Source organism: Pantoea sp. SJZ147, from assembly GCF_007828605.1.
Taxonomy (GTDB): Bacteria; Pseudomonadota; Gammaproteobacteria; order Enterobacterales; family Enterobacteriaceae; genus Pantoea; species Pantoea allii.
The window spans coordinates 1-186,609 of the sequence record NZ_VIVB01000012.1; the positions used below are offsets into that span (position 1 = coordinate 1).

The 186,609-nt window shown below is 53.0% G+C and carries 185 protein-coding genes and 5 pseudogenes; 74 read left to right on the forward strand and 116 right to left on the reverse strand.

Annotation, left to right across the window (positions count from 1 at the left end; translation table 11 throughout):
- Positions 1-291 precede the first annotated feature (291 nt).
- The 8 genes from FBY13_RS17150 to FBY13_RS17185 all read right to left on the reverse strand — a co-directional run bounded on the left by FBY13_RS17150 (position 292) and on the right by FBY13_RS17185 (position 9,956).
- Positions 292-621, reverse strand: coding sequence for a DHCW motif cupin fold protein (locus FBY13_RS17150; protein ID WP_063879204.1), 330 nt, complete (start codon positions 619-621; stop codon positions 292-294).
- A 570-nt stretch (positions 622-1,191) separates the two neighbouring features.
- Positions 1,192-2,952, reverse strand: coding sequence for a beta-glucuronidase (gene uidA, locus FBY13_RS17155; protein ID WP_145394685.1), 1,761 nt, complete (start codon positions 2,950-2,952; stop codon positions 1,192-1,194).
- Between the two features lie 41 nt (positions 2,953-2,993).
- Complete coding sequence (uidC, locus tag FBY13_RS17160; protein ID WP_186440835.1) at positions 2,994-4,244, reverse strand: glucuronide uptake porin UidC; 1,251 nt, start codon at positions 4,242-4,244, stop codon at positions 2,994-2,996.
- Positions 4,245-4,422: 178 nt separating this feature from the next.
- A complete protein-coding gene (locus FBY13_RS17165; RefSeq protein WP_145394687.1) occupies positions 4,423-5,700 on the reverse strand; it encodes a PTS sugar transporter subunit IIC in 1,278 nt (425 codons plus the stop codon).
- Between the two features lie 53 nt (positions 5,701-5,753).
- Entirely contained in the window at positions 5,754-6,059 is a 306-nt protein-coding gene (locus tag FBY13_RS17170; protein WP_145394688.1) for a PTS sugar transporter subunit IIB, read from the reverse strand.
- A gap of 16 nt (positions 6,060-6,075) precedes the next feature.
- A complete protein-coding gene (locus tag FBY13_RS17175) occupies positions 6,076-6,396 on the reverse strand; it encodes a PTS lactose/cellobiose transporter subunit IIA (protein ID WP_145394810.1) in 321 nt (106 codons plus the stop codon).
- 107 nt (positions 6,397-6,503) lie between these two features.
- Positions 6,504-8,417, reverse strand: coding sequence for a transcription antiterminator (locus FBY13_RS17180; RefSeq protein ID WP_145394689.1), 1,914 nt, complete (start codon positions 8,415-8,417; stop codon positions 6,504-6,506).
- A 570-nt stretch (positions 8,418-8,987) separates the two neighbouring features.
- Complete coding sequence (locus FBY13_RS17185; RefSeq protein WP_145394690.1) at positions 8,988-9,956, reverse strand: D-2-hydroxyacid dehydrogenase family protein; 969 nt, start codon at positions 9,954-9,956, stop codon at positions 8,988-8,990.
- 328 nt (positions 9,957-10,284) lie between these two features.
- Between FBY13_RS17185 and FBY13_RS17190 the strand changes: the two genes are divergently transcribed.
- The 4 genes from FBY13_RS17190 to FBY13_RS17205 are packed head-to-tail and all read left to right on the forward strand — an operon-like array spanning position 10,285 to position 12,781.
- Positions 10,285-10,863 (forward strand): cytochrome b, encoded by a 579-nt coding sequence (locus FBY13_RS17190; protein WP_145394691.1) that lies wholly within the window; start codon positions 10,285-10,287, stop codon positions 10,861-10,863.
- A 13-nt stretch (positions 10,864-10,876) separates the two neighbouring features.
- Positions 10,877-11,428, forward strand: coding sequence for a tetratricopeptide repeat protein (locus FBY13_RS17195; RefSeq protein WP_096012413.1), 552 nt, complete (start codon positions 10,877-10,879; stop codon positions 11,426-11,428).
- The gene (locus FBY13_RS17200; protein ID WP_145394692.1) at positions 11,409-11,966 is read left to right on the forward strand and encodes a sigma-70 family RNA polymerase sigma factor; all 558 of its coding nucleotides are present in this window, start codon (positions 11,409-11,411) and stop codon (positions 11,964-11,966) included. Before FBY13_RS17195 ends, FBY13_RS17200 begins: the two co-directional genes overlap by 20 nt.
- On the forward strand, positions 11,963-12,781 hold the full coding sequence (locus FBY13_RS17205; protein ID WP_145394693.1) for an anti-sigma factor: 819 nt from the start codon (positions 11,963-11,965) through the stop codon (positions 12,779-12,781). Before FBY13_RS17200 ends, FBY13_RS17205 begins: the two co-directional genes overlap by 4 nt.
- Before the next feature lie 32 nt (positions 12,782-12,813).
- Here the strand turns inward: FBY13_RS17205 and FBY13_RS17210 are convergent, their stop codons facing one another.
- A complete protein-coding gene (locus FBY13_RS17210; protein WP_145394694.1) occupies positions 12,814-13,389 on the reverse strand; it encodes a YceI family protein in 576 nt (191 codons plus the stop codon).
- Positions 13,390-13,510: 121 nt separating this feature from the next.
- On the opposite strand from FBY13_RS17210, the gene FBY13_RS23475 reads away from it, so the two are divergent.
- The gene (locus FBY13_RS23475) at positions 13,511-13,675 is read left to right on the forward strand and encodes a hypothetical protein (RefSeq protein WP_186440827.1); all 165 of its coding nucleotides are present in this window, start codon (positions 13,511-13,513) and stop codon (positions 13,673-13,675) included.
- Between the two features lie 27 nt (positions 13,676-13,702).
- Positions 13,703-14,260, forward strand: coding sequence for a GNAT family N-acetyltransferase (locus FBY13_RS17215; RefSeq protein WP_063879193.1), 558 nt, complete (start codon positions 13,703-13,705; stop codon positions 14,258-14,260).
- 194 nt (positions 14,261-14,454) lie between these two features.
- Here the strand turns inward: FBY13_RS17215 and FBY13_RS17220 are convergent, their stop codons facing one another.
- Positions 14,455-14,826 (reverse strand): hypothetical protein, encoded by a 372-nt coding sequence (locus FBY13_RS17220; RefSeq protein WP_145394695.1) that lies wholly within the window; start codon positions 14,824-14,826, stop codon positions 14,455-14,457.
- Between the two features lie 440 nt (positions 14,827-15,266).
- Between FBY13_RS17220 and cspA the strand changes: the two genes are divergently transcribed.
- Positions 15,267-15,479 (forward strand): RNA chaperone/antiterminator CspA, encoded by a 213-nt coding sequence (gene cspA, locus FBY13_RS17225; protein WP_063879191.1) that lies wholly within the window; start codon positions 15,267-15,269, stop codon positions 15,477-15,479.
- A gap of 179 nt (positions 15,480-15,658) precedes the next feature.
- Here the strand turns inward: cspA and FBY13_RS17230 are convergent, their stop codons facing one another.
- From FBY13_RS17230 to FBY13_RS17295, 14 genes and pseudogenes are all read right to left on the reverse strand, one after another.
- Positions 15,659-15,844, reverse strand: coding sequence for a hypothetical protein (locus FBY13_RS17230; RefSeq protein ID WP_145394696.1), 186 nt, complete (start codon positions 15,842-15,844; stop codon positions 15,659-15,661).
- Positions 15,845-15,876: 32 nt separating this feature from the next.
- Entirely contained in the window at positions 15,877-16,620 is a 744-nt protein-coding gene (gene excA, locus FBY13_RS17235; protein ID WP_370513242.1) for a plasmid IncI1-type surface exclusion protein ExcA, read from the reverse strand.
- Between the two features lie 1,240 nt (positions 16,621-17,860).
- The gene (locus FBY13_RS17240; RefSeq protein ID WP_145394811.1) at positions 17,861-18,769 is read right to left on the reverse strand and encodes a LysR family transcriptional regulator; all 909 of its coding nucleotides are present in this window, start codon (positions 18,767-18,769) and stop codon (positions 17,861-17,863) included.
- Positions 18,770-19,407: 638 nt separating this feature from the next.
- Positions 19,408-20,229, reverse strand: coding sequence for a M55 family metallopeptidase (locus tag FBY13_RS17245; protein WP_096012405.1), 822 nt, complete (start codon positions 20,227-20,229; stop codon positions 19,408-19,410).
- Complete coding sequence (locus FBY13_RS17250) at positions 20,226-21,269, reverse strand: P1 family peptidase (RefSeq protein WP_145394698.1); 1,044 nt, start codon at positions 21,267-21,269, stop codon at positions 20,226-20,228. Before FBY13_RS17250 ends, FBY13_RS17245 begins: the two co-directional genes overlap by 4 nt.
- Positions 21,270-21,271: 2 nt before the next feature.
- A complete protein-coding gene (locus FBY13_RS17255) occupies positions 21,272-22,156 on the reverse strand; it encodes an ABC transporter permease subunit (protein ID WP_063879186.1) in 885 nt (294 codons plus the stop codon).
- Positions 22,153-23,085, reverse strand: a complete 933-nt coding sequence (locus FBY13_RS17260) for an ABC transporter permease subunit (protein ID WP_109716132.1) — start codon at positions 23,083-23,085, stop codon at positions 22,153-22,155. The genes FBY13_RS17255 and FBY13_RS17260 overlap by 4 nt, the downstream gene beginning before the upstream one ends.
- A gap of 82 nt (positions 23,086-23,167) precedes the next feature.
- Positions 23,168-24,709 carry a glutathione ABC transporter substrate-binding protein gene (locus tag FBY13_RS17265; RefSeq protein ID WP_096012402.1) on the reverse strand — a complete coding sequence of 514 codons (1,542 nt, stop codon included), beginning with the start codon at positions 24,707-24,709 and terminating at the stop codon, positions 23,168-23,170.
- Positions 24,710-24,731: 22 nt separating this feature from the next.
- Positions 24,732-26,597, reverse strand: coding sequence for an ABC transporter ATP-binding protein (locus FBY13_RS17270; RefSeq protein WP_145394699.1), 1,866 nt, complete (start codon positions 26,595-26,597; stop codon positions 24,732-24,734).
- A gap of 15 nt (positions 26,598-26,612) precedes the next feature.
- On the reverse strand, positions 26,613-27,578 hold the full coding sequence (dgcA, locus tag FBY13_RS17275) for an N-acetyl-D-Glu racemase DgcA (protein ID WP_145394700.1): 966 nt from the start codon (positions 27,576-27,578) through the stop codon (positions 26,613-26,615).
- 1 nt (position 27,579) lies between these two features.
- Complete coding sequence (gene dgcN / locus FBY13_RS17280) at positions 27,580-28,587, reverse strand: N-acetyltransferase DgcN (RefSeq protein WP_145394701.1); 1,008 nt, start codon at positions 28,585-28,587, stop codon at positions 27,580-27,582.
- A gap of 539 nt (positions 28,588-29,126) precedes the next feature.
- On the reverse strand, positions 29,127-30,107 hold the full coding sequence (locus FBY13_RS17285) for a DUF4238 domain-containing protein (protein WP_186440828.1): 981 nt from the start codon (positions 30,105-30,107) through the stop codon (positions 29,127-29,129).
- A 310-nt stretch (positions 30,108-30,417) separates the two neighbouring features.
- Positions 30,418-31,113 carry a DJ-1/PfpI family protein gene (locus tag FBY13_RS17290; protein WP_145394812.1) on the reverse strand — a complete coding sequence of 232 codons (696 nt, stop codon included), beginning with the start codon at positions 31,111-31,113 and terminating at the stop codon, positions 30,418-30,420.
- 180 nt (positions 31,114-31,293) lie between these two features.
- Positions 31,294-31,524 (reverse strand): annotated as a pseudogene (locus FBY13_RS17295) (alcohol dehydrogenase catalytic domain-containing protein); the annotation flags it as partial.
- A gap of 105 nt (positions 31,525-31,629) precedes the next feature.
- Between FBY13_RS17295 and FBY13_RS17300 the strand changes: the two are divergent.
- On the forward strand, positions 31,630-32,496 hold the full coding sequence (locus tag FBY13_RS17300; protein WP_145394703.1) for a LysR family transcriptional regulator: 867 nt from the start codon (positions 31,630-31,632) through the stop codon (positions 32,494-32,496).
- 196 nt (positions 32,497-32,692) lie between these two features.
- On the opposite strand, the gene FBY13_RS17305 is transcribed toward FBY13_RS17300, so the two are convergent.
- Both FBY13_RS17305 and FBY13_RS17310 read right to left on the reverse strand, forming a co-directional pair.
- Positions 32,693-35,239, reverse strand: a complete 2,547-nt coding sequence (locus FBY13_RS17305; RefSeq protein ID WP_145394704.1) for a YbcC family protein — start codon at positions 35,237-35,239, stop codon at positions 32,693-32,695.
- Between the two features lie 29 nt (positions 35,240-35,268).
- On the reverse strand, positions 35,269-36,831 hold the full coding sequence (locus FBY13_RS17310) for an NADH-quinone oxidoreductase subunit L (RefSeq protein WP_145394705.1): 1,563 nt from the start codon (positions 36,829-36,831) through the stop codon (positions 35,269-35,271).
- A 95-nt stretch (positions 36,832-36,926) separates the two neighbouring features.
- Here FBY13_RS17310 and FBY13_RS17315 point away from each other — a divergent pair, with 95 nt between their 5' ends.
- From FBY13_RS17315 to FBY13_RS23485, 7 genes are all read left to right on the forward strand, one after another.
- Positions 36,927-37,832 carry a LysR family transcriptional regulator gene (locus FBY13_RS17315; protein WP_255474502.1) on the forward strand — a complete coding sequence of 302 codons (906 nt, stop codon included), beginning with the start codon at positions 36,927-36,929 and terminating at the stop codon, positions 37,830-37,832.
- Between the two features lie 343 nt (positions 37,833-38,175).
- Complete coding sequence (gene licT, locus FBY13_RS17320; RefSeq protein WP_145394707.1) at positions 38,176-39,036, forward strand: BglG family transcription antiterminator LicT; 861 nt, start codon at positions 38,176-38,178, stop codon at positions 39,034-39,036.
- Between the two features lie 109 nt (positions 39,037-39,145).
- Entirely contained in the window at positions 39,146-40,993 is a 1,848-nt protein-coding gene (locus FBY13_RS17325; RefSeq protein ID WP_145394709.1) for a beta-glucoside-specific PTS transporter subunit IIABC, read from the forward strand.
- Between the two features lie 10 nt (positions 40,994-41,003).
- A complete protein-coding gene (locus FBY13_RS17330; RefSeq protein WP_145394711.1) occupies positions 41,004-42,476 on the forward strand; it encodes a glycoside hydrolase family 1 protein in 1,473 nt (490 codons plus the stop codon).
- A 122-nt stretch (positions 42,477-42,598) separates the two neighbouring features.
- Complete coding sequence (locus FBY13_RS17335; protein ID WP_145394814.1) at positions 42,599-43,555, forward strand: alpha/beta hydrolase; 957 nt, start codon at positions 42,599-42,601, stop codon at positions 43,553-43,555.
- Between the two features lie 73 nt (positions 43,556-43,628).
- Complete coding sequence (locus FBY13_RS23480; RefSeq protein WP_186440829.1) at positions 43,629-43,952, forward strand: ASCH domain-containing protein; 324 nt, start codon at positions 43,629-43,631, stop codon at positions 43,950-43,952.
- Between the two features lie 26 nt (positions 43,953-43,978).
- On the forward strand, positions 43,979-44,332 hold the full coding sequence (locus tag FBY13_RS23485) for a DUF4440 domain-containing protein (RefSeq protein ID WP_186440830.1): 354 nt from the start codon (positions 43,979-43,981) through the stop codon (positions 44,330-44,332).
- A 114-nt stretch (positions 44,333-44,446) separates the two neighbouring features.
- Here the strand turns inward: FBY13_RS23485 and FBY13_RS17345 are convergent, their stop codons facing one another.
- The 3 genes from FBY13_RS17345 to FBY13_RS17355 all read right to left on the reverse strand — a co-directional run bounded on the left by FBY13_RS17345 (position 44,447) and on the right by FBY13_RS17355 (position 48,086).
- Positions 44,447-45,655, reverse strand: a complete 1,209-nt coding sequence (locus tag FBY13_RS17345; RefSeq protein ID WP_063879164.1) for an oxalate decarboxylase family bicupin — start codon at positions 45,653-45,655, stop codon at positions 44,447-44,449.
- Positions 45,656-46,195: 540 nt separating this feature from the next.
- A complete protein-coding gene (locus FBY13_RS17350) occupies positions 46,196-46,390 on the reverse strand; it encodes a hypothetical protein (RefSeq protein ID WP_145394712.1) in 195 nt (64 codons plus the stop codon).
- Positions 46,391-46,565: 175 nt separating this feature from the next.
- Complete coding sequence (locus FBY13_RS17355; RefSeq protein WP_145394713.1) at positions 46,566-48,086, reverse strand: aldehyde dehydrogenase family protein; 1,521 nt, start codon at positions 48,084-48,086, stop codon at positions 46,566-46,568.
- 235 nt (positions 48,087-48,321) lie between these two features.
- On the opposite strand from FBY13_RS17355, the gene FBY13_RS17360 reads away from it, so the two are divergent.
- Complete coding sequence (locus tag FBY13_RS17360) at positions 48,322-48,885, forward strand: class I SAM-dependent methyltransferase (RefSeq protein ID WP_063879161.1); 564 nt, start codon at positions 48,322-48,324, stop codon at positions 48,883-48,885.
- On the opposite strand, the gene FBY13_RS17365 is transcribed toward FBY13_RS17360, so the two are convergent.
- The gene (locus FBY13_RS17365) at positions 48,873-49,595 is read right to left on the reverse strand and encodes a glutamine amidotransferase (protein WP_145394714.1); all 723 of its coding nucleotides are present in this window, start codon (positions 49,593-49,595) and stop codon (positions 48,873-48,875) included. The genes FBY13_RS17360 and FBY13_RS17365 overlap by 13 nt on opposite strands.
- Positions 49,596-49,784: 189 nt before the next feature.
- Here FBY13_RS17365 and FBY13_RS17370 point away from each other — a divergent pair, with 189 nt between their 5' ends.
- The gene (locus FBY13_RS17370; RefSeq protein ID WP_145394716.1) at positions 49,785-50,669 is read left to right on the forward strand and encodes a DMT family transporter; all 885 of its coding nucleotides are present in this window, start codon (positions 49,785-49,787) and stop codon (positions 50,667-50,669) included.
- Between the two features lie 48 nt (positions 50,670-50,717).
- A complete protein-coding gene (locus FBY13_RS17375) occupies positions 50,718-52,079 on the forward strand; it encodes a CoA transferase (RefSeq protein WP_145394718.1) in 1,362 nt (453 codons plus the stop codon).
- 1 nt (position 52,080) lies between these two features.
- Here the strand turns inward: FBY13_RS17375 and FBY13_RS17380 are convergent, their stop codons facing one another.
- Complete coding sequence (locus tag FBY13_RS17380) at positions 52,081-52,650, reverse strand: molecular chaperone (protein WP_063879157.1); 570 nt, start codon at positions 52,648-52,650, stop codon at positions 52,081-52,083.
- Positions 52,651-52,677: 27 nt separating this feature from the next.
- Positions 52,678-52,854, reverse strand: a pseudogene (locus tag FBY13_RS17385) (phosphatase); the annotation flags it as partial.
- Positions 52,855-53,110: 256 nt separating this feature from the next.
- Here FBY13_RS17385 and FBY13_RS17390 point away from each other — a divergent pair.
- A complete protein-coding gene (locus FBY13_RS17390) occupies positions 53,111-53,683 on the forward strand; it encodes a hypothetical protein (protein WP_145394719.1) in 573 nt (190 codons plus the stop codon).
- Between the two features lie 245 nt (positions 53,684-53,928).
- Here the strand turns inward: FBY13_RS17390 and FBY13_RS17395 are convergent, their stop codons facing one another.
- Together FBY13_RS17395 and FBY13_RS17400 are read right to left on the reverse strand one after the other, a co-directional pair.
- Entirely contained in the window at positions 53,929-54,132 is a 204-nt protein-coding gene (locus FBY13_RS17395) for a hypothetical protein (RefSeq protein ID WP_145394721.1), read from the reverse strand.
- 277 nt (positions 54,133-54,409) lie between these two features.
- Positions 54,410-54,781, reverse strand: a pseudogene (locus FBY13_RS17400) (phosphatase); the annotation flags it as partial.
- 203 nt (positions 54,782-54,984) lie between these two features.
- Between FBY13_RS17400 and FBY13_RS17405 the strand changes: the two are divergent.
- From FBY13_RS17405 to FBY13_RS17415, 3 genes and pseudogenes are all read left to right on the forward strand, one after another.
- A complete protein-coding gene (locus FBY13_RS17405; RefSeq protein WP_145394724.1) occupies positions 54,985-55,977 on the forward strand; it encodes a hypothetical protein in 993 nt (330 codons plus the stop codon).
- Between the two features lie 141 nt (positions 55,978-56,118).
- Complete coding sequence (locus tag FBY13_RS17410) at positions 56,119-56,523, forward strand: hypothetical protein (protein ID WP_145394726.1); 405 nt, start codon at positions 56,119-56,121, stop codon at positions 56,521-56,523.
- Between the two features lie 130 nt (positions 56,524-56,653).
- Positions 56,654-56,782 (forward strand): annotated as a pseudogene (locus tag FBY13_RS17415) (transposase); the annotation flags it as partial.
- 191 nt (positions 56,783-56,973) lie between these two features.
- On the opposite strand, the gene FBY13_RS17420 reads toward FBY13_RS17415, so the two are convergent.
- Positions 56,974-57,711, reverse strand: coding sequence for a phosphatase (locus FBY13_RS17420; protein ID WP_145394728.1), 738 nt, complete (start codon positions 57,709-57,711; stop codon positions 56,974-56,976).
- Positions 57,712-57,749: 38 nt separating this feature from the next.
- Positions 57,750-58,691: a glyoxylate/hydroxypyruvate reductase GhrA gene (gene ghrA, locus FBY13_RS17425; protein WP_145394729.1), complete on the reverse strand. Its 942-nt coding sequence runs from the start codon at positions 58,689-58,691 to the stop codon at positions 57,750-57,752.
- Positions 58,692-58,903: 212 nt separating this feature from the next.
- On the opposite strand from ghrA, the gene treA reads away from it, so the two are divergent.
- Positions 58,904-60,589: an alpha,alpha-trehalase TreA gene (gene treA / locus FBY13_RS17430; RefSeq protein WP_145394731.1), complete on the forward strand. Its 1,686-nt coding sequence runs from the start codon at positions 58,904-58,906 to the stop codon at positions 60,587-60,589.
- Positions 60,590-60,665: 76 nt separating this feature from the next.
- Here treA and FBY13_RS17435 read toward each other — a convergent pair whose 3' ends face one another.
- A complete protein-coding gene (locus FBY13_RS17435; protein ID WP_063879150.1) occupies positions 60,666-60,914 on the reverse strand; it encodes a GlsB/YeaQ/YmgE family stress response membrane protein in 249 nt (82 codons plus the stop codon).
- A 209-nt stretch (positions 60,915-61,123) separates the two neighbouring features.
- Here FBY13_RS17435 and FBY13_RS17440 point away from each other — a divergent pair, with 209 nt between their 5' ends.
- Together FBY13_RS17440 and FBY13_RS17445 are read left to right on the forward strand one after the other, a co-directional pair.
- The gene (locus FBY13_RS17440; protein WP_096012378.1) at positions 61,124-61,858 is read left to right on the forward strand and encodes a flagellar brake protein; all 735 of its coding nucleotides are present in this window, start codon (positions 61,124-61,126) and stop codon (positions 61,856-61,858) included.
- A gap of 97 nt (positions 61,859-61,955) precedes the next feature.
- Positions 61,956-63,089: a mechanosensitive ion channel family protein gene (locus tag FBY13_RS17445; RefSeq protein ID WP_145394734.1), complete on the forward strand. Its 1,134-nt coding sequence runs from the start codon at positions 61,956-61,958 to the stop codon at positions 63,087-63,089.
- A 48-nt stretch (positions 63,090-63,137) separates the two neighbouring features.
- On the opposite strand, the gene FBY13_RS17450 is transcribed toward FBY13_RS17445, so the two are convergent.
- The 3 genes from FBY13_RS17450 to FBY13_RS17460 are packed head-to-tail and all read right to left on the reverse strand — an operon-like array spanning position 63,138 to position 66,395.
- Positions 63,138-64,625 (reverse strand): FGGY family carbohydrate kinase, encoded by a 1,488-nt coding sequence (locus FBY13_RS17450; protein WP_145394736.1) that lies wholly within the window; start codon positions 64,623-64,625, stop codon positions 63,138-63,140.
- A gap of 2 nt (positions 64,626-64,627) precedes the next feature.
- A complete protein-coding gene (locus FBY13_RS17455; protein ID WP_145394738.1) occupies positions 64,628-65,572 on the reverse strand; it encodes a transketolase family protein in 945 nt (314 codons plus the stop codon).
- The gene (locus tag FBY13_RS17460) at positions 65,565-66,395 is read right to left on the reverse strand and encodes a transketolase (protein ID WP_145394740.1); all 831 of its coding nucleotides are present in this window, start codon (positions 66,393-66,395) and stop codon (positions 65,565-65,567) included. The genes FBY13_RS17455 and FBY13_RS17460 overlap by 8 nt, the downstream gene beginning before the upstream one ends.
- Before the next feature lie 299 nt (positions 66,396-66,694).
- Between FBY13_RS17460 and FBY13_RS17465 the strand changes: the two genes are divergently transcribed.
- Positions 66,695-67,642: a sugar-binding transcriptional regulator gene (locus FBY13_RS17465; RefSeq protein ID WP_145394742.1), complete on the forward strand. Its 948-nt coding sequence runs from the start codon at positions 66,695-66,697 to the stop codon at positions 67,640-67,642.
- A 49-nt stretch (positions 67,643-67,691) separates the two neighbouring features.
- Here the strand turns inward: FBY13_RS17465 and emtA are convergent, their stop codons facing one another.
- Positions 67,692-68,324 carry a membrane-bound lytic murein transglycosylase EmtA gene (gene emtA / locus FBY13_RS17470; protein WP_096012376.1) on the reverse strand — a complete coding sequence of 211 codons (633 nt, stop codon included), beginning with the start codon at positions 68,322-68,324 and terminating at the stop codon, positions 67,692-67,694.
- Between the two features lie 155 nt (positions 68,325-68,479).
- Here emtA and ldcA point away from each other — a divergent pair, with 155 nt between their 5' ends.
- On the forward strand, positions 68,480-69,403 hold the full coding sequence (ldcA, locus tag FBY13_RS17475; RefSeq protein ID WP_145394744.1) for a muramoyltetrapeptide carboxypeptidase: 924 nt from the start codon (positions 68,480-68,482) through the stop codon (positions 69,401-69,403).
- A gap of 22 nt (positions 69,404-69,425) precedes the next feature.
- Entirely contained in the window at positions 69,426-70,085 is a 660-nt protein-coding gene (locus FBY13_RS17480) for an MBL fold metallo-hydrolase (RefSeq protein ID WP_063879142.1), read from the forward strand.
- Here FBY13_RS17480 and FBY13_RS17485 read toward each other — a convergent pair whose 3' ends face one another.
- The 3 genes from FBY13_RS17485 to FBY13_RS17495 all read right to left on the reverse strand — a co-directional run bounded on the left by FBY13_RS17485 (position 70,086) and on the right by FBY13_RS17495 (position 71,272).
- On the reverse strand, positions 70,086-70,499 hold the full coding sequence (locus tag FBY13_RS17485; RefSeq protein WP_063879141.1) for a GNAT family N-acetyltransferase: 414 nt from the start codon (positions 70,497-70,499) through the stop codon (positions 70,086-70,088).
- Between the two features lie 22 nt (positions 70,500-70,521).
- Positions 70,522-70,905, reverse strand: a complete 384-nt coding sequence (locus tag FBY13_RS17490) for a hypothetical protein (RefSeq protein ID WP_063879140.1) — start codon at positions 70,903-70,905, stop codon at positions 70,522-70,524.
- Between the two features lie 187 nt (positions 70,906-71,092).
- Positions 71,093-71,272 (reverse strand): hypothetical protein, encoded by a 180-nt coding sequence (locus FBY13_RS17495; protein ID WP_063879139.1) that lies wholly within the window; start codon positions 71,270-71,272, stop codon positions 71,093-71,095.
- 208 nt (positions 71,273-71,480) lie between these two features.
- Between FBY13_RS17495 and FBY13_RS17500 the strand changes: the two genes are divergently transcribed.
- From FBY13_RS17500 to FBY13_RS17510, 3 genes are all read left to right on the forward strand, one after another.
- Positions 71,481-71,810 carry a hypothetical protein gene (locus tag FBY13_RS17500; RefSeq protein WP_063879138.1) on the forward strand — a complete coding sequence of 110 codons (330 nt, stop codon included), beginning with the start codon at positions 71,481-71,483 and terminating at the stop codon, positions 71,808-71,810.
- Between the two features lie 65 nt (positions 71,811-71,875).
- Positions 71,876-72,442, forward strand: coding sequence for a hypothetical protein (locus tag FBY13_RS17505; RefSeq protein WP_096012371.1), 567 nt, complete (start codon positions 71,876-71,878; stop codon positions 72,440-72,442).
- Between the two features lie 227 nt (positions 72,443-72,669).
- Positions 72,670-72,918 carry a YqjD family protein gene (locus FBY13_RS17510; protein WP_109716106.1) on the forward strand — a complete coding sequence of 83 codons (249 nt, stop codon included), beginning with the start codon at positions 72,670-72,672 and terminating at the stop codon, positions 72,916-72,918.
- Between the two features lie 36 nt (positions 72,919-72,954).
- Here FBY13_RS17510 and FBY13_RS17515 read toward each other — a convergent pair whose 3' ends face one another.
- Positions 72,955-74,238, reverse strand: a complete 1,284-nt coding sequence (locus tag FBY13_RS17515) for an MFS transporter (RefSeq protein ID WP_145394746.1) — start codon at positions 74,236-74,238, stop codon at positions 72,955-72,957.
- A gap of 98 nt (positions 74,239-74,336) precedes the next feature.
- Here FBY13_RS17515 and FBY13_RS17520 point away from each other — a divergent pair, with 98 nt between their 5' ends.
- Positions 74,337-75,080 (forward strand): GntR family transcriptional regulator, encoded by a 744-nt coding sequence (locus FBY13_RS17520; protein WP_096012368.1) that lies wholly within the window; start codon positions 74,337-74,339, stop codon positions 75,078-75,080.
- Here the strand turns inward: FBY13_RS17520 and FBY13_RS17525 are convergent.
- The 5 genes from FBY13_RS17525 to FBY13_RS17545 all read right to left on the reverse strand — a co-directional run bounded on the left by FBY13_RS17525 (position 75,067) and on the right by FBY13_RS17545 (position 80,408).
- Positions 75,067-76,047 (reverse strand): PfkB family carbohydrate kinase, encoded by a 981-nt coding sequence (locus FBY13_RS17525; RefSeq protein ID WP_145394748.1) that lies wholly within the window; start codon positions 76,045-76,047, stop codon positions 75,067-75,069. The genes FBY13_RS17520 and FBY13_RS17525 overlap by 14 nt on opposite strands.
- Positions 76,040-77,056, reverse strand: a complete 1,017-nt coding sequence (locus FBY13_RS17530; RefSeq protein WP_145394750.1) for an ADP-ribosylglycohydrolase family protein — start codon at positions 77,054-77,056, stop codon at positions 76,040-76,042. The genes FBY13_RS17525 and FBY13_RS17530 overlap by 8 nt, the downstream gene beginning before the upstream one ends.
- 10 nt (positions 77,057-77,066) lie before the next feature.
- Positions 77,067-78,341 carry a nucleoside permease gene (locus FBY13_RS17535; protein ID WP_145394752.1) on the reverse strand — a complete coding sequence of 425 codons (1,275 nt, stop codon included), beginning with the start codon at positions 78,339-78,341 and terminating at the stop codon, positions 77,067-77,069.
- A 484-nt stretch (positions 78,342-78,825) separates the two neighbouring features.
- Complete coding sequence (locus tag FBY13_RS17540; protein WP_145394754.1) at positions 78,826-80,031, reverse strand: FAD-dependent oxidoreductase; 1,206 nt, start codon at positions 80,029-80,031, stop codon at positions 78,826-78,828.
- 113 nt (positions 80,032-80,144) lie between these two features.
- Positions 80,145-80,408, reverse strand: coding sequence for a hypothetical protein (locus FBY13_RS17545; RefSeq protein WP_063879129.1), 264 nt, complete (start codon positions 80,406-80,408; stop codon positions 80,145-80,147).
- Between the two features lie 1,020 nt (positions 80,409-81,428).
- Here FBY13_RS17545 and FBY13_RS17550 point away from each other — a divergent pair.
- From FBY13_RS17550 to FBY13_RS17575, 6 genes are read left to right on the forward strand one after another with little or no spacing between them, the layout of a single operon-like run.
- Complete coding sequence (locus FBY13_RS17550) at positions 81,429-81,839, forward strand: hypothetical protein (protein WP_255474503.1); 411 nt, start codon at positions 81,429-81,431, stop codon at positions 81,837-81,839.
- Between the two features lie 22 nt (positions 81,840-81,861).
- Complete coding sequence (locus tag FBY13_RS17555; RefSeq protein WP_096012362.1) at positions 81,862-82,401, forward strand: fimbrial protein; 540 nt, start codon at positions 81,862-81,864, stop codon at positions 82,399-82,401.
- A 59-nt stretch (positions 82,402-82,460) separates the two neighbouring features.
- Positions 82,461-83,219, forward strand: coding sequence for a fimbria/pilus periplasmic chaperone (locus FBY13_RS17560; protein ID WP_145394756.1), 759 nt, complete (start codon positions 82,461-82,463; stop codon positions 83,217-83,219).
- Positions 83,191-85,749 carry a fimbrial outer membrane usher protein gene (locus FBY13_RS17565; RefSeq protein WP_145394757.1) on the forward strand — a complete coding sequence of 853 codons (2,559 nt, stop codon included), beginning with the start codon at positions 83,191-83,193 and terminating at the stop codon, positions 85,747-85,749. The genes FBY13_RS17560 and FBY13_RS17565 overlap by 29 nt, the downstream gene beginning before the upstream one ends.
- A gap of 3 nt (positions 85,750-85,752) precedes the next feature.
- Positions 85,753-87,084 (forward strand): fimbrial usher protein StbD, encoded by a 1,332-nt coding sequence (gene stbD / locus FBY13_RS17570; RefSeq protein WP_063879125.1) that lies wholly within the window; start codon positions 85,753-85,755, stop codon positions 87,082-87,084.
- Complete coding sequence (locus FBY13_RS17575) at positions 87,050-87,775, forward strand: fimbrial assembly chaperone (protein WP_109716098.1); 726 nt, start codon at positions 87,050-87,052, stop codon at positions 87,773-87,775. Before stbD ends, FBY13_RS17575 begins: the two co-directional genes overlap by 35 nt.
- Before the next feature lie 61 nt (positions 87,776-87,836).
- On the opposite strand, the gene FBY13_RS17580 is transcribed toward FBY13_RS17575, so the two are convergent.
- Positions 87,837-88,922 carry a glycosyltransferase family 9 protein gene (locus tag FBY13_RS17580; RefSeq protein WP_145394759.1) on the reverse strand — a complete coding sequence of 362 codons (1,086 nt, stop codon included), beginning with the start codon at positions 88,920-88,922 and terminating at the stop codon, positions 87,837-87,839.
- A 127-nt stretch (positions 88,923-89,049) separates the two neighbouring features.
- Between FBY13_RS17580 and FBY13_RS17585 the strand changes: the two genes are divergently transcribed.
- Together FBY13_RS17585 and FBY13_RS17590 are read left to right on the forward strand one after the other, a co-directional pair.
- A complete protein-coding gene (locus tag FBY13_RS17585) occupies positions 89,050-89,418 on the forward strand; it encodes an RNase A-like domain-containing protein (RefSeq protein WP_145394761.1) in 369 nt (122 codons plus the stop codon).
- Between the two features lie 138 nt (positions 89,419-89,556).
- Complete coding sequence (locus tag FBY13_RS17590; RefSeq protein WP_145394763.1) at positions 89,557-89,874, forward strand: contact-dependent growth inhibition system immunity protein; 318 nt, start codon at positions 89,557-89,559, stop codon at positions 89,872-89,874.
- 216 nt (positions 89,875-90,090) lie between these two features.
- On the opposite strand, the gene icd is transcribed toward FBY13_RS17590, so the two are convergent.
- A complete protein-coding gene (gene icd, locus FBY13_RS17595) occupies positions 90,091-91,341 on the reverse strand; it encodes an NADP-dependent isocitrate dehydrogenase (protein ID WP_145394765.1) in 1,251 nt (416 codons plus the stop codon).
- A 110-nt stretch (positions 91,342-91,451) separates the two neighbouring features.
- On the opposite strand from icd, the gene rluE reads away from it, so the two are divergent.
- From rluE to FBY13_RS17635, 8 genes are all read left to right on the forward strand, one after another.
- Positions 91,452-92,111 carry a 23S rRNA pseudouridine(2457) synthase RluE gene (gene rluE / locus FBY13_RS17600; RefSeq protein ID WP_145394767.1) on the forward strand — a complete coding sequence of 220 codons (660 nt, stop codon included), beginning with the start codon at positions 91,452-91,454 and terminating at the stop codon, positions 92,109-92,111.
- Positions 92,112-92,159: 48 nt separating this feature from the next.
- Positions 92,160-92,633 carry an NUDIX domain-containing protein gene (locus FBY13_RS17605; protein ID WP_063879107.1) on the forward strand — a complete coding sequence of 158 codons (474 nt, stop codon included), beginning with the start codon at positions 92,160-92,162 and terminating at the stop codon, positions 92,631-92,633.
- Positions 92,634-92,672: 39 nt separating this feature from the next.
- Entirely contained in the window at positions 92,673-93,785 is a 1,113-nt protein-coding gene (gene mnmA, locus FBY13_RS17610; RefSeq protein ID WP_145394769.1) for a tRNA 2-thiouridine(34) synthase MnmA, read from the forward strand.
- A 34-nt stretch (positions 93,786-93,819) separates the two neighbouring features.
- On the forward strand, positions 93,820-94,461 hold the full coding sequence (gene hflD / locus FBY13_RS17615) for a high frequency lysogenization protein HflD (protein ID WP_096012348.1): 642 nt from the start codon (positions 93,820-93,822) through the stop codon (positions 94,459-94,461).
- A gap of 43 nt (positions 94,462-94,504) precedes the next feature.
- Entirely contained in the window at positions 94,505-95,875 is a 1,371-nt protein-coding gene (gene purB, locus FBY13_RS17620; protein ID WP_096012347.1) for an adenylosuccinate lyase, read from the forward strand.
- Between the two features lie 107 nt (positions 95,876-95,982).
- The gene (gene phoP / locus FBY13_RS17625) at positions 95,983-96,651 is read left to right on the forward strand and encodes a two-component system response regulator PhoP (RefSeq protein ID WP_063879103.1); all 669 of its coding nucleotides are present in this window, start codon (positions 95,983-95,985) and stop codon (positions 96,649-96,651) included.
- A gap of 2 nt (positions 96,652-96,653) precedes the next feature.
- Positions 96,654-98,120 carry a two-component system sensor histidine kinase PhoQ gene (gene phoQ / locus FBY13_RS17630; protein ID WP_063881149.1) on the forward strand — a complete coding sequence of 489 codons (1,467 nt, stop codon included), beginning with the start codon at positions 96,654-96,656 and terminating at the stop codon, positions 98,118-98,120.
- Between the two features lie 57 nt (positions 98,121-98,177).
- A complete protein-coding gene (locus FBY13_RS17635) occupies positions 98,178-99,302 on the forward strand; it encodes a cupin domain-containing protein (protein WP_145394771.1) in 1,125 nt (374 codons plus the stop codon).
- Between the two features lie 67 nt (positions 99,303-99,369).
- Here the strand turns inward: FBY13_RS17635 and pepT are convergent, their stop codons facing one another.
- The 5 genes from pepT to lolC all read right to left on the reverse strand — a co-directional run bounded on the left by pepT (position 99,370) and on the right by lolC (position 105,126).
- Positions 99,370-100,599, reverse strand: a complete 1,230-nt coding sequence (pepT, locus tag FBY13_RS17640; RefSeq protein ID WP_063879101.1) for a peptidase T — start codon at positions 100,597-100,599, stop codon at positions 99,370-99,372.
- 407 nt (positions 100,600-101,006) lie between these two features.
- A complete protein-coding gene (cobB, locus tag FBY13_RS17645) occupies positions 101,007-101,840 on the reverse strand; it encodes a Sir2 family NAD+-dependent deacetylase (RefSeq protein WP_063879100.1) in 834 nt (277 codons plus the stop codon).
- Positions 101,841-101,985: 145 nt separating this feature from the next.
- The gene (gene lolE, locus FBY13_RS17650) at positions 101,986-103,230 is read right to left on the reverse strand and encodes a lipoprotein-releasing ABC transporter permease subunit LolE (protein ID WP_063879099.1); all 1,245 of its coding nucleotides are present in this window, start codon (positions 103,228-103,230) and stop codon (positions 101,986-101,988) included.
- On the reverse strand, positions 103,230-103,934 hold the full coding sequence (gene lolD, locus FBY13_RS17655; protein WP_063879098.1) for a lipoprotein-releasing ABC transporter ATP-binding protein LolD: 705 nt from the start codon (positions 103,932-103,934) through the stop codon (positions 103,230-103,232). Before lolD ends, lolE begins: the two co-directional genes overlap by 1 nt.
- The gene (gene lolC, locus FBY13_RS17660) at positions 103,927-105,126 is read right to left on the reverse strand and encodes a lipoprotein-releasing ABC transporter permease subunit LolC (RefSeq protein ID WP_109716089.1); all 1,200 of its coding nucleotides are present in this window, start codon (positions 105,124-105,126) and stop codon (positions 103,927-103,929) included. Before lolC ends, lolD begins: the two co-directional genes overlap by 8 nt.
- Positions 105,127-105,534: 408 nt before the next feature.
- On the opposite strand from lolC, the gene mfd reads away from it, so the two are divergent.
- On the forward strand, positions 105,535-108,984 hold the full coding sequence (gene mfd / locus FBY13_RS17665) for a transcription-repair coupling factor (RefSeq protein WP_145394772.1): 3,450 nt from the start codon (positions 105,535-105,537) through the stop codon (positions 108,982-108,984).
- 146 nt (positions 108,985-109,130) lie between these two features.
- Here mfd and FBY13_RS17670 read toward each other — a convergent pair whose 3' ends face one another.
- Complete coding sequence (locus tag FBY13_RS17670) at positions 109,131-109,598, reverse strand: carboxymuconolactone decarboxylase family protein (protein ID WP_145394774.1); 468 nt, start codon at positions 109,596-109,598, stop codon at positions 109,131-109,133.
- A gap of 108 nt (positions 109,599-109,706) precedes the next feature.
- Here FBY13_RS17670 and FBY13_RS17675 point away from each other — a divergent pair, with 108 nt between their 5' ends.
- Complete coding sequence (locus tag FBY13_RS17675; RefSeq protein ID WP_255474504.1) at positions 109,707-110,138, forward strand: MarR family winged helix-turn-helix transcriptional regulator; 432 nt, start codon at positions 109,707-109,709, stop codon at positions 110,136-110,138.
- 208 nt (positions 110,139-110,346) lie between these two features.
- On the opposite strand, the gene FBY13_RS17680 is transcribed toward FBY13_RS17675, so the two are convergent.
- The 22 genes from FBY13_RS17680 to yceD form a co-directional block, all read right to left on the reverse strand.
- Positions 110,347-110,889: a glycine zipper 2TM domain-containing protein gene (locus tag FBY13_RS17680; protein ID WP_063879093.1), complete on the reverse strand. Its 543-nt coding sequence runs from the start codon at positions 110,887-110,889 to the stop codon at positions 110,347-110,349.
- Positions 110,890-111,176: 287 nt separating this feature from the next.
- Positions 111,177-112,481, reverse strand: coding sequence for an NAD(P)/FAD-dependent oxidoreductase (locus FBY13_RS17685; RefSeq protein ID WP_074181004.1), 1,305 nt, complete (start codon positions 112,479-112,481; stop codon positions 111,177-111,179).
- Positions 112,482-112,692: 211 nt separating this feature from the next.
- Positions 112,693-113,235, reverse strand: coding sequence for an alpha/beta hydrolase YcfP (ycfP, locus tag FBY13_RS17690; RefSeq protein ID WP_063879092.1), 543 nt, complete (start codon positions 113,233-113,235; stop codon positions 112,693-112,695).
- A gap of 51 nt (positions 113,236-113,286) precedes the next feature.
- Complete coding sequence (nagZ, locus tag FBY13_RS17695; RefSeq protein WP_145394778.1) at positions 113,287-114,327, reverse strand: beta-N-acetylhexosaminidase; 1,041 nt, start codon at positions 114,325-114,327, stop codon at positions 113,287-113,289.
- A gap of 31 nt (positions 114,328-114,358) precedes the next feature.
- Positions 114,359-115,171: a thiamine kinase gene (gene thiK, locus FBY13_RS17700; RefSeq protein WP_145394780.1), complete on the reverse strand. Its 813-nt coding sequence runs from the start codon at positions 115,169-115,171 to the stop codon at positions 114,359-114,361.
- Positions 115,155-115,751 carry a penicillin-binding protein activator LpoB gene (lpoB, locus tag FBY13_RS17705; protein WP_145394782.1) on the reverse strand — a complete coding sequence of 199 codons (597 nt, stop codon included), beginning with the start codon at positions 115,749-115,751 and terminating at the stop codon, positions 115,155-115,157. Before lpoB ends, thiK begins: the two co-directional genes overlap by 17 nt.
- A gap of 10 nt (positions 115,752-115,761) precedes the next feature.
- Positions 115,762-116,133: a YcfL family protein gene (locus FBY13_RS17710; protein WP_063879088.1), complete on the reverse strand. Its 372-nt coding sequence runs from the start codon at positions 116,131-116,133 to the stop codon at positions 115,762-115,764.
- 20 nt (positions 116,134-116,153) lie between these two features.
- Positions 116,154-116,504, reverse strand: coding sequence for a purine nucleoside phosphoramidase (hinT, locus tag FBY13_RS17715; RefSeq protein ID WP_063879087.1), 351 nt, complete (start codon positions 116,502-116,504; stop codon positions 116,154-116,156).
- A 466-nt stretch (positions 116,505-116,970) separates the two neighbouring features.
- Positions 116,971-118,407: a PTS glucose transporter subunit IIBC gene (gene ptsG, locus FBY13_RS17720; protein WP_063879086.1), complete on the reverse strand. Its 1,437-nt coding sequence runs from the start codon at positions 118,405-118,407 to the stop codon at positions 116,971-116,973.
- A 282-nt stretch (positions 118,408-118,689) separates the two neighbouring features.
- Positions 118,690-119,487, reverse strand: a complete 798-nt coding sequence (locus tag FBY13_RS17725) for a metal-dependent hydrolase (protein ID WP_145394784.1) — start codon at positions 119,485-119,487, stop codon at positions 118,690-118,692.
- Positions 119,488-119,502: 15 nt separating this feature from the next.
- Positions 119,503-120,492, reverse strand: coding sequence for a DNA polymerase III subunit delta' (gene holB, locus FBY13_RS17730; RefSeq protein ID WP_145394786.1), 990 nt, complete (start codon positions 120,490-120,492; stop codon positions 119,503-119,505).
- On the reverse strand, positions 120,489-121,124 hold the full coding sequence (tmk, locus tag FBY13_RS17735; RefSeq protein ID WP_063879083.1) for a dTMP kinase: 636 nt from the start codon (positions 121,122-121,124) through the stop codon (positions 120,489-120,491). Before tmk ends, holB begins: the two co-directional genes overlap by 4 nt.
- Positions 121,114-122,133 carry a cell division protein YceG gene (gene yceG, locus FBY13_RS17740; RefSeq protein ID WP_145394788.1) on the reverse strand — a complete coding sequence of 340 codons (1,020 nt, stop codon included), beginning with the start codon at positions 122,131-122,133 and terminating at the stop codon, positions 121,114-121,116. The genes tmk and yceG overlap by 11 nt, the downstream gene beginning before the upstream one ends.
- Positions 122,133-122,945 (reverse strand): aminodeoxychorismate lyase, encoded by an 813-nt coding sequence (gene pabC, locus FBY13_RS17745; RefSeq protein WP_186440831.1) that lies wholly within the window; start codon positions 122,943-122,945, stop codon positions 122,133-122,135. The genes yceG and pabC overlap by 1 nt, the downstream gene beginning before the upstream one ends.
- Before the next feature lie 122 nt (positions 122,946-123,067).
- Positions 123,068-124,309, reverse strand: a complete 1,242-nt coding sequence (gene fabF / locus FBY13_RS17750; protein ID WP_063879080.1) for a beta-ketoacyl-ACP synthase II — start codon at positions 124,307-124,309, stop codon at positions 123,068-123,070.
- Between the two features lie 85 nt (positions 124,310-124,394).
- The gene (acpP, locus tag FBY13_RS17755) at positions 124,395-124,631 is read right to left on the reverse strand and encodes an acyl carrier protein (RefSeq protein WP_003849865.1); all 237 of its coding nucleotides are present in this window, start codon (positions 124,629-124,631) and stop codon (positions 124,395-124,397) included.
- A 153-nt stretch (positions 124,632-124,784) separates the two neighbouring features.
- Positions 124,785-125,519, reverse strand: coding sequence for a 3-oxoacyl-ACP reductase FabG (gene fabG / locus FBY13_RS17760; RefSeq protein WP_014593428.1), 735 nt, complete (start codon positions 125,517-125,519; stop codon positions 124,785-124,787).
- Positions 125,520-125,529: 10 nt separating this feature from the next.
- On the reverse strand, positions 125,530-126,462 hold the full coding sequence (fabD, locus tag FBY13_RS17765) for an ACP S-malonyltransferase (RefSeq protein WP_145394790.1): 933 nt from the start codon (positions 126,460-126,462) through the stop codon (positions 125,530-125,532).
- A gap of 16 nt (positions 126,463-126,478) precedes the next feature.
- Positions 126,479-127,432: a beta-ketoacyl-ACP synthase III gene (locus FBY13_RS17770; RefSeq protein WP_145394791.1), complete on the reverse strand. Its 954-nt coding sequence runs from the start codon at positions 127,430-127,432 to the stop codon at positions 126,479-126,481.
- Positions 127,433-128,473 carry a phosphate acyltransferase PlsX gene (gene plsX / locus FBY13_RS17775; protein ID WP_063879077.1) on the reverse strand — a complete coding sequence of 347 codons (1,041 nt, stop codon included), beginning with the start codon at positions 128,471-128,473 and terminating at the stop codon, positions 127,433-127,435.
- Between the two features lie 25 nt (positions 128,474-128,498).
- Positions 128,499-128,669, reverse strand: coding sequence for a 50S ribosomal protein L32 (gene rpmF, locus FBY13_RS17780; RefSeq protein WP_013025362.1), 171 nt, complete (start codon positions 128,667-128,669; stop codon positions 128,499-128,501).
- A 14-nt stretch (positions 128,670-128,683) separates the two neighbouring features.
- Positions 128,684-129,205 (reverse strand): 23S rRNA accumulation protein YceD, encoded by a 522-nt coding sequence (gene yceD, locus FBY13_RS17785; RefSeq protein WP_063879076.1) that lies wholly within the window; start codon positions 129,203-129,205, stop codon positions 128,684-128,686.
- Positions 129,206-129,345: 140 nt separating this feature from the next.
- Here yceD and FBY13_RS17790 point away from each other — a divergent pair, with 140 nt between their 5' ends.
- The gene (locus FBY13_RS17790; RefSeq protein ID WP_145394792.1) at positions 129,346-129,933 is read left to right on the forward strand and encodes a nucleoside triphosphate pyrophosphatase; all 588 of its coding nucleotides are present in this window, start codon (positions 129,346-129,348) and stop codon (positions 129,931-129,933) included.
- An 11-nt stretch (positions 129,934-129,944) separates the two neighbouring features.
- Here FBY13_RS17790 and rluC read toward each other — a convergent pair whose 3' ends face one another.
- Complete coding sequence (rluC, locus tag FBY13_RS17795) at positions 129,945-130,901, reverse strand: 23S rRNA pseudouridine(955/2504/2580) synthase RluC (RefSeq protein WP_145394793.1); 957 nt, start codon at positions 130,899-130,901, stop codon at positions 129,945-129,947.
- A 570-nt stretch (positions 130,902-131,471) separates the two neighbouring features.
- Here rluC and rne point away from each other — a divergent pair.
- The gene (gene rne / locus FBY13_RS17800) at positions 131,472-134,777 is read left to right on the forward strand and encodes a ribonuclease E (protein ID WP_145394794.1); all 3,306 of its coding nucleotides are present in this window, start codon (positions 131,472-131,474) and stop codon (positions 134,775-134,777) included.
- Positions 134,778-135,193: 416 nt separating this feature from the next.
- Here the strand turns inward: rne and flgL are convergent, their stop codons facing one another.
- The 11 genes from flgL to flgB form a co-directional block, all read right to left on the reverse strand.
- The gene (flgL, locus tag FBY13_RS17805) at positions 135,194-136,156 is read right to left on the reverse strand and encodes a flagellar hook-associated protein FlgL (RefSeq protein WP_063879072.1); all 963 of its coding nucleotides are present in this window, start codon (positions 136,154-136,156) and stop codon (positions 135,194-135,196) included.
- 14 nt (positions 136,157-136,170) lie between these two features.
- Positions 136,171-137,811 (reverse strand): flagellar hook-associated protein FlgK, encoded by a 1,641-nt coding sequence (gene flgK / locus FBY13_RS17810; protein ID WP_145394795.1) that lies wholly within the window; start codon positions 137,809-137,811, stop codon positions 136,171-136,173.
- A gap of 124 nt (positions 137,812-137,935) precedes the next feature.
- Positions 137,936-138,880, reverse strand: coding sequence for a flagellar assembly peptidoglycan hydrolase FlgJ (flgJ, locus tag FBY13_RS17815; protein ID WP_063879070.1), 945 nt, complete (start codon positions 138,878-138,880; stop codon positions 137,936-137,938).
- Positions 138,880-139,989 (reverse strand): flagellar basal body P-ring protein FlgI, encoded by a 1,110-nt coding sequence (locus FBY13_RS17820; RefSeq protein WP_096012331.1) that lies wholly within the window; start codon positions 139,987-139,989, stop codon positions 138,880-138,882. The genes flgJ and FBY13_RS17820 overlap by 1 nt, the downstream gene beginning before the upstream one ends.
- 9 nt (positions 139,990-139,998) lie before the next feature.
- Positions 139,999-140,703, reverse strand: coding sequence for a flagellar basal body L-ring protein FlgH (locus FBY13_RS17825; protein WP_172823921.1), 705 nt, complete (start codon positions 140,701-140,703; stop codon positions 139,999-140,001).
- A gap of 65 nt (positions 140,704-140,768) precedes the next feature.
- Entirely contained in the window at positions 140,769-141,551 is a 783-nt protein-coding gene (gene flgG, locus FBY13_RS17830) for a flagellar basal-body rod protein FlgG (protein WP_063879066.1), read from the reverse strand.
- 17 nt (positions 141,552-141,568) lie between these two features.
- Positions 141,569-142,327 carry a flagellar basal body rod protein FlgF gene (locus tag FBY13_RS17835; RefSeq protein WP_109716073.1) on the reverse strand — a complete coding sequence of 253 codons (759 nt, stop codon included), beginning with the start codon at positions 142,325-142,327 and terminating at the stop codon, positions 141,569-141,571.
- Positions 142,328-142,347: 20 nt separating this feature from the next.
- The gene (gene flgE, locus FBY13_RS17840) at positions 142,348-143,595 is read right to left on the reverse strand and encodes a flagellar hook protein FlgE (RefSeq protein WP_063879063.1); all 1,248 of its coding nucleotides are present in this window, start codon (positions 143,593-143,595) and stop codon (positions 142,348-142,350) included.
- Between the two features lie 26 nt (positions 143,596-143,621).
- Positions 143,622-144,293 (reverse strand): flagellar hook assembly protein FlgD, encoded by a 672-nt coding sequence (gene flgD, locus FBY13_RS17845; protein WP_145394796.1) that lies wholly within the window; start codon positions 144,291-144,293, stop codon positions 143,622-143,624.
- A 12-nt stretch (positions 144,294-144,305) separates the two neighbouring features.
- Positions 144,306-144,710, reverse strand: coding sequence for a flagellar basal body rod protein FlgC (gene flgC / locus FBY13_RS17850; RefSeq protein ID WP_063879059.1), 405 nt, complete (start codon positions 144,708-144,710; stop codon positions 144,306-144,308).
- Positions 144,711-144,712: 2 nt separating this feature from the next.
- On the reverse strand, positions 144,713-145,126 hold the full coding sequence (gene flgB / locus FBY13_RS17855; RefSeq protein WP_063879057.1) for a flagellar basal body rod protein FlgB: 414 nt from the start codon (positions 145,124-145,126) through the stop codon (positions 144,713-144,715).
- 153 nt (positions 145,127-145,279) lie between these two features.
- Between flgB and flgA the strand changes: the two genes are divergently transcribed.
- The 3 genes from flgA (at position 145,280) to flgN (ending at position 146,782) form a co-directional block, all read left to right on the forward strand.
- Positions 145,280-145,939: a flagellar basal body P-ring formation chaperone FlgA gene (gene flgA, locus FBY13_RS17860; RefSeq protein WP_063879055.1), complete on the forward strand. Its 660-nt coding sequence runs from the start codon at positions 145,280-145,282 to the stop codon at positions 145,937-145,939.
- A gap of 103 nt (positions 145,940-146,042) precedes the next feature.
- Positions 146,043-146,345 (forward strand): flagellar biosynthesis anti-sigma factor FlgM, encoded by a 303-nt coding sequence (flgM, locus tag FBY13_RS17865; RefSeq protein ID WP_063879053.1) that lies wholly within the window; start codon positions 146,043-146,045, stop codon positions 146,343-146,345.
- A 5-nt stretch (positions 146,346-146,350) separates the two neighbouring features.
- On the forward strand, positions 146,351-146,782 hold the full coding sequence (gene flgN / locus FBY13_RS17870) for a flagellar export chaperone FlgN (protein ID WP_063879051.1): 432 nt from the start codon (positions 146,351-146,353) through the stop codon (positions 146,780-146,782).
- A 500-nt stretch (positions 146,783-147,282) separates the two neighbouring features.
- Here the strand turns inward: flgN and murJ are convergent, their stop codons facing one another.
- The 4 genes from murJ to rimJ form a co-directional block, all read right to left on the reverse strand.
- Positions 147,283-148,821, reverse strand: a complete 1,539-nt coding sequence (murJ, locus tag FBY13_RS17875; RefSeq protein WP_145394797.1) for a murein biosynthesis integral membrane protein MurJ — start codon at positions 148,819-148,821, stop codon at positions 147,283-147,285.
- 121 nt (positions 148,822-148,942) lie between these two features.
- A complete protein-coding gene (locus FBY13_RS17880; RefSeq protein ID WP_145394798.1) occupies positions 148,943-149,863 on the reverse strand; it encodes a Gfo/Idh/MocA family protein in 921 nt (306 codons plus the stop codon).
- Complete coding sequence (locus tag FBY13_RS17885) at positions 149,864-150,505, reverse strand: DUF480 domain-containing protein (RefSeq protein ID WP_145394799.1); 642 nt, start codon at positions 150,503-150,505, stop codon at positions 149,864-149,866. It lies immediately after the preceding gene.
- 15 nt (positions 150,506-150,520) lie between these two features.
- Positions 150,521-151,111: a ribosomal protein S5-alanine N-acetyltransferase gene (rimJ, locus tag FBY13_RS17890; protein ID WP_063879045.1), complete on the reverse strand. Its 591-nt coding sequence runs from the start codon at positions 151,109-151,111 to the stop codon at positions 150,521-150,523.
- A gap of 441 nt (positions 151,112-151,552) precedes the next feature.
- On the opposite strand from rimJ, the gene FBY13_RS17895 reads away from it, so the two are divergent.
- The 8 genes from FBY13_RS17895 (at position 151,553) to FBY13_RS17930 (ending at position 157,204) form a co-directional block, all read left to right on the forward strand.
- Positions 151,553-152,116 (forward strand): lipoprotein, encoded by a 564-nt coding sequence (locus FBY13_RS17895; protein ID WP_096012325.1) that lies wholly within the window; start codon positions 151,553-151,555, stop codon positions 152,114-152,116.
- Positions 152,117-152,273: 157 nt separating this feature from the next.
- The gene (pyrC, locus tag FBY13_RS17900; protein WP_145394800.1) at positions 152,274-153,317 is read left to right on the forward strand and encodes a dihydroorotase; all 1,044 of its coding nucleotides are present in this window, start codon (positions 152,274-152,276) and stop codon (positions 153,315-153,317) included.
- A 62-nt stretch (positions 153,318-153,379) separates the two neighbouring features.
- Entirely contained in the window at positions 153,380-153,625 is a 246-nt protein-coding gene (gene dinI, locus FBY13_RS17905; protein ID WP_096012324.1) for a DNA damage-inducible protein I, read from the forward strand.
- Between the two features lie 145 nt (positions 153,626-153,770).
- Positions 153,771-154,043, forward strand: a complete 273-nt coding sequence (locus FBY13_RS17910) for a hypothetical protein (RefSeq protein WP_063879040.1) — start codon at positions 153,771-153,773, stop codon at positions 154,041-154,043.
- 247 nt (positions 154,044-154,290) lie between these two features.
- Entirely contained in the window at positions 154,291-154,545 is a 255-nt protein-coding gene (bssS, locus tag FBY13_RS17915) for a biofilm formation regulator BssS (protein WP_063879039.1), read from the forward strand.
- Positions 154,546-154,641: 96 nt separating this feature from the next.
- Positions 154,642-155,757, forward strand: coding sequence for an N-methyl-L-tryptophan oxidase (gene solA / locus FBY13_RS17920; RefSeq protein WP_145394801.1), 1,116 nt, complete (start codon positions 154,642-154,644; stop codon positions 155,755-155,757).
- A gap of 294 nt (positions 155,758-156,051) precedes the next feature.
- Positions 156,052-156,627, forward strand: coding sequence for a cytochrome b (locus FBY13_RS17925; RefSeq protein ID WP_096012322.1), 576 nt, complete (start codon positions 156,052-156,054; stop codon positions 156,625-156,627).
- A 1-nt stretch (position 156,628) separates the two neighbouring features.
- Positions 156,629-157,204, forward strand: a complete 576-nt coding sequence (locus tag FBY13_RS17930; protein WP_063879036.1) for a YceI family protein — start codon at positions 156,629-156,631, stop codon at positions 157,202-157,204.
- Positions 157,205-157,242: 38 nt separating this feature from the next.
- Here the strand turns inward: FBY13_RS17930 and FBY13_RS17935 are convergent, their stop codons facing one another.
- Positions 157,243-158,292, reverse strand: a complete 1,050-nt coding sequence (locus FBY13_RS17935) for a rhodanese-related sulfurtransferase (protein ID WP_063879035.1) — start codon at positions 158,290-158,292, stop codon at positions 157,243-157,245.
- Between the two features lie 263 nt (positions 158,293-158,555).
- On the opposite strand from FBY13_RS17935, the gene FBY13_RS17940 reads away from it, so the two are divergent.
- From FBY13_RS17940 to FBY13_RS17950, 3 genes are all read left to right on the forward strand, one after another.
- Positions 158,556-159,479: a Kdo(2)-lipid IV(A) acyltransferase gene (locus FBY13_RS17940; protein ID WP_063879034.1), complete on the forward strand. Its 924-nt coding sequence runs from the start codon at positions 158,556-158,558 to the stop codon at positions 159,477-159,479.
- Positions 159,480-159,692: 213 nt separating this feature from the next.
- Positions 159,693-160,043 carry a DUF3147 family protein gene (locus FBY13_RS17945; RefSeq protein WP_063879033.1) on the forward strand — a complete coding sequence of 117 codons (351 nt, stop codon included), beginning with the start codon at positions 159,693-159,695 and terminating at the stop codon, positions 160,041-160,043.
- Between the two features lie 185 nt (positions 160,044-160,228).
- The gene (locus tag FBY13_RS17950) at positions 160,229-160,630 is read left to right on the forward strand and encodes a MysB family protein (protein ID WP_063879032.1); all 402 of its coding nucleotides are present in this window, start codon (positions 160,229-160,231) and stop codon (positions 160,628-160,630) included.
- Here the strand turns inward: FBY13_RS17950 and FBY13_RS17955 are convergent.
- From FBY13_RS17955 to FBY13_RS17965, 3 genes are all read right to left on the reverse strand, one after another.
- Positions 160,621-160,860, reverse strand: coding sequence for a YceK/YidQ family lipoprotein (locus FBY13_RS17955; protein WP_063879031.1), 240 nt, complete (start codon positions 160,858-160,860; stop codon positions 160,621-160,623). The genes FBY13_RS17950 and FBY13_RS17955 overlap by 10 nt on opposite strands.
- A gap of 147 nt (positions 160,861-161,007) precedes the next feature.
- Positions 161,008-163,560 carry a glucans biosynthesis glucosyltransferase MdoH gene (mdoH, locus tag FBY13_RS17960; protein ID WP_063879030.1) on the reverse strand — a complete coding sequence of 851 codons (2,553 nt, stop codon included), beginning with the start codon at positions 163,558-163,560 and terminating at the stop codon, positions 161,008-161,010.
- Positions 163,553-165,091: a glucan biosynthesis protein G gene (locus FBY13_RS17965; protein WP_172823920.1), complete on the reverse strand. Its 1,539-nt coding sequence runs from the start codon at positions 165,089-165,091 to the stop codon at positions 163,553-163,555. Before FBY13_RS17965 ends, mdoH begins: the two co-directional genes overlap by 8 nt.
- 280 nt (positions 165,092-165,371) lie before the next feature.
- Here FBY13_RS17965 and mdoC point away from each other — a divergent pair, with 280 nt between their 5' ends.
- A complete protein-coding gene (gene mdoC, locus FBY13_RS17970; protein ID WP_063879028.1) occupies positions 165,372-166,496 on the forward strand; it encodes a glucans biosynthesis protein MdoC in 1,125 nt (374 codons plus the stop codon).
- A gap of 33 nt (positions 166,497-166,529) precedes the next feature.
- Here mdoC and FBY13_RS17975 read toward each other — a convergent pair whose 3' ends face one another.
- The gene (locus FBY13_RS17975) at positions 166,530-167,990 is read right to left on the reverse strand and encodes a phospholipase D family protein (protein WP_063879027.1); all 1,461 of its coding nucleotides are present in this window, start codon (positions 167,988-167,990) and stop codon (positions 166,530-166,532) included.
- A gap of 156 nt (positions 167,991-168,146) precedes the next feature.
- Here FBY13_RS17975 and FBY13_RS17980 point away from each other — a divergent pair, with 156 nt between their 5' ends.
- Complete coding sequence (locus tag FBY13_RS17980) at positions 168,147-169,307, forward strand: hypothetical protein (protein WP_063879026.1); 1,161 nt, start codon at positions 168,147-168,149, stop codon at positions 169,305-169,307.
- On the opposite strand, the gene FBY13_RS23490 is transcribed toward FBY13_RS17980, so the two are convergent.
- The 6 genes from FBY13_RS23490 to FBY13_RS18000 form a co-directional block, all read right to left on the reverse strand.
- Positions 169,298-169,471 (reverse strand): hypothetical protein, encoded by a 174-nt coding sequence (locus tag FBY13_RS23490; RefSeq protein WP_186440832.1) that lies wholly within the window; start codon positions 169,469-169,471, stop codon positions 169,298-169,300. The two genes, FBY13_RS17980 and FBY13_RS23490, sit on opposite strands and share 10 nt — an antisense overlap.
- Positions 169,472-169,503: 32 nt before the next feature.
- The gene (locus tag FBY13_RS23495) at positions 169,504-169,647 is read right to left on the reverse strand and encodes a hypothetical protein (RefSeq protein WP_014606152.1); all 144 of its coding nucleotides are present in this window, start codon (positions 169,645-169,647) and stop codon (positions 169,504-169,506) included.
- 131 nt (positions 169,648-169,778) lie between these two features.
- Positions 169,779-171,185: an efflux transporter outer membrane subunit gene (locus FBY13_RS17985; RefSeq protein ID WP_145394802.1), complete on the reverse strand. Its 1,407-nt coding sequence runs from the start codon at positions 171,183-171,185 to the stop codon at positions 169,779-169,781.
- Positions 171,182-172,276 (reverse strand): HlyD family secretion protein, encoded by a 1,095-nt coding sequence (locus FBY13_RS17990; RefSeq protein WP_145394803.1) that lies wholly within the window; start codon positions 172,274-172,276, stop codon positions 171,182-171,184. Before FBY13_RS17990 ends, FBY13_RS17985 begins: the two co-directional genes overlap by 4 nt.
- The gene (locus FBY13_RS17995) at positions 172,276-173,958 is read right to left on the reverse strand and encodes an MFS transporter (RefSeq protein ID WP_145394804.1); all 1,683 of its coding nucleotides are present in this window, start codon (positions 173,956-173,958) and stop codon (positions 172,276-172,278) included. The genes FBY13_RS17990 and FBY13_RS17995 overlap by 1 nt, the downstream gene beginning before the upstream one ends.
- Before the next feature lie 2 nt (positions 173,959-173,960).
- Entirely contained in the window at positions 173,961-174,389 is a 429-nt protein-coding gene (locus FBY13_RS18000; RefSeq protein WP_145394805.1) for a MarR family winged helix-turn-helix transcriptional regulator, read from the reverse strand.
- A 154-nt stretch (positions 174,390-174,543) separates the two neighbouring features.
- On the opposite strand from FBY13_RS18000, the gene FBY13_RS18005 reads away from it, so the two are divergent.
- The 4 genes from FBY13_RS18005 (at position 174,544) to FBY13_RS18020 (ending at position 178,112) form a co-directional block, all read left to right on the forward strand.
- Positions 174,544-175,389 (forward strand): AraC family transcriptional regulator, encoded by an 846-nt coding sequence (locus FBY13_RS18005; protein WP_063879022.1) that lies wholly within the window; start codon positions 174,544-174,546, stop codon positions 175,387-175,389.
- A 42-nt stretch (positions 175,390-175,431) separates the two neighbouring features.
- Positions 175,432-175,839, forward strand: a complete 408-nt coding sequence (locus FBY13_RS18010) for a DUF2000 domain-containing protein (RefSeq protein ID WP_164484303.1) — start codon at positions 175,432-175,434, stop codon at positions 175,837-175,839.
- Positions 175,840-176,211: 372 nt separating this feature from the next.
- Entirely contained in the window at positions 176,212-176,472 is a 261-nt protein-coding gene (locus tag FBY13_RS18015) for a biofilm/acid-resistance regulator YmgB/AriR (RefSeq protein ID WP_063879020.1), read from the forward strand.
- 134 nt (positions 176,473-176,606) lie between these two features.
- Positions 176,607-178,112 (forward strand): SulP family inorganic anion transporter, encoded by a 1,506-nt coding sequence (locus FBY13_RS18020; protein WP_186440833.1) that lies wholly within the window; start codon positions 176,607-176,609, stop codon positions 178,110-178,112.
- 37 nt (positions 178,113-178,149) lie between these two features.
- On the opposite strand, the gene FBY13_RS18025 is transcribed toward FBY13_RS18020, so the two are convergent.
- From FBY13_RS18025 to FBY13_RS18060, 8 genes are all read right to left on the reverse strand, one after another.
- The gene (locus FBY13_RS18025) at positions 178,150-178,347 is read right to left on the reverse strand and encodes a DUF6404 family protein (RefSeq protein WP_063879018.1); all 198 of its coding nucleotides are present in this window, start codon (positions 178,345-178,347) and stop codon (positions 178,150-178,152) included.
- A gap of 242 nt (positions 178,348-178,589) precedes the next feature.
- Positions 178,590-178,733: a hypothetical protein gene (locus FBY13_RS23500; RefSeq protein ID WP_186440834.1), complete on the reverse strand. Its 144-nt coding sequence runs from the start codon at positions 178,731-178,733 to the stop codon at positions 178,590-178,592.
- Positions 178,734-178,916: 183 nt separating this feature from the next.
- Positions 178,917-179,186, reverse strand: coding sequence for a YrhK family protein (locus FBY13_RS18030; protein ID WP_145394806.1), 270 nt, complete (start codon positions 179,184-179,186; stop codon positions 178,917-178,919).
- 300 nt (positions 179,187-179,486) lie between these two features.
- Positions 179,487-179,888: a hypothetical protein gene (locus tag FBY13_RS18035; protein WP_063879016.1), complete on the reverse strand. Its 402-nt coding sequence runs from the start codon at positions 179,886-179,888 to the stop codon at positions 179,487-179,489.
- A 1,033-nt stretch (positions 179,889-180,921) separates the two neighbouring features.
- Positions 180,922-181,128, reverse strand: coding sequence for a hypothetical protein (locus FBY13_RS18040; RefSeq protein WP_063879015.1), 207 nt, complete (start codon positions 181,126-181,128; stop codon positions 180,922-180,924).
- 411 nt (positions 181,129-181,539) lie between these two features.
- Complete coding sequence (locus FBY13_RS18045; RefSeq protein ID WP_096012310.1) at positions 181,540-181,848, reverse strand: hypothetical protein; 309 nt, start codon at positions 181,846-181,848, stop codon at positions 181,540-181,542.
- 653 nt (positions 181,849-182,501) lie between these two features.
- Positions 182,502-182,723 (reverse strand): hypothetical protein, encoded by a 222-nt coding sequence (locus FBY13_RS18055; RefSeq protein WP_145394807.1) that lies wholly within the window; start codon positions 182,721-182,723, stop codon positions 182,502-182,504.
- Positions 182,720-183,124 carry a hypothetical protein gene (locus FBY13_RS18060; RefSeq protein ID WP_255474505.1) on the reverse strand — a complete coding sequence of 135 codons (405 nt, stop codon included), beginning with the start codon at positions 183,122-183,124 and terminating at the stop codon, positions 182,720-182,722. The genes FBY13_RS18055 and FBY13_RS18060 overlap by 4 nt, the downstream gene beginning before the upstream one ends.
- 1,173 nt (positions 183,125-184,297) lie before the next feature.
- Between FBY13_RS18060 and FBY13_RS18065 the strand changes: the two genes are divergently transcribed.
- Positions 184,298-185,164, forward strand: coding sequence for a hypothetical protein (locus FBY13_RS18065; RefSeq protein ID WP_145394808.1), 867 nt, complete (start codon positions 184,298-184,300; stop codon positions 185,162-185,164).
- Between the two features lie 257 nt (positions 185,165-185,421).
- Positions 185,422-185,799: a hypothetical protein gene (locus FBY13_RS18070; RefSeq protein ID WP_145394809.1), complete on the forward strand. Its 378-nt coding sequence runs from the start codon at positions 185,422-185,424 to the stop codon at positions 185,797-185,799.
- Between the two features lie 205 nt (positions 185,800-186,004).
- Here the strand turns inward: FBY13_RS18070 and FBY13_RS18075 are convergent.
- Positions 186,005-186,517 (reverse strand): annotated as a pseudogene (locus FBY13_RS18075) (DUF4113 domain-containing protein); the annotation flags it as partial.
- Positions 186,518-186,609 lie beyond the last annotated feature (92 nt).

Sequence of the window (186,609 nt, forward strand, 5' to 3'; positions counted from 1 at the left end):
TCTGCTCTGGCGTGTAGTTAATCCGAGTTCTTCGTTTCATGGCAACGTCCCCCTTGATTAAGGATAGCGTTGCATCGACCCATTGAACTCACAGCTCTAAGCGGACTTTACGTTCTGAACGGTAAGCCACGACATTAAGCCCCACCTCACTAAACTTACGCTTATCAGGCCGCACTGGTGCCTTTCTCATCAGAAAGCACCCTTCCCCAACAAGGTAATCTACGAAACCGCGCTTCAATCTCCCTATCGCATGAAAAATCCATCCCACCCGCAATAAGGCTACCAATCCCATCAGTCAACGATAAACAGGGTTGCTCCCGCCGTGGTCGTTGAACGATGTGCTTCAGCATCGTCGGCAACCTGATAACTCACGCCGGGCGTTAATACAAACGTCCGTCCGTCATCCAGCTCTGTCACCAGCTCCCCTTTCAGACACAGAAGAATATGCCCTTTTATACACCAGTGATCGGCGACGTAGCCGGGGGAATACTCGACCATTCTGACCCGGATATCGCCAAACGTTGCCACGCGCCAGAGCGCGAATCCGCTTTCCCCCGGATGCCGTTCTTCCTCGATCTGTGACCAGTCGGTTATCCCAAAGGGGATGTTTTCCATCTTCATTTTTATGCCTTATTATCGAGGTTGAGTGGCTTGTGAGAATGCGTAAAAAATTGTGCCGATAAATGGCTGCGGATTCAGTAAACGTGAATCCGATGCCTAAGGCAATGGAAATCATTCCATAAGGTCTGCGCTCTGGCATTGAAATCATAAGCACCTTTTTTTTGGTGGATCAGTAGCCTGTCGATATTTAAGCGGATAAGCGGATAAGCGGATAAGCGGATAAGCGGATAAGCCAGACTATAAAAAAAAGGAACGCATCTCACATAGCGAATTTATTTGTACAGATAACACTCAAGCCACATAAAAAATATCAACATGTATAACTAAAACGTTTTATTAGTTTAACCAGCAACAAAAAGCCTTTCTTAAAATAATTTAATCCTCTTATCATAGTCTGATTTAAGATAGATTTTATTTAAGTTAAAAATATGGCAACTAAGCCCTGTCCACCCCGCTAACACAGCCATAAAAACCGATTCTGTCTCTTCATCAGTTAGCTGCGCTGATAACGTCTGCACCTGTCACCTGCCTGGATGCACTTTCGCGCATCCAGGTTCTCACGCACGCCGGTTAAGGCATCGCCGTCCAGCGTTTTTTAAGCAGAAAAGCGGATGCCTTAGGTTTTCTGTCTCGGGTAAATACGCCCTTTTTATTTCCCCCTACCCGAATGATGCCCTGCGAGGTAGCGAAATCGGCAAAGTTCCACACATGCTCACCCACAACAAAGGGTAAGCGATCAAAAACGTTATGGTACATATCAAGAAACGCGCACTGGTACTCTTCAGACCACATTTCGTTATAAACAGAATGAAGGCCCGACAACGTATCAGTTCCGTATTCGGTAATGATGATGGGCTTTTGATGGCGGTCGTGCCAGGCGGTAAGTTCCCCTTCCAGCGCTTTTTCCGCTGCCGTCAGATCAGCGGGATTTTCATACCAGCCGTAATACCGATTCAGGCAGAGCACATCAAACAGATCACTGATCTGGTCTTCATCCAGCGAGGATTTCGTAATGTTAACGCAGCAAACCGGACGGCTGGCATCCCGTAGTTTTGTCGCCTCCACCAATGGCAGGAAATACTCTCTGCTGGCGGGTTCACGTGCGTCTGGCTCATTCGCGATACTCCACATCACCACCGAAGGATGATTTTTATCCCGGTCAATCAGTTCGTGTATCGCGTCAAGATGCGCCTGCTGCGTTACCTCGTTAAGCGCCTCGGCGCAAAACAGTTTTTCTGGTCTGGCAATGTTGCGAATCATCGGCAGAGAAACGTTAAACCCGACCGCTGGGGTTTCATTAATCACCACGATGCCGTGCTCATCTGCCCAGTCCAGCATTTCTTCTGCATAAGGATAATGTGCAGTGCGGTAAGAGTTGGCCCCTGTCCAGGACATCAACGCATGATCGTGCACCAGCAGCACATTATCGAAGCCCTTACCGCGCAGATCGGCATCTTCATGGCGGCCAAATCCCTTGAAGTAAAAGGGCTGATTGTTGATAAGGAACTGATCTTCCTTTACTTCGACAGTGCGAATGCCCACAGGTAGTTCATAACAGTCGGTGCCTGCATTCACGATCAACCAGTACAGGTAAGCCTTGCCGGGCTGCCAGAGTACAGGCTGAATCACCTCAAGGCATCCCTCACGTCCCGTGCACTGAGCAACCTGCGATCCCTCATGATCCCTTAACTGACAGGTCACGTTGCCCGGTGCGTCAATGCGGTAGTGCACTGCACCTGATTGAAGGTCATCACTGAAATCCGTTTGCACCTCGATGTCCCGGATAAACTCACGCGGCGTGGTATAAAGCCAGACGTGCCGGTGAATGCCTGCATAGTTAAAGAAGTCATGAAAGTAGTGCTGCTTCAGCCGCCCCTCCTGCTCGACCACAATGCCGGGCGGGATGGTGTGCCACGACAGTTCATTGTTCACACAAACCGTAAGGCGTAGAGTGCGTTTCGCCGCTATGTGGGCAGTGATATCGCATTCGAATGGCGTGTAACCGCCCTGATGGAACATGATTTGTTCGTCGTCGAGCCATACCGTTCCACGATGCGTGACAGCATCAAAACGCAGCACCACGCGTTGCTCATGCCAGCGCTCAGGAATACGAACCTCAGTCTGGTACCAGACATCGCCTACATGCGAGCGTACGGCTTCATCGGCGAATTGATCATTATAGCTGCCAGGAACCGCCACTTTACGCGCAGCGCTGAGTCGGCTTTTCCACCACTTATCGGTTAATCCGCGCCTGTCTGCATCAAGTTTAAATTCCCATAAACCATCCAGTAATTTAGCTTCACGTGACGTCGTTTCAATCGGTTTTAACATCAGGCCTTCCTTCTTTTCGTTATAGTGGTGAGAATAATTATTTATTTCAGCATGAAGTCGTACTGTATTCCGGCTTTAACATCCCAGTAATAGAGGTTATTCCTCAGCGAACTACCCTCCCTTTTCTCCTTAGCAATATCCGACGCGACGTACATTTTCATTCCTGATAACGGCCCTTCTTGTATGTTATAGAAAATACCCGCGAGAATTCCCCGACCATTCATCCGAATGGTTCGTCTTGTATCTTCGTAACCGCGTGTAATCAGAGGTGCAAGCATAACGCTCAGATTTGGCCGAAAGAAATATTGTGCACCCACCTGCAAGGAAAACATGTCTTCTTTATTTCTGTCGATACTGAGGGAATTGGGATAGCCGATATCAGTATCAACATTAGAGCCAATACCATTCATCGCATGGGTGACGATTCCCGCTGCGCCAAAAAAACTTATTTTTGGCATGCTGTAGGTAATCTGACCTGAATAAACCTGAGTATTATTGTGATAGCTCTGAGTACGTGACACGCCATTTAACAAAGCATGAAACGCCAGCAGTTCGACTTTAATCACGTTTTTGTTTTCAAGCGGAAATTTCTTTTCGATCAATGCCTGATACTGAGAAGAAACATCGTCCTGCCACGAACCGCCAAGGGAGTAACGGCTGTTTTTATCGTGCCAGCTACCCGCCAGAAAAGAACGTGCCCGTTTGGTATCGTAACGGCCTGTGGACGCGTTGTAGATCCCTTCATTACGCACCCCGACTGCCGCATCGGGCCAGAGAAAAACGCGTGTGCGATACATCGCCCATAGATCGATATTGTCGTCAGGCTGATAGCGACCTAATACACCTTCCGAAAGCGTTGGCATGGTTCGGGTGGAGCCAGAAGCAATAAGTGGAATGCGGTAGGGCAAACTGCCATAGCCGTTATCAGTACCGAAGCGACCGATTTTAAGATGAATATTATCCTGAGGTTTTAACTTTATTGCTCCCGTCACCAGGCCAAAACTGTCATGGTCGGCCAGATAGCCGCGTGTACTCCATTGTTCTTTGGCACCGAGCTTATAAACATAATATGCTCCCGCTTCTATACCAATGAAATCAGAATAATAGTGCGAATTTGCATCAATCATGGCCCCCTGAACCCAGCCATAAATGTTTTTTTCGTAGTTCCCCGCACTGGGCCGATCCGCACGGCGAAAATCATTTTTTAGTCGGATACGTAACGCATCTTCATTATCGTTAATTTCTGCGGCCTGGAGTAAAGGTGAAGTCAATACCAATAACAATACCGCCATGGTGAGTTTTTTAATTTTCATAATAGTTTTCTTTGTAAAGAGCAGAAGTAGGGTTAAGTTATAAATTAATTGATTACATCGACAGGCTATTCCTGTTTACGGTTCTGTTTAAAACGGGCAGTTCCATCGAATAACCGCCCTCAGAATCTTATTTATCAGGCAAGCGTATTTTTAATCATTAAACCTGTTTGCCTGTGCCTTCTTTTTCAAGGCGGTAAGACGCTCTATCAGCCTTTTTGAAAAAGGGATACCAGATAATTAACTGCACGGCGACCAGCACAACCTGCAATACCGCTATCTTCCAGCTCCCTTCCATAATACCGCTTAATATAATGGGCACGCCCGTTATCGGTGTAATTCCGGCAACCCGCGGCACAAGACCGATATAGGTTGCGCCATAGGCAATCACCAGACTGATGGCGTTCATAAAGATAAAGGGAATAGCAAACCGGAAGTTAAATACCATCGGCGTGCCAAACACCAGGGGTTCACTGATGCCAAACAGCGCGGGAACCGTGGTGAGTTTACCAAGCGTTTTATATTGCTGACTTCTGGCAAAGAACAACATCAGCAATGTCAGACCAATCGCACTGCCCGACATGGTATAGGTACTGACAAACGCTCGCCCGGTGATGTTCGGCAATGACTCACCGGCAGAATAGGCGGCCAGTTGCATCGCATCCATTGCAGTAAAAATCGGTAACACGACGGAGTAAATGACCATGGTGCCGTGGATTCCGACAAACCACAGTAACTGCGCCAGCGTCCAGAGCAGGATGATGGAGACAATATTTCCTCCCATGCCCTGAAGTGGAATTTGCAGGAAGGTATAGATAAACTGGTGCATGTTTTTGAACGGTGTCGCAGTAAAGATGACCGACACGGCAGCAAACAAGATTAATGAAGCGAACCCGGGAATCAGGCTACTGAAACTGCTGGAAACCACCGGCGGCACGCTGGCAGGCATCTTAATAGTGAACCCTTGCCGCTTGATAAAGATGTAGACCCGGGTTGAAAGCAAGCTGACCACGATGGCGGTAAATATGCCCGTTCCGCCTAACCATTGCACAGGAATAATGGGCAACCCGGTTTCGGAGAGGGCTACGGGCGTCACGATAAAGAAACTTAGCAACGCCAGTATTCCGCAGAATAACGCATCTTCGTCATGTTGCTTTGCATAACTTCCCGCAATGGCGACGCCGAATATCACAGCAAGGAAGTTTGTGGTAAACATAATGATCGTTTTCAGCGCGGTGGCAATCCCCACACTGGCAATAAAGGCTTTATAGGCCGGAATGGGTAAATTCAGGAACAGTGCTGCAAATGCGCCCAGTATCGTAATTGGCATGGCACTCATCATGCCGCCTGTAATGCCATTGACCAGTTTACTGGTCTGGATTTTATTGACTACGGGGTTAATTTTATTGGTTATCGCTTTTCGGTCAAATTTAGGCATAATAATCCCCTGCCACGTTTATTTGGCTATGCACCTGATGTTTAATAAGCGGTTTACTTTACTAATGCGAGCGCGTCTTCCAGAACTTTTTCACCATTCATCATTCCATAGTCCACCATATCGACTACGGCAACGCTAATGCCCTGAGGTTCATATTTTTCGCGCAGGTCATCTTCCAGATAAGATATTTGTGGCCCCAGAAGAAGTACGTCTGTTTTCCCGTTATGCGTTCTAAATTTTTCTTCGGGCATCGCAATAATGCTCACGTCGATTTGGCGCTGTTTAGCACTCTGCTGCATCTTTGCCATCAACATAGAGGTCGACATTCCAGCTGCGCAAACTAATGTGATGTAGATCATGGCTATTTCCTTATCGTTATTTATTTTTGATCAGCTTGTACATTTCAATCATTTCGATGGCTATGTCTCGTGTTGTCATCGCGCTCATTAAATGATCCTGACCATGGACCATAATGAGCGAAACGGCGCACGGGTTCTCTTCGCGTGCTTCCGCCTGAATCATTTCCGTCTGAAAATGGTGAGCCTTGTGTAAAAACTCATTGGCTTCTTTTATTCGCTGTTCTGCCAGTTCAAAATCACCCAACCTGGCAGCCTTCATGGCCTGCATGGCTTTACTTTTAGCACTGCCGCCGTTAACGACTAATTCAGTGATAATATCTTCAAGACTAATTTCCATCACGTTACCGCTCCGTTTTCTGATCATTTACCGTCATCATAGTCATCACTTTCTCCTCTCTCCAGCGGGAAATTTACCATGTTGAAAGTGGTAAAATTTGCCTTCGCTTATAGAGATTCACCTCCTTTAAGCAACTTCATGATGACGTCAAACGTCGGGTTAATAAGCAGTTGCTGTATCGCAGCAGAGTCAAACAGGAACTTCGTTGTCAGTTGATAAAAACGGCCGACATCGCTGTCCTCATCGGCAGAAATGGAGATAAGGAATATCACCTGCACATCGTTGTGCCCCCACCATATAGGGCGTTCTAATATCCCGATAGTGACAAAGCTATTTTTGGTCATCACCTGGAACGGATGCGGAATGGCTACCATATTACCAAAGTCGGTTTGCCCCAATGCTTCCCGTTTTATCACCGCATCGTAAAAGCCGTCTGGCAGCGAAAAGGTTTGTGCCGTGTGCTGGCATAATATCGTGAGGGCTTCTTCTTTTGTGGATGCATTGATATTGTTGACAAACAGTTCGGGCCGATAGTATTTATACAAAAAAACGTTGTTATTGTTTTCAAATACTTCATTACAGGTTGCGATATCTTTGCTTTCCAGAAACTGCGTCACTTCAAACACAGGTATCGGCACGTCTGTATTAACGGGAACCGTAGTGAAAATGTAATCAATGTTCTTTCCTGCAAAGTCAAAACTTTCCAGCTCCCAGGCCGTACATTCATAAATATGGTCAACGTATTTTCCGAATGCCTGTTTGTATTTGTACATAAATAACTGTGTAGTGCCTTTTCCTGACGCACAGACGACAATGATATTTTTCTTCTCTACTTTTTTATCTTTTTTCATCAGCGCCAGTTCAAAGATGATGGCAAAATAAGCAATCTCATCATCAGGAATACGGGTGGCATAATGTTCTGCCAGTGCAATACAGGCTGTGGCCGCCAGGGTATAGGCGAAGGCATACTCTTTTTTTATTTCCTGCACCAGCGGATTACTGAGTGGGATGCCGTACTGCATGCGGATATCCAGCGGAACCAAATGTTGATTTAACGACATACGCAGCTCCAGATTATCCATGAAATCAATTTTGAAACTCTTGAACAGGATTTCCAGCATTCGCCCGGTCAACTCGTCGATCTTTCGTGAGATAACGATATTGACGCCGGTTTTTTTAACCGCGGTGGAAGACAGCTTAGCGCCCATATGCAGGGCAATATATGAGAATTCGTTGTCATTCAGTGGGAGGTTAAGAGCATCCTCGACCTGTTGTACGATGAGTCTTGTTGCCTCAAGAACGTCAGGTTTAACCAGCATGCGTATTTTTTTGGTGTCGACAGATATGGAGTGCGCGTGCCTGGTTCGGTACACCGCAATAAAAACATGTGAAACAAGATTTTCCAGCGAGACTTCGGATATGCTCAACCCATAGCGATGTAAAACAGCCAAAATAATCGTGCCGATCTTTTTCAGGCCCTGCTCTTTTTCCCCATCCTCGTTCATAAAACCATTAAATCGGATGAGGTTATTGGCGATACAAACACGTTTATCGAATTCATCACCCTGAACCGCAATCCCATAGTTCGGCCGACGATCAAGTACCAGTTGATGCAGATGCAGGATGTACTCTACTTTTTTAAGGTCTGCCGTCATTGTATTACGGGAAACGTAATAGGTGTCGCAAAGCTCATCTAATTTAATATAGTCATCCCGACTCAGCAGGTTAGCCAGAATAAAAACGACTCTTTCATTTGAGGTGGTTGGCCGCTGCACGTGGCTGTTTTTATTTAGAGAGATCGTCAGACGATGAAAATCATCTTTGTTTTCAACTACCAGCTGATAGCCCATGCTGGATTTGGAATGAATTAAGGCTCCATGCGACATCAGAATGGCATTCAACTCTTTTAATCGGGTCCGCACTGTTTTTTCACTGACGTTTAGCCGGCCAGCCAGATCGCGTGCTGTATGAAAATCCTGGTCAATCATTTCATTAAAAAGGACCGATAATTTACTGTACATACCATCCCCTTTATAATAATTATGTTTATCTTAATAACTTTATCATCGCCGATTTGCCAACTCCACACAGACCATCACCATTAGAATCTGGTAACTGCCTGGGCTAAAAGCCTTTTTTTTAGAGGCGCATCACACAATTGACATTCATGCAGTCCACTCTCGCTCCTGTTAAGCAGGTTGATAACTCACATCATTATGTGGACACAGGTTGAATCACGCTTATAAAGATCAAGACACGATCCAGCCTGAAAAAGATTTTTTTCGGGGAATTGTATTACTTTGATGTGCTAAGAGGATATTTCCAGAGAAGTCATGAACAGGATATTTAATCACTTTATCTCATCAACTTTATTATCATTACGAGCAGATAAAGATGTGGTTTGTTAAAAATCCAGCAAAAAATGTTTATTGCATATCGAATCCATTAGCTATCAAGTCGAAGATGGCCTATTCCGATCACGCGTGGATACCTGTTATTACGGAATAGCTCATGTTATTTGCGCCACCTGTCAGCTGGTGGCGCGCCTTAATCTTGAGTGCCTGAAAGCACCCTCAGCGCTAAGGATAAGCTTATCCCCGCGCCTCCGGGTTGATCACATGGCTTGTATCACCCTCAAAAAAGCGCACCACGTTGTCGAACGCGGTTTTGAAATACAGCCTGTAACTGTCCTTCTCGACATAGCCGATATGCGGCGTGCAGAGCACGTTGGGCATCGATAATAACGGATGCGCCGGGTCGTAAATCGGCTCCGCCTCAAAGACATCAAGCGCCGCAAAGCCCGGATGGCCGTGCTGGAGCGCACTCAGCAACGCATCGGCGGCCACCAGCTCTGCCCGGCTGGTGTTCACAAACAGCGCATCGGGCTTCATCTGCAACAGATCGACGAGCGTAACGTTGCCCTGAGTTTCTGCCACTAAGCGCTGATGAACGGTTATCACATCGCTGGTCGCAAAAAACGCCTCACGGCTGGCAGGCACGATCAATCCCTCCTGCTGCGCTTCCTGCCTGGCGCGATCGCTGCCCCAGACCTGCACCTGCATACCAAAGGCGTTAGCGTAAGCCGCAATGCGCTTGCCGATTTTTCCGTAGCCCAAAATCCCTAACCTCTGATTGTGCACGCCCTGCCCCAGTTCCGCCTGCCAGTGTCCGGCGCGCATGGCGTTAACGGCCTGCACGAACTTTCTGCGGGCCGCCATGATCAACAGCCATGTCAGCTCCGCCGGGGCAACGGGCGAACCCACGCCTTCTACCACGGCAACGCCAGCCCGTGAACAGGCCGCGAGATCGATATTGCGGGCGATTTTGCCGGTCTGGCTGATGAGCTTCAGATTTGGCGTGCGCTGTAAAAAGGCGTCGTCGACGGTGGTGCGCTCACGGATCAGGATCAAGGCCTGGGCGCTTGCCAGCGCGTCATCCGCGCCAGAATCCCGGCTGATATCCCCAACGGCAGTACAGTGAAATTGGGGAAGGTTTTGCAGGCAGTCGAGGCCCGTCGTGACCAGCTGATAATCATCGGGAATGCAAACCTGTATCGTCATGGGAACGCGCCTTAAGAGTGGATTTGGCTTTTAACAACCGGGTGATAACTGCCCTACATCATTAAAACACCCTCCCGATGACGTCAATGTCCTTTCGCAGGATGCGCATCATCCAAATGGCTCACCGGCAACCAGAACATACCTGTGACGGCGCATAGCCCGGCGCGTACTGAAATGGACAACGATTGCAGGCCGGGCAGTTCAGCCGTTTTCTTGCCCTTCCTCTGGTGAGTGACCTCACCCAAACGCAGTACGTTAAAAAAATATCGAATAAAAATCCGCACAGATACGTTCACTCATCATAAACCTGACTGAGAGATCGCAAGCCATGATTCAAACACAACCCAAAAAACCCCGACAGCGCTACGACAGCATGACCCTGGCGCTGCACTGGATAACCGCTGCCAGCGTCATCTTTTTGTTTGCCAGTGCGCACATCTGGGAATGGCTGGACCGCGGGACACCGCTCCGCAAGGGATTACAGTCGGTGCATATTTCCTGCGGGATCATCCTGGCACTGGTGATGGTGGTCCGGCCGGTCTGGCGGCTGATGAGCCAGCGCTCACCGCGTTACGCGATGCCCGCCGCGGCCATTTCTCGTCCGGCAAAATTCCTTTCACACTGCGTGCACGGTGCGCTCTATCTGCTGCTGTTCACACAAATTGTATTGGGCTTTATGTTTCGCTGGGCGCAGCAGGAACCCTTTGGTTTTTTTGGCCTGTTCGATCTGACCGGGCTGGTGCATGTCGATCCCCTGCTCAAACATGCCCTGGGGGAATTACACAACAATGTCGCCTGGGCGCTGATTATTCTGGCCTCGTTCCATGCGCTGGCCGCCCTTATCCACCACTACGTTTTACGCGATAACGTGCTGCGCCGCATGCTGCCCGTTCGCACCTACCGTTAACTGGAGCACTACCATGAAAAACACCTCTTCACTGCTGCGTGCCACAGGCCGTAAGCTGCTGATTCCGGCCCTGCTGTTTGTTATCCACGCCAACCCGGCCCTGGCCGCAGGCGATGACAGCACCAACAGTAACATTCCCGACTGTCCGCGTGGGCAGGTTTACGACAGCAAGAGTAAACAGTGCGTTCCCGACAAGACGGCACGCCTGAGTGACGAAGACAAGACCAACTATGCCTATCATCTGGCAAAAAAAGGCGAATATCAGGCCGCGCTGACGCTGCTGGATAGCCTGAAACAGCCCAATACCGCAGAAGCCTGGAACTACCGGGGTTATGCCACCCGAAAACTCGGGCGTACCGACGAAGGTATCGGGTATTATCAACGCTCGCTGGCGCTTAACCCGCGCTATGCGAAAGTGCGCGAATACCTGGGCGAGGCGTGGCTGATTAAAGGCCGTCCCGATCTGGCAAAAGCGCAGTTGAAAACCATCGCCAGCCTGTGCGGTACAGGATGCGAAGAGTATCGTGATTTGCAGGCCGCCATTGATGGCCATCCGGAATCCTGATACGTACCATGAGGACAGTCACATCACTACCAGCGAAGTTCGTCAGCAGCTTGCTGCCCATCTGACGCGCCTGTGGCGCTACGGGCTGGTGCTGTCCCGAAACCACGACGTTGCCGAAGAACTCGTGCAGTCTACCTGTGTTCGCGCGCTCGAAAAGAGCGCGCAGTTTACGCCAGGTACCCGGATAGATCGCTGGCTGTTCTCGATTCTTCACTCCATCTGGATTTCCGATCTACGCGCCCGCCGCGTGCGGTTAGGACAGGGTTTTGTGGAAAGCGATGACCTGCTGGCCCCTGATACGCAGGAACGTGACGATGAACGCCTGCATTTTCAGAAAATCATGCAGCGCGTCAGCGCATTGCCAGAAGCCCAGCGCAATACCGTATTTTTAGTGTATGTCGAAGGATTTACCTATCAGGAAGCCGCAGAGACGCTGGCCGTGCCCATCGGCACCATTATGAGCAGGCTGGCAACCGCGCGTTCGGCGCTGGCAAAATCATTTGATGCTCAGGCCGCTGCGAAGGAGAAACGCTCATGAACAGGCTGCATTTTTCGCCCCCTTACAGTGACGAAGCCTTAGTCGCCTGGCTGGATGGCGAGATGGACCCCGAGGATGCACGCCAGTTTGCGTCGCTGCTGGAAAACGATGCGGAGCTGGCTGAACGCGTTGATGAACTGATGAAAAGCCAGCTCGACTTTGACGCGGCCTTTGCGCCCTTACTGGATAAGGCACCGGAAGCCAAACTGCAGCGCCAGCTCGACACGCTATTAGCCGCGCCAGGGCAGGAACCCGCTGCTGCTGCCGTTGTTGCCGCCACATCGGGCGTCAGCCGTCGTTCGCTGATTGCGGCCTCGCTGAGTATTCTGGTGATCGGATCGGGCCTGGGCTACCTTGCTCGCCCGGCTAAAACCAGGCTGAGTGAGAGCGAGAAAATTCGCGATCTCGAAGCGCAGTACATGTCACTGTACAGCGCAGAAACCCTGCTGGATGCGGATAACTCCCCTGCCGCGCTGCAACATGGCCTGGCGCGAACGGCGCAGGACATTGGCCTGCGTCTTCATGCCCGGCAGCTTGCCTTGCCGGATGCGGAATTAAAGATGGTGCGCATGCTGCGCTATGACAGCACGTCCATTGCACAGATTGCGTGGATTCATGCGGAATACGGCCCGATGGCGCTGTGCATTTCCCCGGACGAGCAGCCTGCCACGAGCGGCCTGCAGCGTGAACAGCGCCATGATATGCGCCTGGTCTGGTGGCATCACGGCGGCTACCAGTTTGTTCTGATAGGCCGCAACCCGGACGGGGAACTGGCCGCCAGTGCTGACGCCCTGAAAAAATCCCTCAACGCTTAACGGCCAGCGGCCTTGCTGGCGGTGACGCCGTTTCACGGCACGTGGCTGGCCTCTGCCTGGATATCAATATTGATGGTCACCGTATCATCCACCAGCGCGGTAAAACGATCCATATGGTAGGCCGAACGGGAAATCGTGGTCATCGCATGTAGCGATATCCTGTCCTCGCTCTGCGCAATGCGATCGTGCTCTTCCATCGTGGCCTCCAGAATCACCGGCCGCTGCACGTCCTTGACCGATAACGAACCAAAAATTCTGAAATGACCGTTGCCCTGCGCCACGATCCGGCTGCTGGTAAAAACGATATTGGGATAGCGCGGCGCATCAAAAAACATGCTGCTTTTCAGTTGGTAGGTCAGCAGATTGTTTGAGGCAATCAGCGTGGAGACTGGAATACTGACCTTCACATGATTATCCATTTCATTCGTCGGATTCAGCGCGACCTCGCCGGTCACGCCCGTTAATTTCGCATGTGAAATACCGCCAAAGGCGCGCCATGACAGCCCTATCGCGGTGTCAGGGGTGGAAATCGTGTAATAAAGTGAGGCGGCGTGGGATAACGGACTCAGCAGCAACCCAGCAACCAGAAAAGTAACAGCGCGCGTCATAACGGGATTCTCCAGTGAACAGACAACGCATAAACGCGCCAGGTAGCAACTTTATTCGATTAATACTTACAGTTATATAACATTCATGGGGATGTGGATCTCGCCCGGATGTGGAAACGGCATGATGGTGTACGAGGTGGACTCAGCATGCTGGGGAGATGAGCGGCTTTTGCTGATGATGGCGCGCGAGCGCCGTTCAGCTTATCGCGGGCTGGAGGGGGGAGTTTGCTGCTCCCCACATCATGAAAAGTGGATGCCGCTGTTCCTCGCTTGTGATAAGAAATAAAAATAACCTGTGCACGGGAGATTTAATATGTATCTGGATGATATTCCTTTACATTTTCTGCAGCATGAAAATTTTTATCTGATTGCCCCTGACATGAGCCGTACAGAAGAAATGCAGCAAAAACTGAATGCGTTCAGTTCTCTTCATCATGAATTCTTGCTCTGGTCTCCGGGATTTCATTCTCTTGATTCTGTTAAGAAAAACATGGCGGAGGCGGCTGATAATTTTCTGAATGACAGAGAAGAATATAAATTTTTAATTATTGATCGTCAGTCAGATGAACTCGTGGGCTGTATTAGCTTATTCATCAGAAATCGCGCGATTCCTTACTATGAAATCGGTTACTGGCTCGCTACCGATGTGTTGGGGAAAGGCATAATGTCTGAAGCATGCAAACAGGTCACAAACATAGCCTCAGCATTTTTGCAGGCAAAGAGAATCGAAATTCGTACGGCAGGACGTAACCTGCGCAGTCAGTCGGTTGCGTTGAAATGTGGTTTCAAACGTGAAGCCACTCTCGTGAACGAGCGCCTCGATGGCCTGGGGAGGATTGACGATACCTTTATCTACAGATATGACTGTTGACTCAAACCGCAACGCTTTCAGGTCGGGCTCTTGCGCCTTATCACCTTTCAGTACGACGACTTTTTGTTGCCGGAATTGCGTTTGATCTTGTCTCTGTCATGTACAGTTTCACTGTAAATTACCCCGAATACAGGGATGCGGGTTTGGCTTTGATTTATGCGCGGTTGGGACAATCTTGAGATTGTTATCTTGCTCTACCACCCGGGAGGTCGAGACACAGGCTTTTCTTGTAGCCTTTTTATTCTCATCCTCTGCTTTTTATTTACTTCAATATAAGTGAAATATTCTTGCCCGTTTTCAAATCTAAATTTTGCTGGCTGAATACAAAAAAGACCTGCTTTTGGTTGTTTTTCAACCGGGAAAATGACCTGCTTATTATACGTCAGTGCTGATACAACGTCTTCGCAATACCAGTCCCGGAAATAAAGCTCGCCGTCAGGACTCATTGTGGTATTTCTTCCCTGAAGTTTGAAGGGAAAGTCACTGGCATGATGAATCCAGACGCGAGGATAAACGATGGAAGGACTAAAAACCGATCTTGCCAACGCTATCTCACCCAGTGTCATAAGCCTCTGACGCCCTTCATTATCACTCCTGCAATCCTCCATAATTTTTGGTTTCACTCTTTCAATGAGAGTTTCCGACTGGCAGCGTCTTAAGAGAACGTCCCCGATTCCTAACCTTTCGTGGACTTTAGCAAAAACAGCCAGCGTCTCTGAGATTCATCACTCTCTTCCAGCAGCGCGTTTCGGATAGCCGTTCAGCCTTCTGAACGTTCAAATAGACAGAAAAATAAAGGGTTTGCAAAATCCATTTCGCTGTGTCTTAATAGCGCATCGGTTTGGAACACAGACCTTATGAAGCAGTTTTAGTAAAGCAGTCCTCAGTTAAAGCGTTATCCAAAGATACCTTTCTTCGAGAGCCTCCTCCTAAGTGCCCAATAAGTAAATCTCAATGACAGGCCATAACCGCCGCACCTAGTGGCTCATCAATTAAGGAAATATCTATGTCTAACAAAATGACTGGTTTAGTAAAATGGTTCAACTCAGATAAAGGTTTTGGCTTCATTACTCCAGACGACGGTAGCAAAGATGTATTCGTACACTTTTCTGCTATCCAGAGTGATAACTACAAAACACTTGATGAAGGACAGAAAGTTTCCTTCACCATTGAAAATGGCGCTAAAGGTCCTGCAGCTGGCAACGTTACGCCGCTCTAACCTGCCTTCGTTATCAGCGGCGCTGACAACCGCGAGAAAGACACTGGTCTGCTCAGACCAGCTCTGCCGATAACAAAAAAACCCGCCTTGTGCGGGTTTTTTATTGCCTTGATGTCGTCCGCCCTCTGTTCTGCCTGTCCCCGCGGTCATCATTTAGCAGGCAATCCTGTAGGTAACACTCACGCCATTCCCCATCCCGTCATCTGATAATGTCCTGCCCTACTCTTGTCCTTGTTTTTCTCACCATCGCCCTTACCGGTCCAGGCAGGATTAACAGAGATCGCTTTATAAAGCGGTATCTCTCGGGCATGCGCCATCACCCCGTAAGCGGCACGAAGGTGTCCAGAACAGTAACCAATTTTCATGACCAGACCAGAGGAGCTGTCAGCCGGGTGAATCAGATGTCCTGAGGTGCGATAACATTGTGCGCATAAGGAATCAGGCGACTCTGCCGCCTGACATAGTGAGACCAGGATTCTCCGGCAGGCTCGGGATAACGTCTGTGTCTCATTGCCCTGAGCGTTTCGGCTATCAATCCCACTGATGCAGGATGATCGTATACGCACACTGGTGATACATCCGTCCGGCAGGTGTGGATACGTAAACATGCCCCGTCCTGTTCACATTTCACCCAGTCATCCATGGTCAGCGCCACCACATCAGTGGTGTCCCTGTTCACCCTGCGTATGTAAAGCAGGGTGCCGCGATCGGTGTCCACGCCAAAATACTGACCTCGTTTTGTATCTACCACCTGATGCGCACGTGGGCTGAAACGATGGGGACAACTCAGAAGCGCAACCATGTGGCCGAGCACTTTACGGTGACGTAATTTGCTTAATCCGGCTGAAATCAGCGGCAGGGCAAAGGCAACCCAGATGGCAACGAAAAGCGACAGCGTCAGATAATCACCTTTCCTGAGCAGTGACGGGATAATGAATACTGAAGGTAAAGTGATTAACAACGCGCAGGGAAAACACGTCATCATGTAGATCCTGAATACCTTTCGCCACAGGGGCTCTTTAACAGGATTTACCCTTTCAATCTGACTCATTATGACCTCTTCTACACCTGTCAAATTGTTCGCCGGGTTACCTAACGCCCGGCAGAGAGAGTTCGGGATACTGTGAGCCAGAAACCACATCGTCTGGCCGCTTCATCACACGCCGGGAGCACGGAATGAAGCCTGACTGAGTCGCTCACTGCCAACAACAGTCTCCGTATTAACAAAACGCTGTACTGCTGTTACCCTTTGACAGCTGAGCATTCAGCTCGCTGGCGCTTTCCACGGGCGAAAAACCACCGGCACCCGAATCGGGTCATTCTGCCCTGCTCCTGTTTCCAGGCTACGACCAGTAGCGTTTTCATGGTGATGATTTTTCCATATATTTTTCCAGATACGCAATATAACTTTCTTATTTCGTCCTTAACCGATGTCAATGAAAGGCGATAAGTCCCGGGCTGAAGAAAATAATGAGCGACGCACTGGAATGCCGGCTTCTGAAAGAATTTGATTGATGTCAAAAAAGCATCCGCCATTTTTCACTGACGCTCGCCCTGACCCACAGAAATAAAATATTGGGAGCATTCTTAAAGGGAAGTTTTCTATGTCACTGATAATTTAAACATGTTTTTAAAAACAGTATTGACTCGGAGAATAAAACCCGTAGATTAGGTTCCTAACAGCACAGAAAAACGAGCATCATTGTTGTACTAATTGGGGTAAGCCATTTTGCATTAAAGGCCATGAAGTCTGTAGTTTGGGATGCAGTTCGCTTTAAGGCCACGTAGTGACAGTGCTGTGCAGCAAAATGGTAGTAAAAGCGCGACGATGTAAGGCCTTGATTTACCCATCTCGTTGCTTCCCTGGATTCAGGTGAAGGCAACTGTAGTCAGGCAACGCATCAAAGAGTATATGTCGCGATGGGGAATGTACTTGTTTAAGACGCCATGCTTTAGTCATTAATAAAGATGGCAAGTGATATACCAGGATAACTAATGGGAGGTCTTCACGTTTTAATGCCCAATATTATCTGTAGCAAACGGGTGCATTTATACGCAGTATAAATTGCAGTAGTCATTTAGTAAGTTCATTAATGTCAAATCTGAAGTCTGAAGTACCTTAAAAGCCCTGACTGCGATGGTCAGGGCTTTTAACATTTCTCAGGATAGTAACCTCATCCATTTACAACCCGGCGCAGGTTTACATCAGCACCCTCGTAAAAAACGCCCGGTTGCTCGCCTTGAATATGCTCATAGCGCGAACAGCGTGATCCCCAGACAGAATAAATCTCAGGATACCGACCTTCCTCCTGACCTTTTTAAAAAGCTCTACAACAGTATTTTAAATAAGCTGCATGGCTGTAGGTGAGCGCATAGCTTGCTCACTCACGGATAAACTGCGCTTCGCACTGGCGGGCAATCTCCCACAGTCTGTTACGAATGACCTGCTTAAGTTGCAGCGTGGACTGCGATTGGGGGCAATCACGACGGCTGATCAGCATGACTTCAAACGGCAACGGTTGTGCGACAGGGAGCAATTTTAACTGGTCGGCATAACGGCAAGCCGTGAACAGATCCACGACACCCACGCCGCCGCCCGCCAGTACCATATCCGCAATGACCGAGTAGGTTTTAATCGACAGCGACACGGCCGGATTCAGTTTTTTATCGCGCAGCGCACGGTGCAGGACGCGCCCAAGCGGGTCCTGTGTCTGCATCATCAGCAGGTTATTACTGCATAACCATTCCAGCGTAACGGGCTCGTGCTGGGGATGATTAAGTGGCAGCAGCGCCACCATCGAAGACTGAAACAGCGGTTCGGCCAGCAGATCGGCGTCCACCTGCTGACCAAAGACCAGCGCGAAATCCAGCTGATTATCCAGAATCATCTGGCACAGGGTATTAAAGTGCTCCGTGACCAGTTCGACACTGACCGAGGCCACCTGTTGCCGCCAGGTGACCAGGGCGGGAGCCAGCACCATTTGACCAAAAGCGTGAGCCGCACCGACGCGGACTGTCTGTCCTTCGCCGCGCCGCAGTTGTTCAGTGAGTTGAGTGATGGATTGTAAGCGTTGGTAGAGATCTTCCACCTCCGGCAGCAGCCGTCGCCCTTCTGCCGTGACGCTCATGCCCTGTATACGCCGTTCGAACAGCGCAAATCCCAGTTGCTGTTCCGCGTGATTCAGCACCCGGCTGACATTCGGTTGCGACACGTTAAGCAAGCGCGCGGCTGCGCTAATGCTGCCGGTCTGAACGATGGCCTGAAAGACTTCTATGTGGCGGAGCCGCATCATTATTTACCCTAAGTGGATTCATCTGCCCGCAGGCCGTTGTCAGAAGCCTTTATTAACTGTTAGCGCGCAGAACCGCCAATGTCTGAATCACAGTGTACACCTGTAACATCGTTTATCTCGTCAGGCCTACCGGCAAACCGGACCGGCGCGCTCTGTTACGCGGTTCTCCGTTCCCTGCCCTGGATGGCGCGCAAGCAAATGTGTCGTGATCGCGCCATGGCAATCCCTGCTCTGTTCCTGCTTTATTGCAAAAATTGTACCGTAACGCTGGCGAAGCTACTGACTGTCGCCTTTAGCTGCCGATCGGGGTGATGTTGCATGTATGCGCGGAAAATAATGGGGAAAGGGAGCCAGACCGGGCCGGTTTTTGCCCATCCCGGCCGACCGCACCCGTGTTGGCAATCTGGCAGGACAGGCGTTCGCACCATGAGGGTGCAACGAAAGGCGCATGGCGGGAGCAACGGTGTTCAGGCGCTGTTGTGCTGCAGCGCGGCTGACCCGGCGGTCATCCGCGTGTGCGCGTGATTAGCAGGCACGGCCTGGCGGTCGCCAGACCGTGGGGTTGCAGGAAACAGTCCAGGTGAGCGCCAGAGGGACGAACATCGTCTCTGCCCTGACGTCACGAACATCCTTCTCTACGATTGGGTACTCGCCAGATAAGAAAACGCGCTGAGCAGGCTGATCACCGTATCCATTCGCTCCGCCTGATATTCCACAGTCACCGCATCAATGCGCGTAACGCCCGGAATCAGGCTAAACAGATCGGCCAATACGGGTTTGCTGGCCTGAAGCTGCATGCAATAAGGTGCCGTCAGGCGCGTCGTGCTGACCGAAGGTTGCTGTTGTAGCGCAGCCCTTGCAGCGGCGCATATCGCACGTTGTGCCGCTTTGGGACTGATGGACTCCGCGCAGGTATGGGAAATAGCGCGTTTTACACAGACATAATCAACCGTGGGATAAAATTCTGCTATCCAGTGCTGGAGCTGATCGTCGCCCGTGACCAGCAACAGTGGCGTGCCATGCTCGGCGGCGGCGGCGGCATAAATGTCGGTTTCCCCCATCACCAGGCCATTGATATGGATACGCCAGAATGCACGGCCATTAATGGTGTGCGCCAGTACGCCAGATTCGCCTGCCGCGCTGTGATAGCCCACCAGAAATAATCCATCGAAGGTTTGCTGCTCTATCCCTTCAACCATCGACAGGCCACGAGGTTTGCCCTGCACCAGTCGGGCGCGCGGGTCAATATTTTCCGCACGCAAATTGGTCATTTGCGCATGGCTGTCGGCGACCACCACCTCCGTTGCGCCCCCCGCGAACGCGCCCTCAATCGCGGCATTCACTTCCTGTTCCATCAGTCCCCGGGCCAACTGATATTCCGGGTTGCCAGGCGTGCATTGCTCCGGGCGCATCACGCCCGCAATACCTTCAATATCAGCAGAGATAAAAATTTTCATGCGGTTAATTTATCCAGAATCTGAGTCAGTGAGGGGCGATGGTGACCACGAAAGCCGGTAACAGCCTCCGCGCTCAACAACGCATCCAGTACAGCCTGTTCGGTTGCATCGGCGGCGGCGGCAAGCAGCGGCTCCAGCGTGTCGTCCTGCGGCGGTTGCGGCAGAGATTGCGTTGAGAACGCCAGCGCAATATCACCCGAACCATGGCCCCAGTAACTGCCCAGCCGTCCAAGGCCGGCACCGGCACGCTTCGCGATGCGCTTCAACTGGCGCGCATCCAGCGGCGCATCCGTGGCCATAATCACAATGACAGAACCGGCATCACGCTGCGGTACGTCACCCGCCAGTAGCGGCGCAATCCTTTCACCCAGCCGCACACCGTCAAGCGTGAGTGCGCTAAGCGTGCCAAAATTCGCCAGCACCAGCACCCCGAGCGTTGCGTTGAGCGACGGAATAACACGCGAGGCCGTGCCAATCCCGCCCTTAAGGTTAAAACAGCTCATTCCGCGCCCTGCACCGACGCTGCCGCGCGCAAAGTCGGCCGCAGCCGTGTGCAGTGCTTCCTGCGCCATCGCCTCGCTGATGGCCAGCGCCTGGATATCATTGAGCCAGCCATCATTGCACTCCAGCGCCAGGGGATTCACCGTGGGCAACGTCCGCCCCAGCTCCGGATTACGACTGATGGCATCCCGTACCAGCGTGGTAAACAGGGTGCCCACCGCCAGCGTGTTACTGAGCAAAATCGGCGTCTGCAACACGCCAAGCTCTTCGACCTGGACCAGCCCGACCGGTTTCGCAAAGCCGTTCAGGACGTCGGCCCCGCATGGCAACGGCGTGAGAAACAGATTGTCGCCCGGCGGTACGATAGCCGTTATGCCAGTCTGCCTCTCTCCGTCATTCAGCGTGTAATGTCCAACGCGCACACCGGCAACATCGCTGATTCGATTGGTGGGCCCACATGCGCTGCGCGGCTGCCCTAACGTTCGCGCATTACGCCAGCGATCCAGCAGCAGATCGCACTGCAATTGTTGAAAATCCATGGTTAGCCCTTGAGTTTCGGGTCGAGCGTGTCGCGCAGCGCGTCTCCGAGCAGGTTAAACGCCAGCACGGTGATGAAAATCGCCAGTCCCGGAAACACGCTCATGTGCCATGCGCCCGCCATCATCATGCTACGGCTCATTGCCAGAATATTACCCCATTCAGGGACATCCGGTTCCGGCCCCAGGCCAATAAAGCTTAAGCCCGCCGCGGTGAGGATACTGGTGCCAATGCGCATGGTGAAATAGACAATTACGCTGGAAAGCGTGCCGGGCAGAATATGGCGCAGGATAATGATTCTGTCTGGTGCACCGGCACAGCGCACGGCTTCAACATAGGCAGCCTGTCTTAATGAGAGCGTCGAAGCACGTACAATACGGGCAAACACGGGAACGCTAAATACCGCGACCGCGATAATCACATTGTTCAGGCCCGTACCAAGAAGCGCCACCACCGCAATGGCCAGCAACATGCCAGGAAACGCGAACAACACGTCGGCACCGCGCATGATCAGCATATCAACCCAACCGCCGTAATAGCCTGCCAGTAAACCCAATACGACCCCGACAATCATGCCGAGCGTTACGGACAACACGCCAACATAGAGCGAGATTCGCGCCCCATAGATAATGCGACTGAGCAGGTCGCGCCCCAGTTCGTCGGTTCCCATCCAGTGTGCGGCGCTGGGCGGCGACGATAACGCCATCCAGTCCGGTGCCATCGGGTCCCAGGGTGCCAGCCAGGGGGCAAAGATCGCCACCAGGATCAGCAGCAGCACAAATCCGCCCGAAACCAGCGCCAGAGGGTTACGCACAAAGGCATGCAGGAAATCACGCCACGGCGAACGGATGACCTGTGGCGGGTTTTCAGTCAGCGATTGCATACTCATCTTGGCTCCTGTCGCAGACGAATGGCCGGATTGACGACCGCATACAGCAGATCGACCAGCAAATTAATCACAATAAATTCGAACACGAACAGCATCACCAACGCCTGAATGACCGGTTGATCCTGCGCCTTGATCGACTCAATCAACAGCCAGCCTAACCCCGGCCAGTTGAAGACGCTTTCCACGACGATGGAGCCGCCCAGCAGAAAACCGAACTGCAAACCCAGCATGGTAATCACCGGGATGAGTGCATTGCGCATCACATGTTTCCACGTCACCAGGCGGTTACGTAGTCCCTTGGCTCTTGCGGTGCGCACGTAATCTTCCTGCGCCACTTCAAGAAAGGCCGAGCGGGTAAACCGCGCCATTACCGCCGCCACAGAAGCCCCCAGCGTAATGGCAGGCAGGACAATATCGCTGGCCTTGTTAAAGCCGCTGACGGAGAACAGCCCAAAGGGCATCGCAACGAACTGGATAAGCAACAGCCCCAACCAGAAAGCGGGCATGGAAATACCGCCAACCGCCATGCTCATCAGCGTCCAGTCTTGCCATTTTCCCCGCTTCAGTGCCGCCAGCACGCCCAGCACCAGGCCGAGAATCACGGACCAGGCGAAACCCGCTAAGGCCAGCCACAGGGTTGGCATGAAGCCCTGCTTAATCACCTGCAGCACCGGTTGCTGGGTTCGGTACGTCGTGCCCAGATCGCCATGCAACAGGCTATCGATCCAGTGGACATACTGCTGCGGCAGAGAATCGTTCAGCCCGAGATGCTGTCGCGCCGCTTCGACGGCCTCAATGGGCGCATCCGGTCCCGCGTAGATGCGCGCCGGGTCGCCCGGCAGCAGCTTGATAAAACCGAAAACCAGCAGCGAGACCACCAGCAAAACCGGGATCATCTCCAGTAATCGGCGAATGATGTATGCAAACATGCCATTCCTTGAAATGAGGTGCGACGGGCACCCTCAGGTTTCTTGCCCGCACAGGGCAAAGAACCTGAAGGCGATCCGCGTCTTATTTAAACGACGCCTGAGTGAAGAGCAAATTGCCATCCGGCAGCATCGAAACGCCGTTCAGGGTGCTGCGTTTGCCAACCAGATTGTCGGGTGTGCCAAGGAAGGCCACTGGTGCATCCTTCCATAACAGCGTCTGCGCTTGCGCATAGGCAATGCCACGCTTTGCCGGATCGGCCGTCGCCAGCCCGGCGGCAATCGCTTTATCGACATCAGGATTGCTGAAATAAGAGACATTGTACGAGGTGGGTACCCAGGATTCTGTGGCAAACAGCGGACGCAGCGCCCAGTCGGCATCGCCTGTGGACGTCGACCAGCCGCCATAATAGAGGTCAAACTCTGCCTTTTTCGGGTCCTGTACGCCCCACAGCTTAGCGTTGCGCGTCCCCGAATCCATTGGTGTCACCGTGGCACGAATGCCCACCGTGGCCAGTTGCGCTTTCAGCACCTGAGCGGCGCGCACGCTGGCCGTCGCATTGGTGACCCAGAGCTTAAGGTCCAGACCATCAGGATAGCCCGCCGCTTTCAGCAACGCTTTGGCCTTGTCCGGTGCATAGTGGTAATCCGGATCGGTTTGTTTCTGATAGAACTGAACCCCTTCCGGCATTGCGGATGTGGCCGGTTTGCCCAAACCGGCAAAGGCCACCTTCAGCCACAGATTACGGTCAATTGCATAGTTGATTGCCTGACGCACACGAACATCCGCCAGCGGCTTGTGCTGCGTGTTAATCGCCATGTAATAAAGATAAATGCTGGGATCGCGCTGAATCGAAAGTTTGCTGTCCTGCTTCACGGCAGCGATCAGATCGGAAGGCAACGGCCAGATGGCATCCACCTGACCCGATTTTAACGCTGCCACCCGTGTGGCATCTTCCGGGCTGGGTGAGAAAATGACATGATCGACTTTTGGCCATCCCTGCTGCCAGTAACCGTCATACTTCGCCAGCGTCACCGCTTTGCCCGGTGTCCAGTTAACAAATTTAAACGGGCCGGTTCCCACCGGATGCAGTCTAAGTTGAGCTTCGTCCGGATACTGCTTCAGAATCGACGGGCTCCACATCACCGCAGAAGGATGCGCCAGCGTGTTAATAAAGGCACCAAACGACTGATTGAGATCGATTTTGACCTGGTCGGGTGCCAGCACCGTGACCTTGGCGATCATTTTGTACAGGCTGTTGCGCTTGAGCCCTTTTTTCTGGTCGGCGAGGCGATCAAGGTTGGCTTTGACGGCGTCGGCATCAAACGGCGTACCATCCTGAAAGGTAACGCCTTTACGCAGCGTCAGCGTAAATTCCGTCGCACTGTCGTTGGAGGTATAACCGGTCGCCAGCCAGGGCTGCAGCTTCATGTGGGCATCAAACTGGAACAGGCGCTCAAAGATGCCGCTCTGCACCGAGTAGCTGACATTATCGGAGGTATCGTGCGGGTCCAGTCCGGTAATATCGGCATACATTGAAATACGCAGATCCTGGGCCTGCGCGGTCATGACCAGCGTCGTCGTCAATGCGAGGGCGAGCGAAGTACGGCGAAACAGTGTTTTCATAAAATCTCCTGGTCGTTGAGGATTATCGCAATGCAATGCCGTCAGCAACCCAGTGCTGGGGCGCAACCTGCCGATAACGGGGTTTAGTGACCGTTTCACCCACCTTTCGCAACGGCGAAGGGATTTCGCTGTCATCGAAAATACGGGGCTGACGGTTCTCGGGGTCCGCTACCGGCACGGAGGCCAGCAGACGTTGGGTATAAGGATGTTGCGGCTGATTAAATACCGACTGGCGCGGCCCAAGCTCCACAATCTGGCCGAGGTACATCACCGCCACGCGATTGGCAATACGCTCAACGACCGCCATATCGTGAGAAATGAAAATCCATGCCACGCCGGTTTGCTGCTGGAGGTCCATCATCAGATTGACCACCTGTGCCTGAATCGAGACGTCAAGGGCCGATACCGCTTCATCAGCAATAATCACTTTCGGTTTCAGCGCCATCGCGCGGGCAATGGCGATACGCTGGCGCTGGCCGCCAGAAAATTCGTGCGGATAACGACGCGCGTGCTCGGGCAACAGGCCGACACTTTTCAGCAACGCATCGATTTGCGAAGAAGCCTGCTCCAGCGAGGACACCATGCCATGTAACAGCAACGGCTCGGCAATGGTGAACCCCACGGTCAGGCGCGGATTCAGGGAGGCATAAGGGTCCTGAAACACCATCTGAATTTCACGGCGGAGCGGCTGGAAGGCCGCCTCTTTCAGGTGCGAGATTTCCTTTCCTTCGAAGTGAATGCTTTCGGCATCACTGTTGATCAGGCGCATCAGCGCACGCCCGGTGGTCGATTTGCCGCAGCCGCTTTCACCCACGATCGCCAGGGTTTCACCCGGCCACAGGCTGAAATCAATCTGCTCAACCGCATGCACATGATGTGTATGGGTCGAGAAAATGCCGCTGCGGATGGGATAGTAGACTTTCAACCCACGCACATCCAACAGCGGCGCACTGTCGTAGCGAGCGGTATGCTGCTCGTCTCGTGCCGCGTGCCGGGCACCGAGCAGGGGAAAGCGTTGCGGCCACGCATAGTCGCGCATATCGCCCAGTTTCGGCACGGCCGCCAGCAGCGCTTTGGTGTACGCGTGCTGCGGGGCGGCAAAAATCTCTGATACGGTGCCCTGCTCGACCACTTCGCCCCGCAGCATAACCACGACGCGATCCGCGATTTCAGCCACAACGCCCATATCATGGGTGATAAACAGAACGGCCATCTGCTTCTCGCGTTGCAAATCACGCAGAATATGCAGAATGCGCGCCTGCACGGTAACATCCAGCGCCGTAGTGGGTTCATCGGCAATAAGAAGTTGCGGATCACATGCCAGTGCCTGCGCAATCATCACTCGCTGGCGCATGCCGCCGGAGAGCGCGTGCGGATAGCTCTTCATCACACGATCCACATCGGCGATACGTACCTGTTGAAGCAATTCACGCACGCGCGCATGGGCCTGTTTCTTGTCGTACTGTTGATGATCGCGTAAGGCTTCAGTGAGTTGATCATCAATGCGCAGCACCGGATTCAGCGAGGTCATTGGCTCCTGAAAGATCATCGCCATTTCACGACCACGCAACGTGCGGCGCTGAGCATCATCCAGAGTTTCCAGCGCATGCACTTTCCCGCCGCGATCGCGAAACTGCATACTGCCGCGATCGATACGGCCGCTGTTCGCCAGCAAGCCCATCACGGCGAGCGAAGTGACTGATTTACCTGAGCCGCTCTCACCCACTACGGCGACAATTTCTCCCGGATTAATGGCGAAACTGATGCCTTTCAGTGCCTGATTCTCACCACTGCGCCCACGAAATGAGACGCTGAGATCCCGAATGTCAAGCACCGGTGATGAACAGGCGGCACCTGCGGCTGGAGAAGTGTGTCGTGTGTCCGTCATGGTCGCCTCGTCGCGTTATAGCCAGATACGGCCTTCGGAGTAGTTCAAAAAGGGAGAGCTGTCGGCGGCAAGCCAAATAGGCCCATCTAAGTCGACGTGCTCTGCGTTGACCGCCACGGGCAATGCGGCTTCCATCGCCAGTGATGAGCCCAGCATGCAGCCGACCATAATGCGCATATTCTGCTTTTGCGCTTCATCGACCATCGCCAGCGCTTCCGTCAGGCCACCGCACTTATCCAGTTTGATGTTGATCATCTCGTAACGATTACGCAGTCCGGCGATATCCTCCCGCGTATGGCAACTTTCATCAGCACAGACGGGAATCGGATGATGGAAACGTTGCAGGTCATGATCCTGACCGGCGGGAAGCGGTTGCTCGACCATCGCGATGTTGTAAGCCTGAAGCGCCAGCAGCAGGCTTTCCAAATCCATACCTGACCAGGCTTCATTGGCATCGATAATGAGCGTGGCGCGCGGTGCCGCAGCGCGAATTGCCGCCACTTTTTCCAGCACCGCATCACGGTCGAGCTTAATTTTGAGCAGGATGGCACCACGAGATACGGCATCCGCCGCCGCCAGCGCCATATTTCCCTGGGTATCGAGGCTGAGGGTTTCCGCCGTGACCACCGACGATGGCTGAGAACAGGCACTGATTTGCCACAGCGTTTGACTGGCGCGGGCGGCATCCAGGCGCCACAGCGCACAATCCAGCACGTTGCGCGCGGAACCGGCGGGTAAACGGTGTTGCAGATCGTGGCGGCTCAAGCCTGCTTCAACGTCAGCGCGTACCGCTTCAAGCTCGGCCTGAACGCTGTCTGGCGTCTCATCGTAGCGCGCCGTCGGCGTACATTCGCCTTGCCCAATGAAGCCGTTTTGCTCAAGCGTGACACGGATAACCGTTACGCTGGTACGAACACCGCGCGAGATAGCAAAGGGCCGCGCCAGCGGCAGCGCTACCACGTCAATCTGCAACTGTCTCATCTCAACCACGCTCCTGCAGCAGCGCGGCGATCTCGTCAATACCAAAACGCACCGGGTCCGTTGCCGGTAAACCAAACTCGACGCTAATTTCGGCGCAATAGGCACGCGCTTCTTTTTCAGGATAATTAGAGGTGTTAATGGCAAAGCCAGCCAGCTGGACAGACTCACTGGTCACCTGCGCGGCGCGCAGATTGGCTTCAACGCACGCTTTCAGGCTGACCATGGGCTGATGAGGCAAATGGCGCATATGGGGGCGACCCATTTCATGACACATGACCAGCCAGTGCGGTTGTGCACCGTGCATGAGTCCCATACTGACGCCCGCATAAGAGGGATGGAACAGCGAGCCCTGGCCTTCAACGATGTCCCAGTGGTCATCATCATTAGCCGGGGACAGCGCTTCCGCCGCACCGGCAATAAAATCAGCGATGACCGCATCCACCGCAATCCCTTCGCCCGCAACCAGAATGCCGGTCTGCCCCGTAGCGCGAAAATCTGCTTTCATTCCGCGCTCGCGCATCGCCGCTTCCAGCGCCAGTGAGGTGTACATTTTGCCCACTGAACAGTCCGTCCCCACCGTGAGTATACGCTTACCCGTGCGCTTCTTACCGCTGCCCACATTGAGCTTCGGACGCATATGACGTAAGTCAAAAAGCTCCACACCAAACGTCTTTGCAAGCGTTACCAGTTCAGGTTCGTCCACCAGACGATGATGTAATCCACTGGCAACGTTCATGCCCGCTTCGATGGCACTTTTCACCGTCGCCAGCCAGTGTTCTGGCAGATAACCTCCTGCGTTGGCGGTACCCAGCACCAGGGTTTTTGCGCCGCGCGCTTTGGCGCGGGGGATGTCGAGCTCATCCAGACCCAGGCTGACAGTGCAGCCCGGCAGTTTAATTTCGCCAACGCACTGTTCCGGCCGCCAGATATGAATACCGCGCGCCGTTTTCGCCGCGAGTGGATCGGTAACATCACCAAGAAAAAGTAAATAAGGTTGTGGGATTAGCATGAGATTTCTCGTTTCAGACAAAGGTAAGGTTCTGAAACCACTATTTCATGCGTTTTGAAAGGTGACGAATGCTTGTTTGGTAGCAGGGTATAACGGCAGGCTATAGTCAGATAAAAAAGTGATGGTAACTCTGTTATTTCAACGTATCAGGATAAAATTCGTTCCCAATAAAAGGCGAGCTATAGGAAAATCATTCAGCCAGAGGTGTGCGAAACACTCGCCATGTTCATCCCCAAAGTGTCGTCCAAAAACGTTGTAGGTGTTTCATCTTATTGAGGACTTAACCGTGGCATAGAGGTTATCCTGATATACAGACAGGCTAAATCATGGTGAATGCGAGGGGCTTTTTTCAACCCTGTAAGAGATTCTCTGCGATGATGTCTGCTTTGTGCCAGAAGCAAACGTTGCTACATCACAATATGTTAATCAGCCGCAAACAGCTCAGTCAAGCGATGACGGGAGTGAGTTATAAAAAGTTGTCGCCCGCCATCATCACCAGCGGGGATGCTTGACTATACGCCCCCTCAGTTACAATTTGTTCAGTCTGCAATCTGTAATGTAAAAGCTAAATAATTTCGTTGATTGAAGTCCTTCTTATATAACCTAACGGTTTCTTTGTTTCTCGAAAATATAGTTTTGCAAGAGGAACGGGCTACTTTAGTATTGAGCATGTGTACTTCATCGTAACTTAGATGATTGCTCGAGAAATATTTAACCCCACTGGTATTTATTAATAGCGCTTTACTAGGAGATAATGGGTAATAATAATCAACAAATTCACCTTCACTTTCTTCTGGATTCAGATTTATCACTGGTTGATCAGATGTAATGAAGTCAATACTGGATTTGTTCTCAAGCAGAATGACTTTTCTGCTGCCGTTCAAGGACATGTCATAAGAAAGGTTTATTGCCATAAATGAACACATAAACCACCAGTTTCTATTGTAAAAATCCCTTAGACGATCCCGGGTGTGTATTTGGCCAGGAATCTTATCCAGTGACAGAATTAATAATTGCTTCATTTTCTGTGTCCTAGAAAATTGATGCCCTAAGAAATAACAAAACCCATAGTAAGTACCTTTATCATCCAAAGGAAGCAAGTTTCCTGTTTTTAATTCACTTAAAATTTTTATGGCGCTCGATTCTTGCTCGGACAAATAATTTTCGAAAGCACTGCTCTGTATAATATCTTGTAAGTTTATTCCAAGTTTTGCATTAAAAGCAGGTGATAATAAGGAGACCATTTTCTGTGTCTCGAATATCATATTCACAAAATTCCAATGAAGTTCTTTTAATGTCTCATTACATTTGTTTGTGAAGAGAGCTATGAGTTCTTTATCGCTTTCCTTCAACATACCTATTTTGTAGAAATCTTTTTCAAGTCCCAGACCTCTGACACTGTCAGATGCAATGTTAGATTTCTTTGTAATGTAGTAAATGTTGGTTCCATCAACTGTCCAATCCTGAAGGTAATGAGCCCATACATAATGATGTTTGGTTTTCTTCTCAAGAATTTTCATTGGATTCCTTTCGATGATAACGATAGTGAGTGATTTATAAACCATGTTACTGCTCTTGTCTTCGATAACTTAGAGGTTTACTGGATTAACTTTTTGTTTTTTCAAATCACTAAGCCACGCGCAGTATGACCCAATACCTTAGGGGGGAAGTTTCCTGCTCATCCCAACCATTCCCTTTTAGAGATCTTCAGCGGTATGGCTGAGGGCGAACTTCCGCTCCTCGCTCATAGCAGACATCACCTACCCACCGTCCGCTTCGTGCCAGAAGCAAACATGTAAAGTCAAAAAGCCCCCCTCTTCCACTCTGCCCTTATCTAAACAGTCTGGCTGCTGCTTTTAACGTCGCCTGCCGCCTCTTTTCCATAAAAGGCGCGGCCTGCTCCTGTGCGTTTTTTAACTGTTCTTTAGATGCGGTACGGGGTGAGCCGCAGGTAAAGGGAGGTTCGGGGTCATATTCCAAATGCAGTTGAATAGTCTGAGCAATATTGCTTCCGTGAATTTCTGACACAACGCTGAGCGCAAAATCGATACCTGAAGTTACGCCTGCGCCGGTAATACGATTACGGTCACGGACTACGCGCTCATTGACCGGCTCCGCACCTAACAACGCGAGTTGATCCAGAGAAGCCCAGTGCGACGTTGCTTTATATCCATTCAGAAGCCCTGCTGCGCCCAGAACCAGCGACCCAGTGCAGACAGACGTCACCAACCTGGCGTGTTCGCTTTGGGAACGGATAAATGAAAGGACGTCGTCATCGTCCATCAGGTTTATCTGTCCTGGCCCACCGGGAACACAAATTACATCCAGTTGTGGACAGGTTTTAAATGTGGTCGTTGGCTGTATAGCCATTCCACGATCGGAAACGACAAGATCCAGGTTTTTCCAGATGAGATGAACCTGTGTGTTCGGTGCCCTGGCAAAAACTTCATACGGGCCAGTAAGATCAAGCTGAGTAAGCGCCGGAAACAGGAGCAGCCCGATGGATGTGCAGACAGAATCACTCATAGAAAATCCTTCTATCTTAAAAAGATATAATGGCTTTTCCTTTAATAAAGACAACCCTTTGCTTAAAAAACAGACGCGCGCCGAATACATGTCATGCTCAACCCAGCGGTATTACCCTGGCGTTAAACGATGTATTGCTGGCCTGACATCATGACGGCGACGACGGTCAATCATCAGCCTGTCTTTCCCCACGGCGTCGACAACGCCCGCCGCGTCGTAACCCACGCCAGCCGGAAGCTCAAGCGGCATCATCTCGCGCATATATCCCGCGCGAAGTTTCCAGTCGATCGGATTGATGCCAGCCGCTTTGACTGCGATGCGTATCTGACCAGGGCCGGGTTCAGGTAGATCGATATCTTCTACCTTCAGGACCTCTGGGCCGCCATATTCATAAAAACGGACTGCTTTCATTTGATAACTCCTTACCCTGTGATGAGAGGCCCTGTCTTCCACTGAACCATAAATGGCGTATAGTGCTTAAAAATAAAACAGTTTGTCTCAAATATGGAACGAAATATGGATCTTAGTGCACTCGCCGATTTCAATCTCGTTGCCACTCATGGCGGGTTTGGGCGTGCCAGCCGCGCGAGTGGAAGGCCGAAAGCGACCCTGTCGCGCCATGTCAGCGCGCTGGAAGAGCAGATGAAAGTACGGCTGATCGAACGTGGTGGGCGAACGCTTCGTCTGACGCCGGAAGGCGCGATCCTGCATGCCCGTACCCTTGATCCCTTCGACGAAATTACGCAAGCGCTGGCAGAACTAAAAGCGGGCATAGGCCAGCCGCGTGGCGTATTGCGCGTTAGCGTGCCGCTGTTGTTCGCCGATGTCTCGGTTGGGCGCTTGAGCGCGGCCTTCTGCGCCGCCTACCCCGAGATACGGCTTGATGTCATCGCGGAAGATCGCCTCGTCGATTTGGTGAGCGATGGCTACGATGTGGTGGTGCGCTTCAATCCCCGCCACGACGACACATTGGTCGGTCGCAAGTTTTTGAACGATCGCCTGGTACTTGTTGCACCTCCACACCTGCCGCAGCCGCATTACGACGAAGAACCGCTGAAGCTGCCAGCGGTTGTACGCGCGGGTCGCGCCGTGGTTCCCGAATGGTCCATCATCGATGCTTCGGGCCGCGTGCGCACTTATCTCCCACAGCCAGTCATGTGCCTGTCGACGCCCTTTATGGCGCGCGATGCGGTACTTGCTGGCGCTGGCGTGGCCGTATTACCTCGCTCTGCCGTTGCTGACGCGTTAGCCTCGGGCCGGTTGGTCGAGTGGGGCACGGCGCAGGTGCCTGCTATCGAAGGTTGGGTACTGCACGCGTCGCGCCGACTGGTGAGTCCTAAGGTGAGCGCGTTCGTGGCGTTCCTGTGCGAGCACTTCGCCTGATGCGCGCATCGACGCCGGTGACTGTGTCCGTCCACAGCCCAGCCGTACCAGACTCAAGCCAGCCACGTCCCGATGGCGCGGCGTTGACGTCCGCAACCTTTTGCGCACGTCAACGCAGAAGTCACGCGTGCAGAAGCTGCCCTGAAACAGGCCGCCGCGGCATGTGTTCCGCCTACTGATCGGGAGGGATACGACGTCAGGCACTCTCCAGATGCACCGGGAGCCAGCGTCCGTGCTCATAGCGCAGCAAACCGGATGCCTCAAAGCGCCAGAGGTGAAGCCAGCCGTTATCCAGCAGTTGCCGGATGACCTCATGCTTTGCGATTACCGCTTCAATGGCAGTTTGCGGTGCATCGATGACCACAGTCAGACGCAGCGGCTCGTGCATCCAACGCTTGCCGTCATGGAGCGACTGCCGTGACAGACCGATGCGCAGATCGCCGCCGTTGCCCTCGAAGACGCCGATGCGTCCACCTACGACGTTATGCAACACCTTGTTGCCGCTGCCCAGCCTCTGCGGATCGCAAGTGGACGCGTGATACTGCCAGTTGATCCAGTGTGTGACCAGCATCGGGGCGGTCATCAGACCTTCCAGCAGGCTACCGTCAACATCCTCACTGGCATCGTAGTCATGCAGGAAACTGCGCCCGCTCAGGACTACGCCACGGCTACGCTGACGAGGCGCGATCAGAAAGGTGGCGTTGCCAGCAAGCCCCCATTCAGGCCGGGTTTGTGCACCGTCGTTAGCGCGACGACGTAACTGCCCCAGTAACTCATCTTTAGGCGCTCGCGGGTCCAGTTGAAGATCGGGCGCGCGGGCGCGGCGAACCTGGTCACAGGCTTGATTAACAATGGGTTGCAACCACGCGCAGCGCTCACGCGCACCTTGTGGCAACAGGTCGAGATCAAACCACTCGATTTCATCGGTGGTGGTATTGTGCAGCGCCGCCACAAACGCCGTGGAGTCCGGGACGTTCACCCCCTGCAATTTCAGCCCCTGGCGAACCGCTGGCTCGTTGAGCAACTGCGCCAGGCTGCGCGCATTCACTTCGCCGGTCTGACCACAGCATGCACCGCAGTCCAGTGCCGCTGCGTGGGCATTGTTGGCTGACTGACTGCCATGCCCAACGAGAAGCACTATCGGTGCCAGACGTTGTGTCAGGCCCATGGCATGAAGAATGCCTGCCGCCAGCTTAACTTTGGCCGCTGTATCCAGCCCAACCAGTTGAGGACGGCAGATCTCACGGTAGCGCGCGGGCAAGCCATCCAGATCGTCGCGGGGACGTGCTTTTTTGCGTGGCAGTAACCTGTTCATCAGCTTGACGGAGTAGCTCAACCCGGCCGCTTCCACAAAAGAGAAAGCGGCACCCGGCCAGTGGCTAATGGCATGCCACTGATCGGCCATGGCAAACCGGGTCTGACGCGATCTGCTGGCTGCATTTTGCCGTGCGGTATCGGCTTCGCACTGCGTCGAATCAGCACAGACAATACGGTCGTTGACCTCTATGGAAGGCGCAAGTAAGCCAGGTAACTGGGGACGCCGGGCTTGCGTAGCCAGCGGCGTGTAGGCAACCGGAAGGCCGAAGAATCCTGCACAGCCGATGGTCTGCACGCCAGGACTGGCGGCCTCCAGGGCGCGGCGCATCGGTTCACTACGCACATCAATGCAGAAGGCGGCCTGGACGTCGACAGCCTGGGCACCCACCTCCTGACCCTTTATCGGAGTCAGCCGATGCGCCAACTCACGCTGATAGCCGGTTTCCAGAGCCAACTGCCAGACTTCGTCAACCAGCATGGCCTGTTCGGCCTCTTCCAGCACCTGAGGGGCTTGTGTCCAGGCGTGCTGAAGCGAGATAAATGCCTGCAGGGTAGCCGCATCATCTTTGCATTCTAAAAGGATCATGCCCCAGGCTAAACGAATAGCCAGCAAGTCGCGCAGGTGCGTATCCTTGCCGCCCGCCAACTCAGCCTGCCAGCCCAGATAAGCGCACCAGGATGCCCACCCATTGACGGTAAGTAACACCGATTCCAGATAATCTGCCCACACCGTTTCAGGCAGGCCCAAACGCTCGATGACCCAGCGCCCGGCGTCCATGGCGTTATCCGGCAACGTCTTGATAGCTTTGTGGATGTTCGGTAAGCCCATTAACAAACCAATACCATGGTCATGCTTCAGAGTATCTCGCCAGAAGGTATACAACCCCTGGTGGCGATCGGGCTGCCAGCTCGCCTGATGTTCGTCGAAGTAAGCGGCGCAGGTCTGGCTAACCTGATGCGTGATCGCTTGCCGCCAGGATAACCTTTTGTGGCGATGGGGATCGTTGTCGAGCATATCGATGAGTAGCGGTAATTGTCCCTGCCGGGCGCTTGCGTGCAGCGCCTGGGTGCACTGTTCAGCCGTCAGGCCGGCCGCTTGCGCCTCAGGTAGCTGACGCAGCGCCTGGGTCAGATCGGCCATGCTAATGCGACCTTCGTGCCAGGCCAGGCTCTGCCGATCTCGCGGTGGGAAGACCTGAATACCGCCGAGCACCGCCATCCGGGCAGCCACCTTGCGCACCGGCATGCCGATACGCGACCAATGCGGATTGACCGCGATAGCGCGATCCAGTGGCCATGCAGGTGCAATCGCATGGCAGGCCTGCTGGCAGGCTTGCTCGATCGCAACCTGCCGTGAATCTGCATTGGTTGCGGATTGCGCCAGGCTCGCCGAAACGGGTTTCTCTTTGTGGGTCAGTGTATCCATCAGGAAACTCTCCAGTTTAATGGTGTTATTCAGCGCGGCCTGTCGACAACAGGTGCATCAGGGACGTCAGGCTCAGCGGGCGTGGACATTGCGGAAACCCCGTTCGCGGGCCATAGAAGCAGCGTCAGACGCGTATAGGCTTCGTCCAGGTAAAAACCCGCGTAGCTCCACCGACGCCAGCGCGACAAGCGTTGTGGCTGCTTTTGCAGCAACACCTGACAGACATACAGTGCTGCCATACCTGCCAGCGCGATCAGGCCCAGACGATCATCAGGAGCGTCCTGCAAACCGAGCGGCAGCATATGCAAAGCCAGGGCAACCATCGTCAGGCCGATAACCGTGAAGAGTCCGAAAAGAGATTGCAGCGTACGTGTCGAGCCGTCTTGCGCGTCAGGCAACCACAGCAAGGGTGCCCACGCCATGCCCAGCACAACACTCCACCACCAGGGCCAGGCGGCAAGACCTGCCAGCGTCAGCACCAGAAATACCGCTGAAATCGTTAATAGCGGGGCAAGAAGCACGCTCACCGTGCCGGGCAAGGAAACCCGGTGCAGCGCCTGCTGGCGAGTGTGTCTTACGCCTTCTGACGCGGACAGAAAAGCATGTGCTTTGTAGAGCGAATGACCAATGAGATGCAGAGCCGCCAGGGTAGTCAGGCCAAGTGCGCACTCAAGCAGCATAAAGCCCATTTGCGCGACGGTAGACCAGGCCAGGCGTACTTTTATGCTGATGCGCGTCAACATGACCATGCCTGTCAGCACCGCGGTCGTCAGCCCAAAAACCAGTAACAAGACTCGCGCAGCACTGGCCTGTTCTACCATCGGTGCGAAGCGAATCAGCACAAAGCCACCAAGATTGACGACGCCGGCATGCAGCAGCGCAGATACCGGCGTTGGGGCTTCCATCACCTGTATCAACCAGCCATGCACGGGCAGTAAGGCTGTGCGGAGAATGACCGCCATCACGAGCAACACGGCGCTCGCCTGCAAGGACACAGACGCACCCTGCTGGGCGATGTGCATCCACAGGGCTGACAGCGAGAAACTACCAACATCCCACCAGGCCAGCGCGGAAGCGCCGAGCAACATCACGTCAGCCATCCGATCGGCAATGTATTTTTTGTGTGCCGCAAACAGGGCAAAGGGGCGATCCGGGTAAAAGCAAAGCAGGTGCTGCAGCGCTATGCCTACAGCGGCCCAGGCCGCGATGAGCAGCAGCCAGTTATCGGCCAGCAAGAGCAGATGGACACTGCCCAGAACAGCGGTCAGTGCGCCCATGTAGCGTCGCTGGTTGGCTTCCCCTTCAAGATAACGCGCAGAAAACGACGCGATGACGTTGCCGAGCAGCTGCACCAGCAAAGCCAACACCAGGCCAAACGTCGTGGCTTTGACTATGCCGGGCCATTGCACGACACGGATGTCCGCAGTAAGAGACAGTCCGGTGAAGACAATAGTGCCATACGACAGAATCTGCAAAACACGCCAAAGTGTCGGTGTAGGCAGCCCGCCCCACCGCGTCAGTGCCGTTAACCCGAACATTAAAATTGCCGGTGCTAAAAAACAAACCAGGTAAAAAGCTTCAAGGATATTCATCGCCTAGCCCTTATGAATGTGACTGAGGGTATGTTCCTTGACGCAAACTATTCTGTAAAATATATTTATTTGAATAATTCAATACTTAAAAACGAATGATTAACCTTAACCAGCTAAATTTCCATCACCTTTTTTATTTTTGGCGCGTCGCTAAACTCGGGCACCTGACGCGGGCTGCCGAAGAGTTGGCGACCTCTCAATCGGCCGTTTCGGTGCAAATCCGACAGCTTGAGGAACGGCTTGGCGAAAGTTTATTAATCCGCAAAGGCCGCCGCCTGATCCTCACGGACACAGGTCAGCTGGTCATGGCCTATGCCGACAATATTTTTGGACTTAGCCAGGAGATGCTGGGACGCTTAAAAGGCCGTTCAGCCGGTGTCACACGGTTACGTGTGGGCAGCGTGGCAACCCTGTCGCGCAATTATCAGGAAAACTGGATTCGGCCTGCGCTTACCGACCCTACTGTCGTGCTGACACTGGAGTCGGGATTGCTGGAAGGCCTGCTGGTCAGGTTGATGCAACATCAGCTCGATGTGGTGCTGGCCAATGAGACCGTTCCCGTGGACCCCGATCGTCCTTTGCACTTCGTGTATCTGGGCAGTCAGTCCATCTCTTTAGTCGGCCCGGCGAGCAAATGGACATCGCGCCGTCTGCGCATCCCGGAAGATCTGGATAACGTGGAAATTGCCTTGCCCGGCCCACGTCATGCCTTGCGCGCGCAGTTTGATGTGCTGTGCTCTGCGGCGGGCGTAACGCCCAGAGTGCGCGCTGAAGTGGACGACATGGCTATGCTGCGTCTGATCGCTCGCGACAGCGGCTGGCTCACCGTATTGCCCGAGGTCGTGGTTCAGGATGAACTGCGTACCGGCATTCTTGTCACCGTAGGCCAATCGGCGGAGTTGCAGGAGCGCTTCTACGCCATTACCACGCCACACCGGCACCGTATCGACGTGCTGGAGCAACTCCTGACGGGCGCGCAAAAACGCCAGGCACAAGGCTAAGCATCGCGCCGAGACAGACAGCGTGCAGTTGACAGGCAATGGGCAGCCCTTGTTTAGCGTGTTCTCTGCCGGAAGCGGTCTGCTTCGTGAAAAAGGGTGATTTCATTTGGGATTCCGCCATTGCGTAACAGCTTGCTGTAATGCTTTTCGCAAAGCGGATCACAAATCGGCGCGTCAGATAACCCACTGCACAATTTGATATTGAATCTCCATTTTCACAGTGCCAGGATAAATCGGCATCACGCTTGTTACCGATTATCGGGCAAAACCTGAATGCAGGCTGGGGGAAATTCCCTTCACCGCTGTATTTATGTTTTGCCCGATTTTGTTTCAGGAGTGAGCGATGCTGGTCAGACAAATACTGAATAATAATGTGGTCAGTGCGATTGATGATAACGGCCTTGAAGTTATTTTGACCGGACGCGGTCTGGGATTTAATACGCACAACGGTGCCAGTATTCATCCTCACGAGGCAGAAAAAATATTTCGTCTGGAAGATTCATCGATCTCTGCACGCTTTAAAGATCTGGTCAGTGAAGTGCCTATCGATATTCTCCAGCTTACCGCCGATATTGTCAGCCTGGCGCGCGAACAGCTGAATCATAAATTAAGTGAAGGGCTGTATGTTACGCTGGCCGACCATCTTCATTTTGCCCTGGAACGTCATAAAGATAACACGCTGCTCGCGAATCCACTGGAGTGGGAAGTGCGCCACTTCTACACCGCTGAGTATGCGATTGGCCGTCAGGCGCTGGGCATGGTGGTCGCCCGCACCGGCATGCTGTTACCGGACAGTGAAGCCTGTAGCATTGCACTGCATATCGTTAACGCCGGGCTTAACGACTCGCTGGGAAAAACTGCAAAAATTACCCAGCTCCTTTATCAGCTGCAACAAATCGTAAAATACTTTTTTACCCTTCATACAGATGAACACAGCCTGAATTACCAGCGTTTTATTACGCATCTGAAGTTTTTTGCCCAGCGGGTCATCGATGGCGAGGTGTTAAATAATAACGATGACGAATTTTTTGCGCTGGCGCAGCAGCGTTACGCACGCACCCTTAAATGCGTTGACGCCATTAATGAGTTTGTTAAAAAACATTATCACCACAGCATGAGCAACTCTGAAAAACTCTATTTGACAGTGCACATCGAAAATATTGTGCAGCGCAGCGCGCCCGAGGTTTTACCCCCTAAAACGTAATGAAAACCGGCTTGTGACTGTTCAATCAGGCAAACCCCAGAAGCCTACCCACCCGGTTAACCCCGGTCATTGTGGATGACGTCATATTGACTTCAGTCTGGAGGGATTTATGAATTATCAGGACACCGCACAGCAAATCATTACACTGATTGGCGGGAAAGATAACGTACTGTCTTTATTTCACTGCATTACCCGCCTACGTTTTTTACTTAAAGATAACAGCCTGGCCAACCGTCAGGCGCTTGAAGCGCTGGATGGCGTGATGGGCGTTAACCTTTCTGGCGATCAGTTTCAGCTAATCATTGGCAATGAGGTTGACCCCTTGTGCAAGGCACTGCTGAGCCAGTTGCCGTTACAGGACACCCCGCAGCGCGCCCCGTCGCGCAGCCATCCCGTCTCGGCGCTGCTGGAGGGATTATCCAGCATCTTTTCGCCCATTATTCCCGCCATTGCCGGTGCCGGTATCCTCAAGGGGATACTGGCGCTGTTGGTGGCGTTTCACTGGCTTGAAGCGCATAACCAGAGCTATCAGGTGCTGTTAGCCATCAGCGACGGCGTGTTTTATTTCCTGCCGCTGGCGCTGGCGTTCAGTGCGGCAAGGCGGTTTGGTGCCAATCCTTACGTCGCCGTGGCGCTGGCGGCCGCGCTCTTTCACCCTGCCCTGCAAACCCTGTTCAACGCCGGTGAGCCGATCCACTTTCTGGGATTACCCGTGCCCGCGGTGAATTATGCCTCGACGGTAATTCCGGTGCTGCTGTCGATATGGCTGCTGAGCTACGTGGAACGCCTGATCGACAGCCTGATGCCCGCGGCACTGAAAACCATGTTTGTTCCGCTCCTGAGCCTGCTGATTGTCACACCCATTACGCTTATCGCCATCGGCCCGTTGGGGATCTTTGCCGGTAACGCGCTGACCGGCGGCATTATCTGGCTGGTCGAAAACATGGGGATTGTCGCCGGCATTGTGGTCGGCGGGACATTATCGCTGATTATTATTACCGGTATGCACTATGTGCTGGTGCCCGTGATGATCCACAACATCAGCCAACTGGGTTTCGACCCGTTTAAAATCCTGTTTTATGTTGCCAATCTTGGTCAGGCAGGTGCGGCATTCGGCGTATTCCTGCGGGCCAGAGATAAAAAGCTCAAGTCACTGGCGCTCACCACCAGCTTCAGCGCCGCAATGGGCATTACCGAACCCGCGATGTACGGTATCAATATTCGTTACAAACGACCGTTTGCTGCTGCCATGCTCGGCGGGGCCTGCGGCGGCGCGTTTGCAATGGCAATGGGGGTAAAAACCTATGCGTTTGCGCTCAGCGGACTGCCCGGCATTCCCGCGCTGGTCGGCCCGACCTTTATCTATGCCCTGCTCAGTCTGGCAATCGCCTTTGGCAGCGCCGCGCTGCTCACCGTGCTGCTGGGTTTTGATGAGTCGACCCAGCAGTCCGCCGCCGATGTGGCGTCCGCACCCGGTCTTCATCGTCACGATCCCGAAAAGCTCTTTGCGCCCGTGAGTGGTGAGATTACGCCGCTGAGTGCGCTGGCCGATCCGGTTTTTGCCGACGAGATTTTTGGTAAAGGACTGGCTATCTACCCGACGAGTGGCGAACTGCGTTCTCCGGTGGACGGCCGAGTCGAGTCGCTGTTTGAAACCCACCATGCGCTGGGGCTGAAGAGCGACACCGGTGCGGAAATCCTGATCCACATTGGCATCGACACCGTCAAACTCGGCGGCCGCCACTTCACCAGCCATATTCAGCCCGGGCAGTTTATCGGCACGGGCGATCTGTTAGTTACGTTCGATCTGGCCGCGCTTCAGGCCGAAGGCATCGACCCGAGCGTAATTGTGATTGTGACTAACAGCGAGCGCTATGGCGCTATCCACCCGGTCAAAACCACCGGGAACATCGCCTGTCGCGATGCCTTTCTGACACTCACCGCCGCAGCGGTTTAAGGAGCAAAACATGACGTATCCAACAGCCTTCCCTGAGGGTTTTTTGTGGGGCGGAGCAACCGCCGCGAATCAGCTTGAAGGTGCCTGGGATGTCGGTGGCAAAGGATTATCGGTTTCCGATGTGTATACTTTTGACACGGCTACCCCGCAATCACAATGGCTGGATCAGTGGCTCAGCATGACGCATGATCAGGTCGCAGAAGCCCAGAACCCAGACAGTAAAAAGTATTATCCCAAGCGCAAAGGCAACGGCTTTTACACCCATTTCAAAGAGGATATCGCGCTGTTCGCCGGTATGGGATTTAAATGCTTTCGTATGTCGATTGCCTGGACGCGCATCTTTCCGCGCGGCGATGAGGCGGAACCCAACGAGGCGGGCCTGCAGTTTTATGATGAGGTACTGGATGCCCTGCTCGCACAGGGTATTGAACCCATTGTCTCGCTGTCGCATTACGAGATGCCGCTGGCGCTGGTGACAGACTACGGTGGCTGGCCAAACCGCCAACTGGTGGACTTTTACGTCCGCTTTGCCACTACGGTATTCACCCGCTATCGCAAAAAAGTGAAGTACTGGATGACCTTTAACGAGATCAACTGCGTGAAGCACCATCCGTATGTGAGCGTGGGCGTGATTGAAGAAGGTCATCCTCACCTGGAGCAAGCTAAATATCAGGGCGCGCACCATCAGTTTGTCGCCAGCGCGCTGGCTACCAAAGCGTGCCACGCGATTATCCCCGGTTCTCAGGTGGGTTGTATGATCAGCTATCAGATCCTCTATCCGCACACCTGCCATCCGGATGACGTACAGGCCTGTGAAGAGATGCAGCGCGTGTCGTTATTTTTTAGCGATGTGCAGGCGCGCGGTTATTATCCGGCTTATGCCGACAGAATGCTGGCGGAGAAAGGCGTGCAGCTCATTAAGGCCGTGGGTGACGATGAGATCCTGCGGCAACATCCGGTGGACTTTGTTTCCTTCAGCTATTACATGTCCAGCACCGTCAGCGCCCAGCCGGAAAAACTGACCGGCGCGCAGGGCAACCTGATTACCGGCGGGATTCGTAACCCGCATCTGGCGACCAGTGAATGGGGTTGGCAAATCGATCCCAAAGGCCTGCGGCTGGCCCTGAATCAGCTTTATGACCGCTATCAAAAGCCGCTCTTCATCGCCGAAAACGGTCTGGGTGCGGTGGATACCGTTAAGGCCGATGGCAGCATTGATGATGATTACCGTATCGACTACCTGCGCCAGCATGTGGCACAGATGAAAGAAGCGATTGCCGACGGCGTTGCACTGTTTGGCTACACCTGGTGGGGGCCGATCGACGTCGTCAGTGCCGGCACCGGGCAGATGTCCAAACGCTATGGTTTTATTTACGTGGATCAGGATGATATGGGCAACGGCACCCAGACGCGTTCATTGAAAAAGAGCTATCACTGGTATAAAAAGTTGATTGCCTCTAACGGTGAAGACACCGGCTGCTGATCCGGTTTATCGCCATGATCATGACCTGCAGGCAGGCGCTGTCGGCAGGTCATGTTATTTCAGCCTCTGCCATGCTGATGCGGCAGACTGACTGCCATCTGAACCCCAAGGAGAAGGTTGATTTGAACACCCTGCATCTGGTCGATCCCGAACTGCTGCCCGCCCTGGCAAACAGTGCGCCGCTTGAGCTTACCCCGGAAACCATTGTGGCGCTGCGCCGCGAACGCCAGGACGCCGCCGTAAAACAGGTTCAGACCTACCGTGACGGCGGACTGTACATTGAAGAACACAGCATCGATTCCCCCGACCATCCACCCGTCAGAGTCTGTGTGATTACCCCGGTCAGCACGACCCCAAGGCGAATGGGCATTTTGCATATTCATGGCGGCGGTCATCTGTTTGGCAGCCCGGAGCAATCCCTTTCACTGACCAGCGTAACGGCACTGCGCCACAACTGCGTCGTGGTCTCAGTGGACTATCGCCTGTCACCGGAAACGGTTTTTCCAGGTTCGCTGGAGGACTGCTATGTGGTACTGAACTGGATGGTGCGTCAGGCCGACATGCTGGGCATCGATCCGGCACACATTGGTTTAATGGGCGACAGCGCCGGTGCCGGGTTGGCCGCCTCGCTGGCGCTGCTGGCAAGGGATCGCGATGGCCCCAAACTGGCCTTCCAGAATCTGATGTTCCCGATGCTGGATGACCGCACGGTGACGGAAACACATCCCAATCCCGTGACCGGCGAGTTTGCCTGGACGCGCGAATATAATCGTATTGGCTGGACCGCACTACTGGGCGAGGAACCCGGCAGCGAAACGATCTCGCCTTATGCCGCACCGGCACGCGCCAGTAACCTCGCCGGGCTTCCGCCCGTCTGGATAGGTGTAGGAACGCTGGACCTGTTTCTGGATGAGAACCTCGACTACGCACAACGGCTGATCCGTGCCGGTGTCGCCGTGGAGCTGCACGTCTGGCCCGGTGCCTTTCATGGCTTTCATGCCAGCGACACGGCGGCAGTGTCGCTACAGGCCAGGGAACTGCGCCAGCGCTGGCTGTCGCGCTTTAATCCCTGTCCATGACGCCAGGATCAGTCCGGTCTGGCAATTGGCCTGCCAGAATTTACGGCTACCGTTAACTTACCCGGAGTCATCCATGCAAACGCTGCACATCGTACCCCGCCTGATGAAAGCGCTACGTGCGGGGAAAAAACGCCATACGATACGCTGGCAGGAAGCCAAAATTACCCCAGGACCGCTGCGCTATATCAGCAGCGAAGACCCGGAATCCGTCGTCATCGTTAACGTTGAACGCGTGGTCACTCTGCCGCTGTCCTCCGTGGCGCAGTATCTGGGTAAAGACGATGAGTGGCCCGATGCGGTGCTGTTAGCAGGAATGCAGGCGCATTATCCGGCGATTCAGCTCAGGTCAGAGGTTGAGGTTATCCATCACTCAGCGCCGCTTGAGGATGAAACCTGACGACGCTGTTTTCACCGGAGAACGTCATGTTAGATGTGCTTAAACAGCTGGAATGCAGCCTGCATCATGAAAAGCGCCACGATTTAGCGTGGCTTGAACAGACACTGCATCCCGAATTTAAAGAGATCACCCTTTCAGGCACGCTGCTGAACCGTGAGCAAATCATCGCGGCGCTCATGAATGAAGAGAACGCGCAGGCCATTATCAGCAGCGACTTTCAACTGATGGAGGTCGGAACCCAGCATGCCATTTTGCTTTACCGCACCTCACAGCCGGACGGCAGCCGTGCCGCATTACGTTCGTCCCACTGGGTGTTATCCGCAACGCATGGCTGGCAGATGATTTTTCATCAGGGCAGCACGGCAGCCGCCAGGTCATAGTTTGGGGTTTGGGGTTTGGGGTTTGGGGTTTGGGAAAAAAGCGTGGGCTGTCCACGCAGCCGTAAAACAGACCCACAACCTATTGCAATCATGGCCGACAGGCGGCCATGCGCGTTATTTCACCACAGGATTTTTCTGCAGCGACAGCGCATCCATAAACGCGTCATCTAACTGGAGATGCGCTTTCACCAGCTCACGCGGCGTTCCGGCCAACCACTGATTGAGTGAGATATCGGCGTAATAGTCACTTTTGAATAACTCCAGGAAACGCAGCGGCCCCTTGCCGGTGTTTTCAACATAGTGGCCCATGGCGAAGGGCACATAGCCGACATCCCCTGCCCGATAATCAAATGTTCTTGCCTGACCCGATGAGGCAAAAACGCCCATGCGTCCTTCCCCTTCCAGGTAGTATTGCCATTCATCGTTATTCGGGTGCCAGTGCAACTCGCGTAATCCACCGGGGGCGATTTCAACCAGGGCTGCCGCGATGGTTTTGGACACCTTAAAGGTTGAGGAGTCGGTGATTCTGACCGTGCCGCCCGGTGCCTTTATGGGTTCCTGTGCCAGCATGTGGTGGGTAAAGGTACGTTTGGCTTTGGTTGCGCCTTTCACCGCCACTGACTCCAGGCTGCCGGGCACCTTCGCGGCAAAAATATATTCATCCGCTGGCGAAGGCAGGTGGTCGAAGGTAGATACCGGGACGTTGAAGTTTTTCGCCAGAATGTCCGGCGGGATATGTTTGAACCAGTCGGATAACAGAAACGTGCTGTCCTCATCAAATCCGCCATCGTCGAAGGCCAGCAGAAACTCGCATCCATCAGGCCCGATGCCCTGAATTGAGTGCGGGATGCCCGGCGGGAAATACCATAAGTCTCCCGGGCCAATATCATCGATAAACCAACTGCCATCGGTATCAAACGCGGTGACGCGGGCGTTGCCATAGGTCATGTAGGCCCATTCGCCCTCTTTATGCCAGTGTAATTCGCGGATGCCGCCGGCATTCAGGCGCATGTCCACACCGGCAATGGTGGTCGAAATGGCTAATTCACGTTTGGTGACCTGGCGCGTCCATCCGCCGCTGCTTTTGCGCACGTGCGCATCACTGAATGAAAAACGCAGGTTCGGTAACGTCCCGCTGTCGGTCGAAGGTGGATTAACAATATCCGGATTTTCTGCTTCGCGGATGGGATCGTGCGGCCCGGGATCGCGACCACCGGTCGGAAAGGACTGAATGCTGTCATGCGCATGAACCTGTCCAGCCGCCAGCGCCACCGTCCCGCCTGCGGCAAACGCCATAAAACTTCTTCGGGTTAATTTACTCATTAATAAAATACCTCATTCCTTGCTGATAAAATCGCCGACATGCGCTGCCATAAGTAATCTATAGCGGGATAAGTTAAATTTTATTAATGGTATATGTAAATTTTGATGACATCCGCACGCCCGATCTGGCGCAGAAATTATCAACCGGTGCTAACTCTTTTCAGCTGGTTGATGAAAGGTTAACTTTTCTTATCGATATCAGCCCGCAACTGGCACAAAAGGGTAATTTTCGCGCGTAATGTCAATATCGACGCCGATCATACTTCGTTACAGGCCTGCTCCGTTTTCGCCGCGCTTGCGGGTTGATTGCTGGCATGGCGCAGTGCCGCAGGAAAGTATTAACCCGGTCAGTCTGACAACCGCGCACGGGAATGATTGGGGGATATTCAGGCAGGCGTCAACATCGCCGGGGTGCGGGCTAATGCATGACCGGGAAGAGGTGAAAGCCGGGAATCATACGGCGGGATTGCTGGGCTACACAGGGGCGCTGTGCGTCCGGCCAGGCCGCATCTGCGCCAGCCAGACGACAGGGACAGGCTGTCAGAACAGGACATCCTGACGCGGCGATGGGGCTGCGGACTGCGGCGCGCGGGCTGAGAATGCTGCACCTTCAGCCTGCTGCGGACAAATCGGGTAAGCGCGGTGGCGCTCTGGCAAATTCACAATAATGATGCTGTCTTCAGGTCCATCAAGCACATCATCCATCAGGCTCAAATATTCATAAGGATTTTGCATAAATCGTCTCTGTTCCGTTATCCATAGTGAAGCAGGTCATACAGCAAACACAGGCACGATATGATCATTGCCAGGGATCGATAATAGCTGCTGAGCACCATGTCACAAGCAGATTACGCTTATATGACAGCCAACAGGCGAAAACAGCGGCGTGCGCCAGGCACGCCGCCCCCGGTCAGAAGAAGCCCAGCGGCTGAATACTGTAGCTCACCAACAGGTTTTTGGTCTGCTGATAGTGATCGAGCATCATCTTATGTGTCTCGCGCCCAATGCCTGATTTTTTATAGCCTCCAAAGGCGGCATGAGCGGGATAAAGGTGATAGCAGTTGGTCCAGACGCGACCGGCTTTAATCGCCCGTCCGACGCGATAGGCCCGGTTGATATCACGTGTCCAGACACCCGCGCCCAGGCCATAGATGGAGTCGTTAGCAATGGCGATGGCCTCCGCTTCGTCCTTAAAGGTGGTAATGCCTACCACCGGACCAAAGATCTCTTCCTGGAACACCCGCATGCTGTTGTTGCCTTTCAGCAACGTGGGCTGGATGTAGTAACCGCTGGCAAGCGAGTCATCGAGCTTCTCAACGCCCCCGCCGATCAGCACCTCGGCACCTTCCTGACGGGCGATTTCCAGATAAGAGAGGATTTTATCGAACTGCTGCTGAGAGGCCTGCGCGCCCACCATCGTCTCCGTATCCATGGGATCGCCGCGCTTGATGGTTTTGATACGTTTGAGCACCGCCGCCATAAAGGGTTCGTAAATCGACTCCTGCACCAGCGCCCGTGATGGACAGGTACAGACTTCGCCCTGATTGAGGAAGCCGAGCACAACGCCTTCCGCCGCTTTCTCAATAAAGCTCTCTTCGGCCTGCATAATGTCTTCGAAGAAAATGTTTGGCGATTTGCCGCCCAGCTCAACGGTAGACGGAATCAAGCTTTTCGCGGCCAGTTCCAGGATATGGCCGCCCGTGGCCGTCGATCCGGTAAAGGCCACTTTGGCAATGCCCGGATGTGAAGCCAGCGCTTCACCGGCTTCTTTACCATAACCGTGGACCACGTTAAGCACGCCCGAAGGAAGCAGATCTTTTATCAGGTCAACAAACAGGGTGATCGACAGCGGCGTCTGCTCTGCGGGCTTAAGCACTACGCAGTTACCTGCCCCCAGTGCCGGTGCCAGCTTCCACGCCGCCATCAGTAGCGGAAAGTTCCACGGGATGATTTGCGCTACCACGCCCAGTGGCTCATGGAAGTGATAGGCGGCGGTAAATTCGTCGATCTCTGCAGCGCTGCCCTCCTGCGCTCTGACGCAACCGGCAAAATAGCGGAAGTGATCCACCGCCAGCGGCATATCAGCGGCCAGGGTTTCCCGCACCGGTTTACCGTTGTCCCAGGTTTCATTCACCGCCATATATTCCAGCTTCTCTTCCAGCCGGTCGGCAATCCTGAGCAGCACCAGCGCGCGCTGCTGAGGCGAGGTTTTCCCCCATGCGTCCGCCGCAGCCGCCGCGGCGGCGACCGCGTTATCGACATCGGCCTTGTCTGAGCGGGGAAAGGCGCCGGCGTCAGAGCCATTTACCGGCGAGGTATTGCTGAAGTAGTTGCCATTGACCGGCGCAACGAACTCACCATTGATGAAATTGCCATAGTGCTTTTGCAACGTGATGAGAGAACCGGGTTCTCCTGGCGCGGCATAACGCATGTTGAATCTCCTTACGCAGTAGGATGTGAAACAACTTTGAAACCTATTGTTAACATATTAGATCAGCGTCAGCCTGACAGGTTTGTTATCCCTAAACTGTGACCGCGACGAAGGAAAATCCGCGATGGGTGCACTACAGATAATTCCGACTTTTTGCCGCTTCGCCAGTTAACTGGAAACTTTTGAGCACGATGGGGTCAATATGGGGATATGTTCACTCTGGAGGTAAGTAAGCATGTTAGCTTCGGCTTTCACCTTAATGCGCGCTAAAGCAGATTTCGTCCACCAGTTCATCCGTAATCCGCGCAAAATGGGCAGCATTACTCCTTCCTCTGATGCGCTGTGCCGCACCATGGTTGAATCGGTGGAATGGAACAGTCAGTTGCGGATTGCCGAGTTGGGTGCGGGAGACGGTGTGTTAACGCGTCGCCTGCTGGCTCAGATGGCCCCGAACGCGACGCTGGATGTGTTTGAAATCAGCAGCACGCTGGCGCAAAAGCTGAGCGCGCTGGATGACGCGCGAATGACGGTGCGCACCTGTTCAGCGGAGTACCTCAACGGCAGCTATGACGCCATCTTTTCTGGCCTGCCGCTGTTGTCGTTGTCGCCGGAACTGCGCGATGCCATTCTGCAGGCGGTTTATCACGCCCTGGGACCCAACGGCGTCTTTGTGCAGTTCCAGTACACCTCACTGACCCAGCCCGATCTGTCACGTTACTTTACCTGGGAACGCCGACGGGTATTAAAAAACGTCCCGCCAGCCTGGGTTTATCGCTGTACACGCCACTATGCGCCCTGAGCGCTGTTAACCGCCGGGCGCGTTTGCAACCAGAAATGGTATAAGACGCTGCGCGCCCAGTCCGCGCCCTGCAGTTCTTCCCCATCGCGCTCACAGGCTTCCGGCAGGCACGCGTCCATAATGCGGCGGTCAAACTCCGGATGAAACTGCACCGACAGCGCACAGGATGAATAGCGCAATATCTGGCAGCCATCCTTTTCCGATACTGCAAGTACTTTGGCGTGAGCTGGCGGCGTAATCACCGACTGACGATGTGAAAGCCAGGCCTCAAAGGTATCTGGCAAGGTGGCCAGCAGGGGATCGTGACGGGCCTGCGTCGTCGTGGTTAACCTAATCAGCCCGCGCTCCCAGTCATTGGGGTTATCGTCCACCTTCCCCCCCAATGCATAAGCCATAAGCTGGTGTCCGTAGCAGACGCCGAGCAGCGGTAAACGCGCCTCCATTGCCGCCCGAATCCAGGCCGCCGTGCGTTCACTCCAGTCCGCATGATCGGTCACCATCGCCCACGAACCGCTCAACACCGCACCCGAGATTTCAGTAAACTGCGGCAGCGTTTCGCCCAGATGGGGACGGACAATAAGGTAATCGTCGGGTTGTAAATTCAGGGCCTCGATAAACCATACCGGTTGTTCACCGATTTTCTCGACCACGTTGGCGGGAGGAACATCTAACTGGATAAGGGCAAGGGGCAATACAGGCGTGGAAATCATACCGAATCGAATCCTCAAAAGGGTTGGCGTTTCGGAAGATCAGTCTGACAGTAACGATTGTAAAAGTCTTATGAATTTTTTTGGCGTTATTTTCTGCTTAACTAAATAAAAAATGTTAATCATTGCCAGAACATCGCAGGTTCGTGCCATGATTAGCAGGTATCGGGTTTATTTTTAAAGGATGACATTGTGGCAGTGCGGCATTTCTTTATGGTTCTGATGGTGGTTTGCATCTGGGCCTTTAATAACGTGGCGGTAAAATGGGGATTAGTTGAGTTACCGCCGTTGTTTCTCACGTGGATGCGTTTTGCGGTGGTGGCGATTGTACTCGTCCCGTTTTGCCGAATTAACCGTCAGCAGCTCCCCTGGTTATTGCTGCTGGCCTTCACGTTTGGTTTTATGCATTTCTCACTGCTGTTTGTCGGTATGCGTTATACCGATGCCGGAACGGGTGCCATTGTGGTGCAGTTGGGTACGCCGATTGCCATGCTGTTGGCGATGGTGGTGCTGAAAGAGAAGCTGCGGCTGATTCAGCTGATCGGCATTATGATCTCGCTCAGTGGCGTGGTGGTGCTGTCCGGTAGCCCGACCATTCCTGCCTGGTGGGTGCTGTGTATACTGCTGTGCAGCGCCACCGGCTGGGCCATCAGCAACCTGATTGTAAAAAAATCGCCGCCAATTAAGCCCCTGACGCTGACAGGCTGGATCGCTTTCCTTGCCCTGCCGATTGTCGGTGCCGCCAGCTTTATGCTGGAGTCCAATCAGCTCTATGCGCTGCAACATGCGGGCTGGCGCGGCTGGTTTGCCATTCTCTATAGTGCTATCGCTTCCTCGGTTGTGGCGTACACCTTGTGGTATGCGTTGCTGAAGAAATACAACGTTAACCTGATCATGCCCTACTCGCTGCTAACGCCGGTTCTCGCGGTATTAATGGGCATCGTGGTGTTGGGTGACAGCCTGAACAGCTTCAAAATCATTGGTGCCTCGCTGGTCATCCTGGGAACCACCATTGCGGTGATTAACCTGCGCAATCTGCGAATGCACGCCCGGTTCCCGCGCCTGCGACGCCGTTAGTTCAGGCTGCTATGCTTCAGAGAAGGTGTTAACTCTGGAGCCTGTTGCATGAATACGTTGACCAGCTCGCTGTGGCAGCAGATGTGGCAAGGATTGCATGGCAATCATGCGCCGCAGCCGCTGCCCTTATTGACCGATCCCGCCACTTTTTCTTCCGCTTATGCCGTCAGTGAACTGGCGGCGACCAGCCTGGGCTTAGCCATGCAGGGCGTGGCCGATCTGCTTAACCGTCCTGCCCGCGCACAGGTTAACGTCCGGCTGGCATCCCGCTGGTTTCAGCACAGCTTTATGCCGCTTAATCGCAGTGCGCCCGCACTGTGGGACCCTTTTGCGGGCGATTATGCCTGTCAAAACGGCTGGATTCGCCTGCATACCAATGCCCCCCATCATCGCCTGGCAATGGAAAGTATCCTTGGCCGTCACCCGGACCGGACGGCGCTGGCGCGTGAAGTGGCTCACTGGCAGGCCGCCGAACTGGAACAGGCGGTGATTGAGGCTGGCGGTTGCGCGGCGGAAATGCGCAGCGCCGACGCATGGCAGCAGCATCCGCAGGGGATGGCCGTCATACATGAACCGCTGTTCGCCCGACAAACCCTGGCCGACGGTCCCGCCGTCGCGTGGGCATTGCCCGAGGCGCGCCCGTTACTCGGCATTAACGTCCTGGATCTGACGCGCATTATTGCCGGTCCGGTGGCGACGCGGTTTCTTGCCAGCCTGGGCGCCAACGTCTTACGGATCGATCCGCCCGGCTGGCAAGAGCCTGGAGTGGACGAGGAGCTGGCCTGCGGCAAACGTCGGGCCGTGCTGGATTTAAAACAGCCTGCCGACCGGGCGCAGTTTGTCTGGTTGCTGAAACACGCGGATGTGATTGTGCACGGCTACCGCGCCGACGCACTGGAAAAGCTGGGATTAGATGCGGAATCGCGACAGGCGCTCTGCCCCGGCCTGGTCGACGTCAGTTTAAACGCCTGGGGCTGGCAGGGACCGTGGCGTAACCGGCGCGGTTTCGACAGTCTGGTGCAGATGGGTTGTGGCATTGCCGAACAGGGAATGCGATGGAAACAGCATGATGCGCCGCTACCGCTTCCGGTACAGGCGCTGGATCATGCCACCGGCTACCTGATGGCCGCCGCAGTGCTGGCGGGACTGCGTCAGCGACTCCAGCACGGCAACGGCAGTCAGATGCGCCTGTCGCTGGCGCGCACCGCCTGGCTACTTGAGCAGCACCGGTACGGCGCGAACGCGCAGCAGACCGGCATTACGCCGCAGCGCAGGGACAATCAGCCCTGTTTAGAGCTGACGCCGTGGGGCATTGGTATCAGGTTGCGATCCGCCGCCTGGTTGCCCGGCACCACATTACAGTGCGCCACGCCAGGAAGCCCGCCGGGTACGCATCCGGCGCAATGGTGAATCAGGCGTCGTCGCCCTGCTCGCTGGCGCTCTCCACCAGCTCATCGTACATGGCCTGAATCGCCTCACGGCTCAGTAGCGCCAGGGTACGATAAAACGCCGTGGTAGCATGGGCTTCAACTTTGCCGAGAAACGCACCGCACCATGGCATCAGGTACTCGTCAAACAGCGCCAGCTGGGCCGCGTTTTCATCCGCTGCCGACTGATCTTCCAGCCATGACGCCGCCAGCAGCAGGCCACCAAAGTGGTCGGCCGGTGCATCACCCAGCGGCATGCCGCGCGCGGTCAGAAATGCGCGGATGTCGGACTCCGGCTTTCCTTCCGGCCAGTCAGACGCAAACGGCGACACCTTGCAGTCGCTGCCCACAAACAGGGCATCGTAGTCTGCCGCCAGCGCCTGCGGATCGCTGTTTTGCTGTAAGCGCGTCAACAGCTCATCCTGCTCCAGCGGCCACTGCGCCGCCAGTTTACCTTCACGAATCAGCGTAAACAGCGGGGCCAGCAGCGCATCCTGCGGATGGCGGTTAAACAGCGAACCGATAATACGGCACAGAATGGAAAACTCATTCATGCATCAACATTCCTTGAGGGAGAGAAATTAAAAGTCCGCCAGCTCGGCGACAGGTTTGCCGGTTCGCATTGCCAGAAAGTCCAGCAGGCGGCGCGGCGTGACATTTAACACGCGATCCTCGGGAAAATCCACTTCTCTGGCGATGCGCAGGCAGTGCTCGAAGTTGCCGAGGTTAAATGCCGTGTGGGAATCGGAGCCAAACGCCTGTAGTACGCTTTAGGATCAGGCAGTAATGATAAATTATTTTAACGCGATTAGCTTATCTTCCTGTCCACTTAACTTTCTTGAGCGTTTAAAACCCCAGACTTTACTACAAAGCATGTTTTCAATAGAATTTAAAATTCAAAATTTGACTTATGATAGATTCGTAGTGAAAATATTACGTTCCTGGTTGATTAACGACCCCTGCCAAATTAATATATCAGCTCATTATATTTCACATTCTAACTCTGGCTAACTAATGAGTGAATTAGAAGACTTTAAACTAATTAAAGAATTACTATTGGATTTTTTAAGCAAAAAGGAAATCAAAGCAAAATTTTCTCATGTCATTAACAATCAATATAATGACTGGGAGAAATGGTTTCAGATCGAATTTGAGTATTTCTTGCTAAATGAAAAAAATTATCATACCAGAAGAGAACTTAAGGCCAACTCTGATAAACGAAGCAAACTTAATCGTTTATATATGTTTGTAGACCTTATATTCAGAAAACCAAACACCGCTAAAGACCAATACATTTATATTGAATTTAAACGAGCTGTTAAAGCAACAACACTCGTTAAAAAAATGCTGGAAGACATTACGAAAGTCAGATCAATCGTAGCATCCCATTACGTTGAAACCGAAATTAAACAGCGTTCTTTCTGGTGTATAGGCTTTTATCATTCATTTCAACCCTTAACTGTGAATCGAGCACAAGAAGAAATCGATCTATATACTAAAAAGTTTCACGAACCTTTCTACCTTTGCTCTTGTAGAGGAAAATCACATCATGAAGACTGCCCTAAAATCGGCATTGTAATTATATAACATTGATTATGTCGGGGTAATTTGAATCCCGACATATTAAACGCGTAAGCCACTGCAAAATCCTCTGTTTTTTGGATGTTTTACAGCATACTGAATGCTTCACTTAACTACTTTAGTACCAGTGACGATTAAGGCCTTTTACATCCTTACTTATCGTAAATTTACCGCTCTCATTAAGGTTGAAGTTTAGGCAGCGTTAGCATGCGTACTCGATGATACGATCAATATTCCAGATATTAATTCCATCATTCTCTATGCTCTCCCCGCGCTTTACCAAGAAAATAAGCAGCACCATAACCAATCACAATTGCCCCAACGAAACCGCACAATTTCAAAGCCAGACTATCGAACACAAACAATGATGCAAGAGCAATAAAGCTCATCGCTACTGTAATTGTCCCTTCAAGAAGGTGTGCCGAGAGCTTAGCCAGCAAGTTTACAGATTTCATTGTTAATCCTTTTACATCTCTGTGGATGGCTGCTGATAAAGTCCAGGTAGAGTTTCAGGCTCTTAGTGTTGGTGCAAAACACCACTCTCCACGGCTTTACATATTCGTTAAAAAAGCTATTCCCCTACTTTATCTGTCACAGGCTGGCTCTTTAACCTTAGCGTCGAAAGATGCCGGGCGGCTAAAAAAAATCAGCCTGTAACTCAGTTAACCTAACGCTGAGAATATGCCTTCAGGAATGAGCATCCGATAATACGGCACAGAATGGAAAACTCATTCATGCGTCAACATTCCTTGAAGGAGATAAATAAAAGTCAGCAAACTCGGCGATGGGTTTGCCGGTGCGCAGTTCCAGAAAATCGAGCAGGCGACGCGGCGTGACATTTAACACGCGATCCTCGGGAAAATCCACTTCTCTGGCAATCCGCAGGCAGCGCTCGAAGTTGCCAAGGGTGAAAGCTGTTTGGGAATCGGAGCCGAAGGCCAGCCGCCCGTCCGCTTTGCCGACTGCTTCCGCAATCGCCCGACAGTAGGGTTCACTGCCGGGTCGGGAATGGGTAAAGGAGGAGTTATTCAGCTCCAGCGCCACGTCGTAGTGCGCGGCGGCTTCGGTGATAGCGGGAATATCGACGGGATATTTTGGGTTGCCGAAAATAATTTGTGAACACATAGTAACGTTTCTTGAAGGTTTGTATACCTGTATCTCCCTTACCTCATATGAAAGAACACAAACATTAAAAAATTTTAGGATTTCGCTGATGTTTTATGCAAAATATCATTGCTCACAAAAACCTTGAGGTGTATCTTTAGCACGCTGCTTAGTTAAGCAGCAAATACTTATAAGGATATGAAATGACTCAACATTCAGAATCTTTTGCAAGCATCGAGCAGATTACATCTCGCCCAAACTTTTCAGCAGATTTAGAAATTAGTGTAGATAGTTTTAGCTCGCTTATAGGCCGTTATCATCTTGGTGAAAGCGTTCAATGTCAGGTAAAAACTGAACATGGAATCTGTGGACAAAAACATCAAAGAGGATATGTAGGTCTTACCAAAGATGGCAAGGAAGGGCTAATTGGTGGGATTTGTGGTGAGAAATATTTTAAAGAAGACACTCTTTTCGTTCAGGAAAAGAATCGTATCGATGCAGAAATTGACAGAAGAGAGAATCTTGAGAGACTACTTAGCTATAAAGAAAATTTTTTATCCCTTTACAATATCTATGATGGCTTCACCAAAGATACAAAAGCGTTAAAGAAAAAAACAGATCACCTCTATAACGGTTTTCCTGACATTGTTTTGACATACTTGTATCAAGCACAAAGGACAAGAAACTGGGATCTTAATGTTGACGTTTTGCGTCATACAAGAGGCGAAAAAGGAATGACAAGCAACTGGTACATTGAGAAACTTTGTACATTTCCTCCTTTACCCTCGGCTCAAGAAATCCAAAGCCTGTTAGGTCGATTTGAGAATCTTCAAAATATTTTCAGTGAAGCATGTTCTTCGAATATAGAAGAATTACCCACCCCTAAACTAAAGGGCTACATAAAAAGCTTGTCTGAATTTACTGAATTAGAAATGCAATTCCAAAAATACAAAAAAAATACAGAAGACTTTACACAAGAGCATAACTTAAATAATTTGTACTACGTATGTGCTAACAATAAAGATAAGCTTTTAACTGTTAAAACCGCCTTATCTCTTAATATACCCACCCCTTCAGAAAGACAAATCACATCTAAATGTGATGAAATAGAAAAGACAACCAAAGAAAGGTTCAATAATTGTCAAGTCAGGTATAATAAAACGGTTATGAAATTTAAGAAAAACAGCCTTGGTTAATTCACGTATGAAAGATGAATCAACGCAACTAAAGCTCTATAACCACCGTCTATAAAAGTTACTAATCTAAAGCGAGAGGCCACCTTATCGGTGGCCTTTTAGTGTATAATCCTACCACTTTCCACATACTCGAAAACAAACATGGATCTCCTGACTTTTTTTAAAATCATTCACGTACTTTTCAAAACTCTGCCTGAAGAAAAGCAAAACAAGATTGTTGATACAATAATTGAAAATTTTCATTCTGTTTTTACCAGAAAGAAGAACACTAAAGAAACAATGCAAGAAGCCACTGAGATAATAACTCCAACACAGTGGAATACTACTTCAATTGAAATTGGTAATTTATTGCCACAATACTTAAAATTTAGCAAAAAAAAGAAATTTACTGAATCTGTTATAGATTTGGTGCAAAGTGAAAGCTTCCTTGAAGAACTCAATGCTCGTACTAATGAAGTAAAAACTGATGATGAAAATTTATACATTGAGCAATGTTCTCAAGAAATGAGAAAACTAATCTTTGAAATGCTTAAAGATAAGAAATGAAAAAAAGGCCGCTATGATAGCGGCCTTTTTTTATAGTAGTGTTTGTACTTTTGTAAGTATCCCGCATAATCGTGCCATTCATGTTTAGAGATCATCCGGCATAATCAATCTGCCAACGAAGGAGATCGCTATGCCTAAAGCCCGTTTTACTGAGAATCAGATCATCGCTGTGATTAAGTCGGTTGAAGCCGGACGAACCGTTAAAGATGTCTGCCGGGAGGCCGGTATCTCTGAAGCCACCTACTACAACTGGAAGTCCTGATACGGCGGTATTCTGTCACAGGCTGGCTCTTTAACCTTAGCGTCGAAAGATGCCGGGCGGCTAAAAAACAATCAGCCTGTAACTCAGTTAACCAAAGGCCGAGAATATGCCTTCATGAATGAGCATCCAACAATAGGGCACAGAATGGAAAACGCATTCATGCATCAACATTCCTTGAGGAAGCGAGGTTAAAAGTCCGCCAATTCCGGGATCGGTTTGCCGGTACGCATTGCCAGAAAGTCCAGCAGGCGGCGCGGCGTGACATTTAACACGCGATCTTCGGGAAAATCCACTTCTCTGGCGATGCGCAGGCAGTGCTCGAAGTTGCCGAGGGTGAAGGCCGTGTGGGAATCGGAGCCAAAGGCCAGCCGCCCGCCCGCTTTGCCGACTGCCTCGGCAATCGCCCGACAGTTGGGTTCACTGCCGGGACGGGAATGGGTAAAGGAGGAGTTGTTGAGCTCCAGCGCCACATCGTAGTGCGCGGCGGCTTCGGCGATAGCGGGAATGTCGACGGGATATTTTGGGTTGCCGGGATGGCTGATGATGTGAACCAGTCCACCCGCCATCGCGGCAATCATCGCCTCGGTATTCTGCGTCAGATCGCGCGGGGCATAAACCGGTTCGTGAAAGCCCGCGACAATCAAATCCAGCGATTCCAGCATCGGTCCGGAGCAGTCAATCTCGCCCTGCTGGTTCTTAATATTGGCCTCGATACCGCGCAGAATCGCCACGCCATCAATGATCCGAGGCCAGATGCGCATATTGACGAAATGCCAGTAGTGCGGTGCATCGGCCATGTCCGGGCCGTGATCGGTAATGGCAAACAGCTTCAGGCCATTTAATTTAGCCTGCGCCACATAGTCATGCAGCGTGCTGTAGGCGTGGGTACTGGCAACCGTGTGCATATGGAGATCTACCGGATACATTATCTGCTCCTGCAAAAAGCCGGTTAAGGCATCAGTGATTAATAGCCACGCTGGCGATCGACGTAGCCCTGAGGATGTCCACCCGCTTCGAGCTGACCGATGGCACGGGCAATAAAGTCCATCGCTTCTTCTTTCAGCGTGACCGCCGCATTATGAGGCGTAATTGTTACGCGCGGATGGAACCATAAGGGATGATCGGCAGGCAGCGGCTCGGTCTGAAACACATCCAGTGCGGCGCCCTTCAGCTGTCCGCTATCAAGGGCGGCGAGTAAATCTGCTTCCACCACCTGATCCCCACGGGCGAGGTTAAGGAAAAACGCCCCCTGCGGCAACTGCTGTAACAGCTTATGATCAATCAAATTGCGCGTTTCCGCCGTGCTGGGCAGCAGGTTGATCAGCACCCGGGTTTCACGCAAAAAATCATCCCGCGCCGCCGGTCCGGCAAAGCTGGTCACGCCGGGGATCTGCTTCGCAGAGCGGCTCCAGACGCGCAGCGGAAATCCAAGGGCGCTAAGACTTTCGGCGACCTGCTGTCCAAGCACGCCTGCGCCTAAAATGCCGATGTGAAAGGTTTCACGCGGATATGACGGTAAAGGCTGCCACTGCGCCGCCTGCTGCTGCTGTTGATAGTCGTCAAAGCGTCGGAACCAGCCTAATACGCGGCACAGCGCGTACTCCTGCATTTGCCGCGCCATGCCGGTGTCTTCCAGCCGATAGAGCGGGACGTTGTCCGTTAGCATATCCGGGTACTGCTGCAGTTGACGCAAGATCTCATCCACACCCGCGCCAAGGGCAAAAACGCCCTTCAGATCGTGGCGGCCGCGCAGCATCTCTGGCGGCGGCGAGCGCACCAGCGCATAGTCTGCCGGGGCGTTATCACCCGGAGCCCACAGGCGCACGCGGGCCTGGGGCAAACGTTGCTGCAGGCCATGTATCCAGTCCGGGGCGCTCTGCGACGGATGAAACCAGACGATCTCCATACTGCTCTCCTTTTATTTCAGCTTCGGATAAACGTGCACATGGGCACGCGGTGCCCTGTAAAAGCATCTTTTTTCTAACATACCGCAAATAAATAATTCCTGCCGCTTCACATTTCCGTCGCACTGAAGGGTGAAAATTGCGGTTAAGGTCTAAAGTTGTTGGGTGGTCAATGCGTTACACAGGGCCGCATTTCGGACAAGGAGAAACACCGATGATGAACACTGAGGTAAAAACGAATAAACGGCCTCAACGCCATGCACCCATTCTGCTTAGCGTGCTACTGAGCGCCAGCGTATTCAGCACCTGGGCAGCAGAGGATTCCCGATTACTGAACACGCAACCGCAGCCGCCGGATGTCCGTTTAGGGCCGCTGTTTAATGCCGTGCAACAGGCAAAATTCTACCCCGATCAAAAAACCTTTGCCGACGCGGTACCTAAGTACGATCCCTCGTCAATTCTCGCCGACTGGCAGATGCAGAAAAACCAACGCGGCTTTGATTTAAAACGTTTTGTCACAGCAAATTTCACCCTGCCCACCGATGGCGATAAATATGTGCCACCAGCAGGCCAGAACCTGCGCGACCATATTAATGGCCTGTGGCCGGTGTTAACGCGTACCACCAACAGCGTGGGAAAATATGACTCGCTGCTGTCGCTGCCTAAACCTTATGTGGTGCCGGGCGGGCGATTCCGTGAGGTCTATTACTGGGACAGCTATTTCACCATGCTGGGCCTGGCAGAAAGCGGCCACTGGGACAAAGTGCAGGATATGGTCGATAACTTTGCTTCCCTGCTGGATCGCTATGGCCACATTCCTAATGGCAACCGGACTTACTACCTGAGCCGATCACAACCGCCGTTCTTTAGCCTGATGGTTGACCTGCTGGCAACACATGAGGGCGACAAAGCCTACACGCGCTATTTGCCCCAGTTGCAAAAAGAGTACGACTACTGGATGGCAGACAGCGACAGCGTTGCGGCAGGCAATGCCAGCAAACGGGTGATCAAGCTGGCCGACGGCACGTTGTTAAATCGCTACTGGGATGCGCGCGACGTTCCGCGCACGGAATCCTGGATGGATGATATTACGACGGCGAATAAAGCCCCGCAGCGTAATAAGGCAGAGATGTACCGCGAACTGCGTGCCGGTGCCGCCTCGGGCTGGGACTTCAGTTCACGCTGGTTTACCGACGCGCACAATCTTTCCACCATTCGCACGACGCAGCTGGCACCGGTGGATCTCAACAGCCTGATGTTCCATCTGGAAAAAACCCTGTCCACCGCTTACCGCCTGAACAAGCAGGACGATCGGGCAAGGTTTTTTGCTGACCGGGCAGAAAAACGTCAGGCGGCGATCAACCGTTACCTGTGGGACAGCAAGCAGGGCTGGTACGCGGACTATGACTGGAAGAAACGCCAGATCCATCCACAGCTCACCGCTGCCACGCTGTTTCCGCTCTATATGCAGATCGCCAGTGATAAACAGGCTGACAGCACCGCCAGCGCAGTGGAAAAACAGCTGCTGAAACCGGGCGGTCTGGTGACCACCACGGTGAACAACGGTCAACAGTGGGATGCACCTAATGGCTGGGCTCCGCTGCAGTGGGTTGCGGTAGAAGGCCTGGAGCACTATAAAAAGCCCCAGCTTGCACAGCAGGTGGGCTTACGTTTCCTGCGTAACGTACAGCTGACCTATGACAAGGAACATAAGCTGGTCGAAAAATATGTGGTGGAGGGTGCGAACCTGGGCGGCGGCGGCGGCGGTGAATATCCGTTGCAGGATGGCTTTGGCTGGACCAACGGCGTCACCCTGAAACTGCTGGATAAATATTGCCCGAAAGATAAAACCTGTAACAGCGCACACGATATTCCCGAGGCGCAAAGCAACGCGAAGTAACCGATAGCTGGCCTTCGCCACGATAAAAAAAGGGCCCGCAGTCACCTGCGGGCCCTTTTTTACGTCAAGTTCTGCGTTAACTGCGCACTTTGCGGTAGATAAACAGCACAACGATGGCGCCAATTACCGCGACAACGAAGCTACCGAAGTTGAACCCGTCCACACGGCCAAAGCCGAAGAAGGTACTGATCCAACCACCGACTACGGCACCGATAATACCCAGAATCACGGTAATGATGAAGCCACCACCATCTTTACCTGGCATGATCCACTTCGCCAGGATACCGGCGATTAAACCAAAGATGATCCATGAAATAATACCCATCCGTTACTCCTTCCTTTTGTTAGTCAATGGCGATCGCCTGATTAATCAAGCGGTTCACTGCGCATAGTATAGACATGTTTTTTAAAAATGTAGCGCAAGCAGCTAATGATAGTGGTTATCGTGTTAAAGCTTTATTATTCTCCGCCGATAACGTACGGGTAGTAACAGGATAATTACATGAAAAAGCGTTGCTCATCTGGAGCCAGCAAGTGAAAGAAACCGATAAAGAACAGTACCTGAAACGTGGCACGCTGGCCGTGCTTGGCGTGATGAAGGACCTGCTTCAGTTACAAACACCTTTGCTGGTGAATTTTTCACGCGGGCAGTTTATTAGCCGTATGCTCGCTGCCGATGAAACACGTATCGTTTTTGATCTGGGGAGCAATAACCTGGATAACGACTACGCGCTGCACTGCAATGAAATCACGATTTTTGCCGAAACCCACGGTGCCAAAATTGAATTCGCCCTGGGAACACTGGAAAAAACCGACTTTGAGGGACTGCCTGCTTTTCAGGCCGCCCTGCCGGACGTCCTTTGGCAAATCCAGCGTCGGGAATTTTTCCGTATCAGCGCCCCGATGGACCCGGAGTTTTGGTGCCATTGCCAGTGGCCTGACGGCTCGCCGGCTCGCCTGCGCTTACAAGATCTGTCCCTGGGCGGGATTGGCGTGCTGGTCGAAGAGGCGATGCCGGAAGGGCTAAAAAGCGGGGATGATTTTAGCAGCCTGCAGGTCGAACTGGGTGAATTCGGTCAGTTTAACGTCAGCGCTAAGCTGATGCACATTGGCGAGCGCAGCATTATTACCAATAAAAATGAGACGAAAGTAACCCCTCGCCTGAGTTTCCGTTTTACCGCGCTTGAACCCCATCAGGAACGGCAGTTACAGCAAATTATTTTTGCCTTAGAGCGCCAGGCGCGCGACAAAGCACAACGCTTCCAGTAACCCGCCATTCCCCCTGCGCCGCACACCGGCGGCGCATCCAGGCTATGCTTTCCCTTGCTTTCTCGTTTAACCGGAACCAGCAAGGAGAACATCCCCAATGGAAAACTGGCTCAATTCGCGTCATTTTCAGTCAATTTTTTTCAATCAAACGCTCTGGATCAACAGCGCTGTCGTAATCGTTGCCACCCTGGTCATTTACTGGTTGCTGCGCAGCCTGATTCGTTTTACCTCTAACCGTATTGCCCACTACAGCGAAGCACGCCACGTCCGTTTTACCGGCATTCTGGTCGAGATCTTACGCAGCACCAGTCAGTTGCTGCTGCTGATTTTTGCCCTGCTCATTGCCCTGCGCTTTATCGATTTACCCGATGCCTGGCGCGCCACGATCTCTCACAGTTGGTTTCTGGCCTTGATTGTGCAGATCACCCTGTGGATAGACGGCGGTATTCGTCTGTGGTTAAAAAGCCTGCTGCGCGATCCGCTGCATGTGCGCAACCCTGTCACCACCGTGATTCTGGGGATTTTGCTGCGCATGCTGGTGTGGGTGATGATGCTGTTGGCCATTTTGTCAAACATGGGCATCGACATTACGGCGCTGGTTGCCAGTCTGGGCGTGGGCGGTATTGCTATTGCCCTGGCGATTCAGACGGTACTGAGTGACGTATTTGCCTCGCTGGCCATTGGTTTCGATAAGCCTTTTGAACACGGTGATTTTATTGTCTTTGGCGACATCGCCGGGACGATCGAACACATTGGCCTGAAAACCACGCGACTGCGCAGCCTGAGCGGCGAACAGATTGTCTGTTCAAATACCATTCTTCTGCAGCAAACGATCCATAACTACAAGCGCATGCAGCAACGCCGCATCGTGTTTAAGTTTGGTATCAGCTATGCCACCTCTTCTGAGCAGGTGCGCGAGATCAGCGAGCTGGTGAAAACCATCATTCAGGGCATCGAGATGACGCGCTTCGACCGCGCGCATTTTCTGGCGTTTGATGATTCAAAGCTGACGTTCGAAGTGGTCTATTTTGTGTTGAGTGCCGACTACAACCAGTACATGGATATTCAGCAGGAAATCAACCTGCAGCTGATGGCGGCGCTCGAAGAACGCAATGTACGCTTTGCCTTCCCTATCCGTCAGGTCGAATTCAGCGGGGGCAGTTTGCCGCCGGTCGATCTCAAGCCGGTTCCCGATGACGACGCGGCCCAGCTACGCCGCGCGAATCGTTAAGCGCCGGGACGAACGGAGGATCGCGGCACGCTGTCCGATCCTCCGCCCTTACCCAGGCTGATAGCGACAGCGGGCGACGGCCTGAAGCCAGCCCTGATAGCTGTCCTGCATTTTCTGCGCCAGCTGCGTGCGCGGCATCACGACGTTACCGCCCTGTAATGCCTGCATATCACCGCCCTGCTGCCACCATCCCAACTGTTTACCTGCCAGCAGTGCCGCCCCCATCGCCGACGCTTCAGCGGTGGGCGCGCAATGCAGCGGACGCTGCAGAACGTCAGCCTGAAACTGCATCAGCCAGCGGTTTTGTGTCGCACTGCCGTCGACGCACAGCGCAGGCAGCGGCTCACCGCTCGCCTTTTCCATGGCGAAAAAGACATCGGCAATTTGCCAGGTAATCGACTCCAGCGCCACCCGCGCCAGCACTGCCGGGGTCGCCGCATCGGTGAGGCCACAGAGCATACCGCGGGCTTTTAAATCCCACCAGGGTGCGCCCAGTCCGGACAGTGCCGGGACAAAATAGCAGCCCTGATTATCATCACAGCTTTCTGCCAACGCCGTTAACTGCTGTGGGTCCGTCACACCCAGCATTTTTCCCAGCCAGGCCGCGCCTGAGCCGGTGTGGGTAATATTGCCTTCAAACGCAAAGCGCGGTTGCCCGTCGTGCCACGCCACGGTAGTACTGAGGCCATTGTCGGTCAGGATTGGCGTTGCCATTGACATCATGAGCGAGGAGCCGGTGCCATAGGTTGCCTTGACCACTTCGGCCTCGCCACGCCGCTGGGCATAGAGCGCCGCGTGGGAGTCGCCAATACGTGCCAGAATCGGGGTGCCTGGCGTCAGACCGGCCATATCGGTTAAGGCGACGACGCCTGCATGACCGGCTGACGCGCTAATCTGTGGCAGCGCGGCGCGCGGCAGGCTGAACAGGGACAACAGTTCATCATCCCAGTCGTTGCTATGCAGGCTGTAAAGCTGGGTGCGCGCCGCATTCGCATGGTCGGTGACGAAGCTTTCTCCTGCCGTCAGTTGCCAGGTCAGCCAGCTGTCCACTGTGCCAATGCATAATTCGCCCGCCGCTGCTCTGGCGAAGCCATCAGGCAAGGACGCCAGCATGCCGGTCAGCTTGGCGGCAGGAAACATGGGATCGACCGCCAGTCCGGTCAGGGCGGTAATCGTCGCGGCGCTGCCTGACAGATGAAGATCGCGGCAAAACGCTTCCGAGCGTCGGTCCTGCCAGCTTACCAGCGGGGTTAACGGCACGCCGTCGCGGCGCTGCCAGATCAAAACGGATTCGCGCTGATTACTGAGGGCGATCGCCGCCACCGGCGATCCGGCGCACTGGGCCAGGCAGTCGGTTATCGCCTGCCTGACCGCCTGCCAGATAGCCATCGGGTCCTGCTCAGCCAGGCCGGGCTGCGGGTGCAGCAGCGTCAGGCCCTGACTGCCCCGCGCCACCACCTTTCCCTGCCGATCCACCGCCACTGCTTTAGCGTTGGTGGTACCTTCATCGATAGCAAGAATCACCGGCTCATGCATCGTCAGCCTCCTGTGCAGAGGCGCAACGCCTGGGCCGCTACGCTGCTGGCGTCAATGCCATGACAGGCCCGGGTTGAGGCGCGATCGCCCGCTATGGCGTACTCCCCATCGGCAATGCCCAGGCGCAGCAGCCTGACCGCTAAACCATTTTCAGCCAGTACCTCTGCAACCAGGCTGCCCACGCCGCCATTCACGTTATGCTCTTCAACCGTAATCACCGCACGGTAGTGGCTCAGCAGATTATGTAACTGCTGAGTATCACAGGGACGAATGGAAGGCACGGCGATCACCGCGGCGGAAACGCCCTGCGTTTTCAGTTGCTCTGCTGCGGTAACGGCTTCATGTACCGTCGAGCCCATGGCAACAAGGGCGATGTCATGGCCTTCGCGCAGCACATCGATCTTGCCGGGTTCAAAGCGGTAATCCTCATCGTGCAACTGCGGCAATGCTTTTCCATCCAGCCGGATGTAAACCGGCCCAACGTGATCAAGGGCATAGTCGATGATTTGGCGGCACTCCACCGGACAGGAAGGCGCGTAAATTTCAATATTGCCAAACCCGCGCAGGATGGCGATATCGTCAATACTGTGGTGCGTGCTGGCAAGTGGGCCATAGCTGGTCCCCGCATTCAGCCCAAACAGCTTGACGTTGGTATTGTTATAACAGACGTCGATCTTCACCTGTTCGTTGGCGCGCGAGATCAGAAACGGCGCGGCGTTGCAGGTCACGGCCACTTTTCCGCCCAGCGCCAGACCGGCAGCCGTGCCCACCAGCGCCTGCTCGGCGATACCTACGTTGACTAACCGGCCGGGAAAGGCCTTGATGAACGGCGCAATTTTGGCCGTTGAAGTGGAGTCAGCTACCACAGGAACCACATCGATACCGCGTTCAACGGCCGCCATCAGTGCCTCTACCATCACCTCAGCCAGATGTTGTGCATTACTCATCGTTTAACTCCTCCAGTGCCCGGTCGATTTCTTCCCCCTTGGGCACCCGGTGGTGCCATTCAGCTTTGCCCTGAATAAAGGAGATGCCAAAACCTTTTTCCGTGTGCGCGATAATCACCTGCGGCTTGCCCTTTACCGCTGGTTGTTCCAGGGTGCTGACCACCGACGCCATGTCATTGCCGTTGCATTCACTGACCGCCAGGCCAAAGGCGCGCCATTTCTCTGCCAGCGGGTCGGTATTCATAATGTCACGTGTCGATCCCGCCAGCTGTAGCTTGTTTTTGTCGTTAATCACAATCAGGTTATCCAGCCCGTAATGGGCAGCGACCAGCGCGGCTTCCCAGTTACTGCCTTCTACCAGCTCGCCGTCGCCGGTGACGACAAAAATACGCCGCCGACTGTTGCTCTTCTTCGCCGCCAGCGCAATGCCCACAGCCACGGGCAATCCATGTCCCAGCGCACCGGTGTTGAGCTCCACGCCGGGCGTTTTTTGCCGCACCGGGTGCCCCGGTAGCGCCGAATTCGCCTGTTGATAGGTTGCCAGCCAGTCCAGTGGAAAATAACCGGCCTCCGCCAGCACGCAGTAATACCCGCCTACCGCGTGCCCTTTTGACTGAATGTAGATATCACGCTCGTCATCTTTCATACGATCTGGTGCGCAGTTAAGGATGCGGAAGTAGAGCGCGGTCAGGATCTCCACCTGCGACAGGTCGGCCCCGGTATGGCCGCCTGCCGGGCTGCCGGCATTAAGCTGAATAATGCGACGGCGCACCGACCGCGCCCGTTTTTCAAGCTCATCTACTGAAAGTGTAAAAGGATTCATATCTCACCTTTTGAATTTTAAGTCGACATCGAATATATATTCAGGCTGGGCGCAAAACGCCCATCGCTGACAGCGAACACATGCACCGATCAGCGCGATCGGATCTGTCAGGTGAATATCCTTCCCCTTTATGAATATATATTCAATAATGATTTTATATTCATTGCCACTATGCGCTTTGCGGTCAGTCACGTCTACGGATGAAGTGATAAAAAGCGAAAAGGATCACAAATTGCCGTGGATTGTGATTTTCACGCGAGTGGTTAACAATGACGGCCAGGACACGAGAGGAAACACTGATGGCGAAACAGGATGAACAGCGGCTCATGGTAAAAATTGCCACGCTTTACTATGTCGAAGGCAAGAAGCAGTCCGACATTGCACAGTTACTCAAGCTGTCTCAATCGTTTGTGTCGCGCATCCTGAACCGCAGCGTGAAAGAAGGCGTGGTTAAAATCAGCGTCGTTCCCCCTGCCAATGTCTTTCCGGAACTGGAAAAAGCCCTGGAGCAACGTTATCAACTGCCGCAGGCCATCGTGGTGGACGTGCCTGAACACGCCTCCGCCGGAGAGATCAAACAGGCGATTGGTTCGGCGGCGGCCCACTATCTGGAAACCCGGGTGCGCGCGGATGAGCTCATTGGCATCTCCTCATGGAGCGGCACCATTCGCTGTATGGTGGACGCCTTGCATCCCCTTAATACCTCATGTAAAGGCGTGATTCAGTTGCTGGGCGGCGTGGGTGCCAACGGAAACGTGCAGGCCACGATACTGACGCAAAACCTTGCTGCACTGCTGAATTGCCCGGCCTGGCTGCTGCCCTCTCAGTCGATTGAGCACTCAGTGACAGACCGCCAGCGGCTGGCCGCCAATGCGGACGTCGCCGAGGTGCTGAATAAATTTAATGAGGTGGATTTAGCCATTGTCGGGATTGGCGATCTTGAACCCTCTGCGCTGCTGCGTAATTCGGGTAACTATTACGATGCGACCATGTTACGTACTTTGGCCGGGCGCGGGGCAGTCGGCGATATTTGTCTCCACTACTTCGATGAGCAAGGTCAGCCTGTACTGGATGCCGATGAAGATCCGGTGATTGGTATGGAACTGGAACAGGTCCGACAGTGTGCGCAGGTTGTGGCGCTGGCGGGCGGTCAAGAGAAGGCGCAGGCGATTCGCGGGGCGCTGCGTGGCGGCTATGTGAATGTGCTTATCGTGGATTACCCTACCGCAAGGCTGCTGACAGCTTAACGGTTCTCTCCTCACCTGTTGGAAAGGAAGGTGAGGAGAGAACACGGGATCAGCTGTTTGCGCGGTAAGCCGTGGTGACTTTCCACAAGTAACGGGGTGCCTGGGCGGCAGGATGTTTATTTTGCACGTGCTGATAAAACTCGTCCGGCGTCATAGAATTAATCATGGCGATTGCCCGGTCACGATTGCTGGAGAAAGTGCGCAGTAAGGCACCGGCGCCGTTAGCATAGGAAACGATGGTGGCGTAACGCAGCGTGAGAGGATCGCGAATCCCTGAAAGCGCCGACTGCTGCAGAATTTTGATGTAGGCAGTACCAATATCAATATTTCTGGCCGGATCGCGCAGCTCTGCGTTGCTCGGCTGACCGTGACGGCCCTGGGTGCGGTACACTTCCCGGCCTGCGGTCGATGCTTTGATCTGCATTAATCCCACCGCATTGGAACGACTGACTACGCCGGGGTTTCCACCGGACTCCACATTAATAATGGCGCTGATCAGTTTTTCGTCCACACCATACTGGTTGGCGGCCGTTTCGGTAAAGAGTGACCAGGTTCCGCTGATGCGTGAAGGCGCGGCCTGAGTTAACGGCGTATTCTTCTCTTTAACGTAGGTATGCGGCGGTTCACTGGCACAGCCCGTCAGCAGCAAGGCTGAAATGACAAAGTAGCGAATTTTAAGCAATTTTTTATCTCGTCGCAGAAGTGGCGGAAGCTATCATACCGAGCCGGCAGAATTGCAAAATTACCGTTTATCCTAATTACAGCAGTCTGATGACATATTTGCGATTTTTCGCCATTATCGTGATGTCTGTCACTGACTAATTTCAGGAATTTACTATGACGTCACGTTCTATCCGTCTTATTGCCCCTTCAGGCTATTGTCATAATCAGCCCGCTGCCCTGCTCGGGGTGGAACGCCTGCGTGCGGAAGGACATCGCGTCGACAATGACGCCGTTATCGCGCGTCGTTTTCAGCGCTTTGCCGGCACCGACGATGAGCGACTGGGTGATATTAACGAACTGGCTGATTTAGCGACCTTACCCGATATTGTGCTGGCGGTGCGCGGCGGCTATGGCGCGACCCGCCTGCTGCCGTCGGTGGACTATGCGGGCCTGAAGCGCCGTTTTGCGCAGCAGCCGCTGGCGCTCTGTGGGCACAGCGATTTCACCGTACTCCAGTTAGCCCTGCTACAACATGCTGGCGTCATCAGCTTCAGTGGACCGATGCTGGCGGGCAATTTTGGCGCTGAGGTTTTATCCGAATTTACGCTGCAGCACTTTTGGCATGCGCTGACATCACCTACAGTCAAGGTGGCCTGGCAGAGCACGACGCCCGATCAGGGTCGCTGGCAGGGGACGCTGTGGGGCGGGAATCTGGCGATGATCAGCTCGTTGATTGGCACGCCGTGGATGCCGCAGATTGAGAACGGCATTCTGGTAATTGAAGATGTTAACGAGCATCCGTTCCGCATTGAACGCATGCTGCTTCAGTTACATCAGTGCGGCATTCTGGCCCGGCAGCAGGCGATTATTACCGGCAGTTTCACCAGCACCGCCCTGTCTGAGTACGACAACGGATTTGATTTTTCCACGGTCTGGCAGCGCATTCGTGACATTAGCGGTCTGCCGGTCATCAGCGATCTGGATTTCGGTCACGGTCCGGATACCGTCACGTTACCTTTGGGTGCCACGGCAACGTTGCAGGTGAATCAGGGTCAGGTGGCGTTACAGGCAAGCGGACATCCCGTATTGCACACATAGCTGAAGTTGCAGGAGATCGACATTGAAGCCGCTGTATGACGATTTGTGGATCTCAACGCCGGAATTCCCGGAAGAAGATACCGAAGACATAATGATGCATGGTTTTTTACTGCGTCATCCGCGCGGCAATTTACTGATTGGCCGGGTTGAAAACCCGCTGGATCATGAGGTGCTGGCCGATGATAACGGTGTGATTCGGCATTATCTGACCCACTGGCACGAATCCGCGCCCGGCGCGGCGCGCATTCAGCAGCGCTTTAACAGCGCGCTCTATTGTCACAGCCGCTCACTGGGGCAGATTAGCCGTTTTGTGGAGCCGGACGACACCTTTACCCAGCAGGAAACCCATTTCGGTGATTTTCATCTGTTGCCGACGCCCGGTCATACGCCGGGCAGTTGCAGCTACCTTTACCATTCACCTGGCGGTCTGACCTACTTATTTGTTGGCGATACGCTGACGCGTCATCATGACCGCTGGGTCACTGTGCTGGTGCCCGAGAGTAATCCTGCCGAATTAGCCGCTTCGCTGGAGCTTTACCGCACCCTGCGTCCGGATGTGGTGCTGATGAGCACCACACGCGGTCACCTGTCCTGGCAGAAAGTGACCCTGCCCGGCTGGCTGGCTGCTATCGATGAGGCAGAATTGCAACCGCTGGATCTGCGCCAGCAGGTGCTGCTGTAATTACAGGACTTTGGTCAGATAGTGACGCTGATGATGACGGATATACTGGTCGAGCGTTAAACGGACGCCGTAACCCAACTTTTCATAAAACGGCCGCGCCTGAAAACTGCCGGTATCCACCTGGGCAAAACGACATCCTCGCTGGCGCGCTTCCTGCTCGGCCGCCAGCACCAGACGGCTGCCGGTGCCCTGCCCACGAAGTGTATGACTGACCCAGAGTAAATCGATACGTAGCCAGTTACCGGTCGTAGTACCGGTCAGTCCTGCCAGCTTCTTCCCCTGCGGATCACAGATAAACAGCCCCAGCGGTTGAATTAACGCCGCATCATAAAACTTGCTGTTATGGGCATTCAGGCCCAGCCGGAGTTCATCCAGATCTTTACTGGTCACCTTGTCAGTAACGGTAATCTGCATTGGCCTTCCTTATCGCGGCGGATCAAGAGTCGTTACGCTGCCTGTCGTCATAACGTTCCAGGCTCAGGGCGTCCACGTCACGCATCGCGCTGCGGCTGCATGGCACCAGCTTGTCGCTGTCATGGTAAACGAAGAAAGTATCGAGGTTGCTTTTGTTGACGATAAGCTGGTCGCCGTTGCGAAAGCGCGTAATGGCAACATTATCGCCCCCATTAATACGGGTGTGCAGCTGTCCCGCCGCAATCTGGAAATGCTGTTGAGGCCAGGAAAGGGTACTCAGGCCATATTCCGCCCGTGAAATGGTCATGGTGGGTCGTCCGGGACAATGAAGCTGGAATTCGCTTTCGCTCCACGCTGACGCGCTGTAACAGGCCAACAGGCACAGGGCAAGACGGGCTGCTTTCATCTGATTCCTCCGCTGAATAGGTGATTCCACACTGTCAGAGGAGTTTACCACAGACAAAGCCAGGCGAAGTAAGAGCGGAAAGATTACCGCAGTGGATGGGGCATAGCGGATGGCTATGCGTTCAGATGCGCTTTGCAACAACGAAAAACGGAACCGGCGGCAGGGTAGCTGTCAGGCCACCAATGCCCTATTCTGCCGCAACTTCAGCCGCGACCAGCATCAACGCCAGACCGGCCTCTTCGCTGTCGAAGCTGCTCATGACGTCGCGAATGTCAGATGCACAGGCAATCACCTGCTGCCTTTTTTCTGCATCCAGTGCTTCGATGGCGTGGCGAATAATCATCAGGCTGGCTTCTTCTTCTTTCATCATTTATCCCTGAATTTGCTTAAGCGATACGCAAAGATGGCAAGAATAACGTTTATTCGACCTCAAAGTCATCTTTTGCATTTCTGTTGCTTAACGATTGAACAAAGCGCAAATCAGCCTGTGTAGCAGAACTGCTATGATCATGTTATTTGTGGCGTTACACGATAGAATCGTTCACCGCTTTCATGGACTCGGGCAGGAACAGGATATGTTGCGATCGCTGGTTTTCATTTTTATGGCACTGCTCACGGGCTGCTCATCGTCGCCGAAAGGCGTGGACTGTCCGGGCGAAGTCAGCACCCTTTACGGGCAGTCGCTGGGCCAGACCCAGGGCACTATTTTCGATCTGGTGACATCCTTTCGCGTCAGTCGTGATGGCGCAAGCGTGCAGAGCGGCCCGCTGCAGTCGCAGGATCGCTTTCAGTACATTCCTTCCGCCGTGACGCGCGAAGGTTACTACGCGCAACGTCTGTCGGATAAACAGTTCCGGTTGATCAATCCTTATCAGGACACCCTGATCACCTGGACCTGCCCGTAAAGGGGTGATTCCTGTCACGGGATGATATAGTGTCAGGAAACGTCAAGCGACAGGTCATCCTTCACATGGAAAAGCGTCTGGATAACAACGGCTATATCGATTTCCCCTTCCCTGCGACCCGCAATGAAGACGGCACCCTGAACCCGTGCGGCATCGATTTAACGCTGGAGACGGAACGCCTGGAAGAAATTCTTGTGCTTCGCCATTCCGCTAACCTGCAGCGCCTGGTCGAAGAGGTGAATCTTCAGGACGGGTTATTTATGACGCTGGCCTGCGACTGGCAGCAGCAGGAAAACGCCGTGTGCGGTTTTATCGATGTTGCCTTTCGTCCCGAATTGCCTGGCCATCCCCATGATGAGGCGCTGCAGCTGGAAGCCGCGTTTTATGCCTACCTGAAAGAACAGGCGCAACAGCATGCGCTGGCAGAGGATGCCCTGGTTAACTATGCCCGATCCGTGCTTGACTGGGGCTGGTCACCGCTGCAGCAACGCCAGCGCCGCTACGAAAAAATCACCATTCAGTATTACTGCCCGCAGTCTGATGATGCGGAATGGTGCTTTGACCATCTCCGCCACTTTCTGGTGAGCTGGTATCCTAAACACATCGCGTCCCCCCATCGTCTCGTGGAATGAAACAGCTGGTAATGATTTTTCTCCGCCCCCATTCGCGCGGCGTTCGTCATCGCGCTTTCCCGCTTCATGCCACTACCTGAGCGGCTTGCGGGGTAAAAAAGGCCCCTTGCGACCGGTGTTTTCATCTGGTCATCGCGCACTCAACAGAAGATTAATGCGCCCTGGAGCAGCACGACGGCAAAGGTTTGCTACGCTTTAAGTGACTGTGATAACCAAGGAGATGAAGCATGTCAGGAAAAATTGAAGATGCAGCAAAAGAAGTCGCCGGTGCCGCAGAGCAACAATGGGGTGAGTTTACCGACTCCCCGCGTCATCGTGCCCGTGGTGCAGCTCGCCGCTACACCAACCAGGCATCCTACGCCGCTCGTGATGCCGCTGATTGCATCAAAGATCAGGTACAGTCTAACCCGTTTGCGGGTCTGGCCGTGGCCGCCGGTGTTGGCGTGGTGCTTGGTTTCCTGCTGAGCCGCAAATAAGTATCAAAAACGGGAGCGCTTGCTCCCGTTTTACCCTCACGCCAGATCCCGCAGATGATCGTCTTTATTCAACGTCATCAGTGCCGGTATAGAGACCAGCGCGGTCGCCATCATATACCACGCCGGAATATCCAGATTTCCCGTCTGCTTAATCAACCCGGTAATAATCAGCCCGGCACAGCCTGAAAAAACGGCATTTGACAGTGAATACGCCAGCCCTAGTCCGGTATAACGCACCCGCGTAGGAAACATTTCAGCCAGCATCGCCGGCCCCGGCCCTGCCAGCAAGCCCACCACACCGCCAGCCATAAATACCACCAGCGCTTTGCTGTATAGTGTGGCCGTTTCCGCCTGCAGCACCTTCAGCAGCGGCATCGCCAATACCAGTAACAGCACACTGGCCACCACCATCACCCGACGTCGCCCCACTCTGTCACTCAGCACACCCGCCGGAATAATGGTGACCGCGAATCCCAGATTCGAGATCACGGCAATCAGCAACGCCTGATGCTGCCCGGTGTGCAGCGCAGACTGCAGATAGGTTGGCATAATGACCAGGCAGGTATAACCCGCCGCTGACCACAGCATCACGCGCGCAATCGCCAGCAGAATGCTTTTTAATGTTTGTCCCCGATCCGCTTGAATGACCTGCTGCTGTTGCTGGCGCACAAAGCCCGGTGTTTCGTCCATGGCCAGCCGCAACCAGAGCGCGACCATCCCCAGCGGCAACGCCAGGATAAAGGGAATCCGCCAGCCCCAGGCCAGCATGGCTGGCGGACTGAGCGTATACGACAGCAGCGCCACCAGCCCGATCCCTGCCAGCAGGCCGAGTGCGACGGTCAACGACTGCCATGCGCCATACAGGCCGCGCTTGCCGCGCGGCGCAAACTCGGTCATCAGAGACACCGCGCCGCCGTATTCGCCCCCGGCAAAAAGCCCCTGCAGGATGCGCAGCCCGGTCAGCATCAGCGGTGCCGCAATGCCCACCGAGGCATAGGTGGGCACGAGGCCGATGGCCGCGGTCGCCAGCGTCATCAATACCAGCACCATAATCAGCGTGGGTTTACGTCCGATCCGGTCGCCAATTCGACCAAACACCAGCGCGCCCAATGGCCGAAAGAAAAACGCGACCGCAAATGAGGCCCAGGTCAGAATCAGCCCGCTCAGCGCCGACTCGCCCTGTAACTGAAAAAAGTTTTGGGCAATCAGCGTGGCGAGAAAGCCATAAATGGCGAACTCATACCATTCAATAAAGTTGCCCACCGAACCCGCAACCAGTGCGCGTCGGTGTTGCTTTACCTGGGGTGAAGCGGTTTCCATTTGACTCTCCTCACGTTGCCGCCTGCAAAACCAGTACGGTGATAAGAGAGATAGTATAGAATTCCAGCAGATAAGGTTATGTATCCCAGACGAGAATAATGACATCACAACATCACGCCCTTTTCAGCCACCTGAGCCGCGTGCTCAGCGCCGAGAGCAATACTCCGCTCTATAAACGTTTTACGCAGGTCATTAAAGATGCCGTGCGCGACGGATTGCTGCGTAATGAAGAGGTGCTGCCCAGCGAACGCGACTTTTCTCAACAACTGGGTATTTCACGCATCACGGTGCGTAAGGCGATGGATGCACTTGCTCAGGAAGGGATCGTTCACCGCTCGCGTGGCTATGGCACACAGATTTGTAGCGCACTGGAATACTCGCTGAAAGAGCCACAAGGGTTTTCACAACAGGTGGTCTTGCGCGGTAAAAAGCCCGACACGGAATGGCTGCAAAAGCATCGTATCCGCTGTGAACATGCGATCGCACAAAAGTTGCAGTTGCCGCCGGGCAGCGAGGTGTATTTGCTGAAGCGGCTGCGTTATGTCGATCAGCAGGCCGTGTCGGTGGAAACCTCCTGGGTGCCGTGCGAATTAATCAACGATGCCAGCGACATCGGCATTTCGCTGTACGACTACTTTCGCCGTCACCAGATTCAGCCGGTAAAAACGCAAAGCCGCGTCAGTGCGCAGATGCCGGATGCTGAATTACAGCGCCTGATTGCCTTGCCCGAGTTGATCCCGGTGCTGGTGATTAAGCAGTTGGCGCTGGATGCACATGAGCGCCCACTGGAATACAGCATCAGCTACTGCCGCAGTGATATGTACGTGTTTATTGCCGAGTAAGGCACTGCTGCCAGTGGCGGATCAGAGCTGCCCGATCGGGAGCGGTATCGCCGCCACGCTGCGACACCACAAAGGATGCGACCGCGTTGCCCAGCGCCACGGCGTTTTCAAGTGGCCAGTCAGATGCCAGCGCGGCCAGTAAGCCCGCGCTATGGCTGTCGCCGGCACCGATGGAATCGACCACCGTTGTTTTGAATACCGCTCGCCAGCCATGCTGTCCGTGATAGCTGAACCCGGCACCTTCACTGTCCAGCCGCACCACCAGCGGGCTGGAAAAATATTCAGACCACCGGGCGATCAGCGCCTGCGCACTAAAACGCTCAGGTATCGCCAAACGCTGGTGCCAGACGTGTTCCGCTTCCTGTCGGTTAAGGGTAATCACGGGCTGCAGCGCCATCAACCGCTGCCAGTGATGTTGGCTGATATGCGGCAGACGCGGGCCAAAATCGATCAGCAGTCGTTGCCTGTTCGCCACTTCCTCCAGCCACGGCACCAGGATTTCTGCATTTTTACCGCTGAGTTGATAACCCGACACATACAGCCAGCCGTCCCTTTGCAGGGGGACAGACGCCAGCATCGCCTCATCCCACTGGTTTTCCACCCCGGCCATCGACAGAAACGTCCGCTCACCGTCGGGTTCGACCAGCGCCAGGCACCAGCCGTTGTCGCCCTTACGGGTTTCCGTGACGCTCGTCAGGCCACAGGACGCCAGTTTTTTCCGCACCTGATCGGCCCAGATGCCCTGGCCCAGCGGTAACGCGTTTACGGCATCCAGCCCCAGCCGGTGCAGGGCCAGCGCCACGTTCAGCGCGCAGCCACCCACGCTCAGGCTTTGCTGCTGAAGCTCGCTGTCACCGCCGCGCTGAGGAAGCTGTTCGGTGCGCGCGATGACATCCACGACGGCCGCGCCCAGTACACAGATTGCGGCCTTATTATGTAATGTCGCTACGCTGCGCGGATCAAGCATATGCCGCCTCCCGCTTCTGGCGAAAAGCAGTAAACGCACGGCTGTACGCTTCAAAGTCCAGTTGATTGACGCTGTCCAGCTGCTGCCTCAACGCGGGATCGATAGCGTCGATACCGTTAAGCGCGCCACAGATGGCAACGGCCATTGCACCAATGGTGTCCGTATCTCCGCCAAGGTTCGCGCAAAGAATGGCACAGCGATTGGGATCGGTCTTTGCCAGCTCGACCATGGCAATGGCGGCGGGCACCGACTCGATGGTGCTGGTGCCCGTTCCCACCAGCGCATAGATTTGATCCATAGTGGATTCAATACCGCGTCCCTGCTCAACCACCGAAAACGCCAGTTCCAGACGCGCGGCCATCGACGCACTAAAGGTGGTTATCTGTCGTTCCTGCGCCGTCCGGGCAACGGCGGGCAGTGCGTCGCGTATTTCTCCCCAGCCTGCGCCCTCCACGGCACGTGAAACAGCCCAGGCAATTACGGTCGCCCCGGCAATCGCCACATCGGCCTTGTGCGTTGGGCTGGATGCCAGCGCGACCGCATCAATAAAACCCGCTAAATCACGCGCGGGTAACAGGCAGCCCAGCGGAGAAATGCGCATGGCCGCACCATTCGTCAGGCCGTTATTTTCCAGCGCGCTAATCGGCTGACCGGCCTGTAAGGCACGCAGGGCAATTTTTGAGGTTGGCCCCAACACATTTTTATTAAAAGCATCAAACCCTTCTGCCCAGCGCAGGATATTCATCCCAATCGTTTCAGCGACGATCTCGCCATCATGGCTGATGATGGCATCTGCCAGCGCCAGTGCCATGGAGGTATCGTCGGTGAATTCGGCGCGGCCAAAATAGCAGGCTGCGCTGTTCTCCGCCGGGCCGGGCAAAAAGCGATCTATCCAGCCAAAGTGCTGTTTCACGCGGCTACGCGGCCACAGCTCTGACGGCATGCCCATGGCATCGCCAAGTGCCTGACCATAAAACGCGCCGGTAATCCGTTGTTGTGGGGTAATCATTTTTTCTTCCTTATTTTTGGCTTTCCGTCACGGCGGCAGGATCAACCACGTTGAGCTCATCGCTGCGCTTTTTGGCATCGCGAAACAGCAGAATAAACGCCACGGTGATTAAAACGATCATCACGCAACCAAACAGCCACATCCCTGCCCAGTTGAACGTCAGGCCGTTGCGCGGCTGACTATAGGCAAACATCTCCTGCATCAGGTAACCGCCCAGACGATAGCCCAGCAGGCTGCCTATCCCCTGACAGGCCAGGGTAATTAATCCCTGCGCTGCATTACGCATGCTGACCGGGGATTTTTTATCGACGTAGATGTAGGCGGTAATAAAGTAGAAGTCATAGCTGACACCGTGCAGCAGGATGCCCATAAATAACAGGCCATAGGTGAGCAGGTTCTGGTCGCTGCCGAAGACAAAAAACAGATAGCGCAACGCGGCCGTTACCAGGCCCAGCAGCAGCACGTTTCCGATCCCAAAGCGTTTGATAAAAAACGGCAGCGCCAGTAAAAAAAGAATTTCGGACATCTGCCCCAGCGTCATCCAGCCGGTGGCATGGGCCAGGCCGACCTCGGTCAGATACCCTTCCGCAAAGATGTAATAAAATGCCAGCGGCATGCTGAACAGGAAGGAACAGACAAAAAAGACGAGGAAGCTGCGATCTTTCAGCAGATGCAGGGCATCCAGTCCCAACGCCGTTCGCAGACTAAACGCGCCCGTGCTTTTAGGCTGGGTGGCGGGCAACATAAAGGCGAACAGGCCTAACAGTAGTGAGCTGGCGGCGGTGATCAGCAAAGGAATATTACTGGCGGAGATATCGCCAAAGCCCAGTAGTGACGGCAGAAAACCACAGACGATACCGGATGCGATCCAGCCAAGCGTACCCAGTACGCGGATGCGTGGATAATCGCGCTCGACATCTGCCACGTGCGAAAACGCAATACTGTTAGTGAGCGCAATGGTGGGCATATAGGTCAGCGCATAAAGCAGCAACAGGGGAAAGAAACCACTGAAGTGCGTTTGCTGCGCCGCGAAATACATCAGCCCGGCGCCCACGATCATCAGCACGCCCAGCACCTTCTGCGCCTGAAAGAAACGGTCTGCCAGGGAGCCCACCAGAATCGGTGACAGGATGGCGGCAAGGGAGGTACAGGCATAGCACCACGCAATTTCGACGGGCGTGAAACCATTTTTGCTGAGAAAGGCCCAGAGCGGGACAAACCACGCGCCCCAGATAAACCATTCCACAAACATCATAAATGACAGGCTGGCCGTTTTCGTTTTCATTATAGTGTGTTCCCTGGTGTTGGTAAGGCCAATCTAACACCACGTACATAACCTTTATAATACCTTTAGCTGAAATTTTGAGCTACATCGCACTATCTTTCCTGCCGTTGGCGACCTTATACGCTGTTAAAGACGCCCTCTGGGTGAGGCGAAACATGACGGCTGATTCCGTCAACGGGCTTTGTTGCATCAGGACGCAAGCGGCCCGCGGGCCAAAGCGGTTATCCGTGAGTATGGTGCGATTAGCAGTATAAACGCTAAAACGATGGGCGATGAGTGGTAAGCAGTAGGCTTTGGGCTTTGGCTTTGGCTGTGGGTTGTAGGTTGTGGGTGACAGTAAGCCGTAAACAGTGAACCTTAAACATAAAGCCCAGCCCACGCCTGGCTTCAGGCTGATGGCGGGAGTCGTCAGGCTCCAGGGAAACACCGGGTGCGGTAAAGCGCCGTCATCCACGACAGCGCCCATCCCAGAATCAACACACCTTCAGTTGTGAAATCTGCGTGGCTTTTCCATACGGAATCCCATCCCGATGAGTCGGCCAAAAATAAAGCGCAGAAAGGGATACTTACGGATGATGTCAGGCATTTTACTTTTGCCCTCACTGCCCGGTTTCTTTTTACTGCTCATTTTGATTTGCAGGAACTGCGTTGCAACGGTGGGAAACTGGCGACGCTTCTGCACTTTTTCCAGATCCCTTAACGTGATCTTTCCCTTTAACAACGGCAGGGTCAGCAGGTTCGCCGTGGCAACGGCATCCTGGATAGCAAGATTAACGCCAACGCCACCAATCGGAGACATGGCATGAGCCGCATCACCAATACAGAGCACGCCCGGCTTCGCCCACTGGTTGAGCCTGTCGATCCGGATAGACAGCAGTTTGAATTGATCCCAGTTGTCAATTTCCGCCAGGCGCGCAGGACGAAAGGGAGACACGCTGGCAATCTTGTGTTTCATCGCCTCAAGCCCCTCGGCCTGGAGCGCATCAAACTGCCCTTTCTCGATGGTCAGCCCGCACTGCCAGTAATCGCCCCTGTCGATGACGATAAAGTTGTTGCGCGGCCCGGTATGGCCCATGCCTGACTGGGGATCGTCAGACTTTTTGTCCAGACGAAACCACACCACATCACGCGGCGAGCCAAAATGCTGACTCACCAGGCCGGCCTGGGCACGTACGTTAGAGTTACGACCGTCAGCACCAATCACCAGACGGGTACGGATCTCAACCGGCTGGCCTGCCTGTGACGCGACAACACCGCTTACCTCACCCTCTTCTGTTAGCAGCTGGTTTAAGGTTGTGGATTTCAACAGGGTAAAGCCGGGAAACTGTGCGCTGCGTTCCGCCATGAAATTCAGGAAATCCCACTGTGGCATGAATGCGATAAAACGACACTGGAGCGGCAGACGCGAAAAATCGGCCATCGTCACCTCCTGGCCGCCCATTTCCGCCTGCAGCTTTTCTGCGCGCTGGTGAGGCAGTTTCAGCAGGTCATCCAGCAGATCCAGATGGTGCATCACCTCAAGGGTGGAAGGGTGAATGGTGTCACCACGAAAGTCGCGGAGAAAGTCGGCATGCTTCTCGATCACCACAACCTGCAAACCGGCACGCGCCAGTAAATAACCCAGCATCAGACCGGCCGGGCCGCCGCCGACAATACAGCAGTCAGACATAATGTGTTCAGTAGATGACATGGCTTACCCCTTAAAATGTACGTTGTCAGTGTAGGCCAGCACGGATGATTTAAGTACCGAGGGAGTACAGGGATATTGCACAGGTCGCTGCCAGAAACCGCGCGCTGACGCTGTCAGCCGGGGTGATCTTCTTTTATTTCAACCAGCACCAGCGGGCATTTTCTGACCTTACAGGCGTGATGGTAAGCCATGGAGCACACCGAACAATAGTCGGCAGAATCGGACTGGTATTCATACTCCTGAAAATAGCGGAAGCCGCCGCTGTCCGCGTCGGCGCGTGCGCTGTAAAACGCGTGGTCAGCAAGCTGCTCATCCAGTTGCATGAACGTCAGTGCTGAAGGGTTGTGGTAACCCACTTTAATGCGATATGTCGTCATACCTCCATAATTACCCTGATGGAACCGGGTAGCAAATTGTTATCATTGTTGATTGTGATAGACAGCGGTTATCAGAACATCCCTTATCAGAGGCAGATGCACAGCTATAACATTTTAGCCGAGCAATTATCACAATAGTTACGAAGCTGCTGGGTAAGTGCGTCTTATTATGTTATTCACTCGTTCGACCTCCATCAAAATTGATAACTTATTGCTGTTAACCTGAAAAAAATGGCGTTTAGCTCTTACATTTAGCGATCAAATGACATCTCGATAAATGACAACATTGTCAAAAAGATTAAATAAATTTCATTGAATTGTAAGTGAACACACAAAGATCAAATCGCGTTGACTATCTCGTGCATCATTGCGTAAAAATTAAGCAAGCAACATATTGCTATCATATTTAAAATACACCATTAATATTATGATCATAATTCAACTTTAGCCTCACAGGAATTAACAGCACATTAACGCCACCTGTTATTGACATGTTGTTTTTACAAAAATTTAATCAATGGACCGTTTTTATCTTAAAGTGCGATAATTTTATTGATCGCATCCTTAATATTAATAGAAAAATCCTGGGGAGGATGAAATTATCTGAATTCATAAAAAGTACACTGTCTTTTTAAGTTCACAATAAATGGCACTGTTGTGGGATAAATTTCATTTTTGCGTTAAAAATAAATGAAACATAACACTTTAGGATTATTCCATGTCCATTGCGCCATGCAATCACCCAACGCGTTGAATTAGAAGGTTTAATAATGCTATGTTTATCTCACCTTCCTTAACGAGCAGCAAAACAAGCTTATGAGAAGGATTACGAGAGAAAGTATATATTGCTTTAGTTGTCGCTACCGGTGTGAATTAGCCAATGAGCTAACAGAAGAAATTAAACGGTGCCCGATACAAAAAGTGGTTATTTGGCCAGCGCGGAACTACTACTTAATTAATGGCATTCTTTCCGTCGTTTCTGGTCGATATGAAAGCTTATTTACAAAAGGTTGTATATTTGTGGATTTTTCAACACACAACATACGCTTTTTTACCAGTCATAACTGGCTGGATTATTTGAAATCGCAGAGTTTAATTATCATCCTGGTTTGCGACCGCAGACTGGCATCCTTAGCTGCTTTCTGGAAAAAACAGGATAAAAGTATTAATACGGTCATTTACCCAGGAACAGCCATCGTCGATATTAAAAAATCAATTAACGCATGTTACTACGGTTTAAAAGGAGGTGAAAAAAAAGGGATTAATCCGTTAACCACTGATGAGGTTAAGTTTCTTGATCTGGTCAATCACGGATTTTCTCTGAATGAAATATCAAAAAAAATGGAGCTTAGCGTTAAAAAAATTTACTGCATCAAAGATTCGGTTCGTAGGAAGACAGGAAGCAGCCTGAATCAGTTGTTCTCCAGTTAAAAATGTAAAAGGAAAATACCTCATGTTAAAAACCAAAGCTATGGCCTTATCCCTGTTAATCAGTGCGACGCTGGTATCAGGACAAGCATTCGCGAATTCTGATAACACCATTAACTTTCAGGGTGAAGTGAGCGATGAAACTTGCTCAGTCAACGTGAATGGTAATAACAGTGCACCGCTGGTGTTGATGCCGACAGTGGGCGTGAACGAACTGGATGCAAGCGGAAAAGTCGCGGGCAAAACGGACTTCTCCGTCGCTATCAGTGGCTGTACCGGCTCGACTAATTCAACGCGTGTATCCACCGTATTTATTGGTAACAACGTGAGCGACACCGGTAATCTGAAAAACAGTGGTAATGCTGAAAACGTCGAAATTCAGTTACTGGACCCCACCGGTGCAGAGATTAATTTAACCAGTACCTATATCGGTGATGGTGATTTAACCCTGAGCTCCGGCGAAACCGAAAAATCGGCTACCTATGCCGCGCAGTATCTGGCGACCGACGTAGCAACGGCGGGTACCGTTAGTGCTTCACTTCAATATGCGGTGACTTACCAGTAATACTGATCCGGTGCACGTCAGTTGTCTGGCGTGCACCATAAACTATTGAGAACTGATTTATGTTTATTCGCAGACTGTTATTGGCGTTGACGCTCTCGCTAGCAGTAACCCCCGCATTAACATTGCCCTTTTACGCAAACGCCAGCGTGACGATTATGGGCAGCCGTATTATTTACCCTGGGCAGGCGCGTTCTGTGGATGTGCAATTTAAAAATAACGATGCCATTCCCTATGTTATTCAGAGCTGGTTTGATAACGGTGACGAAAACTCACAGCCAGAAAATCGCGTAAATACGCCTTTTATCATTACACCGCCGGTATTCCGCATTCAGCCGAAGGCAGGTCAGGTCGCGAAGGTTATGGTGAATAACACCGTTGCACAGCCTCAGGATCGTGAATCTGTTTACTGGTTTAATACCCTGCAAATTCCGCCATCAAATATAAATCAGGATAAGACACAGAATGTCATGTTGGTGGTATTGCGTAATCGCATGAAGGTTTTTTATCGCCCTGAGCGTATTGGCGCACCAAAAAACATCCTGAAAGGCATAACAGTCACTCCCCTGTATCAGGCGAATAAAGGCAATGGGATTGAAATTGACAACCCACAACCCTGGCATGCTTCCCTGGTGGATGTTGTTTTAAAAGTGGGGAATCACACCTTTAAAAGTGAGGCCGATATGGTCTCGCCCTTTGCAAAGCAAACCTATTGGTTTAACAACAGCAAACGTTTGCAGGGTGCAGGCGTAGTTTCAGTCTCGGCAGTTAACGATCAGGGAGCTAAAATCAGTGAAAACTTTACGGTTGACGTTAATTAGCCCGAAACTTATTGCTTTTACCGTCTCGGCCTGTTTTTCGTGTTATGCCTGCAGTGAAGATTATTATTTCGACGCCTCACTGTTTAAAGGGGCGACATTTGGGAAAAACATTGAACAATTCAACCAAAATGCAATTCCTGAAGGAAGTTATCTTGTTGATATTTACCTCAACGATAAAATAATTAAATCCGGCGTCAAAATTAACTTCAAAAAATTCAGTGACGAGGGAAAGGTGGAACCTTGCCTGCCGGAAGAGATCGTCAGATTAATGCAGTTAAAAAACCAGCGGGTTGAACAAACGACAGCCCACTGTCAGCCATTATCAGACTGGACGGAAGCAGGCAGCTGGCGTTTCGACCAGGCTTCACTTCGTTTGCAGTATATGTTCCCCCTTGCCAGCCTGAATCGGGTTCCCCGTGGCTATATCCCCGTTTCTGAATGGGATGAAGGCATTACGGCGTTATTTCTGCGTCACAACACTAACTTCACCTGGTCGGAAAACCGATCGTCTGATTATCGTTATCAATATTTGTGGAGCGGCATTACCGCAGGCACGAATCTGGACAAGTGGCAGTTTCGTCATCAGGGCAATATGCGCTATCTGCGCAACAGTCATAGCGGAAGCCGTTATCAGTATAATCAGGTGAGAAGCTGGGTGCAGCGTCCTGTGGAGAGTATAAACAGTCAGCTCTCATTAGGTGACAATTATACCAACAACTCGCTGTTCGGCAGTCTTGCCTTTAACGGCATTAAACTCGCCTCAGAAGAACGGATGTGGCCGCAGGGTAAACGGGGCTATGCGCCGGAAGTCCATGGTGTTGCCACCTCTGATGCCCGCGTTGTCGTTCGGCAGCTCAACAACGTGATTTACGAAACCAGCGTTCCCCCCGGCCCCTTTGTTATTGATGACTTATATAACACCAGCGGTCAGGGCGATCTTGACGTTGAGATTATTGAAGCCAACGGCAAGCGGTCCACTTTTACAGTGCCCTACTCGTCCGTGCCGGACTCTGTTCGTCCAGGAAACTGGAAATACGCGCTGGCGCTGGGGCGAGTGCGGCAATATTACAGCGTGGAAAACACGTTTTTTGAGGGAGTTTTACAGCGCGGCATCAGTAACCGTTTTACGGCAACGATCGGCTCGCGGCTGGCGAAGGACTACCAGGCCTGGCTGGCGGGCGGCGTATGGGGTTCACCGATGGGCGCCGTGGGGATGAACACCATTTTTTCACAGGCACGCGTTGAGCAAAATAAAAACACCTCGGGCTGGCGCGCGGAGTTGAGTTACAGCAAAACGTTTGAAACTGGCACTAATCTGGTGTTGGCGGCCTACCGTTATTCCACCAGCGGCTTCCGCGATCTGCAGGACGTGTTGGGCGTCAGAAGGCAGAATGATACCGGCATCAGCTACTACTCCGATTCGATGAATCAGCGCAATCGGTTATCCGCCACCCTGAGCCAGTCATTTGATAACCTCGGCATGATCAGCCTGAGTGGCAGCACGGCTGACTACTATAACAACAAGTCACGCATCACCCAGTTACAGCTCGGTTATAACAATAGCTGGAAAAAGATTAGCTACGGTTTCAATGTTGCGCGTCAGCGCACCACATGGAATACGACGCGCGCCGAGCTAAATGTCTTCGATCAGCCGGATGACAGCCGCCAGCAACGTTACACAGAAAATACCTTTTCATTTACGGTTTCGATGCCTCTCACCTGGCACAACACCGCTTCTGTTTCCTATCACTACAACCAGTCGAAGCAGACACAAAGCTCATCACTCTCCCTGTCGGGCTCAGCAGGTGACAACCGCGATATCGCCTATTCCCTTTATGGCGGTAGCGAGCACTACCGCAACGGCAACAGTGGACATGCACTGAACGTCGGTGGAAATGTTCAGCAGAATACCCGACTTGGGGCGTTCCGTGCCAATTACGGCCAGGGCGAAAGCTATCGCCAGGCTGGACTGGGTGCTTCCGGCAGCCTGGTTCTTCACCGGGGAGGCATCACACTTGGCCCTTACAGCAGTGATACTTTCGCCCTGGTGCAGGCCGATGGCGCACAGGGCGCACGCGTGCGTAATGGTCAGGGCGCCGTTATCGATCGCTTCGGCTATGCCATTCTCCCCTCCCTGAGCGCGTACCGCGAAAACAACATTAGCCTGGACACGCTGGATATGAACGCCGATGCCGAACTAAGCGGAGGGAGTCATCGGGTTGTGCCTTACGCTGGCGCGGTGGTGCAGGTGAACTTCGCCACGATCAAAGGCAAAGCAGTCTTGATCTCGCTCACCAGTAATGAGGGGGAAACGCCACCTATGGGCGCGGAAGTCCGTGATGCGGATAACACCGTCATCGGCGTTGTTGGCCAGGGCGGCCAGCTGTACGCACGCGTACCTCATGACTCCGGCACGCTCAAAGTCATCTGGGATAACGACGGTCAACAAACCTGCCTGGTGAATTATCAAATTACCGGAAAGCACAACGATCAGATGATCCATCTTCCCGGCTTGTGTAATAAGGAGTAACGCGTGTTGCTGAGAATAACGCTTTTGTTGATCGCCACCGGACTGATTCCGCTTCCGTTACTGGCAAACTGTACGGTCGTATCCAGTCAGAGTCAGCTTTCTACGGCGGCTAAAAATGCTGGCTATACCGCGAAGTTATGGACCGGTGCCTGTGATGAATGCACGGGGAAACTGCCGTTACCTGCAATAATTAATATCAATACAGGTAGCCTGTTTCAGCCGGCAGGCACATTACTGGCCAGTGCGGTGGGTGATCCCGTCAACACGCCCATGCGGGATGCTTTTACGCCGAATCAGATTCTGTTCCGCTGCGATGCGGGCGATGTAGATAAACTCTATGAAATGTATTCCACCAATGGCGATTGGGATACAGCGGGCAAATATGCCACGAATGAAGTTGAAGGCGCTTATTATGATAAGGCCAAAAACGTGGCGGTCAGAATGACCAACCTCTCTACGGGGGAATATTACAGTCGCTACTGGAAAGCACGACAGCTTAATGCCAGCGACTGGTATTCTGACGGGGATAAAATCTATATTCCTGCCAGCGCGTTCAGCCGTGTGCTGTACGAAATGTTTAAAATTGATGGAACTGAGCGTTTCATGAATAGTGAGGCGTATTATCCTGATAAGAACAACCAACCTCGTGGCTATATCGCGTTTAAAGGTCCCGGACTACAAAGCGATGATCTGAAACCCGGTGACGACCATAGCACTAAGTATAGTGGATGGCATTTTAACTGGCCTGTTGGCTGGAGCTCCTTCAATACGGTCACCTACGTTCGCGGCGCTGCCTGCGAGGTGCAGGATTATCCTGCTGTAGTATCCCTGCCGGTGATCAGTGTAGGCGCTCTGGCTGATGGTGGCAGTAGTCAGGCGCCTTTTTCTGTCAATTTGCGCTGTGAGGCCGGGGCGATCTCCAGTATCAACAACTCCACCAAAACATCAGCCAACGTCGCGATGGGGTTTCTGGTAAACCAGCCCCGGGCCGTTACGATGGCCAACACACTCGGCCTGACCACCAGCAGCGGCGGATTAACCTGGCTGCTCGACACAAACTATGGTGATGACAATGACAGCGCCGCCTCGGGCGTGGGGATAAAAATTTATAACAGCGCTGGTGCCGCACTCAACCTGTTACCGGATATGACCAGCACCGGCACAGGCAATGCACGCGGGTGGTATGCCTACAAAGACCTGACCACGCTTGCGTCATCAGACAACGGCGAGATCTACAGCGGCGATTTTACTGCCTCTCTTGAGGCTATTCCGGGACAAGTTATCACTTCAGGAACCGTTAATGCACAGTTACAAGTGGTGGTCAGCTTTCAGTAGCAGCCTGTTTTTCCTCACGGCGATGCTGTCAGCCCAGGCAACGGCCGTTGTGAACATTGATAAAACACGTATTGTTTTCAACGCTAATGAAATGGCGCAGTCCATTAACCTGGTCAATAGCGAGAGCAGCCCTGCCGTTTTGCAAATCTGGACGGACGATGGCGACATTCATGCTTCGCCGGATAAGAGTAAAACACCGGTCATGGCCATACCGCCGGTATTGAAAATGCTGCCTGGCGAATTACGCTCACTTAAGCTGATGCTGACCTCGCGGGCGAAACTAAAAGCGGGTAAAGAGACGTTGTACTGGTTGAATATTTACCAGATACCCGCGCTCAAAAAATCGGATAACCCGGGCGAGCAAAAAGTGATTCTGCCGCTGCGTCTGCGCCTGAAAGTGTTTATACGGCCGACAGGGCTTGGTGCGCCTCAACCGGAAGATGCACAAAAGCTACGCTTTACCCGACAAAGCCAGCAAATCATGATTTCTAATCCAACGCCCTGGTATATGAGCCTGAACGTCAAAGTAGAAAAAGAGGTGCTGAGAGATATTATGGTAGAACCACAGTCTTATGTTGCGGTACCAGTCACCACACCGCTTAATCCTGGGGCAAACGTGGAATATGAAGTGATTGATGACAGCGGTAATGCGGTGAGCTATACCGCAGTAACCGGCAGCCCGACGGGGTGAGCAGACTGAGAGTGAAAGATTACAGGCGGCAGTACCGCCTGTGTTAAGACGTTAATCCCTGTCAACGCTGAGCAAGATTACGCTCAACGGCCTCATATACCTCATTGCAGCTTATCGCACGTAATCCTGCCTGCTCTTCTGCGGGGCGCAAAACCTGATGGAGATGCGGATCTTGCAAAGGAGCCGCACCATCGATGGTGCTCTGGTTACTGAACAAGGCCACCGTCGGTGTTTGCACCGCCACGGCCAGATGCAAAGGACCCGTGTCTCCCACCACTAACGTCGCAAAACCGGAGATTTTTTCAGCCAGCTGGATCAGGTTGGTGGTACCCGCGACGTTGATGACGCGATCGCTGGATATCCCCATACCATCAATGATCCGTTGATTCAGCGCCTTTTCTCCCGGTGCCCCGATGAGTTCAATAATGAGATCGTCATGCAGGGCTATTAATTTCTCAATAAGCTGCGAATAGAAGGCTTCTGGCCAGCACCGTTCGGAACTGGACGCGCCAGCATGAATGCCAATAACCGGGACGGTATTCTGTTGACGTTTGAAGGGCGCAGGAATAAACATGGCGTCCGATGGCACATCAATACCAACCGCGGTGAGCATGTCTTTTTTCTGACGAATGAGATGAATGTTGCCGTTCTTTCTGTTGTCATAAAATGCAGATAAACAGCCGGCCAGAATAAAGTTTTCTTTGCCCTGGTAATCCGCATAGTAAACGTCTTTGAAAATGTATTTTGAACGTGCCAGTGAGGCGGTGACAATGTCGTAAGGCGTGCGGGAGTGCAGGATAAACGTGGCATCCACCTGATCTTTCCTTAAGGCCCGGGCCAGCGACAACATGCCGGGAAATTTTCCATCCCAGTACAGGACCTTATCGATCATTTCACTTTCTGCCACCAGGGCATGATTTCGCGGCTGAATAACCAGTATGATTCTGGCATCAGGCCAGCGTTTTTTAATCGCACCAATTGCTGGCGTGTTAAACAAAAAGTCGCCAAGCGCCGTATTCGAAATAATAGCGATATTTTTCAGGTTATCCTGTTCAGAAAAACGGTCAATTTTTTTGACGCGATAACCTGTCACCTGCCACAACGAAAGGAATAATCTGGCGGCTAGTTGTTTTGCAATTTTACTCATAGTAGTCCTGACTGACGCCTCATTATCCTTACTGTTTGTCACTGGAAAACCCATTTATCACGCCGTTAAGGCGGCAACAACACGGGGGTTTTCGTGGTCACAGGCGAAAACTAAGGGCGCAGTATATATGATAAATCGCCAGGGGCGAAGCTACCCCGTCGGTGCCAGAAACCGGCCTGCTATCATTGACCGGCATATCGATGTGGGTGTCCCTGCCGCATTTGGTTTCGCTATTGGTGCGGCCCGCGTGGTTTATGTCCGTGCCGGAACGTTTAAATTGACAGCGCACGAGGCAATCAACGGCGTCAAAGCCGGTGAACACACAATCGCAAAACACGTTGCCATTCCAGACAATGAATTATTAGCCCGTCCTGCACGTAGCCCGCAAATGCTGTCAGTATCATCTTATTACTCAGTTGAGCTTGCTGAAAAAGCGATAAACTCGGCTTTGAAAGCGAACAGACTTAAAATCATCTACTGGGCGAACTGGGCGTAAAATCCCGACCCACTTGAGCTCGTTTTCAAAAGTAAAACGGCAATGGTCAGGGTTTCAGAAAAGGCAGCACGATCACAGAAACATGCTTAAGTGTGAGGGTTGTTTTGCTTAACAAATTTTATAACGGGAAGCCATATAATGTTCTCACGTCTTATCCGAGGATGGGGTGAAGATAAGATGACGTACCCCGTCATGCGCGAGATTTTAACCGTCTGTTTCAGTTGTTATCACGACGACTTTGGCAACTCTGTCGATGAAATAGTCTCCTACTATTTTGACACCAACGTCCTTTCAAGGGCAGATGCCCGCCATGAAATCGGTTCTTTATTACGTATTTCTGACGATGAAGAACTGAAAACAACGTTAGAGCAATTAGCCGGCGATCATTTTCGTCCGGAACCATGGGGCGAAACATGGCGCAGTTTGCTGGAAAAATTGCTCAGACACTTCGATTGACCTGTCTCCCGCCGCCCCGCGCCCCCTAACCTGACAGTAAGAGAACAGGTATTACTAACTGACCGTTGTCGTTAATCCTGCGGGATTTCAGTCAAAAAAGACTTAACGTTGAAGGGTGGTAGCGTAGTTTTGATAAATAATTTTGATAAACGCCAGAGCGCTCATAAAAAAACGGGAACCAACAGGCTCCCGCTCTTATTCAGTCCATAGACTAAATTACATATTCGCGATAATCGCGTCACCAAACTCTGAACATTTCAGCAGTTTAGCGCCATCCATCAGACGTTCGAAGTCATAGGTCACGGTCTTGGCAGCGATTGCGCCTTCCATGCCTTTAACAATCAGGTCTGCGGCTTCGAACCATTCCATATGACGCAGCATCATTTCAGCTGACAGGATTACGGAACCTGGGTTCACTTTATCCTGACCGGCATACTTAGGTGCTGTACCGTGGGTCGCTTCGAACAGCGCGCATTCGTCACCGATGTTTGCGCCAGGTGCAATACCGATACCGCCAACCTGCGCCGCCAGGGCGTCGGAAATGTAGTCACCGTTCAGGTTCATACAGGCAATAACGTCGTATTCAGCCGGACGCAGCAGGATTTGCTGCAGGAAGGCATCAGCGATCACGTCTTTAACAACGATCTCTTTACCGGTGTTTGGATTTTTGAACTTCATCCATGGGCCACCGTCGATCAGCTCGCCGCCGAACTCTTCTTTCACTAACTGGTAACCCCAGTCTTTGAATGAGCCTTCGGTGAACTTCATGATGTTGCCTTTATGAACCAGGGTCAGTGAATCACGATCGTTGGTGATGGTGTATTCCACTGCCGCACGCACCAGGCGCTTGGTCCCCTCTTCCGAACATGGCTTAACGCCAATGCCGCAGTTCTGTGGGAAGCGAATTTTCTTCACGCCCATTTCTTCGCGCAGGAATTTGATCACTTTGTCCGCTTCAGCCGTGCCCGCTTTCCACTCGATACCTGCATAGATATCTTCGGAGTTTTCGCGGAAGATCACCATATCGGTATCTTCAGGACGTTTAACCGGGCTTGGTGTGCCGGTGTAGTAACGAACCGGGCGCAGACAAACGTACAGATCAAGTTCCTGACGCAGCGCAACGTTCAGAGAACGGATGCCGCCGCCCACTGGCGTTGTCAGTGGACCTTTGATCGCTACGCGGTATTCTTTGATTAAATCGAGGGTTTCTTGCGGCAGCCAGACATCCTGACCGTAAAGTTCAACCGATTTCTCACCGGTAAAAATCTCCATCCAGGAGATTTTACGCTCGCCGTTGTAGGCTTTTTTCACAGCGGCATCAACCACTTTCAGCATCACTGGTGAAACATCAACACCGATACCATCCCCTTCGATGTAAGGGATAACCGGGTTATTTGGAACATCCAGTTTACCTTGATTCAGGGTGATTTTCTGACCTTCCGCCGGAACAACTACTTTGCTTTCCATTAACCTCTCCTTCGAGCGATTTTTTGTTAATGATTTGTAAGATGCGCGTCAATACTACTTGAATATTGACGCTACGCCAATCACCGCAATTTCGCGTTATAATGCGCTGAATGTTTCAGACTGCAAAGCGTATGCGAAAAACTAATCAGACTTCTCAACCAAATAAACGATTCAGCCGACAAACCCGTCCCGTACAGCGCAAGACTGTATCGCCCCCTGCCGTCCGGCGCGTGCTCCTGTTCAATAAACCCTTTGATGTGTTGCCGCAGTTCACCGACGAAGCCGGCCGCCGCACGTTAAAAGATTTTATTGATGTCAGCGAGGTTTATGCCGCGGGTCGCCTTGACCGCGACAGCGAAGGACTGATGGTGCTGACCAACGACGGCACCTTGCAGGCCGCGCTGACCCAGCCCGGCAAGCGCACCGGCAAGGTGTATTATGTGCAGGTCGAAGGCGTGCCGGAAGAGCAGGATCTGCAGCCACTGCGGGATGGGGTTACGCTGAAAGATGGCCTTACGCTGCCAGCTGGCATTGAAAAGGTAGCGGAGCCTGACTGGCTATGGGCACGCCAGCCGCCCATTCGTGAGCGCAAAGCGATACCGACGCAGTGGCTGAAAATCACCCTGTTTGAAGGGCGTAACCGTCAGGTCAGACGCATGACCGCCCATATTGGCTTCCCGACATTGCGCCTGGTGCGCTATGCGATGGGTGACTTTGTACTGGATAATCTGGCCCCTGGCGAATGGCGTGATATCAGCACCTTAGTCTAAGCACTGTTATCATTTCCATAACTTCAAGTTAACAATTCCGGAGGATTGATGTTTAAACCGCATGTCACCGTAGCCTGTCTGGTCCAGGCTCAGGGTAAACTGCTCGTTGTTGAAGAACGGGTGAACGGCGTGGCAACCTGGAATCAACCTGCAGGTCATCTGGAAGCGGACGAAACCCTTCTGGAAGCCGCGCAGCGTGAACTCTATGAAGAGACCGGTATTGAGGCCGCTGTGGAGTATTTTATTGGTATTAACCAGTGGATTGCCCCCGATAATACGCCTTTTGTGCGGTTTCTGTTTGGTCTGGATCTGGACACCACCCTGCCCACCGCGCCGCAGGACAGCGACATTGATTGCTGCTGGTGGCTGGCGCCAGAGCAGATACTGACGGCGTCTAACCTGCGTTCGCCGTTAGTGGCAGAGAGCGTGCGCAGATGGCAACAGGGCGTGCGCTACCCGTTAGACCTGATCAGCCCGTTCAACTGGCCGTTTCATGCAGGTGCGCACCCGACTTCAGCGTGATAGAATGCGCCGCCTGTTTTATTGTTTTGCGAGCTTGTGATGTCTGATAACTGCCAGAAAAAAGTGATCGTCGGGATGTCCGGCGGCGTCGATTCTTCCGTTTCCGCCTGGTTACTGCAACAGCAGGGCTATCAGGTAGAAGGCCTGTTCATGAAGAACTGGGAGGAAGACGATGGCGAGGAGTATTGTACCGCCGCTGACGATCTGGCGGATGCACAAGCCGTGTGCGACAAACTTGGTATTAAACTGCACAAGGTAAATTTTGCTGCAGAATACTGGGATAACGTCTTTGAGCACTTCCTTGAAGAGTACAAGGCGGGCCGCACGCCAAACCCCGATATCCTGTGTAATAAAGAAATTAAATTCAAAGCGTTTCTGGAGTTTGCCGCAGAAGATCTCGGCGCAGACTTTATTGCCACCGGACACTATGTCCGCCGTCAGGATATCGACGGGCGTAGCCATTTGCTGCGCGGCCTGGACGGTAACAAGGACCAGAGCTACTTCCTCTACACGCTCAGTCATGAACAAATTGCCCAAAGCCTGTTTCCGGTGGGCGAGCTGGAAAAACCCGAAGTGCGCCGCATTGCTGAACAGCTGGAATTAATCACGGCAAAGAAAAAAGACTCTACCGGCATTTGTTTCATCGGTGAACGCAAATTCCGCGAATTCCTGGCACGCTATCTGCCCGCTCAACCGGGTGAAATCGAAACCGTTGATGGCCAGATTGTCGGTGAGCACCAGGGGTTGATGTACCATACGTTGGGCCAGCGCAAAGGGCTGGGCATCGGCGGCATGAAAGAAAGCAAAGACGATCCCTGGTACGTGGTTGATAAAGATGTCGCGCGTAACCGCTTAATCGTGGCGCAGGGCGGCGATCATCCGCGTTTGATGTCGGTGGGCCTGATTGCTCAGCAACTGCACTGGGTGGATCGCCTTCCGGTTAGCGCCCCGCTGCGTTGTACGGTTAAAACCCGCTACCGCCAGACCGATATCCCCTGCGAGATTATTCCGCAGGGCGATGACAAAATTGAAGTCCAGTTCGACGAACCGGTTGCCGCGGTAACACCGGGGCAGTCTGCGGTGTTCTACCTTGGTGATGTCTGCCTGGGTGGCGGCATCATTGAAGAACGTTTGCCTTGGGTTGCCGCATAATACCGGCGCTAATAACGCGTAAACTGGAGTGACCGTGGCAAAAAACTATCAGGAAATTACCCTTGCGCTGGCGGGCATTTGCCAGGCTGCCCATCTGGTTCAGCAGCTCGCGAATCAGGGGCACTGCCAGCCTGAAGCGCTGACGGTTTCCCTGCGCAGTGTACTGGATCTTAATCCGGCATCCACGCTGGCGGTGTTCGGTAACAATGAAGCCAACCTGCGCCTTGGGCTTGAAACCCTGATGGCGGTGCTGAACAGCAGCAACCGTAAAGGTGCCAGCGCCGAGCTGACCCGTTACACGTTGAGCCTGATGGTGCTGGAGCGTAAGCTCAACGCCAACAAGCAGGCCATGACCACGCTGGCCCAGCGCATCAGCCAACTCGATCGCCAGCTGGCGCATTATGAACTGGAATCTGACACCATTCTGAGCGCGATGGCGGGCATTTATGTCGATGTCATCAGCCCACTCGGCCCACGTATTCAGGTCACCGGCTCGCCGGCCGTCCTGCAGAATTCCCTGTTACAAAGCAAAGTTCGCGCCACGCTGCTGGCCGGTATTCGTGCCGCCGTACTGTGGCAGCAGGTTGGCGGAGGCCGACTGCAACTGATGTTTTCGCGCCAACGCTTACTGCGCGAAGCCAAAGCCCTATTATCCCGCCTGCCACTGACTTACTGAGTCCGTGGGGCAAACACCGTTAAATAAATCAGGAGTTGCACTGATGGAATTATCCTCTCTGACCGCCGTCTCACCTGTCGATGGTCGTTACGGCGATAAAGTCAGCCCGCTACGCGCGATCTTCAGCGAATTTGGTTTGCTGAAATTCCGCGTTGAGGTTGAAGTTCGCTGGTTACAAAAACTGGCTGCGACCGCAGAGATCAAGGAAGTTCCTGCATTTGATGCGGACGCAAACGCTTTCCTTGACGGAATCGTTGCCAGTTTCAGCGAAACGGATGCGGCGCGCATTAAAACCATCGAGCGCACCACCAACCATGACGTAAAAGCCGTTGAATATTTCCTGAAAGAAAAAGTCGCTGACGTGCCTGCACTGCATGCGGTGTCTGAATTTATTCACTTCGCCTGTACCTCTGAAGACATTAATAACCTGTCTCACGCCTTAATGCTGGAAACGGCGCGCCGCGATGTCATCCTGCCTTACTGGCAGCAGTTGATCGCCGCAGTAAAAGGTCTGGCGCAGGAATACCGTGATATCCCTCTGCTGTCACGCACCCATGGTCAGCCCGCAACGCCCTCTACCATGGGTAAAGAGATGGCTAACGTGGCCTACCGCATGGAACGCCAACTGCGCCAGCTGTCGCAGATTGACGTGTTAGGGAAAATCAACGGTGCCGTCGGTAACTATAACGCCCACATCGCCGCTTACCCGGAAGCGGACTGGCATCAGCTGAGCGAAGAGTTTGTGACCTCGCTGGGCATTACCTGGAATCCTTATACCACCCAGATTGAGCCGCACGACTATATTGCCGAGCTGTTTGACTGTATCGCCCGCTTTAACACCATCCTGATCGACTTCGATCGCGATATCTGGGGTTATGTGGCGCTCAACCACTTCAAACAGAAAACCATTGCGGGAGAAATTGGTTCATCGACCATGCCGCATAAAGTTAACCCGATTGATTTTGAAAACTCAGAAGGCAATCTGGGCCTGGCAAACGCAGTGATGCAGCATCTGGCAAGCAAACTGCCGGTTTCACGCTGGCAGCGCGATCTCACCGACTCTACCGTCCTGCGTAACCTTGGCGTGGGCGTCGGTTATGCGCTGATAGCCTATCAGGCGACCCTGAAAGGCATTTCTAAGCTGGAAGTGAACCGCGATCGCCTGCTCGACGAACTGGATCACAACTGGGAAGTCCTGGCAGAGCCGATTCAAACCGTGATGCGCCGCTACGGTATTGAAAAACCGTATGAGAAGCTGAAAGAACTGACTCGTGGCAAACGCGTTGATGCGGCCGGTATGCAGGCCTTTATCGACAGCCTGGCGCTACCGGAAGAAGAAAAAATTCGCTTAAAACAGATGACCCCGGCAAATTATATTGGCCGCGCGATACAGATGGTTGACGATCTGAAATAATATCCTCTTTGCAGACCGGTTCCCGCCGGTCTGCGTTAACCTGCTGTTTAGTTCATTTCGCATATACTTATTAAAATTCGTTTCGATCTGATGCTAAAGGAAATCCTATGCGTGTTCTGGTTGTGGAAGATAATGCCCTGCTGCGCCACCATCTTTCGGTACAACTGCGAGAAATGGGTCATCAGGTTGATGCTGCTGAAGATGCCAAAGAAGCCGATTATTTCCTCCAGGAACATCTGCCCGATATTGCGCTGGTTGATCTGGGATTACCCGACGAAGACGGCATGTCTTTAATTCGCCGCTGGCGCAATGACGCGGTGCGTCAGCCTATTCTGGTGTTGACCGCGCGTGAAGGCTGGCAGGCGAAAGTGGAAGCGCTGGAAGCCGGTGCAGATGATTATGTGACGAAGCCTTTTCATATTGAGGAAGTCGCCGCTCGTTTGCAGGCATTAATGCGCCGCAACAGCGGTCATGCCTCGCAGATTATTGCTATGGCCCCTTTTCAGGTCGATTTATCCCGTCGCGAACTCACCATTAACGACCATCCCGTTAAGCTGACCGCGTTTGAATATACGATTGTCGAAACATTAATTCGCAATGCGGGCAAAGTCGTGAGTAAAGATTCCCTCATGCTGCAGCTTTATCCCGATGCAGAGTTACGTGAAAGCCACACGATTGATGTATTAATGGGACGCCTGCGTAAAAAAATTCTTGCGCTGCATTCTGATGAAGTTATCGCTACCGTTCGCGGCCAGGGCTACCGCTTTGATCTCTGATGATGTCGTGGTTTAAACGCTATCGCCCTATCTCGCTGCGGACGCGCTTCTTACTGGCCTCCGCAGCCATTGTATTAATCCTCTCCCTTTCTTATGGCATGGTTGCGGTCATTGGTTACGTGGTGAGTTTTGATAAAACCACCTATCGCGTCATGCGCGGCGAGAGCAATTTATTTTTTACCCTGGCACAGTGGAAAGATAATAAGCTCACCATCGCCCAGCCTGAGCGCACCATGCTCAATTTCCCCACCCTGGTGTTTATTTACGATGAACATGGCAAGCTGCTCTGGCAACAGCGCGATGTGCCGGAAATTCGTGAAAAGATCCAACCCGAATGGCTGTTAAAGCCCGATTTTTATGAAATAGACACCAGCACCAGTACCAGCCGGGCCGCCATGGGCGATAACCTTAGCGCGCAGCAGCAGCTTCATGCCTGGGATAATGACGACGACGATCAGGACACCTTTACCCACTCGGTGGCGGTAAACCGTTATGACGCCACGACAAACCTGCCCGCCTTAACCATTGTGGTGGTCGATACCATTCCGCAGGAGCTTCAGCATTCCGATGTGGTCTGGTCATGGTTCAGCTATGTGCTGGCGGCTAACCTGATTTTAATCGTGCCGTTACTCTGGCTGGCGGCACACTGGAGTTTGCGTCCGATTGGGCACTTAACGCTTCAGGTGCGCGAGCTGGAAACCGGGCAGCGTGAAAACCTGGACGATAATCCGCCGCAGGAGTTACGCTCGCTGGTACGCAACCTTAACCTGTTGCTGACCAATGAGCGTCAGCGTTACACCCGCTACCGCACGACGCTGGCTGACTTAACCCACAGTCTGAAAACCCCGCTGGCGGTGTTACAGAGTACGCTGCGTTCGCTGCGCGGGGGTAAAGAGCTGACGGTGGAAAAGGCCGAGCCGATCATGCTGGAACAGATCAGCCGCATTTCGCAGCAGGTAGGATATTACCTGCACCGTGCCAGCATGCAGGCCGATCACAATCCCCTGCAGCGCGATCTGCATTCGGTATCAGGTTTGCTGGACAGCCTGTGTTCGGCCCTGAACAAGGTTTATCAGCGCAAAGGCGTGGAAATCACCCTTGATATCTCGCCGGAAACCACCTTTTTCGGCGACCAAAATGATTTTATGGAAGTGCTGGGTAACGTGTTGGATAACGCCTGCAAATACTGTCTGGAATTTATCGAAGTCAGCGCCCATCAAACCGAGCACGCCTTGCACCTTTATATTGATGATGACGGTCCGGGCATTCCTGAGAGCAAACGCGACATGATTTTTGTGCGCGGGCAGCGTGCGGATACCTTGCGTCCCGGTCAGGGGCTGGGGCTGGCGGTGGTGCGCGATATTCTCGAACAGTACGCCGGTAAGGTTATCGCCTCCAGCAGTCCGTTGGGCGGTGCCCGCATGGAAGTGGTGTTTGAGCGTCAGGAAATGGAACATCGCCGCGAGTAGTTCAGGCTATGGGCTGTTATACTGGCAGGTATTTACAGCCCTTAGCGGAATCTCTTTATGGATTATCAGCTCGATCTCAACTGGCCCGATTTTATTCAGCGTTACTGGCAAAAACGCCCGGTGGTGCTGAAGCGTGGCTTCAAGAACTTTATCGATCCCCTCTCGCCTGATGAACTGGCGGGATTAGCCATGGAAAATGAGGTCGACAGCCGTCTGGTCAGCCAGCAAAACGGCAAGTGGCAGGTCAGCCACGGTCCGTTTGAAAGTTATGATCACCTCGGTGAAAACAACTGGTCACTGCTGGTACAGGCGGTGAATCACTGGCATGAGCCTTCCGCCGCGCTGATGCGTCCTTTCCGCTTTCTGCCGGACTGGCGTTTAGACGATCTGATGATCTCCTTCTCGGTACCCGGCGGTGGCGTTGGCCCCCACTTTGACCAGTATGATGTCTTTATCATTCAGGGCACCGGCCGTCGCCGCTGGCGGGTCGGGGAAAAAGTACCGCTGAAACAGCACTGTCCTCATCCAGACCTGCTTCAGGTTGAGCCGTTTGACGCCATCATCGATGAAGAGATGGAACCGGGCGATATTCTGTATATTCCACCGGGGTTCCCGCATGAAGGCTACTCGCTGGAAAATGCCCTGAATTACTCGGTCGGTTTCCGCGCACCAAGCGGGCGTGAGCTGATTAGCGGCTTTGCCGATTACGCGCTGGCGAATGAACTGGGCAGCCTGCGTTACAGCGATCCGGATGTGCCCACGCGTGATTGCCCGTCGCTGATTCTGCCGCAGGAGGTTGAAGGCCTGCGCAAAGTGATGCTGGATGTCGTGAATCAGCCGGAACACTTTGAGCAATGGTTAGGTGAGTTTATTTCACAGTCCCGTCATGAACTCGACGTGGCACCGCCAGAACCGCCTTACCAGCCGGATGAGATCTACGATGCGCTGCAGCAGGGTGATGTCCTGTCTCGCCTTGGCGGCTTACGTGTTCTGACGCTGGGCAGTGCCGTTTATATCAACGGTGAACGAGTTGAGTGCGCGCACCCGGCCGTGATGACCGTGCTGGCACATAACCATGAAATCGCCCTTGCGGATCTGGGTGATGCGCTGGACGATCCTGCCGTGCTGGCACAGATCGCTGGCCTGGTGAACGCCGGTTACTGGTTTTTTAGCGCCGAATAAGCCCTCGTCCGTTACGACGGATGTAAAGGCCGCGTTGTTCCATTCAGGACAGCGCGGCCTTTTTTATTCAGGCTTTTTTCTGTCCCGCCAGCTCGGCCAGACGGACAATCACATCCACCGACTGCGCCATAATATTCAGCGAGGCAAATTCATGTTTGCCGTGATAGTTGTAGCCACCGGTAAACAGGTTAGGACAAGGTAGCCCTTTCCATGACAGCGACGAACCGTCTGTGCCGCCACGAATCGGTTTCACCACCGGCTCGATGCCACAGTCGCGCATCGCCTGCAGCGCCAGCTCAATGATATGCGGGAAAGGTTCGACTTTTTCGCGCATGTTGCGATAGCTGTTGCTGATCTCCACGGTAACAGAGCAGTCCGGATGTAATCCCTTGTTAATGTCAGCCGCCACCTGTTGCAGCGTGTTTTTGCGCTGTTCGAAGGCTTCAGTATCGAAATCACGGATGATGTAGTGCATTTCAGCATGCTCGACCGTGCCCTTCATCTGGTGCAAATGAAAGAAGCCCTCATAACCGTCCGTGCACTCCGGTTTCTCGCCAGCAGGCAGCGCGGCATTGAAACGGGTTGCCAGCTCCAGCGCGTTAACCATCACGTTTTTAGCGGAGCCGGGGTGGACGTTATTACCGACCACTTTGACCAACGCCGAGGCGGCATTGAAGTTTTCGTATTCGAACTCGCCCACATCGCTGCCGTCAACGGTATAAGCCCAGTCAGCCGCAAAGCCTTCGACATCGAAATGCGATGTCCCACGACCAATTTCTTCGTCCGGCGTAAAGGCGACACGAATCGCGCCATGCGGAATATCGCTTTCTGCCAGCCGCGCCATCGCCGTCATAATCTCTGCAATACCGGCTTTGTCATCGGCACCCAGCAGCGTTTTACCGTCGGTGGTAATCAGCGTGTGTCCGATCAACTTATGCAATACCGGAAACATCACTGGCGACAGCACTTCATCGCCATTCCCCAGCGCAATATCGCCGCCCCGGTAATTTTCGATGATCTGCGGATTGACATTTTTCGCGGTAAAATCCGGCGACGTGTCCATGTGTGAAATAAAACCGATAACCGGCGTTGGCCAGTCAACGTTTGCCGGTAATGTGCCCATCACGCAGCAGTGATCGCTCAGGCTCACATCCACAAAGCCCAACGCCAGTAGCTCTTCCTGCAGCTGACGGGCCAGCATCCATTGCCCTTCGCTGCTGGGCACCTGACGCGCCTGAGGTTTCGCCTGAGTTTCCACTGCCACATAACGCAAAAAGCGTTCAAGTAATTGCTTCATATATCATCCTTAAAAATTGCCGCCAATTATTATTAACAGACGGGCAAGAGGTCGCGTTGCGTCAAATCATTATCGTTCAGGTTAGCCCTGCTGCGGCAAATTAAGAATGCCAACGGGCATAAAAAACCCTGCAATGGCTGTTTTTTTGCGGCACGTTGCTCAGGTTTTCCCTCGCCGCAGCCTGTTGAGTGCCAACTGTGCGAAAACAGGGCCGGTTGCACCGCGGGCAGAACGTGAGCTGAACAGGGACAGGTTAAGCGCGGCGTAAACCGAATCATCGCGAGCGATAACAACATGATATGGCGGTATCGCTGAGGCGATCAGGAAAACAGAGAATGACGGAATGCTACCGGAAACGGAATAAACAGCGGGCGAACGGTCCGCTGTTTATTCCGTGGCGTGATGCTTTATTTGTGTAGCCCGTGCAACAGTTTATGTACAAAGGCAGGCACCACGTCGCTGGCCAGCCCATAGTGACTTTCGGCAAATTCATTGCCAACCAGGCTGGGCTCCAGGTTCAGCTCTACCGTATGGGCGCCCTGCAGTTTTGCCTCGTGGACAAACCCGGCGGCCGGATAGACATGGCCCGAGGTGCCAATGGCGATAAACAGGTTCGCCTGCTCCAGCGCCTGGTAGATCGCTTCCATGCCGAGCGGCATTTCACCAAACCAGACGACGTGCGGACGCAGCACCGAGGGAAACTGACAGCAGGTGCAGCGATCGTCTGGCGTCACATCCTCCTGCCAGTCGATAACCTGACCACTGCTGGCACAGCGCACTTTTAAGAGTTCACCGTGCATATGCAGCACGCGGCTGTTGCCCGCGCGCTCGTGCAAATTATCGATATTCTGCGTGACCAGCAGAAAATTATCGCCCAGCACCTGCTCCAGCTCGGCCAGCGCCAGATGGGCGGCATTGGGTTGAATTTCCGGCTGCTGTAACTGCTGGCGGCGAGCGTTATAAAAACGCTGGACCAGGGCCGGATCGCGCCGGAAGCCTTCTGGCGTGGCGACATCTTCAACCCGGTGTTCTTCCCACAATCCGTCGGCGGCACGAAACGTGTTAATGCCCGATTCTGCAGATATCCCAGCACCCGTTAAGACAACGATTCGCGGCAACGGGTGCGCCGCCAGCTCGGCCTGGCGATCGCGTTCGAAAATACGCTGACGAAAGCGCTGATGCACTTTCCGGCGCGTTTTCTTCAGGCGGGCAAGTCGTAAACGGCGACGAGGTGTACGCATAAAGTCTCCTGGTGCGGTCGCAAAAAAAAAGCCACCGCGGGTCAATATATTTAGGGCAATCGGGCCCGGTGATCGGTGTAACGTTAATTCGCCCTGCTGTCAGCGCGGATCAGTCATGCGACGCCCAGGGTGCCGCATGACGCGCTTACTGTCCGCTCAGCACGCGAGCGGGATCGATACGACTGGCGCGCCGCGCCGGATACCAACTCGCCAGCAGGCTTAGCACAATAGCGGTAATCAGCACCGAAAACACGTCCAGCCAGTGTAATTCAGACGGCAGGAAGTCGATGAAGTAGATATCGCCCGCTAACAAATGGTGACCGGTCAGGGATTCCAGCCCTTTCATCAGCGAAGTGAGGTTGAGCGCCACCAGCACGCCGACCACCACACCGCTTACGCTACCCAGTAAGCCTGCCAGCAGGCCGTACCAGATAAAAATGGCGCGGATCAGCCCGTCTTTGGCACCCAGCGTGCGCAGTACGGCAATGTCGCTACTCTTGTCTTTCACCGCCATAACCAGCGTGGAAACGATGTTGAAACAGGCAACGCCAATCACCAGCACCATCGCCAGATACATGATGGCGCGAATCATTTGGATATCGCGGTACATATAGCCGTAGGTGCCAATCCAGCTTTTGATATAGACGTAAGAGTGCGTCACTTCTCCGGCCGCCCGTACCAGTTTTGACGCCTGGAAGGGATCGTTCATTTTCAGGGCAATGCCGGTGACGCTGTCGCCCATATCCAGATATTGCTGTGCGTCAGCAAGCGGCACTAAGGCCAGGCTGTGATCCAACATGCCGCTCAGCTGCAGAATGCCGCTGACCTGCAGCCGGATACGCTTGGGCTGCAGGAGCTTATTATCGCCATCATTATTCGGGATCATGATGGTGATCCAGTCGCCCTGCTTAACGTTAAGCGCCTGCGCAATGCCGCCACCCAGGATGATTTGCTTTTTACCCGGCGCAAAGGTCGACCAGGCATTGTCAGTGACAAACTGCGGAAGCGCGCTTAAACGCGGCTCCTGTGCGGGATCAACCCCTTTCACCTGCAGCGCTTCCATTTTTGCGCCACTTTCAATCAGTCCGGTAAAGTTAATGTAGGGTGCTGCCGCCGCAATGCCGGGAACCTGCTCAATGGGCGCAATCATCGACTGCCAGCGCTGAAAAGGCTGATTGACGGCTTCGATTTCACCGTGCGGCACGACGGCCAGAATGCGCTTGTTTAGCTCACGCTCAAATCCGTTCATGGCGCTGAGACCAATGATCAATACCGCCACGCCCAGCGCAATCCCGATGGTTGAAATAACGGAGATCAGTGAAACCATTCCTCCCCGACGGCGGCCACGGCTAAAACGCAGCCCCAACAGCAGCGATAACGACGATCCCATCAGACAGCTCCTGCAAGGATGATCCGGTCGCTTAACTGACCGTCACGCATCTCCATCTGCCGCGACATGCGTTTCGCCAGATGCAGATCGTGCGTCACCACCAGAAACGCGGTGCCCTGACGCACATTCAACTCACCTAAGAGTTCGAAAATAGCATCGGCGTTGCGGGCATCCAGGTTACCGGTCGGCTCATCGGCCATGACCAGGCGCGGGCGGTTAACCAGTGCACGGGCGATAGCCACGCGCTGGCGTTCTCCCCCGGAGAGTTCTGACGGGCGATGCGCCGCACGATGTTCCAGCCCCACGGCCGCCAGCATCTCCCGCGCGCGGGTTTGCGCTTCGCCTTTGGTCACTTTGCCAATCAGTAACGGCATCGCGACATTTTCCAGCGCGGTAAAGTCCGGCAACAGATGGTGGAACTGATAGATAAACCCGAGTTCGCGGTTGCGCAGCTCCGCTTTGGCAGACGATGACATACCGTTCAGTGAGCGACCGTCAAACACCACTTCGCCCGAGGTGGGCGCATCCAGCCCGCCCAGCAGGTGCAACAAGGTGCTTTTCCCTGAACCCGAACTGCCGACAATCGCCATCAGTTCACCGGGTTGCACATCAAAGGTCACATTGCGCAGCACGTCGGTCTGCACGCTGCCTTCCTGATAGCGTTTGCACAGGTCACGGCACTGCAACAAAGGAGAGTTACTCATAGCGTAAAGCCTCAGCGGGTTGGACGGCGGCAGCGCGCCATGAAGGGTAAAGCGTAGAAAGCAGCGCAATAATCATTGCACTAAAGGCGATAGTGACGACCTGCCACACATTAATATCGACGGGCAGCGCCGCGCCATCCAGGAACAGGCCAATGACCGGCATCAGATGATTAAGCTGGCTGGCTAACAGCACGCCAAGCAGCGCACCGAGCAGCGTGCCGATAATGCCGGCGCTGGCACCCTGCACCATAAAGACGGCGACAATCTGACGACGGGTTAATCCCTGCGTTTGCAGGATAGCGACTTCGCCCTGCTTCTCCATAATCAGCAGGCCCAGCGAGGTAATAATGTTAAAGGCGGCAACGGCAATGATCAGGCTCAGCAGCAGCCCCATCATATTTTTCTCCATGCGCACGGCCTGGAACAGGTCCCCTTTGCGTTCGCGCCAGTCCTTCCACACCATGCCAGGCGGTAAGGCCTGCTGAGTGACGCTGTCAACCTGTAACGGTTTATCCAGCCACAGCCGCCAGCCGGTAATGTTCCCCGCCGGATAACGCATGATGCGTGAGGCATCCTGCTGATTAACCAGAATCTGGTAACCATCGACTTCACTGTTAGCCGCATAGGTTCCGGCAACGGTAAACAGACGCTGGCTCGGTACGCGGCCCATCGGTGTAAACTGACTGACGGACGGCACCATCAAGCGCAGCATGTCACCCCGTTTGACGCCCAGTTGCGAGGCCAGCTGTTCACCCAGAATCACCTTGTATTGCCCCGGCTGTAGCACGCTTTGCTGCGTGTTCACGAGGTAAGGCGTCAGCGGGTCTTTTTCATCCGGCTGAATGCCTAACATCACGCCAACCGAAACGCTGTGTGAGCTTTGCAACACCACGTTCGCCGTGGTTAACGGCGCGATGCGGTTAATCCCCTTAAGCTTCAGGTCGGATGCCGGGAATTGTTGAGGATTAATGCTGCCTTTGTCGCTGGTCACCAGCGCCTGCGGCATCAGGCCCAGGATGTTGCCCTCAAGCTCTCGCTCGAAACCATTCATCACAGACAGCACAGTAATCATTGCCAGCACGCCAAGCGTGATACCAATGGTGGAGAGCCAGGAGACAAAGCGACCGAAACGGTCTGCAGCTCTTCCGCGCATGTAGCGCAGACCGATAAATAGCGCGACAGGTTGATACATGGAATCCAATGTACAGTTGCTGGAAAATAAGTAGAGAGGATGATAAAGGAGCGGCTCACTTTATGAAACCTCTAACCCTCTGAGTCTGCTGCAAAGTTGTATCAGAATAGGTTATCAGCGGGTTGATGCACAGGATTAGCCTATAAAGATGATGTTAATCGTACGATGATGCAGCGTGAGAGCCGATATAATCATTACCGTAAAGAGATGACGGCAATGAACGTTACTCTGATGTACCCGTTTGACTTTCCTGCGAACGTTGTTCGCAAAAAAGATTTACACACAGCAACCCTTTAGTCACGCCTGCTTTAAGGCGAAGCGGTAGAAAAAATCTCCCGCAGAGGTGATCCCCATGGCGTATTATGGAATGATTACGCCCTGGTAAAAATGGAGCAACCTCGAGATCTCATGTCCGAACCGACTCGCTATACCCTGCCCGTGAAATCTGGCGATCACCGCCAGCTCGGCCAGCTGACTGGCGCTGCGCACGCGGTTGAGTGTGCCAGCATTACCGAGCGCCATGCTGGTCCGGTGTTAATGATCACACCCGATACACAAACCGCCCTGCATCTGCTGGACGAGATCCGTCAGTTTACCGACTTGCCGGTCGCGCATCTCGCGGACTGGGAGACGCTGCCCTACGACAGCTTCTCGCCGCATCAGGACATCATTTCGGCACGCCTTTCCACCCTGTACCAACTGCCCACCCTGCAGCGCGGCATGCTGATTATGCCGGTGAACACGCTGATGCAGCGCGTTTGTCCGCACAGCTACCTGCACGGTCATGCACTGGTCATGCAACAGGGCCAGAAACTGTCACGCGATCGCCTGCGCGATCAGCTTGAGCAGGCGGGTTATCGCCATGTGGATCAGGTGATGGAGCACGGTGAGTACGCAACCCGTGGTGCTTTACTCGATCTGTTCCCAATGGGCAGCGAGCAACCTTACCGCATTGATTTCTTCGATGACGAAATCGACAGCCTGCGCCTGTTTGACGTCGACAGCCAGCGCACGCTGGAAGCCGTTCCCGCGATTAATCTGCTGCCGGCTCACGAATTTCCCAGCGATAAGAACGCCATTGAGCTGTTCCGCAGCCGCTGGCGTGAAATTTTTGATGTGCGCCGTGAGGCCGAGCATGTTTATCAGCAGGTGAGCAAAGGCACCCTGCCCGCCGGTATCGAGTACTGGCAACCGCTGTTCTTTGAACAGCCTTTACCTTCGTTGTTTAGCTATTTGCCCGACAACACCCTGATTGTTAACTGCGGTGATCTGGAAGGCGGGGCAGAACGATTCTGGAATGATGCCAACGCGCGCTATGAAAATCGCCGTGTTGACCCCATGCGTCCGCTACTTGAGCCTGCCACGCTGTGGCTGCGCCCGGATGCATTAATGGGTGAGCTGAAAGCCTGGCCGCGCATCCGTATGACCCACGACGTTCTGCCAGCGAAAGCTGCCAATACCAACCTTGGTTATGAATCCCTGCCGGATTTATCGGTTCAGGCGCAGGCGAAAGCCCCGCTGGATAACCTGCGCCAGTTCCTGGAGCAGTTCAGCGGCGGTGTGGTGTTCTCCGTGGAAAGCGAAGGTCGCCGCGAAAGCCTGCAAGAGCTACTGGCGCGGATTAAAGTGCGCCCCAAGCCGATTCATCATCTGAATGAAGTCAGCGCTGGGCAGCATACCCTGATGATCGGTGCCAGCGAGCGTGGCTTTGTGGATACACAAGGCAACCTGGCGCTGATTTGTGAAAGCGATCTGTTGGGCGAGCGCATCAGCCGTCGCCGTCAGGATACGCGTCGCACCATTAATCCGGACATATTGATCCGCAACCTTGCGGAGCTGCACCCCGGTCAGCCGGTGGTGCACCTTGAGCATGGCGTGGGGCGCTATATCGGCATGACCACGCTGGAAGCGGGCGGCATACAGGCGGAGTACCTGATGCTCTCCTACGCCAACGATGCCAAGCTGTATGTGCCGGTTTCCTCGCTGCACTTAATCAGCCGCTATGCGGGCGGTGCCGATGAAAACGCGCCGCTGCATAAGCTGGGCAGTGATGCCTGGTCACGCGCCCGCCAGAAAGCCGCCGAGAAAGTGCGTGACGTCGCCGCCGAGCTGCTGGATATTTACGCGCAGCGCGCGGCAAAAACCGGCTATGCGTTTAAGCACGACCGCGAGCAGTACCAGCTCTTCTGCGAAAGCTTCCCGTTTGAAACCACGCCCGACCAGGCCCAGGCCATCAATGCCGTGCTGAGCGATATGTGCCAGCCGCTGGCGATGGATCGTCTGGTGTGCGGCGATGTGGGCTTCGGTAAAACGGAAGTGGCTATGCGTGCCGCCTTCCTGGCGGTAGAAAACAATAAGCAGGTTGCCGTGCTGGTGCCGACCACGCTGCTGGCGCAGCAGCACTATGATAACTTCCGCGACCGTTTCGCCAACTGGCCCGTGCGTATCGAAATGCTGTCCCGCTTCCGCAGCGCCAAAGAGCAGAATCAGATATTGCAGGAAGCCAGCGAAGGCAAGATCGATATTCTTATCGGCACCCATAAGCTGCTGATGAGCGATATCAAGTGGCACGATCTGGGCCTGCTGATTGTGGACGAGGAGCATCGGTTCGGCGTTCGCCACAAAGAACGCATTAAGGCGATGCGCGCCGATGTCGATATCCTGACGCTGACCGCCACGCCCATTCCGCGTACGCTGAATATGGCGATGAGCGGGATGCGCGATCTGTCCATTATCGCCACACCGCCCGCGCGCCGACTCGCGGTAAAAACCTTTGTGCGGGAATATGACGATCTGGTTATCCGTGAGGCGATTCTGCGTGAAGTCCTGCGCGGCGGGCAGGTTTATTACCTGTATAACGATGTCGAAAATATTGAGAAAGCCGCTCAGCGGCTGGCGGAACTGGTACCAGAAGCACGGGTTGCCATCGGTCATGGGCAAATGCGCGAGCGCGACCTGGAGCGGGTGATGAACGACTTCCATCATCAGCGTTTCAATGTCCTGGTGTGTACCACCATTATTGAAACCGGTATTGATATCCCAACCGCCAATACCATTGTGATTGAGCGTGCCGACCACTTCGGGCTGGCGCAGCTGCACCAGTTGCGTGGGCGCGTGGGCCGCTCACACCATCAGGCTTATGCCTGGCTGCTGACCCCGCACCCGAAAGCCATGACAACCGACGCGCAAAAACGTCTGGAAGCCATCGCATCACTGGAGGATCTGGGCGCAGGCTTTGCACTGGCCACGCACGATCTGGAAATTCGTGGTGCCGGGGAACTGTTAGGTGAAGAGCAAAGTGGTCAGATGGAAACCCTGGGCTTTTCACTCTATATGGAACTGCTGGAAAATGCGGTTGATGCCCTGAAAGCGGGTCGGGAACCGTCACTGGAAGATCTCACCAGCAACCAGACGGAAGTCGAATTGCGGATGCCCGCGCTGCTGCCGGAAGACTTTATTCCGGACGTCAACACTCGCCTGTCACTGTATAAACGCATTGCCAGTGCCGAAGCAGAAGATGAGTTGCAGGAACTGAAGGTAGAAATGATTGACCGCTTCGGACTGCTGCCCGATCCGGCCCGTAATCTGCTGGATATCGCTGTATTGCGGATGAAAGCCAAGGCTCTTGGCGTGCGTAAAATCGAAGCCAGCGATAAAGGTGGCTATTTCGATTTCGCGCCGCAGAACTGCGTGGACCCGGCCTGGCTGATCGGCCTGCTGCAAAAAGATGCGCGGCAGTGGAAGCTTGAAGGCCCGACGCGCCTGCGCTTCACCCGTGAACTGGCAGAACGCAAGGTGCGGATGGAGTGGGTGCAGTCGTTTATGTCCCAACTAATGGAAAACCGTATCGCCTCCTAGCCCGCCAGATGGCGAACAGCACCGCAGTGCGTGCATAAAGCCGCCTTAATCAAAGGCGGCTTTTTTTTGCCTGAATTCCCGCGTAGTTATTGAGCCTGTGCGGCTTTCACAGAAATTGCGCGTGTAAGGCGCTGCCCAAATCTTCTTTATCGGGCCAGCGGCGGGGCAAACTGCAGCGCACCTGCGATACGGTTCCAGGCATTGATGGCCCCAATTGCCGAGGTCAGGAACATCACCTCCTGCGGCGTAAACAGGGTGCTGACGTTATCGTACAACGCGTCCGGCACCGGCTGCTGTGACATGAGGGTTAACGCCTCGGTCCATGCCAGCGCCGCCGCTTCACGCTCGGTGTAAATGCCTGCATCGCGCCACGTCGCTACCAGATCGATTTTGGCCGCAGCCAGCCCTGTTTTACGCGCTATGTTGAGATGAAACTGCAGGCAAAAGGCACAGCCATTAAGCTGTGACGCCCGGAGCTTAATCAATTCAGTCAATGACTTATCCAGGCCAGCGTTGTCAACCGCCTTGCCCAGCATGCTCAGGGCAGCGACAACTTCCGGCGCCGCCCGCTCAAACGTGGACCAGTCACTTCGGTTGTGAGAATGCGATGTCATAAATAATCCTGTCTGTTAATATAAGAACTCGAACAACAATATAAGAGTTCTTATATTATGCGCAAGTCAGGATCGCACAATCTGCCGCTGCCAGGCCCCGGAGAAGGTATGCGAGGCACGAAAGGCCACATTGGCTACCTGCTCCGCCAGGCACATGCTGTTCACAAGATACGGATGGAAAATGCCTTAAAAGCCACCGGCCTTACCCTGCCCCAGTTTTCGGTACTGACCATGCTCGCTGCCTATCCGGGTGCATCGGGCGCGGAACTGGCCCGGCTGTCGCTACTGACGCCGCAGACAATGAGCGTGATTGTCAGCAACCTTGAGCGGGCGGGCATGATCCACCGTCGCCCACACGACGAGCATGGCCGAATCCAGATCATTGGTCTTACGGATGACGGATTGCAGGTGCTGGCACGCAGTAAAGCCGCCGTGCAGTCGGCAGAGGCCGGTTTGCTGTCCGGGTTGTCCCCTGAGGATGAGGTGGCCGTGCGGCGCTGGCTGGTTAATGCTGCGACCTTGCCGACTAAAAAGGAGTGAAAGCTGTATTATCCCGGCTGATCCCGCTTCGGCTCATCGCAGAACCGTGCTGGCAACGGTTTTTTAACGCGCCGTGAGGCTGGCGAATCAGGCAACCTTTTCGGTTAACGCACAATCCTCAGCCATAAAAAAAGCGCATCCATGGATGCGCTTTTGAGTTTCATACTGTGCTGTGTGACCGCAATGCGGCAATCTTTGCCCTTGTCCCTTATGCTTTATCGCCGTTCAGGATTAACTGTCCGTTACGGTCTACCGGGATACGCGTACCGGGATCGTTTTCCATCCGGATTTTACCCTGCTGGTCGCCGATCTTGTAGGTGACGTCATAGCCCAGCATTTTTTCTTGTTTGTCGTATACGGTTTTACAACGCTGTTCAGAGGTCGTGTAAGTATCACGATCCTGCATACCGCTCTGAACCTGGTTGCCCGCATAACCGCCCGCAAGCGCACCGGCTACCGTTGCGACGTCGCGTCCACGACCACCGCCAAGCTGATGGCCCAGAACACCACCGGCTACCGCACCCAGAACTGAACCGGCGATACGGTTTTCATCCTGAACAGGACGACGGTGCGTCAGCGTCACGTTACGACACTCCTGACGCGGTTGTTTAATCGATTCTTTAATAGGTGTTGCTGACAGCACCTGTGCGTATTGAGGACCGCGATCAAACACGTTAATGCTTGCTACGGCGGCAACACCCAGTGCCGCTGCCACGCCAATACCGATACCCGCTAACATTGATTTATTCACAGGAAGTTCCTCCTGAAAGTGTTACCGCGCATTCCTGCCGCTGGGATATCCCTTACAGCTCTGGCAGAACCGACGTGCGCGACTCGCCGTTTGGTTGAGATAAGTTTTACAGATGTAAAGCTTTTGCAATATCAGATAATGGGAAGAAAATCGTGCAGGAGGGCTTAGTGCCACCTTTTAGGAGAGTTCTGAGCAGTCGATACAGGCTAAAATACCGCGCTGATTTCATTATCTTCAGGGAAGTTAATAGTGAAATCAGCGGGTTAAAAACAATCTTACTGATGCGTTTAGTGAAGTTTCAAACGGGGACGAATGACCCGGTTAAGGCTGCCTACCACCATCATCAGCCCGGTTTTGATATAACCGTGCAACGCCACCTGGTGCATACGGTAAAGAGAGATATAGACGAACCGGGCAATGCGCCCTTCTATCATCATGGAACCTCGCATCAGATTGCCCATCAGGCTTCCAACGGTGCTAAAGCGTGACAGGGACACCAGCGAACCATGGTCTTTGTAGACATACGCTTTAAGTGGCTTGCCCTGATACTGCAACAGGATGTTATGCAGCGCACAGGAAGCCATCTGGTGAGCGGACTGGGCGCGCGGCGGCACAAATCCCCCACCGGGTAAGGCGCAGGAGGCGCAATCGCCGATAGCGTAGATATCTTCATCCAGGGTGGTCTGGAGCGTCTCTTTCACCACCAGTTGGTTGATGCGGTTGGTTTCCAGTCCGCCGATCGCTTTCATAAAGTCAGGGGCTTTTATGCCCGCCGCCCAGACCATTAAGTCCGCTTCGATAAACTCGCCGCTTTTGGTATTCAGGCCCAACTTTTCCGCGCTGGTCACCATCGTTTGTGTCATTACGCGCACGCCAAGTTTGGACAGCTCCTGATGTGCCGCGGACGAAATGCGCGGCGGCAGGGCTGGCAGAATACGTTCGCCCGCTTCCACCAGCGTGACGTTCAGCGCCTCACTGCCCAGCGCTTTGTAGCCGTAGCTGTGCAGTTGCTTAACCGCATTGTGCAGTTCTGCCGAGAGTTCAACGCCGGTTGCGCCTCCGCCGACAATGGCAATGTTAACCTTCTCTACCGCACCTTCGCTGGCAGAGAATTTCAGGAACAGGTTGAGCATTTCATTATGGAAACGGTGCGCCTGCTGCGGGCTGTCGAGGAAGATGCAGTGATCTTTAACGCCCGGCGTGCCGAAGTCGTTTGAGGTACTGCCCAGCGCCATCACTAACGTGTCGTAAGCCAGCTCGCGCTCAGGCACTAACACTTCGCCCTGAGCGTTGACGACTTCGGCCAACTGGATGACTTTTTTCTCACGGTTGATGTTGGTCAACGAGCCCAGTTGGAACTGAAAACCGTGGTTACGGGCATGCGCCAGATAGCTCAGGGCATCAATGCCTTCATCCATTGATCCGGTCGCCACTTCGTGCAGCAGCGGCTTCCACAGATGGCTGTGGTTACGGTCGACCAGGATAATCTCGGCTTTCTTTTTACGTCCCAGCTTATGCCCTAACTGCGTGGCCATTTCCAGGCCGCCGGCACCACCGCCCACAATAACAATTTTCTTAACAGATGTAGTCAACAAAGACCCCCTTAAATTGTGAACCAAAAGTTAATCAATGGTTAAATTAAACCTTAATAAACATATGGTTGGCGACATAATTTCGCTATCTGCAGGCAGAATAGCATGGCGGGCAGAGTGGAGCCTCAGAAAATTGATGTACATCAAATTTAGCAGACAGTTCCTGGCAGAACCGGTCAGGCGATCGGGCACCGCCTGGGTGCCTGATACGTTAATCCGCAGTTTTGAAGGCTTTCAGACGTTGCAGATGCGGCGAGATGTTGCGGAACTTGTGGCTTTCGCTTTCGTCCCAGACAATCGGATAGTAAGGATCTAACAAGGCAGCGGTGCGCTGGCTGTCGAGAAGCTCATCATGGCGGGATAAAATCGTCAGGCAGCGGTCACGGTTGCGTTCACGAAAGTCACTCACGCACTTGGTGGCGATATCCTGGTACTCTTCCGGCCGGTCTATTTTGCCTTCCATATTTTCATGTGGGAACAGATTGGGATTGAAAACGGCCTGGCGAATCGCACATAAAAAACCAATTCGCTCTGACCAGTATCCGCCCAGTCCGACACCACAGATAAGCGGGCTTGGGTCATCGCTCAGGCTGAGGATTTTATCGGTTTCTTTGAGCAGAAACTGCATGTCATGTTTGGGATGACGCGTACTGTAACTAATGAGCCTGACATCGGGGTCAATAAACTGCAGTTGCAGCACTTTTTCATGGTTGCCCGGACTTGAGGAGTCAAAACCGTGGAGATAAATAATCATGGTTATCCTTAAGGGTCATCATGCCGGGCAACCTGTGTTTACCGCCTGGCGTTACAAGGCTGCTTTATGCGCCAGCCAGCGTTCCTGCAATGCACTCAACTGCTGTGCATTGTGTTTCCAGCGGCTACTGGCCTTCAGGCTGTCCCGGCTAAAGGTGCCCCGATGGTACAACTGCACAACCGGTTCCGCCTCGATCAAGGTCAAATTATCCATTACGCTCACCGCGCCCTGGCGATCGTTACAGACCAGAATCATGTCGCAGCCAGCAGACAGCGACTGCTGTGCACGCTCAGCATAGCTGCCCATTACCGCCGCACCTTCCATTGAGAGATCGTCAGAGAAAATCACGCCCTTGAAACCCAGCTCCTGGCGTAGCACCGTTTTCAGCCAGTAAGGCGAGCCGCTGGCAGGCAGCGGATCGGCTTCTGTATAGATCACATGCGCGGGCATTATGGCGTCCAGCGCCTGCTCACTAATCAGCGTGCGGAATATCGCCATGTCGTGCTCACGCAGTACGGCTTCACTGCGGTCATCACGCGGCGTCTCTTTATGGGAATCTGCGCTGACCGCCCCGTGACCAGGAAAATGCTTCCCGGTGGTTTTCATCCCCGCCTCATGCATACCGGCAATAAAACGTCGCGCCATCGCCAGCGCAATAGCCGGATCTTCATGGAAAGCGCGGTCGCCGATGGCGGCGCTGATATGGCCGATGTCCAGCACCGGGGCAAAGCTGATATCAATGTCCATGGCGATCATTTCGGCCGCCATCTGCCAGCCAGCCTGCTGAGCCAGCTCGCCTGCCGTGGTCATATCATTGAGCGCCGCAAAAGACTGCATGGCTGGCAACTGAGTAAAATCGTCACGAAAACGCTGTACGCGGCCGCCTTCCTGGTCCACCGCCACCACCAGACGTGTGTGCGAGGCCGCACGAATCTGACGCACCAGTTCCGCCAACTGAGCGGGATCGTGATAGTTACGGGCGAATAATATCAGTCCCCCCACCAGCGGATGGCGGAGGATCTCGCGCTCTTCCGCATCCAGTTCGAAACCTTCAACGTCCAGCATTAAGGGGCCGGGAAAACGTGTTGTCATAACCTGAATCCTGTCTCTCGGCGTAACGCCGTTAAATCTGTGACCAGCTCTGTTGAGCCAGCTGTTGTAAATGCTCATCGCCACTCTGTTCAGCGCGCAGTTGATACCAACTGGCCATTAACAGATGCAGCCAGGGCTGCCAGCGTGAAACCTGCCGCTGCAGTGAGGCCAGCGGTAACTGCATGAGCGCCGCATAGTCACGCAGCCAGTAGATCTGTTGAGTCGGGTCCGACAAACAGACGGCGGCCAGCTCAAGCGCCACATCGCCGTCTGCGGCATATTCCCAGTCAATGAGGTGCAGCCCCTGTTCTGACTGAATCAGGTTAGCAGGATGCACGTCCATATGCAGAGGAGCAAGCCGTAATGGCCGCGGCTCGCCTTGCTGCGTTAGCCGTTGTAGCTGACGCAACCAGCGGTGTTGTCGCTGCTGGCAACGCTGCCAGTATTGCCAGAGCAAGGGCAACAGAGATAAACGATAACCGGTGAGCGGCTGCTGATGAAGCTGTTGCAGTAGCGCAAGGACCTGACGCCGCCCGGCACGAAACCCGGCATCGCTCATGACCTCGCCCTCCTGCCAGGGCAGAATAATGCCATGGCGGTTAGCTGCCAGCGGAGCCTGCACCAGACCGCTGCGCCGTAATTTACGCAGTAGCCGCCCTTCGCGCTGGCGATTAACAAAAGGTATCGGCGGCTGTGGCGCCGGACGGAGAAGACGTCGTCCCTGCTGAGTGACGATGTGACAGCTCTGCCCGGTTAATCCCGCTAACGGCGTTACAGTGACCTGTTGCTCACCGATGGTTGCTGTTATCAGTTGCAGAAACGCCGCATTAATTCTGGGCGACACCGTCACCAGACCAGATAATTTCGCCCGTCTGTACCAGCATGAGCTGCATCTGTAAGGTCGGTGCTTTTACGTCGCCCTTCGCCGTGCTGTAAAGCACGTACTGTGCGTTCAGGTTACGGGCCAGGCCAATCGCTTTACTGCGCGAGTTCAGGCTGTCGTCCGGCGACAGCCCCAGCGTTTGTTTCGCCTGCGCCAGTTGTTCTGATGACACCAGGCTGAACTTACCGTTGTTATTCAGCGCGTTCTGAATAGCGTTCGTTGCCTTTTCACCCTGCAACGCACCATTGGTGCTGTTTTTGATGCGATCGACCAGCAACACGCTGCCCGGTGTAACGGTGGCGGCACGGACCATCTGCGCAACCAACGGCTCAACGCTGGCATCCCAGTTAATGGTCACCAGCTTAGGCGGTTGTGGAACAGGTTGCGGTTGCTGTACCGGTTGTTCCGGCTGAGGAACAGGCTGAACCGGCTCCACAGGCTGAGTGGGTTCAACGGGGGCAGGTTGCTGCTGTTTTAGCACGCAGCCAGAAAGAATAAGCGCCATCAACAGCGCGCCAGTACGATTAATACTGCGAATCACGTAACAGTCCTCAGAGATAGATATAGAGACGAACCTTGCTGGCCGTCAGGTTACCCAGTTGCGAGACGGCAGCAATGCTTCCGTTCGGGGGAACCGTGACGATCTGTGCGGGTTCACGCGGCGTTATTTCAAGCCCTTTGTCGTCGTACCAGTAATAACGATAATGCACAACCACCGGCGTTTCACGCTGATTGTAGAGTACGCTGCTGGCGCGTTTCTGACCGTCGTGGTCATCCAGCGTCGGCTCGTCAGTAATAATGCCCGCCGAGAGCACCGAGGACTCCATCACCAGCGACTGCGACGTATTAATCATCGGTTTATCGCTGCTGCAACCGGTAAGGCTCAGCAGCACAACAGGCAGGCAGATCAACCATGAACGCATAGCAAGGTTCCCTTAAGGGATCAGTGTGACAGCATCGGGCCAAGCGGCTTGCCGCCCACCAGATGCATGTGGATATGGTAAACTTCCTGACCGCCATGTTTATTGCAGTTAACGATCAGGCGATAGCCCTGCTCGTCAATGCCTTCTTCACGGGCTATCTTCGCGGCAGCCGTGAACATCCTTCCCAGTGCCTGCTCGTGTGCCGCCTCAACATCATTGGCGGTCGGAATCAGGATATTGGGCACAATCAAGATATGCGTGGGCGCCTGAGGTGAAATATCACGGAAGGCCGTGACCAGTTCATCCTGATACACCACGTCGGCGGGAATTTCACGACGGATAATTTTACTGAAAATCGTTTCTTCAGCCATAGAGCAATTCCTTTAGCCTGGAGGGTAATACCTCAGTATGCGGGAGAAATTCGTTTTCTTTCAACCTCAGGCTGTTTTTTCTTATACCAACTGGCTGTGTTTAACGCATTCCGCGGTTTGCCTGGGCGCGAAAACTATTCCCCCCCTTTTCTCGCCGCCTTCCGCCCTAATTTTCACACTTTCTTTTATTGCCTGCCTGGCCGCTTATTGCTGTCGCGCAGATGGACAGCGATACACAGCAAAATGCGGCGCGGGTGGAAGAAACGGCGACGGCGACCGCAAATTTGCAACTGTTATCGGACCAGCTATTGCAGACCACGGCAAAATTTGTGACTCGCGAAGCCCTCTGATGCCTCTTAGAGCCGTTTAGCACAGCCTTCTTTCAGGCTCATCCAAATGGCAAAAAAAACCGCGTTGAGCAGTGACTCAACGCGGTTATCGCGGTGCAAAACGGCGCTACGCCTTTTTACATACTACGGATGTAATCATCCATATCGGTTTTCAGGTTGTCGGATTTTGTGCCGAAAATCGCCTGAACACCTGAACCTGCCACCACGACGCCACGCGCACCGAGGTTTTTCAGTTCAGTTTGATCCACTTTGCTCACATCGGCGACGCTGACGCGCAGACGCGTGATACAGGCGTCAAGGTTAGTGATGTTCTCTTTACCACCGAATGCAGCCACCAGTTTGCCCGCCATTTCACCGCCGGTCGCTGAAGAAGACTGTTCGCTTGCGCTGTCTTCACGTCCTGGCGTTTTCAGATCCAGCTTAACAATCAGGACACGGAAAACGGTGTAGTAAATTGCGGCATAAATCATACCGACGATAGGGAACAGCCAGATTTTGCTGCTGTTACCACTAAGGACGATAAAGTCGATCAGTCCGTGCGAGAAGCTGGTGCCATCACGCATACCGAGCAGGATACAGATAGGGAATGCCAGACCTGCCAGAAGCGCGTGAATGACATACAGGATTGGCGCAACGAACATGAACGAGAACTCGATTGGCTCGGTAATACCGGTCAGGAACGAGGTCAGCGCAGCGGAGATCATGATACCGCCCACTTTGGCACGGTTCTCAGGTTTGGCGGAATGCCAGATGGCAATCGCCGCGGCAGGCAGGCCGTACATTTTGAACAGGAAGCCACCGGAAAGTTTACCCGCAGTCGGATCACCCGCCATATAGCGTGGGATATCACCGTGGAATACCTGACCTGCGGCATTGGTGTACTCACCAATCTGCATCTGGAAGGGAACGTTCCAGATATGGTGCAGACCAAATGGCACCAGCGCACGCTCTACTACGCCGTAAATACCAAATGCCACAACCGGGTTTTGGTACGCCGCCCACTGGGAGAAGTCCTGAATCGCGGAACCGACCGGAGGCCAGATAAACGACAGTACCAGACCCATCGCAATCGCCGCCAGACCGGAGATAATCGGTACAAAGCGCTTACCGGCAAAGAAGCCCAGATATTCAGGCAACTTAATGCGATAGAAACGGTTGAACATATACGCGGCAATGGAGCCGGCAATAATGCCGCCCAGCACCCCGGTATCGGCAAGGTGTTTCGCCTCAATTTCCGCCGCAGGAAGATGCAGCACTAAAGGTGCCACCACCGCCATGGTTTTCACCATGATGCCGTAAGCGACAACCGCGGCCAGGGCTGAAACCCCGTCGTTGTTGGTAAAGCCCAGTGCCACGCCAATGGCGAAAATCAGGGGCATATTGGCAAAGACCGATCCACCCGCTTCCGCCATGACATGCGAGACCACCGTAGGTAACCAGCTGAAATTGGCTGAACCCACACCTAATAAAATACCGGCGATCGGCAGAACCGATACCGGTAGCATTAGCGATTTACCAACTTTTTGTAAGTTGGCAAAAGCGTTTTTAAACATAGCGTGAAACTCCTGAGTATGTGTGCGTTTTTCGCGCAGCGCGCGTGGTAAAGAGGGAGGTGCTTTACCGGTTGGCGTTATCCGCCATTTTGATTTATTACGAAGGGTAAAATAAATTACCCTTCGTTACTTTGACGGCTATCACGTTTCGCAAATCAGAACGCTAAAGCACGTAACAATAGTGATTTTATTGAGTATTTTTCAGGCAAAAAAATTGACCCTGTATGAAAAAAACAGGGTCAACCAATAATATTTCGTATTTATTACAGCACCTGAAATAAATCAGGATGCGCTGGTCAGGCGGCTCATTGGAATATGAAACAGCTCAGAGAAGTTCCGGGTGGTGGTTGCCGCTAAGGTTTCAATGTCCACGCCCTTTAGCACCGCTAAATAGTCAGCAACATCTCGCGTGTAAGCAGGCTGGTTCTCTTTACCCCGGTACGGCACGGGGGCCAGATAAGGGGAATCCGTTTCGACCAGAATGCGATCGAGCGGTACATAGCGCGCCGCGTCACGAATCTGCTCTGCATTGCGGAAAGTAACAATGCCTGAGAAGGAGATGTAGAAACCCATATCCAGCAGCTTTGCCGCTGTCGCCTGATCTTCCGTAAAACAGTGTAGTACACCGCCACAACGTTCGACCTGTTCTTCCTTCAGGATGGCCAGCGTGTCTTCACGTGCATCACGCGTATGCACAATAATGGGCTTGTTCAGCGCAATCCCGGTACGGATGTGTTCACGAAACGATCGCTGCTGCTGCGCTTTGGTTTCCTGCTGATAGTAGTAATCCAGCCCGGTTTCGCCCAGCGCAACCACCTGAGGGTCGGCGGCCAGACGACGGAATAACTCGACATCATACGGCGCTTCCTGGTTCAGCGGATGCACGCCGCAGGAGAGCGCGATATTTTCACGCTCGCCTACCAGCGCTTTCAGGGTGCTAAAGCCGGGTAAGGTCGTGGCAATCGCCAGCATAAACCGGACGTCACGCGCCGCCGCTTTGGCAATGACATCATCGAGATCGTGATGGTTTTTTTCATAATCCAGGCCATCGAGATGACAATGGGAATCAACAATAAACATATTTTTCTCAGTAAATTAGCCAGGTACGTGGGGCTTCAGATCGTCCGCCCAGCTCAGTAACCGGTCAGTTAACAGGAGTTCACGATTCACTGCCGTAACCTGTAACAACGTTTCACGGCAGCGCATCCAGTCATGGGCGCTGTTATTGAGCGCCGTTTGCGAGAAATGCTGCGCCAGCATCGCTACCACGTCCTGGCGATCCACGTTGGTGAGCCACTGGCTCGCGCCCTGTTGCCATTTCATCGCATCCAGTATTAATGACAGCAGCCAGCCGATACGCGCCGCACCATTGTCAGCGTTCAGCGCTGGCAGCAGTTGCAGAATGTCCTGTTGCAGAGCACTCGCCAGGGAATCGCACAGTTTTTGCCGTGCCTGCCAGAGTCCGTCCTCCAGCAGGGCCAGCGCCGCGCCAGGTGCACCGGCGCTCAGTCGCAGCGCCGCCAGTAAGTTCGCCTCATCATGCGCGCCTTGCTTTCTGAGCCAGGCCAGACTCACGTTTTCGTCCGGCGGTGGCAACGTCAGCACCATGCAGCGGCTTCGTAGCGTGGCCAGCAGGCGGGACGGTTCCCGGCTGCTCAAAAAAAACCAGCTATTCGCCGGCGGCTCTTCCAGGGTTTTCAGTAAGGCATTGGCCGCCGCTTCACTGAGCTGTGCCGCATCCGGTAGCCATACCACTTTGGCCCCGCCCTGCTGCGCATAGTGATACATTTTTTCCGTTACCTGCCGCACGGCATCAATGCCCAATGTGGCTTTGCCTTTTTCTGCTTCCAACCGGTACCAGTCAGGATGGGTATTTGCCTGCATCAGTTGGCAGCCATGGCAGTGGCCACAGCTTTTTAATCCGTCACGGTGCAGACACATCAGCCAGCGGCTTATTCCCCACACCAGCGCGTCATCACCCATACCATCAATCGCCTTAACTAACAGCGCGTGATGGGCACGGCCATCCTGATGCTGACCAATCACCTGGCGATAAGGCTGATTTAGCCAGGGATACCAGTTCATGCCTGCTGTTCCGCCAGCCAGGCCGTCAGGGTGGATTGCAGCGCGCGGGTCACCTGCTCAAGCGGCTGGGTAGCATCGATCGTCAGGATGCTGTCGTCCGCAGCAGCCAGCGCCAGATAGCGATCACGTGTGCGTTCAAAAAAGCGCAGTGACTCCTGCTCAATCCGATCTAATTCCCCGCGAGCGCGGGCACGCTGTAATCCGGTTTCCGGCGTGACATCAAGATACAGCGTCAGGTCAGGACGAAAATCCCCCAGCACCGTATCACGTAAGGTACGCATCAGTTCCGCATCCAGCCCGCGACCACCGCCCTGGTAAGCCTGGGACGAGAGATCATGGCGGTCCCCTACCACCCAGGCACCGCGCGCCAGTGCGGGTTTAATCACCGTTTCCACCAGTTGTACGCGCGCGGCATAAAGCATCAACAGTTCCGCTTTATCGGTGACCTGCTCGCCCGCTATGCCCTGCTTGACCAGCACGCGCAGCTGTTCTGCCAGCGGTGTACCACCGGGTTCGCGGGTAAAGACAATGTCCTCTATGCCACTGGCGCGCAGTGTTGCGACAACCGCATCGCGCGCTGTGGTTTTCCCTGCGCCTTCCAGGCCCTCAATAACGATAAACTTACTGTCCATTTTTTTCCTTTAACTCAAGCCGGTAGGCCTGCACGGCCTTGTTGTGGCTGGCAAGATTAGTGGTGAAGGTATGCCCACCTTTGCCATCCGCAACAAAATAGAGATAGTCGGTTTTTTCAGGATGCGCGGCCGCGATTAAGGAAGCTTTGCCTGGCATCGCGATGGGCCCCGGCGGCAGGCCACTGATGATATAGGTATTGTACGGCGACGGCGTTTCCAGATCTTTGCGCGTCAGCGTGCCAGTATAGGCCGCTCCCATGCCATAGATCACGGTAGGATCGGTTTGTAAACGCATCCCCACGCGCAGACGATTAATAAACACAGAGGCCACTTTGGCCCGCTCTTCGCTTACGCCAGTCTCTTTTTCGATAATCGACGCCATGGTGACCATCTCCTGCTCATTTTTATACGGCAGGTTATCCATCCGGCCCTGCCAGACTTCATCAATAGCCTTTTTCATCCGTTGATGCGCGCGTTCCAGTAAGGCGACATCGCTGGTATTGGCGGTATAAAGGTACGTGTCCGGGAAGAAGCTGCCTTCGAGTTCGTTTTCGTCCAGCTTGAGCGTGCTGGCAACGGTCGCGTACTTGTCGTCCTCCAGCGTATGTTTCACATAGGGCGCTTTGCGTAATTCACTCAGCCACTCTTGCAAACGCTGACCTTCAACAAAGCGTAGCGGGAATTGCGCCTCTTTACCGCTGGCCAGTAGCTCCAGCAAGCTGCGTACCGTCATCGACGGCTCAAGGCGATAGGTTCCGGCTTTAAATTTGGCCAGCTCTGGCTCAAGTTTAAGCAATGCACCAAACCAGATGCTGTGAGGAATGATGTGCTGGCTTTCCAGCTGCGCTTCTAAGGCGACGCGACCGGTCCCTGCCGGCAACGTATAGATCTGTTCCTGGGAAAGGGTTAAGCGGCTGGCAGCGAGTTGTTTCACCTGCCAGTAGCTTACGGCTGCCGCGATGAGCAGGATGACCAGCACGCTCACCATTATTTTTTTGCTTCGGCTCATTATGCTTCCATTATCTTTCTACAGCTTGCCTGTAGCTGGTTAAACAAGGTGCGCTGGTTGAATTCCACCGCATCAAGTTGTCGAACGGATAATACCGGCATCAGCGCATTGCATATGACGATTTCATCAGCTGCCAGTAGCTGCGCTAATCCCGCCTGTACCACCTGACAAATTTGGCCTGCGGCACGCATTTCCGCTATCAGACTCCGCCGCATAATGCCGTCAACGCCCGCCTGATCCAGCGCCGGAGTAAAAAGTGCGCCGCCGCTTCGCCAGAATAAATTAGCCGCACAGCATTCCACCACCCAACCTTCAGTGTCAAGCACCAGCGCCTCATCAGCGTCTGTCTGCTCAAGATGGCCACGAATCATCACCTGCTCCAGCCGGTTCAGGTGCTTAAGACCGGCAAACTGTGGCTGCCGAGCCAGACGTACCGGGCTGACGGCCAGTTTGACGCCGGTTTGCTGTAACCTTGCATAATGCGCTGGCCAGGCGGATACCGAGACGATTCGCGTGGGGCCGCTACAGCCTGTGCGGCTGTAGCCGCGCCCACCGCTGCCGGCGCTGAGGATGACTTTAAGCACTGCCCTGTCATGTCCGCTCGCCGCCTGTTGCATCTCCTGCGCCAGCGCAGACCAGTCAACACCACTCAGCCACAACCGTTCACAGCTTTGCTGCAACCGCTGCATATGCATGTCAAACAGGACGATTTTGCCCTGGCAGACGGCGGCGGTGGTAAAGCAGCCGTCGCCAAACTGTACGGCGCGATCGCTGGCCGCCAGATGGGGTTGTTCAGTGCCGTTTATCCACATTGCCCTTACTCCGGTGTCAGCATGTTGTTCAGCGATGGCCGTGATTTTATCGTTTTTTAAGGGCCACTGAATAGAAAAAAGGCCCGCATTGCGGGCCTTTACAGCAATCATAAACGTGATGTTTAGATTTTACGGAAAATCAGCGAGCCGTTGGTGCCGCCGAAGCCGAAGGAGTTACAGAGTGCGTATTCCAGTCCCGAAACCTGACGTGCGGTATGCGGTACGAAATCAAGATCGCAGCCTTCGTCAGGGTTATCCAGGTTCAACGTCGGTGGAACCGCCTGATCGCGCAGGGCCAGAATCGAATAAATCGACTCAACCGCGCCCGCCGCACCCAGCAGATGGCCGGTCATGGATTTGGTCGAGCTGACCATCACCGTCCTGGCTGCTGCACCAAAAACCGATTTCACGGCCTGGGCTTCTGCTTTGTCACCCGCTGGCGTTGAAGTACCGTGTGCATTGACGTAACCAATCTTGTCTGGCGTCATCTGCGCATCACGCAACGCGTTGATCATTGCAGCGGCTGCACCTGAACCGTCTTCCGGCGGTGAGGTCATGTGATAAGCATCGCTGCTCATCCCAAAGCCCACGATTTCCGCGTAGATTTTTGCGCCACGTTTCTTAGCATGCTCGTACTCTTCCAGTACGATAATGCCCGCCCCGTCACCCAGTACAAATCCATCACGGTCTTTATCCCAGGGACGGCTTGCCGCCTGAGGGTTTTCGTTGCGCGTCGACAGCGCACGCGCCGCGCCGAATCCACCTACGCCAAGTGGCGTACTGGCTTTTTCCGCACCGCCCGCCAGCATCACATCAGCATCGTTATACGCGATGATACGTGCAGCATGACCGATATTGTGCACGCCAGAAGTACAGGCGGTCGCAATGGAAATGCTGGGGCCTTTTAAGCCATACATGATGGTGAGATGACCCGCCACCATATTGACTATCGTGGAAGGCACAAAGAATGGGCTAATTTTACGCGGGCCGCCGTTCACCAGAGAAGTATGGTTGTCTTCGATCAGACCCAAACCACCGATGCCCGAACCAATTGCTGCGCCAACCCGGCCTGCATTTTCATCGGTCACAACCAGACCGCTGTCCTGCATGGCCTGAATGCCTGCCACGATGCCGTACTGAATGAAGTCATCCATCTTGCGTTGATCTTTACGAGAGATAAAGTCATCGCAATTGAAATCTCTTACCAGACCTGCAAAACGTGTTGCATAGGCGCTGGTATCAAAATGGTCGATCAGGTTAATGCCGCTCTGACCGGCAAGGAGAGCACTCCAGGTAGACTCTACGGTATTGCCGACAGGAGACAACATGCCAAGACCAGTCACAACTACACGACGCTTAGACACGTTCGTCCTCCAGGGAGGGATAAAAATGACTATTGAGGGGCAAACATAAAACTCAGGCGGTCAATTGACCGCCTGAAGATATTCATTAGCCTTTATGGCTATTGATATAGTCGATCGCTGCCTGAACGGTAGTGATTTTCTCAGCTTCTTCGTCTGGAATTTCAGTATCAAACTCTTCTTCCAGAGCCATTACCAGCTCAACGGTATCAAGAGAATCGGCACCAAGGTCTTCTACGAAAGATGCAGAGTTGGTCACTTCTTCCTCTTTCACACCCAGCTGCTCACTGATGATTTTCTTAACGCGTTGTTCGATATCGCTCATACTATTTAATTTCCTATCAAAACTCGCTTTCGCGATGGTTTTCGTAGTGTATAAAATGTTGAAAAAGATGCAACAAAATCCCGGCTGGTCGAACCACGATTTTACGCTATTGTGCGGTTTTATCCGCAAATAATGCAAATGATTTCGTAATTATCAGACCATATACATGCCGCCATTGACGTGCAGCGTCTCACCCGTGATGTAGGCTGCTTCGTCAGAGGCTAAGAATGCAACGGCATTAGCAATTTCCTGCGCTTCGCCTAAGCGACCCGCTGGGACCTCCGCCAGAATACCGGAACGTTGATCTTCGTTCAGTGCCCGCGTCATGTCGGTCTCTATGAAGCCCGGAGCCACGACGTTGACGGTAATGCCACGTGACGCGATTTCCCGCGCCAGTGATTTGCTAAAGCCAATCAAACCTGCTTTTGCTGCAGCGTAGTTTGCCTGACCCGCATTGCCCATGGTTCCAACAACAGAACCGATGGTGATGATACGACCCATGCGCTTTTTCATCATGGCACGCATCACCGCCTTAGAAAGACGGAATACCGATGTGAGGTTGGTATCAAGGATATCCTGCCACTCATCGTCTTTCATACGCATCAGTAGATTATCACGCGTAATGCCTGCATTATTGACTAAAATGTCCACTTCGCCAAATTCCGCGCGAATTTTCTCTAAAACACTGTTTACAGAAGCGGCATCCGTCACGTTTAACAGCAGACCTTGTCCTTTATCGCCAAGGTAATCACTGATAGCATCGGCACCACTTTGGCTGGTTGCAGTACCGACCACTTTCGCACCGCGTGCGGCCAGGGTTTCTGCAATCGCACGGCCGATGCCGCGGCTTGCGCCAGTTACCAGCGCTACTTTACCTTCAAAGCTCATGATTTTCCTCTTATTCCTGTGCAAGCGCCGCAGTCAATGACGCAGTATCGTTCACCGCTGCTGCGGACAGGCCGTCTACAATGCGTTTTGTCAGACCGGTAAGGACTTTACCTGGTCCCATTTCAAACAGCTGAGTGACGCCCTGAGCGGCCATGGCCTCGACGCTTTCTGTCCAGCGTACCGGGCTGTAAAGCTGACGAATCAACGCATGACGAATCGCGTCGGCGTCCGTTTCTGCTTTTACATCCACGTTATTAATAACCGGTACCACTGGCGCATTAAAGTTGATGTTTTCCAGCGTCAGCGCCAGTTTATCGGCTGCTGGCTTCATCAGCGCGCAGTGGGAAGGAACACTTACCGGCAACGGGAGCGCACGTTTTGCACCTGCCGCTTTGCAGGCTGCACCCGCGCGTTCAACCGCATCTTTGTTACCGGCGATCACCACCTGACCTGGCGAGTTGAAGTTTACCGGCGAAACGACTTCGCCCTGCGCACTCTCTTCACAGGCTTTTGCAATGGCTGCATCATCAAGACCGATGATCGCCTGCATAGCGCCGGTGCCTTCTGGCACGGCTTCCTGCATCAGTTTACCACGCAGTTCAACCAGCTTGATGGCGTCCGCAAAATCCAGCACGCCTGCGCAGACCAGCGCTGAGTACTCACCCAGGCTATGACCGGCCATCAGGGCAGGCTGTTTGCCACCCTGTTGCTGCCAGACACGGTAGATAGCTACCGAAGCCGCCAGTAGCGCAGGCTGTGTCTGCCAGGTTTTATTTAGCGCTTCAGCAGGTCCCTGGCTGACTAACTGCCACAGATCATAACCGAGGACGTCAGAAGCTTCACGGAACGTGGCTTCAACGGCCGGATAAGCAGCCGCCAGTTCCGTTAACATGCCCACGGTCTGTGAGCCCTGACCTGGGAAAACAAAAGCAAATTGCGTCATTTTCAGTTCCTGTCAATCAAAAGCGAACCAGCGCAGAACCCCAGGTGAATCCACCACCAAAGGCTTCCAGCAAAATAAGTTGTCCGGGTTTGATGCGGCCATCGCGCACGGCCTCATCCAGCGCACTCGGCACAGACGCGGCTGACGTATTACCATGACGATCCAGTGTGACCACCACTTTTTCCATGGTCATGCCCAGTTTTTTCGCCGTAGCGCTAATAATACGCAGGTTAGCCTGATGCGGCACCAGCCAGTCCAGGTCTTCACGCGCAATGTTGTTTGCCTGCAACGTCTCATCAACAATGTGCGCTAGCTCTGTTACCGCCACTTTGAAGACTTCGTTGCCCGCCATCGTCAGATAAGCGGGTTGATCCTGATTTGCACGATCCTGATAAGGCAGCGTCAGCAGTTGGGCATAGCGGCCGTCCGCGTGCAGATGGGTTGAAATGATCCCCTGCTCTTTGCTCTGACCCAGTACCACGGCACCCGCACCATCACCAAACAGGATGATCGTACCGCGATCGTCAGGATTGAGCGTACGCGCCAGGACATCCGCACCGATGACTAACGCATGCTTTACCGCACCATTTTTAATATATTGATCGGCCACGCTTAACGCATAGGTAAAGCCAGCACAGGCCGCTGCAAGATCAAACGCTGCACAATCTTTGATGTCGAGCATCTGCTGAATCATGCAGGCAGAGCTTGGGAAGGCATGACTGGAAGACGTGGTTGCGACAATAATCAGCCCCACATCATTGGCGTCGACGCCTGCCATTTCCAGTGCACGCTGTGCAGCCTGATGCCCCATGCTTGCGACAGTCTCATCCGGAGCAGCAATACGGCGCTCACGAATGCCGGTACGGGTAACAATCCACTCGTCCGAGGTCTCCACCATTTTTTCCAGATCGGCATTGGTGCGGATCTGGCTGGGCAAATAACTGCCCGTACCGATAATTTTGGTAAACATCTAGGCTTTGTCACTCCTGGCTAATACAGCGTCCAGACGGGCGGCAATGCGTTCAGGAACCTGCCGCCTCACCGTCTGCTCGGCCTGATTGATCGCCACGGCAAAAGCATGTTGATTTGCTGCGCCATGGCTCTTTATCACTGTCCCGCGTAATCCTAACAGACAAGCGCCATTGTACTGGTCGGGGTTGAGATGCCCGAAGCGCCTGGCCAAACGCTTTTTAATCCAGCGCCCCAGCAACGTCAGCCACCACGACCGCTTTTCACCTTCCCCTGACGACTTGAACAGGGAAAGAAACATTCTTACTACGCCTTCCATGGTCTTCAGTGTGATGTTTCCAGCGAAACCATCACAGACCAGCACATCCGTTTTGCCAGTCAGTAAATCGTTACCTTCGAGATAACCAATGTAGTTAATCTGCGGCAATGCCTTGAGACTTAACGCCGCATCGCGGATGCTTTCAAGCCCTTTGTGCTCTTCATGACCAATATTGAGAAGTGCCACACGGGGATTCGCAATGCCCAGCACTTCTTCCGCCATAACTGAGCCCATCACCGCAAACTGCACCAGCATCGCACTGTCAGAGTCGACATTGGCACCTAAATCTAAAATGACCGTTTTTCCCTTCTGCTGATGGGGTAAAACGGTCATAAGCGCCGGACGTTTAATGCCGTCCAGCGGCTTAAGTAATAGTGTCGCCAACCCCATCAGCGCGCCCGTGTTGCCGCTGCTGACGCAGGCCTGGGCCCGCCCTTCTTTGACCAACTCTAACGCCACTCGCATTGAACTGCCGCGGCTGTTACGGATGGCTTGTGCGGGTCGCGCATCACTTGCAATAACTGATTCGGCAGGCACAACCTGCAGTCGCTCCAGTAAGGAGGAATCCGCTTTGGCAAGCAATGGCGTGAGAATGTCGGGATCTCCGACAAGAAGAAGGATAATTTCCGAATGAGAGGCCAGTGCCTGCAATGCTGCAGGCACCGTCACGCAGGGGCCGAAGTCCCCGCCCATGGCATCGATAGCCAGGGTCAAACGTGCCAAGGTATCGCCTTGCTAAGCAAAGAACTTACTTAACGATAACCTTGCGACCGCGGTAGTAACCATCCGCAGTGATGTGGTGACGCAGATGAGTTTCACCAGAAACTTTATCTACTGACAGAGTGGCAGTGGTCAGAGCATCGTGCGAACGACGCATACCACGCTTAGAACGGGTGGGTTTATTCTGTTGTACGGCCATGGACCTTACTCCTATTACTTACGCTTTAAACTGGCTAATACGGCAAATGGGTTTGGTTTTTCTGCCTCTGCAGGCAACTGACCAAACACCATGTCCGCCTCGGACACTTCACAGTGTTCAGAATCGTGCACCGGAACCACAGGCAGCGCGAGAATAACTTCATCCTCGATAACTGCCAGCAGGTCGATCTCACCAAACTCGTTGACATCAACCGGCTCGTACGCTTCCGGCAACGCCTCGGCCTGCTCGTCAGACGACACAGGGCTGAAGCAATAGCTTACGTGTACATGATGTGGAAAAACCTGGTTGCAGCGTTGACACCGCAGCGTAACTTGTACTTCAGCAGTACCCGTCAGTACTGCCAGACGCTGGTTATCAACCGCAAACGACATGACACAATCTACATCACTGTCCACACTAACGACCGACTCAGCGACACGCTCAACCTGTTGAGAGGTATAAACACCTTGATAATCGAGGCGTTTCTGAGCGGTGCGGACTGGGTCCAGCGTTAGGGGTAATTTTACCTTTTGCATAGGGCGCGCATATTAACTTTGTAATCACATAGAGTCAAAGAAAAAGGCCGTTAAACAGCATCTTTCAACCACTATTCGCATCCAGTGCGGCGCACAGTTTAAAATGACTGTCACCAATTCGCTATCAATATTGAAAAAAAATGACAGCATCGATTCTTTTAGCATCAACCTCCCCCTTTCGTCAGGCGCTCCTGGCCCGGCTGGGCTTGCCTTTTACGGTCGCCTCTCCCCAAACAGATGAGACGCCGTTAGAGAATGAACGCGCAGAGGCACTGGTGACGCGACTCGCCATCGCCAAAGCGCAGGCGCTGGCCGGAAGCTACCCCAACCACTGGATTATTGGCTCTGACCAGGTGTGCGTACTGGATGATGTGATTACCGGTAAACCCCATACCGAGGCAAACGCGGAAGCACAGTTACGTGCAGCCAGCGGTAACCGCGTCATCTTTTATACCGGGCTGGCGCTATATCACCCTGCCAGCCAGCGCTTAATGCACTGCTGCGAACCTTTCACCGTGCATTTCCGGACCTTAACCCAGCAGGAAATTCGTGCGTATATAAAGAAGGAGCAACCGCTGCAGTGCGCGGGCAGTTTTAAAAGCGAAGGACTGGGGATTTGTTTGTTTGACCGCCTGGAGGGACGCGATCCAAATACGCTGGTGGGCTTACCGCTGATTGCGCTGACCGACATGTTGCGCGAAGCAGGCATCAATCCATTAGAGGACTGATGCCCCGTGCGTCAGCTCTTCTGCTGGCGCAGCTTCGTCAGGCAGTGCTGTAACTTATCATCCAGCGGCGCTTCCATGCGCAGCGTTTCACTGCTGTTGGGATGAGTAAAGGTCAGCGCGGCCGCGTGCAGGAACAAGCGGTTAAGCCCCGTGGAAGCCAGTTGGCTGTCAAACGCCCGATCGCCATAGCGGTCATCAAACGCAATCGGATGACCGGCATGTAAGGTATGCACACGAATCTGATGGGTGCGCCCGGTAACCGGGCTGGCTTTGACCAGCGTGGCACCGTCAAAGCGCTCTTCCACTTTAAAACGGGTTTCTGAAGGCTTGCCTTCTCCGCTCACCCGCACCATGCGCTCACCGCTTTGTAGAATATTTTTCAGCAGCGGAGCCTGAACCACTTTTAAATGTGAAGGCCAGTTGCCCTGTACCAGCGCCAGATAATCTTTCTGCATGCCCTTCTCGCGCAGCTGTTCGTGCAGCGAGCGCAAGGCAGAACGTTTTTTAGCGACCAGTAAAACACCGGATGTGTCCCGGTCCAGACGGTGCACCAGCTCCAGAAAACGGGCTTCGGGACGCAACGCGCGCAGCCCTTCAATCACGCCAAAGCTTAGCCCACTGCCGCCGTGTACCGCCGTCCCGGAGGGCTTATTCAATACCAACAGGTGGTCATCTTCAAAGAGGATGGCGTTTGCCAGCGAAGCCACTTTTGCCAGCTTCGGCGACACGGCTTCGTCATCCCGTTCGGCCACGCGAACCGGCGGGATGCGGACCTCATCGCCCTCTTCAAGCTTGTATTCCGGCTTAATGCGTTTCTTGTTAACCCGCACCTCACCTTTACGCACGATGCGATAAATCATGCTTTTTGGCACACCTTTTAAATGGGTGCGCAAAAAGTTATCAATACGCTGTCCGGCATTTTCAGCCGTGATGGCGACAAATTGTACGCCGGGATTCTCTGTTTTCATGGCGGCGATTCTAAATAGTGTCCCCTGATAGCGCCACCCCTTTTTCTGTGCTTAACTCTCTGCGTCCCCTCAGAACGGGCAATGTGATTGCTGCGATTTGCAGCAGCACTGGCGCACTTTCTGTCGCAGGGTTCTTAAAATGTAAAGAAAATTGATCAGTGAGTTAAAGTCGCCTTGCTATATGAAGGTTAGCAGTGGAATAATGCTTAGGTTTCTTAGCTGAAGATTCAGAGAAGAAAACAGCGAAATTAGTTATTTTGTCGGATTGAGCAGACACGCAGCAATGGCGTAAGACGTAATGCGAAATCAGACAGTTAGCGGGCTGCGGGTTGCGGCCTGGACATGAGATGGAGTGCTCGGGTTTACTGAATTATCTCTCGCATTTCCACTATCTGGTGCTGTTGTTCCTTATGAAAAACAGGCCACCGACGTTATTTGCGCCCCTCGCGCGGTCGATAACCGTGAGGTTGACGACATTGCACTAAGTCACGGGGCCATCGGTTGATACTCGTCCAGGGTAACTATGCCCGCAGCTTTAATCACTCATGAAAGAATAACGAGTACGTCACGATGAAAAGAATGTTAATTAACGCAACTCAGCAGGAGGAGTTGCGCGTTGCCCTGGTTGATGGTCAACGTCTGTACGATCTGGATATCGAAAGCCCAGGACACGAACAGAAAAAAGCCAACATCTACAAAGGTAAAATTACCCGTATCGAACCCAGCCTTGAAGCGGCCTTCGTCGATTACGGTGCAGAACGTCACGGTTTCCTCCCCCTGAAAGAAATTTCCCGCGAATACTTCCCTGCTCACTACAACTCTCATGGTCGTCCGAATATTAAAGACGTGCTGCGTGAAGGTCAGGAAGTGATTGTTCAGATCGATAAAGAGGAGCGCGGCAACAAAGGCGCGGCCCTCACTACCTTTATCTCTCTGGCCGGTAGCTACCTGGTATTGATGCCAAACAACCCGCGTGCGGGTGGGATTTCACGTCGGATTGAAGGTGATGACCGTACCGAGCTGAAAGAAGCCTTGTCGGCACTGGAACTCCCGGATGGCATGGGGCTGATTGTTCGTACCGCTGGCGTCGGCAAATCTGCCGAATCCCTGCAGTGGGATCTCAGTTTCCGCCTGAAGCACTGGGAAGCCATCAAAAAAGCCGCTGACAGCCGCGCTGCGCCTTTCCTGATTCATCAGGAAAGCAATGTAATCGTGCGCGCGTTCCGCGATTATTTACGTCAGGATATCGGTGAGATTCTTATCGATAACCCGAAAGTGCTGGAGCTGGCTCGTCAGCATATCGCTGCCCTGGGTCGTCCGGACTTTACCAGCAAGATCAAGCTCTACACCGGTGAGATCCCGCTGTTCAGCCATTATCAAATCGAATCGCAAATTGAATCCGCTTTCCAGCGCGAAGTCCGCTTGCCTTCCGGTGGGTCGATCGTTATCGACAGTACCGAAGCGCTGACTGCCATCGATATCAACTCCGCACGTGCGACTCGCGGCGGTGATATTGAGGAAACCGCCTTTAATACCAATCTTGAAGCCGCCGATGAGATTGCCCGTCAGTTGCGTCTGCGCGATCTCGGCGGTCTGATCGTTATCGACTTTATTGATATGACGCCCGTTCGTCACCAGCGCGCGGTTGAAAACCGTCTGCGTGAAGCCGTACGTCAGGATCGCGCTCGTATTCAAATCAGCCATATTTCACGTTTTGGCCTGCTGGAAATGTCCCGCCAGCGTCTCAGCCCATCGCTGGGCGAGTCCAGCCATCACGTCTGTCCGCGCTGTAGCGGCACCGGCACCATTCGTGATAACGAATCCCTGTCATTGTCTATTCTGCGCCTGATCGAAGAAGAAGCGCTGAAGGATAACACCAAAGAAGTGCATGCCATTGTGCCGGTTCCGGTTGCCTCTTATCTGCTGAACGAAAAACGTGAAGCAGTGAATGCTATCGAGAAACGTCAGGGCGGCGTGCGTGCGGTCATCGTTCCTGACGACAGGATGGAAACGCCGCACTACTCCGTTTTACGCGTGCGTAAAGGTGAGGAAACCCAGACGCTGAGTTACCACCTGCCGAAGCTACATGAAGCTGAGATGGCGATGCCATCAGAAGAGGAACATGCCGAACGCCGCCGTCCGGAGCAACCTGCGCTGGCAGCGTTTGTGATGCCTGATGCGCCGCCGGCACCTGCGGAAGCCTCTCCGGATGTGGTTACCGCTGCTCCAGCGTCGGTTGCTGAGACCGCCCCTGCTGCTACAGCAGGGCCTGCCAGTGCGGGCCTGGTAAGCCGTTTGTTAGGTGGATTGAAAAAACTGTTTGCTGGCGAACCTGCCCCAGCTGCTGCCGAGCCTGTTGCTGAGGTTTCTGAACCGCAGAAAGCCAGCGAAGAGGAAAATGGCAATCAGCGTGGCGATCGTCGTAACAACCGCCGCAACAACAATCGCCGCGAGCGTACGCCACGTAATGGCGACAGCACGCAGCAGCGTGAATCCCGTGATAACCGCGAATCTCGTGACAACCGTGACGCTCGTGATAACCGCGAGCCTCGCGACAACCGCGAACCGCGTGAAGACAATCGCCGCAACAAGCGCCAGGCACAGCCGAATGAAGCGCGTGACGATCGTCCGGTACTGAGCGACGAAGCCCGTCAGCAACGTGATGAGCAGCAGCAACAGCGCCGCGAACAGCGTGCTGAACGTCAGCGTCGCCGTCAGGAAGAAAAACGCGCCCAGCAGGATGTCAGCACCACGGTTGAAGAAGCCGTTGAGGTTGTAGCCCCGGTCGCTGTGGATGCGCAGGAAGATGAGCGCGTGCAGGTAATGCCACGCCGCAAACCACGTCAACTGACGCAGAAAATCCGCGTTGGCGAAAACACTGACCAGCCTCAGGTGGCAGCTATTGAGTCAGCAGAACCTGCTGAAGCTCGTCAGGTTCAGCCTGTTGTTGAAACCTCGCAGGTTGAGGAGACGGAGGAACATGACGGTCGCGATAATGCCAATATGCCGCGCCGTTCACGCCGTTCGCCTCGTCATCTGCGTGTCAGTGGTCAGCGCCGCCGTCGCTACCGTGATGAGCGTTACCCGACGCAGTCCGCCATGCCGTTAGAAGCCGCCTCGGCTTCTCCTGAAATGGCCTCAGGCAAAGTCTGGGTTCGCTATCCGGTCGCGCAAACCAATGAAGAGCAAACCCTTCAGGACACAGCGAAAACGACGCCAGATTACCACCGCGAAGAAACGGCACCAGCCATTGCACTGCCTGTCGTGACTGATGAAGCCCCTGCTTCCCAGGCTGCACCGGTGCAAATTGCTGAACCGCAGGCTGAAACCCCGGTTACTCTGGTGAATACTGATGATACCCAGGCTATTGAAGCCCCAGTTCATCATGAACCCGCGGTGATTCCAGCCGCCGCTGAAGCCAGTGCTGAAGAGATCGCGCAACAGGCACAGCCTGCTGACGTTGCCGAAGAACCTGAGGTTAACGCACCAACCGCAGTAGCATCAGCCGCAGTAGAAACGGCGCAATCTGCAACGGCAGAACATGCCGGCACCGACGTGAGCGCAGTGACCGAAGCCCAGGTGGAAGAGGTCTTAAACGCGCCTGTCGCCGCTGAGGAAACCCTCACTCCGGTTAGCGAACCTCATGCGCCGGTTGCCGCACGCGATGTTCCTGTAGAGGCGGTTAACGCCAATGTCGAAACGCGCTGGAAGCATTTTGCCTCTGCGCCGATGACTAAGGCACCTGCACCTGCATGGCAACCCGAGCCTGCGCCTCAGAGTGACTGGCAGCGTCCTTCTTTCCAGTTTGATGGCAGAGGATCGGCGGGCGGCCATAGCGCCACCCATCAGGCCACTGCACCTGCTACCAAGCCTTAAGGCCAGGTAACGGTATCGACAAACCCGGCTCCGGCCGGGTTTTTTATTGCCTGTTGTCTGCTGTATTACGAAGAGAAAGCCACTTTTGTACCCTGGCAACTGCATGTGGAAACTCCGGGCTTTATCGCAAGACAGTCAAACCCTCTGCCAGCCTTCATAGCCGTCCATTGCCTGTCCCCTGCAACGGCCTTACTCCTTTCATCGCCAGCGGGCCAGCTCGTCCCCTTATCCCACCAACAGCGTGTCGTTATACCGGGCAGAGGATTTAGCCTCAGCCCTGACTGATGCGCCGCCGGACGCATCAATACCGACCTCCGTGAAAGGGAGAATATTCAGGCAAAAAAAATCCCACCATCCCTTATCGGGAAGGTGGGAAAAACTAAGCGCACCCGGTTAAAGTACGCCCAAATTTCGTTTTATGAATTCAACTGAAACAGTGACATCTGAGACATATCGGTAAAGGTCTTGTAAGAAGCCTGCAGCGCCTGCTGTTGCATGGTGTAGCTGGAGATCGCCTGGGTGTAATCAACGTCCACCAGGCTGCTCATCTGGGAATCATAAATTACCTTGCGATCGTCCCCCTGCGCATTCAACGTATCTAACTCTTTCAGCTGGGTACCGATCTCGGAACGGACGCTGAGCACGTTGTTCAGCGAGTTGCTCAGGCCACGGCTGGTTTTATCCATTGCCGCAGAAAACGTGGCTTTCGTCGCATCGTCCGCGCCGTTTTGCGGCACTTTCAGCGCACTGATGGCGCTGTCCAGCATGTTAAACACGTTCGTTTCACTGGTACCGCCGTTAGGCTCTTTCACCGCATTGCTGGTAATCGACATCACGATGCTGTTGCCGGTGTGACCGATGGTCATCGTACGGTCAGTGTCCACTTTCTGGGTAATCGCATCGGTTCCGCCCTGATAAGTGACGCCGCCCGCACCATCCACAAACGGTGGGCTATCCGTTTTGTAACCTGCAAAGATATAACGTCCGTTGGCATCTTTGCTGTTTACCTGATTGAGTAACTGCGCACGCACCCCTTCCAGCTGCGTGGCATAGGAGGCGCGGTCGTCGTCGCTTAAGGAACCATTAGCGGAGGCCACAATCATCGACTGCGCGCTCATGATGCTGTTCGTGACGCCATTAAGGGTGTTTTCTTCCAGCGATAATCCCTGGTCGGCAAAGGTACGCGCGACAGAATACTGGCTTGCCTGCGCCTGCGTTTGCGACAGCACGACCGCACGAGACGCGGCAATCGGGTCGTCTGAAGGATTAGACACTCTGAGTCCGGTGGAAAGCTGTTTTCCCGCATTTAACCAAGAGGACTGCGCATCGCTAACGCCGCGAACCTGCTGGTCAAAAATCATATTTGTACTGAGTCGCATGATGTCCTCTGCTTTTAGTTGATGCTAAGCAGGGCGTCAAAAACGGTGCTGGCCGTTTTTAAAACCTGCGCATTCGCCATGTAATATTGTTGGTATTTCGTCAGGTTCGCGTACTCTTCATCCAGGTTCACGCCAGAAACAGACTGCTGGCGGTTGGTTAGCTGCGTCACCACGTTTTGCTGCGTCGTGCTGGTGGTTTTGAGTGCCTGGGTTTTGTTGCCGATGGTACTCACCATCGCGCCGTAAGCCTGGGAAATCGTCGCGTTGCCGTTAACGACTTTGGCATCCTGCAATGCCAGCAGCTTTTGTGCATTGCGGTTATCACTCTCACCGCCGGTCGCGGCCGCCGCGGCGATTTGTGATCCGCTGGTAATAGCAACTGACATGCCGTTAACCACGTTCTGAACCGGTTTCACCAGGAAACTGTCTTTGGCGTTTGGCGTGCCGTTGACCGTCAGGCTCATCCCATCCAGGTTAAGCGTCGTAGCGCCGCCCGAGGTAGTGGGTGTGAGCGTGGTTTTGGTGTTATCTGACAAACGTGTCGCTGACCAGTTTGTCCCGTCATAGCTGACGGTATAGTTTGATGCCTGCAGGGCACTGGTGTCAGTCCACGCTGCCGTCAGGGTGGCAGAAGAGGTATTTTTGCTGTTCCCCTGCACCGTAGGACTGCCGATATTAAAGAAGTCGACGCCCTGATTACCGTTGCTGTCGAAGCCTTGCTTGTGCACGGTGTTAAAACTGGTTGTAAAGGCAGCCGCTAATTGGCCCAGTTGGTTTTGTGCCAGGTCCAGATCCTGCGAACGGAAGCTCAGCATACCGCCCAGCGACCCCGTGGTCAGAGACGATTCCGGAATCTCCACGTTGCCAGCCTGAGGGTCGACATAACCTACTGTGGTGCGCGTCAGGTCACTGCTGGACGGCATGGCCACCAGCTTGGTGGACTGAAAACCATTCACCAGTGACGTGCCGTTCGCCATCGAAACCGTATAGCTGCCGTCTTGCTGTGACACTGTCACACCAACGATATTATTCAGGCCGTTCACTAACTGATCGCGCTGATCAAGCAAATCATTCGGTGTTGCACCGTTAGCCGTGCTTAGTTTGGCAATTTGCTGGTTGAGATTCGAGATCTGCGTGGTGAAGGTATTAATCTGATCGACGTTAGAGGCAATATTGGTGTTCACGCTGTTTTGCATGTTGGTCAGGTACTGCGCCTGAGTCTGGAACTGGTTAACCAGCCCCTGCGAGTTGCTGAGCATCGACTGGCGCGCCGCCGGATCGTTGGCGTTACTGACCACGTTTTGCATGTTGCTGAAGAAGCCCTGAATCGCCGTTGACAGGTTAGTGGTCGACGTCGACATCAGATCATCAATATTAGATACCTGCGAATACTGGGTATTCGCCGCACTATAATTGGCCGACGATCCGCGCAGCTGAGCGGCGATAAAACCGTCATATTCACGCTGAACACCGGTGACGTTAACACCATTGCCGTAATAGCTTTTCCCCTGCAGGGTACTGTTTGCTTCGGCCAGAATGGTGGTCTGACGCGAGTAGCCCGCGACAGTGTAATTACTGATATTGTTACTGGTCGTGCTTAAGGCGGCCTGTGCGGCACTGAGCCCGCTCATTGCGGAGTTAATTATGCTGGACATCTCGGTTCCTTACATTCCCCCGTTGAACGGGTGGCTGTCATCAGTGTGGTCGCCAACGTACGCTGGCGCGCCTGGCTCTTGCTGTTATTATCGGCATGCTTAAGTGAAACTTGAGGCCGAATAATCAGAACAGGGTGCTTAAATCCTGGCTATACGCTTTAACCACTTTTTCACCCATGCTCTTGAATTGCTGAATCATTCCAACCAGTTTCTGTGCATATTTTGGATCGGTCGCATAACCGGCAGCCTGCAATGCCTGTGCGCCCTGCTCCGCGCTCTGCGCATTCGTTACGGCCGCATAACGTGGATTGTTTGAAATCAGTTTGACGTAGTCATTCAACGCTTCGAAATACGATCCGTAAACGCGGAAGCTGGCGCGCACTTTTTTTGCTTCGCCATGCTCGTATTCCGTGGTCATGATATCGGTTGTTTCACCCTTCCAGTTGGCGCTGGCTTTAATGCCGAAGACGTTGTAACTCGGCTTACCGTCACGGGTCAGGATTTGACGTTGCCCCCAGCCGGACTCCAGCGCAGCCTGCGCCAGAATCAGGTGGTGCGGAATCCCGCTCTGCTGGCTGGCGGCCTGAGCAGGCTGCGTCAGTTGGGCAATAAAATCGCGGCTGTCGCCGGGCAGTCCCGTTGGCGAGGCTGGCGGCAGACGCGGCATGGCTTTACGCACCATCTGCTCCAGTGGCGTTGCCCCGATATTGCTCATAATGAAACTGTTATCCAGTTTCATCGGAACGGTGCCGGCGGTCTCATCCGGGGCTTTGGCGGGTTCCATCTGTTTCACGATGATATCCGCCAGGCCCAGGCCACGTTTTCCGATGTCTTGCGCAATCTGCTGATCGTACATTGAAGTAAAAAGTTTGGTCTGTTCATTGCTGAGTACGCCGTCCTGCGGTAACGCATCGCGCATACTCTTTAGCATCATCTGAACAAACATCCCTTCGACCTGCTGTGCCACCTGCAGCGCTTTTCCTTTCGGATCGGCGGTGACCTGGCGTTTAAGGTCGTTCAGTGAGCGGCTGTCAAAAGCCGCATTCATCAGCGATTGCGCATCATTCATCAGATAATTTCCAGTTTAGCGCGCAGGCAACCCGCGCTCTGCATTGACTGCAAAATAGACATCAGCTCGATAGGCGATGCGCCCAGGGCATTCAGTGCACGTACCACGCTGTTCAGGTTGGCGCTGGAATTCACCCGTTGCAGGGCCCCGCCGCTCTGACGCAGGTCGATCTGTGTATTGGTGGTTGCCACGGTTTGTCCACCCGCCAGCGGTGTATCAGGCTGGCTGACGTTCTGCTGCTGATTAACCGTCACAGACAAGTTGCCCTGCGCCACTGCACAGGTGTTCAGTTTCACTTCACGATTCATCACGACAGAGCCGGTACGCGAGTTGATAATCACTTTGGCATCTTCAACCGGGACAGACACGTCGATGTTCTGAATCTCGGCCAGCAAGCGCACCTGTGCACCGTTGTTAGGTGATACGCGTACCTGAACGGTGCGGGCATCCAGCGGCTGCGCAGAGCCGTAGCCGCCACGTCCATTGATCGCATCCGCAATACGTTGCGCCATAGAGAAATCGGCGGTGTTGAGCTGCAGGTTAATGGTGTTTTGCGAGCCAAAGTTGCTCTGCAATTCACGCTCAACCGTCGCGCCTTCGGTAATACGTCCGCCGTTCAGTTGGTTAACCTGAACACTACTTCCCCCGGCAGAAGCACCCGCACCACCGACCAAGATATTCCCCTGAGCCAGGGCATAAACCTGGTTATCCACGCCTTTCATCGGCGTCATTAATAACGTCCCACCGCGCAGGCTTTTGGCATTACCCATGGATGAGACAACCACATCCAGCGTCTGTCCCTGACGGGCAAACGAGGGCAATTTAGCCGTGACCATTACAGCCGCTACGTTTTTGAGCTGCATGTTAGTGCCGGGCGGCACGGTGATGCCCAACTGGGACAACATGTTGCTGACAGTCTGCGTCGTAAAGGGTGTCTGAGTGGTCTGGTCACCCGTACCATCCAGACCCACCACCAACCCATAGCCCAGCAGTTGGTTGTCGCGCACACCTTGTACGGTGGTTAAATCGCGGATCAGATCGGCGTGAGCCATCAGACTTACGCCTAACAGTAACCCCAGACCGACACGCCATAATGCTAACTTTTTCATTGAAACCTCTTAGAACGGCGAGATGTTCAGGAAGAAACGCTGCAGCCAACCCATGGTTTGCGCTTCATTGATATAACCATTTCCGATGTACTCAATACGTGCATCGGCGACGGCCGTTGACAACACCGCGTTACTGGCGCTAATGGTGCGTGGGTTAACCACGCCCGAGAAGCGGATAAACTCGGTGCCCTGATTAATGGCAATCTGTTTTTCACCGACCACGTGCAGGTTGCCGTTCGACAGAACCTGATCCACGGTCACGGTGATGGTGCCGGTAAAGGTGTTGTTGGCAGACGCGCCGCCTTTACCTGCGAAATCATTTTTGCCACCTGCCGCAAAGTTGGCTTTTTCACCTGCAGCGCCTGCCAGACCGGCAAGGCCCGTAGGGACGGCGGTAATGCCCAGGCTACCGCTGCCGTTTCGGCTGGCGTTAGAGGACGAACTTTTGCTGGCGCTGACGTTTTCTTGCAGCGTGATGGTCAGCGTATCGCCGATATTACGTGGGCGACGATCCTCAAACAGCGGCTGATAACCGTAGTTGAGCGGCGCGACGCCCTGAAAAATTGAACCGTTCACCACCGGTGGTGCAGATGGCAACGGCTGAGCCGTGGTCGCCCCTTGCACCAACGGCGTGCGCGGTACCAGTGCACAACCGTTAAGAGTGAGTAGCAGGCTTGCTACTAACCAATGTCCAGGCTTGAGAATATGTTGCATCGCCACGGAGTCACGACCTTATAAATGACTATTCTTCAGGCCAGCCTGAGCCGGCCCTGTTCGCATTACAGCTGCGTTAACTTCGCCAGCATCTGATCGGAGGTGCTGATCGCTTTGCTGTTAATTTCATAGGCGCGCTGCGTCTGGATCATGGTGACCAGTTCTTCAGCAACGTTAACGTTGGAGGTTTCGGCATAGCCCTGATACAGCAGACCTGCGCCGTTCTGGCCAGGCGTGCTGTCAGTCGGTGCACCGGATGCCTGGGTTTCTTTGTAAAGGTTTTCACCTACGCTATCGAGACCGGCGTTGTTGATAAAGGTGCTCAGGGTTAACTGCCCGACCTGCGCGGCCTGAGTTTGCCCCTGCTGCGTGACACTGACGACACCATCACGCGACACGGTAATGCTGGTGGCGTTGGCTGGAATCGTAATGCCTGGCTGTACCGGGAAACCGGAGTTGGTCACTAACTGACCATTCTGATCCACCTGGAACGAACCATCACGGGTATAAGCAGACGTACCATCTGGCATCTGGATTTGGAAAAAACCCTGCCCGTTAATGGCAATATCTTTCGAGTTGTTGGTCTGCGACAGGTTGCCCTGTGTATGCAAACGCTCAGTCGTCACCGGACGCACACCGGTACCAATTTGCAAACCTGATGGCAGCGTGGTTTGTTCTGATGACTGGGTACCCGGTTGACGCATTGTCTGGTACATCAGATCTTCAAATACCGCACGTGAACGCTTAAAGCCATTAGTACTGACGTTTGCCAGGTTGTTGGCGATAACGTCCATGTTCATCTGCTGTGCATCAAGACCGGTTTTCGCGATCCATAAAGAACGAATCATGTATTTATCCTCGTGCCTTAGCTGCCGATGCTCAGCAACTGATTGGCTTTTTGTTCGTTTTCGTTGACGTTAGAAATGACCTTCATCTGCATCTCAAAACGTCGGGCATTGGCGATCATATCGACCATGGTCTCGACCGGTTTAACGTTACTGCCTTCCAGAACGCCAGGCATCACCTGCATGGTAGGATCGGCCTGCAGCGCGGCGCCGCGTGTAGCCTGCGTCGCGGCGGTTGGACGGAACATGCCATCATCCCCGCGCTGTAACTCTTTACCTGTTGCCTGAACCAGCTTCAGACGACCCAACTGCACCGTGGCATTCGGTGAGTCGCCTGCGTTAAGTCCGGTAATAGAACCGTCAGCCGCAATGGTGACCTCTGTGCCTTGTGGGATCACAATCGGACCACCGTCGCCCATGACGGGATTGCCCTGCACCGTCAGCGTGCCGTCCGAACGGATTTGCATATTACCGTTGCGGGTATAGGCTTCGCTGCCGTCTGCCGTTCGTAGTGCAAGCCAGCCGTCCTGCTGCATTGCCACATCCAACGGACGTTCGGTGTAGTCCATTGCACCCTGACTCATATCGGCGCCCGGCGTGGACGCCGTTACCAGCGTACGCGTTGGCAGCGACCAGCCACTAACCGGTACAGCACGCAACGCGTTCAACTGCGCCCGGAAACCGGGCGTTGATGCGTTGGCAAGGTTGCTGGCGGTAACCGCCTGCTGATCCAGTGTCTGACTGGCCGCGCCCATCGCGGTATATATCGCGTGATCCATAGAGCAATCCCGTTAGCGAATTAACGTAAGTTGACCAGGGTGTTAAGGATCTGGTCCTGCGTTTTGATGGTCTGCGCGTTCGCCTGGTAGTTGCGTTGCGCGACGATCATGTTGACCAGCTCTTTACTCATATCAACGTTCGAGGACTCCAGCGCACCGGCGGTCAGTGAACCAAATGTTCCGGTGTTCGCCAGGCCAACTGCAGCCTGTCCAGACGCATTCGTTTCCGACCAGACGTTGTCACCCTGAGATTTCAGGCCTTCCGGGTTAGAGAAGCTCGCCAGAACGATTTGTCCCAGCAACTGAGTACGTTGGTTGGAATAACTGCCGGTGATGGTGCCGTCGTTATTAATGGCGTAGCTGGTCAGGTCGCCTGGGGCATAACCGTTTTGCGTGGCGTTACCAAAGGTGGTCGCACCGGTGTTTTGCTGCAGGCTGCCCACAAAGTTCAAGGCCACGGTCGTGCCATTTGCGCCATTGACACCAGGAATGGTGATACTGGCTGTGCTTGGCGTGGTTGAACCCGCGACAACGGCGCCTGTCGCATCCAGGCTGGACACACCGGTCATTTGACCGTTGGCATCGTAGGACATCTGGTAGTTACCCACAGCGGAACCCGCAGTTGAGTCAATGCCATGGATCTTCCAGGTGTTGTTTGCCGTCTTAACAAAATACATGTCAAGCGAGTGGGCGTTACCCTGCGTGTCGTACATGGTAATCGTGTTTTTAGCACTGTACGTCGTCGGGTCGGTGGCTGAAAACTTGGTGTCATCCAGCGTTGCAGACGTTGAGTTCAGCTTTGCCACCTGGTTAGCCGTGGTGGTCGCGTTCGCAGACATCTGCGTGGTTGGGATTTTAATCGCAACCGGGTTGGCACCGCTTTGAATCGTTGGCGGCACGCCTGATGCCGGATAACCGGTTACATTCAGACCCTGGGTATTCACCAGGTTACGGTTCTGATCGAGTGTGAACTGGCCGTTACGTGAATAGGAAACCGCGCCCGCAGAGTTGGTCAAACGGAAAAAACCGTTTCCGCTCAGCGCAACATCCAGTCCACGGCTGGTGGTGGTGGTTGAACCATCGTTAAAGTTCTGGATAACGGCGGCAACTTTTGTACCCAGACCTACGTTAGAGCCGGCGAACATGTCGGCAAACGCGATGGTACTGGATTTGAAGCCCGCTGTGGCGGAGTTAGCGATGTTGTTACCGATAACGTCCAGGTTACTTGAGGCAGCGCCGAGACCGCTGACCGCTTGTGAAAATGACATTTAAACCTCTCCTGTCTACAGGTGAATCAGAGAATCTGACGTACGTCGTCAAGGGTGGCGGAGCCCATGGTGCCGAGATCCAGTGTTGCGGTATTACCCGCCGTGCTTACGCCATTGACGTAGGCATAATTAAGTGGCTGTGCTACCTGTTGACCGCTGCTGTTACTGGCAGCAATCGCAACTTTGTATTTACCGTCTGGCGCAACACTGCCATCAGGTAATTTTCCGTCCCACGAAAAGGTGTGAACGCCCGCAGTGAGTGAACCCAGGTCCTGGGTACTGACCACATTGCCTTGTGCGTCACTGATCGTCGCCGTGGCGGTGGTCGCTGCGTTAGTCAGCTCAACGCCAAACGGTGTCGTGGTGCCTTTGCCTACCAGGATCTGGGCGCCATTGACCATCACCCCATGTCCAATCAGCGTGGAGCTCTGCAGAGACTGGCTGGTGCTGATCTGGCCGGAAATCGATCCCAGCGTGGTATTCAGTTTTTCAATACCGCTCAGGGTGTTGATCTGTGCCAGCTGCGTCGTCAGCTGACTGTTATCCATTGGATTTGTCGGGTCCTGGTTTTGTAACTGTGTGACCAGCATGGTCAGGAACTGGTTTTGCAGGTCCTGAGAACTGTTCCCCGTGCCGGTGCTGGACGAACTCAGTACCGTGGGGTCCAGCTTTTCATTAACGCCTACCGAGATAGCCATTATGTTTCTCCGTTACTGACCCAGGGTCAGCGTTTTCATCATCATCGACTTCACGGTGTTCAGTACCTCGACGTTAGCCTGGTAGCTGCGTGACGCCGACATGGTGTTCACCGTTTCGGCTACCACATCCACGTTAGGCATTTTCACGTAACCTTTGTTGTCTGCCATTGGGTTACCTGGGTCGTAGACCAGTTTTGCCGGCGTAGGATCGTCCACGACCTGCGCCACTTTCACACCACCTGTCGCAGCACCGGGAGCAGCATCGGTCTGAAAAACGACCTGTTTTGCCACATACGGCTGTCCGTCCGGGCCGGTCACGCTGTCGGCGTTAGCCAGGTTACTGGCGCTGACGTTTAATCGCTGTGATTGCGCGGTCATTGCTGAGCCGGCAATGTCAAAAATATTAAGCAAGGCCATAATTATTGCCCTTGTAACACGCTCATCATGCCTTTGATTTGGCTACTGATAAGCGTGAGGTCGGTTTGATATTTCAGGCTGTTATCCGCGAACTGCGTACGTTCGCGGTCCATATCCACGGTGTTACCGTCGGCAGATGGCTGATCCGGAATGCGATACAGCATATTCATTGACGGTGCCGAGTTCGTCTGCGCTTCAATGTGACGCGACGAAGTGACTTTGAGCGCCAGGCTACTGCCTTCAGCACGTCCATTCGCCATTGCCCGATTCAGCTCGCTGGCAAAGTCGATATCCCTGGCCTGATAGCCCGGGGTGTCGGCGTTGGCAATGTTAGATGCCAGAATCTCCTGACGTTGAGCTCGCAGGTTAAGGGCTTCGGTACCGAAATGTAGCGCCGCATCGAGTTTGTCGAGCATGCTTCCTCCGCAAATGAGAATTTCGAGTTGGCAGCTTAATCGGGAAAAAGCAAGAGTCATCGTCTGAATAACGCCTCAAATCGTCGCTATTTTTGCTCTTGAGTTTTTTTTTAAGCGCGTACACTCGTTGACATCATCAGTGAGGAAAAGCACATGCGTGGATATCCAGCCCTGTTAGCCGGCCTGCTGGCCCTGTTTGCCTTACCCGTTATGGCAGGCGATTTCAGTGCCCAACTGAACCAGTTTTTTAAGGCGCGTGATCCCCAACACGCGGCAGGCATGAATGTGGTTATCCGCACGCCGCAGACGCAGTGGCCAGCGTGTGACGCACCACAATTTACGCTGCCGGGCAACAGCCGGGCATGGGGCAACATGAGTGTGGCGGCTAACTGCGGTGAGAATCGCCGTTATATTCAGGTGCAGGTACAGGTCACTGGGGCGTATCTGGTCGCTAAAAACGCCATTCCCCGTGGCAATACCGTTAGCAAAGATGATTTCCGCATTGAAAACGGACGTCTGGATACGTTGCCTCCGCGCACGTTGCTCAACGATGAGTCAGTAGCGGATGCGGTGGTCTTGCGTGATATCCAACCGGGGCAACCTGTAAGTCAGTCTATGTTGCGCCAGCCATGGCGCGTTAAAGCAGGCCAGGATGTGATGGTCGTGGCCAGCGGAGACGGGTTTGACGCTAGCGGTGAGGGCAAAGCGTTGAACAATGGCACGATATCGCAGTGGGTTCGGGTGCGTATGGGAAATGGTCAGGTTGTGAGTGGTCGTGTGAGCGATGATGGGAAAATTCTTATAACACTATAAAACATTAAAGAAGCCTGTTTATCTGCCGATAGAAGAATCAGCTAAGCGATTACGCTATTATGATTCAGGTGGCAGACTCCCCTGACCTCACAGGAGCCCGAATATGAGCATCGACAGAACACAACCGTCTAAGCCCGCAAGCACCGTGCAAACACGTGACAGCAGCGAGCAACAAACTGCCCGAGTGCGTCAGAGCAGCAGTACAACTGCAACCACGCCTGCAGCCGCCCAGGTTAACCTGAGCAGTGCACAAGCACAGCTTATGCAGCCCAGCAGCCAGGACATTAATGTCCAGCGCGTAGAACAATTGAAAACCGCCATTCGTAATGGCGAGTTGAAGATGGATACTGGCAAAATCGCCGATGCGCTAATTGCCGACACTAAGGCGTATTTAGAGGGTAAATAATCCCCATGAGTAATTTGCTGACCACGTTAGATAAGATGCAGGAAGTGCTGGTGTCTCTGGCCACCGTGCTGGATGAAGAGCAACAACAGCTGTCGTCTGGAATGATCAACAGCAACAACTTGCAGCGCATTACAGAAGATAAAAGTGCGCTACTGAGTACGTTGAATTATTTAGACGAGATGCGTCGTAGTAACGAGAAAAGTCTGGGTACATCTGCCCCTTATCGTGGTCAGAGTGACATGGCGCGCCGCTGGGAAGGTATCCAGCAGCACACGCGCCGGTTACACAATGCAAATACTCACAACGGTATTTTGTTGCAGCATCAAATTACCTTTACCCATGACGCTTTAGACGTTCTGAAACCTCACCAGACGCAGGCGTTTTATGGCCCGGACGGGAAAGGACAAGGGCAGGCAACGCTAAGCCGTAAAGGCTGACCGGTGTTGCTGTCACTCCCCAGAGACAACCTGTTGTCTCTGCTGGGTGATGACAAACCTTAAGTCATCCGTCTTGAAAAAACCGTCATCTCACAGGGATGACGGTTTTTTTATATCCCAACGCTCGGCTCTGAACCCGCCTGCGCGCTGCCGTATCGATTCTTGCGGCGCGGGCGCCTCGCCATTTATAAAATTGCAGACTGATATCAGGCTTGCCTGAGACGTGGCAAAACTCCGTGAAACGCTTTTTTCTCGCTACATCACAGGTTGTACCTTCATCACAACGCTTTATTCATCAACCCTTGCCATAACATGAGCCGGTATCACCTGCGCTTAATAGCGCAACCGGGAGCGTTGCATCATGGCTGTCATTGAGTGAGGCCGAGGGAACGCCGTACCTCACCCAGCTCAACGCCTGGGCAGTAAAAAGCCGCAACGTGATCCGTTGCGGCTTGCATAAAGGGTTAACACATCACGCTACGCTCAAGGCATTGTTACATTCAGACGGTCGTGCGTCGCGCATAATCGCGCAGGCGAAAGCCCATCAGCCCAAGCGCCAGGAAGTAAGCGCCACCGCCAACGGCACAGACCAACGCCAGCCGCAGCAAACGCCACAGCATGTTGCCCTGCTCCCAGACAGGCATCCAGTAGAGCATCGCAAAAAGCGCGGCAGCCATTATCACGACAGCCACGAATAAACGCAGTAAAAAACCCACCCATCCCGGTTGCGGCTGGAAGATCTTCTTTTTACGCAGTTGCCAGTAAAGCAGCGCGGCATTCAGACAGGCACCCAAACCAATTGAGAGCGCCAGCCCGGCATGCTTAAGAGGACCGATAAAGGCCAGGTTCATAAGCTGAGTCACAATCAGCGTCACAATAGCAATTTTGACCGGGGTTTTAATATCCTGACGTGAATAGAATCCCGGTGCCAGTACTTTCACCACAATCAGGCCCATCAGGCCGACCGAATAGGCGATCAGGGCGCGCTGGGTCATCGCCGCATCAAAAGCGGTAAACTTGCCATACTGGAACAAGGCGATAGTCAGAGGCCCGGACAACATGCCTAACGCCACCGCACTGGGTAACGCCAGCAAAAAGCATAAGCGCAGGCCCCAGTCCATTAAGCGCGAATATTCATCATGATTGCCACTGGAGAAACTTTTCGCCAGTGACGGCAACAAAATGGTTCCCAGCGCAACGCCCAGTACGCCGGAAGGAAACTCCATCAGGCGGTCAGCATAATACATCCAGGAAACGGAACCAGACACCAAAAAAGAAGCAAAAATGGTGTTGATGATGAGCGAGATTTGACTGACCGACACGCCCAGAATCGCGGGCCCCATTTGACGCATAACGCGCCATACACCGGCATCACGCAGGTTGAGACGCGGCAGGACCAGCATCCCCAGTTTTTTGAGATGGGGTAACTGGTAGCCCAGTTGTAACACGCCGCCCACCACTACGGCCCACGCCAGTGCCATAACCGGCGGATGAAAGTGCGGTGCGGCAAAAAGGGCAAAACCAATCATGCTGACATTCAGCAAGGTTGGCGCAAATGCGGGAACGGAGAAACGGTTCCAGGTGTTCAGTATCGCCCCGGCGAGTGACGCCAGGGAGATCAGCAGAATATACGGAAAGGTCACGCGCAACAGCGCGCTGGTGAGGGCGAATTTATCTGCGGTGTCCGCAAACCCCGGCGCGGTCACCAGAATAACCCAGGGCGCGGCAACCATTCCTGCCACGGTCACCAGGGCCAGAGCCAGGGTAAGCAGCCCCGATACGTAGGCCACAAACAACCGGGTGGCTTCTTCTCCCTGCTTACTTTTGTATTCCGCCAGAATGGGGACAAAAGCCTGCGAGAACGCGCCTTCCGCAAAAATACGTCGCAGCAAATTGGGCAGTTTAAACGCCACAAAGAAGGCGTCAGTGGCCATGCCGGCGCCGAATACGCGCGCCACAATGGCATCACGGGCGAAGCCCAGCACGCGGGAAAACAGAGTCATAGAACTGACCGCTGCCAGCGATTTCAACAAATTCATAATTGACGGGGCATCCTGAAAAGAATCGGCTAAATGCGTGACTTAGCACGGGTTAGGTCACAGCTCGGGCGATAGTCTACTGCCATCGTACGAAATGACCAGCGCTGAGTGTTACAAGGCATTATTCCCGTTCGGCATCGCGCCACATCGATTCGACTACGCGTTGCGCCAGTAGGGCCTGCTCGCCGCTGGTCTCCGGCTTTGTCTGATTTTCGACACATTGAATAAAATGTTCTGCCGCCCCGACAAAACCGCGTTGGGCAAGATAGCTCTGCCATGGCGCAGGCGGTGTGATGATCACGCCCGCCCCGCGCTCCTCCTGCCAGTCGCGCATATCCAGAATATCAATGCACTTGCCCTCCCCTACCGAGCTGATGCGTTCACGCTGGCTTCCTGCACGACGATGCATGCTGGTGGTTACCTGCACCTGACCGGCATTGAAATGGTGCTCAGCATAGAGCATTTGTCCCTGTTCATTGGTGGCGATATGTCCCTGCCGGGGAAGCCTGCGCCCTCCGGTCAGCCACAGCGCGGTGTCGACGACATGAAGGTAATCATCCAGTAAGGTGAAGCGAAGATCATGCGGCCCTACGCTGTCGCCGCGATGTTTCTCAATGCGCAGTGAGGCAACGGCGTCCATCTCTGCCTTGAGCTGCTGATAGCGGGGCGCAAAACGGCGGTTAAAGGCCACCATCAAGCGGCGCTGTTTCTTTTCGGCCAGCGTCACCAGCATTTCAGCCTGGTTAAGGGTTTCCGCCAGCGGTTTATCCACACACACATCCTTTCCTGCCAGCAGCAGCGCATGCACCACTTCGTAGTGGCTGGCGGTACTGGTATGAACAAAAACGGCATCACAGGCGGCAGCAAGATCATTCAACGAACCGAAACACGGAATACGATAACGTTCACAGACGACCTGCGCTTTTGCCTGGTCAGGGGAAAAGGCACCGACCAACTGCCAGGATTGAGCCTGAGACAGAACCGGCAGCCAGGCCTTTTGTGCAATACCACCCAACCCGACTACACCAATGCGAATCGTCATCTATTGTTCTCTTTCAAGTAAAAGCGCCAGTTGCGCCTGTAAGTCTGCAACAGACTGCTCCAGCAACGTCACGCGTTCCAGTAGCGCAGCATCATCCGGGACGGCATCAGCCTGAGAGGGTACTTGCTCCACGTCGCCGGCAAACAGGTGCATAAAACGGCTTTCACGTTTGCCGGGTTCGCGGGCCAGGCGCACCACCATTGCACCGTCTTCGCGTGATGCCAACGCTTCCAGGGTCTGTTCGACTTCGGTGACATCTACAAACTCATGCAGGCGACCACTTCGCGTGCGCAGTTCGCCCGGGGTTTGCGCCCCGCGCAGGAACAGCAATGTGAGTACGGCGACTTCTGCACGACTCAGTTGCAAATGACCAAAAGCTGAATTGCAGAAACGCTGTTCGTATTTAACGACCCGTTGACCGAAGCCGCTGTTAGACGTGACCAGGTGTTTTTTTACCAGTAGATCGAGTTCAGCCTGCACGTCGCTTTCGCTCAGCGTCATAACCGGTTCGCGGTTTGATTTCTGATTACAGGCGGTCACTACGCCGTTTAATGAGAGCGGATACTGTTCCGGTGTAGTGATTTGCTTTTCCAGCAGGCAACCCAGAACGCGCAGGGCCTGCGCTGATAAGGCCATCTTCATTCAGCATTCCTCTTCTTACCCACGACGATTAGGTGTCCATTCTTTGCAGGTTAACGCCGTGAGGACATGATCCTGCCACTGGCCGTTAATCATTAAATAATTTTTAGCATATCCCTCTTTTTCAAAGCCCAGGCGCGCCAGCAGATCACCACTGCGCTGGTTGTGCGGCATATAGTTAGCCATGATGCGATGAATATATTGTTGCCGCTGCATGTACGGGATCGCCGACTGCAGTGCCTCAAACATCATGCCCTGCCCCTGCCACTTCTCGCCGAGGGAATAGCCGAGATAGCAGGCATGAAACGCCCCACGCAGGACATTGCTAAAGTTCGCCACGCCGCGGACTTCCGTTTCGTTGCTGTCCATCAAAACAAAGTAGAAAGCTGAACCCTGTTTGTGCATCTCTGCAATCAGGCCCAGCCGGGCCTGCCAGCCAGAGGGATAGCAGTGGCTGTCATCACGTACCGGTTCCCAGGGCCTGAGAAAATCGCGATTTTCAGCATAGTAGTCCGCTAATCGCCACGCATCGCGTTCGTGAACCAGTCTTACCACCAGCCGCTCGGTTGTGAGTCGCACCCTCAGCGCGGCAGAACGATAGCCAAACATCATCTCTCCTGAAATCCATGGCGGGAAGGAAATGCCAGTCTTTGATAACATTCACTATAACCGCCGCCAGGTCTGCGGTAAAACGTTACACACACAATGGCCGCCGGGCTGTTTGTTTATCATCCGACACGCTGACCGTGGAGGTGATCGGAATGGTTTTACGCTGACCGGCATGATAAAGGCCGCGTCTGATGTCGCCGTGGTTTTCATCCCCTCCTTGCTTTGCCTTGACAGCATCAGCCCCTGACAAAGCCGCCTGACTTGCGCCAGAAGGCGCATTTACCGGACAAGCTCAGGCCGTGCATTTATGCCTGTGGGACCTCCAGCGCCCTGGCTGAAAGGCACATACGGCAACGCCATCTCAGCCCATTCCTGATGACAGACTGCCTGCATTCAGGCAGGCTATGGCGTGATCTACTTTTTCATTTAAATGAGGGAAATATGAAGAAGGCTTTTTACGGGCTGATTGCCCTGTTTTTAGCGGTATTGCTGAGCGGCTGTAATCAGTTAACCCAATACACCATCAGCGAACAGGAAGTGAATCAGGCACTGCAAAAACACAATAACTTCGAAAAAGACATTGGTGTGTCGGGACTGGTTAATGCCCATATCGTGCTGAATAACCTCACCAGTCAGATTGGTCGTGAGGAGCCGGGTAAGGTCACGTTATCGGGTAATGCCAAGATCAATGTGTCCTCGCTGTTTGGCCCACAGCAGGCCGATATGCAACTCAAGATGCGCGCCCAACCTGTGTTCGATCAACAGCAAGGTGCCGTCTACCTGCGTGATATGGAAATCGTGGATGCGCAGGTTCAGCCAGACAAGATGGCTTCTATCATGAAAACGCTGACGCCCTACCTGAATCAGTCGCTAAAAAGCTATTTTGACCAGCAGCCTGCGTATGTGCTGAGCGCCGACCGCAGTAAAGCTGAATCGCTGGCGAAAAAATTTGCTAAAGGTTTGGAAGTTAAACCTGGCGAACTGGTGATTCCGTTCACCGATTAATGCTTTACCGATGTCGTTATCCCGCTTCAATTCCGCGCTTTTCGGCGCGGATTTTTTTTGAGATGCAAAAACAGGTGCAAACGGTTGCCTGAGTCCTTATGCTTATAACCCGGCCCAAACACGCCATTCGTTTATCCTTCATGCCGGAGCCGTATTAATGACCGCACAACCTCAGCAACTTACTATCCGCCGCCCAGATGACTGGCATATCCATCTTCGTGATGACGATATGCTTAAAACCGTGCTGCCTTATACCAGCGCGGTCAATGGTCGTGCCATCGTCATGCCTAACCTGGTTCCGCCGGTGATAAGCGTCGCAGCGGGCGAAGCTTATCGCGATCGCATTCTGGCCGCGTTGCCTGATGGTCATGCTTTTACGCCGCTGATGACCTGCTATCTCACTGACTCGTTAGATCCTGAAGAACTGACACGCGGTTTCCGTTCCGGGCTGTTCACGGCAGCCAAGCTCTATCCTGCTCATGCGACCACCAATTCCAGTCATGGCGTCACCAATATTCAGTCAATTGTCTCGGTGCTGGAGCGGATGCAAACGCTGGGCATGCCGCTGCTGGTGCACGGTGAAGTCACCGACGCGCATATTGATATCTTTGATCGCGAAGCCCGCTTTATTGAAACGGTGATGGAGCCGCTGAGTCAGCAATTTCCTGCGCTGAAAGTCGTGATGGAGCACATTACCACTAAAGACGCGGCGGAATATGTGGAAAGCGCCAATGAAAATCTGGCCGCCACCATTACCCCTCAGCACCTGATGTTCAATCGTAACCATATGCTGGTCGGCGGGATTCGTCCTCATCTTTACTGCCTGCCGATCCTGAAGCGCAATACACATCAGCAGGCTCTGCGTAAGGTGGTTGCCAGCGGTCATCCACGCGTCTTCCTGGGGACCGACACGGCACCGCACTTAAGTCATCTGAAAGAGAGCAGTTGCGGCTGTGCAGGCGTCTTTAATGCGCCAACCTCCCTGCCCGCTTACGCGACGGTATTTGAAGAGCTTGATGCCCTGCAGCATTTTGAAGCGTTCTGTTCTGAGAATGGTCCACGCTTCTATGGCCTCCCGCTTAATCAGGACCAGATCACGCTGGTGCGTGAGCCGTGGACAGTGGCAGAAACCATTGAGATGGGTTCACATCAGCTGGTGCCTTTCCTTGCCGGTGAAACGCTGAACTGGCGCGTAAAATAATTTCACTTGCCTCCCGATTAATAATACTGTAGTTATATACAGTATCTTATACGGAGGCTTTTATGCGTGTTGAAATTACCGTTGCCAAGACCCAACCTCTTCCCGCTGGCGCGATGGAAGCCCTGAGCCAGGAGCTGTCGCGCCGCATTGATGAACACTTTCCGCAATTCACGAACCACGTCAAGGTGCGTTACGCCACGGCTAACCAGTTAAGCGTTCTGGGTGGTGATAAAGATACGCGTGATCAAATCAGCGAAATCCTGCAACAAACATGGGAAAGCGCTGACGACTGGTTTATTACCGATTAACCGCTACTGTGCTGTTTTTTGCCGGGTTTCGCCACCCGGTTTTTTTATCTTCATTTAAAGTCTGACTAACCGCTCGCCCCATCTGGACTCCGAATGATCAATGCCCTATGCTGGCGCTGATCATGCATAAAAGGAGTTGCATCCCATGACTACAGACAAACCAGAAGAAGCGATGACCTTTGGCGAGCTGTTAACGCTTATCGGTGAACAGCAGCGTCGTTTAACGGTGCTGGAAAATGCATTCTCCAGCCTGATTTTCTGTCTTGATGACCGGGCCAGTCAGTTACTGGTGCATAATCTTTCTCTTGAAGCGCAAAATCAAAACCATGATGAGCAGCTGCAGCAGCAGTTTGCCCGCCTGGCAGAGACGTTACAAAAGCGCAGCGGCACGACAGGCGCTGAAACCTCGCTTATCTGACGTGGTGTCAACGAGGGATAATAGGCCATTTTTATTGTTCAATTAGGACGATTACTGCCCCAGCATTCAGGTATTATATCTTCTCAGCCTTACCGTTTTAGAAACAAATATTCTGCTTTCAGGCGTTCCGTGATACGTTTAATCAGTAAATCGCTATTTTGCTGTTATAATTGTTTCGCAGTGGAAATTAAAAAGCCGCATTGAACCTCATCATGCACTTCGTTTAACGAGTAATAAGGAGGTTATAATGGACAGTCGCAAAGATGTAATTCAGACCCATCCACTGGTGGGCTGGGATATTAGTACTGTTGACAGCTATGATGCGATGATGATCCGTCTGCACTCCCTTTCGTCGCAAGATCAAACTGAAGAAGACGCAGACGTTGGCCCTACCTACTGGCTGACGACTGATGTAGCAAAGCAGTTCATCTCCATTCTTGAAGCGGGTATCGCTAAGATAGAATCTGCCGAGCAGATAGAACGACTACTAAAGAAGCATTAATACTGCTGCATCAGCAAGGCACCCTCCAGGGTGCCTTTTTTATTGGGCTTTCTGGTATGCTGTTGATTATGTAACCCTTTCAGGAGTTCCATTTTCATGATTTACGATCTTATTGTGGTCGGTAGCGGTTCCGTTGGCGCAGCCGCAGGCTATTACGCCACACAAGCGGGCCTCTCCGTGCTGATGATTGACAGCGCACATCCGCCCCATACTCAAGGCGCTCACCACGGCGAAAGCCGCCTCATCCGTCATGCTTACGGAGAAGGCGAACGCTATGTCCCTTTGGTTTTGCGGGCACAAGCATTATGGGATGCGCTGGAACAGCAGGCTGGCGAACGCATCATGCACCGTTGCGGCGTCTTAAATATCGCGCCCGCGCATTCCGAATTTATCCAAAACGTCATCAATAGCGCAAAAACCTGGCAGCTTGCTGTCGAGGTATTACAGGCCGAGGAAGTCCGAAAACGCTGGCCACAGTTTAGCGTTCCCGATGGTTATCTGGGCGTCTTTGAACCTCAGTCCGGCTTTTTAAAAAGCGAACAGGCCGTACGAAGCTGGATTCAGCTGGCCGAAAAACAGGGCTGCGCGCAGCTGTTTAACTGCCCGGTGACGCAAATCAGCCGCGAAGGCGATTTACAGCAGGTCACCACTCTTGACGGCATTTATCGCGGTCGCAAGATGCTGGTGAGCGCAGGCACATGGGTGAGCAAACTGATACCTGGTCTGCCGGTATCACCAACACGTAAAGTCTTTGCCTGGTATCAGGCGGATGGGCGCTACAGTGAAAACAATGCGTTTCCGGGGTTCACCTGTGAAATGGCCGATGGCAGCCAGTATTACGGCTTCCCCGCCGATAACAACGCCCTGAAGTTAGGCCGCCATGACGGTGGTCAGCTGATGACCCAACCGGAAGACCGCAAACCTTTCGGCAGCCTTGCCGCCGATGGCAGTGAAACATTTCGCTTTTTACGCCAGTTCTTGCCCGGTGTGGGCGTATGTCTGCACGGCGAAGCCTGTAGTTATGATTTCAGTCCCGATGAAGATTTTATTATCGATACCTTGCCGGGCGAACCCAATCGTCTGGTGATAACCGGCTTAAGCGGCCACGGATTTAAATTTGCCAGCGTGTTAGGTGAGCTCGCCAGTCAGTTTGCTCAGAACCAGCCTTTTGAATTTGATCTTTCGCCGTTCAGGCTGTCACGTTTTCATTAAAAACGGTGCGGCGAACGGGATTAACCTGGCGCCGCGCTGACATAAATTTACAGTCAGCGGTTTTTTTGCGTTTTACTCCCTCATTATCTCTCCATTACCGGCCAGTTTTGTCCCCTTTTTGCCTTTTTCATCCATTCTGGAATTTTCTCATTCAATAATATTGTGCTTACCCGATTCACTTCGCGAGTCGATTTCATCAGTACATAAGATATTTATAGAAAAGTAAGCATTATTGCTTTTGTGTTTCATTCTGTAGATTCTTATTTCCACTTATTCTTAAGATGCCGCTGCAAAATGTCGCTAAATAATTCATCCAGCCATTATGGATTGCTCTCTGTTTTCTTACACTGGTCAATGGCATTGGTCATTTATGCCATGTTCGCACTGGGTTTATGGATGGTCGGTCTGAGCTATTACGATACCTGGTATCACAATGCACCAGAGATCCATAAAAGCATTGGTGTCATGCTGATGCTGGCCCTGATTATTCGTCTCCTGTGGCGCGTGATTTCCCCGCCGCCAAAACCCCTGAGCAGCTACTCTGCCGCCGTACGTATCAGCGCGGTTGTCGCGCATTGGTTACTTTACAGCCTGCTTATCGCCATTTTGTTCAGCGGTTATTTAATCTCTACCGCCGACGGCAAACCCATTTCCGTATTCGGGTGGTTTTCCCTGCCTGCTCTACTGACCGGCGCGGGCGAACAGGCAGATTTAGCGGGAGATATTCATTTATGGCTGGCATGGAGCATTGTGATCCTTTCGGGCTTACATGGCCTGGCCGCGTTAAAACACCACTTTATCGATCGCGATATCACCCTGAAAAGGATGCTGGGTCTGCGCATCCGATCAACCTCTGAAAAGGAAAAGTAATATGTTTAAGAAAACGCTTCTGGCCATCACAAGCGCCGGTTTACTGCTAGGTTCACTGACCGCCAACGCGGCGGATTATAAAATTGATAAAGAAGGCCAGCACGCCTTTGTTCAGTTCCGTATTCAGCATTTAGGCTACAGCTGGCTGTACGGCACCTTTAAAGACTTTGATGGCTCATTCAGCTTTGATGCCAATAACCCCTCGGCGGATAAAGTGGATGTCACCATCAACACCAACAGCGTGGACACCAACCATGCCGAGCGTGACAAACACATTCGTGGCCCGGAATTCCTGAATGTCGCAAAACATCCGACGGCGACGTTTAAATCCACGGCAGTGAAAAAAGAGGGCGACAAGCTGGCCGTAACGGGTGATTTAACGCTGAACGGCGTGACGAAACCGGTGACGCTGGAAGCCAAAATGATGGGCGAAGGTAAGGACCCATGGGGCGGCTATCGTGCCGGCTTTGAAGCCGAAGGCGAGATTGCGCTGAAAGACTTTAACATTACCCAGGATTTGGGCCCTGCTTCTCAGAAGGTTGAGTTAATCATCTCAGTGGAAGGCGTGCGTAAGTAATAACAAGCCGCCTGAAGCCAGGCTTCAGGCGGCTGCGACTATTTGCGTGTTGGCGCTGGAATAGTCATATTCAACAAACCACGCGACTTATTGAAGATTTTATTCCCGTTCTCACGTCCGGCGCGGCGGGCACGTTGTTCTTCAGGTGACAGGCGCGCTTCCTCCTGGCACAGCGGGCTACAGCAGTGCTCGTACTTTTCCGCACAACTTTCACACTGGATGAACAACAGGTGGCAACCGTCATTGACGCAGTTTACGTGGGTGTCACAAGGCGTACCGCACTGATGGCAGTTAGATAACACATCATCTGAAATGCGCTCACCCATACGTTCATCAAAAACAAAGTTTTTACCTTTGAAGCGTACCGGTAAATTTTGTTCACGTGCACGGCGGGCATATTCAATAATGCCGCCCTCGACATGGTAGACATCCTCAAAACCGTTATGCCGCATCCAGGCGCTGGCTTTTTCACAGCGAATTCCCCCCGTGCAGTACATCACGATTTTTTTATCTTTCTTGTCCTTGAGCATGTCCACAGCCATGGGCAGTTGCTCGCGGAACGTATCGGCGGGCACCTCAAGCGCATTGTCAAAACGCCCCACTTCATACTCGTAGTGATTTCGCATATCGACGAAGACCGCATCAGGATCGTCGAGCATGGCGTTCACGTCTGCCGCCTTCAAATAGTTGCCAACATCGCTGGCATCAAAGGTCTCGTCATCGATGCCATCGGCAACAATGCGGTCACGCACTTTCAACCGCAGTACCCAGAATGATTTGCCATCGTCGTCGAGCGCAATATTCATTCGCAGGTTATTCAACGCCGGATCAAAGCCGTACAGAAAAGCTCTCATCGCCTCGTACTGGCTGGCGGGAACGCTGAGCTGTGCATTGATACCTTCGTGCGCGACGTAAATACGACCAAACACCTTTAACGCGGTTAAACCGAGGTACAGTTCGTCACGAAACGCTTTTGGATCGGCAATAGTGAAGTACTTGTAAAAAGAGACTGTGGTGCGCGGCTCGGTTTCAGCCAACATACGCGCCTTCAGCTCTTTATTGGAAACAAGGTTATGTAACACTGGCATGGTGTTCGTTCCTGTCATCAATAGAAGAAATTTAGCGCGCACATGATACCTGAATTGATAAAAATGCGAAGCGTATAAGAAAAATTGATAGTTAAACCTGTACATTTTCGTTGGCCCGAGTACTTATATCTCTCTTTTTTCACTCCCGGCAACAATCTGCGAAATGTTGTAACATTTCAGCAGTGGGAAAAAAAATGGCACAATAACCGCAACTGACGAAAAACAGCACCGCTGGTGCACGACGCAGGATAATAATATTTAAGATGACCCAATTGCCTCAATTTTCACGTGCGCTTCTTCATCCCCGCTATTGGTTTACCTGGCTGGGTGTCGTTTTACTGTATATCCTGGTATTGCTGCCCTATCCGCTGCTCTACGCGCTGGGTAGCGGCATTGGTCGCCTTGCCAGACGATTTATGAAACGACGCGTTGCCATTGCTCGCCGTAATCTTGAACTCAGCTTCCCGGATATGCCCGATGTCGATCGCGAAGCCATGATCAAGCATAACTTTGAATCGGTGGGCATGGGACTGATTGAAACCGGCATGGCCTGGTTCTGGCCCGACTGGCGGATTCACAAATGGCACAAACCTTCTGGTCTGGAACACATCCAGCAGGCGCATGACACCCAACGTGGCGTGTTGTTAATTGGCATGCATTTTTTAACGCTGGAGATCGGCGCACGGATGTTTGGCATCCACAATCCCGGCATCGGCGTTTATCGGCCCAACGACAACAAACTCATCGACTGGCTGCAGACGCGAGGCCGCATGCGATCAAACAAAGGGATGTTAGATCGCAAGGATCTTAAAGGCATGATTCGGGCGTTGAAGCGTGGCGATATTATCTGGTACGCACCCGATCATGATTATGGCCCGCGCAGCAGCGTATTTGTGCCCTTCTTTGGCGTCGAAAAGGCGGCAACCACCGTGGGTACGCATATGCTCATTCGTACCGGTAAACCAGCGGTTATTCCCTTTGTACCGCGTCGTCTGCCTGAAGGGCGCGGCTACGAGTTGATTATTTTGCCTGACGTGAGCGCTGACTTTCCGCTGACCAGCGATGAAGACACCGCACGGCGCATGAATAAGGTGGTGGAAGACGGTGTGTTACTGGCACCTGAGCAGTACATGTGGCTGCACCGTCGTTTTAAAACCCGTCCAGAGGGTGAACCCTCCCGCTATTGAGTCCACTGCGGCGTCGCGGTCCGTGCCTGTAGCGGACCGCGATGGCGCGGTCGATGATGATGATAAACGACAGTGACATAGCCCCAAGGGTTGTGTGCGCTCTGATTCAGCAGTAGAGATCGTGTTAGCATCCTTAAGCATGGTGTTCCACCGGAAACCGCGCTGATACCACCGCGAGCGCTGCCGCTTAACTGATTCATTACGGAAAAATTCATGCTCTGGCTTATCTCGAAATATGCGATCACCGCCCTGATGGTGGTGATTATTTCTGAAGCGGCCAGGCGCAGCGATCGCCTGGGTGGACTGCTGGCGGCGCTGCCGCTTGTCACTATCCTTGTGCTGATCTGGATGAAAATTGAAGGACAGACCCAGGCGAAAATTGCCGCTCATGCCTGGTATACGTTTTGGTATGTGGTTCCGACCCTGCCGATGTTTATCCTGTTTCCTTTTCTGTACCAACGCACCGGCTTCTGGCTCACGCTGGGACTCAGTTGCCTGATCACCCTCGTCCTGTTCGTGCTGTGGGCGTTATGCCTGAAAAGGTTTGGTATCGACCTGCTTTAGCCCGTCGTTCCCATCTGGAACTCAACCCAGCAGGCTTGCATACAGAGCCGTTATTCAGCCAGTAAACGGCTCTGATGGTGCAGTTTATGGCCCGAATTTCTGACCTGCGCAGCGTCCTGACTTTCCCTCCTGAAATTTTGGTCTATTCTTCACTGAAATCACGTTAATCAGGCAAGGAGAGAAGCATGAGTATGTTCACTACACTGGAAGAAGCGATTGAGGCTGCACGTGAAGAATTTCTCGTCAGTCATCCGGATATTGAGCAAGACGATGCCTCAATCAACCAGTTTGGCCTGCAAAAATATGTGATGCAGGATGGCGACATCATGTGGCAGGCAGAGTTTTTTGAAGATGAAGGGGATTCAGGCGAGTGTTTACCGGTGCGCAGCGGTGAAGCCGCTCAGGCTATTTTCGACGGCGATTTCGATGAAATTGAACTGCGTCAGGAGTGGTTAGCGGAGAATACGCTGCATGAATGGGATGACGGTGAGTTCCAGCTTGAGCCACCGCTGGACAGCGAGGAAGGTAAAGCCGCTGCACAGGAATGGGAAGACGACAACAGCGACTCTGACCGCAGTTACTCATAAGGTCCGTGGCTGGCATCCACCGGTATCAGTAAAGTATCGACCACCAGCGACAGCGGCAGGTCGAGAATCGTGATCACCCGCCATGCGCCATCCCGGATATCCCACTTTACGCCAGAATAAAACTGATTACCGTGTCCCTGTCCGGGCACGGTACGGCTGATAATACTGCCGCAGCCGCTCAGGGTGACAACAGCCAGGGATAACGCGGTTAATTTAGCGAATTTATTCACAGTGGTGACCCAGATTAAACAGCCGCTATTTTAATCACGAGTGAGGCTGGGTTGCCATCCCATTTCGGTAAAAGTGCAAAATAATGTTGCTGTCTGTAACCTGACGACAGGCATAAAAAAAGCGGCATCTCTGCCGCTTTTTAAGTATTACGCCTGATGCGGTAGCGCATCGGGGTTGAGAGGGAGTTTTTGATAACTCTCTACCCACTGATGATACTTCTCACCGTTTTCCCACAAGCGAGTATGCACACGAGCCAGCACCACCGGATCGCTGATCAGCTGCAGACGCTGCTCCCGACTCAGTTTTTCCGGTGCATCACTCAATGCCTGATCAACCCGGCGATCGCGCGCATAATCCAGCAACTGACTCTGCTTATGACGTGAGGTGGCCAGTGCCGTCGCCAGGGCGTTAAACGCCGGATGGAACAGCGCATGCATAAAGCCATTTTTCAGCGCACGTTGACGGTTCAGCTCCACATAGCGGTCTGTGTCTAACAGCTCCTTCGGCGGATCGTACTCCTCCGGTATCAGGAACAGCTTCGCGTTCTTACTCTTAATGCCAAGGCCTGAGCGGCTCGACATCACCGATACAAAAGGTGACAGAATAAGCGAGAACACGATAGGTGCCAGCCACCACAGGAAGTTGAGATCCAACCAGCCCATGCCGGCGGCCCAGACGATACCTAACGCCATTTGTGAACCGTGGCGCTTAAAGGCTTCGCTCCATGGCGTTGCATCATCGTCACGCTGTGGCGAGTTCCACACCACTTCCCAGCCCAGGAACGCGCTGACCACAAAAACGGTGTGGAACAGCATACGTACCGGCGCCAGCAGTACCGAGAACAGCATTTCCAGCAGCAGAGACACGAACAGACGCAGTGCACCACCGTAAGGTTTCGCCCCTTTGCACCAGATCAGCACGACGCTCAGCAGTTTCGGCAGGAACAACAGTACCAGCGTGGTTGAGAACAGGGCTATCGCCAGTTCAGGACGCCACTGCGGCCACACCGGGAACAGCTGTCTTGGCTGCAGGAAGTAGGTCGGCTCCATCAGCGTATGTACCACCTGAAGCGCGGTGGACAGTGCCAGGAACAGAAACCACAACGGTGCTGACAGATAGGACATCACGCCCGTCAGGAAGACGGCACGGTGAACCGGATGCATTCCTTTCACCAGGAACAGGCGGAAGTTCATCAGGTTACCATGACACCAGCGGCGGTCACGTTTAAGCTCGTCCAGCAGATTTGGCGGAAGCTCCTCATAGGAGCCCGGCAAATCATAGGCGATCCAGACGCCCCAACCGGCACGGCGCATCAAGGCCGCTTCAACGAAGTCATGCGACAGGATGGAGCCGGCAAATGAACCTTCGCCAGGCAACGGTGCCAGCGCGCAGTGCTCGATAAAGGGTTTCACACGAATGATGGCGTTATGGCCCCAGTAGTGCGACTCACCCAACTGCCAGAAGTGCAGACCGGCGGTAAATAACGGCCCATAAACCCGGGTAGCAAACTGCTGGCAACGCGCATACAGCGTGTCCATGCCCGACGCTTTTGGCGATGACTGAATGATACCGGCATTAGGATTCGCATCCATCATGCGCACCAGCCCCGTCAGACATTCCCCGCTCATGACGCTATCGGCATCCAGCACCACCATATAGCTGTAGTTGCTGCCCCAGCGGCGGCAGAAGTCATCAATGTTGCCGCTTTTACGCTTCACACGACGACGACGACGACGGTAGAAAATCTTGCCTGCGCCACCAACATCACGGACCAGTTCCATCCAGGCTTTCTGCTCAGCAATGGCGATGTCGGCATCATAGCTGTCGCTCAGGATGTAAACATCAAAGTGCTCAGCATTACCCGTGCGTACCACGGATTCCCAGGTCGCCCGTAAACCGGCGAAAACGCGTCCCACGTCTTCGTTACAGATCGGCATGATCAGTGCGGTACGGTGCTCAGGATTAAGCGGTTCATCCCCGACGGTAGAGTAAGAGATACTGTATTTATCCCGGCCAATCAGCAGTTGCAGAAAGCCCATCAATGCCGTCCAGAAGCCCGCCGACACCCAACAGAACAGAATCGCAAACAGGAACAAAATCCCGGTCTGCAACACATAAGGCAGGATCTGCATGACAGACTGCTGCCAGTTCTGGTTGATCATGTCCATGGGGTCCAGCAACGTCCAGCCCTGGTAAGGCAAAATGGTTTTCATATACCAGGTGGCGACCACGGTCTGCATGATGGTGAGGATCAACAGGATATAGCGGCGAATGGAGCCAACGTGACGCCACTTTTCTTCGGCGCGCTGCTCTTCGACCGTCGCATAACGGGGCACAGACTTATGGCCACGTAATGAGTCCCAGGCACGTGCCAGCGGGTTTGTTCGCCAGGCTTCGGGGAACATCAATGAACGCTTCACTTTCGGCATCGCCTTAAGCGTGGTGCGATCAAGATAATCCTTGCCCAACTGCTGGCCGTCAGCGAGGGAATCGGACCAGGCCATTTCCACGCGTGACGATACCGATTTTAAGGGAGCATCGTCAGGACGATCGCTGGCAGCCACATCCCGGCCCAGCGATTCGTGTAACTGGTGAAACGTCTGCGCGTTTTGCAGTGACGCAGCCAGACGCATTTTTCCTGCCGCATCCAGCGGCAGGGCTTCTACATAACGTTGAGGTGTAAAAGTCAGATTATTCATTGGCAGGTAACTGATAGCTCCAGGTTTCCGTCAATGTTTTGTCACCGCTCACCAGCGCTGCGCGCATCTCCGTGGCCTGCTTGTTATCTTTAACACGCAGACGCAGTACCAGACGCCAGCCTTTGGTCACCGGATTGTAGCGAACGCTTTGTTCCACCACTTCACCGTTTTTACCTACGCTGACCTGCGGTGCAACCTGGCTGTCGGCAGGCATTTCACTCATGTCTTTCCCAACGAAATCGATGGTGAAGGCCACGGTGCCATCCGGTTGACGGACTAAATTTGACTGCTTCACGTCGCCGGCTGAACGCAGAGTATCTTTCACCCAGGCAACATCGTCAGAATGCAGTTTGTTTTCATTACGGCCAAAGTGCAGACGATAGTTGAAATCCATCGCTTTGCCCGGTTCTGGCAGGTTTTCCGGTGTCCAGAAAGCCACGATGTTATCGTTCGTCTCATCGGCGGTTGGAATCTCCACCAGCTCAACGCGCCCTTTGCCCCAGTCACCGAGTGGCTCAACCCAGCCGCTCGGGCGCAGGTCGTAACGGTCATCCAGATCCTGATAGTTATTGAAATCACGGCCGCGCTGTAACAGCCCGAAGCCTTTAGGATTTTCAATCGTATAGGTGCTCACGGCCAGATGGCGTGGGTTATTCAGCGGACGCCAGATCCACTCACCGTTGCCGCTGTGAATCGACAGACCGTCTGAATCATGCAGTTCAGGGCGGAAATTAGACACTGGCGATGGCTGGTTGCGGCCAAACAGGAACATACTGGTTAACGGTGCAATGCCCAGTTTACCGACGCTGTCGCGTAAATAGACTTTGGTCTGCACATCCACCGTGGACTCCTGGCCCGGGTGAATCGTAAAGCGGTAAGCACCGGTTGCGCGTGGCGAATCCAGCAGCGCATAGATCACCAGCTGCTTGTCCTGCGGTTTTGGACGCTCAATCCAGAACTCTTTAAAACGCGGGAACTCTTCGCCTGAGGGCAGCGCAGTATCGATTGCCAGACCACGGGCAGACAGACCATAGACCTGGCCTGCACCAATCACGCGGAAATAGCTGGCGCCGAGGAAGCTGGCGATTTCGTCATCTTTCTTGTTCTTACTGTTCAACGGATACAGGACTTTGAAACCGGCAAAGCCAAGGTTTTTAACCGCATCGGCATCGTGTTTCACATTGCCGAAGTTGAAATAATCAGGACTGTATTTGATTTCACGTACCGTATTGGCGGTGATCTCGTTAATTTTCACCGGCAGATCGAAGTACATCCCCTGATGATAGAATTCGAGTTTGAACGGCGTACGCAGTTTGCCCCAATACGCTTTATCGTGGTTGAACTGAATCTGCTGGTAGTCAGCAAATTTCATATCACGAAATTGAGAGGGTAAATTACTTTTTGGCGCTTCGAAGCTTTTTCCAGACAGATCTTTGGCTTGTTTAGCCACATCATCAAAGTTAAACGCCCAACTGTTGTTGGCATACAAAGCCAGCAGGACTGCCGCGCCAATCCAGCGCATTTTCGTCAGCCCAACATTATTTTTTACTTTAGTCAGCACATCCCCCCCTTTCGTGTGCTTAATACAAACCCGCTTATCTTAATGGATAATTCGGCTTTCCGACAGCTTATGCGCAACAATGTTCCCGATAATCCGCTACTCAGGGGGTGATTTTAGGACAATTAAACGTTACGGGCTCAACTGAGATTCAACTGATAGTAAACTCTGTTATCTGCAGCTAGAATTTCCTTCCGACATAATACGGTTTCAGGGCGAAACCGGCTAAAACGTACTAACGAACTGGAACTTTATGAGTACAATAAAAACTGAGCGTGAATATTTTCTCGACTCCATTCGGGCCTGTTTGATGTTATTGGGCGTGCCGTTTCACGTTTCCCTGATCTATTCGTCACAGAAGTGGGCCGTCAACAGCAGCGAAGCCTCGCTCTGGCTCACCACCCTCAATGATTTTATTCATGCGTTCCGCATGCAGGTCTTTTTTGTCATCTCCGGCTACTTTTCTTACATGCTCTATCTGCGCTATCAGCCTCAGCGCTTTCTGAAAGTGCGTTTAGAGCGGGTTGGCATCCCGATGCTGACAGCAGTGCCACTCATCACGCTTCCGCAGTTTTTTATGCTTAAGGCATGGACAACAAAGTACGCGGACTGGGGCACGCTTCCCCTTTACGACAAATTCAACAACCTGATGTGGGAGCTGATCTCGCACCTGTGGTTTTTACTGGTGCTGTTGATTCTTACCACATTGGGGATGATAACCTTCCGCTGGCTGCGCGATCAGAAGCGTAACATTGATTATCAGCATGTGGGCTGGAGTAAGCTGGCGCTCGGCCTGGTGGTCTGGTGTCTTCTCTGGGGCGGCTTTCGTCGTATTGTGTTTTACACTCACCCTGCGCTGTTAAGCGACGCACTGTTTAATTTTGTCGTGATGCAGACCCTGTTTTACCTGCCCTTTTTCATGTTGGGTGCGCTCAGTTGGAAACATCAGGCATTAAAACAGCTGTTTGTGCGAGTGAATCCGGTGCTGTTTATCGGCGCTGTGTTGCTGCTGGTGGCTTATATCGTCAACCAGCGGACGAGCAGCGGTGAGGGCTGGTTGTATGAGCTAGACGCGTTAATCAGCAGCATGATGGGCCTGTGTATGCTGAACGTCTGTTACAGCCTGGGGCATAAACTGCTTAACTCGCATTCTCCACGCATCATGTACCTGGTGAACGCCTCGCTGTTTATTTACCTGGTGCACCATCCCCTGACGCTGTTATACGGGATCTACGTTACGCCAGTGCTGCATAATAATACGCTGGGCTTTCTGCTGGGCCTGGTCATGGTGTTTGGTGTCTCATTTACGTTGTATGAGTTGCACCTGCGTGTTCCTGTACTGCGCTTTCTGTTTTCCGGTAAACCACAGAAGCGATAACAAAATAAGGCGATCGCTGACGATCGCCTTATTTTAGAGCAGCCACTCGATAGGTAAGCGCCACACGAGTCGAACTTGTAAACGCTGCCACCATGAGCAGCCCGGTTCATGCTTGTGAATCACCTGCTGCGCCTCGCCTGGGTACTCCAGCCAGTTCACCCTGCCCCACTTATCCAGTTGTAAGGTCCAGGCGCGATCGCGCATCGAGTCGCTAAACCGCTGGTGCGTGTCGGCGGCCAGCTTTTCACTTTCGATCACCAGCCCCATTTCGGTATTGAGCACTGCGGAGCGCGGATCGAAGTTAAACGACCCGATAAACAGTATCTTTTCATCTACCGAGAACGTCTTCGCATGCAGGCTTGAACCGGAGTTACCGGTTAAGCCGCGATCGTGCGGCGCGTCGTTCAGCCCGGCCTGAGGTTTTAACTCGAACAGCGAGATACCGTGCCGCAGCAGCTTTTTCCGCCATTTCGCATAGCCCGCATGCACAATGGATACGTCGTTTGCCGCCAGCGAGTTGGTTAAAATAGCAATCTTCACACCTTTGCGCTTTAAGGCCAGCAACTGGGCAACGCCGGCGCGGGTTGGCACAAAGTAAGCGGAAATAATGTCAAACTGACGCTGGGGCGTGCCGATCACTTCCAGCATACGCTGTGGCAGGAGTGACCTACGGCGGGCTTTCCCTAGTCCTTTGCGTGGATCATCGCTTAACAATCGCGTCTTTGCCCAGACAAAGGGTAAGGTGTCCTGCGTCAGTTGGTTAATCAGCGAAGAGTGATCCAGCCGGTCAAGATAATGCTGTACTGCCTCGCTGTCTCGCCATTCCGGTGGCAGCACCACGTCAGGATGCTCTGTTGCCTGCTGTTCCAGTACCTCGTTCAGCGGCGAAACCGGTTTACTGTTCCAGTACCGTTCAAAGTCGTCTGCCACCTCGTTAACCACTGAACCGATAGCCAGCACGTCGAGATCGGCAAAAAGCGGCTCATTACCTGTACCAAAATATTCGTCGCCAATATTGCGTCCTCCCACGACCGTGGTGACGCCATCTGCTGTGAAGCTTTTGTTATGCATACGCCGGTTAAGGCGAGCAAAGTCAGTGAGATAACCCAGGGCACGTAAGGTACGAAAGGAGAACGGATTGAACAGCCGGACGGTGATATTGGGATGATGATTAAGCTGGGCCAGGGTATCGTCCAGCCCCGGCGTATTGTTATCGTCCAGCAACAACCGTACGGTGACACCGCGATTCGCGGCCTCCAGCATGGCGCTAAACAGCAGCCTGCCAGACATATCGTTTTGCCAGATATAGTATTGTATATCCAGCGTCTTCGCGGCTTTCTCCATCAGCAGGAAACGGGCGGCAAAAGCATCGAGTCCGTCGCTGAGCGGATGAATACCGCTCAACCCCGGATGCTGCTGACAAAGTGGAACAAGCCGTTGTTCAAGCCAGCTCTGCTGTGATGGGCTCTGGGGCAGTTCAAACGCTTCGGTCATGGATATTCCCTAAATCATCCTGTCATTTATTATTATTCCTCCGCGCGACAGCGTATGCCAGCGTCGGTTGCACATCAGACATGCTGATGGCAGCGTTTTTTAGTCTAGACTTAGTCGAACGATCTGTGACTGAGATTTGTCTGGCAGGAGAGGAATATGAGTAACCCGCCCTTAACTGACGACCGATTACGCCATCATCCCCGCCTGTTCCAGAGTTTTTTTCAGGGCAGCTTCCCCTGTTCCACCGCCTGCCGTACACCGGGCAAACGGCTGGATATGGTGATCAGCAGTGGGCACGATATGCTGCTCAGGAAAGACTATGCCGCGCTGGTCGACCTGCGTGTGTTAACCGCGCGGGACGGCGCACGCTGGCACCTGATTGAAAAAACACCCAACCAGTATGACTGGAGTAGCTTTCTGCCCATGGTCGAAGCGGCTCGGGATAATCAGTTACAGGTTATCTGGGAACTGGCCCACTTTGGCTATCCCGACCACATTAATATCTGGAAAGCGGGCTTTGTCGACCACTTCGAACGTTATGCTCGGGAAATGGCAAGGGTGATTCTCGATCAGGGCATCCAGCAGCCTTTTTTCACCCCCATTAACCAGATCTCATTCTGGTCATGGGCAGGCGCAGATGTAGCCTGGTTTAATCCGCATGCCAGCCAGCGCGGTAAAGAGCTGAAGCGGCAACTGGTTCGCGCGTCCCTGGCCGCCATCCAGGCTATTCGCGAAGTGATCCCTGATGCGCGTTTTGTGCTTACCGATCCACTGGTACAAATTGCCCATCATCCTGACAATCCAGACAGCAAACCCGGGGCTGATGCACAGCACCAGGCGCAGTTTGAAGCCTGGGATATGTTAGCCGGTCGGCTTGATAAGGAACTGGGTGGGCGCGAAGATTGCCTGGATATTCTGGGGCTGAATTACTATCCCGATAACCACTGGTTCTTCCCCGATCAGCCGATGGATAAAGACGATCCCGTACGCGCCCCGCTTCATCTTCTCCTGGCCCAATACTGGCAACGTTACCAACGCCCGATGCTGATAGCCGAAACCGGTGCCGAAGGCGAAGCCCGCGCGAGCTGGTTACAGGAAGTCAGTGAAAACGTTGCCGTCGCGCTAGACCAGGGCATTGCAATGGAAGGGATTTCACTTTACCCGGTGGTGGAATACCCGTCATGGGCAGATGACAGGCGTTCGCCGGGTTCACTGTTGGGTCTGGCCGATCCCAATGGCAACCGCACCGTGCATGAGAACCTGGCACTGGTGCTGCGGAGCCAGCAGATAAAATTCAGTAAGCGCGATCAGACCTGACGCGACGGGGGTTTGGGATAGCAGGTCTGCGTGTCAACGCCTTCCAGCGGTGAGGCCTGATGGCTGTCGTTTAGCCACGTCACCACAAACAAGAAAGTGACACCGATCAGGCAAGCCGTCAGCAAGCCAATAATTGCAATCAGTTTATCATCTCTCGATTCCATCCCTCACTCCTTTCAGGTCCGGTTGATAAACACTAGCTCATCCAGAGCGTGACGATCAGAACAAAAATGATCAGCGTTACTGACGTCACCGCAAGCACCACAATCGCAAAGTGAGCATCGGCAAGCGGCTGAACCACGGGTTCATCGTGCTCTTCTGGTGGGCTGGGTAACAACATGCTCTTCCTGGTTAACGCGTGACTCAAGGCTACATTTGCGGGTTACAGTGTAGAGCAATCTTATTCAGTAATCCGTTCTTTTACAAACCTACGCAGAGGAGACGATACGGCCAAAATACGTTGACCGCTAATCACTGCTTCACCGGCTCGCGCGAAGCCGCGTTTTCAGGAGACCAGCCACCGCCCAATGCGCGATACAGCTCAATTTGCGCCTGCAACAGATTATTTTTGACCGTGACCAGATTCAACTGGGTTGCAAACAGGGTACGTTGTGCATCCAGTTCATCCAGATAAGAGGCATAACCGTTTTGGTAACGGTTGGTCGCAATGCGCAGCGCCTCGGCAACAAACTGTTCCTGCTTCTGCAGCGCCGCCTGCTGAGCTTCCCCCTGACGGATCGCATCCAGTGCATTATTCACCTCGGAAAACGCGTTACGCACCACTTTCTCATAGCTGTACAGGGCCTGATTCCGCGAGGCCATGGAAACATCGACCTGAGCGGTCAAGGCTTCACGATTCAGTAACGGCGCCAGAATACTGCCCCCTACACTCCACAGGCGGAAGGGATCGTCCACCAGCTGGTGCAACACGGAACTCTGCAGCGTGCCGGATGCGGTCAGGTTAATCCCCGGCAGCAGCTTCGCTTTGGAAGAAGCCAGCGTGGCATCGGCGGCCAGTAGCTGACGCTGCGCCTGCACAATATCAGGACGGCGATTCAGCAAGGCAGAAGGCAGCACGCCCGGCATGACCTGCGGCATAATGGCAGTGAATTCGCGCTGGCGAGCGATTTCTCGTGGGTTCATGCCCACCAGGATGCTGAGCGCATTTTCCTGTTGCGCAATTTGGTGCTGGAGCTGCGGCACCTGGGCTTTGGCAGATTCATATTCTGATGACGCCTGCATCCACTCAAGCCGTGACGTGTAGCCCGTTTCGAACTGGCGTTGCGCCAGCCTGAGCGAGTGACTCCGCGTTGCCAGTGTGTCCTCGGTAACGCGCAGCTGCTCATCAAGCGCGCACAGCGTCATATAACCCGATGCAACGGAACTGGCGATGGTCAGTTCGGCTGCCGAGGCGGCGGCCTGTTGTGCTTCCAGCGTTGCCTGCGACGCATCGATCGAACGGCTGCGTGCGCCCCACAAATCCACATTGTAGCTGGCCTGCAGCTGTCCCTGAAAAACGGAGGTGTCATTAGGCTGACCGGTTGCCGCGGACAGCGCACGCTGACGCGTTGCAGCCACGCCCCCGCTCAGCGTCGGGAAGTCGTCCCCCTGCGCTGCACGCAACTGGGCCCGGTATTGATCAACCCGCGCGCGGGCAATCAATATGTCTGGATTATTGCGTAATGCCTGGCTCACTAACCGATTGAGGTCTGGATCGCCAAACGCCTGCCACCATGCCGCTTCCGGCGGCGCAGAAGGCCCAACCTGCTCACGCCATTGTGGCGGAATCGGCAAAGATGCCGGGGCTTTGTCGACCTGGGTACTGCATCCCGCAAGGACGATCGCCAGCAGGCCTGCGGCTACGCGATAGCCCATCATGGCGTTTTTTCTCCGTCTGCGCTTGCAGCCGTATCAATACTGACTTCAACCGACATGCCGGGACGAAGCTGCTGCTGAACCTCCGGCGAGACATCAATACGTACCGGAATACGCTGCGCGATTTTGACGAAGTTACCGGTCGCATTGTCCGGCGAGATGGCGCTAAATTCTGATCCCGCTGCGGGTGAGAGATATTCGACGTGACCGTGGAATGTTTTACCGTCCAGCGCATCAACACGAATCGTCACCGGCAATCCGGCACGAATATGGGCCAGTTGGGTTTCTTTGTAATTGGCGATAATCCATTTATGGTTCGGCACCACCGACGTCAGGCGCGTTCCGGCCGTTACGTAGGCACCTTTACGCACCGATAACTGCCCCAGCTGTCCTTCATCAGGTGACGTAATGCGCGTGTTAGCCAGATCGATCTCTGCCAGTTCCAGCGCCGCGTTTGCACTGGCCACATCCGCCTCCAGCGAGGCGCGGTTAACAATGACCGTTTGTAAGTTCTGCTGGGCGACGGCAACCTGTGCTTCGGCCTGATGCAACTGCGCCAGGCCCTGTGCATTTGCCGCCCGCGCCGCATCGCGCTCGCGAACCGAGAGCGAACCGTCAGCAGCCAGATTTTCGACACGTTTAAGGTCCAGGCCGCTTTTCACCGCCTGTGCTTTGGCGTTTTCCAGCGCCGCTTTATTACTTTGAATGGTTGCCTGCGCGCTGAGACGCTGCTGCTGATTATTACTCAGCGCCGCCTGCTTCATTGCCAGTTGGGCCTGGGCCTGGTGCAGGCGCTGACGATAAATACGGTCGTCAATCGTCATCAGTAACTGGCCTTTTTTTACCGGCTGCAGGTCAACCACATTCACGGCCGTCAGATAACCGCTGACCTGCGGGCTAATAAACGTGACCTGCCCTCGGACATAGGCGTTTTCCGTGCTCTGCACGGAACTGGTGAAGGGCCAGAGCTGCCAGGCATACAGAATCACCAGCACGCCAATCACCACAATACCGCTGCCTAAGGCAATGGAGAGAATACGACGGCGATTTGCCCGGTCGCGCTCTGCTGCCTGAAGTTCATCCTGCTGACTCATTATTGCTCCGTTCGTTCTTGTGCGGCGGCAAGCTGACGCTGCTCTGCCAGATTGAATGTGGCCTGTCGCCAGTCGAGATAGCGCCGGCGGGTTAAGCGCCACAGCACCCACATCAGGGTGATCAGCGCCAGCGCGGCCGTCAGCAGATAGGTGTCGTTATAGGCCAGCACGTTGGCCTGTAAGGTTGCAACTGACTGAAGCTGGCTGATGCTTTGCGCACTCAGCAGCGCACTGTCGCTGATTTGACTGTTAAACAAAGCACCATATTGATTAAGCCGTTCGCTGACATTGGGGTCCAGTAACGATAATTGATCGCCGAGCAGGCTGGAGTGATATTTTTCACGCCACGTCTGAAAGGTCCCCAGAATAGCCGAGCCGATTAAGCCGCCCAGGTTTTGGCTCATGCCGAACAGCACCACAAAACTGACCAGGTTTTTAGGCTGGGTCACTACGCTGCCGATCCCCATCAACATCGCCGGGGCCATAAAAAAGGCGCTACCAAATCCCAGTAAAAACTGACTCAAGTACATGTTATTGGCACGAGTGACCGGACTGGACTGCGCATCCATCAGAGAGGCGATGATCATCACGATGAGCGACACCACAATCGGCCAGTTAAGATGGGTAGGTTTAATGGTCAGCGCACTGGCTGCAATCCCGGCAATGACACCGGCGATGATGGCAAAGGCCAGGCCGTGCATCTGATCATTCTGTAGACCCATCTGCTGTAAAAAACCTATCGCACCGGTATTCTGCTCCGCCAGCACGATACGAATCATGATCATCACAATGCCTAAACGCACGATCGACCCGTTGCTGAGCCAGCGCGTGTTGATCAGGGGATTGCGGCGGTTATGCTCAATCACAAATGCGGAGACGATCAGCACTAATGCCAGCGCAGCGCATATCCCCAGCCACGGTGTGCTAAACCACCATTCAATGCGGCCAAGCGACAACACGCCGCACAACAGCGCCATGCCCGGAGCCAGCAGCATAAAGGTGACGAAATCCATCTTTTCGAACGCCTTGATGCGATCGCCCGGCGGCAACTTAACCACCAGCACTGCGCCCAGGGCAATCAGGGCTAAGCCCAGCTCAAACAGGTAAAGCCCGCGCCACTCGTCAAGCTGGAGCAATTCGCTGGAAAAGAGCCGGGCCAGCGGAATCGCTAACTGAGAAACGGTCAGGCCGATGACCAGCGCTTTCAGGCGATGTTTCGCCGGCCACGCCTGGACCTGATAATAGATGCCCAGCGAACTCAAAGCGGCCCCCACCATGCCATGTGCCGTGCGCACAATAATCGCCGAGCTGAGATCGTTGGCAAAAAGATGGAAAAAGGCGACGAGCACATAAACCACCAGAAAAGCTTCGGTAAACACCCGCAGTCCGAACTGCTGGCGAAATTTTACCAGCAGCAGGTTAATGGAGATATTCCCCATCACATACACTGCCGGTAGCCAGGCAATTTCATTCGAATAAGCCGCAAAGGTGCCCTGCAGATTTGTCAGATTGGCGCTGACCAGCGCATTGCTTAAGGCACCTGTCAGGGAGATCAACAGGCCGATTAAGCCAAATGCCAGGCGTTTAGGCGTTGAATGCAGCGGGGTGGAAGGTGACCCCGGCAGCATGGGTTTTTCATGTGGCAACCATTCACGCGCAGCGTAGGGATTGCGCCGGGCCATAATTACATCGTTCCCATTCGGGTCAGAAGCGTCTCTAACACGCGCTCAACAATCACCAGCTCCTGAGGATCGATATCATCCAGCAATTCAGTACGCAATGCATCGGCGTGCGTTTTGACCTTCACAAAGGCTTCGTTGCCCTTTTCAGTCAGAACCAGATGGCGTTTGCGACGATCTTCAACGGGCTGCACGCGCATCAGCAGATCCTGTTTCACCAGGCGGTCTATTAGCGGCACCATGCTGGCATCCTCCAGCCCCATCCGCTGCGCCAGCTCAGTTTGTGTAAGCCGCTGAGGCTCGCTGGCGATCAATCCTATCGCCATCCAGCTGCTGGTGCTTAATCCGCTGTCTTTTAAGTGACGATCAACGGCCAGGCGCCAGGCGTGGGCGGTAAGATGCAGTAAATGCGTAAAGGTACGGTTAGATGACATTTAAGTAGCAACCTAATGATTAGAGTTCTAATTAGTTGAATAAGTTATTATACGCAAAGCAAATTGCGAATGAAAAGTGCCTAATCTGTTAAATAATGGATAATCGCGGCAGAATGTACAGGTTGATACTCTCGTAAAAGTCCTCTGGAGTAAAATGCGTGTGAAAGATTCATCAGACAGCTGGGTTGATTTACGTCGCGACCCGAACAGCGGCATTGAATCCATACGGGCGCATTTTACCGGCCATGCCTACGATCCTCACTGGCATGACAGCTATTTAATTGGCGTGACGGAACAAGGCGTACAGCAGTTCCATTCACGACGTCAACGTCACCAAAGCCGCCCCGGCACTGTCTTTATGTTGGAACCTGAAGAGCTTCACGATGGCGATGCGATTGATGCGCAGGGCTTTACCTACCGTATGCTGTATCTGTCACCTCATCATCTGCATCAGCATCTTGCGCCCGCCTGTCTTGATGGCCCGCCTTGCGGAGAACTGCGTTTTGCCACCACGCTGCAGGATGATGGTCAACTCTCCTGGGCAGTCTGGCATGCGTTTGAAGCGCTGTGGCACGATCATCCCCAACTCATTAAAGATGCGGCGCTGGACCGTTTATTCCGGCAACTTCGTCACTATCCTGTCTGGCATGGTGCGAAAACGGATGCGGCTCTGTCGCTGGCGCATCAGGCTCGCGACTGGTTAATCGCTTATCATGCGGACAATCCCGGGATTGCACAGCTGGCACAGGCCCTCAACGTTGATCGCTTTCGTCTTTCCCGGCTGTTTCAGCAGCAATGGGGCTTACCGCCGCACGCCTGGTTAGTACAGTGGCGGCTCAGCCAGGCACGACGTCGGCTGGCTATCGGTGAATCGCCTGCACAGGTTGCAGCCGAACTGGGTTTTGCCGACCAAAGTCATCTGGGCCGCTGGTTTAAGCGTGCCTGCCAACTGACTCCCGCCCGTTACCAGCAGCTGTGCACAAATCTTCCAGACGCCTGAAAAGAGCCTTGCCACAATGGCTTTTTGTCTCAGGAGAAGAACATGACAGAATCACGATGTGTAATGATATTGAACAGCGCGCTACCCACAGGCAAAGCGGCAAATGCCGCAGCCGTCATCGCCCTGACGGTGGGCCAGCGTCATCCTTCTCTGACAGGTGAAGCCCTTGAGGATGCCGACACGCGGCGCTTTCCCGGTCTGATTCCCGTAGGTATTCCCGTGCTGGCTGCAGATGTACACCAGCTCAGTGCCTTATGGCATCAGGCTGAAGAGGCGGAATGCGACATTGTGGTATTCCCGGAAGAAGGTCAGTCGACCACGGATTACGGCGCGTTCACGGCCGCAATGAAGACACTGCCGGCGGCAGAATGGCGTTTACTGGGTATCGCGGTAGTCGGTGACAAGAAAAAGGTGCGTAAGCTGACGGCAAAACTCAATCTGTTTGGTTAACGCTGTCGGGGGAATGCTGTTTTCGTGAAGAAATTGTTATTTTGTACACATTTTGTTGTACACATTGCCTGCAAAAAAAATTATCTAACCTATTAATTAATAGGCGTTAGCATTTTTTGTCTAATAATTTACTTGTACAATTAAAGTTTCATTGTATAACTTTACAGCCAACGAGTTGTGATCACGACTCTGTAACGAATGATGCATCTGCGTCGCCTCTGAAGGTGTAATGGATTTCCACCCTCAGAGGTTTCTTTTTTGACCATCTGGACCTGTTTACGGCGTTGGGTTCCATTGTATTTTATGCGATGGCTTTTAGGTCTGTTTGTCCTGCTGTCCGCCCGGGTAGCTGGCTATTTGAAAGGCTAACACATGCAAAACACACTGCCCCAAACTGATAAAGAGATTGCTGAATATTTTACCGTTGCGGCACATAAGCCTGACAGTGATATGGAAATTCTTGGAATGGTGGTCGCAGAAATTCTGCAGTCAGGGATGGCCGTTAATAACAAAGCGATTATTTCTAAACTGATTCATCGTCTTGAACTGGAACGTGACGAAGTTTCACTCGATGTTTATCGTCACCTGCTGGAGCTGGTGGTCTACAAAACACCTGACGACTTAACGGTATAATCCCTGCTCCATGGATGGAGTCATTTCTCTTTCTCTGGCTTCTTCGTTTATCGATCGGTAACATCTGCCCCTCATCATATCCAGTCTGCCTTGCCTTTCGCGCAAGATGAAAATAAAAGAGCCTGCACAACATTATGATTCAACAAAATGATGTCGCCACTGCTGCGGTTGTGGAAAACGATATCAGTGTGAGGCGCGTATTGCGTTCGCCTGCACTGCTTACCCGAGAATGTCTGGCTGGCGTGATTACCGCCCTGGCATTAATCCCGGAAGTCATCTCGTTTTCTGTTATCGCGGGTGTCGATCCTAAAGTCAGCCTGTTCGCCTCGGTGGTGCTTTGCCTGACCCTGTCCATGCTTGGCGGCCGCCCTGCCATGGTGACCGCGGCAGCGGGATCGGTGGCGCTGGTGATTGGCCCGATGGTACATGTACATGGCGTGGCCTATATCCTGCCTGCGGTGGTGATGGCCGGACTGATTCAGATTCTGTTTGGTGTGACAGGCATGTCCCGGGCGATGCGCTACATTCCACGTTCCGTGATGATAGGTTTTGTTAATGCCCTTGGGGTTTTGATTTTCTTTGCCCAGGTGCCTCATGTCTGGGGCCAGTCACCCTTGGTATGGGCGCTCTTCGCCGTCACTCTGGCGATTGTGCTGCTACTGCCACGCGTGCTTAAAAGTGTTCCTTCTCCTCTGGTCGCCATTGTTGTCGTGACTGGCGTGGCGCTGTTGATGGGCTATCGCGTACCTGATGTGGGAGATGAAGGCCCGATGAGTGCCGGGCTGCCCGATTTCACGACCTTAGCCGTACCGCTCAATCTACACACGCTGCAGATCATCTGGCCCACCGCCCTGAGTATTGCGTTTGTCGGTCTGATGGAATCGCTGCTAACGGCCAAGTTAGTTGATGACCTCACAGATACGCCTTCCAGCAAACGCCGGGAATCATGGGGACTGGGCATAGGTAATATTCTTGCTGGCTTTTACGGCGGAATCGCGGGATGTGCGATGATCGGGCAGACGATCGTTAACGTGGAATTAGGCAAAGCGCGCAGCCGGGTTTCGACGGTGGCTGCAGGCCTGGTCCTGTTACTTCTGGTCACCGGTCTGAGCCATGTTATGGCTAAAATTCCCATGGTGGTGCTGGCCGGAATCATGATGGTCGTCGCCGTGAAAACCGTCAACTGGCATAGCCTGCAACCTGCGACGCTGAAACGGATGCCCTGGTCGGAAACCCTGGTGATGGTGTTGACGGTCGGCATAACGGTGTTGACGGGTAATTTGGCTCTCGGGGTACTGGCCGGCGTTATCGTTGCGATGCTGTTATTTGCACGCCGCGTGGCGCATGTAATCCATGCCGAAAGACAGCTAAGCGAAGATGGCCAATCAGTGCGCTACTTCGTGCGCGGACCGCTGTTTTTTGCCAGCAGCAACGACCTGTTTGAGCACTTTGATTACGCGCACGACCCGCAATCTGTCACCATCGATTTAACCCATGCACAAATCTGGGATGCATCAACCGTGGCGGCACTGGACGGTATCGAATACCGTTACCAGCGCTATGGCACCCAGGTCACAATTGAAGGCCTGGATATGCGTAGCAGCGACTTTCATCGGCGCTTAACCGGCAATCTGGGCTAAGTGCCTGGCCTGCTGCTTCCGGGCAGCAGGCCGACGGTCAGGCTTGCTGCCGCCGTGCTCTGTAGCGCGCAACCATGGTGATCAGCGCCTGATAAAGCAGCCCGGCATAAAGACTCATTAAAATCGCCAGTCCAATCTCTTTACCCTGCTGCTGCCATGACATAAACCACATGAAGACGCCCCACAGAACCGAAAAAATCAGCCAGCCTCGGACGAATTTCAAAATGCCATTCATAACATCACTCCTCTTTATTGATGCGCTACCTTAGCGGGAGTTGTGGCAAAAAACCGGATCACTGTCGTGAGATGAGAAGTATCTCAAAAAACAAACAAATGGGCTTCGTCGCTTCGCTTTTATCCCCAGCCACCGTATTTTTAATAACGGTCGTCTACAATTAGCTTACTGTTAATTTCATAAGGGAAATAGCATGAATCGTCGTCTGACCTTTTTCGCTGCTGTTTTTGTAACATCTACGCTCACCGCCTGCGCGCCACCGCCGCCAGGTCCGGGTTGTGCTGCACCGCCACCACCACCGCACGATCGTCGCCCTCCGCCACCGCCTCCTGCACCGCCAGGACAGGCATTCGCGCCGCCGCCGCCCGGACAAGCTGAAGCGCCACCACCACCACCGCCTACCACGGGTCAACAGACGCCACCACCACCAGCGCGCACCTGGTAATCCGGCAGCAAACCATCACACAATTTATCTCTAAATCACGCATAGCCTGACCGCAGCGTAAAACCATACGGTCAGGCTGATTTGCCTGAAGAGAAGTGATCAGGCTGAGGAAAACGGCCTTAAATCATCCCTGATTTACTGACTGTGAGCGATAAACGCGCCTGACGTGGACGAGTTCCGCCAGGGTTATCGCCGGACGTAACAGCAACTGAAGACTGCCGACCACAAATAACCAGGTGCCGCCGGTCATCAGCGAATCGAAGAAAAAAAGGATGCTCCCTGTCAGAAACCAGATGGCGATAAAAAGATCGTTGAGTGCGCCAAGGGCGCGGTAGCGACGTTCTATTATGATGTGGTCTGAACCGAAATCGATTTCTGCTTGATGTCCGGGCACGGCCTGTCCTTATCTTTTACTGGTAAAAACGACTTATGATAAGGTTAGTGCATTGAAAGCCACAATAAATGCATCATTCCCAATATCTGCATCTTACCTTGGAAAACAGAAACCTTCGCTCGTGAAAAGTAAAGATAAGCAGCCCGCACTCCCCTATTCTGATCTGAAAATCAGCATGAGATTGACCTGAATTTTATGTCGTTCATCATAAATAGGGAAAACTCCTGTAAAGAAACGATTAGCAGACGCATTCGAAAATGCGTCTTAAGATAGTCTCTCATAAGGAGGAAAATCTGTTCTTTACTGAATTTTATCCGCCTGAATGGTCACAGTGCCTGTATTATCCGCACAGTTGTTATCGCCAATATAAGCGATGAGATAATAATTACTTCCAGCCACGTTGATCTGTTGTGAAGTGCTGCTGATCGAAGAACCCCACCTTGCCGTGCTCATCCCACCAGCCATGTTTACGTGGTCAATCTGACAAGACGTGCCAGAAGCACAATTGGCGCTGTTTGAGGTCAGGTAAATGTTATATGTACCCGCATCAAGATTGAATTTCAGTGGTGAACCGCTTTGAACTTTGCTGTTAACAGCTTCAGGATCAAAGCAGTTGTTTTTTGCATCTACAACAAAAGATGCAGCCTGACTACCAAACGACAGTGATACTAAACTTAATGCGATGAGAGTTTTGAATTTCATTGTTGTGACTCCAGTTTAATTTGACGTGAATGCCTGAGCACTGTTTGGTCTGCATTACACGGACCTTGCGCTCCATTTCATACTGCATTCAGGCTTATGCGATTGCCACGGACATACGTCCGGCTATCGATAGCACGTCAACTGGGATTGGCAGGCATGACGCAAAGTACCAACCTCACGTTTCTTCTAGTGGGTTTGTTTGCGGCTTTTTTAAACCGGTTTCGGCGCTACATTACGTGGTGAAGAAATTATGTCAGGCAGGTGTTGTAAGGTCAGGCGTTGATCCGATCAACTTTCGTTTCCCTTGGATGATTTAACGATAAGCATAACGTGGAGTGAAACCTGGATGACTGAGATGTGAACGCGCAACGGCAATCGAAAAGCGTAATACCCATAATAAAACTGGTAATGGATAGGCGATCCTGCCGCTGTACTGCAATTGAAGCATTTGCGTTAATAAAAGAAAATTGTCACGACCTGATTAGCACGCCAGGAACAGCTGAGGGCCGGTCCACAGACCTCGGCGTAACGCTCCACAATGCGAACGTGATGAGCGTACTGAAACATACATCAGAATCAGATTTTTTTAGACAGAAAGAGAAATGGCGTCAAGAGGGGATGTCGGGACTCAGAGACTCAGGGACTCAGGGACTCAGGGACTCAGGGACTCAGGGACTCAGGGACTCAGGGTGATACTTGAGGCACATATCCATAGCAAAACCACGTGAAATTATAGGAAATAGTAAAAATCATCGTCATCTCGCGTTTTATTATGGTCTGCGGCTTAAGCTTTCAACGTTGCTGCCGATAATCAAAATGTAATTGATAGTACCTTATATTTATAGCCCGTTTCGCTATGCCCACATCCGAGTGGGCTTTTTTATGCCTGCCGCATGCACATCGTGCCTTTTACTGATCAAAAGTCATTCAGTTATATCTAAAAGACAGGATCACTGTATGCTTGCACAGTCAGTCGAGACTGACTGCTGGATTTTCCCTTGTAACAGTTTCTGCCTGTGTAACGCAGGCCTTTTTAATTTATTGCCTTGCCTGCTCTGACAAATTCAGCTGCCATTCTGTAGACCTCAGCCTGAAGCGGGTTAGTTTCCTTTTCCATCCACTCTTCAAGTATTTCAGCAAGTTCCAAATCAAAAAAATTATCTTGCACATCAAGCAGTTCTAGTACGGCTTTACCGATAGCGGTGAAGATGACATAGGGCCGTTCATCATAGTCGTCCATGTGTGCCTAAGTTGTGAAACGGATGTGCATCATAGCACATTAAATGAACAATTGATTTTATTCCTGGCATCACGGCTGCTGTGCTTTTCTGGTTCACTCCTGCTGACGCTAAACGTTATCGTTTATGCATCTGGCTTTATCCTTAACGCCTCGCACCAGTGTCTTCCGTTTCCGCTCCGGCACAGCCTGACTAAGCCTTCCACCGCGACATTTCCATGCAGCAGACCATTTACGAACGGCTCTGTGATCGATACCAAAGCGCTTTGCCGTAACCTTATGCCCTTCCACGCCGGGAAGATAATGCTGTGCGACCTGAACCTTAACGCTGAGAACCTACTTGCTCATAAAAAACTGCACCTTACTCAGGTGGGTGTCAAACTGTTGGGGTGCAGTTCACGTTTAAACCCTGGTTTAATTCTTGTATCTTTTTCGATGTTCTTTGCATACGTCGATCACTGTCCCCATAGACTTCCCAGGATAAGGATGATCTCTTACTTCAGTCTGAAACCCAGCATCTTTAGGGGGTACCAGGTGATCAACGGTAATGTTTTCCAGCTTTGTCCACATCGGCAGGCTTAACCCATCATGCTCAATAATGGCCTCGATAAACGCGACAGCAAACACAATCTCACCAGCTTCGTCCTGAATGATTTCGTACTTGAAGTATTTATCGTCCACATTGTTGATGTAGATAGTTTTAGCAACAGATAAACAAGTCATGAGCGCCTCATTTCATAAAATAAATTAATAGATTAGTTCAACATCCATGACAGAGTGAGTCTTGAACCTATCTTTTGAACATTTATTTATAGAAAATGTGAAAAATCACTAATGTGTATCAGTTCATAGCCAATATCTTTTCTGTAGCGCTATCTGATGGTTTTAACAGCTCTGGCTTAAAGCCAGGCAACAAGCAAAAGCTGCTTTTCCTGGACCAGATTTCAATTTCACTTTTCGTGACTTACAAGCAAAAGGGATATCGCATCTCGATGGCAACATTTATACCAAACAGGAAATTTCAGAGCATAAGAACGTGAAACAAACCGCACGTTACAACAGGAAGAACGTGTTTGTGCTGGTTGTCGGAGGTCAGAAACAGGATTGATATATTATGAAGACATATTAGGATGTGGGACTTTAAAAACAAAAAACCGCCCAAAGAGGCGGCTTAAACGACATTGCTACTACTTGATTTTATTGGTGTTTCAATATGGTGCCCGGGGCGGGACTTGAACCCGCACGACCTTGCGATCGAGGGATTTTAAAAGCTATTGAGGCTTCTTAGCAATCATAAGCTCATGATACATAGTGACTTTCAACGTAACTATGCCAGCGCATTACTGCTACATAATTTGTTTTTACCGTCGCTAAAATCACCAGTCGCCAGGGCTTTCATCGTATATTTTTCGCACGGCAAACTTAAAGATATAGTACCCAATAACCAGTCCCGCTAAACTCGCCACGGCAAGGTAATATTTGTATACGTTATCAGAAAAAAACAAATACCAACCCGCATAGATGAGCGATAGACCACATATGCCGATACCAATGCCTTGAACAATGCGAGATATAGCAGCAAGCAGAAAATTTTTCATATATTTACTTTCTCAAAAAAGAAGCAGCACGTTTGGTGAAAATTTTCTCTATCTGTTAACCAAAGCTGTGCAGCGTCTTCAAAGGGTCTGGTTTTATCAGCCACTAAAAAATAAAGGAGATCCATATCACCCATGCGCCTTAAGGTGTCATAGATTGAAGGGTTTCTTCGTTGTAAATCTCTCGATACGTAAATCGCACGCGACATTGCAGCCCCTAGAGACATGATACTGCCGATAGTTAGCCCGGAGGCAATACGAGGAATTAAACGTGAAGAGAAAACATAACCCATGTTGGCAGTAGCCAATTGGTTGAATGTCATGCGGCCAACAAAATTCCCGCCTCCCTTAGCGGAAATCTCTTTCATCTTAGTGAAATCAACGTGTTGAAAAAAATTATCCATAAAAATTTTAATAACTTTTTCAAGATTATGCCTGGACGCCATCCCATGCTTTACTAATCGTATAAGTCTTTCTTTATCAAGAGAATTTACATATCGATCATCAGTATGGAAGAAATCATTGCCCAGCTAATAAAAATCGACGGGCAAGCTCATAAATCCCTGTATAAACCCCCGAAACATGTTGCTGTCCAAGTGAATAGCTTCTGCCATTTGATCAGCCAGCTTTCGCGCACTTATCATCGTTACCTCCATGTTTCCGACATAAATGACTATCTTCAAAGAAGATTATCTTAACTTTTTTATTAATAGTTTTCACACTTACGCTGACTATAAAATCATTAAAACTATCAACGCTGCTTGTTAAGCATAACCTAATGAAATATAAATTATTTTTCCTTTGAATACATCTGCGTTTGGCTAGCATGGCTCATTCGAGGTTTGTTAGCTCGAATCAAATACGTGCGCTGTAAAATTACAACCACCTCGATCCGTATTGTGCAAAAGATTGCAATGTTCTTATCATCTTTCTTATGCACCCTAGCCTCCCGCTTTTGGGCCGGAGACACAAACATCTGTAAATTATAAAGCCGCCTGCGTCAGTCAGATCCTTACGGTAATCATTTAGATTATTTTTACATCATAAGTTTATCTGCTCAGTTTACTGACGCTCGGACGCTGACTTTTGCAAACGCTTGTAAAACTGTCTAACCGTCTAAAGACAGATTATAAAAATGCCATCGCCAAGTCATCGCCATTTTGCTGCCACTGCCGAATTTCAGGCACAAAAAAACCGCCCAAAGAGGCGGCTTAAACGACATTACTACTACTTGATTTTATTGGTGTTTCAATATGGTGCCCGGGGCGGGACTTGAACCCGCACGACCTTGCGATCGAGGGATTTTAAATCAGTTTTTTTATGTCTATAAATCAATAAGTAAAGCTATTTTTTCATAATAAAACTCAAATCTGCCCCCATTACTTTTCAATGTCTTACGTAATCCAAGCCCTTAAAATTATGAAGTTTCCATAAGCACTGATCATCTATCAGGATGTGCGCCTAAGCATTCTTAAGATAGGATGATTCTCATTTTTATACCGATACATCACTCTGGTGCAATTGGATTGCATATAAAAGCCTTTGCACAAAAGACAAAAAGCAAAAAGGAAACATTCATGTCTAAAGAAAAGATAACGGAATTGAAAATCGCCTATGGCGGTAAGGCTTATGAAGACAATGAAATCGATGCCAAAACTCTTGGTGAAGCTCTAACATCTCTCGGCTCATTAATTGAACATGCAGAAAAAATAATTAACGGCGAAAGTTCTGAGGTTCAAGTGACAGTTAGGGCTACTAAGGAAGGGTCTTTTGAACTACTTGTGGCAGTAATGGGCGGATTGAAAACATTAGAAGCTCTCGGGTTTGTAGCTGGTGCTGGTTTAGCCACAGGGAGCTTGTTAGGAATCATTGAGTGGTTAAAAGGAAGAAAGGTGACAGATGTTATCATTGATGAAGCTCAAGGGACATCAACAATTGAGGTCGATGGCGAACAAGTAACCTGTCCTATTGAAGTCCAAAAATTAGTAACAAGCCCTTTAATCCGTAAAGAAATCGATAAGCTTGTTTATCGTCCGCTTCAAACTGAGCAAGATTCGACGTTTAAAATTCAGGACGGACGCAGAAATGTGATTAAGGTTTTGAAGGATGACGTTGATACTTTCAGAGCGCCACGCTCAACTACAGAACAGAAGACTCACATTGAAACTTTCACAAAAAATGTCAATTTCTCAAGAGTTAATTTCAACTCTTCTTCGGGATGGAAGATGATCCTTCCTGACATTGGTGAAGTAACCACCTCAATGAACGATGCTGCTTTTCTCGAGAGGGTAAGCGCTAACGAAGCAATTTTCTCGAAAGATGACCTGTTTGTGGTAGAGTACTCTGAAACTGTAAGTGAAAAAAACGGTGTCTTGAGCGGTCCGAAGTATTCGATTGAACGAGTAGTTCGACATCGCGCTGCAGCTAACCGAAAACAGGTTTAATCACGAATGTCTCTATTGGGTATAATGACCTACATTACTGTGTTTGCAGTCTGTGCTTTATTTGCATGGAAAGGTGTTCTTTACCTTTTAATTTGGAATAAACCTAATGATTACATAAGATTAACATACAAGGACGCTGAAGGTAAAACCCATGTGAAAGACATCAAGATTGGGAAAGATGTGGATTCACTTGAGCTCGCAAGGACTTTGAACAGTATAAACTCAAATGATAACAAAACGCATTTGGGTGGTTCAAAATGAACCAAAAAGCTTACTTAGCTTCACAGGCATGGTTCACCACCTTGTTTAGCTTGGCATTAAATCATTTTTTAGTTGTAAAGCTTCAAATGGCTTTTTTTACAAACCTTGTTCCGGGTGTTTCTGTGACTTTGTCACATGGGGTTATTCTTCTTATCGCATTAATAGGAATTCCTTCGTTAGCAGAGATAAGGTTAACCAAGACTCTTAAAGATGCTAGAGCTGAATATGTTCGTATTTTAGGCGCGGATGGCACAGCTGGTGATGTAAAAGATGCGTGCGAGAAGGCAATCAAAGAGATTGACCTAGCTATGCTAGCAAAATCCAAAGTCAAAATTAAAGCTTGTCAAAAAGATCATGAAGATAGTGTCAAGTGACAAACATCTATTCCTTATGTTGCTCTGGCTTTTAACGCATAAAAGTTAAATTGTTATCATACTGTCATGGGGTATCAGGGGTCGGGGTTCAAATCCTCTCGTGCCAACCAAATTATCCCTTAAAAAGCAGCCTCTTACGGCTGCTTTTTTATTGCCTGCGATTTGCGATGGTAAAACAATGGTAAAATGATGGTAAAACTCATCCTCATTTTACTACTGGCAGGTCTGCAAAACGGGTTGTGTAAGCAGGTGACAGCATCTCACGCTTCATGGCCCAGGACTTCTCAATACCCTGCCCCGCAAAAAACAAACTTGCCTTGCCACTTTGGTTAAGCCCATCAACGACACGCATCAAAGCTTCACTGTTAGGCTGTGGCCGGTACTCATCGAACAGGTTGAGCTGAGAAACTCCCTGGCTGAAAAAATCGCCCAGCATCACTCCTGCTTTCATATATCGATGACCGTCGAGCCATATCTGATCCAGTGCGTCCATAGCCACCCGGATAATGTCGCGGGTATCGTTAGAAGGAGTGAGCAATTTCCCGTTGGCCTGATTGCCATAAAAAACCTCTCCCTCGGCGTGTGGGCTGGTTCGGACAAATACAGCTATCTGTTTGCAGTACTGCCTTTCCTTCCTCAGCTTTTCTGCAGCGCGTTCTGCGAAAGCACAGACGGCCTGACGCATATCCATGTATTCGGTGATGCGTGAGCCAAACTGACCTGCCCCCAGTATTAGATACAACCATCAGTTAGTAATGTCGGTTTGTTTACCTTCACATTTTCCATTCCGCCACCGTGCTGCAAACTCTG

What these genes read in the sequence shown, in the direction of transcription:
- FBY13_RS17150 (WP_063879204.1), bottom strand. Translation starts at nt 621, where the DNA reads ATGAAGATGGAAAACATCCCCTTTGGGATAACCGACTGGTCACAGATC.
- uidA (WP_145394685.1), bottom strand. Translation starts at nt 2,952, where the DNA reads ATGTTAAAACCGATTGAAACGACGTCACGTGAAGCTAAATTACTGGAT.
- uidC (WP_186440835.1), bottom strand. Translation starts at nt 4,244, where the DNA reads ATGGCGGTATTGTTATTGGTATTGACTTCACCTTTACTCCAGGCCGCA.
- FBY13_RS17165 (WP_145394687.1), bottom strand. Translation starts at nt 5,700, where the DNA reads ATGCCTAAATTTGACCGAAAAGCGATAACCAATAAAATTAACCCCGTA.
- FBY13_RS17170 (WP_145394688.1), bottom strand. Translation starts at nt 6,059, where the DNA reads ATGATCTACATCACATTAGTTTGCGCAGCTGGAATGTCGACCTCTATG.
- FBY13_RS17175 (WP_145394810.1), bottom strand. Translation starts at nt 6,396, where the DNA reads ATGGAAATTAGTCTTGAAGATATTATCACTGAATTAGTCGTTAACGGC.
- FBY13_RS17180 (WP_145394689.1), bottom strand. Translation starts at nt 8,417, where the DNA reads ATGTACAGTAAATTATCGGTCCTTTTTAATGAAATGATTGACCAGGAT.
- FBY13_RS17185 (WP_145394690.1), bottom strand. Translation starts at nt 9,956, where the DNA reads ATGACGATACAGGTTTGCATTCCCGATGATTATCAGCTGGTCACGACG.
- FBY13_RS17190 (WP_145394691.1), top strand. Translation starts at nt 10,285, where the DNA reads ATGATTCAAACACAACCCAAAAAACCCCGACAGCGCTACGACAGCATG.
- FBY13_RS17195 (WP_096012413.1), top strand. Translation starts at nt 10,877, where the DNA reads ATGAAAAACACCTCTTCACTGCTGCGTGCCACAGGCCGTAAGCTGCTG.
- FBY13_RS17200 (WP_145394692.1), top strand. Translation starts at nt 11,409, where the DNA reads ATGGCCATCCGGAATCCTGATACGTACCATGAGGACAGTCACATCACT.
- FBY13_RS17205 (WP_145394693.1), top strand. Translation starts at nt 11,963, where the DNA reads ATGAACAGGCTGCATTTTTCGCCCCCTTACAGTGACGAAGCCTTAGTC.
- FBY13_RS17210 (WP_145394694.1), bottom strand. Translation starts at nt 13,389, where the DNA reads ATGACGCGCGCTGTTACTTTTCTGGTTGCTGGGTTGCTGCTGAGTCCG.
- FBY13_RS23475 (WP_186440827.1), top strand. Translation starts at nt 13,511, where the DNA reads ATGATGGTGTACGAGGTGGACTCAGCATGCTGGGGAGATGAGCGGCTT.
- FBY13_RS17215 (WP_063879193.1), top strand. Translation starts at nt 13,703, where the DNA reads ATGTATCTGGATGATATTCCTTTACATTTTCTGCAGCATGAAAATTTT.
- FBY13_RS17220 (WP_145394695.1), bottom strand. Translation starts at nt 14,826, where the DNA reads ATGACACTGGGTGAGATAGCGTTGGCAAGATCGGTTTTTAGTCCTTCC.
- cspA (WP_063879191.1), top strand. Translation starts at nt 15,267, where the DNA reads ATGTCTAACAAAATGACTGGTTTAGTAAAATGGTTCAACTCAGATAAA.
- FBY13_RS17230 (WP_145394696.1), bottom strand. Translation starts at nt 15,844, where the DNA reads ATGAAAATTGGTTACTGTTCTGGACACCTTCGTGCCGCTTACGGGGTG.
- excA (WP_370513242.1), bottom strand. Translation starts at nt 16,620, where the DNA reads ATGTGGTTTCTGGCTCACAGTATCCCGAACTCTCTCTGCCGGGCGTTA.
- FBY13_RS17240 (WP_145394811.1), bottom strand. Translation starts at nt 18,769, where the DNA reads ATGCGGCTCCGCCACATAGAAGTCTTTCAGGCCATCGTTCAGACCGGC.
- FBY13_RS17245 (WP_096012405.1), bottom strand. Translation starts at nt 20,229, where the DNA reads ATGAAAATTTTTATCTCTGCTGATATTGAAGGTATTGCGGGCGTGATG.
- FBY13_RS17250 (WP_145394698.1), bottom strand. Translation starts at nt 21,269, where the DNA reads ATGGATTTTCAACAATTGCAGTGCGATCTGCTGCTGGATCGCTGGCGT.
- FBY13_RS17255 (WP_063879186.1), bottom strand. Translation starts at nt 22,156, where the DNA reads ATGAGTATGCAATCGCTGACTGAAAACCCGCCACAGGTCATCCGTTCG.
- FBY13_RS17260 (WP_109716132.1), bottom strand. Translation starts at nt 23,085, where the DNA reads ATGTTTGCATACATCATTCGCCGATTACTGGAGATGATCCCGGTTTTG.
- FBY13_RS17265 (WP_096012402.1), bottom strand. Translation starts at nt 24,709, where the DNA reads ATGAAAACACTGTTTCGCCGTACTTCGCTCGCCCTCGCATTGACGACG.
- FBY13_RS17270 (WP_145394699.1), bottom strand. Translation starts at nt 26,597, where the DNA reads ATGACGGACACACGACACACTTCTCCAGCCGCAGGTGCCGCCTGTTCA.
- dgcA (WP_145394700.1), bottom strand. Translation starts at nt 27,578, where the DNA reads ATGAGACAGTTGCAGATTGACGTGGTAGCGCTGCCGCTGGCGCGGCCC.
- dgcN (WP_145394701.1), bottom strand. Translation starts at nt 28,587, where the DNA reads ATGCTAATCCCACAACCTTATTTACTTTTTCTTGGTGATGTTACCGAT.
- FBY13_RS17285 (WP_186440828.1), bottom strand. Translation starts at nt 30,107, where the DNA reads ATGAAAATTCTTGAGAAGAAAACCAAACATCATTATGTATGGGCTCAT.
- FBY13_RS17290 (WP_145394812.1), bottom strand. Translation starts at nt 31,113, where the DNA reads ATGAGTGATTCTGTCTGCACATCCATCGGGCTGCTCCTGTTTCCGGCG.
- FBY13_RS17300 (WP_145394703.1), top strand. Translation starts at nt 31,630, where the DNA reads ATGGATCTTAGTGCACTCGCCGATTTCAATCTCGTTGCCACTCATGGC.
- FBY13_RS17305 (WP_145394704.1), bottom strand. Translation starts at nt 35,239, where the DNA reads ATGGATACACTGACCCACAAAGAGAAACCCGTTTCGGCGAGCCTGGCG.
- FBY13_RS17310 (WP_145394705.1), bottom strand. Translation starts at nt 36,831, where the DNA reads ATGAATATCCTTGAAGCTTTTTACCTGGTTTGTTTTTTAGCACCGGCA.
- FBY13_RS17315 (WP_255474502.1), top strand. Translation starts at nt 36,927, where the DNA reads ATGATTAACCTTAACCAGCTAAATTTCCATCACCTTTTTTATTTTTGG.
- licT (WP_145394707.1), top strand. Translation starts at nt 38,176, where the DNA reads ATGCTGGTCAGACAAATACTGAATAATAATGTGGTCAGTGCGATTGAT.
- FBY13_RS17325 (WP_145394709.1), top strand. Translation starts at nt 39,146, where the DNA reads ATGAATTATCAGGACACCGCACAGCAAATCATTACACTGATTGGCGGG.
- FBY13_RS17330 (WP_145394711.1), top strand. Translation starts at nt 41,004, where the DNA reads ATGACGTATCCAACAGCCTTCCCTGAGGGTTTTTTGTGGGGCGGAGCA.
- FBY13_RS23480 (WP_186440829.1), top strand. Translation starts at nt 43,629, where the DNA reads ATGCAAACGCTGCACATCGTACCCCGCCTGATGAAAGCGCTACGTGCG.
- FBY13_RS23485 (WP_186440830.1), top strand. Translation starts at nt 43,979, where the DNA reads ATGTTAGATGTGCTTAAACAGCTGGAATGCAGCCTGCATCATGAAAAG.
- FBY13_RS17345 (WP_063879164.1), bottom strand. Translation starts at nt 45,655, where the DNA reads ATGAGTAAATTAACCCGAAGAAGTTTTATGGCGTTTGCCGCAGGCGGG.
- FBY13_RS17350 (WP_145394712.1), bottom strand. Translation starts at nt 46,390, where the DNA reads ATGCAAAATCCTTATGAATATTTGAGCCTGATGGATGATGTGCTTGAT.
- FBY13_RS17355 (WP_145394713.1), bottom strand. Translation starts at nt 48,086, where the DNA reads ATGCGTTATGCCGCGCCAGGAGAACCCGGTTCTCTCATCACGTTGCAA.
- FBY13_RS17360 (WP_063879161.1), top strand. Translation starts at nt 48,322, where the DNA reads ATGTTAGCTTCGGCTTTCACCTTAATGCGCGCTAAAGCAGATTTCGTC.
- FBY13_RS17365 (WP_145394714.1), bottom strand. Translation starts at nt 49,595, where the DNA reads ATGATTTCCACGCCTGTATTGCCCCTTGCCCTTATCCAGTTAGATGTT.
- FBY13_RS17375 (WP_145394718.1), top strand. Translation starts at nt 50,718, where the DNA reads ATGAATACGTTGACCAGCTCGCTGTGGCAGCAGATGTGGCAAGGATTG.
- FBY13_RS17380 (WP_063879157.1), bottom strand. Translation starts at nt 52,650, where the DNA reads ATGAATGAGTTTTCCATTCTGTGCCGTATTATCGGTTCGCTGTTTAAC.
- FBY13_RS17390 (WP_145394719.1), top strand. Translation starts at nt 53,111, where the DNA reads ATGAGTGAATTAGAAGACTTTAAACTAATTAAAGAATTACTATTGGAT.
- FBY13_RS17395 (WP_145394721.1), bottom strand. Translation starts at nt 54,132, where the DNA reads ATGAAATCTGTAAACTTGCTGGCTAAGCTCTCGGCACACCTTCTTGAA.
- FBY13_RS17405 (WP_145394724.1), top strand. Translation starts at nt 54,985, where the DNA reads ATGACTCAACATTCAGAATCTTTTGCAAGCATCGAGCAGATTACATCT.
- FBY13_RS17410 (WP_145394726.1), top strand. Translation starts at nt 56,119, where the DNA reads ATGGATCTCCTGACTTTTTTTAAAATCATTCACGTACTTTTCAAAACT.
- FBY13_RS17420 (WP_145394728.1), bottom strand. Translation starts at nt 57,711, where the DNA reads ATGTATCCGGTAGATCTCCATATGCACACGGTTGCCAGTACCCACGCC.
- ghrA (WP_145394729.1), bottom strand. Translation starts at nt 58,691, where the DNA reads ATGGAGATCGTCTGGTTTCATCCGTCGCAGAGCGCCCCGGACTGGATA.
- treA (WP_145394731.1), top strand. Translation starts at nt 58,904, where the DNA reads ATGATGAACACTGAGGTAAAAACGAATAAACGGCCTCAACGCCATGCA.
- FBY13_RS17435 (WP_063879150.1), bottom strand. Translation starts at nt 60,914, where the DNA reads ATGGGTATTATTTCATGGATCATCTTTGGTTTAATCGCCGGTATCCTG.
- FBY13_RS17445 (WP_145394734.1), top strand. Translation starts at nt 61,956, where the DNA reads ATGGAAAACTGGCTCAATTCGCGTCATTTTCAGTCAATTTTTTTCAAT.
- FBY13_RS17450 (WP_145394736.1), bottom strand. Translation starts at nt 64,625, where the DNA reads ATGCATGAGCCGGTGATTCTTGCTATCGATGAAGGTACCACCAACGCT.
- FBY13_RS17455 (WP_145394738.1), bottom strand. Translation starts at nt 65,572, where the DNA reads ATGAGTAATGCACAACATCTGGCTGAGGTGATGGTAGAGGCACTGATG.
- FBY13_RS17460 (WP_145394740.1), bottom strand. Translation starts at nt 66,395, where the DNA reads ATGAATCCTTTTACACTTTCAGTAGATGAGCTTGAAAAACGGGCGCGG.
- FBY13_RS17465 (WP_145394742.1), top strand. Translation starts at nt 66,695, where the DNA reads ATGGCGAAACAGGATGAACAGCGGCTCATGGTAAAAATTGCCACGCTT.
- ldcA (WP_145394744.1), top strand. Translation starts at nt 68,480, where the DNA reads ATGACGTCACGTTCTATCCGTCTTATTGCCCCTTCAGGCTATTGTCAT.
- FBY13_RS17485 (WP_063879141.1), bottom strand. Translation starts at nt 70,499, where the DNA reads ATGCAGATTACCGTTACTGACAAGGTGACCAGTAAAGATCTGGATGAA.
- FBY13_RS17490 (WP_063879140.1), bottom strand. Translation starts at nt 70,905, where the DNA reads ATGAAAGCAGCCCGTCTTGCCCTGTGCCTGTTGGCCTGTTACAGCGCG.
- FBY13_RS17495 (WP_063879139.1), bottom strand. Translation starts at nt 71,272, where the DNA reads ATGAAAGAAGAAGAAGCCAGCCTGATGATTATTCGCCACGCCATCGAA.
- FBY13_RS17500 (WP_063879138.1), top strand. Translation starts at nt 71,481, where the DNA reads ATGTTGCGATCGCTGGTTTTCATTTTTATGGCACTGCTCACGGGCTGC.
- FBY13_RS17505 (WP_096012371.1), top strand. Translation starts at nt 71,876, where the DNA reads ATGGAAAAGCGTCTGGATAACAACGGCTATATCGATTTCCCCTTCCCT.
- FBY13_RS17510 (WP_109716106.1), top strand. Translation starts at nt 72,670, where the DNA reads ATGTCAGGAAAAATTGAAGATGCAGCAAAAGAAGTCGCCGGTGCCGCA.
- FBY13_RS17515 (WP_145394746.1), bottom strand. Translation starts at nt 74,238, where the DNA reads ATGGAAACCGCTTCACCCCAGGTAAAGCAACACCGACGCGCACTGGTT.
- FBY13_RS17520 (WP_096012368.1), top strand. Translation starts at nt 74,337, where the DNA reads ATGACATCACAACATCACGCCCTTTTCAGCCACCTGAGCCGCGTGCTC.
- FBY13_RS17525 (WP_145394748.1), bottom strand. Translation starts at nt 76,047, where the DNA reads ATGCTTGATCCGCGCAGCGTAGCGACATTACATAATAAGGCCGCAATC.
- FBY13_RS17530 (WP_145394750.1), bottom strand. Translation starts at nt 77,056, where the DNA reads ATGATTACCCCACAACAACGGATTACCGGCGCGTTTTATGGTCAGGCA.
- FBY13_RS17535 (WP_145394752.1), bottom strand. Translation starts at nt 78,341, where the DNA reads ATGAAAACGAAAACGGCCAGCCTGTCATTTATGATGTTTGTGGAATGG.
- FBY13_RS17540 (WP_145394754.1), bottom strand. Translation starts at nt 80,031, where the DNA reads ATGTCATCTACTGAACACATTATGTCTGACTGCTGTATTGTCGGCGGC.
- FBY13_RS17545 (WP_063879129.1), bottom strand. Translation starts at nt 80,408, where the DNA reads ATGACGACATATCGCATTAAAGTGGGTTACCACAACCCTTCAGCACTG.
- FBY13_RS17555 (WP_096012362.1), top strand. Translation starts at nt 81,862, where the DNA reads ATGTTAAAAACCAAAGCTATGGCCTTATCCCTGTTAATCAGTGCGACG.
- FBY13_RS17560 (WP_145394756.1), top strand. Translation starts at nt 82,461, where the DNA reads ATGTTTATTCGCAGACTGTTATTGGCGTTGACGCTCTCGCTAGCAGTA.
- FBY13_RS17575 (WP_109716098.1), top strand. Translation starts at nt 87,050, where the DNA reads ATGCACAGTTACAAGTGGTGGTCAGCTTTCAGTAGCAGCCTGTTTTTC.
- FBY13_RS17580 (WP_145394759.1), bottom strand. Translation starts at nt 88,922, where the DNA reads ATGAGTAAAATTGCAAAACAACTAGCCGCCAGATTATTCCTTTCGTTG.
- FBY13_RS17585 (WP_145394761.1), top strand. Translation starts at nt 89,050, where the DNA reads ATGATAAATCGCCAGGGGCGAAGCTACCCCGTCGGTGCCAGAAACCGG.
- FBY13_RS17590 (WP_145394763.1), top strand. Translation starts at nt 89,557, where the DNA reads ATGTTCTCACGTCTTATCCGAGGATGGGGTGAAGATAAGATGACGTAC.
- icd (WP_145394765.1), bottom strand. Translation starts at nt 91,341, where the DNA reads ATGGAAAGCAAAGTAGTTGTTCCGGCGGAAGGTCAGAAAATCACCCTG.
- rluE (WP_145394767.1), top strand. Translation starts at nt 91,452, where the DNA reads ATGTTTCAGACTGCAAAGCGTATGCGAAAAACTAATCAGACTTCTCAA.
- FBY13_RS17605 (WP_063879107.1), top strand. Translation starts at nt 92,160, where the DNA reads ATGTTTAAACCGCATGTCACCGTAGCCTGTCTGGTCCAGGCTCAGGGT.
- mnmA (WP_145394769.1), top strand. Translation starts at nt 92,673, where the DNA reads ATGTCTGATAACTGCCAGAAAAAAGTGATCGTCGGGATGTCCGGCGGC.
- purB (WP_096012347.1), top strand. Translation starts at nt 94,505, where the DNA reads ATGGAATTATCCTCTCTGACCGCCGTCTCACCTGTCGATGGTCGTTAC.
- phoP (WP_063879103.1), top strand. Translation starts at nt 95,983, where the DNA reads ATGCGTGTTCTGGTTGTGGAAGATAATGCCCTGCTGCGCCACCATCTT.
- phoQ (WP_063881149.1), top strand. Translation starts at nt 96,654, where the DNA reads ATGTCGTGGTTTAAACGCTATCGCCCTATCTCGCTGCGGACGCGCTTC.
- FBY13_RS17635 (WP_145394771.1), top strand. Translation starts at nt 98,178, where the DNA reads ATGGATTATCAGCTCGATCTCAACTGGCCCGATTTTATTCAGCGTTAC.
- pepT (WP_063879101.1), bottom strand. Translation starts at nt 100,599, where the DNA reads ATGAAGCAATTACTTGAACGCTTTTTGCGTTATGTGGCAGTGGAAACT.
- cobB (WP_063879100.1), bottom strand. Translation starts at nt 101,840, where the DNA reads ATGCGTACACCTCGTCGCCGTTTACGACTTGCCCGCCTGAAGAAAACG.
- lolE (WP_063879099.1), bottom strand. Translation starts at nt 103,230, where the DNA reads ATGGGATCGTCGTTATCGCTGCTGTTGGGGCTGCGTTTTAGCCGTGGC.
- lolD (WP_063879098.1), bottom strand. Translation starts at nt 103,934, where the DNA reads ATGAGTAACTCTCCTTTGTTGCAGTGCCGTGACCTGTGCAAACGCTAT.
- lolC (WP_109716089.1), bottom strand. Translation starts at nt 105,126, where the DNA reads ATGTATCAACCTGTCGCGCTATTTATCGGTCTGCGCTACATGCGCGGA.
- mfd (WP_145394772.1), top strand. Translation starts at nt 105,535, where the DNA reads ATGTCCGAACCGACTCGCTATACCCTGCCCGTGAAATCTGGCGATCAC.
- FBY13_RS17670 (WP_145394774.1), bottom strand. Translation starts at nt 109,598, where the DNA reads ATGACATCGCATTCTCACAACCGAAGTGACTGGTCCACGTTTGAGCGG.
- FBY13_RS17675 (WP_255474504.1), top strand. Translation starts at nt 109,707, where the DNA reads ATGCGAGGCACGAAAGGCCACATTGGCTACCTGCTCCGCCAGGCACAT.
- ycfP (WP_063879092.1), bottom strand. Translation starts at nt 113,235, where the DNA reads ATGATTATTTATCTCCACGGTTTTGACTCCTCAAGTCCGGGCAACCAT.
- nagZ (WP_145394778.1), bottom strand. Translation starts at nt 114,327, where the DNA reads ATGACAACACGTTTTCCCGGCCCCTTAATGCTGGACGTTGAAGGTTTC.
- FBY13_RS17710 (WP_063879088.1), bottom strand. Translation starts at nt 116,133, where the DNA reads ATGCGTTCATGGTTGATCTGCCTGCCTGTTGTGCTGCTGAGCCTTACC.
- hinT (WP_063879087.1), bottom strand. Translation starts at nt 116,504, where the DNA reads ATGGCTGAAGAAACGATTTTCAGTAAAATTATCCGTCGTGAAATTCCC.
- ptsG (WP_063879086.1), bottom strand. Translation starts at nt 118,407, where the DNA reads ATGTTTAAAAACGCTTTTGCCAACTTACAAAAAGTTGGTAAATCGCTA.
- FBY13_RS17725 (WP_145394784.1), bottom strand. Translation starts at nt 119,487, where the DNA reads ATGTTTATTGTTGATTCCCATTGTCATCTCGATGGCCTGGATTATGAA.
- holB (WP_145394786.1), bottom strand. Translation starts at nt 120,492, where the DNA reads ATGAACTGGTATCCCTGGCTAAATCAGCCTTATCGCCAGGTGATTGGT.
- tmk (WP_063879083.1), bottom strand. Translation starts at nt 121,124, where the DNA reads ATGGACAGTAAGTTTATCGTTATTGAGGGCCTGGAAGGCGCAGGGAAA.
- yceG (WP_145394788.1), bottom strand. Translation starts at nt 122,133, where the DNA reads ATGAGCCGAAGCAAAAAAATAATGGTGAGCGTGCTGGTCATCCTGCTC.
- pabC (WP_186440831.1), bottom strand. Translation starts at nt 122,945, where the DNA reads ATGTGGATAAACGGCACTGAACAACCCCATCTGGCGGCCAGCGATCGC.
- acpP (WP_003849865.1), bottom strand. Translation starts at nt 124,631, where the DNA reads ATGAGCGATATCGAACAACGCGTTAAGAAAATCATCAGTGAGCAGCTG.
- fabG (WP_014593428.1), bottom strand. Translation starts at nt 125,519, where the DNA reads ATGAGCTTTGAAGGTAAAGTAGCGCTGGTAACTGGCGCAAGCCGCGGC.
- fabD (WP_145394790.1), bottom strand. Translation starts at nt 126,462, where the DNA reads ATGACGCAATTTGCTTTTGTTTTCCCAGGTCAGGGCTCACAGACCGTG.
- FBY13_RS17770 (WP_145394791.1), bottom strand. Translation starts at nt 127,432, where the DNA reads ATGTTTACCAAAATTATCGGTACGGGCAGTTATTTGCCCAGCCAGATC.
- rpmF (WP_013025362.1), bottom strand. Translation starts at nt 128,669, where the DNA reads ATGGCCGTACAACAGAATAAACCCACCCGTTCTAAGCGTGGTATGCGT.
- yceD (WP_063879076.1), bottom strand. Translation starts at nt 129,205, where the DNA reads ATGCAAAAGGTAAAATTACCCCTAACGCTGGACCCAGTCCGCACCGCT.
- FBY13_RS17790 (WP_145394792.1), top strand. Translation starts at nt 129,346, where the DNA reads ATGACAGCATCGATTCTTTTAGCATCAACCTCCCCCTTTCGTCAGGCG.
- rluC (WP_145394793.1), bottom strand. Translation starts at nt 130,901, where the DNA reads ATGAAAACAGAGAATCCCGGCGTACAATTTGTCGCCATCACGGCTGAA.
- rne (WP_145394794.1), top strand. Translation starts at nt 131,472, where the DNA reads ATGAAAAGAATGTTAATTAACGCAACTCAGCAGGAGGAGTTGCGCGTT.
- flgL (WP_063879072.1), bottom strand. Translation starts at nt 136,156, where the DNA reads ATGCGACTCAGTACAAATATGATTTTTGACCAGCAGGTTCGCGGCGTT.
- flgK (WP_145394795.1), bottom strand. Translation starts at nt 137,811, where the DNA reads ATGTCCAGCATAATTAACTCCGCAATGAGCGGGCTCAGTGCCGCACAG.
- flgJ (WP_063879070.1), bottom strand. Translation starts at nt 138,880, where the DNA reads ATGAATGATGCGCAATCGCTGATGAATGCGGCTTTTGACAGCCGCTCA.
- FBY13_RS17820 (WP_096012331.1), bottom strand. Translation starts at nt 139,989, where the DNA reads ATGAAAAAGTTAGCATTATGGCGTGTCGGTCTGGGGTTACTGTTAGGC.
- FBY13_RS17825 (WP_172823921.1), bottom strand. Translation starts at nt 140,703, where the DNA reads ATGCAACATATTCTCAAGCCTGGACATTGGTTAGTAGCAAGCCTGCTA.
- flgG (WP_063879066.1), bottom strand. Translation starts at nt 141,551, where the DNA reads ATGATTCGTTCTTTATGGATCGCGAAAACCGGTCTTGATGCACAGCAG.
- FBY13_RS17835 (WP_109716073.1), bottom strand. Translation starts at nt 142,327, where the DNA reads ATGGATCACGCGATATATACCGCGATGGGCGCGGCCAGTCAGACACTG.
- flgE (WP_063879063.1), bottom strand. Translation starts at nt 143,595, where the DNA reads ATGTCATTTTCACAAGCGGTCAGCGGTCTCGGCGCTGCCTCAAGTAAC.
- flgD (WP_145394796.1), bottom strand. Translation starts at nt 144,293, where the DNA reads ATGGCTATCTCGGTAGGCGTTAATGAAAAGCTGGACCCCACGGTACTG.
- flgC (WP_063879059.1), bottom strand. Translation starts at nt 144,710, where the DNA reads ATGGCCTTGCTTAATATTTTTGACATTGCCGGCTCAGCAATGACCGCG.
- flgB (WP_063879057.1), bottom strand. Translation starts at nt 145,126, where the DNA reads ATGCTCGACAAACTCGATGCGGCGCTACATTTCGGTACCGAAGCCCTT.
- flgA (WP_063879055.1), top strand. Translation starts at nt 145,280, where the DNA reads ATGCGTGGATATCCAGCCCTGTTAGCCGGCCTGCTGGCCCTGTTTGCC.
- flgM (WP_063879053.1), top strand. Translation starts at nt 146,043, where the DNA reads ATGAGCATCGACAGAACACAACCGTCTAAGCCCGCAAGCACCGTGCAA.
- flgN (WP_063879051.1), top strand. Translation starts at nt 146,351, where the DNA reads ATGAGTAATTTGCTGACCACGTTAGATAAGATGCAGGAAGTGCTGGTG.
- murJ (WP_145394797.1), bottom strand. Translation starts at nt 148,821, where the DNA reads ATGAATTTGTTGAAATCGCTGGCAGCGGTCAGTTCTATGACTCTGTTT.
- FBY13_RS17880 (WP_145394798.1), bottom strand. Translation starts at nt 149,863, where the DNA reads ATGACGATTCGCATTGGTGTAGTCGGGTTGGGTGGTATTGCACAAAAG.
- FBY13_RS17885 (WP_145394799.1), bottom strand. Translation starts at nt 150,505, where the DNA reads ATGAAGATGGCCTTATCAGCGCAGGCCCTGCGCGTTCTGGGTTGCCTG.
- rimJ (WP_063879045.1), bottom strand. Translation starts at nt 151,111, where the DNA reads ATGTTTGGCTATCGTTCTGCCGCGCTGAGGGTGCGACTCACAACCGAG.
- FBY13_RS17895 (WP_096012325.1), top strand. Translation starts at nt 151,553, where the DNA reads ATGAAGAAGGCTTTTTACGGGCTGATTGCCCTGTTTTTAGCGGTATTG.
- pyrC (WP_145394800.1), top strand. Translation starts at nt 152,274, where the DNA reads ATGACCGCACAACCTCAGCAACTTACTATCCGCCGCCCAGATGACTGG.
- dinI (WP_096012324.1), top strand. Translation starts at nt 153,380, where the DNA reads ATGCGTGTTGAAATTACCGTTGCCAAGACCCAACCTCTTCCCGCTGGC.
- FBY13_RS17910 (WP_063879040.1), top strand. Translation starts at nt 153,771, where the DNA reads ATGACTACAGACAAACCAGAAGAAGCGATGACCTTTGGCGAGCTGTTA.
- bssS (WP_063879039.1), top strand. Translation starts at nt 154,291, where the DNA reads ATGGACAGTCGCAAAGATGTAATTCAGACCCATCCACTGGTGGGCTGG.
- solA (WP_145394801.1), top strand. Translation starts at nt 154,642, where the DNA reads ATGATTTACGATCTTATTGTGGTCGGTAGCGGTTCCGTTGGCGCAGCC.
- FBY13_RS17925 (WP_096012322.1), top strand. Translation starts at nt 156,052, where the DNA reads ATGTCGCTAAATAATTCATCCAGCCATTATGGATTGCTCTCTGTTTTC.
- FBY13_RS17930 (WP_063879036.1), top strand. Translation starts at nt 156,629, where the DNA reads ATGTTTAAGAAAACGCTTCTGGCCATCACAAGCGCCGGTTTACTGCTA.
- FBY13_RS17935 (WP_063879035.1), bottom strand. Translation starts at nt 158,292, where the DNA reads ATGCCAGTGTTACATAACCTTGTTTCCAATAAAGAGCTGAAGGCGCGT.
- FBY13_RS17940 (WP_063879034.1), top strand. Translation starts at nt 158,556, where the DNA reads ATGACCCAATTGCCTCAATTTTCACGTGCGCTTCTTCATCCCCGCTAT.
- FBY13_RS17945 (WP_063879033.1), top strand. Translation starts at nt 159,693, where the DNA reads ATGCTCTGGCTTATCTCGAAATATGCGATCACCGCCCTGATGGTGGTG.
- FBY13_RS17950 (WP_063879032.1), top strand. Translation starts at nt 160,229, where the DNA reads ATGAGTATGTTCACTACACTGGAAGAAGCGATTGAGGCTGCACGTGAA.
- mdoH (WP_063879030.1), bottom strand. Translation starts at nt 163,560, where the DNA reads ATGAATAATCTGACTTTTACACCTCAACGTTATGTAGAAGCCCTGCCG.
- mdoC (WP_063879028.1), top strand. Translation starts at nt 165,372, where the DNA reads ATGAGTACAATAAAAACTGAGCGTGAATATTTTCTCGACTCCATTCGG.
- FBY13_RS17975 (WP_063879027.1), bottom strand. Translation starts at nt 167,990, where the DNA reads ATGACCGAAGCGTTTGAACTGCCCCAGAGCCCATCACAGCAGAGCTGG.
- FBY13_RS17980 (WP_063879026.1), top strand. Translation starts at nt 168,147, where the DNA reads ATGAGTAACCCGCCCTTAACTGACGACCGATTACGCCATCATCCCCGC.
- FBY13_RS23490 (WP_186440832.1), bottom strand. Translation starts at nt 169,471, where the DNA reads ATGGAATCGAGAGATGATAAACTGATTGCAATTATTGGCTTGCTGACG.
- FBY13_RS23495 (WP_014606152.1), bottom strand. Translation starts at nt 169,647, where the DNA reads ATGTTGTTACCCAGCCCACCAGAAGAGCACGATGAACCCGTGGTTCAG.
- FBY13_RS17985 (WP_145394802.1), bottom strand. Translation starts at nt 171,185, where the DNA reads ATGATGGGCTATCGCGTAGCCGCAGGCCTGCTGGCGATCGTCCTTGCG.
- FBY13_RS17990 (WP_145394803.1), bottom strand. Translation starts at nt 172,276, where the DNA reads ATGAGTCAGCAGGATGAACTTCAGGCAGCAGAGCGCGACCGGGCAAAT.
- FBY13_RS17995 (WP_145394804.1), bottom strand. Translation starts at nt 173,958, where the DNA reads ATGGCCCGGCGCAATCCCTACGCTGCGCGTGAATGGTTGCCACATGAA.
- FBY13_RS18000 (WP_145394805.1), bottom strand. Translation starts at nt 174,389, where the DNA reads ATGTCATCTAACCGTACCTTTACGCATTTACTGCATCTTACCGCCCAC.
- FBY13_RS18005 (WP_063879022.1), top strand. Translation starts at nt 174,544, where the DNA reads ATGCGTGTGAAAGATTCATCAGACAGCTGGGTTGATTTACGTCGCGAC.
- FBY13_RS18010 (WP_164484303.1), top strand. Translation starts at nt 175,432, where the DNA reads ATGACAGAATCACGATGTGTAATGATATTGAACAGCGCGCTACCCACA.
- FBY13_RS18015 (WP_063879020.1), top strand. Translation starts at nt 176,212, where the DNA reads ATGCAAAACACACTGCCCCAAACTGATAAAGAGATTGCTGAATATTTT.
- FBY13_RS18020 (WP_186440833.1), top strand. Translation starts at nt 176,607, where the DNA reads ATGATTCAACAAAATGATGTCGCCACTGCTGCGGTTGTGGAAAACGAT.
- FBY13_RS18025 (WP_063879018.1), bottom strand. Translation starts at nt 178,347, where the DNA reads ATGAATGGCATTTTGAAATTCGTCCGAGGCTGGCTGATTTTTTCGGTT.
- FBY13_RS18035 (WP_063879016.1), bottom strand. Translation starts at nt 179,888, where the DNA reads ATGAAATTCAAAACTCTCATCGCATTAAGTTTAGTATCACTGTCGTTT.
- FBY13_RS18040 (WP_063879015.1), bottom strand. Translation starts at nt 181,128, where the DNA reads ATGGACGACTATGATGAACGGCCCTATGTCATCTTCACCGCTATCGGT.
- FBY13_RS18045 (WP_096012310.1), bottom strand. Translation starts at nt 181,848, where the DNA reads ATGACTTGTTTATCTGTTGCTAAAACTATCTACATCAACAATGTGGAC.
- FBY13_RS18055 (WP_145394807.1), bottom strand. Translation starts at nt 182,723, where the DNA reads ATGAAAAATTTTCTGCTTGCTGCTATATCTCGCATTGTTCAAGGCATT.
- FBY13_RS18060 (WP_255474505.1), bottom strand. Translation starts at nt 183,124, where the DNA reads ATGGATAATTTTTTTCAACACGTTGATTTCACTAAGATGAAAGAGATT.
- FBY13_RS18065 (WP_145394808.1), top strand. Translation starts at nt 184,298, where the DNA reads ATGTCTAAAGAAAAGATAACGGAATTGAAAATCGCCTATGGCGGTAAG.
- FBY13_RS18070 (WP_145394809.1), top strand. Translation starts at nt 185,422, where the DNA reads ATGAACCAAAAAGCTTACTTAGCTTCACAGGCATGGTTCACCACCTTG.